Origin of the sequence: Hydrogenophaga luteola (genome assembly GCF_042648585.1) — a bacterium.
GTDB lineage: Bacteria > Pseudomonadota > Gammaproteobacteria > Burkholderiales > Burkholderiaceae_C > Hydrogenophaga > Hydrogenophaga luteola.
The window spans coordinates 109,293-335,869 of sequence record NZ_JBHRXX010000009.1; the positions used below are offsets into that span (position 1 = coordinate 109,293).

The 226,577-nt window shown below is 64.8% G+C and carries 202 protein-coding genes, 7 tRNA genes and 1 other RNA gene (1 of these 210 only partly in view); 133 read left to right on the top strand and 77 right to left on the bottom strand.

The window, feature by feature from the left end:
• The 15 genes from pufL to ACFOPI_RS19390 all read right to left on the bottom strand — a co-directional run.
• On the bottom strand, positions 1-99 hold the start of the coding sequence (gene pufL / locus ACFOPI_RS19320; protein ID WP_066258978.1) for a photosynthetic reaction center subunit L. It extends 741 nt beyond the left edge of the window; only the first 99 of its 840 coding nucleotides appear in the window; the start codon lies at positions 97-99; its stop codon lies off the left edge, out of view.
• A 118-nt stretch (positions 100-217) separates the two neighbouring features.
• Entirely contained in the window at positions 218-418 is a 201-nt protein-coding gene (pufA, locus tag ACFOPI_RS19325; protein ID WP_066258983.1) for a light-harvesting antenna LH1, alpha subunit, read from the bottom strand.
• 12 nt (positions 419-430) lie between these two features.
• Positions 431-655, bottom strand: a complete 225-nt coding sequence (locus tag ACFOPI_RS19330; RefSeq protein WP_066258987.1) for a hypothetical protein — start codon at positions 653-655, stop codon at positions 431-433.
• Positions 656-694: 39 nt separating this feature from the next.
• Positions 695-838: a light-harvesting antenna LH1, beta subunit gene (gene pufB, locus ACFOPI_RS19335; protein WP_066258988.1), complete on the bottom strand. Its 144-nt coding sequence runs from the start codon at positions 836-838 to the stop codon at positions 695-697.
• A gap of 145 nt (positions 839-983) precedes the next feature.
• Positions 984-2,465: a chlorophyllide a reductase subunit Z gene (gene bchZ / locus ACFOPI_RS19340; protein ID WP_382177533.1), complete on the bottom strand. Its 1,482-nt coding sequence runs from the start codon at positions 2,463-2,465 to the stop codon at positions 984-986.
• Positions 2,452-3,999 (bottom strand): chlorophyllide a reductase subunit Y, encoded by a 1,548-nt coding sequence (gene bchY / locus ACFOPI_RS19345; RefSeq protein ID WP_382177535.1) that lies wholly within the window; start codon positions 3,997-3,999, stop codon positions 2,452-2,454. The genes bchZ and bchY overlap by 14 nt, the downstream gene beginning before the upstream one ends.
• 19 nt (positions 4,000-4,018) lie before the next feature.
• Positions 4,019-5,026: a chlorophyllide a reductase iron protein subunit X gene (locus ACFOPI_RS19350; RefSeq protein ID WP_382177538.1), complete on the bottom strand. Its 1,008-nt coding sequence runs from the start codon at positions 5,024-5,026 to the stop codon at positions 4,019-4,021.
• The gene (bchC, locus tag ACFOPI_RS19355) at positions 5,026-5,970 is read right to left on the bottom strand and encodes a chlorophyll synthesis pathway protein BchC (RefSeq protein ID WP_382177540.1); all 945 of its coding nucleotides are present in this window, start codon (positions 5,968-5,970) and stop codon (positions 5,026-5,028) included. The genes ACFOPI_RS19350 and bchC overlap by 1 nt, the downstream gene beginning before the upstream one ends.
• Entirely contained in the window at positions 5,967-7,166 is a 1,200-nt protein-coding gene (locus tag ACFOPI_RS19360) for a methyltransferase (protein WP_382177542.1), read from the bottom strand. The genes bchC and ACFOPI_RS19360 overlap by 4 nt, the downstream gene beginning before the upstream one ends.
• Positions 7,167-7,171: 5 nt before the next feature.
• Positions 7,172-8,098, bottom strand: a complete 927-nt coding sequence (locus tag ACFOPI_RS19365) for a polyprenyl synthetase family protein (protein WP_382177545.1) — start codon at positions 8,096-8,098, stop codon at positions 7,172-7,174.
• 123 nt (positions 8,099-8,221) lie between these two features.
• Entirely contained in the window at positions 8,222-9,466 is a 1,245-nt protein-coding gene (locus ACFOPI_RS19370; RefSeq protein WP_382177547.1) for a Coenzyme F420 hydrogenase/dehydrogenase, beta subunit C-terminal domain, read from the bottom strand.
• A 33-nt stretch (positions 9,467-9,499) separates the two neighbouring features.
• On the bottom strand, positions 9,500-10,423 hold the full coding sequence (gene bchO, locus ACFOPI_RS19375; RefSeq protein ID WP_382177550.1) for an alpha/beta fold hydrolase BchO: 924 nt from the start codon (positions 10,421-10,423) through the stop codon (positions 9,500-9,502).
• A 5-nt stretch (positions 10,424-10,428) separates the two neighbouring features.
• Positions 10,429-12,246: a magnesium chelatase subunit D gene (locus tag ACFOPI_RS19380; RefSeq protein ID WP_382177552.1), complete on the bottom strand. Its 1,818-nt coding sequence runs from the start codon at positions 12,244-12,246 to the stop codon at positions 10,429-10,431.
• On the bottom strand, positions 12,243-13,268 hold the full coding sequence (bchI, locus tag ACFOPI_RS19385) for a magnesium chelatase ATPase subunit I (RefSeq protein WP_382177554.1): 1,026 nt from the start codon (positions 13,266-13,268) through the stop codon (positions 12,243-12,245). The genes ACFOPI_RS19380 and bchI overlap by 4 nt, the downstream gene beginning before the upstream one ends.
• A gap of 86 nt (positions 13,269-13,354) precedes the next feature.
• Positions 13,355-14,071, bottom strand: coding sequence for a Crp/Fnr family transcriptional regulator (locus ACFOPI_RS19390; RefSeq protein ID WP_382177557.1), 717 nt, complete (start codon positions 14,069-14,071; stop codon positions 13,355-13,357).
• Between the two features lie 304 nt (positions 14,072-14,375).
• Between ACFOPI_RS19390 and ACFOPI_RS19395 the strand changes: the two genes are divergently transcribed.
• Positions 14,376-15,167, top strand: a complete 792-nt coding sequence (locus tag ACFOPI_RS19395; RefSeq protein WP_382177560.1) for a sensor histidine kinase — start codon at positions 14,376-14,378, stop codon at positions 15,165-15,167.
• Here the strand turns inward: ACFOPI_RS19395 and hpnC are convergent.
• A complete protein-coding gene (hpnC, locus tag ACFOPI_RS19400; RefSeq protein WP_382177563.1) occupies positions 15,142-16,047 on the bottom strand; it encodes a squalene synthase HpnC in 906 nt (301 codons plus the stop codon). The genes ACFOPI_RS19395 and hpnC overlap by 26 nt on opposite strands.
• Positions 16,048-16,227: 180 nt before the next feature.
• Between hpnC and ACFOPI_RS19405 the strand changes: the two genes are divergently transcribed.
• From ACFOPI_RS19405 to ACFOPI_RS19465, 13 genes are all read left to right on the top strand, one after another.
• Complete coding sequence (locus tag ACFOPI_RS19405; protein ID WP_382177566.1) at positions 16,228-17,340, top strand: efflux RND transporter periplasmic adaptor subunit; 1,113 nt, start codon at positions 16,228-16,230, stop codon at positions 17,338-17,340.
• 8 nt (positions 17,341-17,348) lie between these two features.
• Entirely contained in the window at positions 17,349-20,504 is a 3,156-nt protein-coding gene (locus ACFOPI_RS19410; protein WP_382177569.1) for an efflux RND transporter permease subunit, read from the top strand.
• A gap of 85 nt (positions 20,505-20,589) precedes the next feature.
• Positions 20,590-20,676 (top strand) — tRNA-Leu (locus ACFOPI_RS19415).
• 68 nt (positions 20,677-20,744) lie between these two features.
• On the top strand, positions 20,745-22,055 hold the full coding sequence (tig, locus tag ACFOPI_RS19420; RefSeq protein ID WP_382177572.1) for a trigger factor: 1,311 nt from the start codon (positions 20,745-20,747) through the stop codon (positions 22,053-22,055).
• 196 nt (positions 22,056-22,251) lie between these two features.
• Positions 22,252-22,869 (top strand): ATP-dependent Clp endopeptidase proteolytic subunit ClpP, encoded by a 618-nt coding sequence (clpP, locus tag ACFOPI_RS19425; RefSeq protein WP_382177575.1) that lies wholly within the window; start codon positions 22,252-22,254, stop codon positions 22,867-22,869.
• A gap of 149 nt (positions 22,870-23,018) precedes the next feature.
• A complete protein-coding gene (gene clpX, locus ACFOPI_RS19430; protein WP_382177578.1) occupies positions 23,019-24,284 on the top strand; it encodes an ATP-dependent Clp protease ATP-binding subunit ClpX in 1,266 nt (421 codons plus the stop codon).
• Between the two features lie 75 nt (positions 24,285-24,359).
• Positions 24,360-26,792: an endopeptidase La gene (gene lon / locus ACFOPI_RS19435; protein WP_382177581.1), complete on the top strand. Its 2,433-nt coding sequence runs from the start codon at positions 24,360-24,362 to the stop codon at positions 26,790-26,792.
• 86 nt (positions 26,793-26,878) lie between these two features.
• Positions 26,879-26,954 (top strand) — tRNA-Gly (locus tag ACFOPI_RS19440).
• A gap of 71 nt (positions 26,955-27,025) precedes the next feature.
• A tRNA-Cys gene (locus tag ACFOPI_RS19445) sits at positions 27,026-27,099 on the top strand.
• Positions 27,100-27,115: 16 nt separating this feature from the next.
• Positions 27,116-27,191: transfer RNA gene (locus ACFOPI_RS19450), tRNA-Gly, on the top strand.
• A 133-nt stretch (positions 27,192-27,324) separates the two neighbouring features.
• Positions 27,325-27,413 (top strand) — tRNA-Leu (locus ACFOPI_RS19455).
• 52 nt (positions 27,414-27,465) lie between these two features.
• Entirely contained in the window at positions 27,466-28,089 is a 624-nt protein-coding gene (locus ACFOPI_RS19460; protein ID WP_382177583.1) for a DUF6806 family protein, read from the top strand.
• A gap of 6 nt (positions 28,090-28,095) precedes the next feature.
• Positions 28,096-29,388 carry an MFS transporter gene (locus tag ACFOPI_RS19465; protein ID WP_382177586.1) on the top strand — a complete coding sequence of 431 codons (1,293 nt, stop codon included), beginning with the start codon at positions 28,096-28,098 and terminating at the stop codon, positions 29,386-29,388.
• 27 nt (positions 29,389-29,415) lie between these two features.
• Here ACFOPI_RS19465 and murI read toward each other — a convergent pair whose 3' ends face one another.
• Genes murI through ACFOPI_RS19480 form a run of 3 tightly spaced genes read right to left on the bottom strand, consistent with a single transcriptional unit; the run spans position 29,416 to position 32,406 of the window.
• On the bottom strand, positions 29,416-30,231 hold the full coding sequence (gene murI / locus ACFOPI_RS19470; RefSeq protein ID WP_382177589.1) for a glutamate racemase: 816 nt from the start codon (positions 30,229-30,231) through the stop codon (positions 29,416-29,418).
• On the bottom strand, positions 30,228-31,766 hold the full coding sequence (locus ACFOPI_RS19475; RefSeq protein ID WP_382177592.1) for a fumarate hydratase: 1,539 nt from the start codon (positions 31,764-31,766) through the stop codon (positions 30,228-30,230). Before ACFOPI_RS19475 ends, murI begins: the two co-directional genes overlap by 4 nt.
• Before the next feature lie 37 nt (positions 31,767-31,803).
• Positions 31,804-32,406, bottom strand: a complete 603-nt coding sequence (locus ACFOPI_RS19480) for a TIGR00645 family protein (RefSeq protein ID WP_382177595.1) — start codon at positions 32,404-32,406, stop codon at positions 31,804-31,806.
• Between the two features lie 185 nt (positions 32,407-32,591).
• Between ACFOPI_RS19480 and acs the strand changes: the two genes are divergently transcribed.
• Entirely contained in the window at positions 32,592-34,586 is a 1,995-nt protein-coding gene (acs, locus tag ACFOPI_RS19485) for an acetate--CoA ligase (RefSeq protein WP_382177598.1), read from the top strand.
• Positions 34,587-34,684: 98 nt separating this feature from the next.
• Here acs and ACFOPI_RS19490 read toward each other — a convergent pair whose 3' ends face one another.
• Positions 34,685-34,990, bottom strand: coding sequence for a c-type cytochrome (locus ACFOPI_RS19490; RefSeq protein ID WP_382177601.1), 306 nt, complete (start codon positions 34,988-34,990; stop codon positions 34,685-34,687).
• A 125-nt stretch (positions 34,991-35,115) separates the two neighbouring features.
• Between ACFOPI_RS19490 and ACFOPI_RS19495 the strand changes: the two genes are divergently transcribed.
• The 8 genes from ACFOPI_RS19495 to ACFOPI_RS19530 all read left to right on the top strand — a co-directional run bounded on the left by ACFOPI_RS19495 (position 35,116) and on the right by ACFOPI_RS19530 (position 43,663).
• Complete coding sequence (locus tag ACFOPI_RS19495; protein WP_066259048.1) at positions 35,116-35,355, top strand: TIGR04438 family Trp-rich protein; 240 nt, start codon at positions 35,116-35,118, stop codon at positions 35,353-35,355.
• 116 nt (positions 35,356-35,471) lie between these two features.
• Positions 35,472-37,328, top strand: a complete 1,857-nt coding sequence (gene ilvD, locus ACFOPI_RS19500; protein WP_382177604.1) for a dihydroxy-acid dehydratase — start codon at positions 35,472-35,474, stop codon at positions 37,326-37,328.
• Positions 37,329-37,366: 38 nt separating this feature from the next.
• Positions 37,367-38,170, top strand: coding sequence for a prolipoprotein diacylglyceryl transferase (gene lgt, locus ACFOPI_RS19505; RefSeq protein ID WP_382177607.1), 804 nt, complete (start codon positions 37,367-37,369; stop codon positions 38,168-38,170).
• Positions 38,171-38,279: 109 nt separating this feature from the next.
• Complete coding sequence (locus ACFOPI_RS19510) at positions 38,280-38,948, top strand: GntR family transcriptional regulator (RefSeq protein ID WP_382177610.1); 669 nt, start codon at positions 38,280-38,282, stop codon at positions 38,946-38,948.
• On the top strand, positions 38,945-40,285 hold the full coding sequence (locus ACFOPI_RS19515) for a malonyl-CoA decarboxylase domain-containing protein (RefSeq protein ID WP_382177613.1): 1,341 nt from the start codon (positions 38,945-38,947) through the stop codon (positions 40,283-40,285). The genes ACFOPI_RS19510 and ACFOPI_RS19515 overlap by 4 nt, the downstream gene beginning before the upstream one ends.
• 40 nt (positions 40,286-40,325) lie before the next feature.
• Positions 40,326-41,315 carry a Bug family tripartite tricarboxylate transporter substrate binding protein gene (locus ACFOPI_RS19520; RefSeq protein ID WP_382177616.1) on the top strand — a complete coding sequence of 330 codons (990 nt, stop codon included), beginning with the start codon at positions 40,326-40,328 and terminating at the stop codon, positions 41,313-41,315.
• Positions 41,316-41,336: 21 nt separating this feature from the next.
• The gene (locus tag ACFOPI_RS19525; protein ID WP_382177619.1) at positions 41,337-42,104 is read left to right on the top strand and encodes an enoyl-CoA hydratase/isomerase family protein; all 768 of its coding nucleotides are present in this window, start codon (positions 41,337-41,339) and stop codon (positions 42,102-42,104) included.
• Positions 42,105-42,121: 17 nt separating this feature from the next.
• Positions 42,122-43,663 carry a malonate--CoA ligase gene (locus ACFOPI_RS19530; RefSeq protein WP_382177622.1) on the top strand — a complete coding sequence of 514 codons (1,542 nt, stop codon included), beginning with the start codon at positions 42,122-42,124 and terminating at the stop codon, positions 43,661-43,663.
• 60 nt (positions 43,664-43,723) lie between these two features.
• Here ACFOPI_RS19530 and ACFOPI_RS19535 read toward each other — a convergent pair whose 3' ends face one another.
• The gene (locus ACFOPI_RS19535) at positions 43,724-44,167 is read right to left on the bottom strand and encodes a universal stress protein (RefSeq protein ID WP_066151517.1); all 444 of its coding nucleotides are present in this window, start codon (positions 44,165-44,167) and stop codon (positions 43,724-43,726) included.
• A gap of 83 nt (positions 44,168-44,250) precedes the next feature.
• Here ACFOPI_RS19535 and ACFOPI_RS19540 point away from each other — a divergent pair, with 83 nt between their 5' ends.
• From ACFOPI_RS19540 to ACFOPI_RS19580, 9 genes are all read left to right on the top strand, one after another.
• On the top strand, positions 44,251-46,647 hold the full coding sequence (locus tag ACFOPI_RS19540) for a heavy metal translocating P-type ATPase (RefSeq protein WP_382177626.1): 2,397 nt from the start codon (positions 44,251-44,253) through the stop codon (positions 46,645-46,647).
• Between the two features lie 45 nt (positions 46,648-46,692).
• Complete coding sequence (gene ccoS, locus ACFOPI_RS19545) at positions 46,693-46,830, top strand: cbb3-type cytochrome oxidase assembly protein CcoS (protein ID WP_066151515.1); 138 nt, start codon at positions 46,693-46,695, stop codon at positions 46,828-46,830.
• A gap of 67 nt (positions 46,831-46,897) precedes the next feature.
• Positions 46,898-48,343 carry a cytochrome-c oxidase, cbb3-type subunit I gene (gene ccoN / locus ACFOPI_RS19550; protein WP_382177629.1) on the top strand — a complete coding sequence of 482 codons (1,446 nt, stop codon included), beginning with the start codon at positions 46,898-46,900 and terminating at the stop codon, positions 48,341-48,343.
• A gap of 13 nt (positions 48,344-48,356) precedes the next feature.
• Positions 48,357-49,112 carry a cytochrome-c oxidase, cbb3-type subunit II gene (gene ccoO / locus ACFOPI_RS19555; RefSeq protein ID WP_382177632.1) on the top strand — a complete coding sequence of 252 codons (756 nt, stop codon included), beginning with the start codon at positions 48,357-48,359 and terminating at the stop codon, positions 49,110-49,112.
• An 11-nt stretch (positions 49,113-49,123) separates the two neighbouring features.
• Positions 49,124-49,261 (top strand): cbb3-type cytochrome oxidase subunit 3, encoded by a 138-nt coding sequence (locus ACFOPI_RS19560; RefSeq protein WP_066151511.1) that lies wholly within the window; start codon positions 49,124-49,126, stop codon positions 49,259-49,261.
• A gap of 30 nt (positions 49,262-49,291) precedes the next feature.
• Positions 49,292-50,206 carry a cytochrome-c oxidase, cbb3-type subunit III gene (gene ccoP / locus ACFOPI_RS19565; RefSeq protein ID WP_382177637.1) on the top strand — a complete coding sequence of 305 codons (915 nt, stop codon included), beginning with the start codon at positions 49,292-49,294 and terminating at the stop codon, positions 50,204-50,206.
• Between the two features lie 138 nt (positions 50,207-50,344).
• Entirely contained in the window at positions 50,345-51,718 is a 1,374-nt protein-coding gene (gene ccoG / locus ACFOPI_RS19570) for a cytochrome c oxidase accessory protein CcoG (protein WP_382177640.1), read from the top strand.
• Positions 51,719-51,801: 83 nt separating this feature from the next.
• Positions 51,802-52,038, top strand: coding sequence for a FixH family protein (locus ACFOPI_RS19575; protein WP_382177642.1), 237 nt, complete (start codon positions 51,802-51,804; stop codon positions 52,036-52,038).
• A 48-nt stretch (positions 52,039-52,086) separates the two neighbouring features.
• Positions 52,087-52,380, top strand: coding sequence for a hypothetical protein (locus ACFOPI_RS19580; protein WP_382177645.1), 294 nt, complete (start codon positions 52,087-52,089; stop codon positions 52,378-52,380).
• Between the two features lie 73 nt (positions 52,381-52,453).
• Here the strand turns inward: ACFOPI_RS19580 and fnr are convergent, their stop codons facing one another.
• Entirely contained in the window at positions 52,454-53,173 is a 720-nt protein-coding gene (gene fnr / locus ACFOPI_RS19585) for a fumarate/nitrate reduction transcriptional regulator Fnr (protein WP_382177648.1), read from the bottom strand.
• 178 nt (positions 53,174-53,351) lie between these two features.
• Here fnr and hemN point away from each other — a divergent pair, with 178 nt between their 5' ends.
• Positions 53,352-54,731 (top strand): oxygen-independent coproporphyrinogen III oxidase, encoded by a 1,380-nt coding sequence (hemN, locus tag ACFOPI_RS19590; protein ID WP_382177651.1) that lies wholly within the window; start codon positions 53,352-53,354, stop codon positions 54,729-54,731.
• Between the two features lie 50 nt (positions 54,732-54,781).
• Complete coding sequence (locus ACFOPI_RS19595; RefSeq protein WP_382177654.1) at positions 54,782-55,456, top strand: sulfite exporter TauE/SafE family protein; 675 nt, start codon at positions 54,782-54,784, stop codon at positions 55,454-55,456.
• Positions 55,457-55,461: 5 nt separating this feature from the next.
• Here ACFOPI_RS19595 and ACFOPI_RS19600 read toward each other — a convergent pair whose 3' ends face one another.
• A complete protein-coding gene (locus ACFOPI_RS19600) occupies positions 55,462-56,334 on the bottom strand; it encodes a DMT family transporter (RefSeq protein ID WP_382177656.1) in 873 nt (290 codons plus the stop codon).
• A gap of 364 nt (positions 56,335-56,698) precedes the next feature.
• Between ACFOPI_RS19600 and aceA the strand changes: the two genes are divergently transcribed.
• The 16 genes from aceA (at position 56,699) to ACFOPI_RS19680 (ending at position 78,084) form a co-directional block, all read left to right on the top strand.
• A complete protein-coding gene (gene aceA, locus ACFOPI_RS19605; protein WP_308327685.1) occupies positions 56,699-58,030 on the top strand; it encodes an isocitrate lyase in 1,332 nt (443 codons plus the stop codon).
• A 205-nt stretch (positions 58,031-58,235) separates the two neighbouring features.
• Positions 58,236-58,634, top strand: a complete 399-nt coding sequence (locus ACFOPI_RS19610) for a DUF4189 domain-containing protein (RefSeq protein WP_382177659.1) — start codon at positions 58,236-58,238, stop codon at positions 58,632-58,634.
• Between the two features lie 214 nt (positions 58,635-58,848).
• Positions 58,849-60,756, top strand: coding sequence for a threonine--tRNA ligase (gene thrS / locus ACFOPI_RS19615; RefSeq protein WP_382177662.1), 1,908 nt, complete (start codon positions 58,849-58,851; stop codon positions 60,754-60,756).
• Between the two features lie 100 nt (positions 60,757-60,856).
• Complete coding sequence (gene infC / locus ACFOPI_RS19620) at positions 60,857-61,459, top strand: translation initiation factor IF-3 (protein ID WP_382178754.1); 603 nt, start codon at positions 60,857-60,859, stop codon at positions 61,457-61,459.
• A gap of 194 nt (positions 61,460-61,653) precedes the next feature.
• A complete protein-coding gene (rpmI, locus tag ACFOPI_RS19625) occupies positions 61,654-61,857 on the top strand; it encodes a 50S ribosomal protein L35 (protein ID WP_066151481.1) in 204 nt (67 codons plus the stop codon).
• Between the two features lie 24 nt (positions 61,858-61,881).
• A complete protein-coding gene (rplT, locus tag ACFOPI_RS19630; RefSeq protein WP_066151478.1) occupies positions 61,882-62,241 on the top strand; it encodes a 50S ribosomal protein L20 in 360 nt (119 codons plus the stop codon).
• Between the two features lie 118 nt (positions 62,242-62,359).
• Positions 62,360-63,412 carry a phenylalanine--tRNA ligase subunit alpha gene (pheS, locus tag ACFOPI_RS19635; protein ID WP_382177667.1) on the top strand — a complete coding sequence of 351 codons (1,053 nt, stop codon included), beginning with the start codon at positions 62,360-62,362 and terminating at the stop codon, positions 63,410-63,412.
• A gap of 36 nt (positions 63,413-63,448) precedes the next feature.
• A complete protein-coding gene (pheT, locus tag ACFOPI_RS19640) occupies positions 63,449-65,872 on the top strand; it encodes a phenylalanine--tRNA ligase subunit beta (protein ID WP_382177670.1) in 2,424 nt (807 codons plus the stop codon).
• A 38-nt stretch (positions 65,873-65,910) separates the two neighbouring features.
• A complete protein-coding gene (locus ACFOPI_RS19645) occupies positions 65,911-66,237 on the top strand; it encodes an integration host factor subunit alpha (RefSeq protein WP_066151798.1) in 327 nt (108 codons plus the stop codon).
• Between the two features lie 200 nt (positions 66,238-66,437).
• Positions 66,438-66,887 carry a MerR family transcriptional regulator gene (locus ACFOPI_RS19650; protein WP_382177673.1) on the top strand — a complete coding sequence of 150 codons (450 nt, stop codon included), beginning with the start codon at positions 66,438-66,440 and terminating at the stop codon, positions 66,885-66,887.
• Between the two features lie 35 nt (positions 66,888-66,922).
• Positions 66,923-66,999, top strand: a tRNA-Pro gene (locus ACFOPI_RS19655).
• 522 nt (positions 67,000-67,521) lie between these two features.
• Positions 67,522-67,974, top strand: coding sequence for a very short patch repair endonuclease (locus ACFOPI_RS19660; protein WP_382177676.1), 453 nt, complete (start codon positions 67,522-67,524; stop codon positions 67,972-67,974).
• Between the two features lie 65 nt (positions 67,975-68,039).
• Positions 68,040-69,572 (top strand): DNA cytosine methyltransferase, encoded by a 1,533-nt coding sequence (locus ACFOPI_RS19665; RefSeq protein ID WP_382177679.1) that lies wholly within the window; start codon positions 68,040-68,042, stop codon positions 69,570-69,572.
• 147 nt (positions 69,573-69,719) lie between these two features.
• Complete coding sequence (locus tag ACFOPI_RS19670; RefSeq protein WP_382177682.1) at positions 69,720-71,597, top strand: hypothetical protein; 1,878 nt, start codon at positions 69,720-69,722, stop codon at positions 71,595-71,597.
• Positions 71,594-72,883, top strand: coding sequence for a hypothetical protein (locus ACFOPI_RS19675; protein ID WP_382177685.1), 1,290 nt, complete (start codon positions 71,594-71,596; stop codon positions 72,881-72,883). The genes ACFOPI_RS19670 and ACFOPI_RS19675 overlap by 4 nt, the downstream gene beginning before the upstream one ends.
• Positions 72,880-78,084, top strand: a complete 5,205-nt coding sequence (locus ACFOPI_RS19680; protein ID WP_382177688.1) for an FtsK/SpoIIIE domain-containing protein — start codon at positions 72,880-72,882, stop codon at positions 78,082-78,084. Before ACFOPI_RS19675 ends, ACFOPI_RS19680 begins: the two co-directional genes overlap by 4 nt.
• A gap of 45 nt (positions 78,085-78,129) precedes the next feature.
• Here ACFOPI_RS19680 and ACFOPI_RS19685 read toward each other — a convergent pair whose 3' ends face one another.
• The 7 genes from ACFOPI_RS19685 to ACFOPI_RS19715 form a co-directional block, all read right to left on the bottom strand.
• Positions 78,130-78,333, bottom strand: coding sequence for a hypothetical protein (locus tag ACFOPI_RS19685; protein WP_382177691.1), 204 nt, complete (start codon positions 78,331-78,333; stop codon positions 78,130-78,132).
• Positions 78,334-78,986: 653 nt separating this feature from the next.
• On the bottom strand, positions 78,987-80,081 hold the full coding sequence (locus tag ACFOPI_RS19690) for a DUF262 domain-containing protein (protein ID WP_382177694.1): 1,095 nt from the start codon (positions 80,079-80,081) through the stop codon (positions 78,987-78,989).
• Positions 80,078-80,803 carry a hypothetical protein gene (locus ACFOPI_RS19695; protein ID WP_382177697.1) on the bottom strand — a complete coding sequence of 242 codons (726 nt, stop codon included), beginning with the start codon at positions 80,801-80,803 and terminating at the stop codon, positions 80,078-80,080. Before ACFOPI_RS19695 ends, ACFOPI_RS19690 begins: the two co-directional genes overlap by 4 nt.
• Before the next feature lie 291 nt (positions 80,804-81,094).
• A complete protein-coding gene (locus tag ACFOPI_RS19700; protein ID WP_382177700.1) occupies positions 81,095-82,099 on the bottom strand; it encodes a relaxase/mobilization nuclease domain-containing protein in 1,005 nt (334 codons plus the stop codon).
• Positions 82,096-82,569 carry a hypothetical protein gene (locus ACFOPI_RS19705; protein WP_382177703.1) on the bottom strand — a complete coding sequence of 158 codons (474 nt, stop codon included), beginning with the start codon at positions 82,567-82,569 and terminating at the stop codon, positions 82,096-82,098. Before ACFOPI_RS19705 ends, ACFOPI_RS19700 begins: the two co-directional genes overlap by 4 nt.
• Before the next feature lie 55 nt (positions 82,570-82,624).
• A complete protein-coding gene (locus ACFOPI_RS19710) occupies positions 82,625-83,566 on the bottom strand; it encodes a ParB/RepB/Spo0J family partition protein (protein ID WP_382177706.1) in 942 nt (313 codons plus the stop codon).
• Positions 83,567-83,709: 143 nt separating this feature from the next.
• Positions 83,710-85,968, bottom strand: coding sequence for a hypothetical protein (locus tag ACFOPI_RS19715; RefSeq protein ID WP_382177709.1), 2,259 nt, complete (start codon positions 85,966-85,968; stop codon positions 83,710-83,712).
• 308 nt (positions 85,969-86,276) lie between these two features.
• Between ACFOPI_RS19715 and ACFOPI_RS19720 the strand changes: the two genes are divergently transcribed.
• Complete coding sequence (locus ACFOPI_RS19720; protein WP_382177712.1) at positions 86,277-86,882, top strand: type IV toxin-antitoxin system AbiEi family antitoxin domain-containing protein; 606 nt, start codon at positions 86,277-86,279, stop codon at positions 86,880-86,882.
• A 75-nt stretch (positions 86,883-86,957) separates the two neighbouring features.
• Here ACFOPI_RS19720 and ACFOPI_RS19725 read toward each other — a convergent pair whose 3' ends face one another.
• The 9 genes from ACFOPI_RS19725 to ACFOPI_RS19765 all read right to left on the bottom strand — a co-directional run bounded on the left by ACFOPI_RS19725 (position 86,958) and on the right by ACFOPI_RS19765 (position 96,224).
• Positions 86,958-87,731: a hypothetical protein gene (locus tag ACFOPI_RS19725; RefSeq protein ID WP_382177715.1), complete on the bottom strand. Its 774-nt coding sequence runs from the start codon at positions 87,729-87,731 to the stop codon at positions 86,958-86,960.
• Entirely contained in the window at positions 87,725-88,717 is a 993-nt protein-coding gene (locus tag ACFOPI_RS19730) for a hypothetical protein (RefSeq protein WP_382177718.1), read from the bottom strand. Before ACFOPI_RS19730 ends, ACFOPI_RS19725 begins: the two co-directional genes overlap by 7 nt.
• A 109-nt stretch (positions 88,718-88,826) precedes the next feature.
• Entirely contained in the window at positions 88,827-90,275 is a 1,449-nt protein-coding gene (locus tag ACFOPI_RS19735; RefSeq protein WP_382177721.1) for a tyrosine-type recombinase/integrase, read from the bottom strand.
• A 260-nt stretch (positions 90,276-90,535) separates the two neighbouring features.
• Entirely contained in the window at positions 90,536-91,090 is a 555-nt protein-coding gene (locus tag ACFOPI_RS19740; RefSeq protein WP_382177724.1) for an NUDIX hydrolase, read from the bottom strand.
• 64 nt (positions 91,091-91,154) lie between these two features.
• The gene (locus ACFOPI_RS19745; RefSeq protein ID WP_382177727.1) at positions 91,155-92,213 is read right to left on the bottom strand and encodes a TRAP transporter substrate-binding protein; all 1,059 of its coding nucleotides are present in this window, start codon (positions 92,211-92,213) and stop codon (positions 91,155-91,157) included.
• Positions 92,214-92,297: 84 nt separating this feature from the next.
• Positions 92,298-92,993, bottom strand: coding sequence for a fumarylacetoacetate hydrolase family protein (locus ACFOPI_RS19750; RefSeq protein WP_382177730.1), 696 nt, complete (start codon positions 92,991-92,993; stop codon positions 92,298-92,300).
• 23 nt (positions 92,994-93,016) lie between these two features.
• Entirely contained in the window at positions 93,017-93,346 is a 330-nt protein-coding gene (locus ACFOPI_RS19755; RefSeq protein ID WP_066259801.1) for a 2Fe-2S iron-sulfur cluster-binding protein, read from the bottom strand.
• Between the two features lie 17 nt (positions 93,347-93,363).
• Positions 93,364-94,842, bottom strand: a complete 1,479-nt coding sequence (locus ACFOPI_RS19760; RefSeq protein ID WP_382177734.1) for a glutamine synthetase family protein — start codon at positions 94,840-94,842, stop codon at positions 93,364-93,366.
• Positions 94,839-96,224 carry a Rieske 2Fe-2S domain-containing protein gene (locus ACFOPI_RS19765; protein WP_382177737.1) on the bottom strand — a complete coding sequence of 462 codons (1,386 nt, stop codon included), beginning with the start codon at positions 96,222-96,224 and terminating at the stop codon, positions 94,839-94,841. Before ACFOPI_RS19765 ends, ACFOPI_RS19760 begins: the two co-directional genes overlap by 4 nt.
• Before the next feature lie 83 nt (positions 96,225-96,307).
• Between ACFOPI_RS19765 and ACFOPI_RS19770 the strand changes: the two genes are divergently transcribed.
• From ACFOPI_RS19770 to pgeF, 4 genes are read left to right on the top strand one after another with little or no spacing between them, the layout of a single operon-like run.
• Positions 96,308-97,879, top strand: a complete 1,572-nt coding sequence (locus ACFOPI_RS19770; RefSeq protein WP_382177740.1) for a thymidine phosphorylase family protein — start codon at positions 96,308-96,310, stop codon at positions 97,877-97,879.
• Positions 97,879-98,775, top strand: a complete 897-nt coding sequence (locus ACFOPI_RS19775; RefSeq protein WP_382177743.1) for a ribose-phosphate diphosphokinase — start codon at positions 97,879-97,881, stop codon at positions 98,773-98,775. Before ACFOPI_RS19770 ends, ACFOPI_RS19775 begins: the two co-directional genes overlap by 1 nt.
• 20 nt (positions 98,776-98,795) lie before the next feature.
• Positions 98,796-99,437, top strand: coding sequence for a maleylacetoacetate isomerase (gene maiA, locus ACFOPI_RS19780; RefSeq protein ID WP_382177746.1), 642 nt, complete (start codon positions 98,796-98,798; stop codon positions 99,435-99,437).
• Positions 99,437-100,222 (top strand): peptidoglycan editing factor PgeF, encoded by a 786-nt coding sequence (gene pgeF, locus ACFOPI_RS19785; protein WP_382177749.1) that lies wholly within the window; start codon positions 99,437-99,439, stop codon positions 100,220-100,222. Before maiA ends, pgeF begins: the two co-directional genes overlap by 1 nt.
• On the opposite strand, the gene ACFOPI_RS19790 is transcribed toward pgeF, so the two are convergent.
• Positions 100,142-100,441 carry a hypothetical protein gene (locus tag ACFOPI_RS19790; RefSeq protein WP_382177752.1) on the bottom strand — a complete coding sequence of 100 codons (300 nt, stop codon included), beginning with the start codon at positions 100,439-100,441 and terminating at the stop codon, positions 100,142-100,144. The two genes, pgeF and ACFOPI_RS19790, sit on opposite strands and share 81 nt — an antisense overlap.
• 126 nt (positions 100,442-100,567) lie before the next feature.
• Between ACFOPI_RS19790 and phaC the strand changes: the two genes are divergently transcribed.
• The 5 genes from phaC to ACFOPI_RS19815 all read left to right on the top strand — a co-directional run bounded on the left by phaC (position 100,568) and on the right by ACFOPI_RS19815 (position 105,979).
• The gene (phaC, locus tag ACFOPI_RS19795; RefSeq protein ID WP_382177755.1) at positions 100,568-102,385 is read left to right on the top strand and encodes a class I poly(R)-hydroxyalkanoic acid synthase; all 1,818 of its coding nucleotides are present in this window, start codon (positions 100,568-100,570) and stop codon (positions 102,383-102,385) included.
• A 75-nt stretch (positions 102,386-102,460) separates the two neighbouring features.
• The gene (locus ACFOPI_RS19800) at positions 102,461-103,642 is read left to right on the top strand and encodes an acetyl-CoA C-acetyltransferase (protein WP_382177758.1); all 1,182 of its coding nucleotides are present in this window, start codon (positions 102,461-102,463) and stop codon (positions 103,640-103,642) included.
• Positions 103,643-103,690: 48 nt separating this feature from the next.
• Positions 103,691-104,428: an acetoacetyl-CoA reductase gene (gene phbB / locus ACFOPI_RS19805; protein ID WP_066151438.1), complete on the top strand. Its 738-nt coding sequence runs from the start codon at positions 103,691-103,693 to the stop codon at positions 104,426-104,428.
• A 68-nt stretch (positions 104,429-104,496) separates the two neighbouring features.
• Positions 104,497-105,522, top strand: a complete 1,026-nt coding sequence (gene dusA / locus ACFOPI_RS19810) for a tRNA dihydrouridine(20/20a) synthase DusA (protein WP_382177761.1) — start codon at positions 104,497-104,499, stop codon at positions 105,520-105,522.
• A gap of 13 nt (positions 105,523-105,535) precedes the next feature.
• Entirely contained in the window at positions 105,536-105,979 is a 444-nt protein-coding gene (locus ACFOPI_RS19815; RefSeq protein WP_382177764.1) for an FKBP-type peptidyl-prolyl cis-trans isomerase, read from the top strand.
• Positions 105,980-105,994: 15 nt separating this feature from the next.
• On the opposite strand, the gene ACFOPI_RS19820 is transcribed toward ACFOPI_RS19815, so the two are convergent.
• The 3 genes from ACFOPI_RS19820 to ACFOPI_RS19830 form a co-directional block, all read right to left on the bottom strand.
• Complete coding sequence (locus ACFOPI_RS19820) at positions 105,995-107,284, bottom strand: NAD(P)/FAD-dependent oxidoreductase (protein WP_382177767.1); 1,290 nt, start codon at positions 107,282-107,284, stop codon at positions 105,995-105,997.
• A gap of 111 nt (positions 107,285-107,395) precedes the next feature.
• Entirely contained in the window at positions 107,396-108,286 is an 891-nt protein-coding gene (locus tag ACFOPI_RS19825) for a Dyp-type peroxidase (RefSeq protein WP_382177770.1), read from the bottom strand.
• A 16-nt stretch (positions 108,287-108,302) separates the two neighbouring features.
• Positions 108,303-108,938: a GntR family transcriptional regulator gene (locus ACFOPI_RS19830; RefSeq protein ID WP_066259845.1), complete on the bottom strand. Its 636-nt coding sequence runs from the start codon at positions 108,936-108,938 to the stop codon at positions 108,303-108,305.
• A gap of 146 nt (positions 108,939-109,084) precedes the next feature.
• Here ACFOPI_RS19830 and scpA point away from each other — a divergent pair, with 146 nt between their 5' ends.
• Genes scpA through ACFOPI_RS19855 form a run of 5 tightly spaced genes read left to right on the top strand, consistent with a single transcriptional unit; the run spans position 109,085 to position 116,368 of the window.
• Positions 109,085-111,241 carry a methylmalonyl-CoA mutase gene (scpA, locus tag ACFOPI_RS19835; protein WP_382177773.1) on the top strand — a complete coding sequence of 719 codons (2,157 nt, stop codon included), beginning with the start codon at positions 109,085-109,087 and terminating at the stop codon, positions 111,239-111,241.
• Positions 111,238-112,242: a methylmalonyl Co-A mutase-associated GTPase MeaB gene (gene meaB, locus ACFOPI_RS19840; protein ID WP_382177776.1), complete on the top strand. Its 1,005-nt coding sequence runs from the start codon at positions 111,238-111,240 to the stop codon at positions 112,240-112,242. Before scpA ends, meaB begins: the two co-directional genes overlap by 4 nt.
• Positions 112,243-112,275: 33 nt before the next feature.
• Positions 112,276-113,808, top strand: a complete 1,533-nt coding sequence (locus tag ACFOPI_RS19845; RefSeq protein WP_066259848.1) for an acyl-CoA carboxylase subunit beta — start codon at positions 112,276-112,278, stop codon at positions 113,806-113,808.
• A gap of 20 nt (positions 113,809-113,828) precedes the next feature.
• The gene (locus tag ACFOPI_RS19850; RefSeq protein WP_382177780.1) at positions 113,829-115,880 is read left to right on the top strand and encodes an acetyl-CoA carboxylase biotin carboxylase subunit; all 2,052 of its coding nucleotides are present in this window, start codon (positions 113,829-113,831) and stop codon (positions 115,878-115,880) included.
• Positions 115,877-116,368 carry a VOC family protein gene (locus tag ACFOPI_RS19855; protein WP_382177783.1) on the top strand — a complete coding sequence of 164 codons (492 nt, stop codon included), beginning with the start codon at positions 115,877-115,879 and terminating at the stop codon, positions 116,366-116,368. The genes ACFOPI_RS19850 and ACFOPI_RS19855 overlap by 4 nt, the downstream gene beginning before the upstream one ends.
• A 64-nt stretch (positions 116,369-116,432) precedes the next feature.
• Here ACFOPI_RS19855 and ACFOPI_RS19860 read toward each other — a convergent pair whose 3' ends face one another.
• Positions 116,433-116,804: a cupin domain-containing protein gene (locus ACFOPI_RS19860; RefSeq protein WP_382177785.1), complete on the bottom strand. Its 372-nt coding sequence runs from the start codon at positions 116,802-116,804 to the stop codon at positions 116,433-116,435.
• A 124-nt stretch (positions 116,805-116,928) separates the two neighbouring features.
• On the opposite strand from ACFOPI_RS19860, the gene ACFOPI_RS19865 reads away from it, so the two are divergent.
• Positions 116,929-117,264 (top strand): hypothetical protein, encoded by a 336-nt coding sequence (locus ACFOPI_RS19865; protein WP_066259860.1) that lies wholly within the window; start codon positions 116,929-116,931, stop codon positions 117,262-117,264.
• 87 nt (positions 117,265-117,351) lie between these two features.
• The gene (locus tag ACFOPI_RS19870) at positions 117,352-119,664 is read left to right on the top strand and encodes a methyl-accepting chemotaxis protein (protein ID WP_382177788.1); all 2,313 of its coding nucleotides are present in this window, start codon (positions 117,352-117,354) and stop codon (positions 119,662-119,664) included.
• 1 nt (position 119,665) lies between these two features.
• Here the strand turns inward: ACFOPI_RS19870 and rsxB are convergent, their stop codons facing one another.
• The 3 genes from rsxB to ACFOPI_RS19885 form a co-directional block, all read right to left on the bottom strand.
• On the bottom strand, positions 119,666-120,325 hold the full coding sequence (gene rsxB / locus ACFOPI_RS19875) for an electron transport complex subunit RsxB (protein WP_382177791.1): 660 nt from the start codon (positions 120,323-120,325) through the stop codon (positions 119,666-119,668).
• Positions 120,326-120,367: 42 nt separating this feature from the next.
• The gene (gene phaZ, locus ACFOPI_RS19880) at positions 120,368-121,798 is read right to left on the bottom strand and encodes a polyhydroxyalkanoate depolymerase (RefSeq protein WP_382177794.1); all 1,431 of its coding nucleotides are present in this window, start codon (positions 121,796-121,798) and stop codon (positions 120,368-120,370) included.
• Positions 121,799-122,016: 218 nt separating this feature from the next.
• Positions 122,017-123,213, bottom strand: coding sequence for an amino acid aminotransferase (locus ACFOPI_RS19885; protein WP_382177797.1), 1,197 nt, complete (start codon positions 123,211-123,213; stop codon positions 122,017-122,019).
• 105 nt (positions 123,214-123,318) lie between these two features.
• Between ACFOPI_RS19885 and uvrB the strand changes: the two genes are divergently transcribed.
• The 13 genes from uvrB to ACFOPI_RS19950 all read left to right on the top strand — a co-directional run bounded on the left by uvrB (position 123,319) and on the right by ACFOPI_RS19950 (position 135,702).
• Positions 123,319-125,406 carry an excinuclease ABC subunit UvrB gene (gene uvrB / locus ACFOPI_RS19890; RefSeq protein ID WP_382177799.1) on the top strand — a complete coding sequence of 696 codons (2,088 nt, stop codon included), beginning with the start codon at positions 123,319-123,321 and terminating at the stop codon, positions 125,404-125,406.
• A 96-nt stretch (positions 125,407-125,502) separates the two neighbouring features.
• Positions 125,503-126,198, top strand: coding sequence for a LuxR C-terminal-related transcriptional regulator (locus tag ACFOPI_RS19895; RefSeq protein WP_382177802.1), 696 nt, complete (start codon positions 125,503-125,505; stop codon positions 126,196-126,198).
• Positions 126,195-128,105 carry a sensor histidine kinase gene (locus ACFOPI_RS19900; protein ID WP_382177805.1) on the top strand — a complete coding sequence of 637 codons (1,911 nt, stop codon included), beginning with the start codon at positions 126,195-126,197 and terminating at the stop codon, positions 128,103-128,105. Before ACFOPI_RS19895 ends, ACFOPI_RS19900 begins: the two co-directional genes overlap by 4 nt.
• Before the next feature lie 174 nt (positions 128,106-128,279).
• Positions 128,280-128,816 carry a Fe-S cluster assembly transcriptional regulator IscR gene (iscR, locus tag ACFOPI_RS19905; RefSeq protein WP_066259878.1) on the top strand — a complete coding sequence of 179 codons (537 nt, stop codon included), beginning with the start codon at positions 128,280-128,282 and terminating at the stop codon, positions 128,814-128,816.
• A gap of 100 nt (positions 128,817-128,916) precedes the next feature.
• Complete coding sequence (locus ACFOPI_RS19910; RefSeq protein WP_382177808.1) at positions 128,917-130,134, top strand: IscS subfamily cysteine desulfurase; 1,218 nt, start codon at positions 128,917-128,919, stop codon at positions 130,132-130,134.
• A 12-nt stretch (positions 130,135-130,146) separates the two neighbouring features.
• On the top strand, positions 130,147-130,533 hold the full coding sequence (gene iscU, locus ACFOPI_RS19915; protein WP_066151401.1) for a Fe-S cluster assembly scaffold IscU: 387 nt from the start codon (positions 130,147-130,149) through the stop codon (positions 130,531-130,533).
• Positions 130,534-130,541: 8 nt separating this feature from the next.
• Positions 130,542-130,865 carry an iron-sulfur cluster assembly protein IscA gene (gene iscA, locus ACFOPI_RS19920; protein WP_066151399.1) on the top strand — a complete coding sequence of 108 codons (324 nt, stop codon included), beginning with the start codon at positions 130,542-130,544 and terminating at the stop codon, positions 130,863-130,865.
• Positions 130,866-130,873: 8 nt separating this feature from the next.
• Positions 130,874-131,392, top strand: a complete 519-nt coding sequence (hscB, locus tag ACFOPI_RS19925; protein WP_382177812.1) for a Fe-S protein assembly co-chaperone HscB — start codon at positions 130,874-130,876, stop codon at positions 131,390-131,392.
• 41 nt (positions 131,393-131,433) lie between these two features.
• The gene (gene hscA, locus ACFOPI_RS19930) at positions 131,434-133,305 is read left to right on the top strand and encodes a Fe-S protein assembly chaperone HscA (RefSeq protein WP_382177815.1); all 1,872 of its coding nucleotides are present in this window, start codon (positions 131,434-131,436) and stop codon (positions 133,303-133,305) included.
• 4 nt (positions 133,306-133,309) lie between these two features.
• Positions 133,310-133,648 carry an ISC system 2Fe-2S type ferredoxin gene (fdx, locus tag ACFOPI_RS19935; RefSeq protein ID WP_382177818.1) on the top strand — a complete coding sequence of 113 codons (339 nt, stop codon included), beginning with the start codon at positions 133,310-133,312 and terminating at the stop codon, positions 133,646-133,648.
• Positions 133,648-134,364 (top strand): DNA polymerase III subunit epsilon, encoded by a 717-nt coding sequence (gene dnaQ, locus ACFOPI_RS19940; RefSeq protein WP_382177821.1) that lies wholly within the window; start codon positions 133,648-133,650, stop codon positions 134,362-134,364. The genes fdx and dnaQ overlap by 1 nt, the downstream gene beginning before the upstream one ends.
• A 91-nt stretch (positions 134,365-134,455) precedes the next feature.
• Positions 134,456-134,530: transfer RNA gene (locus ACFOPI_RS19945), tRNA-Val, on the top strand.
• A 59-nt stretch (positions 134,531-134,589) separates the two neighbouring features.
• Positions 134,590-135,702, top strand: coding sequence for an NAD(P)/FAD-dependent oxidoreductase (locus ACFOPI_RS19950; RefSeq protein WP_382177824.1), 1,113 nt, complete (start codon positions 134,590-134,592; stop codon positions 135,700-135,702).
• On the opposite strand, the gene ACFOPI_RS19955 is transcribed toward ACFOPI_RS19950, so the two are convergent.
• Positions 135,703-136,782, bottom strand: coding sequence for a quinone-dependent dihydroorotate dehydrogenase (locus tag ACFOPI_RS19955; RefSeq protein WP_382177827.1), 1,080 nt, complete (start codon positions 136,780-136,782; stop codon positions 135,703-135,705).
• A gap of 40 nt (positions 136,783-136,822) precedes the next feature.
• Between ACFOPI_RS19955 and rpiA the strand changes: the two genes are divergently transcribed.
• On the top strand, positions 136,823-137,494 hold the full coding sequence (rpiA, locus tag ACFOPI_RS19960; protein WP_382177830.1) for a ribose-5-phosphate isomerase RpiA: 672 nt from the start codon (positions 136,823-136,825) through the stop codon (positions 137,492-137,494).
• A 34-nt stretch (positions 137,495-137,528) separates the two neighbouring features.
• On the opposite strand, the gene ACFOPI_RS19965 is transcribed toward rpiA, so the two are convergent.
• The 3 genes from ACFOPI_RS19965 to ACFOPI_RS19975 form a co-directional block, all read right to left on the bottom strand.
• A complete protein-coding gene (locus tag ACFOPI_RS19965) occupies positions 137,529-138,188 on the bottom strand; it encodes a glutaredoxin family protein (RefSeq protein WP_382177832.1) in 660 nt (219 codons plus the stop codon).
• Positions 138,189-138,229: 41 nt separating this feature from the next.
• Positions 138,230-140,311 (bottom strand): M3 family metallopeptidase, encoded by a 2,082-nt coding sequence (locus ACFOPI_RS19970; RefSeq protein ID WP_382177835.1) that lies wholly within the window; start codon positions 140,309-140,311, stop codon positions 138,230-138,232.
• A 66-nt stretch (positions 140,312-140,377) separates the two neighbouring features.
• Positions 140,378-140,848 (bottom strand): YhbY family RNA-binding protein, encoded by a 471-nt coding sequence (locus tag ACFOPI_RS19975; RefSeq protein ID WP_382177838.1) that lies wholly within the window; start codon positions 140,846-140,848, stop codon positions 140,378-140,380.
• A gap of 54 nt (positions 140,849-140,902) precedes the next feature.
• Here ACFOPI_RS19975 and ACFOPI_RS19980 point away from each other — a divergent pair, with 54 nt between their 5' ends.
• From ACFOPI_RS19980 to ACFOPI_RS20090, 23 genes are all read left to right on the top strand, one after another.
• A complete protein-coding gene (locus ACFOPI_RS19980; RefSeq protein WP_382178757.1) occupies positions 140,903-141,574 on the top strand; it encodes an RlmE family RNA methyltransferase in 672 nt (223 codons plus the stop codon).
• A 116-nt stretch (positions 141,575-141,690) separates the two neighbouring features.
• Positions 141,691-143,607: an ATP-dependent zinc metalloprotease FtsH gene (gene ftsH, locus ACFOPI_RS19985; protein ID WP_382177841.1), complete on the top strand. Its 1,917-nt coding sequence runs from the start codon at positions 141,691-141,693 to the stop codon at positions 143,605-143,607.
• A gap of 67 nt (positions 143,608-143,674) precedes the next feature.
• On the top strand, positions 143,675-144,517 hold the full coding sequence (folP, locus tag ACFOPI_RS19990; RefSeq protein WP_382177843.1) for a dihydropteroate synthase: 843 nt from the start codon (positions 143,675-143,677) through the stop codon (positions 144,515-144,517).
• Positions 144,518-144,675: 158 nt separating this feature from the next.
• The gene (locus ACFOPI_RS19995; protein ID WP_382177845.1) at positions 144,676-145,647 is read left to right on the top strand and encodes a lytic transglycosylase domain-containing protein; all 972 of its coding nucleotides are present in this window, start codon (positions 144,676-144,678) and stop codon (positions 145,645-145,647) included.
• 10 nt (positions 145,648-145,657) lie between these two features.
• On the top strand, positions 145,658-146,050 hold the full coding sequence (locus tag ACFOPI_RS20000; RefSeq protein ID WP_382177847.1) for a TrbC/VirB2 family protein: 393 nt from the start codon (positions 145,658-145,660) through the stop codon (positions 146,048-146,050).
• A 14-nt stretch (positions 146,051-146,064) separates the two neighbouring features.
• Complete coding sequence (locus ACFOPI_RS20005; RefSeq protein WP_382177849.1) at positions 146,065-146,403, top strand: type IV secretion system protein VirB3; 339 nt, start codon at positions 146,065-146,067, stop codon at positions 146,401-146,403.
• Between the two features lie 51 nt (positions 146,404-146,454).
• A complete protein-coding gene (locus tag ACFOPI_RS20010) occupies positions 146,455-148,950 on the top strand; it encodes a VirB4 family type IV secretion/conjugal transfer ATPase (RefSeq protein WP_382177852.1) in 2,496 nt (831 codons plus the stop codon).
• A gap of 208 nt (positions 148,951-149,158) precedes the next feature.
• Positions 149,159-149,407, top strand: a complete 249-nt coding sequence (locus ACFOPI_RS20015; protein WP_066259922.1) for a hypothetical protein — start codon at positions 149,159-149,161, stop codon at positions 149,405-149,407.
• A 40-nt stretch (positions 149,408-149,447) separates the two neighbouring features.
• Positions 149,448-150,005 (top strand): hypothetical protein, encoded by a 558-nt coding sequence (locus tag ACFOPI_RS20020; protein ID WP_382177855.1) that lies wholly within the window; start codon positions 149,448-149,450, stop codon positions 150,003-150,005.
• Positions 150,006-150,054: 49 nt separating this feature from the next.
• Positions 150,055-150,444, top strand: a complete 390-nt coding sequence (locus ACFOPI_RS20025; protein ID WP_382177858.1) for a hypothetical protein — start codon at positions 150,055-150,057, stop codon at positions 150,442-150,444.
• Positions 150,441-151,055: a hypothetical protein gene (locus ACFOPI_RS20030; protein ID WP_382177861.1), complete on the top strand. Its 615-nt coding sequence runs from the start codon at positions 150,441-150,443 to the stop codon at positions 151,053-151,055. The genes ACFOPI_RS20025 and ACFOPI_RS20030 overlap by 4 nt, the downstream gene beginning before the upstream one ends.
• Positions 151,056-151,168: 113 nt before the next feature.
• Positions 151,169-152,686 (top strand): type IV secretion system protein, encoded by a 1,518-nt coding sequence (locus ACFOPI_RS20035; RefSeq protein ID WP_382177864.1) that lies wholly within the window; start codon positions 151,169-151,171, stop codon positions 152,684-152,686.
• Positions 152,687-152,754: 68 nt separating this feature from the next.
• The gene (locus tag ACFOPI_RS20040; protein ID WP_382177867.1) at positions 152,755-153,150 is read left to right on the top strand and encodes a TcpQ domain-containing protein; all 396 of its coding nucleotides are present in this window, start codon (positions 152,755-152,757) and stop codon (positions 153,148-153,150) included.
• 7 nt (positions 153,151-153,157) lie between these two features.
• Positions 153,158-154,075 carry a virB8 family protein gene (locus tag ACFOPI_RS20045; protein ID WP_382177869.1) on the top strand — a complete coding sequence of 306 codons (918 nt, stop codon included), beginning with the start codon at positions 153,158-153,160 and terminating at the stop codon, positions 154,073-154,075.
• 80 nt (positions 154,076-154,155) lie between these two features.
• Positions 154,156-154,908 carry a TrbG/VirB9 family P-type conjugative transfer protein gene (locus tag ACFOPI_RS20050; protein WP_382177872.1) on the top strand — a complete coding sequence of 251 codons (753 nt, stop codon included), beginning with the start codon at positions 154,156-154,158 and terminating at the stop codon, positions 154,906-154,908.
• A gap of 2 nt (positions 154,909-154,910) precedes the next feature.
• Positions 154,911-155,987 (top strand): TrbI/VirB10 family protein, encoded by a 1,077-nt coding sequence (locus tag ACFOPI_RS20055; protein WP_382177875.1) that lies wholly within the window; start codon positions 154,911-154,913, stop codon positions 155,985-155,987.
• An 18-nt stretch (positions 155,988-156,005) separates the two neighbouring features.
• Entirely contained in the window at positions 156,006-157,055 is a 1,050-nt protein-coding gene (gene virB11 / locus ACFOPI_RS20060) for a P-type DNA transfer ATPase VirB11 (RefSeq protein WP_382177878.1), read from the top strand.
• A 17-nt stretch (positions 157,056-157,072) separates the two neighbouring features.
• A complete protein-coding gene (locus tag ACFOPI_RS20065; protein ID WP_382177881.1) occupies positions 157,073-157,528 on the top strand; it encodes a hypothetical protein in 456 nt (151 codons plus the stop codon).
• A gap of 27 nt (positions 157,529-157,555) precedes the next feature.
• Positions 157,556-158,527, top strand: coding sequence for a hypothetical protein (locus ACFOPI_RS20070; protein ID WP_382177884.1), 972 nt, complete (start codon positions 157,556-157,558; stop codon positions 158,525-158,527).
• Positions 158,524-160,425, top strand: a complete 1,902-nt coding sequence (locus ACFOPI_RS20075; RefSeq protein ID WP_382177887.1) for a type IV secretory system conjugative DNA transfer family protein — start codon at positions 158,524-158,526, stop codon at positions 160,423-160,425. Before ACFOPI_RS20070 ends, ACFOPI_RS20075 begins: the two co-directional genes overlap by 4 nt.
• 45 nt (positions 160,426-160,470) lie before the next feature.
• Positions 160,471-161,808, top strand: a complete 1,338-nt coding sequence (glmM, locus tag ACFOPI_RS20080) for a phosphoglucosamine mutase (RefSeq protein WP_382177889.1) — start codon at positions 160,471-160,473, stop codon at positions 161,806-161,808.
• Entirely contained in the window at positions 161,808-162,305 is a 498-nt protein-coding gene (locus ACFOPI_RS20085; RefSeq protein ID WP_382177892.1) for a GNAT family N-acetyltransferase, read from the top strand. Before glmM ends, ACFOPI_RS20085 begins: the two co-directional genes overlap by 1 nt.
• 238 nt (positions 162,306-162,543) lie before the next feature.
• On the top strand, positions 162,544-162,936 hold the full coding sequence (locus ACFOPI_RS20090; RefSeq protein ID WP_382177895.1) for a hypothetical protein: 393 nt from the start codon (positions 162,544-162,546) through the stop codon (positions 162,934-162,936).
• Positions 162,937-162,981: 45 nt separating this feature from the next.
• On the opposite strand, the gene ACFOPI_RS20095 is transcribed toward ACFOPI_RS20090, so the two are convergent.
• The 11 genes from ACFOPI_RS20095 to ACFOPI_RS20145 all read right to left on the bottom strand — a co-directional run bounded on the left by ACFOPI_RS20095 (position 162,982) and on the right by ACFOPI_RS20145 (position 174,153).
• Positions 162,982-164,184: an exo-beta-N-acetylmuramidase NamZ family protein gene (locus ACFOPI_RS20095; RefSeq protein ID WP_382177898.1), complete on the bottom strand. Its 1,203-nt coding sequence runs from the start codon at positions 164,182-164,184 to the stop codon at positions 162,982-162,984.
• On the bottom strand, positions 164,181-164,792 hold the full coding sequence (locus ACFOPI_RS20100; RefSeq protein WP_382177901.1) for a DOMON-like domain-containing protein: 612 nt from the start codon (positions 164,790-164,792) through the stop codon (positions 164,181-164,183). Before ACFOPI_RS20100 ends, ACFOPI_RS20095 begins: the two co-directional genes overlap by 4 nt.
• Positions 164,792-165,229 (bottom strand): hypothetical protein, encoded by a 438-nt coding sequence (locus ACFOPI_RS20105; RefSeq protein WP_382177903.1) that lies wholly within the window; start codon positions 165,227-165,229, stop codon positions 164,792-164,794. Before ACFOPI_RS20105 ends, ACFOPI_RS20100 begins: the two co-directional genes overlap by 1 nt.
• An 88-nt stretch (positions 165,230-165,317) precedes the next feature.
• Complete coding sequence (gene arsB / locus ACFOPI_RS20110; protein ID WP_382177906.1) at positions 165,318-166,358, bottom strand: ACR3 family arsenite efflux transporter; 1,041 nt, start codon at positions 166,356-166,358, stop codon at positions 165,318-165,320.
• A gap of 12 nt (positions 166,359-166,370) precedes the next feature.
• Positions 166,371-166,883, bottom strand: coding sequence for an arsenate reductase ArsC (locus tag ACFOPI_RS20115; protein ID WP_382177909.1), 513 nt, complete (start codon positions 166,881-166,883; stop codon positions 166,371-166,373).
• Positions 166,884-166,914: 31 nt separating this feature from the next.
• Positions 166,915-168,168 (bottom strand): organoarsenical effux MFS transporter ArsJ, encoded by a 1,254-nt coding sequence (arsJ, locus tag ACFOPI_RS20120; RefSeq protein WP_382177912.1) that lies wholly within the window; start codon positions 168,166-168,168, stop codon positions 166,915-166,917.
• Between the two features lie 10 nt (positions 168,169-168,178).
• Positions 168,179-169,222, bottom strand: coding sequence for an ArsJ-associated glyceraldehyde-3-phosphate dehydrogenase (locus ACFOPI_RS20125; protein ID WP_382177915.1), 1,044 nt, complete (start codon positions 169,220-169,222; stop codon positions 168,179-168,181).
• Between the two features lie 82 nt (positions 169,223-169,304).
• Entirely contained in the window at positions 169,305-170,600 is a 1,296-nt protein-coding gene (locus ACFOPI_RS20130) for a hypothetical protein (RefSeq protein WP_382177918.1), read from the bottom strand.
• A complete protein-coding gene (locus ACFOPI_RS20135; protein ID WP_382177921.1) occupies positions 170,597-170,947 on the bottom strand; it encodes an ArsR/SmtB family transcription factor in 351 nt (116 codons plus the stop codon). The genes ACFOPI_RS20130 and ACFOPI_RS20135 overlap by 4 nt, the downstream gene beginning before the upstream one ends.
• A gap of 139 nt (positions 170,948-171,086) precedes the next feature.
• Positions 171,087-171,992 carry a polyphosphate kinase 2 gene (gene ppk2, locus ACFOPI_RS20140; RefSeq protein ID WP_382177924.1) on the bottom strand — a complete coding sequence of 302 codons (906 nt, stop codon included), beginning with the start codon at positions 171,990-171,992 and terminating at the stop codon, positions 171,087-171,089.
• Between the two features lies 1 nt (position 171,993).
• The gene (locus ACFOPI_RS20145) at positions 171,994-174,153 is read right to left on the bottom strand and encodes a PhoX family protein (protein ID WP_382177927.1); all 2,160 of its coding nucleotides are present in this window, start codon (positions 174,151-174,153) and stop codon (positions 171,994-171,996) included.
• A 223-nt stretch (positions 174,154-174,376) separates the two neighbouring features.
• On the opposite strand from ACFOPI_RS20145, the gene ACFOPI_RS20150 reads away from it, so the two are divergent.
• From ACFOPI_RS20150 to ACFOPI_RS20170, 5 genes are read left to right on the top strand one after another with little or no spacing between them, the layout of a single operon-like run.
• Positions 174,377-175,234: a GNAT family N-acetyltransferase gene (locus ACFOPI_RS20150; RefSeq protein WP_382178760.1), complete on the top strand. Its 858-nt coding sequence runs from the start codon at positions 174,377-174,379 to the stop codon at positions 175,232-175,234.
• A gap of 1 nt (position 175,235) precedes the next feature.
• Positions 175,236-176,144 (top strand): UDP-2,3-diacylglucosamine diphosphatase, encoded by a 909-nt coding sequence (locus ACFOPI_RS20155; protein WP_382177930.1) that lies wholly within the window; start codon positions 175,236-175,238, stop codon positions 176,142-176,144.
• Positions 176,141-177,202, top strand: a complete 1,062-nt coding sequence (locus tag ACFOPI_RS20160; protein WP_382177933.1) for a glycosyltransferase family 4 protein — start codon at positions 176,141-176,143, stop codon at positions 177,200-177,202. Before ACFOPI_RS20155 ends, ACFOPI_RS20160 begins: the two co-directional genes overlap by 4 nt.
• A gap of 9 nt (positions 177,203-177,211) precedes the next feature.
• A complete protein-coding gene (gene ppk1, locus ACFOPI_RS20165) occupies positions 177,212-179,278 on the top strand; it encodes a polyphosphate kinase 1 (RefSeq protein WP_382177936.1) in 2,067 nt (688 codons plus the stop codon).
• Between the two features lie 5 nt (positions 179,279-179,283).
• Positions 179,284-179,766, top strand: coding sequence for a SixA phosphatase family protein (locus ACFOPI_RS20170; RefSeq protein ID WP_382177939.1), 483 nt, complete (start codon positions 179,284-179,286; stop codon positions 179,764-179,766).
• Here ACFOPI_RS20170 and ACFOPI_RS20175 read toward each other — a convergent pair.
• From ACFOPI_RS20175 to ppx, 3 genes are all read right to left on the bottom strand, one after another.
• The gene (locus ACFOPI_RS20175; protein WP_382177942.1) at positions 179,738-182,731 is read right to left on the bottom strand and encodes a hybrid sensor histidine kinase/response regulator; all 2,994 of its coding nucleotides are present in this window, start codon (positions 182,729-182,731) and stop codon (positions 179,738-179,740) included. The two genes, ACFOPI_RS20170 and ACFOPI_RS20175, sit on opposite strands and share 29 nt — an antisense overlap.
• Before the next feature lie 3 nt (positions 182,732-182,734).
• The gene (locus ACFOPI_RS20180; RefSeq protein WP_382177945.1) at positions 182,735-183,850 is read right to left on the bottom strand and encodes a response regulator; all 1,116 of its coding nucleotides are present in this window, start codon (positions 183,848-183,850) and stop codon (positions 182,735-182,737) included.
• Between the two features lie 102 nt (positions 183,851-183,952).
• The gene (ppx, locus tag ACFOPI_RS20185) at positions 183,953-185,434 is read right to left on the bottom strand and encodes an exopolyphosphatase (RefSeq protein ID WP_382177947.1); all 1,482 of its coding nucleotides are present in this window, start codon (positions 185,432-185,434) and stop codon (positions 183,953-183,955) included.
• A 130-nt stretch (positions 185,435-185,564) separates the two neighbouring features.
• On the opposite strand from ppx, the gene ACFOPI_RS20190 reads away from it, so the two are divergent.
• The 8 genes from ACFOPI_RS20190 to phoR all read left to right on the top strand — a co-directional run bounded on the left by ACFOPI_RS20190 (position 185,565) and on the right by phoR (position 192,820).
• Positions 185,565-186,125 carry a TlpA family protein disulfide reductase gene (locus ACFOPI_RS20190; RefSeq protein ID WP_382177949.1) on the top strand — a complete coding sequence of 187 codons (561 nt, stop codon included), beginning with the start codon at positions 185,565-185,567 and terminating at the stop codon, positions 186,123-186,125.
• Between the two features lie 98 nt (positions 186,126-186,223).
• Positions 186,224-187,255 (top strand): phosphate ABC transporter substrate-binding protein PstS, encoded by a 1,032-nt coding sequence (pstS, locus tag ACFOPI_RS20195; protein WP_382177952.1) that lies wholly within the window; start codon positions 186,224-186,226, stop codon positions 187,253-187,255.
• A gap of 91 nt (positions 187,256-187,346) precedes the next feature.
• On the top strand, positions 187,347-188,345 hold the full coding sequence (pstC, locus tag ACFOPI_RS20200) for a phosphate ABC transporter permease subunit PstC (protein ID WP_382177955.1): 999 nt from the start codon (positions 187,347-187,349) through the stop codon (positions 188,343-188,345).
• Position 188,346: 1 nt separating this feature from the next.
• Positions 188,347-189,204 (top strand): phosphate ABC transporter permease PstA, encoded by an 858-nt coding sequence (gene pstA / locus ACFOPI_RS20205; protein ID WP_382177958.1) that lies wholly within the window; start codon positions 188,347-188,349, stop codon positions 189,202-189,204.
• A 31-nt stretch (positions 189,205-189,235) separates the two neighbouring features.
• Entirely contained in the window at positions 189,236-190,027 is a 792-nt protein-coding gene (gene pstB / locus ACFOPI_RS20210; RefSeq protein ID WP_382177960.1) for a phosphate ABC transporter ATP-binding protein PstB, read from the top strand.
• A 15-nt stretch (positions 190,028-190,042) separates the two neighbouring features.
• Entirely contained in the window at positions 190,043-190,744 is a 702-nt protein-coding gene (gene phoU / locus ACFOPI_RS20215) for a phosphate signaling complex protein PhoU (RefSeq protein ID WP_066260037.1), read from the top strand.
• 40 nt (positions 190,745-190,784) lie between these two features.
• Entirely contained in the window at positions 190,785-191,507 is a 723-nt protein-coding gene (phoB, locus tag ACFOPI_RS20220; RefSeq protein WP_382177963.1) for a phosphate regulon transcriptional regulator PhoB, read from the top strand.
• Positions 191,504-192,820: a phosphate regulon sensor histidine kinase PhoR gene (gene phoR / locus ACFOPI_RS20225; protein ID WP_382177966.1), complete on the top strand. Its 1,317-nt coding sequence runs from the start codon at positions 191,504-191,506 to the stop codon at positions 192,818-192,820. The genes phoB and phoR overlap by 4 nt, the downstream gene beginning before the upstream one ends.
• Here phoR and ACFOPI_RS20230 read toward each other — a convergent pair.
• From ACFOPI_RS20230 to trxA, 4 genes are all read right to left on the bottom strand, one after another.
• Positions 192,817-194,523, bottom strand: coding sequence for a hypothetical protein (locus tag ACFOPI_RS20230; RefSeq protein ID WP_382177969.1), 1,707 nt, complete (start codon positions 194,521-194,523; stop codon positions 192,817-192,819). The two genes, phoR and ACFOPI_RS20230, sit on opposite strands and share 4 nt — an antisense overlap.
• A gap of 108 nt (positions 194,524-194,631) precedes the next feature.
• Positions 194,632-194,880 (bottom strand): type B 50S ribosomal protein L31, encoded by a 249-nt coding sequence (locus tag ACFOPI_RS20235; RefSeq protein WP_382177972.1) that lies wholly within the window; start codon positions 194,878-194,880, stop codon positions 194,632-194,634.
• Positions 194,881-194,979: 99 nt separating this feature from the next.
• On the bottom strand, positions 194,980-196,242 hold the full coding sequence (gene rho, locus ACFOPI_RS20240; protein WP_066151301.1) for a transcription termination factor Rho: 1,263 nt from the start codon (positions 196,240-196,242) through the stop codon (positions 194,980-194,982).
• 193 nt (positions 196,243-196,435) lie between these two features.
• A complete protein-coding gene (trxA, locus tag ACFOPI_RS20245) occupies positions 196,436-196,768 on the bottom strand; it encodes a thioredoxin TrxA (protein ID WP_066151299.1) in 333 nt (110 codons plus the stop codon).
• Between the two features lie 144 nt (positions 196,769-196,912).
• Between trxA and ACFOPI_RS20250 the strand changes: the two genes are divergently transcribed.
• From ACFOPI_RS20250 to ACFOPI_RS20265, 4 genes are all read left to right on the top strand, one after another.
• Positions 196,913-199,507, top strand: coding sequence for a PD-(D/E)XK nuclease family protein (locus tag ACFOPI_RS20250; protein WP_382177977.1), 2,595 nt, complete (start codon positions 196,913-196,915; stop codon positions 199,505-199,507).
• Complete coding sequence (locus tag ACFOPI_RS20255; protein WP_382177980.1) at positions 199,504-202,758, top strand: UvrD-helicase domain-containing protein; 3,255 nt, start codon at positions 199,504-199,506, stop codon at positions 202,756-202,758. The genes ACFOPI_RS20250 and ACFOPI_RS20255 overlap by 4 nt, the downstream gene beginning before the upstream one ends.
• Positions 202,755-204,008 (top strand): TIGR03862 family flavoprotein, encoded by a 1,254-nt coding sequence (locus tag ACFOPI_RS20260; protein ID WP_382177983.1) that lies wholly within the window; start codon positions 202,755-202,757, stop codon positions 204,006-204,008. The genes ACFOPI_RS20255 and ACFOPI_RS20260 overlap by 4 nt, the downstream gene beginning before the upstream one ends.
• A gap of 79 nt (positions 204,009-204,087) precedes the next feature.
• Complete coding sequence (locus ACFOPI_RS20265) at positions 204,088-205,077, top strand: tripartite tricarboxylate transporter substrate binding protein (RefSeq protein WP_382177986.1); 990 nt, start codon at positions 204,088-204,090, stop codon at positions 205,075-205,077.
• Positions 205,078-205,154: 77 nt separating this feature from the next.
• Here the strand turns inward: ACFOPI_RS20265 and ffs are convergent.
• An RNA gene (ffs, locus tag ACFOPI_RS20270) (signal recognition particle sRNA small type) lies at positions 205,155-205,251 on the bottom strand.
• 66 nt (positions 205,252-205,317) lie between these two features.
• Here ffs and dnaX point away from each other — a divergent pair.
• The 5 genes from dnaX to ACFOPI_RS20295 all read left to right on the top strand — a co-directional run bounded on the left by dnaX (position 205,318) and on the right by ACFOPI_RS20295 (position 209,858).
• Positions 205,318-207,219: a DNA polymerase III subunit gamma/tau gene (dnaX, locus tag ACFOPI_RS20275; protein WP_382177989.1), complete on the top strand. Its 1,902-nt coding sequence runs from the start codon at positions 205,318-205,320 to the stop codon at positions 207,217-207,219.
• 46 nt (positions 207,220-207,265) lie between these two features.
• Entirely contained in the window at positions 207,266-207,598 is a 333-nt protein-coding gene (locus ACFOPI_RS20280) for a YbaB/EbfC family nucleoid-associated protein (RefSeq protein WP_079365739.1), read from the top strand.
• A 14-nt stretch (positions 207,599-207,612) separates the two neighbouring features.
• Positions 207,613-208,218 carry a recombination mediator RecR gene (gene recR, locus ACFOPI_RS20285; protein ID WP_382177992.1) on the top strand — a complete coding sequence of 202 codons (606 nt, stop codon included), beginning with the start codon at positions 207,613-207,615 and terminating at the stop codon, positions 208,216-208,218.
• A gap of 35 nt (positions 208,219-208,253) precedes the next feature.
• Entirely contained in the window at positions 208,254-208,658 is a 405-nt protein-coding gene (locus ACFOPI_RS20290; protein ID WP_382177995.1) for an MAPEG family protein, read from the top strand.
• A 135-nt stretch (positions 208,659-208,793) separates the two neighbouring features.
• Positions 208,794-209,858, top strand: coding sequence for an ABC transporter substrate-binding protein (locus ACFOPI_RS20295; RefSeq protein ID WP_382177998.1), 1,065 nt, complete (start codon positions 208,794-208,796; stop codon positions 209,856-209,858).
• Between the two features lie 18 nt (positions 209,859-209,876).
• On the opposite strand, the gene ACFOPI_RS20300 is transcribed toward ACFOPI_RS20295, so the two are convergent.
• On the bottom strand, positions 209,877-211,451 hold the full coding sequence (locus ACFOPI_RS20300) for a transglycosylase SLT domain-containing protein (RefSeq protein WP_382178763.1): 1,575 nt from the start codon (positions 211,449-211,451) through the stop codon (positions 209,877-209,879).
• 72 nt (positions 211,452-211,523) lie between these two features.
• Positions 211,524-212,297, bottom strand: coding sequence for a hydroxyacylglutathione hydrolase (gene gloB, locus ACFOPI_RS20305; protein WP_382178001.1), 774 nt, complete (start codon positions 212,295-212,297; stop codon positions 211,524-211,526).
• 105 nt (positions 212,298-212,402) lie between these two features.
• Between gloB and ACFOPI_RS20310 the strand changes: the two genes are divergently transcribed.
• The 6 genes from ACFOPI_RS20310 to ACFOPI_RS20335 all read left to right on the top strand — a co-directional run bounded on the left by ACFOPI_RS20310 (position 212,403) and on the right by ACFOPI_RS20335 (position 219,688).
• Positions 212,403-213,227 (top strand): class I SAM-dependent methyltransferase, encoded by an 825-nt coding sequence (locus tag ACFOPI_RS20310; protein WP_382178004.1) that lies wholly within the window; start codon positions 212,403-212,405, stop codon positions 213,225-213,227.
• Between the two features lie 24 nt (positions 213,228-213,251).
• Entirely contained in the window at positions 213,252-213,686 is a 435-nt protein-coding gene (gene rnhA / locus ACFOPI_RS20315) for a ribonuclease HI (RefSeq protein WP_382178007.1), read from the top strand.
• 162 nt (positions 213,687-213,848) lie between these two features.
• The gene (locus ACFOPI_RS20320) at positions 213,849-215,111 is read left to right on the top strand and encodes an efflux RND transporter periplasmic adaptor subunit (RefSeq protein WP_382178010.1); all 1,263 of its coding nucleotides are present in this window, start codon (positions 213,849-213,851) and stop codon (positions 215,109-215,111) included.
• A gap of 30 nt (positions 215,112-215,141) precedes the next feature.
• Positions 215,142-218,231 (top strand): efflux RND transporter permease subunit, encoded by a 3,090-nt coding sequence (locus ACFOPI_RS20325; RefSeq protein WP_382178013.1) that lies wholly within the window; start codon positions 215,142-215,144, stop codon positions 218,229-218,231.
• A gap of 28 nt (positions 218,232-218,259) precedes the next feature.
• Positions 218,260-218,721, top strand: a complete 462-nt coding sequence (locus ACFOPI_RS20330; RefSeq protein ID WP_382178016.1) for a methyltransferase family protein — start codon at positions 218,260-218,262, stop codon at positions 218,719-218,721.
• 169 nt (positions 218,722-218,890) lie between these two features.
• On the top strand, positions 218,891-219,688 hold the full coding sequence (locus ACFOPI_RS20335; RefSeq protein WP_382178019.1) for an alpha/beta fold hydrolase: 798 nt from the start codon (positions 218,891-218,893) through the stop codon (positions 219,686-219,688).
• Between the two features lie 18 nt (positions 219,689-219,706).
• Here ACFOPI_RS20335 and moeA read toward each other — a convergent pair whose 3' ends face one another.
• The 4 genes from moeA to ACFOPI_RS20355 all read right to left on the bottom strand — a co-directional run bounded on the left by moeA (position 219,707) and on the right by ACFOPI_RS20355 (position 223,632).
• A complete protein-coding gene (moeA, locus tag ACFOPI_RS20340) occupies positions 219,707-220,984 on the bottom strand; it encodes a molybdopterin molybdotransferase MoeA (RefSeq protein WP_382178022.1) in 1,278 nt (425 codons plus the stop codon).
• A gap of 7 nt (positions 220,985-220,991) precedes the next feature.
• Positions 220,992-221,612, bottom strand: coding sequence for a molybdenum cofactor guanylyltransferase MobA (gene mobA / locus ACFOPI_RS20345; RefSeq protein WP_382178025.1), 621 nt, complete (start codon positions 221,610-221,612; stop codon positions 220,992-220,994).
• A 4-nt stretch (positions 221,613-221,616) separates the two neighbouring features.
• Positions 221,617-222,732: a GTP 3',8-cyclase MoaA gene (moaA, locus tag ACFOPI_RS20350; protein WP_382178027.1), complete on the bottom strand. Its 1,116-nt coding sequence runs from the start codon at positions 222,730-222,732 to the stop codon at positions 221,617-221,619.
• Between the two features lie 75 nt (positions 222,733-222,807).
• Complete coding sequence (locus ACFOPI_RS20355) at positions 222,808-223,632, bottom strand: metal-dependent hydrolase (protein WP_382178030.1); 825 nt, start codon at positions 223,630-223,632, stop codon at positions 222,808-222,810.
• An 84-nt stretch (positions 223,633-223,716) separates the two neighbouring features.
• Here ACFOPI_RS20355 and ACFOPI_RS20360 point away from each other — a divergent pair, with 84 nt between their 5' ends.
• Positions 223,717-224,346, top strand: coding sequence for a TetR/AcrR family transcriptional regulator (locus ACFOPI_RS20360; RefSeq protein WP_382178033.1), 630 nt, complete (start codon positions 223,717-223,719; stop codon positions 224,344-224,346).
• A 59-nt stretch (positions 224,347-224,405) separates the two neighbouring features.
• Here the strand turns inward: ACFOPI_RS20360 and ACFOPI_RS20365 are convergent, their stop codons facing one another.
• The gene (locus ACFOPI_RS20365) at positions 224,406-226,466 is read right to left on the bottom strand and encodes a sodium-translocating pyrophosphatase (RefSeq protein WP_382178036.1); all 2,061 of its coding nucleotides are present in this window, start codon (positions 226,464-226,466) and stop codon (positions 224,406-224,408) included.
• Positions 226,467-226,577: the final 111 nt, after the last annotated feature.

Below are 226,577 nucleotides of genomic sequence, written 5' to 3' on the forward strand. Positions count from 1 at the left end.
GCCGACGTAGAACGGACCCACCCAGAAGTCGAACAGGTCGCCGCCCACCAGTGTTCCGCCTCGAACCCGGTATTTCTTTTCAAAGTTGAGCATGGCCATGGTGCGGCCCTCCTGACTCAGGTGGTGTTAGGACGTCTGGGCAATCGAATGGGGGAGGGGCGTAGATGCTGCGCTGTGCCCCCGCGCAGTCGCAGCATCTGCACACCTCGTGCGGCGTTCAGGACGTCGCAGAAGGGGTGGCTGCGGGCATCGGGGCGAGTTGCGCCGCGGCCGCCGGGGCCTTTTTCGGGCCGTCGAGCCAGTTGAACTTGTTGGTGCTCAACAGGATGAGGTGGATCATGACTGCGATGGCAAACAGGAACACCGCTTGCGCAACCATGGTCCGGAGGGGGTCGAAAAGACGCCAGATTCTCCACATGATGTTTTCTCCTTAGATCAGTTGGGACATGACCGTGTAAACCGCGGCATGCACGCCCGAGAAGATGCTGGTCTTGTGTTCGGCGCCAGGCAGCCACTGCTGCCAGTGCAGGCCAACCAGCAGACCCAGCAGGGCCACCGACAGCAGCAACAGAAAGCACGGTGCAAAGATCAGGACAAACGACAGCTTGTCTTCCCGGTGAGTGGGCTTATGGGTCTCATAAGACACGACGTTCATGGCAGTTCTCCAATCATGAAAAGTCAGACCAGTCCGGACTCAGAGCCAGGGCCGCCAGAACCACACCAGGACGTGGGCCACCACGGCAATCGCCGTGAACCCAATGAAGCCCTGGATGTAGTACTGGTGGAACTCCTGAGCTTCCTCGTCGGTCAGGCCGGAAATCGATGTCCGCGTAGCCATACGAATGCTCCTTTTCAATAAGGCCGTGAGGCCTGCGTTGCGCCCGACCCGCGCAACCTGGGCAGCCGCAGCGAGGCGCCACGACATGGGGGTGGTCCGGCCCAGTGGCCGGAATCCGGAAGGGGTTGGCGGCGAGCGGTCGTCGTCATGCCGGCGCTCCCAGGCCGAGTTCGCGGCCTGCGGTGTTGACGTGGTCTTCGCTGACGGCGGCATCGCCGCCTTCGCGTGCGCGCTGCTCGGCGGTGTCGCGCAGCCGCTTGGCCACCGAGATCTGCACCAGCACCGGCTGGTTGGAGATCAGGGCGTGCAGGCGGGTCTGGGCGCGGTCGTCCCAGGGCGTGGCCAGGCCGGCCGCCGCGCCACGCGCCAGCGTCGGGTCGACCTTGTCCATGTCGGTGCCCAGCGGCAGGATGTGGAACAGCGCCTCGAACAGCGCGTTGCACACCTCCTGGATCAGGTAGGTTGCGCCGCTGTAGCCCATGAACGGCGTGCCGGTGTGGCGGCGGATGATGGCGCCGGGGAACGAGGCGGGAATGAAGGCCGCGCGCATCGGGCCGGTGCTCCCCGCCTCGGCCAGGTACATGCGCTCGTTGTAGCTGCCGAACAGGATCAGCGGCGTCTGCGTCTTCACCAGTTCGCGCACCGCCGCGTTGTCGGTCTTCTCGCCGGCCTTGCGCGAGACCGCGAAGCGGCAGGGCAGGCCCATCTCGGTTTCCAGGAAATGCTGCAGGCCGCGCGCGTAGGTGCCGTTGGCCACCACCGCAAAACTCGCGGTGGCGAAGAAGTCCTGCGTCACCGAGCGCCACAGGTCCCACACCGGCTTGAGGGTGGTGTGCTTCTCGCGCTCGATGAAGGGTTCCGGGTCCAGCCCCAGCAGCTCGCCGAGCGTGCGCAGGAACTTGGTGGTGCTGTGCAGGCCGATGGGGGCCTGCAGGTAGGGCCGGTCCAGCGCCTCGCAGAGCATGCGACCGAATTCGCGGTACATGCAGATGTTCACGTCGGCCTCGACCAGGCGCGAGACTTCGGACAGGTGGCTGCCCAGCGGGAACACCAGGTTGATCTCGGCGCCGATGCCCTGCACCAGGCGGCGGATCTCGGCCAGGTCGCTGGCGCTGTTGAACACGCCGTAGCTCGGACCGATGATGTTGACGCGCGGCTTCTCGCCCGCGGGCCGCTCGGCCGGCGGTTTGCGCGCCGGCACCTTCTTCATGCCGTACTCGCTCCAGAGCCAGAACATCGCGCGGTCGGCGCACTGCCACTGGTCTTCGTCGATGGTGCGCGGCAGGAAACGCAGCAGGTTGGTGCCCTCGGGCGTCACGCCGCCGCCGATCATTTCGGCGATCGATCCGGTGACGACGACCGCGGGCAGTTCGGGATCGAGCACCGCGTGGGCGCGCTTCATGGAGCCCTCGGTGCCTTCGCGGCCCAGCTGTTCTTCGGCGAGGCCGGTGACGACGATGGGCAGTTCGTGCGGCGGCAGCGCGTCGGTGTAGTGCAGCACCGAGGTGACCGGCAGGTTCTCGCAGCCCACCGGGCCGTCGATCACCACCTGCAGGCCCTTGATGGCGGTGAACACATAGACGGCACCCCAGTAGCCGCCGGCTCGGTCGTGGTCAAGCACCAACATCTTGTGCCTCCCGCTTCTTCGCCGCCTTCTCGTTGAGACGGCGCATTTCCTTGCGGAAGTTCGGGAACGGCTTGGGCACGTCTTCCCACACGCCGGCCTCGTCGCCCTGACCGACGCCGCCAAAGAACTCCTTCATCGCGTCGAAACGGTGCTGGTTGCCCATGGCGGCGTTGACCACCTGGATCAGCGAGCCCGCACCGGCCACGCCCATCAGCGGGCGGGCTGAAATCAGGTTGGTGTAGTACAGCGCCGGCACGCAGGCTTCCTTGGCGGCCTGCACCACCGGCGTGGTGCCGATGGCCAGCTGCGGCTGGTACTCGTGCAGCGCGTCGAGGTCGTTCTCCAGCGATGCGCGGAACTGCACCTGCACGCCCTTGCTGCGCAGCCACTCGGCGTCGTGTGCGTTCCATGGCGTGGCCGGGCAGGCCGAGCCGACGTAGCGCAGGTCAGCACCGCATTCGACCAGCAGGCGGCCCACCAGCAGCTCGGAACCTTCGTAGCCGCTGAGCGTGATGCGGCCGTTGATCTTCTGCTGCGACAGCACGCCGCTGATCGCGCCCAGCGTGGCGTTGCGCGCGGTGTCGATCAGGGCCTGCGGCACGCCGGTGGCCGCGCCGATGGCGCCCAGCCAATCGTGGGTGCCGTCCACGCCGACCGGGGCCGAGCCCACGATGGGCCGGCCGGCGGCCTCGAACTCGCGGATGCTGGCGGTGTAGAAGGGGTGGATGGCGGCGACCGCAGCGCCATCCAGCGCGGCGTACAGCTCGCGCCATTCGCGGGTGGGTGCCGTGGTGCCCACAGCCAGGCCCATGGGCGCGATCATCTGCGCGATCAGCATCGGATCGGCCGGGAACATCTCGCCCAGCAGGGTGATGGTCGGCTTGTCGCTGCGTGCTTGGCGCGGCGCAGGCACCGGGCCCGCCAGCACTTCCTGGCGTGCGTACCTGAGCATGGCGCCGGTCAGCACGTCCTTGGCCTCGGCGTGCGTCGGCACCCCGAAGCCGGGCACGTCGATGCCGATGATGCGCACGCCGTTGATCGAGGGTGGCAGCAGCTGCAGCGGCACGCCGCTGGCGGTGGGTACGCAGAGGTTGATGATGACGATGGCGTCCAGCTGCGACGGATCGGCCTGGGCGTGCACCGCCTCGCGGATGTCCTCGAACAGCTTGCCGGTGACCAACGTCTCGCTGTTGAACGGCACGTAGCCCACGCTGCGGCGCGCGCCGTAGAAGTGGCTGGTGAAGGTCAGGCCGTACACGCAGCAGGCCGAGCCGCTGAGGATGGTGGCGGTGCGGCGCATGCGTAGGCCCACGCGCAGCGAGCCGAAGGCCGGGCACATGCTCTGGGGCTGGTCGTGCGGGCCGACGTGGTCGCCCTTGGGGTAGTCCTGCGCGTACTGCGCCAGCACCTCGCTCTTGCCGGCGGCCTTGGCGGCGGCCAGCAGCGTCTCGCCACCCGCATGGCAGCCCATGCCGTCGCCTTCGATGGCGGTGGCGCCAGCCGGTGCGGGGATGATCGGGATGACGGCGTTCATGGCGTCGGGCTGTTGGGGTTCAGACTTCGTCGTAAACCACTTCGAGCGAGGGCTTGACCGTCTCGCTCTTGCCGCACATGTCGAACTCCGTGGCCGGCACCAGCACCACATCGCGGCCGACCGAGGAGGCGGAGAAAAGACCCAGCAGGCCGTCTTGCGTCAGAGGAGTCGGGCGCATGGGGGATGAGGCGTCCACGTTGGCGGCCAGCTGGGCAAAAAGCGGGCCCCAGATCGAGTCGGGGCGACCGATGATTTCGTAGCTCGCGCTCTTGCGGCGGATGTCGTCGTCGGCCGGGATGACCGATAGCACCGGGATGCCGACCGCGGACGCGAAAGCCTGGGCCTCGCCGGTGCCGTCGTCGCGGTTGATCACCATGCCGGCCACACCGACGTTGCCGCCGAGCTTGCGGAAGTACTCCACCGCCGAACACACGTTGTTGGCGACGTAGAGGCTCTGCAGGTCGTTGCTGCCGACGACAATGACCTTCTGGCACATGTCGCGCGCAATGGGCAGGCCGAAGCCGCCGCAGACCACGTCGCCCAGGAAGTCGAGCAGCACGTAGTCGAAGCCCCACTCGTGGAAGCCGAGCTTCTCCAGCAGCTCGAAGCCGTGGATGATCCCGCGCCCGCCGCAGCCGCGGCCGACTTCGGGGCCACCGAGTTCCATGGCGTAGACGCCGTCGCGCTTGAAGCAGACGTCGCCGATCTTCACCGGTTCGCCCGCCAGCTTCTTCTTCGCGCTGGTCTCGATGATGGTCGGGCAGGCCCGGCCGCCGAACAGCAGGCTGGTGGTGTCGCTCTTGGGGTCGCAGCCGATCAGCAGCACCTTCTTGCCCTGCTGGGCCATCATGTAGCTGAGGTTGGCCAGCGTGAAGCTCTTGCCGATGCCGCCCTTGCCGTAGATCGCGATGATCTGGGTGTCCTTTTTGACCTCGCCGGTGTGGACCGGATCGGGTTCGATGGCGGCCTCCTGGCGCAACTGGGCCTGAAAGTGGACCGGGTGACTCTTGATTTCAGGGGCGTTCATCAGTGTCTCCAGTCCAGGACCATCTTCAGACAGTGGGGATCGCCAAAGGCGACCTCGTAGGCATCCCGCGCCTGTGAGGGCGTCTGGGTGTGGGTGATCAGGCCGGCCAGCGACAGCCGTCCGGTGTTGACGAGTTCCGTCACGGCCAGCAGATCGGCGCGCTTCCATTCGGCGGCGACGCGGATGCTGGCCTCGCGCATGAAGGCGGGTGCATAGGCAAACGAGATGTCCTGGTGGTAGAAGCCCGCCAGCACCACCTCGCCGCCCTTGTCCAGGCGGGGAATGACCTTGTGCAGGATCTGCGCGTCGCCGCTGACGTCATAGATCGCGCGGTAGTTCTTGCGCTCGTCGTCGTCGGGGTGCCGCACCTCGTAGCCTTCGGCGCCGCTCTGGCGCAGCGCCTGCGTTTCCCAGACCACCGGGGCCGGTGCGCCGGAGGCGACGGTCAGGCGCGCCAGCAGGCGGCCCATGACGCCGTGGCCCACGATCAGGTCGGGCGGCGTGTCCGGGTCGCGCGTGCCGCCGTAGGTGACGGTGTGGTACGCGGTGGCGGCCAGGGCCAGCAGCACCGCCTCGGCGCCCGTGCTGTCCACGCGCACCACGCGGCTGGCCGGCACCACCAGGCGCTCGCCGGCGCCGCCGAACAGGTTGTGCACGCCCTCGAAGCTGTAGGAGCCGGGCACGAACACGCGGTCACCGACCGCCAGCGGCACGTCGCCCAGGGTGCGCAGCACGCGGCCCACGGTTTCGTAGCCGGGCACCAGCGGGTAGCCCATGCCGGGGAAGGGCGGCATGCTGCCGTCCCAGAGCAGGCGCTCGGTGCCGGTGCTGATGCCGCTGTGCTCCACCTGCACCTCGATGTCGCCGGGCGCCATGGCGCGCAGGTCCAGCGACTGCACCGAGAGCTGGCAGGGGCTCTGGAAGACGATGGCGGCGGATTTCATGTGGCGCCTCCGGCGAGGGTGGCCGCCCGGCTCGCCTGGACCCGCGACTTGCGGCCGACCAGGATCTGGGCGTGCAGCGGCACCGGGCTGGGCGCCAGCTCAATGTGGGTGAAGCCCGCCTGCGCCATCAGGTCGGCCAGGGCCTGCGGCGTGCGCAGGCGGCCGCTGCCCATGGCCATCAGGTAGAAGTGGAAATAGGGGTCGATCGGGCTCTCGCCCTCGGCCTGCGCCATGGGCTCGGCCAGCACCAGCGCGCCGGCCAGCGGCAGGTTGTCGTGGATCGCGCGCAGCAGCCGCAGCACGGTGGCGTCGTCGTGGTCGTGCGCCACGCGCACCAGGGTCACCAGGTCGGCGCCGCCCGGCAGCGGGTCGGTGATGAAGCTGCCGCCGCGGGTGGTGACGCGTTCGCTCAGGCCCAGCCGCCCGATCTGCTCGCGCGCCAGTTCGGCCACCGGCGGCAGGTCGAACAGGGTGCAGTGCAGGTGGGGATGGCGCTGCGCCAGGGCGCTGACCCAGCCGCCCATGCCGCCGCCGACGTCCAGCACGCGCTGATGGTCGTCAAAGGGGTAGGCCGCGAGCAGCTCGTCGATCACGAAGCGCTGCGAGGTGGACATCAGCGCGGAATAGCGGCTGAAGGTCTCGGCGGGGGCGCCGTCGTGCGGCTGGTGCGGCGTGTAGGGCCAGTAGGTGTGCATCTGCGCCTGGTTCGGATCGCGCAGCAGGGCCAGCGGGTCGCGCAGGTCGTCGTACAGCGTGGCGTTGTGCTCGACCATCTCGCGGATGCCGGCGTGGGCCGCGACCGGCGCGCCCAGGGCGCCGAGCCCATAGCGGCCGCAGCTGCGGCGGTTCATCAGGCCCATCGCCACCGCGGAGTCGAGCAGGCGCTGCAGGCTGGCCGCCTGCAGGCCGGTGAGGGCAGCCAGTTCGTCCAGCGTGCGCGGCGACTCGGCCAGGGTCTCCAGCAGGTGCAGCCGCACGCAGGCCAACAGCACCTGGGTGTGCACGAAGCCGGCCATGCAGGCGAACAGCCGGGCCGAGCGGCGGCGCACCAGCCAGCGCGTCATCACCGAGCCCATGGCCCAGCGGTGCAGGGCCGGGCTGGTGCTCCAGCGGTCGATGCGCGCGGCCAGGCGCTCGCGCCAGCCAGCCGGGGCGACCGCCAGCGGCATCGACGAGGGGCTGTGCACGGTGTCCATGGCGTTCAGGCGACGGCGCTGCGCAGCGGGATGAAGCCGGCGCGCGGCGCCGACGGGGTCGCGCTGGCGATGCGCTCGCAGGTGTCGGGGGGAATCAGCCGCGCGGACTCCTGCAGCACCAGGGCGCGCATGGCCCCGCGGTGTGCGCAGTAGGGCACGGCGTCCACCGCGTCTTGCATCAGTTGCTGGAAGTAGCTCAGGGCGCCCGCCAGGCCGAGGTCGTCGGCCGCGCTGGGGCGGTGGTGCTGCGCGTCCTGGCCACTGGGCTTGCCCAGCTCGTCGCTGCCGAGCATCACGTCGCGGATGTCGTCGGCCACCTGGTAGGCCTCGCCCAGGCATTCGCCCAGGCTGCGCCAGCCCTGCGGGTCGGCGCCGGCGGCCTGCGCACCGGCGCAGGTGGAGGCCACGAACAGGGCGCCCGTCTTGGCGCGCTGGTAGCGGCTGAGCGATGCGCGGGGTTCGCACTCCCAGGCCTGCCCGGCGACGATGCCGTCCGGCGCGCCGGCGGCCGAGCACAGGGTGGCGAGCAGGCCGGTCAGGCGGCCGGGGTGGCGGGCACCGGCCCGGGCCATGGCCTGGAAGGCCATGACGATCAGCCCGTCGCCCGAGAGCAGGGCCAGCGGCTCGCCGTGCAGCTTGTGCACCGAGGGCAGGCCGCGGCGCAGGTCGGCGTCGTCGAAGCAGGGCATGTCGTCGTGCACCAGCGATGCGCAGTGCAGCAGCTCGATGGCGACGGCGGCGGCGTCGGTCAGTTCGGGGGCGTCGTCACCGCAGGCCTGGGCCACGGCCAGGCAGAGCTGGGGACGGATGCGGGCGCCACCGGGGAAGACGGCGTGGCGCATGGCGGCCATGAGCCGGGGCGGAGCGCTGGGGCTGAGCGCGCAGGTGAGCTCCTGTTCGAGCGCCTGCTGTATGCGTGCCAACATGTCCATGGGCCCCCTCGTCGGGTGGAGCGTTTGTCATCAACATGTGACAAACGCTGATGTCAATCTAGCATGACACATGAGTTTGTCAATGGCGCATGACTGTATTTCTTCGGTGCTACGGGTAAGCACCTATTCGTGATCTTTGGCACGGTAGGGACGGGCCAGCGCCCGGACGTGCCCGGGCACCATCGTCTTGATGCGGGCTGGCGCCTCCCGCTCCAGGTGCACCAGCGTCTCCAGCGCCTTCATCTCGACGCGGGCGCGGGCGAACTCCAGCCCGCGCGGGCCCAGCCGGGGCATCAGCCATGCGACCACGGGGCGCAGCCAGTTCGGCATGCGGCGCAGCGGCAGGCCGCCGGCGGCCCGCTCCAGGTTTTTCAGGAAGCCCTGCACCGCACCGGCGCGCCGCCCGGCGCTGCCCGGCGCCTGGCAGTGCACCTCGTCGCCCAGCAGGTCCAGCAGCGCCTGGCCCCGGGCGTTGCGCACCAGCAGCCACTGCTCACCCTGGCCCCCCATGTAGCCGACGGTGAGGTCGGACAGGGTGTTGGTGTAGTCCACGCAGGTGCGGCAGGTCAGCGGGAAAAAGTCCGGCGGCAGTTTGGACAGCGGCAATTGCAGGAAGGGAATGGTGCGCACCGCGCCGTCCTTCATGCGCATCTCGACCCGGTAGTCGGCGCGGAACTCCAGGTAGTTCACGTCCTGCGGCCGGTCCGAGACGAGTTCGAGGAACTGGTGGAAGCGCTCGGTGCTGGTGTTGTCGGAACAGGGGATGCCGATGACGTGCAGGGCCTGCAGGCCATATTCGCGTTCGAGTTGCGGCTGGATGGCGCGCAGGGCGTAGATCTGGCAGGGGATGCCGATGACCGCCAGGCGCGTGAGGCCCCGCTGCAGCGCCGGCTCGACCAGGGCGATCAGCGGCGCATAACCCATGCGCATGCCGCGGCACAACGCCATGTCCTCGGCCCGGGTCACCACCACCGGCAGGGGCCGCCAGGGATCGTCCGGGTGCGGCGCCATCGCGATCACCGCGTCCACCTCGCCGGTCTCCAGCAGCCGCTGAGCGATGCGGGTGGTGATGCCGGTCCACTGCGCGCCGGGCAGCGGATGGCGCAGGCGGGCCTGGTGCATCTGGCGGAACGGTCCGAAAAAGCGCTCGTCGTCGCCCCCGCTGTCGGCCGTGGCGGGCGCGCCCGCGGTGGCGCGCGTGCGGCCGTGTACCCGCTGCTCCAGCGCCGGGTAGTCGGGCTGGATGAACTGGCATGCCTGGCCGCAGCGGCGCGGGTCGCTGGTGCGCGAGAGTCCGCAGTCGGTGCACAGCCGGCGCGGCGGGCCCTCGGGCAGGTCGGGGTGCCAGGGCGGCTGGGGGGTGTTCACGGCGGGTCCGGCGAGGATCGGGGCAGTGCCGGGTCAGGCGCAGGCCGCCGCCGCGGGCTCGCCCAGGGCCGAGAGGATGTGCGAGGCCACCAGCGCGGGCTGTTCCTCGTGCGCGAGGTGGCCCAGGCCGGGCAGGTCCACCACGCGCGCCTGTGCGGCCGGTGAAAGGCGCGCCAGCACCTCCTGCGCCTGGGCTGGCGGCACGGTGCGGTCTTGCGACGCCGCCAGCAACAGCAGGGGCACCTGCAGCCGCGGCAGGTCGCGAGCGAAGGTCTGCAGGTCCCAGTTGGCCATCATGCCCAGCGCGCCCGCGGCGTGTTCGGGGCACCCGACCAATTGGCGGTACAGGGCGGCGGTGTCGGCGTCGAGCACCGAGCCGGTGCCCTGCAGCAGGCGCTGCAGCACCGTGGGTTCGTGGGCGCGCCAGGCGAACAGCCGCGGCACCCATGGCGCGGCGGCGAGCAGCTTGGCCGCGGGTGCAAACAGCGGTCCGGCCAGCCCGGCCGGCGGCAGCAGGGCGGCGTTGATGCCGACCACCAGACGGGGGGCGATCAGTCCGTCCAGGCACATGCGGATGCCGATGGCCGCGCCGGCCGAGTGCCCGACCACCAGGTCCGGCGTGCAGCCCAGCGCCTTGAGCAGGCTGTGCACTGCGCGCGCCATGCCGGGCAGCGAGAACTGGGGGGCGCCCATGCCGCCGGGCGGGCGGCCGGTGAAGGCGTGGCCGGGCAGGTCCAGCGTCAGCACCCGGCAGCGCCGAGCCAGCAGCGGCGCCAGCGTGCGCCAGGAGTGGGTCGAGGCGCCGGTGCCGTGCAGCAGCAGGGCGCAGGGCGCGTCGGCGCCCGGCCCGTCGAACCATTGGGTGTGCCAGTGCAGTCCGCCGGCCAGCACGAAGCGGCTGTGCTCGTGGTGGGGCCAGCCGGGCCCGTCCCGTTGCCAGTCGAGTCGGCGCGGCATGGTGTTCAGCGGGTGGGACCCGCCGCCCATTGAACCGCCTTCGCCAGCCCCTCGGCCCCCGCATGCGGCAGCGCCAGGTAGGCGGCGCCCATGGCCTCGGCCAGGGTGCGGGCCGGGTCGGAGGGCTGCGGCGAGGTGTCGATCAGCAGGGCGCTCAGCCCCTCGGCGCGGAAGCGCTGCGCGGCGGCCAGCGCGTCCTGCTGGGCCTGCGTGCGCCCCGGCGAGCCGTCGCGTGCGATGTTGGCGCGGCCGTCCGTCAGCAGCACCACGGTGGCCGAGTCGCCACCGCGGGTGAGCTGGCCGGCGAGTTCGGCCGCGGCCGCGATGCCGCTGGCCAGTGGCGTGCCGCCACCGCCGGGCAGGGCGCCCAGGCTGCGTTTGGCGCGCGTGAGCGAGCGGGTGGGCGGCAGCAGCAGCTCGGTGCCGGCGCCGCGAAACGCCAGCACGGCCACCCGGTCGCGCCGCACATAGCACTCGGCCAGCAGCAGCTCGACCGCGCCCTTGGCCTCGGCCAGCCGGTGCAGGGCGGACGAGCCAGAGGCGTCGACCACAAACACCGTGGTGGTCGGCCGGTGCTGCCGGTAGCGCACCACGTGAAAGTCCTCGCGGCGCACGCGCAGCCGCGCCGGCCCGCCCGCGGCTTCCTGCCGCAGGCGTTGCCAGGGCGCCGCTGCGCGCAGGGTGTCCAGCACGTGCAGGCGCGCGCCGGAGCGCGGCTCGGCGCGCCGGCTGCCGACCGGGCGACCCCGGTTGGGGTGTTTGCTCGCGGCACCCGCCCGGCCGGCGGCACTGGCACGGGCCTGGCGCGCCTGGCCGGCCTGCAGTGCGGCCAGCAGCCCGGGCGGGATCGAGGCGCGGACGGCCTCGACCAGCCGGTCTTCCAGCGCGGCCTGCTCGGGCTGTCCGGTGTCTTGTGCGGCGTCGCGGTCTGCCGGGTGTTCGTCGGGTCGGTGCGGAGCCGGCGGGGAGGCAGCGGCCTGCGGAGCCGGGCCGGGTTCGGCAGGCGAAGGGTGCGGATCGGCGTCGTCGCTGGTGGCGGGCGGCGGCATCCGGGTCGCGCGCGGCGCCAGCACCAGCGCGGCGGCCAGGGCGGCGTGCGTGTCGTCGACCTCGTTTCGACCGTCCAGCGCCGCCGCCGCCCGCGCCACCCGCACCGCCATCAGCGGCGCGCGCAGCGAGTCGATGCCCCAGGCCAGCGCCGCCGCGCACAGGCCCTGCAGCACCGGCTCGGGCAGGGTCACGTGGGGCAGTCGCATCTGCGCCCGTTCGATGTCGGCGGCGAGCCAGTCGGGCGGGATCTCTCCCTCGGGCGCAGGTTCGGTCAGCAGGTGCAGGGCCAGCCGGTCCAGCAGCGCGGCCGGCGGGCGCTCCTCGTCGGCCATCCCTTCGTCCAGCGCCAGCAGGGCGAACCGGGCCGGGCTGCGCAGGCTCAGTCCCTCGCGCACCAGCACCACCTGCTGACGGTCGACCACCGCCGACAGGCGGGAGGCCACGCCCGGTGACACGCGCTCGGCCATGGGCAAGACCAGCACGCCGCCATCGGCCCGTGCCAGCAGCCCCGGCTGCGCCACCGGGCGGCCGGTTTCCAGCGTGGCGTTGAGGTCCAGACCGCCGAGCAGGGCGGCGTCGCCGGCGTGGGACGGCACGCGCAGCCAGGGCGAACCGGGTGGCAGCAGCCTGCGCAGCAACGCCAGCCACTGGTCGCGCAGCGGGCCGGCGGGGCCGCGCAGGGCGACGCCGCCCAGGCCGGACGGGTCCACCGCCAGCAGCGCCGCGGCCAGCGCCATGCGGACGCTGAGGCGGGCGCTGTCCCAGGGATTCATGGCCCCAGCAGTTCGGCGACAGCGCGCTCGACCCGCGCGCTGGACCCGCTGTTGTCCAGCGGATTGCGGCGCAGACGGTGCCGCAGCGCCGGCGCGGCGATGCGCCGCAGGTGGGTGTCGCCGACGGCGGCATCGCCCTCCCAGGCGGCCAGGGCGCGTGCGGCGCGCATCAGGGTCAGGTCGCCGCGCAGGCCGTCGGTGCCCAGGGCCATGCACAGCGTGGCGGCCCGTTCGCGCGCGGTTTCGGTCAAGTCCACCTGTGCCAGCCGTGTGCGCGCCGCGAGCAGGCGGCGACGGATGCGCTCGTCCTCCTTCTTCCAGGCCGTCACAAAAGCCTCGCCGTCGCGCTCGAACGCGTCGCGCCGGCGCACCACCTCGACCCGCTCGGCCAGCTGGTCGGGCGTCTTCACCTCGACCGAGAGACCGAAGCGGTCCAGCAGTTGGGGCCGCAGCTCACCTTCTTCGGGGTTGCCACTGCCCACCAGCACGAAGCGTGCGGGGTGGCGCACGCTCAAGCCCTCGCGCTCGACCACGTTTTCGCCCGAGGCGGCCACGTCGATCAGCAGGTCCACCAGGTGGTCTTCCAGCAGGTTGACCTCGTCGATGTAGAGAAAGCCGCGGTTGGCCTGGGCCAGCAGACCGGGTTCAAAAGCCTTGACGCCCTGCGACAGCGCGCGCTCCAGGTCCAGCGCGCCCACCACGCGGTCTTCGGTCGCGCCCAGCGGAAGGTCGACCACTGGCACCGGGATGCTGTGGGACTTGGGCGCTTTGCCCTCGCGCAGGCGGGCGCAGTCGGGACAGCGGATGGTCGGGTCCTGCGGGTCGCAGCCATAACGGCATCCCACCACAGCCTTGATGGCGGGCAGCAGTGCGGCCAGTGCGCGCACGGCGGTCGATTTGCCGGTGCCCCGGTCGCCGAGCACCAGCACGCCCCCGATGCTGGGGTCGATGGCGGCGATCAGGATCGCCGTCTTCATCTCTTCCTGACCCACGATCGCGGAGAAGGGGAATGCATGTGCCATGCAATTCAGTATGGCACAGGCGGTCTGTTTTTAGTGATCTGTACAGATGAAAGTGTCAATATAAATGGACACAGCCGTTGTACCCCTCAGGAAGGGACCGTCCCGTCTTCGGTGAACACGCGTTCATGGCCGGGCGCCAGCGTCGCGTGCCAGCGGTCGTTGCGCTGCAGATGGCCCTGGTCTTCCAGCTGGCGCAGGGTGCGCGCCACCGACTCGCGCGTGGTCCGCAGCAGCTCCGACAGCGCGACATGGCTGGGGATGCGGACCATGCGGGTGCCCTGTTCGTGCGCCAGCAGCATCAGCGTGGCCACCAGCTGGCGGTGCAGGCCGCGCAGCCGCATCGTCTGCCCCCAGTCGGCCAGGCGGGCGATGGTCCGGCTGATCTGTTGGTGCAGGGCGTCCTGGAGGGCCGGGTCCTTGTCCAGGGCGCTGAGCATGGCTGCGACCGGCACTTCGCAGATCCGTCCGGGCGACAGCGCCTGCGCCCCGACCTGTGTGGTCTGGCCCAGCAGGCCCATCAGCCCCATGAGGTGTCCGCGCCCGACCAGCGCCACCGGGCGCATCACGCGATCCGGCCCCAAGCGGGTGAGCATCACCGTGCCCAGCTTGATGGTGCGCACCACTTCCACCTCCGTACCTTCGGCCTGCAAGACCTCGCCTTTGCGGAACCGCTGTTCCAGGATCAGAGGGCCCAGACGGTCCTGCTGAATGCGCGGCAGCTGGCCGACCAGGCAACTGTTGCGCGCTGCACAGCCCAGGCAGTGCAGGGCGGGATCGGCGGGAGGTGCTTCAGAAGGCGACATGGATCGGGCGGTTCGCCGCAGCCGGCGGGTGCAGGGTGTCGACGAACCGTTCCTGGTCCATCGGCGCATCCCTCCCGCGCTTGAGGGTTGGCGGCACATCGCGCCCGGGAGAACCTTGTATTTGCCACAGAGGCCCGAATGGCGGCTTCACAAACTGCGTGTGCCGTCACATTCGTAATAAATAAATGCACCTGAGTTGGGCACTGGCCGCAAGGGAGCAAAGGTTTGCACGCTCGCAGGGGTTAGTGTCGGACGCTTGCCACATGCAGGTCTTTCGCCTTCTTCCAGACGCCGCCTTCCTGCCATGACTTCGCCCAGAGATTCACACCACCCGCTCGCGCTGCGTTCCGACCCGGCGTCGCCGTCGGGGACCGGCACCGTGGTCGATCCGGCCATCGCCGCCCGGCTGGCTTCTGCCGAGCAGACGCTGCGTGACATTTCCCATGCGCTCGCCCACGATCTGCGGACATCGCTGCGGCACGTGGCGAGCTACGCGCAGCTGCTGGGCGATCCTGCCTATGCCGGGCAGCCGGGCCAGGTGACGCGCCTGTCGCACAAGGTGATGGACTCCACGCGGCGGCTGCAACACCTGATGGAGTCGGTCTCTGCGCTGGCGCGGCTGCAGGCGGCGGACCTCCACCCGGTCCATGTGGATGTGGAGAAGATGGTGCGGGTGGTCCTTCGAGACCTTCAGCTGGGCCAGCGCAACCATCCCGTGTCGTGCGTGCTGGCGCCGGGTCTGCCGCCTGCATTTGCCGACGCAGCGCTGCTGCGCCGGGTCTGGGAAGAGTTGCTGGACAACGCGCTGCGCCACTCCCTCAGCCATGAGCGGCCCTGCGTCGAAGTCAGCTACGAGGCGGTGCCTGGTGGTCACGCCTATTTCGTGCACGACAACGGTCTCGGCTTCGAGCCGGAGAAGGCGGCCGAGCTGTTCGGGCTGTTCCAGCGTGCGCAGGGCGCGCCAGCCCCGGGCCTGGGGGTGGGACTGGCCATGGTGCGGCGCATTGTCGAATGCCACGGTGGCCGGGTCTGGGCCACGGCCCGGCCCGGCGAAGGCGCCCGTTTCGGTTTCAGCCTGCCGGCCGACGCGGGCTGAGGTTCGTTCCAGCCAGCGCCCGCCAGAGCATCAGCGGCAGGTCGGCCTTGCCGACGGTTGGTCGCTGCAGCCAGCTCCGGTGATCGATGGCGGCGATTTTGTCCAGGATGCGCAGGCCACCCTGGACCACCAGGCGCAGTTCCCAGCCGGCCCGCCCGGGAATGCGGCGAGCCAGCGACGCCCCATCGAGCATCAGCGCCCGTGCCTCTTGGCACAGGTGGAGAACCGCCTGCCGGCAGCGTTCCTGCACCTCGGGCGGCGCGCCGGCCGAGAAGTCCTCCAGCCGCAGTCCGTGGCGCTGCAGCGCATCGGCGGGCAGGTAGTGCCGCCCCCGGGCGTGGTCGACCGAGATGTCCTGCCAGAAGTTGATCAGCTGCAGCGCGCTGCACACCGCGTCGCTCTGGCGCAGCGATTCACCGTCGTGGATGCCGTACAGGTGCAGGAGCAGGCGCCCGACCGGGTTGGCCGAGAGGCGGCAATAGGCCAGCAGTTCTGCGGTGTCGGCGTACACATGGCCGCTGGCGGTGTGGCGGATGTCCTGCTCGAAAGCGCTCAGCAGGTCGTGCAGCAGTTCGCCCGGCAGCCGGTGGCGTTCCACCGCCCTGGCCAGCGGACCGAATACCTGGGGCCACTGCACCGCCTCCACGGGCTGAGCCGGCGTCGACAGACAGCGCGCCAGCGCAGCGCGATAAGCCGACAGCTGGTCCAGCCGGTCGGGCGCGGTGGTCGTGCCTTCGTCCGCGATGTCGTCTGCGGTGCGCGCGAAGTGGTAGATCGCCACCACCGCCGGACGGATCGCTGCCGGGCAGAGCCAGGACGCCACCGGAAAATTTTCATAGTGACCGACCTCGGTGGTCATTGGGCTGGCGGACGATGGCATGGGCGGCGGGCGCTGCAGGGGTTGACGGGGAAAGGGTGGAAACCGGGCTGCGCGGCAGGCACAGTCGCCGGATTGTGCGTCGACACCGGAACGCCGATGGCGCTAGAATTGATTACTAACCGGTCAGTCATTAATATGGGTGCCAGTCCGCCGCTTCTCTCAACGCTCTCCGCCTTTGCCATGAAGACACTGCTGCATGTCCCTGTCCTGGTGGTTGCCCTGTTGCTGGGCGCCTGTTCCCGTCCCGAAGCGCCCAAGGAACCGGTGCGGGCGGTGAAGCTGATGACGGTGTCCCGCACGGCGGTGCAGTCCCAGAGCGGCTACGCGGGCGAGATCCGGGCGCGGGCCGAATCGCGCCTGGGCTTCCGTGTCGGTGGCAAGCTCGTGCAGCGGCCGGTGGAGGTGGGCCAGCGTGTGGTGGCCGGGCAGTTGCTGGCCCAGCTGGATGCCCAGGACCTGGCGCTCGCGGCACAGGCGGCGCAGGCCCAGATCGTTGCCGCGCAGACCCAGCGCGACCTGGCCGCCGCCGACCTCAAGCGCTTCTCTGACCTGAAGGCCCAGGGGTTCGTGAGCGGTGCCGAAATCGAACGCCGCCAGGCCACCCTTGATGCGGCAGAGGCGGCGCTGCGCCAGGCGCGTGCACAGGGCGCGGTGCAGGGCAACCAGGCTGGCTACGCCCGGCTGGTGGCCGATGGCCCTGGTGTGGTGGTGTCGGTGGAAGCCGAGGTGGGGCAGGTGGTGGCGGCCGGCGCGCCGGTGGTCCGGCTGGCGCGCGATGGTGCGCGCGACGCGGTGATCGCGGTGCCTGAAGACCGGGTGGCGCTGCTGAAGGTCGGTCAGGCCGCACGGGTGCGGCCGTGGACCTCGGGCCAGGCGTCTCCAGAGCCGCTGGCCGCCCAGGTGCGAGAGATCGCTGCCAGCGCCGATCCGCTGACGCGGACCTTCCAGGTCAAGCTTGGCCTGCCCGCCGACGCTCGCGTGGCGCTGGGGACCACGGTGTCGGCGGTGTTTGCCGACGGCGCCTCGGGCGCGCCCGCCGAACCGGCGCCGGTGCGGTTGCCCACCAGCGCTCTCATCCAGGCCAACGGAGGCGGCAAGGACACGGCGGTCTGGGTGTTCGACCCGGCCACCGGACGGGTGAACATGCGCACCGTGGTGGTGTCGGGCGCCGATGGCAACGAAATCCTGGTGGTGTCGGGCCTCAAGGACGGCGAAGAAATCGTCGCGGCCGGTGTGCATGTGCTCTCGCCCGGCCAGCAGGTCACCCGCTTCGCCGCGGCCGGCAAGCCCTGAGGTGGACGATGAGCCAGAGCCATCCCAATCCCTCCGGCGCGCAGGACTCCTGGATCTCGCGCATGAACCTGTCCCAGTGGGCGCTGGACCACCAGGCCTTCACCCGCTACCTGATGATCGTGCTGATGCTGCTGGGCATCGCGGCCTACTTCCAGCTCGGGCAGGACGAAGACCCGCCGTTCACCTTCCGTGCCATGGTGGTGCGCGCCTACTGGCCGGGCGCCACTGCGCAGGAAGTGTCCGAACAGGTGGCCGACCGCATCGAGAAGACGCTGCAGGAGGTGCCCTATGCCGACAAGATCCGCAGCTACTCCAAGCCAGGTGAGACGCTGATCCTGTTCCAGGTGCGCGACAACTCGCCGGCTTCGGAGATCCCGCAGACCTGGTACACGGTGCGCAAAAAGGTGGGGGACATCCGGTCGACCCTGCCGCAGGGGGTGATCGGTCCGTTCTTCAACGACGAGTTCGGCGACGTGTTCGGGGTCATCTACGCGCTGCAGGGCCAGGGTTTTTCCCCGGCCGAGACCAAGCGCGTGGCCGACGAGGTGCGCCAGAAGCTGCTGCGCGTGAAGGACGTGAACAAGGTCGAGCTGTTTGGCGTGCAGGACGAGAAGCTCTTCATCGAGATTTCGCACCAACGGCTGGCCACGCTGGGGCTGGACATGCAGCAGGTGCTGGCATCACTGGGGCAGCAGAACGCGGTCGAGCCGGCCGGCACCGTACAGGCGCCGCACGACGTGGTGCAGGTGCGCGTGGCCGGCGCCTTCGGCTCGGTCGACCAGTTGCGGGCCATGCCGATCCGCGCCGCCAACGGCACCCAGCTGCGGCTGGGCGACATCGCGCAGATCCGCCAGGGCTACATCGACCCGCCTCAGGTGCTGGTGCGCCACAACGGTCTGGACAGCATCGCACTGGGCATTTCCATGACCAAGGGCGGTGACATCATCGCGCTGGGCAAGGCGCTGGAGACCGCGCTGATCGACATCCGCAGCCACCTGCCTGCGGGCATGGAGCTGGTGCAGGTGCAGGACCAGCCCAGCGCCGTCAGTCATTCGGTCAACGAATTCGTCAAGGTGCTGATCGAGGCGGTGCTGATCGTGCTGGCGGTCAGCTTCGTGAGCCTGGGCCTGCACCGCCGCGAGGGCGGCACCGGTCTGCGCCGCTACGTGCTGGACATGCGTCCCGGTCTGGTGGTGCTCATCACCATCCCGCTGGTGCTGGCGATCACCTTCCTGGCCATGCGCTACTGGAACATTGGCCTGCACAAGATCTCGCTGGGCTCGCTGATCATCGCGCTGGGCCTGCTGGTGGACGACGCGATCATCGCGGTCGAGATGATGGTGCGCAAGCTGGAAGAGGGCTACTCCATGGTGAAGGCGGCCACCTTCACCTGGGACGCTACGGCGATGCCGATGCTCACGGGCACGCTGATCACAGCGGCTGGCTTTCTGCCCATCGGGCTGGCCAATTCGACGGTCGGCGAGTACACGTTCGCCATCTTCGCTGTCACCGTGATCGCCCTGGTCATTTCGTGGTTGGTGGCGGTGATGTTCGTGCCCTACCTGGGCGTGCGGCTGCTCAAGGTCAAGGCCCACACCGGGCCGGCGCACGAGGTGTTCGACGGCCCGTTCTACGTGAAATTCCGCGCGCTGGTGAACTGGTGCGTCGAGCACCGCTGGATCACCATCGGTCTGACCATCGTCACCTTCGTGCTGGGCATGGCGGGCATGGGCAAGGTGCAGCAGCAGTTCTTCCCCGACTCGGCCCGCCCCGAGGTGCTGGTCGACATCTGGTTGCCCGAGGGTGCCAGCGTGGCTGCAACGGACGAGGTGGCGCGGCGTGTCGAGGCCCGGCTGGCCCGCGAGCCCGGCGTGTTGAGCGTCAGCACCTGGGTGGGATCGGGCGTGCCGCGCTTTTACCTGCCGCTGGACCAGATCTTTCCGCAGACCAATGTGTCGCAGATGATCGTGTTGCCCGAGGACCTGGCAGCGCGCGAGCGCATCCGCAAGGCGCTGCCCGAACTGCTGGCCACCGAATTTCCCGAGGTGCGCGGGCGGGTCAAGCTCCTGCCCAACGGTCCGCCGGTGCCGTACCCGGTGCAGTTTCGTGTGGTGGGTACCGACCCCGCGGTGCTGCGCGGTCTGGCCGACGAGGTCAAGGGCCTGATGCGGGCCAGCCCCAGCATGCGCGGCGTCAACGACAACTGGAACGAGTCGGTGAAGGCGCTGCGTCTGGAGGTCGACCAGACCAAAGCCCGCGCGCTGGGTGTGTCCAGCCAGTCGATTGCCAACGCCACCCGCACCATCCTGAGCGGCAGCACCGTCGGCCAGTACCGCGATGGTGACAAGCTGATCGACATCGTGCTGCGCCAGCCGCTCTCCGAGCGCGATGCGATCACCAGCCTGGACAACGCCTACATCCCGACCGCCAGCGGCAAGAGCATCCCGCTGTCGCAGATCGCGAAACCGGTGTTCGGCTGGGAGCCGGGTGTGATGTGGCGCGAAAACCGCGACTACGCGATCACGGTGCAGGGCGACGTGGTCGAGGGTCTGCAGGGCGCCACCGTGACCGCCGAACTGCTGCCGGCGCTGCGCCAGGCCGAGGCCGGCTGGCTGGCCAAAGGGCTGACCGGCTACCACGTGCAGGTGGCTGGTGCGGTGGAGGAGAGCAGCAAGGGTTCCTCGTCGATCGCCGCGGGGATGCCAGTCATGCTGTTCATCACCCTTACGCTCCTTATGTTGCAACTGCAGAGCTTCAGCCGCTCAATATTGGCGTTTGTCACCGGGTTCATGGGTATCGCCGGCGTGGCTGGTGCGCTGCTGCTGTTGAACCGTCCTTTCGGTTTCGTGGCACTGCTGGGCGTGATCGCGCTGTTCGGCATGATCGTGCGCAATTCAGTGATCCTGATCGACCAGATCGAGCAGGACCGCGCCCGCGGTGTGCTGGCCTGGGACGCGATCGTGGAAGCTGCGGTGCGCCGCATGCGGCCCATCGTGCTGACGGCCGCGGCGGCGGTGCTGGCCATGATTCCGCTCTCCCGCAGCGTGTTCTGGGGGCCGATGGCGGTGGCCATCATGGGTGGGCTGATCGTCGCGACCGTGCTCACGCTGCTGGCACTGCCGGCGATGTACGCCGCCTGGTTCAGGGTCCGGAAAGACGCCTGAGCACGGATACAATAGAAGGTTGCCGTCGGCGGCGCCCTTGCATCCAGGTGGTCGCCTGCGGCGCCTGTGGGCGCCGCGTGTAGGCGCGCGGGTGGCGAAATTGGTAGACGCACCAGGTTTAGGTCCTGACGCCAGCAATGGTGTGGGGGTTCGAGTCCCCCCCCGCGCACCACAACACCGACAGACAGATCCTCACCGGCCGGCTCCGCTGGTCGACCGCTTTCCTGATTGGAGATAACCATGACCGTGACCGTTGAAACCCTGGAGAAGCTGGAGCGCAAGATCACCCTGACGCTGCCGGCCGACGTGATCCAGAACGAAGTGGCCAAACGCCTCAAGCGCCTGGCCCGCGATGTGAAGATGGACGGTTTCCGTCCGGGCAAGGTGCCCATGAACGTCGTGGCCCAGCGCTACGGCTATTCGGTGCACTACGAGGTCATGAATGACAAGGTCGGCGAGGCCTTTGCCAACGCCGCTGGCGAAGCCAAGCTGCGCGTGGCCGGCCAGCCCCAGATCACCGAGAAGGAAGGCGCCCCCGAAGGTCAGCTGACCTTCGATGCTGTGTTCGAGGTCTATCCCGATGTGAAGATTGGTGATCTGTCGACCGCGGAGATCGAAAAGGTCAGCACCGAAGTGAGCGACGCGGCCATCGACCGCACGCTGGATATTCTGCGCAAGCAGCGCCGCACCTTTGCTCAGCGCGCCGCCGACCAGGCCGCTGCCGACGGTGACCGCGTGACCATCGACTTCGCCGGCAAGATCGATGGTGAGCCGTTCGAAGGCGGCAAGGCCGAAGGCTTCCAGTTCATCGTTGGCGATGGCCAGATGCTCAAGGAGTTCGAAGACGCCGTGCGCGGCATGAAGGCCGGCGAGTCCAAGACCTTTCCGCTGCCCTTTCCTGCCGATTACCACGGCAAGGATGTGGCCGGCAAGACGGCGGACTTCCTGGTAACGGTCAACAAGATCGAAGCCGCCCACCTGCCCGAAGTGGACGAGGCTCTGGCGAAGTCGCTGGGCATTGCCGACGGTACGGTCGAGGCTCTGCGTGCCGACATCAAGAAGAACCTGGAGCGCGAAGTCAAGTTCCGCGTCCAGGCCCGCAATAAGCAGGCGGTGATGGACGCCCTGGTGGCCAAGGCCGAGCTGGACCTGCCCAAGTCGGTGGTGCAGTCCGAAGTCGACCGTCTGGTGGAAGGTGCCCGCGCCGACCTCAAGCAGCGTGGCATCAAGGACGCCGACAAGGCTCCGATCCCCGCCGAACTGTTCCAGGAGCAGGCCGAGCGCCGCGTGCGCCTGGGTCTGGTGGTGGCCGAGCTGGTGCGTGCCCATGAGCTGCATGCCAAGCCGGAGCAGATCAAGGCCCACATTGAAGAGCTCGCGTCTTCCTACGAAAAGCCGGCCGATGTGGTGCGCTGGTACACCAGTGACAACCGCCGCATGGCGGAGGTCGAGGCGGTGGTGATCGAAAACAACGTCACCGAGTTCGTGCTGTCCAAGGCCAAAGTCACCGACAAGGCCGTGGGCTTTGACGAGCTGATGGGCCAGGCCTGAGGGTCTGTACGGCGCTAGTCGCCGTGACAGGGCATCGGAAGGGCGGAGCGATCCGCCCTTCTTGTTTTGGGCCACACCTTGTGTTTTGACACAGGCACGCCATATGCAAGCCTCGGGCAAAACCGACACCCGGATCGCGACTTTGTCGGGTTGGTTACAGTAGTGACATTCAAGCACTTACACATTGGAGAAACGCATGAGCGCAATGGACATTCAGGGTCTGGGTATGGTGCCCATGGTGATCGAGCAGTCGGGCCGCGGCGAGCGCGCCTACGACATCTATTCCCGCCTGCTCAAGGAGCGCGTGATCTTTCTGGTGGGGCCGGTCAATGACCAGTCGGCCAACCTGGTGGTGGCGCAGCTGCTGTTCCTGGAAAGCGAGAACCCGGACAAGGACATCTCCTTCTACATCAACTCACCGGGCGGCTCGGTGAGCGCCGGCATGGCGATCTTCGACACCATGAATTTCATCAAGCCCGATGTGTCGACGCTGTGCACCGGCATGGCCGCCAGCATGGGCGCGTTCCTGCTGGCCGCTGGTGCCAAAGGCAAACGATTTGCGTTGCCCAACTCCAAAATCATGATCCACCAGCCGCTGGGTGGCACCCAGGGTCAGGCGACGGAAATCGAGATCCACGCCCGCGAGATCCTCAAGACCCGCGAGCAGCTCAACAAGATCCTGGCCGAGCGCACCGGTCAGCCGCTGGAAAAGATCGAGCGCGACACCGAGCGTGACTACTACCTGTCAGCCGCGGAGTCGGCCGAGTACGGCCTGATCGACAAGGTGATCGACAAGCGTCCTGTGGCGGGCTGATCGCTTTCGCAGCCAAGACCACCATGGGAAAGAGGCTTTCTGACGGCGGATTTCGCCCTGAATGGGGTCCTTTTCCTTGGTTTCGGGCCCGGCGGGCTTGATCTATCATTGTTTCCAACTTTCCCACCAGGTAGTCCCACCTCCAGACCATGGCCGACAAAAAAGCCGCTTCCGGCGAAAAGGCACTCTATTGCTCGTTCTGCGGCAAAAGCCAGCATGAGGTGAAGAAGCTCATCGCGGGACCTTCGGTGTTCATCTGCGACGAGTGCATCGACCTTTGCAACGACATCATTCGTGATGAACTGCCCGGACTGGAATCGGTCAAGACCGCGTCCGACGACCTGCCCACGCCTGCGGACCTGAAAAACAATCTCGACAGCTACGTGATCGGCCAGGAAGCCGCCAAGCGAGCCCTGGCGGTGGCCGTCTACAACCACTACAAGCGCCTGCGGCACAAGCAGTCCGCTCGCAAGGACGACGTCGAACTGGCCAAGAGCAACATCCTGCTGATTGGGCCCACCGGCTCCGGCAAGACCCTGCTGGCCCAGACCATGGCGCGCATGCTCAATGTTCCGTTCGTGATGGCCGATGCCACCACACTGACCGAGGCTGGCTACGTTGGCGAGGATGTGGAGAACATCGTGGCCAAGCTGCTGCAAAGCTGCAACTACGACGTCGAGCGTGCGCAGCAAGGGATCGTCTACATCGACGAAATCGACAAGATCACGCGCAAGTCGGACAACCCGTCGATCACCCGTGACGTGTCGGGTGAGGGGGTTCAGCAGGCGCTGCTTAAGCTGGTCGAAGGCACTATGGCCAGCGTGCCACCGCAAGGTGGTCGCAAGCACCCCAACCAGGATTTCCTGCAGGTCGACACCACCAACATCCTGTTCATCTGTGGCGGCGCTTTCGCAGGCCTCGAAAAGATCATCGAGAACCGCACCGAGGCTTCGGGCATGGGGTTCGGTGCCGTCGTCAAGAGCAAACAGCAGCGCAGCCTGACAGAAGCCTTCAAGGACATCGAACCGGAGGACCTGATCAAGTTCGGGCTCATCCCCGAGTTAGTGGGGCGCCTGCCAGTGATTGCCAGTCTGGCCGAGCTCAGCGAGGACGCGCTGGTCGAAATCCTCACCGAACCCAAGAACGCGGTGGTCAAGCAGTTTTCCCGGCTGCTCGCGATGGAAGGGGCCGATCTTGAAGTGCGACCTGCTGCGCTCAAGGCCATCGCCCGCAAGGCGCTGGTACGGAAGACGGGCGCCCGAGGCTTGCGTTCCATACTGGAAAACGCCTTGATCGACACCATGTTCGAACTGCCGGGGATGAGCAACGTGGAGAAGGTGGTGGTCGACGAGTCCACCATCGAAGAAAACAAGCCCCCCCTGCTGGTGTACCGCGAGGCGGCCAAGCAGGCCTGATTGCGTGCGTCGAGAGGGCGAAAGTCAGTGGTGTGCGTCACCCGCTTTCGCCCGTCAAACATCTAGAGGTCTGAAATGTCCGGACAAGTCCCCCTGCCCAGCACGCCCGTAGACCTGCCACTGTTGCCTTTGCGCGATGTGGTGGTCTTTCCACACATGGTGATTCCGCTGTTCGTCGGCCGCCCCAAGAGCATCAAGGCGCTGGAGGCTGCGATGGAAGCCGAGCGCCGCATCATGCTGGTGGCTCAAAAGGCCGCCGCCAAGGACGAGCCATCCACGGACGACATGTTCGAGATGGGCTGCGTCGCCACCATTCTGCAGATGCTCAAGCTGCCCGACGGCACGGTCAAGGTGCTGGTGGAGGGTGTTCAGCGCGCTAAGGTGCTGTCGATCGTGGATGGTGAGAGCCACTTCGTGGCCCACGTCACACCCATCGATCCGGCCCAGGAGCGTTCGGCCACACAGACCAACGAGCTTGAAGCGCTGCGCCGAGCCGTGATGCAGCAGTTTGACCAGTACGTCAAACTGAATAAGAAGATCCCGTCGGAGATCCTGACCTCAATCTCCAGCATCGACGATCCGGGTCGTCTGGCCGACACGATCGCCGCGCACCTGCCGTTGAAGCTGGAGTCCAAGCAGGTGGTGCTGGATCTTGATCCGATCAACAAGCGCCTGGAAAATCTTTTCGAGCAGCTGGAGCGCGAGGTCGACATCCTGAATGTCGACAAGAAGATCCGTGGTCGCGTCAAGCGCCAGATGGAGAAGAACCAGCGCGACTTCTATCTCAACGAACAGGTGAAGGCGATCCAGAAGGAGCTCGGTGAAGGCGAAGAGGGCGCCGACATCGAGGAGATCGAAAAGAAGATCAAGGCCGCCAAGATGCCGGCCGAAGCCCGCAAGAAGGCAGAAGCCGAGTTCAAGAAGCTCAAGCTCATGTCGCCCATGTCGGCAGAGGCCACGGTAGTGCGCAACTACATCGACGCCCTGGTGGCCCTGCCCTGGAGCAAGAAGACCAAGATCAAGCACGATCTGGCGTTTGCCGAGGGGGTCCTGAACGAAGACCACTATGGCCTTGAGAAAGTCAAGGACCGGATTCTGGAATACCTCGCGGTGCAGCAGCGCGTGGACAAGGTCAAGGCTCCGATCCTCTGCCTGGTCGGTCCTCCGGGCGTGGGCAAGACCTCGCTCGGGCAGTCGGTGGCCAAGGCCACTGGTCGCAAGTACGTGCGCATGGCTCTTGGTGGCATGCGCGACGAGGCTGAGATCCGTGGGCACCGTCGCACCTATATCGGCGCTATGCCCGGCAAGGTGCTGCAGAGCCTGTCCAAGGTGGGGACCCGCAACCCGCTGTTCCTGCTGGACGAAATCGACAAACTGGGTACCGATTTCCGGGGTGACCCGTCTTCGGCGCTGCTGGAAGTCCTCGACCCCGAGCAGAACCACACCTTTGGTGACCACTATGTAGAGGTGGACTTCGATCTTTCGGACGTGATGTTCGTGGCCACGTCCAACTCGATGAACATCCCGCCGGCCCTGTTGGACCGCATGGAGGTGATCCGTCTTTCAGGCTACACGGAAGACGAAAAAACCAACATCGCCATGCGCTACCTGCTGCCCAAGCAGGTGAAGAACAACGGCATTCGCGATGGCGAGCTGGAGGTCAAGGAAGGGGCGGTGCGGGACATCGTGCGCTACTACACCCGCGAAGCCGGTGTGCGCTCGCTGGAGCGCGAGCTCTCCAAGATCTGCCGCAAGGTGGTCAAGGGTCTGCTGCTCAAGAAATACACCCCCACAGTGGTGGTCGACGCTGACAACCTGAGTGACTTCCTGGGTGTGCGCAAGTACACGTATGGCCGGGTCGAACAACAGAACCAAGTGGGGCAGGTGGTCGGACTTGCGTGGACCGAAGTGGGCGGCGACCTGCTGACCATTGAGGTCGCCATCATGCCTGGCAAGGGCGGCACCATTCGTACCGGTTCCCTGGGTGACGTGATGAAGGAGTCCGTGGAGGCTGCGCGCACCGTGGTTCGAAGCCGTGCCCGACAGCTGGGCATCAAGGATGAGCAGTTCGACAAGCGCGACATTCACATCCATGTCCCTGATGGCGCCACGCCGAAGGACGGCCCCAGCGCCGGGGCGGCCATGACCACCGCCCTGGTGTCTGCGCTCACCGGCATACCGGTCCGGGCGGATGTCGCGATGACGGGCGAGATCACCCTTCGGGGCGAGGTCACGGCGATTGGTGGCCTGAAGGAGAAGATGCTGGCTGCGCTCCGCGGTGGTATCAAGACAGTCATCATTCCGGAAGAGAACGTCAAGGACCTTGCCGAGATACCCGACAACGTCAAGCAAGGGCTTGAGATCGTTCCGGTCAAATGGATCGACAAGGTGCTGTCCATTGCCCTTGAGCGCCAGCCGGTACCCTTGACTGATGAAGAGGTTGCAGCGCAAGTGGCCGCCGCCGCTGGGAGTGCCCCTGCTCCGGCTCCTGGGGCAGTCAAGCACTGAGCAAAAAATATGCGGGTCTTGAAAAAGACCCATTTTTTGCGCTAGAATTCCAGCTTCTGACGAACTTCACCAAACGTCAGAAACATGCGGGAATAGCTCAGTTGGTAGAGCGCAACCTTGCCAAGGTTGAGGTCGCGAGTTCGAACCTCGTTTCCCGCTCCAGTTTGAAAAAGGGAAGCCCAGCTTCCCTTTTTTGTCAGTTGCATCAGCGCGGTCTTCGCGTGGGTGAACAGGGCGCGATAGCAAAGCGGTTATGCAACGGATTGCAAATCCGTCTAGTCCGGTTCGACTCCGGATCGCGCCTCCAGTCACACTGGATATTTGCGGGAATAGCTCAGTTGGTAGAGCGCAACCTTGCCAAGGTTGAGGTCGCGAGTTCGAACCTCGTTTCCCGCTCCACTCATCAAAAAAGGGAAGCACCGCTTCCCTTTTTTCTTTGGTTCGATGCATGCCTGCCGGACGTGTAAATGTTCTGCTCCCTCTGCTCGCAGGGATGGTCCCAGGGTGAACCTGCGACAATGACTCGCAGTCCGCCTCGATGGTGAAATTGGTAGACACAGCGGACTTAAAATCCGCCGACCCTAACCGGTCGTACCGGTTCGATTCCGGTTCGAGGCACCACGCCCACCGCCCGACTATGCGTGGGGCGCTTTCGCCGCTACAGTGAGTTTCCATGACCCGATACAACGCGCCTTTTGAAATCCATGTGCACGGGGACGTTCCCCTGCGCGAGGATGTGGCCTACGCCCAGATTCAGGATGCGCTCAAGCCCCTTTGGCAGTACGCCGGCGCCCGTTCGCTGGCCGCCGCAGCCGAAAGTGCCTATGAAGACGAGCCGGGTATCCGCTTTGACGCACAAGAGCATGTGCTGCAGATGTGCTGGACGGTCCCCGGTGACGAGGACTTCCGGCAGGTGATCGAAGAGGCCTGCATGGGCCTGAATGAAATCGCTTCGGCCGGAGCGCCGATTGAAGTGTCCTTCTACGACACCGAGTTCGACGAAGAAGAGGCGCCCGAAGACGAAGAGGCACGAGACGACTTCATGATGTGCTTCGTGGGGCCGACGCCCGCAGCGATCATGCAGGTCCAGCGCGACCTATTGGTCCAGGACGTGGTCCACATCATGGAGCGGCATTTCGATGCATCGGAGCTCAACGATGTGGTGGCCTCGATCGACCGGCTGTTCACCCAGCGTTTTGATGCCTTGGTGAACTCGATGCAGCTGGGGCGTCCTCCCCGTGGCCATGGAGGCTCGTCCGGGCATGGGGGAGGGCGCAAGCCGCGCCATCTTCACTGACGACGCATGTCGCAGGCGGCGGCCGGTGCCCTGAACCCTGGCGTGCGCAAGCGCGAGGTGTTCGCGTGGGCCATGTACGACTTCGCCAACTCCGGATACACAACGGTCGTTCTCACGGCCGTTTTTTCTGCCTATTTCGTTGGAGCCGTGGCTGGCGGTGCGTCTTGGGCCACGTTCGCCTGGACGGCGAGCCTGAGTCTCTCCTGCGCCATCGTGATGCTCACCATGCCGGTGGTGGGGGCCTGGGCCGACCGTCATGGTGCCAAGAAGCGTCTGCTGGCTGTCAGCACCGTGGGGTGCGTCGTTTCGACGATGGGGTTGTCACAAGTGGGTCCTGGGGATGTCGCTTTGGGTGTTGTCCTCATTGTGCTGTCCAATGTGTTCTTCTCTTGGGGAGAGTCGCTGAGCGCGGCCTTCCTCCCTGAGCTGGCGCGTCCGGAGGCCTTGGGGCGGGTCAGTGGTTGGGGCTGGAGTTTTGGTTACCTTGGCGGCATGCTGGCACTGGGACTGAGTCTGGTGGTGGTGATCCAGTCTCAGGCGGCCGGTGAGCCCGCGACGCAGTTCGTTCCCATGACCATGTGGATCACGGCGGGTGTGTTTTCGATCGCCTCCTTGTGCACGTTTGTCTGGCTGCGTGAGCGCGCTGCCCGTCATTCAGACGGGGGGCTGGTGCAGGCCTGGTCGCAGTTGCTGACCACCTACCGCAGCGCCCGCCAGTACCGCGACTTCATGTGGCTGATGGCCTGTGCGGTGGCCTACCAGGGCGGAGTGGCCGTCACGATCGCGCTGGCCGCCATCTATGCGGAGCAGGTGATCGGTTTCGTGCAGCAGGAGACCATGGTGCTGATCTTCGTGCTGAACATAGCCGCGGCGGTGGGGGCGTTCGCCTTCGGCCACTGGCAGGACCGGATCGGCCACAAGCGTGCCCTGAGTGTGACGCTGCTGGGTTGGGTTGCGACCTGCGTGATCGCAGCCCTCACAACGACCAAAGGGGGGTTCTGGTATGCCGCGGCCATCGCAGGTCTGTGCATGGGGTCCAGCCAGTCCGCGGGGCGGGCGATGGCGGGATTGTTTGCACCCGCGGCGCAGCTGGCGGAGTTCTACGGTCTGTGGACCTTCGCCACCCGGCTGGCGAGCATCATCGGGCCGCTGACCTATGGAATCATCGCCTGGGGAACGGGGGGCAATCAGCGACTGGCGATCGCATCCACCGCAGTCCTGTTCGTGATCGGATGGCTGCTGTTGCAGCGGGTGGATGTCGAGCGGGGTCGGCGGGCTGCGTTGGCGGCCGAGGCCTGAGCTCAGGCACTCATACGGAATGGCTCATCAGCAGGTGAACTGCCGACCTTGAACATTCAGTCCCAGCCACCGGTGAGCCGCGCGGGCCAGCGGCTCCGGGTCTCCCGTCGAAAGCAACGTGACGCCAGGGAGCGAGCAAACGGCGTGCGGTCGGTCGGGCAGTTCTTTCAGCACCGCCTGTGTGCGTTTGGCTACCGGGACACCGGTCTCGACCAGCGCGACTTCCGGTCCCGTCAGTGCACGAAGAACGTCGGCGGCGAAGAGGTAGTGGGTGCAACCCAGTACCAGGGTGTCGATGGCTGGGAGATCCTTCCGGTCGGCCTTGAGCGCCTCCCAGTAGCGCTCGCAGAGGCTTTGTATGGTGGCTTTGTCATCGCGCTCGATGGCATCGGCCAACCCGTCGCAGGCCTGGCTGCTGAAGTGGAGCGGTGAGTCCGAACCGCTTTCCAGGCGCTGTCGCAACCGGGCGTAGCGCTCGCTCTCGACCGTACCTCGCGTAGCCATCACGCCCACGTGACCGGTTCGCGTGAGGGTGGCCGCCGGTTTGAGCGCCGGCTCTACCCCGACGATGGGCCAGTCTGCATGCTCTGCGCGCAGGCCTTCGATGGCCAGTGCCGTGGCGGTGTTGCAGGCCACCACCAGGGCGTCGATGCCGAAGTGGTGGCGCAGGCCTTCCGTGATCCGGTGGGCGCGCTCCGCGATCTGCTGCGGGTTTCGTTCGCCATAAGGCGCATGAGCGCCGTCCGCGAGGTACACGAAGTGCGCCTGCGGGATCTCCGCCAGCAACGCGCGCAACACGCTCAGGCCACCAACGCCGCTGTCGAAGACGCCGATCGTTTTCAAGCGGCAGCGACCGTGATACCTTTGAACTCGCCCGAGGCGATGCGCTTTTCCCACTCGGCGGGGCCCGTGATGTGGGCACTGGTGCCGCCGGCGTCGACCGCCACCGTGACGGGCATGTCGACCACGTCGAACTCGTAGATGGCTTCCATGCCCAAGTCTTCAAAGCCCACCACCTTGGCAGCCTTGATGGCCTTGGACACAAGGTAGGCGCTGCCGCCCACGGCCATGAGGTACGCACTCTTCGCATCCTTGATGGCGTCAATGGCGGTCGGGCCGCGTTCGGCCTTGCCGACCATGGCGATGAGACCCGTCTTCTCCAGCATCATGCGGGTGAACTTGTCCATGCGGGTGGCGGTGGTCGGGCCGGCCGGGCCGACCACCTCCTCGCGCACCGGGTCGACCGGGCCCACGTAGTAGATGACGCGGTTGGTGAAGTCCACTGGCAGCGGCTCGCCCTTGGCCAGCATGTCCTGGATGCGTTTGTGCGCGGCGTCGCGACCGGTGAGCATCTTGCCGTTGAGCAGCAGGGTCTGGCCCGGCTTCCAACTCGCCACTTCTTCCTTGGTCAGCGTGTTCAGGTCGACGCGCTTGCTCTTGTTGTAGTCGGGCGCCCAGTGCACGTTGGGCCACAGGTCCAGGCTCGGCGGGTCCATGTAGACCGGGCCGGAGCCGTCCATCACGAAGTGGGCGTGGCGGGTGGCGGCGCAGTTCGGGATCATCGCGATCGGCTTGGAGGCGGCGTGCGTCGGGTAGGTCTTGATCTTGACGTCGAGCACGGTGGTCAGGCCGCCCAGGCCCTGCGCGCCGATGCCCAGCGCGTTGACCTTTTCATACAGCTCGATGCGCAGCTCTTCGAGCTTGTTCTGCGGACCGCGCTGCAGCAACTCGTACATGTCGATGTCGTCCATCAGCGCTTCCTTGGCCAGCAGCGCCGCCTTCTCGGCCGTGCCGCCAACGCCGATGCCCAGCATGCCGGGCGGGCACCAGCCGGCGCCCATGGTCGGCACGGTCTTGAGCACCCAGTCGACGATGTTGTCGCTGGGGTTGAGCATGTAGACCTTGGACTTGTTCTCGGAGCCGCCACCCTTGGCGGCCACGATCACGTCCACCGTGTTGCCGGGCACGACCTCCATGAACACCACGGCCGGGGTGTTGTCCTTGGTGTTCTTGCGTTCGAAGATGGGGTCGGACAGGACCGAGGCGCGCAGCTTGTTGTCGGGGTTGTTGTAGCCGCGGCGCACGCCTTCGTCGATGGCGTCCTGGATGCTGCCGGTGAAGCCTTCCCATTTCACGTCCATGCCGATCTTGAGGAAGACGTTGACGATCCCCGTGTCCTGGCAGATCGGGCGCTTGCCTTCGGCACACATGCGGCTGTTGGTCAGGATCTGCGCGATCGCGTCCTTGGCCGCGGCGCTTTGCTCGCGCTCGTAGGCGCGGGCCAGGTGGGCGATGTAGTCGGCCGGGTGGTAGTAGCTGATGTACTGGAGGGCGGCGGCAATCGACTCGATGAGGTCGTTCTGGCGGATGGTGGTCATGGGGCGTTTCCGGGATTGGTTCTTGGAGGCAATCGGATCAGTGATCGGTTTTTTCGGCCACGGGATGCATGATGCGGTCGGTGGCGGCAATCGCCATGGCGCTGAGCAGGAAGACCACGTGGATGATGGTCTGCCACATCAGCACCTGCTCAGAATAGTTGGCGGCGTTGATGAAAGTCTTGAGCAGGTGGATCGAGCTAATGCCGATGATGGCGGTGGCCAGCTTGACCTTGAGCACCGAGGCGTTGACGTGGCTCAGCCACTCCGGCTGATCGGGGTGGTTTTCCAGGTGCATGCGGCTGACGAAGGTCTCGTAGCCGCCAACGATCACCATGATCAACAGGTTGCTGATCATCACTACGTCGATCAGCGCCAGCACCACCAGCATGATGATGGTCTCGTTCAGGGCGGTGACTTCAAAGCCGTCCTTGTAGCCGATGCTCTTGATCAGGGCGGCGAGCGCGTTCTGGTTGCCGAAGGCGGCTTCGATGAGGTGGACCAGTTCCACCCAGAAATGGAACACGTAGATGGCCTGGGCCGCGATCAGGCCGATGTACAGCGGCAGTTGCAGCCAGCGGCTGGCGAAAATCAGGTTGGGCAGGGCGCGCGTGGAACCGGGGGTTTTGACGGGGTCGCTCATGGGCAGGGTAGGGATTAGACTCGCGCTGGCTCAGGGCTTGCGCACTGTGCGGAATTGTAGAAGCCCCCGCTACCGGGGGGGCTGCAAATGGTCTCAGGATGCGCCAGTCCATGTAAGTGGCTCGTAAGAGCCCTTGCGCACATTCGCCGGGTTGTTTGTTCCCCCACCCCAGAGGAGACCTGTACATGTCCACGCCTTCGTCGTCGATTGAATCCACCTTGGTCGAAAACCGCGTCTTCGAACCGTCCGAAGCCACCCGCAAGGCCGCCCGGATTTCGGGGATGGAGGCCTACAACGCCCTGTGTGCCGAGGCCGAAAAGGACTTCGAAGGCTTCTGGGCCCAGCGCGCCCGCGAGACCCTGACCTGGAGCAAGCCCTTCACCAAGGTGCTCGACGAATCCAACAAGCCGTTCTACAAATGGTTCGAGGACGGCGAGCTCAACGCCTCGTTCAACTGCCTGGACCGCCACATGGGCACGCCGGTGGAGAACAAGACCGCGATCATTTTTGAAGCCGACGGTGGCGAGGTCACCAAAGTCACCTACAAGGAATTGCTGGCCAAGGTGTCGCAATTTGCGAATGCGCTGAAGGCGCGTGGCGTGAAGAAGGGTGACCGCGTGGTCATCTACATGCCCATGACGATCGAGGGCGTGGTGGCCATGCAGGCCTGCGCCCGCATCGGCGCGACCCACAGCGTGGTGTTCGGTGGCTTCTCTGCCAAGGCCCTGCAGGAGCGCATCCAGGACGCCGGCGCCGTGGCTGTCATCACCGCCAACTACCAACTGCGTGGCGGCAAGGAGCTGCCGCTGAAGTCCATCGTGGACGAAGGCATCGCCATGGGCGGTTGCGACACCATCAAGGATGTGATCGTCTTCCAGCGCACGGCCACCGCCTGCAACATGGTGGCGGGTCGCGACAGCTTCATGCACGACGTGATGGCCAGCCAGTCCACCGTCTGCCCCGCCGAGATGGTCAGCGCCGAGCACCCGCTGTTCGTGCTCTACACCTCGGGGTCCACCGGCAAGCCCAAGGGCGTGCAGCACAGCACCGGCGGCTACCTGCTGTGGGCCAACCTGACCATGAACTGGACCTTCGACCTGAAGGACAGCGACATCTTCTGGTGCACGGCCGACATCGGCTGGATCACCGGCCACACCTATGTCGCTTACGGTCCTTTGGCGGCTGGTGCCACGCAGATCGTGTTCGAGGGTGTGCCCACCTATCCGAACGCTGGCCGCTTCTGGCAGATGATCGAGAAGCACAAGTGCACGATCTTCTACACCGCGCCGACAGCCATCCGCTCGCTGATCAAGGCAGCGGAAGGCGACGAGAAGGTGCACCCCAAGAACTGGGACCTGACCAGCCTGCGCCTGATGGGTTCTGTGGGTGAGCCCATCAACCCAGAGGCCTGGATGTGGTACTACAAGCACGTGGGCGGCGAGCGCTGCCCGATCGTGGACACCTTCTGGCAGACCGAGACCGGTGGCCACATGATCACGCCGCTGCCGGGCGCCACGCCGCTGGTGCCGGGTTCGTGCACGCTGCCGCTGCCGGGCATCACCGCCGCCATCGTGGACGAGACGGGCAACGACGTGGCCAACGGCGCGGGGGGCATCCTGGTGGTCAAGAAGCCCTGGCCTTCGATGATCCGCACCATCTGGGGCGACCCGGAGCGCTTCAAGAAGAGCTACTTCCCCGAAGAACTCAAGGGCTACTACCTGGCGGGTGACGGCGCCGTTCGCAGTGCCGACCGCGGCTACTTCCGCATCACCGGCCGCATCGACGATGTGCTGAATGTGTCCGGTCACCGCATGGGTACGATGGAAATCGAATCGGCGCTGGTGGGCAAGACCGACCTGGTAGCCGAAGCCGCCGTGGTGGGGCGCCCCGACGATCTGACTGGTGAAGCCATCGTGGCCTTTGTGGTGCTCAAGCGTTCGCGGCCCACGGGCGACGAAGCCAAGGCGATTGCCAAGGAGCTGCGCGACTGGGTGGGCAAGGAAATCGGACCGATTGCAAAGCCCAAGGACATCCGCTTCGGTGACAACCTGCCCAAAACCCGTTCGGGCAAGATCATGCGCCGCCTGCTGCGTTCGATCGCCAAGGGCGAGGCCATTACCCAGGACACCTCGACACTGGAGAACCCGGCCATCCTGGACCAGTTGGCCGAAAACAACTGACCTCCTGTCGCAGGAACCCGGTGCTTCGAAAAGGCACCGGCCAAGAAAAAACCCGCTGGATTTCAGCGGGTTTTTTTCTTGGCTTGGCGGGAGGCCGCTTACTTCTGGCTCAACACCCAGGCGGCCAGCTTCTTGGCTTCGGCTTCGCTGACTTGCGTGTTGGCCGGCATGGGAATCGCACCCCAGACGCCAGAACCGCCCTTGACGATCTTGCTGGCCAGCATGTCGGCAGCTTTGGCGTCGCCCGCGTACTTCTTGGCCACATCCTTGTAGGACGGGCCAACCAGCTTCTTGTCGACCGCATGGCAGGCCATGCAGTTCTTGGCGGTGGCCAGAGCCTGATCAGCCATGGCGGAGGTGGAGATGGCGGCCATCGCAGCCATAATCATCAGAGCACGTTTCATGGTGTTGTCCTCGTGGGTGGAAGTGAGAAGCTCACGAGCCGCGATTCTAGCGAGTCGGTCGGGGACGACCCATGCTTCTTTACAGAAGTTTGCCCGTCTTTATCGGACCTTTACCGGAGGGTGTGATGTATTTGTTGGCTGTCGGAATTGCCCTGTTGCTGATGAGGTATCTGGAGATCGGTTTCATGGCCGGCGTGTCGTGGTGGTGGGTCGCGGTGCCTTTCGGTCTGACGGTGGCCTGGTGGGCCTGGGCCGATACCACCGGCTACACCAAGCGCAAAGAAGTGGAGAAGATGGACAGGAAGAAGAAAGAGCGCATCGACAAGCAGCGCGCAGCGCTCGGCATCCGGACACGCAAGCGCTGAACCCGCGACTGCCCGTCCCCCCTTGCTCCGGCTGGGCTTTCAGGTGCAGGTGGAGGGCACTGCGGGATAATTTCGGGCTGTCAGCCAGCATTCTGTTCATCAACATCATCCGCCCCATGCCCGCTTACCGTTCCAAGACCTCCACCGCCGGCCGCAACATGGCTGGTGCCCGCGCCCTGTGGCGTGCCACTGGCATGAAAGATGGCGATTTCGCCAAACCCATCATTGCCATCGCCAACAGCTTCACGCAGTTCGTGCCTGGGCATGTGCACCTCAAGGACCTTGGCCAGCTGGTGGCGCGCGAGATCGAGGCGGCTGGTGGCGTGGCCAAGGAGTTCAACACCATCGCGGTGGACGATGGCATTGCCATGGGCCACGACGGCATGCTGTATTCGCTGCCCAGCCGCGAGTTGATCGCCGACTCGGTGGAGTACATGGTCAATGCCCACTGTGCCGACGCGCTGGTGTGCATCTCCAACTGCGACAAGATCACCCCCGGCATGCTGATGGCCGCCATGCGTCTGAACATCCCTGTGGTGTTCGTCTCCGGTGGCCCCATGGAAGCGGGCAAGGTGCGGTTGGCGAACCCGCAGTCCCAGACCATCGAGATCAAGAAGCTCGACCTGGTGGACGCGATGGTGATGGCCGTGGACAGCAAGGTCAGTGAGAGCGATCTGGCCGAGGTCGAGCGTTCGGCCTGCCCGACCTGTGGCAGCTGCTCCGGCATGTTCACTGCCAACTCCATGAATTGCCTGGCCGAAGCCCTGGGCCTGGCGCTGCCAGGCAACGGCACGGTGGTGGCCACACACGCCGACCGCGAGCAGCTGTTCAAGCGCGCCGGTCGCACGGCTGTGGCGCTGTGCGAGCGCTACTACGAACAGGGTGACGAGTCGGTGCTGCCGCGTTCGGTGGGCTTCAAGGCCTTCGAGAACGCCATCACGCTGGACATCGCCATGGGCGGTTCGACCAACACCATCCTGCACCTGCTGGCGATCGCGCAGGAGGCCGGGATCGACTTCACCATGGCCGACATCGACCGCCTCTCGCGCGTCGTGCCTCAGCTGTGCAAGGTGGCGCCCAACACCAACAAGTACCACATCGAAGACGTGCACCGAGCCGGCGGCATCATGGCCATCCTGGGTGAGCTGGACCGGGCGGGCAAGCTGTACACCGACGTGCCCACCATCCACGCCAAGACAATGAAGGACGCGCTGGATGAGTGGGACATCGCGCGCAACCCGTCCGATGCGGTCAAGACCTTTTACATGGCTGGTCCGGCCGGCATTCCGACGCAGGTGGCGTTCAGCCAGTCCACACGCTGGCCCAGTCTCGACCTGGACCGTGCCGAAGGCTGCATCCGCTCTTTTGATCATGCGTTCTCGAAAGAGGGTGGTTTAGCCGTGCTGCGCGGCAACATTGCGCTTGACGGCTGCGTGGTGAAGACGGCGGGTGTGGACGAGTCCATCCTGGTGTTCGAGGGTTCGGCCTACGTGACCGAATCGCAGGACGAGGCCGTGGCCGAAATCCTGGCCGACAAGGTCAAGGCCGGCGATGTGGTGATCGTGCGCTACGAAGGCCCCAAGGGTGGCCCCGGCATGCAGGAAATGCTCTACCCGACCAGCTACATCAAGTCCAAGGGCCTGGGCAAGGCCTGTGCGCTGCTGACCGACGGTCGCTTCTCTGGCGGCACGTCTGGGCTGTCCATCGGACACTGCTCGCCCGAGGCTGCGGCTGGTGGCGCCATCGGCCTGGTGCGCCAGGGCGACCGCATCCGCATCGACATTCCCAACCGCAGTATCAATGTGCTGGTGAGCGATGAAGAGTTGGCCAAGCGCCGCGCCGAGCAGGATGCTCTGGGCTGGAAGCCGGCCCGGCCGCGCCCGCGCAAGGTGTCGGCCGCGCTCAAGGCCTACGCCTTGCTGGCCACCTCGGCCGACAAGGGCGCCGTGCGCAACCTGTCGATGCTCGACTGACCGGAGAGGGTCATGGCCTGCGTGCACAATCGCAGGCCATGTTGATTCATCCCCAGATTGATCCTGTTGCCCTGCAGCTTGGCCCGCTGGCCATTCATTGGTACGGGCTGACCTACCTTGCGGCCTTCGGGCTTTTTGTTTTGCTCGGGCGTGCTCGCCTGAAGCACGAGCCCTTTGCGTCGCTCCGAACGCCCATGCCCTGGGAGGGCAAGGATGTCGAGGACATCCTGTTCCTGGGGGTGATGGGTGTGGTGCTGGGCGGGCGCATCGGCTATTGCCTGTTCTACAAGCCTGCGTACTACCTGAGCCACCCGTTGGAGATCTTTGCGGTCTGGGAGGGCGGCATGAGCTTCCACGGAGGCATGCTGGGTGTGCTGGTTGCGATGGTCTGGTACGCGCGCAGCCGCCAGCGTCCCTGGCTGCAGGTGATGGACTTCGTGGCGCCCTGCGTCCCCACTGGTCTGGCCGCCGGGCGGGTGGGCAATTTCATCAATGGCGAGCTCTGGGGGCGGGTGGCCGACCCGTCGCTGCCCTGGGCCATGGTGTTCCGTGGCGCGGGCGACTTGCCGCGGCATCCTTCGCAGGTCTACCAGTTCCTGCTGGAGGGCATGCTTCTGTTTGTCCTGTTGTGGTGGTATGCGCGCAAGCCGCGCGCGACAGGGCAGGTGGGTGGTGCTTTCCTGTTTGGCTACGGCCTGTTCCGCTTCACCGCAGAGTTCTTCCGGGAGCCGGATGCCCATCTGGGCCTGTTGTCCCTGGGGATGAGCATGGGGCAGTGGCTGTGTGTGCCCATGATCCTGGGCGGTGCCGCGCTCTGGGTCTGGGCTGGCCGGCGCAGTTGAGCGCTCCCGACTTGTTCTGAGGGTTTGCACGGGCTTGCGCCCGGCAGAAGTCTTTCTAGAATTATCTGTAATTACAGGTAATCACAGAGCGGATTTTTCCGAATACCTTATGCGACTGGTGCTCAATTCCCTGCACGACGAGGTGGCCGCAAAGTTGCGCGACCGCATCTTTGCGGGTGATTTGGCGCCCGGGCGGTTCATCGACGAGCCGGCGCTCTGTGCCGAACTGTCGATCTCCCGCACGCCATTGCGCGAGGCGCTCAAGGTGCTGACCGCCGAAGGCCTGGTGAGGCATGAGCCACGGCGCGGCTGCTTCGTCAGTGAAATCACCGAACGCGATCTGGACGAGATCTTCCCGGTCATCGCCCTGCTGGAAGGGCGGTGCGCGTTCGAGGCCGCCAACAACGCGACGGACGCCGATCTGGCAGCACTGGAGCAATTGCATGATCGCTTGCAGCGCAGTGCCAAGGCCAAGCGCATCACCGAGTACTACGAAACCAACTACGCGATTCACGAAGCCATCATCGTGCTGGCCAACAACCGCTGGCTGGCGCAGGTGATCGGCGACCTGCGAAAGATCGTCAAGCTCGCGCGCTTGCAGCAGCTGCATGCACCCGGCCGGCTGGAGCAGAGCCTGTCGGAGCACATGGCGGTGTACGCCGCACTCAAGGCGCGCGACGCCGAGGGCGCCGAAGCCGCGATGCGCACCCATCTCACCCGCCAGCGCGTGGCGCTGCGCGACCTGGCCCGTCTGCACACCTCGAGGATTTCCGCATGAACACCAGGGAATGGCTGAGCGAACGTGTTTCTCGCCTGCGTGCGCCGGCTGCGGCTCCTCAGCCGGCGCCGGTGCGCTCCACGCATGAGCGGCTCAAGGCCCGTTTGCGGCAGGGCGAAGAAGCGCTGTCGCCCCGGGCGCTGCGACAGAAGCTGGACGAACTCAAGGGCATCGTCGATCCGCTGGTCAGCGAGGTGGAGGGCGGCCGCCGCGCCGGCGAACTGATCGACTGGTACGCCAGCGCCTCGCCGGCCCACCGGCGCGATCTGTGGCTGCTCATGAGTGAGCGCTTCGTGGCCGACCCGGCGCAGGTCAAAGCCGCGCAGCAGAAGTACGCCGCTGCTGTGGGCACACCCGACGAAGCCGCGGCCGAGGTGCTGTACCGCCGAGCCACCGTGTCGCCGCGCCGGCGCCTGTTGCAGCGCTTCAGCGCCCATCCGGACGGCATCCCTTTTCTGGTCAATCTGCGCGCCGAGATGCAGCCGCAGCTCAAGGCCGACAAGCGCCTGCTCGCGCTGGACGTGGAGATGGAGTACATGTTCTCCACCTGGTTCGATGTCGGCTTCCTGGAGCTGCGCCGCATCAGCTGGGATTCGCCGGCGTCGCTGGTGGAGAAGCTCATCAAGTACGAGGCGGTGCACGACATCCGCAGCTGGGGCGATGTGAAGAACCGCCTCGACAGCGACCGCCGCTGCTACGGTTTCTTTCACCCGCGGCTGCCGGGCGAGCCGCTGATCTTCGTGGAGGTGGCGCTGATCAACGAGATCGCTGCCAGCATCACGCCGCTGCTGGACGAGTCCGCCGCGCCCGCCGACCTGGACCGTGCGACCACGGCGATCTTCTATTCCATCAGCAACACCCAGACCGGCCTGCGAGGCGTGAGCTTCGGCGACTCGCTGATCAAGCGCGTGGTCGAGTGCCTGCACGAGGAGTTCCCCCGCCTCAAGACCTTCGCCACGCTCTCACCGATCCCTGGGCTGCGGGCCTGGCTGGGCAAGCACGCGCCGGCCGAGTTGCTGCAGGCCTGGGAGGCGGCGCCGGATCTGGCCGAGAAGTCGCCGCCGCGCGTGGCCCTCAAGCAGTGGGCGGCGCGCTACCTGGCCCTGGAACTTCAGGACGGCAAACCGCTGGATGCAGTGGCGCGTTTCCACCTGGGCAACGGCGCCCGCGTCGAGCGCCTGAACTGGGCCGCCGACCCGTCGGCCAAGGGACTCAAGCAGTCCTATGGCCTTATGGTCAACTACCTCTACGACCTCAAGAAGCTCGACAGGAACCGGGCCGCCCTCGCACAAGGCAAGATTCCCGTCGCCCCGGCGATCAAGGACCTGCTGCCCTGACGCTAAACAGTTTCACCACAACCACAACGGAGACAAGACGATGCAAGCAATAGGATTCAAGCGGCGCGATGTGCTGCGCGCGGTCGCGGCCAGTGCCGCTGTGTATGGCACGCTGGGCCATGCGCAGAGCACCTGGCCGACCAAGCCGGTCACGATGATCGTGCCGTTCCCCGCCGGCGGAGGTACCGACGCGTTCGCGCGCCCGATGGCTGCCCAGTTCACCAAGCTCTCGGGTAAGTCCCTGGTGATCGACAACCGCGGCGGCGCTGGCGGCACACTGGGTGCGGGCATTGCGGCCAAGGCCGCACCAGACGGCTACACCTTGTTCATGGGCGCGGTGCACCACACCATTGCACCCGCCATGTACCCGAAGCTGGACTACGACCTCGAACGCGACTTGGTGCCCCTGATCCTGGTGGCCAGCGTGCCGCAGGTGCTGGTGGTCAACGCCAAGAAGCACGGCAACATGGACTTCAAGGCCTTCTTGGCCGAGATCAAGGCCAACCCCGGCAAGCTCAACTATGGCTCGGCCGGTGGCGGCACCTCGCACCACCTGGCCGGTGAGCTGTTCAAGCAGCAGAGCAAGACCTTCATCACCCACATCCCGTACCGCGGCGCGGGCCCGGCGCTCAACGACCTGATTGCCGGCAACGTCGACATGATGTTTGATGGCCTGGGCTCATCGGCTGGCCACATCAAGGGCGGTCGCATCAAGGCGCTGATGGTGTCGGGCACCAAACGCAACCCGGCCTTCCCCGACGTGCCCTGCGCGGCCGAGCTGGGCCTGCCCGAGTACACCGTGACCACCTGGTACGGCATTTGGGCGCCCAAGGGCACGCCGGCCGACGCGCAGGCGCGGGCCATTGAAGAGATCCGCAAGGCCGCACAGGCCGACGAGGCCAAGACGGTCTGGGCGGCCCAGGGGGCCGAGTTCCCCAACCTCACCGGTGCCCAGTTCGATGGCTTCGTCAAAGCCGAACTGAAGAAGTGGGCGCAGGTGGTCAAGGCCTCGGGTGCGAAGCTCGACTGATCCGTACCCAAGTTCCTGCCCATGTCCGGTCACGTCCGCCTGCACCTCGAAGACGCCATCGCCCGCGTCACCCTCAGCAACCCGTCCAAGTTCAACGCCATGTCGCGCGCGATGTGGCGCGAGCTGCGCCAGGTGTTCACCGATCTGCAGCAGCGCGGTGACGTGCGCGCGGTGGTGGTGGCGGGTGAGGGTGGGCACTTCTGCGCGGGCGGCGACATCGCGGAGTACACGGACTTCCGCTTTCATCCCGACGGCCTGCGCGATTTCCACGAGAACGATGTCTGGGGCGGCCTCTCGGCCCTGCTGGCCTGCGACCTGCCTGTGGTTGCGCAGATCGAAGGCAACTGCATGGGCGCGGGGGTGGAAATCGCCTGCTGCTGCGACATCCGCCTGGCGGGGCAGGGCGCGCGCTTTGGTGCGCCGATTGCCAAACTGGGTTTTCCGATGGCGCCGCGTGAGGCCGAGCTGGTGGCGCGCGAGGTCGGTCTGGCCACCGCGCGGCAGATGCTGCTGGAAGCAGCGGTGCTGGACGCACAAACTCTGCTGTCCCGCGGCTTCCTGCACTCCGTGCTGCACGACGCCGACGTGCCTGCAGAGACCCAGCAACGCGCCCTGCGCATTGCGCGGCTGGCGCCGCAGGCCGCCCGCCTGAACAAGCAGGCCTTGCGGGCACTGGCGGGCGGGCAGGGCGCCGAGGCGCTGGTGCCCACCGCCTACGACTACGCCGACAGCGCCGAGCACCGAGAAGGCATCGCAGCCTTTCTGGCCAAGCGGCCACCGAACTTCTGAACCTCCCACGACACACCATGAGCAACCAGAACCTGTTCGTCGCGCTGCGCGACGCCTTCCCCGCCGACCTCGACCGCACCGCGGTGGAGACCGACAACGGCCTGTCCTATTCCTGGCGCGACCTGGACCGCGCCACGGCGATGATGGCCAACCTGCTGGACTCGCTGGACCTGCCGCCGGCCTCGCGCATCGCGGTGCAGGTGGAAAAGTCGGTCGAGGCCATGATGCTGTACCTGGCCACGTTGCGGGCCGGCCATGTCTTCCTGCCGCTGAACACGGCCTACCAGAGCGCCGAGATCGAGTACTTCATCGGCAACGCCGAACCGGCTGTGGTGGTCTGCAGTCCCAAGAACCACGGCTGGGTCAGCAAGATCGCCTTCACCGCCGGCACGCAATACGTGTTCACGCTGGGCGACGACCGCAGCGGCAGTCTTCTGGAACGCGCCGCGCACCACAGCGACCACCACACACCCGCGGTGCGGCAGGACGACGACCTGGCCGCCATCCTCTACACCAGCGGCACCACCGGCCGCAGCAAGGGCGCCATGCTCACGCACGGCAACATGCGCAGCAATGCGTTGATGCTGCGCGAGTACTGGCAGTGGCAGTCCGATGACGTGCTGATCCACGCGTTGCCGATCTTCCACGTGCATGGCCTGTTCGTGGCCATCCACGGCGCGCTCATCAACGGTAGCAAGATGATCTGGCTGTCGAAGTTCGACCCGAAGCTGGCCATCAGCAAGTTCCCGGAAGCCACGGTCTTCATGGGCGTGCCCACGCTGTACGTGCGCATGCTGGCCGAGCCCACGCTGACGAAGGTGCAGGCCGCACACATGCGCCTGTTCATCTCCGGTTCGGCGCCGCTGCTGATCGAGACCTTCACCGAGTGGCAGGCCCGCACCGGCCACACCATCCTGGAGCGCTACGGCATGAGCGAGACGGTGATGCTGACCTCGAACCCCTGCGGCCCGGACGCTCGCTACGGTGGCGCCACCGAGCGCCGCGGTGGCACGGTGGGCTTCCCGCTGCCAGGTGTGACCCTGCGCGTGATGGAAGACGACGGCAAGGCCGTCGCGCCGGGCGAGATCGGCGGCATCCAGGTGAAGGGCCCGAACGTGTTCAAGGGCTACTGGCGCATGCCCGAGAAGACAGCGGAGGAGTTCACCGCCGACGGCTTTTTCAGGACTGGTGATGTGGGCAAGGTGGATGCTGACGGCTACGTCACCATCGTCGGCCGCAGCAAGGACCTGATCATCTCCGGCGGCTACAACGTCTACCCAGCCGAGATCGAGGGCTACATCAACGACATGCCCGGCGTGGCCGAGAGCGCGGTGATCGGCGTGCCGCACCCGGACTTTGGCGAGGTGGGCGTGGCGGTGATCATCGCCAAACCCGGCGCCACGGTAGAACCGGACAGCGTGATCGCAGAGCTCAAGGCGAAACTGGCCAACTTCAAGATCCCCAAGCGCTGTGTGGTCGTGGCCGAACTGCCACGCAACACCATGGGCAAAGTGCAGAAGAACCTGCTGCGCGACCAGTACAAGGGGGCGTTCGCCTGATTCTGGCGTTGCCATGCAAAAGGCCCGCGATCGCGGGCCTTTGATTTTGCGGATGGTCGCTCAACGAAGAACCAGAACCGGAATGTGCGAGTGCGTCAGCACCTGCTGTGTCTCGCTGCCCAGCAGCAGGCGCTTGATGCCCTTGCGGCCGTGCGAGGCCATCACGATCAGGTCCACCTTGTTGCGCTTGGCTGCGGCGATGATGGCTTCGGCGATCAGGTCCGACTTGACGGTGATCGGTTTGACCTTGACCTCCCGCTTCTGCCCTGCGGCCTTGACCGCGTTGACAGCCTCCATCGCTTCATCGTTCCACTGCTTCTCGATGCGGGCCACTTCCGCTGCCGCCAAAGCCACGCCACCCTCGAAGTAGGTCTGCGGGTAACGCGGCACCACCTTCAGGGCCACGACCTCGGCGCCGGTGATGTCGGCCAGGCCAATGGCGTGTTCCACCGCCATGTTGGACAGTTTGGAGCCATCGGTGGCCACGAGGATGCGCTTGTACATGCTGATCTCCGGTGTGTTGTGGTTGGAAAGTGAATATAGGCTACGCATTGACTGCCGGGTAGCGGTTGACTTAAATCAACCGCATGAAACGCGACCTGAATTACCCTCGCGGCATGAACGAGGCCGCCACCGCGCCCCCGGTGGGGCTTTTGCTGGGCAACGAACCGTCTGCCCTGTCGCAGCGCGGAGAAGACCCGTTCGGACCACATCGTGGACCGCTCACGGTCACCGATGACTTTTCGGTGCTCGATGACCCGGTTGAGCTGAACGACTTCACCGAATTCAAGGAAATCGACGGCCAAACGGTGGCCGAATCGGTGCTCATGGTGCAGGGCATGTACTGCGCCGCCTGTGCCGACACGGTGGAATGTGCCTTGCAGGACCTGCCTGGCGTGCGAAGTGCGCGGGTCCATGCCGCGACGCGCCGCCTGATGCTGCAGTGGGAGCCCGGTGCCACCCGCATGTCGTCGCTGGCCGAAGCCGTGGGGCAGACCGGGTACCGCCTGTTGCCGCTGCAGCAGGCACTTTCGATCTCCGAACGCCTGAAGGAAACCCGGCTCGCTCTCTGGCGCCTGTTCGTGGCCGGCTTCTGCGCCATGCAGGTGATGATGTACGCATGGCCGGCCTACGTGGCCGAGCCTGGGGAGATGCCGGCCGACATCGACCAGCTGCTGCGCTGGGCCAGCTGGGTGCTCAGCGTTCCCGTGGTCACTTTTGCCAGCGGACCGTTCTTCAGGGGCGCCTGGCGCGACCTCAAGCTGGGTCGTGTCGGCATGGACACGCCGGTGTCCATTGGCATCCTCGTGGCCTTCCTGGCCAGCTCGGCGGCCACCTTTGATCCGACGGGACCCTGGGGCCATGAGGTCTGGTTCGACTCCCTGACCATGTTCGTGTTCTTCCTGCTCGGCGGCCGCTATCTGGAGCTCAAGGCCAGGGACCGCACCGCCGGTGCGCTGGACGCGCTGATGAACCGCCTGCCGGAGGTGTGTGAGCGGCAGACCGCCGACGGGCGTTTCGAATCGCTGTCGGTGCGCAGACTGGCGGTGGGCGATGTGGTGCGGGTGCAGGCAGGGCAGGCCTTTCCGGGCGACGGGCGGCTGCTCAGCGACACCGCGACCGTGGACGAGGCGCTGCTCACCGGCGAGTCCGATCCCCTGACCCGCCGACAAGGCGATGGGGTGGTGGCGGGCAGCTACAACCTGGCCGGGCCGGTGCTGGTCGAGGTGCAGCGCCTGGGGCGCGACACCCGGTTCGCCCAGATCGTGGCGCTGATGGAGAAGGCGTCCACAGAGAAGCCGCGTCTGGCCGTGCTGGCCGACCGCATTGCGGCGCCCTTCCTCGTGCTGGTGCTGGCGGCCGCTGCGCTCGCGTTCGCGTATTGGTGGCAGATCGACCACTCCAAGGCGCTGGCCGTTGCTGTGGCTGTGCTCATCGTGACCTGTCCCTGTGCCCTGTCGCTGGCCACGCCAGCGGCCATGCTGAGTTCCGCTGGGACGCTGGCCCGGCGCGGCATTCTCGTGCGCCGCCTGCAGGCGTTCGAGACGCTGGCAGAGGTGGGCGCTGTGGTGTTCGACAAGACCGGCACACTCACCCACGACCGCCTGGCGGTGACGGGTCAGCGGATTCGTGAAGGGGCGGATTCCCGACAGGTGCTGGCGCTGGCCGCCGCCATGGCCGAAGGCTCGCTGCACCCGGTGTCCCGCGCCATCGCCGCCTTCGCGCGTGAGGCCGTGTTGTCTACCGAGCGGGTCGATCTGAACGAGTTGACCGAGGCGGCAGGGCAGGGGCTGTCCGCGCGGAACGCGCGAGGCGAGCTGCTCCGCATGGGGTCCGCGGCGTTCTGTGGTCTGGCTACTCGTGGGGGCGAAGCCCTCGCGGGCCGCGTCCACCTTTCTGACGCGCAGGGATGGCTGGCCAGCTTTGATCTGAGTGAAGGGGTGCGCGAGGACGCGGCTTCTGCCGTGGCGGCCCTGCACCAGTCCGGGTTGCGCACCTGGCTGTTGTCGGGCGACCGGGAGGCCGCCGCCCGGTCGGTGGGCGGGATCGTCGGCGTGCAGAACGTGGTGGCAGGTGCCTCACCCGAACAGAAGCTGGCGCAGATCGAGTCCATGCAGAAGCAGGGACTGCGGGTGGCCATGGTGGGCGACGGCCTCAACGACGGTCCGGTGCTTGCCAGGGCCGACACCTCGTTCGCACTGGGTCATGCGGCGCCGCTGGCGCAGGCGCAGTCCGACTTCATCCTGCAGGGCGGCAAGGTCCAGGACGTGGTGTTGACCTTGCAGCAAGCCCGGTTCACGATGCGCATCGTCCGTCAGAACCTTGTATGGGCCGCGCTGTACAACCTGGTGTGTGTTCCTCTGGCCCTGGTCGGCTGGATGCCGCCATGGCTGGCCGGTCTGGGGATGGCGGGCAGTTCGCTGCTGGTGATCCTCAATGCGCTGCGGCTGGCCGCGCCGCCGCGCGAGCGCTCCGGTGTCTGAACCGGCGCTTGGCGTTTCAGATTGAGATTATTTCAAGGAGCCGACATGGACATCCTGTATCTGCTGATACCCGTCTCGATCGTGCTGGTCTTCGCAATCATCGGCGTGTTCTGGTGGGCACTGCACGCAGGTCAGTTCGACAACGTCGAGCGCGAGGGCGAGCGCATTCTTAGAGGCGATTGACGTAAGTCAAGGCGTCCACGAGGTTACATGTGGACACTGCGCCAGTGGCATTAATGAGGAGTTCTGTATGTCCGTGACAACAAAGACCGGCCAACCGGCGGTCTACAACGACAGCGTCGTCCGCTGGTTCTCCATCGCAGCCGTGATCTACGGCGTGGTGGGCATGCTGGTGGGCGTCATCATCGCGGCCCAGCTGACCTGGCCCGAGCTCAACATGGGGATCGAGTGGATCACCTACGGTCGTCTTCGACCGCTGCACACCAACGCCGTAATCTTTGCCTTCGGCGGCAGCGTGCTGTTTGCAACCAGCTACTACGTTGTCCAACGGACATGCCACACACCGCTGTTCTCCAACGCGCTGGCGTGGTTCACCTTCATCGGCTGGAATATCGTCATCGTCTCTGCGGTGATCACCCTGCCGCTGGGCATCACCAGCGGCAAGGAGTATGCCGAACTGGAGTGGCCGATTGACCTGCTGATCGCGGTGACCTGGGTCGCCTACGCCATCGTGTTCTTCGGCACGGTGGGCATCCGCAAGGTCAAGCACATCTACGTGGCCAACTGGTTCTTCGGCGCCTTCATCATCGCCGTGGCCCTGCTGCACATCGTCAACAGCGCGGCCCTGCCGGTGGAACTCTTCAAGTCCTATTCCGCGTACGCCGGCGTGCAGGACGCCATGGTGCAATGGTGGTACGGCCACAATGCCGTGGGCTTCTTCCTGACCGCCGCCTTCCTGGGCATGATGTACTACTTCATCCCCAAGCAGGCCGAGCGTCCGGTGTATTCGTACCGCCTGTCGATCGTGCACTTCTGGGCCCTGATCTTCACCTACATGTGGGCGGGCCCCCACCACCTGCACTACACCGCGCTGCCCGACTGGGCGCAGTCGGTCGGCATGGTGTTCTCCCTGATCCTGCTGGCTCCCAGCTGGGGCGGCATGATCAACGGCATCATGACCCTCTCGGGTGCCTGGCACAAGCTGCGTGACGACCCCATCCTGCGCTTCCTCATCGTGTCCCTGTCGTTCTACGGCATGTCCACCTTCGAAGGTCCGATGATGTCCATCAAGACCGTCAACGCCCTGTCGCACTACACCGACTGGACCGTGGGCCACGTGCACTCCGGCGCCCTGGGCTGGGTGGGTCTGGTGTCCATGGGTTCGCTGTACTACCTGATCCCGCGCCTGTTCGGCCAGAAGAAGATGTACTCGGTGCCCGCCATCGAACTGCACTTCTGGATCGCCACCATCGGCATCGTGCTGTACATCGCCGCGATGTGGATTGCCGGCGTGATGCAAGGCCTGATGTGGCGCTCGGTCAACCCGGACGGCAGCCTGACGTACACCTTCGTCGAGTCGGTGAAAGCCACCTTCCCGTTCTACGTGATCCGCCTGGTCGGTGGCCTGCTGTACCTGGCCGGCATGATCGTCATGCTCTGGAACGTGATCATGACCGCGCTGCAGGGCAAGGCCCACAACGCCCCCGTCATGGCCGTCAACCCCGCCCACGCCTGAGGAGAAGAACAACATGGCCAGCAATGAACATCTGTCCGGTCACGCCCGGATCGAGACCAGCAACTTCCTGATGATCGTCCTGATCACCCTCGTGGTGGCTGTCGGCGGTCTGGTGGAAATCGTGCCGCTGTTCTTCCAGAAGTCCACCACCCAGCCGATCGAGGGTCTCAAGCCCTATACCGCGCTGCAGGTGGCCGGTCGCGACGTCTACGTCAAGGAAGGCTGCTACAACTGCCACTCGCAGATGATCCGTCCCTTCCAGGCCGAGACCCTGCGCTACGGTCCTTACTCGGTGGCCGGCGAGTACGTGTACGACCACCCCTTCCAGTGGGGTTCGAAGCGCACCGGTCCCGACCTGCACCGTGTTGGTGGCCGCTACAGCGACGAGTGGCACCGTGCCCACTTGAACAACCCGCGCGATGTCGTGCCCGAGTCCAACATGCCCGCCTATCCCTGGCTGGCCGAAAAAACCGTGAAAGCCGAAGGTATTCCCGCCCGCATGAAGGCCCTGCGCACCCTGGGCGCGCCTTACAGCGACGAGGAAATCGCCAAGTCTGTGGAAGATGTCAAGGGCAAGACCGAGCTGGATGCCGTGATCGCCTACCTGCAGGTGCTGGGCACCGCACGCAGCGCCGCCAAGCTTGCGCCTGCTGCCGCAGCACCCGCTGCAGAAGTTGCTCCCGCCGCTGCACCTGAAGCCGCGGCACCCGCAGCTCCCGCTGCAGAGGCGCAACCCGCAGCGCCAGCGGCCGACGCCAAGACCCAATAAGGGGCGAGACCATGGACATCAACGATCTGCGCAGCATCGTCACGACGATCAGCCTGCTGACCTTTGTCGGCATCCTGGTCTGGGCCTGGTCCAAACGCAATCAGCGCGACTTCGAAGAGGCGGCCCAGCTGCCCTTCCAGGACGACTGAACGATTGCGGAACGAACACGAGAAAACATCATGAGCGACTTCATCAGCGACTTCTGGCACCTCTACGTGGCCGGCATCACGCTCGTCAGCATCATCGCCTGCGCGGTTCTGCTGTACATCAGCGGCACGACCAAGGCAGCTACCCACGCCGACAACACCACGGGCCACGTGTGGGACGGCGACCTGCGTGAGATGAACAACCCCCTTCCCAAGTGGTGGGTGTACCTGTTCATCATCACGGTGGTCTTCGGTCTGGTCTACGGCGCCCTCTATCCCATGTTCGGCAAGTTCCAGGGCGCCCTGGGCTGGTCGTCCCAGGGGCAGCACGCAGCCGAAGTTAAGAAGGTCGAGGACGCCATCGCCCCGATCTACGCGAAGTACAACGGCATGAAGCCGGAAGACATCGCTGCCGACGCCCAGGCCATGGCCATTGGCGAGCGCCTGTTCATGAACTACTGCGCCCAGTGCCACGGTTCTGATGCGCGTGGTGCCAAGTCTTTCCCCAACCTTACCGATGGCGACTGGCTGGGTGGTTCCGATCACGCCTACATCAAGACCACGATCGCACAGGGTCGTACCGGCGTGATGCCCCCGATGGCAGCGGCTGTGGGTGGTCCTGAGGACGTCAAGGACGTGGCCCACTACGTGCTCAGCCTGTCCGGCAGCCCGAACGACTCGGTCCGTGCTTCTCAGGGCAAGGCCAAGTTCGCCGCCTGTGCGGCCTGCCACGGTCCCGAGGGCAAAGGCATGGCGGCCGTGGGTGCACCGAACCTGACCGACGGTGTCTGGCTGCACGGCTGGGGCGAAGAAGCGATCGTTCGCGCTGTCAACAATGGTTTCAACAACCACATGCCGCCACAGGCTGCGCTGCTGAACGAAGCCCAGATCAATGTGCTGGCTTCCTATGTCTGGGGTTTGTCCAACAAGCCTGCCGCCAAGCAGTGATGGCCTGAAGCCAGTCACTTTTCTCTCGCCAGGTCATCCGTGAGTTCTCCAGCGCCAGACGCCTCAAGCACTGTTAGGCCCCCCGTGATTCCCATCGTCCCTGAGACACCGAAAGGTGTTCCGGAGGACGATGAGGTGATGGTTTCTCTCTACGCCTCGCGCAAGAAGATCCATCCCCGTTCGGTGTCCGGACTGTTCTCCAGGTGGCGCTGGGCGCTGGTCTGGTTCACCCAGATTTTTTTTTACGGATTGCCCTGGCTGGAGTGGAATGCCCGCCAAGCGGTGCTCTTCGACCTCGAAGCGCGCCGCTTCTACATTTTTGGGCTGGTCCTCTATCCGCAGGACTTCATCTACCTGACCGGACTGCTGGTCATCTCCGCACTGGCCCTGTTCCTTTTCACTGCGGTCGCTGGCCGCCTATGGTGCGGTTACGCCTGTCCCCAGACCGTCTACACCGAAATCTTCCTTTGGATCGAGAAGAAGGTGGAGGGCGACCGCTCGGCGCGGATCCGGCTGGATGAGTCGAGCCTGGATGCCCGCAAGTTCGGCAAGCGTTCGCTCAAACATGCCTTGTGGATCCTGTTCGCGCTCTGGACAGGCTTCACCTTTGTCGGCTACTTCACCCCTATCCGGGAGCTGGCGAGTCTGAGCATGGCCGCCTCGCTGGGCCCTTGGCAGACCTTCTGGATCTTCTTCTACGGGTTCGCGACCTACGGAAACGCGGGCTTCATGCGCGAGCAGGTCTGCAAGTACATGTGTCCGTATGCCCGCTTCCAGAGCGCGATGTTCGACAAGGACACGATGATCGTGACCTACGACAAGGCACGTGGGGAGCCGCGCGGGGCGCGCTCCAAAAAGGCAGACCCCAAAGCCCTGGGATTGGGTGCCTGTGTCGACTGCACGCTCTGCGTGCAGGTCTGTCCGACGGGCATCGACATCCGCAACGGATTGCAGTACGAATGCATCGGTTGTGGGGCCTGCATCGATGTCTGCGACGAGGTGATGGACAAGGTCGGCTATCCGCGCGGACTGGTCAAGTACTCGACTCAGAATGGCATGGCCAAGGGCTGGACCCGCGAGCAGATGGTCCGTCACGCCTTCCGTCCCAGGGTACTCGTCTACACCACCATTCTGTCGGTCATCACCCTGGCCGTGTTTGTCAGTCTCTTCCTGCGCACGCCGCTGAAGGTCGATGTGATTCGCGACCGCGGAGCACTGGCGCGCATGGTGGAGCAGGGGCGCATCGAAAACGTGTTCCGCCTGCAAATCATGAATGCGACCGAGTCTCCGCAGCGCTACCAGATCAGTGTCGAGGGACTGGAGGGCGTGATGATCGCGTCGGAAACCGAAGTGGACGTGCTTTCCACAGAAGTGCGCTCCGCCGCCGTGCGCGTCCAGATCCCGCCCAACGCCGCGCCCGCCGGCTCGCACCCGATACGGTTCACCATCCGGTCCACCGGCAGCGATGTGTCTGAGGTGGTGGAGAAGGCCGTCTTCATCGTTCCACGCTAAACTGAATTCACACGCTTATGGAACAAGTCATGTCAGCAAATCCAAGTCATCACCCGGCCACGCCGTGGTGGAAGGTGCCCCACATGTGGCTGGTGGTCGGTGGGCCTGTTGCCGTGATCGTCGCTGGCGTGATCACCTTGGTCATCGCAGTGAAGAACCCCGATCCTGTGCTCAACAAGTCCGACTACGAGAGAGATCTTGCCGCCGCTCAGCGGCTTGAAGGGCAGGCCAAGGTCGATGCATTGGCCAAGATGCAGCCGGCCCATCAGGCGCGCAATCACGCCGCTTCGCCGGTCGTACCGGCGGCCCCCTCCAAGTAGGACGCCGCATCACCGAATGCAGCCACACAGGAGTGAAGGATACGACTCATGAAAGCTCAGCGGTGGATGTGGATAGCGTGGCCAGCATTTCTAGTGGCTTCGGTGCTCGAGATGATTGTTTTCGCCATGGTCGACCCGGGTGATCTCCACTGGTTCGGTAACCCCCTGGAGCTGTCTCGACAGGCCATCTACACACTGGCGTTCTTCGTGTTCTGGTGTGTCACCATGGCATCGAGCGCGCTGACCACCTTGCTCGCCATGTCTCCCTTCGAGGTCAATCGCTGTCCGGTACCTGAAACGGAGCGTCCCCAGGACTGTGCCCGCAACGGCGGGTGCAGCTGATCTGCGTTTCGCAAATAAAAACCCCGCTCAGGGTTCAGACCTGAGCGGGGTTTTTTGGAGGGGTCGAATAGGTTCAGCGGCAGGTCTGGGGGTTCACGATCTGCTTGAGCGCATCGGTGTTCTTGATGTGCACATAGCGTTGTTTGACTTCGATGATGCCTTCCTCGACGAACTTCGAGAACGTCCGGCTCACGGTTTCAAGCTTCATGCCCAGGTAACTCCCGATCTCTTCCCGGGTCATACGCAGGATGAGCTCGGACTGTGAGAAGCCGCGTGCATGCAGACGCTGGACGAGGTTGAGCAGGAAGGCTGCGAGACGTTCCTCGGCACGCATGCTGCCCAGCAGCAGCATCACGCTGTGATCGCGGACGATTTCCCGGCTCATGATCTTGTGGACATGGTGCTGCAGCGTGGTGAACTCCCGTGACAGCTCTTCCACCTGGTCAAACGGCATCACACAGACTTCGGCGTCCTCAAGAGCAATGGCGTCACAGGAATGACGGTCACTGACGATGCCATCCATGCCGATGATTTCACCGGTCATCTGGAAACCGGTGACCTGGTCCCTGCCGTCGGCGGTGGTCACGCAGGTTTTGAAGAAGCCCGATCGCACCGCGTAGAGCGAAGTGAACTTGTCGCCGGTATTGAACAGGGCTGTTCCCCGCTTGATCCTCCTGCGCGTGGAGATCACGGTGTCCAGCTTGTCCATTTCCTCAGGGTTGAGGCCCATGGGCAGACACAACTCCCGGAGGTTGCAACTGGAACAGGCGACTTTGATGCTGTGAATGTCCATAAATCTTCCAGATTTCGCCCGAAGCTTAACGCATGGTCACAAGTGCCAGCAAGGCGGAAGCGCTCACCCTCGTTGGGGGGATGGGGGGAAACCCCGGGGCTTGGACGGCCCTTGATCTTGATCAAGGGTGCTATTTCTGCCTTGGTGCACATTCGCGCTGAGAACTGGAGAATTGTTTGTGAGTCACGCCATTTCCGACGAATTGCTCAAGCGATTCGACATCCCGGGTCCCCGTTACACCTCGTACCCCACCGCAGACCGCTTTGTAGAAGCGTTCACGGAGAGCGACTACATCCAGGCGCTGGAACAACGTCGGGCTGGGTCGCTCGCATTGCCGTTGTCGCTGTACGTCCATATTCCTTTCTGCGAGTCTGTCTGCTACTACTGCGCCTGCAACAAGGTCATCACCAAGCACCACGAAAGGGCTGCGGAATACCTGCGGTATCTGTCGCGTGAGGTGGAGCTTCAGGTGCAGCACTTCGGGAAGGGGCACGCCGTGTCCCAGCTGCATCTGGGAGGAGGAACGCCGACCTTCCTGTCCGACGCCGAGCTGGAGGATCTTCTGACAATGATCCGCCGCAACTTCACGCTCGTGCCAGGAGGCGAGTACTCCATAGAGGTCGACCCTCGCACGGTGACGGACCAGCGTTTGCAGACACTGGCCAGGTTGGGTTTCAACCGACTGAGTTTCGGTGTACAGGATTTCGATCCCGCTGTTCAGAAAGCGGTGCACCGGGTGCAACCGGTCGAGCAGGTGTTCGCACTGGTCGAGACGGCACGCAAGATCGGATTTGAGTCGGTCAACGTGGACCTCATCTATGGCTTGCCATTGCAGACGCCCGAGTCGTTTGCCCGCACGCTTGCCCAAGTCAACCAGTTGCGCCCCGACCGCATCGCGCTCTACGCATACGCTCACTTGCCAGCACGTTTCAAACCGCAGCGCCGGATCGTGGCCGCCGAGTTGCCCAGCGCGGGAGACAAGCTGTCGATGCTGTCGGCTTCGCTGGATGCCATGAGCGATGCGGGGTACGTCTACGTCGGCATGGATCACTTCGCGTTGCCGACGGATGCATTGGCCGTGGCCAAGCGACAGGGGCGGTTGCACCGAAATTTCCAGGGCTACAGCACGCAGCCCGACTGCGACCTGATCGCTTTGGGTGTTTCGGCCATCGGCCGCATCGGTGCGACCTACAGCCAGAACGCCAAGACGATTGAGGAGTATTACGACGCGCTGGACCAGGGTCGTCTTCCGATCGTGCGCGGGTTGGCACTGACCAGGGACGATTTGTTGCGCCGCTCCGTGATCATGTCCCTGATGTGCCAGGGGCAGCTTCAGTTCGAATCAATCAACCTGGGACACCTGATCGACTGCAAGAGCTACTTTGCTCGCGAGCTGGAGGTGTTGGCCGGCTATGCCGAACACGGACTGGTTCGCATCGACGACTCTGGTGTGGAGGTGACGCCAGCAGGTTGGTATCTGGTTCGCGCCATCGCCATGGTTTTCGACAAAAACCTGCAGGTCGACCAGGACCGGGCGCGTTTCTCCAAGATCATCTGACTCGCGTGGTTTCGAGCCAGCGCGAGGGTTGCGACTGCTAGAGTTCTGCCATGCAAACATCCATGGCGCTCACCGCACTGTTCATGGGGATCGCTGGTGGTCCCCATTGTGTCGCCATGTGTGGAGCCGCTTGCGCAGGCATCAGTCGTGGCGTGACCGGGCGCCAGAGCACGGCGGCTCTGCTGAACTTCCAGGCTGGACGACTGCTTGGCTACTCCCTCTTCGGGGCGATTGCCGCAGGTTCTGTGCAAGGCCTGGCTTGGCTGGGAACCAACACCTCTGTGATCCGGCCGGTCTGGACCATGTTTCACGTGGCAGCCATGCTGCTCGGTTTGGTTCTGATCTGGCAGGCTCGCCAGCCAGCATGGCTCGACGGGCTGGCCCAAGGCGTCTGGCGCAGGACGCGACCGGTGTTCGGACGCCTGGGGGCCAAGGCGCCCGCGGTACTCGGCGTCGCGTGGGCACTGATGCCATGCGGATTACTGTATTCCGCGCTGATGGTGGCGTCTTTGTCAGCCAATGCAATGGAGGGCGCGATGATCATGGCGCTGTTCTCCGCCGGGACTTCGCTTTCGTTGACCATCGGGCCCTGGCTCTTGCTGCGTTTGCGGGGCGACGGCTCAGGTGGTTGGGGCATCCGGCTGGCAGGGATCGCATTGGCCGCCACCTCCGGTTGGGCGCTCTGGATGGGAATCACCGATCCCACCGGTCTCTGGTGCGCTTGAGCCTCTCAGCTTGAACGTCCTGGCAGGGTTGCCAGAACCAGGCCCAGCAAGGCCACACCAAAAGCAAACATCTGGAGCGGGCTGAGGGTTTCACCCATGAACAGCACGCCGATAGTGGCTGCGCTGATCGGGAGCATCACTGTGAACACCCCGGCGCGGGCAGCAGGAACAGACTTCAACCCAGTCATCCAGAGCCATACCGTCCAGACGCTGGCGGCCAGTGCGTAGAAGACCAGCAGACCCCACGTCGGTGCTGTGATGGAGGTGAAGTCAAAGGCTCTGGCCGCCCACAGCCCAAAAGGCGTGACCAGCACGAAACCCCAAAGGTTGATGATGGCGGATATCCGCTTGGGCCCCAGACCTTCGGTGAGCCGTTTTCCAATCACCACATAAGAGGCCTCGCACACAACCGCTGCGAACACGAGCAGGTTGCCCCAGAACTGCTGCTCGAGACCGAACCACCCGAGGCCTTGTGCGTGTGTGGCACTGCCTGCCTTCTGCATTGAAAAGAGCCCGATTCCGACTGCAGCGCACGCGATGCCCAGGGCGGTGCGCTTGCCGATGCGTTCTTTGAGAAACACCCAGCTGAGGACTGCCACCACCGCCGGAATGGAGGACATCACCACGCCAGCGGACACCGCCGTGGTCATCGACACGCCAAACAGCATGCAGATGGAGAATAGGAAGTTGCCTAGGAAGGACTCAAGGAACAGCAGCTTTTGGGTACGAGCGGACAGCTGGGGCTCTTCTGCAGGCTTGCGCAGCCATCTCCACATGGCCGCCACCCCGATACCGAAGCGGAGCCACGCCAGCAGGAAGACCGGAAACGCCGCAACCAATGGTTTTGAGAGTGCGACATAGCTCCCCACCAGCGACATGCTGGCCGCTAGGCAGACATACGCGCCAAATTTTGCGGGGGTGGTCGGAAGGTTCGGCTCTGGTGACATAGGGCCAGCATCATGCCCCAGCCAGCGGCGATCATCGCCTTCCAAATAGAGTCATTCCATTTTGCAATGAGAAATCACATGTGTTGCGCTGCAAAAAAATTTCTCAATACAAGAAAGCGATTCCCACATTGCAGGATTTTTGTAGAATCGCATTGAATTTAAAGAGTTTTTTCTCTATCTTATATAAGACATAAGAGCTTCCAAAAGTCTTCTATAAGACTTAAAGTTCTCCCATTGGCTCTGGTCTGCAACAGGAACAAGCCGTCCCATTCATCAACCTCATGGAGAGTCGCAAATGCCCCAGTCCCTCAAAGAACAACTGAGCCGCCAACAGCAGATCGAAGCCCTGGAAAAAGACTGGGCCACCAACCCTCGCTGGAAGCTGGTCAAGCGCGGTTACTCCGCCGCTGACGTGGTGCGGCTGCGCGGCTCCATGCAGCCCGAGTACACCCTGGCCCAGCGCGGCGCCGAAAAGCTGTGGGAAAAGGTCAACGGCGGCGCCAAGAAGGGCTACGTCAACGCCTTCGGTGCCATCACCGCCGGTCAGGCCATGCAGCAGGCCAAGGCTGGTCTGGAGGCCGTGTACCTGTCGGGCTGGCAGGTCGCTGCCGACGGCAACACCAGCGAAACCATGTATCCCGACCAGTCGCTGTACGCCTACGACTCGGTGCCGACCATGGTCCGCCGCATCAACAACACCTTCAAGCGCGCGGACGAAATCCAGTGGAGCCGTGGCATCGAGCCGGGTTCCGCCGAATTCATCGACTACTTCCTGCCCATCGTTGCTGATGCGGAAGCCGGTTTCGGTGGCGTGCTGAACGCCTTCGAACTGATGAAGAACATGATCGCTGCCGGTGCTGCTGGCGTTCACTTCGAAGACCAGCTGGCCGCCGTGAAGAAGTGCGGCCACATGGGTGGCAAGGTGCTGGTGCCGACGCAGGAAGCCATCGAAAAGCTGATCGCCGCCCGCTTTGCTGCCGACGTGATGGGCGTGCCCACCATCGTGCTGGCCCGCACCGATGCCGAAGCCGCCAACCTGATCACCAGCGATCACGACGCCAACGACAAGCCCTTCCTGACCGGTGAGCGCACCCAAGAAGGGTTCTACCGCGTCAAGAACGGCCTGGAGCAAGCCATCAGCCGCGGCGTGGCCTACGCTCCCTACGCCGACCTAGTGTGGTGCGAGACCGGCGTGCCCGATATCGGCTTTGCCCGTGAGTTCGCCCAGGCCGTGCACGCCGCCTGCCCCGGCAAGCTGCTGTCCTACAACTGCTCGCCCTCGTTCAACTGGAAGAAGAACCTGGACGACAAGCAGATCGCCAAGTTCCAGGACGACCTGTCCGCGCTGGGCTACAAGTACCAGTTCATCACGCTGGCCGGTATCCATATCAACTGGTTCAACACCTTCCAGTTCGCGCACGCCTACGCCCGCGGTGAGGGGATGAAGCACTACACCGAGATGGTGCAGGAGCCGGAGTTCAAGGCTCGTGAGAAGGGCTACACCTTCGTGTCGCATCAGCAGGAGGTGGGTGCCGGTTACTTCGACGACGTGACCACCGTGATCCAGGGGGGGTCTTCCAGCGTGAAGGCTCTGACTGGTTCGACCGAAGAAGAGCAGTTCCACTGATTGATCTGGCGGCCAGCTCGCTAAAATCAAGCAACAACCCCCGGCTCGCGGCACCGCGATCCCGGGGTTTTTTCTTGTTTGCGGCATGCGTTCTGTCGTCAATAACCTACATCGATGCGTAGCCAGGGAACATTCCTCTCCGGCCGTGGGAGAATTTGTCGGTTAAAGCCGGTCGCTCAGACCACTACAAAGCAGGAGAGTCCAAGTGTTGAGCAAATGGAAATGGGTATCTGTTCTGGCAATGTCTTTGACTTTGGCAGGATGTGGTGGCGGAGGGGAGGCCACGGCGCGCGGTGCGATTGCAGTCAATACCATCAACGGTGTCGGCACTATCGTGACCAACTATGCTTCTCAGCCCGAGGCTAACAGCGATGCGTTGGCGCAGTGCGCGCGCTTGGTTGGGACCGGTATGGGATGCGAGGTCATTCTCGAGTTCTCTGGTAACGGTACCTGTGGATCTGCTGCGCGGGGAAACAACAACGTCTGGGGTGCTGCCAGTGGGTCTTCCAAGGAAGTCGCCGACTCGCGGGCCATGTCGGACTGCGTCGCCAAGGGCGGAACAAGTTGTGTGATTCCTGGGTGGCTTGAAACGCAGTGCAACTGATCGGTTCAGATGGGCTTCCCGAACTGTGTAAAAATCAAGTTTTGCTAAGTTCTTTCTTGTCTTCTTGCTGCTTGGTTATGACACCGCGAACTAAACCGGAGCTTGTAGTTATGGCCCTTTGAGGCCAGCAGTTCGCGCCTGCCATTTTTGCAGTTTTAGTTTTCTCCTTCAAAAGCGCGGCCATAGCCGCGCTTTTTGTTTTTCGGATCATGTCATGCCCAACATCACGCTTCCCGACGGCTCTCTGCGAGAATTTTCCAGTCCAGTTACCGTAGCAGAGGTGGCTGCCTCCATTGGTGCCGGCCTGGCCAAGGCGGCGCTGGGTGGTAAGGTCAACGGCAAGTTGGTGGACACCAGTTTTCTGATCGCCGAAGATGCTTCTCTGGCCATTGTTACTGCCAAGGACGCCGATGGTCTGGAGCTGATCCGTCACTCCACGGCCCACTTGTTGGCCTATGCGGTCAAGGAGCTGTTCCCCGATGCGCAGGTCACCATCGGCCCGGTGATTGAGCACGGGTTCTACTACGACTTCTCGTACAAGCGCCCCTTCACGCCCGAGGACTTGGCGGCCATCGAAAAGAAGATGATCGAGCTGGCCAACAAGGATGAGTCGGTGGTACGCCGCGTGCTACCGCGCGACGAGGCGGTGGCTTACTTCAAGGCGCTGGGCGAGCACTACAAGGCTGAAATCATTGCCAGCATTCCTAGTAACGAGGATGTGTCGCTCTACCGCGAAGGTGCGTTCGAAGACTTGTGTCGGGGACCGCACGTGCCCAGCACCGGCAAGCTCAAGCACTTCAAGCTGATGAAGGTGGCCGGTGCCTACTGGCGCGGTGATCACCGCAACGAAATGCTGCAACGCATCTACGGCACGGCCTGGGCTACCAAGGACGAGTTGCAGCAGTATCTGACCATGCTGGAAGAGGCCGAGAAGCGCGACCACCGCAAGCTCGGTCGCGAACTTGACCTGTTCCACTTGGACGAGCACTCGCCTGGTACCGTGTTCTGGCACCCCAAAGGATGGACCGTGTGGCAGGCGGTGGAGCAGTACATGCGCGCTGTCTACCGCGATAACGGCTACCAGGAAGTCAAGGGGCCGCAGATCCTGGACAAGGCGCTTTGGGAGAAGACCGGCCATTGGGACAAGTACCGAGAGAACATGTTCGTGACCGAGTCGGAAAAACGCGACTACGCGCTCAAGCCGATGAACTGTCCGGGCCACATCATCATCTTCAAGCAGGGCATCAAAAGCTATCGGGACCTGCCACTGCGCTATGGCGAGTTTGGACAGTGCCACCGCAATGAGCCTTCTGGCGGTTTGCACGGCATCATGCGAGTGCGTGCGTTCACGCAGGACGATGGCCACATTTTTTGTACCGAGGACCAGATCCAGTCCGAGGTCATGGCGTTCACCACTCTTCTGCAGCAGGTCTACAAGGACTTTGGTTTTACCAACATCCTCTACAAGCTCTCGACCCGACCTGAAAAGCGCATTGGCACTGAAGAAAGTTGGGACAAGGCGGAGGCAGCGTTGGCCGAAGGCTTGAAGGCGTCGGGGTGTGCATTCGAATACTTGCCGGGCGAGGGGGCGTTTTACGGGCCAAAGATCGAGTACACGCTCAAGGACGCTCTGGGCCGCGAATGGCAATGCGGCACCATCCAAGTGGATCCCAATCTTCCTGAGCGGCTGGATGCAGAGTTCGTTGGGGAGGATGGTTCGCGCCACCGGCCCATCATGCTGCATCGCGCCATCGTCGGTAGCCTCGAGCGCTTCATCGGTATCTTGATCGAACAGCACGCCGGCGCCTTGCCTGTGTGGTTGGCGCCGGTGCAAGTGGCAGTGCTCAACATCACCGATGCCCAGGCGGACTACGTGCAGGAAGTGGCGAAATTGCTGCAAAAACAAGGGCTTAGGGTTGAAGCGGACCTCCGCAACGAGAAAATAACGTATAAAATACGGGAACACGCGTTGCAAAAGCTGCCTTACATCCTCGTCGTGGGCGACAAGGAGAAAGCTGCTGGTACCGTGGCTGTGCGGGCACGAGGTAATAAAGACCTCGGTGTCATGTCGCTGGAGAACTTCTCCCAACTAGTGGCGACAGACGTTTCCTCCAAAGTGTGATTTCATCCGCTCCGGAAGGCCCCTCGGCTGCTGTGCACTGTGCGTGGCCCCGAGGGGTTCGTCTTTTTATTGATCAACAGCCCACGACAAGGAACTAGCCATAGCTACCAACTTTCGCGACCGCCGCCAGCGTGAAGAGCGTGCACACCGCCTGAACCGGGAAATTATGGCCCCCGAGGTCCGCCTCAACGGGCCAGACAACGAGCCTTTGGGCATTGTCAGTCTCCAGGAAGCGTTGCGCATGGCCGGTGAGCTGGACGTGGATCTGGTCGAGATCGCGGCGACAGCGAATCCGCCTGTGTGCCGGCTGATGGACTATGGCAAGTTCAAGTATCAGGAGCAGAAAAAGGCTGCTGAGGCGAAGGCCAAGCAGACTGTTATCGAAATCAAGGAAGTCAAGTTCCGTCCCGGGACCGACGACGGCGACTACAACATCAAGATGCGCAACATCCGTCGTTTTCTGGACGATGGAGACAAATGCAAGATCACGCTGCGGTTCCGCGGACGCGAGATCACGCACCAGGAGCTTGGCCTAGCCTTGCTCAATCGCATCCGGGATGAGTTGGGCGATGCCATCGTCGTCGAGCAGTTCCCCAAGCTGGAAGGGCGCCAGATGATCATGATGATCGCGCCCGGCAAGAAGAAAGTGGGCGGTGGCGCGTCCAAGGCAGCGGCAGAGCCCGCTGTCCAGCCGGCGGCCTGACGGACGACGTCGGGCCGTGGTGCGCCAAGATTGGTCGGGCAGGTTCAGTCTTCCTGTCTGATCGAGGTCTGCCGTCCATGGCGGTGGGCCGAAATGATCTCACTTCGGTGGGGTCACAAAAAGTGGCTCGGGGCCAGCAAGTCCGCGGAAGGTTCGCGGCGCCTCACGAGCACAAATGAAAAAGGAGCATTCACATGCCCAAAATGAAGACCAAGAGCAGCGCGAAGAAGCGTTTTCGCGTTCGTCCCGGTGGCACCGTCAAGCGCGGTCAAGCCTTCAAACGTCACATCCTGACCAAGAAGACCACCAAGAACAAGCGCCATCTGCGTGGTGCGGTGACTGTTCATGAGACCAACATGGGTCACATGGCGCAGATGCTGCCCGGCATGGGCATTTGATCAACGACGAACAAGGAGCAACACATGCCTCGCGTCAAACGTGGTGTAACGGCACGCGCCCGTCACAAAAAAGTTCTCGCCCTTGCCAAGGGTTTCCGCGGTCGCCGCGGCAACGTCTTCCGCATCGCCAAGCAGGCGGTGATGAAGGCCGGTCAGTACGCCTACCGTGACCGCCGCACCAAGAAGCGCGTTTTCCGTCAGCTGTGGATTGCGCGTATCAACGCCGGTGCACGCGCTTGCGGCCTGACGTACAGCCAGTTCGCCAATGGCCTGAAGAAGGCCCAGATCGAGATCGACCGCAAGGTCCTGGCCGATCTGGCCGTCAACGACGTCGCTGCTTTCAACAGCATCGTGGAGCAAGTCAAAGCCAAGCTGGCCGCTTGATTTACGACCGTCCCTGCTGGCCCCTGCCGGTGGTGACGACGTCGCTCAAAGGGGTTGAGGCTTGAGGGGTTCCCTCGGTGCTCTCAGCCCCTTTTTTGTTTTCCCGCACGAGACACACATGAACGAGTTGGACGCACTGGTCGAAGGCGCGCGCGCTGCGTTCGCGCAGGCACCCACCCCTGCCGATCTGGAAAACGCCAAGGCGCAGTACATTGGCAAATCGGGTCGCATCACCGAGCTGATGAAGGGTATGACCGCTTTGTCGGTGGACGAGAAGAAGACCCGCGGGGCCGCGATCAACGTGGCCAAGCAGGCCATTGAAGCGGCGCTGACCGAGCGCCGCCAGGCGTTGGCCGATGCCGAATTGCAGGCGCAGCTCAAGGCAGAGGCGCTGGACGTGACGCTGCCAGGGCGCCAGCGCGGGCAGGGTGGTCTGCACCCCGTGAGCCTGACACTGGAGCGTATCGAAGCGATATTTGGCTCGCAGGGCTTCGAGGTGGCCGAAGGCCCCGAGATTGAGTCCGACTGGTTCAACTTCACCGCGCTGAACACGCCCGAGGACCACCCGGCGCGTTCCATGCACGACACTTTTTATGTGGAAGGTGGCAGCGCAAAAGCGCCGAACCTGCTGCGCACCCACACCAGCCCAATGCAGATCCGCCACGCGGTGCAGCACGTCAAGCGCCACCGTGCTGCGCTGGACGCAGGCCTTCCGATGCCGGAGATCCGCGTGATCGCGCCGGGCCGCACCTACCGCGTCGACAGCGATGCCACGCATTCGCCCATGTTCCACCAGTGCGAAGGCCTGTGGATTGGTGAGAACGTGAGCTTCAAGGACCTCAAGGTCGTCTTCACTGACTTCTGCCGTACCTTTTTCGAAAGCGATGACCTGGTGCTGCGGTTCCGTCCCAGCTTTTTCCCGTTCACCGAGCCCAGCGCCGAGATCGACATCCAGTTCCAGAGCGGCCCGCTGGCCGGGCGCTGGCTGGAGGTGGCCGGTTCCGGCCAGGTGCACCCGAACGTGGTGCGCAACATGGGCCTGGACCCCGAGCGCTACATCGGCTTTGCCTTCGGCATGGGGCCGGACCGCCTGACGATGCTGCGGTATGGCGTGAACGATCTGCGCCTGTTCTTTGACGGCGACATCCGCTTCTTACGTCAGTTCGCCTGATTCTCTGCGCCGCTTGCCCACGTACCGAGTCGTCTCATGCAATTCCCCGAATCCTGGCTGCGTGCCTTCTGCAACCCGCCTCTGACCAGCCAGCAGCTGGCCGACACCCTGACCATGGCTGGTCTGGAGGTCGAAGAACTGCGCCCGTTCGCGCCTGCCTTCACCGGCGTGGTGGTGGGCCAGGTCCTGAGCGCCGAACAACACCCCAATGCCGACCGCCTGCGCGTGTGCCAGGTGGATGTGGGGCATGGCGCCCCTTTGAACATCGTCTGTGGCGCACCAAACGCGCGCGCTGGTATCAAAGTGCCGTGTGCCACGGTCGGGGCTTTGCTGCCGCCGGGTGAGGACGGCAAACCGTTTGCCATCAAGCTGGGCAAGCTGCGCGGCGTCGAGAGCCAGGGTATGCTGTGCTCGGCCAAGGAGCTGCAAATCTCCGAAGAGAGCAATGGCCTGCTGGAGCTGGGTGAAGACGCCGTGGTCGGCCGCAACATCCGCGAGCAACTGGGGCTCGACGACATGCTGTTCACGCTCAAGCTCACGCCCAACCTGGCGCATTGCCTGAGCGTGTATGGCATCGCGCGCGAAGTGTCCGCGCTGACCGACACGCCGCTGGTTCCGCCCGAATTCCCCAAGGTCGCTGTTCAGGTGCCCGACCGACTGCCGGTGAGCGTGCACGCGAGTGACCTGTGCGGCCGTTTCAGCGGCCGTGTGGTGCGTGGCGTCAACACAAAAGCGCAGACGCCGGCCTGGATGGTCGAGCGTCTGGCGCGCTGCGGCCAGCGCAGCATTTCGCCGCTGGTGGACATCTCCAACTATGTGATGTTCGAGCTGGGTCGGCCGTCGCACATCTTCGATCTCGACAAGATCCATGGGGGCCTGCAGGTGCGCTGGGGCCGCGAGGGCGAACAGCTCAAGCTGCTCAACGGCAACACGATCACGGTCGACGCCGAGGTCGGCGTGATCGCCGACGACCAGCAGGTCGAGTCTCTGGCCGGCATCATGGGCGGTGACGCCACCGCCGTGTCCGACGACACCCAGAACATCTTCATCGAGGCGGCCTTCTGGTGGCCCAAGGCGATCGCCGGCCGTTCACGCCGCTACAACTTCAGCACCGACGCCGGCCACCGCTTCGAGCGTGGCGTGGATCCGTCCACCACGGTCGAGCACGTCGAACGCATCACGCAGCTGGTGCTGGAGATATGTGGAGGTCAGGCAGGTCCGCTGGACGACCAGGTGCTTGGATTGCCGGAAGGCAAGCCGGTCATGCTGCGCGTGGCTCGTGCGGCAAAGGTCATCGGTATGCCGGTGACTCAGGCTCAATGCGCTGGTGCGCTGCGCCGTCTTGGACTGGCTGTCACCGAAGGCGATGGCACGATCACCGTGGCGCCGCCGACCTTCCGCTTCGACTTGCAGATCGAGGAAGACCTGATCGAAGAGGTTGCGCGCGTGATCGGCTACGAACAGCTGCCGACGAATCCTCCATTGGCGCCCATCACCGCCAAGCTGCGCACCGAGAGCCGGCGTGGCCCGTTTGCTGTACGCCGACTGTTGGCGCAACTGGGCTACCAGGAAACCATCAACTTCAGTTTTGTCGAGGAGCGGTGGGAACACGAACTGGCTGGCAATGCAGATCCGATCAAACTGCTGAACCCGATCGCTAGCCAAATGAACGTGATGCGCTCGTCCTTGCTGGGCAGCCTGATCGCGGTGCTCAAGTTCAACCTGGACCGCAAGGCGCAGCGTGTGCGCCTGTTTGAACTGGGGCGCGTGTTCCGCAAGGATCCGTCGGTTCAGGACAGCGACACCTCCGTAGCCGGGTTCGACCAGCCCATGAGGGTGGCAGGTCTGGCATATGGAGGAGTCGACAGCCTGCAATGGGGCAGCGCTGAGCGCAGCGTCGACTTCTTCGACATCAAGGGTGATGTGCAGACGTTGCTGGCACCGTTGCAAGCCACCTTCAAGCCAACCGAGCACCCTGCAATGCACCCAGGTCGGTGCGCCAGTGTCTGGCTGGGTGAGCGCTGCATCGGCTATGTGGGCGAACTGCATCCGAAGTGGCGCCAGGGCTACGACCTGGCGCAGGCGCCGGTGATGTTTGAACTGGCGCTTGATGCGGTGCTGCAGCGCGAGATACCTCTGTTCCAGAGCGTGAGTCGCCACCAGCCAGTCGAGCGTGATCTCGCCATCGTGGTCAAGGAGGCTGTGACGCACGCCGCCGTCATGGACGCTATCCGGGACTCAGGTGGCGAGCTTCTTCGCGACGCCGTGTTGTTTGATGTGTACCGACCCAAGAAGACGCCTGAAGGACAGGGCGGCGGCTTGGCGTCTGATGAGAAGAGCTTGGCCGTGCGCCTGACGCTCAGCCGTGAGGACGCTACACTGACCGAGCAGGAAATCGAGGCGGTGGTCAAGGGAGCGCTGGTTTCGCTGGAGCAGCGCGTGGGTGCGCGCCTACGTTGAGCGCGCTTGGTATGGACAAGAACTTGGAGCACACCCCAATGGAACTGGCAGTCGAGAGCCTGGAAACCCCAGCACTCACAAAAGCGCAGCTTGCAGAACTGCTGTTTGATCAGATTGGCCTGAACAAACGCGAGTCCAAGGACATGATTGATGCGTTTTTTGATCTGATCACTGACTGCCTGGTTGAAGGCACCGATGTCAAGATCTCCGGATTCGGGAACTTTCAGATCCGAACCAAGGCCCCGCGACCGGGGCGCAATCCGAGAACGGGAGAGCCCGTGGCCATTGAAGCCCGTCGGGTGGTGACGTTCCATGCGAGCCCCAAGCTCAAGGAGCAGGTGCAGGCGGCCGTTGTCACCGGTTGAGCATTTCGCACAGCCTGGTCATACAGGCAACTGATGAAGCCCGGGACCTTTGGTCACCGGGTTTTTTGTTTCCCTGCTGTCCAGAAAAAGTGCTAAAGAGATGGATTTGCAACAGTTTGTACGGTTTTTTCTGATGCGCAGCGCGCGGTGCCGGCGCTTAGAGTAAATTTCAAGGTTCGGTCTATACCGTATTGATTTTGATGGAAAAATCGCTTCCCCCGATCCCAGCAAAACGCTACTTCACCATAGGGGAAGTGGGCGAGTTGTGTGGTGTCAAGCCGCACGTGCTGCGCTACTGGGAGCAGGAGTTCACCCAGTTGCGCCCAATGAAGCGGCGTGGCAACCGACGCTACTACCAGCACCACGAAGTGCTCATGATCCGGCGGATTCGCGAGTTGCTGTATGACCAGGGCTTCACCATCAGTGGGGCCCGCAACAAGCTTCAAGAACTGGTGCAGGCCGAGCGGGACAGGCGCCGCGCGCAGGACGATGATTTCTCTGATTCTGTCGGGTACGACGTCCTGGGGGATGCAGAAGAAGAGTTCGTGGCGGAGGCAGTTCCTTCGGTTTCTGAGCAACCCTCAGCTGCGTTGCTGGGGGTCCGGCGGGAGTTGCTCGAAATCCGCGAGCTTCTTATCGCTCCCGTGTGAATCGATCAGTTTGCACGCTATAATGCAAGGCTTGTCGGCGTGTAGCGCAGCCTGGTAGCGCACTTGCATGGGGTGCAAGGGGTCGCGAGTTCGAATCCCGCCACGCCGACCAATAAAATCAACGGGTTAGCTCAGAAATGAGCTAACCCGTTTTTCTTTGTGGCGCTTCGGGGGTAAACCGGGGGGTAAACCGCTGCGGTGGCTCCAACACTGCTGTGGGCTGAGGTGTTGCCACATGGGCAGAAATCACCGCCTGTTTTGCTGGGGCTTTGTCCGCGACTGATCTTGTTGCAGCTACGCGACGCGGTCGGAACTTCGTGCCAACTGGCAACGCAGGCTCGTGTACTCGAAAACGCGCTTTGGCAACACGTTCAACCGACGTGTCGTTGCAAGCGATCGGGCGCAACATTGGTCTTCCCTCTATCCCTGCCTGCACGTAGGGTTCAAGCAGACTCAGGACTCTCAACAGGGTCTGGTAGTCAGCGGGTGGATGTCGCAGAGGCCACTGGCCGATACCTGGTACGATCAGTCGCTTAATCATGCGGCAGTCGGGTGAGCCTTTGAATCAAAGCTCACATCTTCACTAACTGGAATACAGGCAGGACTTCTGCTCTCGACGCGAACAAGTTGAACAGTGACTGACATCGTTCCAACAGAAAAGCGCAGCGAGATGATGGCGCGCATTCGTGGCAAGGACACAAAGCCAGAGATGCGGGTTCGCAAGGCCCTGTTTGCAGGTGGCTACAGATACCGGCTCCATCGCAAAGATCTTCCAGGAACCCCAGACATTGTTCTTCCGGGCAGGCGAGTTGCAATCTTCGTTAATGGTTGCTTCTGGCATGGGCATTCCGGATGCAGTCTGGCAAAGGTTCCAGGCACCCGAACAGAGTTTTGGAGAGAGAAGTTCGAGAGCAACAGGCAGCGAGACAGGGTGGCTGCTGAAGCACTTCGAGTGGCAGGGTGGCGTGTGCTCGTAGTCTGGGAGTGCTTCATCCGCCGCTGCAAGACAGAGGATGCGCTGATGCAACCACTGACCCACTGGATTGAAAGTTCGAGTCCGCTCGGTGAGTTGCGGTCAGCAGTATGAAGAGAAGTACGCGTTCCACGTCTGTCCGCTGGATACGAAAAGAAAAACCGAGCATCGCCATCTAAATGACCTACAAGATCATCGACCTTTTTGCCGGTCCGGGGGGGCTCGGAGAGGGGTTCGCCGCATACAAGGACGGCGCCACGTTCGAAATTGCCCTGTCTGCCGAGATGGAGGCTGGTGCACACAAGACTCTCACGCTGCGAAGCTTCTTCAGGAAGATTCGCGGTGATCAGAATGCACTGAATGCGTACTACAACTTCTGCACATCAGAGGAGGCGCCTCACCCGGGCGAACTGTTCCCGCTCGCATGGCAGGATGCGAGATCAGAAGCTCGTCAGCTGACACTGGGTGACCCCGAACACAACAGAGAACTGGACAAGCTGCTGGATCAGGCAAAGCTGAAGGAGGATGAGACGGTTCTGATAGGAGGACCTCCTTGCCAAGCTTATTCGCTGGTGGGGCGGTCACGCAACATGGGAAAGCTGGACTATGTTGCCGAAGATGATCACCGACACTTCCTGTACAAAGAATACCTCCGGATCCTGCATCGAAGCAGGCCGGCCGTTTTCGTGATGGAAAACGTCAAGGGGATTCTTTCGTCGAGGGTTGGTGGCAAGTTGGTCTTTCATGACATCCTGCGCGACCTGACTGACCCGGGGAAAGCTCTCGGTCTGAGAGGTGGTGCCCGCTACACGCTCCATTCTCTCGTGTCTCGTGTCCGGTTTTCCCCGGGGGATGATCCGGAACACATTGACGCCAACTCCTTCATCATCGAGGCTGAGCGGTACGGGATCCCTCAGGCCCGACACCGGGTGATCCTTCTGGGAGTCCGGGAGGACATCGGCTATGACGGCAAACAGCTATTGCGCGAAGCGGGCGAGCTCCGGGTGATCGACGCCATCGGGGGTATGCCGCCCTTGCGAAGCAAGCTCAGCAAAGGCGACAGCGATGACGAATGGCGCGATACCGTCATTTCGCTGGCAGGCGACCTACATGATGATGCTGCAGAAAAAGGGATGGACCAGCTGGCGCTGGAACTCAGAGCCGGAGCGTTTGAGCTGGGCCGCCACCTTGAAACGGGTTCTCTCAGATATCGCCATCCCAGAGAAAAAAGTGGCCTGACCAGGTTCGACAACTGGGTGAGGGACACGAGGCTTGACGTGTGGTTGAACCATGAGTCGCGTTCTCACATGCCGAGTGACCTCGCTCGCTACTTCTACACGGCGGTCTTCGGTCGCGCGCACAAGCGGACCCCGAAAGGTCATCTCGACTTTCCACTGAAAGGGCTGGCCCCTGAGCATGCCAACTGGGAGTCAGGCAAGTTCATCGATCGCTTCCGGGTTCAGCGGTATGAGGCACCGAGCACCACGGTGACAAGCCACATCGCCAAAGACGGCCACTACTTCATCCATCCGGATCCTGGACAGTGTCGCAGTCTGACGGTGAGGGAGGCAGCCAGGCTCCAGACCTTTCCGGACAACTACTTCTTTCAGGGGAACCGGACACAGCAGTATCACCAGGTTGGTAACGCCGTGCCGTCGCTGCTTGCCAACAAGATCGCTCATGTGGTGTACAAAATTCTCGCGACACCTTGAAGACGACCATTTGCGACGGGATGAAATTTCCCGCGTTGCGTTGCAGGACCCCTCGCCTGTTGCATATGACAGTCGCTTCAAGTAGCGCCCCGATGGCTTCCAGTAACATGCTGCAACAACCAACTATTTGCAGCCATGGGAGGCTCGATGCCGGCCAGTACCAATACTCACGTAGTCCGCCTGCATAGATTTCTGCCGTTCAGCGCAGCTCACGACCAGATCTACGAGGAATACCAGACCGGCGAAGACAATCTCGATCTCGAAACAGTTGCGATTGCCTATGCAACCAAGGCCATCAGATCGGGTGCCAAGTGCGTGATACTCACCGGAGATGCGGGGCATGGCAAGACACACATGTGTCGTCGCTTGCTGGAAGGTGAGCTCCTCGGCTATGGGGGAGACCAGGCGCGCAGACACTTGCAAGAGAGTTGCAGCGGAAATACGGCGATTCCCTCCTGCAACGGCTCCATCTCTCAATCGCTCAGGATTCACAAGGATCTTTCCGAAATCCAGCCTCCTTCGCGCGCAGCCCGTTTTCTTGAGGATATGGCCTCGACAGAAGATGAGTCGCTTGTTGTCTGTGCGAATGAAGGCCGACTGCGAGCAATCATCAGTTCTGATGCCGCTGGCCCCGTTTGTTCCGAGATCGGAAATCTCTTCCGCCAGTCGTTCAAGCACGGGATAACCGCCAGCACAGCGGCGGGGATTCACATCATCAACCTGAACTATCAGTCGGTAGCGGCAAAAGCCGCCCACCGCGGCGGTAGCCTGCTTAGACGGGTGCTGAAGAGTTGGGTTGGTGACGGCCGGCGGTGGGGCGACCAGTCTTGTGGCTCGTGCTCCCATGAGGGGGTTTGCCCGATACGGCGAAACCGGACGTTGCTCGTCGAGCAGGGTGCCGAATCTGAGAACCGTGTGCGGCGGATCGAGGAGATTTTTGAAGTCGTGGAGAGACTCGGGCATGTCGTGACCATCCGCGAGATGCTGATGCTCGTCGCATACCTGATCACCGGTGGGTTGACCTGCTCGGATGTGGACCGTCGTTTGTCTGGCAATGCCCCTAAGCAGGGCTGGCAGCATGCATGGGCTTTCTACAGCCTCCTTTTCCGTCCTCCTCCGAATCTGCCAGCCGACCGCGCCTACAAGGGGATCCCGATACTTGCCGCGCTGAGAAGACTGGACCCAGGCTCCATTGCTGTACGCGAGATTGATGAGAGGATACTTAACCGAGGGGAGGAGTTTTCCCCAGAGCAGCTCGACCTTCAGTTCCTCATGGCCACTGGCGGAAAGCAGACCGTAGTCGATGCCGCTTTTGGAATCGATGATTTCAACGGGAACCCACAGAATCGTGCTGATTTGACGAGAGAGGCGGAAGCCACCAACCTCGCCGTTGGTGCTCTTCGCAGAAGAGCTTTCTTCGACGCCATTGATGGCGAACGCAGTGTGATGCTTCGACTAGGCTTCCGCTTTGGAGATGTGTTCCTCAGTCTGCTCGAAGGCAATCTTCAGCCTCATGAGCGAGTGCGCATCAAGAACACCATCATCGCTGGGTTGCATGCAATTCAAGGCCTGAGGATTGCTCGCACCGAGACAATGCTCTATCTGGTTGATCCTGCATTTGGAAAGGCGAGTGCAGACGCTGCCATCATCGCGAGGCAAATACCCAGCAATCGCGTGAATCTACAGGCGGCGAGCAAGGCTTGGCATGGTGGTCAAGAGGCCGACTGGTTCCTGCCATTGTCTGTTGACTGGATAGATCGCACCGTGATTCTGCAGGTTGACGAAAGTCTGGGAGATCTACGCAACCTGTCTCTCGACTTGCTTGCTTTCGAGTGCGTCGCGCGCGCGGCCTCGGGATATGTCAGTGAAGACTTCTACGCCAACGAAATCCGGCATGTGAGGACGTTTCTCGGTCAGCTGGCAGAGCGAGCTCGTAACGATTCGGCTCAGATCTCCATCTTCATGCGGGGTCAACTCCAGAACGTCTCGCTGGACATCGGAGTCATTCAGGTGGGGGGTGAATGATGTCCAGCGTTTCAGCACCAGATGTCACGAGGGAGCTGTTCGGCGGTGTCTTTGACGTTGATGGCTCCGGTCACTACCCAGGGCTTGAGCTCATCAACCTGGTGGTGTGCTGCACAGAAGGAACCTTGCCGGATACCGAAAAGGTTCATGTCGTTCGCGCCGCCCACGATTTTGCGCGCCAGCTTGTTTCTGGCGAACTAACACCCCAGAGGAAGAACGCAGTTCTTCTTGATGAGCACAGCGCCACCGCTGTCGCACATCTTCTGCGCTGCCTTGAGCTTGAAGTGCCAAACGTTGTCAAGCGCAAAGGCTGGGAGCGAACACATTTCTTCCCCTACACACGTTCGCTAGTTCATTGGGATGCGCGCAAAGGAAGACAGGCCGGAGTGGAGGTTCAGATCGAGCGCAGATATCTTCGAGGGGCTGGTGCGTACGCTTTCTCTGTTCTTCGAAAAGACCCCGATCCAGATCGGCTGCAGGAGATGAGAAGAGGCTTCGAGGCACTCTACTCAACCGACCGCCAATCTCCGCTGGAGATGCTGATGGCTGCCCTACGGCAGAAGGGGAAGTCCGATTCGGTGGACAACCCTTCGCTAGACCAAGTGGAAGCGAATTCAAGGTTGCGGAACGATAGGTGGGAACACCTCTACCGGGACGGCATGAGAAATGTCCTGAGTCATGTGAATCTCCCCGTCGTGCAGCGCGTGCGCGCAGTCATGAACTGGACATCGGTATGGCTGGTACTCCTGGAGGCGGCGCGTGCACTTGAGGCTCACTCCGGCGGACCTCTGGCATTGGTTGTTGACTGTGCTGGCACACACCCACAGCTTAGGCGTGCCTCCCAACGCTGCCTCAAGGACCTGACCGGAGCCATCGAGCAGGTTTCTCGGGCTGAGGGTGTTCGACAAGGCGAACTCAGCAATCAGCAGCTCGGAAAAATCCGGGCCTTCTTTGGAAACACGGCTGCCGCGGGCGGAATGCTGAACGCGTGGAAAGGACGGCGGCACTTCACCTTGAGGCTTCCTGCTGTTGAGGCACTTGTTCTTGCGGCGGTTCGTTCGGGAGAAGAACTCGAGTACGACGCTTTTCTGGCGGACTGGCTGTATGAGCGCTGCAGGATTGTTGCTGGCAGGGAGGGAGCATCCCGCTCCGGGATGCTCACCGCTTTCGACGGAACCATCTTCGAGGAGAACGAGAGACACCTGGCCGACCATATGCGCTCGGCCGGGATGCTCAGGGTCTTCTCCGATGCAACAAAGATGGTTTCTCCGGGAGGATACGAATGACTTCAGACACTCTTGCAAGGGCGGCTACTCAGATTGCCGTTCTGGTCCTCAAGCGAGATGCTTCCGCCGCACACCAGTGCTTCAGGGTGAAGAACCTCCATGCTGATGAAGTGCTCCAGTTCGTCAACTGGTGGCCAGATGCAGCCCGAGCGCGAGGGCTGGAGAAGGTACGTCTCATCGTCGCAGATAGTTTGAATGGTTCTATCCCGTCGGCACATGTGGCTGAGCCAGGTTGTTCGATAACGCACTATCGCAACAACAACCCGGACGGTCTTGTCTACATCGAGACCAGCGTTCAAAGCGATGAGCAAGGGCTGCAGAACATGTTCAGCCTTCGCGACAGCAATTTTCTAGACGGAAGTTTCGACGAGTATGTGAAGCCCGGAAGCGGTGTTCCCGAGCTGCTAGTGACTGAGGCATGGCGTGTCGCAGGTGGCGTTGGTCCGACACCGGCGCTCCTGCTTGAACACCTGTTGCGCATCGTGCGGCTGGTGCATCCAGCCATCGAGCCAGTCCCGGTCAGAAGGTTCATTGGTTTCATAGAAGAGGCGGCCCGGCAATGGGTATCGAATGAAGAAACGATAGATCCGGCCATCGCGAGCTGCATCGTCGGTGACGCCCTTTGGGCGATGGACATGTTTCCCGACCCTTTGTGGAACGAGGGGGCCGAAGCTCGATGGCGACGGAGGCTGGAGCTCAACTCCCGTCATGCGGACCTGATTGAGGGAAGTACCGAGCTAGATGCCGAGGCAATCGAGACCAAGGCGCTCGCGACTAAGTTTGTTGGTCGGGACGGTGAGGCGTTGCCTTTCGCTGTAGCGCAGGAATGGCGTCGACTGTGCATCGCCTACGGGGCAAACCCGTCCTCTGAACTAAGACGTCAGATCCCGTACGAAGTATTCAATCAGCTGTTCTCGAAAGATCTGACTGGACTGCGCTTGGGTGACCGGGTCAGAGCTGAGCTCGCCGAAGTTGCACCAGACCGACTTGGCGAGTTCGATGCGCTGGATGTGACTGGTGGGTTGAACACAAAAAGCAGCCATGATGCGAACCGCCTGCTTGACGCCAGTCCACCCCCAGGCCTGAAGCCATTGGCCGACCTGCTCTCCGGCGCAACAAGAAAATCACTGGAGCGACTTGCCGCACCGCCTCGTAAGCGGTTTTTCAATCCCATCATTGAGATCATCAGACAGGCACAACGTGTCAGTTCCGATACCGCCAGCAAGCAGATCGCGGTGATCGAACTGGCCCTTCAGAGCGAACATGCAGAGGGTACCCATATGCAGGGACTCTTTGCCTTCCTGTTTGGGGAGACGCTGCGTTCCGTTGCAACCACCGTTGAGGGCGTGCCCGGTAGCTGCCAGCTTGTTCTGCAGCACGAGCTCATTTCTCAGGTACCAGCTCCTGCACTTGTCGAAGACCTAGAAGATGACGAGGAGGAAAGCGAACCGCTGCAGTGGGATCCGCTTCTTCTTCGATTCACCTTCAGAGATCCAGAGGGCAGAATTCTTGAAGTGATGGAGCAGATGGAGTGGCTCCCCCCGGACGTCCACCACTTTGCATTCCTGTGGCTTCTGGCTGTTGCGGAAGAGTCCCCTGCGCTGGATTCCGTCGGTATGTTGAGACGTTCGGCGTCCGAAGACAGCGCGGACTGGCTGACATCCATCGTGCAACGAGAGACGAGTCTGGAGACGCTGGTTCTTTCCGCCGAACATGTGCTTGAAACGCCAGGGGTGATGTTCCAAGAGCTTGTTCAGCTACGGCGCCAGTTGCGTTCCGAAATGTCGGTCAGGGGGCTGGAGCTCGGGGTGCTTCAGGCATTTCTTGACAAGTGGCAGGCAATGCTAAAGCAGGCACGTGAATCGTTGGTTCCTGACGGCGTTCGAAGCAGAGAACTCGACGCTCTACTGGGCTGCGACATGCTTGCTGGCGAAGACATCGACAGACGGATGATGTTGGCGCTGCATCCTATCCGCCTGCGCTGGATATGCAGCTACCTTGAACAGACGATGAGGCTGTCCGAAGAGTTTCTTTCCAGAGAAGCAGCATTTGCCGATGGAGAAGGCAGCATTTTTCTCGACTGGCTGGAGCGTTTGACACCCCGTGAGGCTCCTCCCATCGCTGCAGGAAGCAACGGTCAGCTGCTCTATTCGAAAGCAGAAGTGGGGTGGTGTGAGGACTTCTCCTCTCTTGATCCGGAGGCTGGCGACATTGCTTTTGACAATGACGCGATCGCTTCCATCGCACACAGAATTTCGAGTTATCTCGACACACATCCGTACAAGCGCGACGGATTGTCGATTCTGGTGGTCCTGCCAACCAGTGACGGGATGCCTGGCGAGCTTCTGAAACGCATCATTGCCAAGACTCATGGTCCGGTCCGGATCTTCCTGAGTGTTGCGGCTCCCAAGACCCGATGGGAAGCAATTGCTCGATCAGTCGAGAGCATTTCGGAAGGAGCAGACAGTTCCCCTCGAATCCGGCTGTTTCCGGACCGGGATCTTGCGTTCATGGACTTCCGAGCCGGTCAGTCCATCTCGGAGCTTCTGGCAGATTTGCAGATCGACATCGGTATCGTGACGCATGTTTTGCAGGAACAGATTGTCAGCCAGCAGAACACTGAAGCACCCATAGAGCGACCCGGTGTGCACAACCCTCTGTTGCACAGACCGTTGAGGCTTGAAGGAGGCGGCAGCGGAAGCGGAAGCGCCATCTCTCTCGTCATGCTTCCGAAGTATCCGGATCCGATTCTCGAATCGTGGAGCACGTTGGTGGTTCGGGCCAATCGGTCCAGGCCAGTTGCACCCGGGCAACCCGAAAACACGGACTTTGTCGAACTGCGGGTGAACTTTCAGGACTCGGCAAGACTGTTCAAGGACTTGCACGAACACTGTCACTGGGTGATCACTCTTGAACGGCACATTTCTAGGGATCAGATCGAATCTGAGGAGGCGGGATCTCCAGACGTACTGAGCATCGAAGACGGGATCGGCGCGAACCGGCTGAACACCTTGATCGTGTCCTCCCGTTCAGGTCGCGAACTCATTCACTCGCGACTCGTCAGAAAACTGCGGCGGCTGGTTCCCGTCCGGCGACTGCAGGAGCAGCCATCCGGTCTGTTGTCCGAGCTTGCGAACGGCATCTATGAGTCGATCCGCCAGATTGCCCCGAGACTGGCCTTGCAGGCACTGGGTGTGGCCAGAGTCACTGAGGAGATTGTTGGACTGACAGTCGCGCGAAATCTGGTCGAAGACCATTTTCCGCCGGACGTATCCAATGGTCTTGTGGCCTGGGTCAGCCTTGATGAACATGCCGAGTGGTTTGGTGGTCATGCGCAGGTGAGGGCTGACATGTGCCGGCTCACGCTGGAACGAGGACAAGACGGCGCGCTGGAGGTTGATGTACTTGTTCTTGAAGGCAAGCTGCGACAGCTGTACGACGGGCATGGCGTGCTCCAAGTCAGTCGAACCTGCGAGTTCTTCGAGTCAATACTTGGGGACCAGGACGGAAAACAAACTCGAAAAGTGGACCACCTGATGTGGCGTGAACTCCTGGCATCCGCGATCGAGCGACTTGCAAAGGACACTGTAGAGGTCTACAGCCCGGAGGGTTCAGTGGCTCCGGAAGTCCTCAATGCCATTCGCGACCTGACCATCTCGAACCTTCGTTCTGGAAGCATCCGTCTTCGAGGTGTCAATGGTGTCTACTCGGCCTGCCTCTGGGACAACGAAGACGAGCAACTCGTCCGGACGAAAGAGAACGGTGTGACAGTTCTTAAGTCAACGCGCAGTCACCTGATCGATCTGGTTCGACTTCGAAATCGCCGGATTGCTTATGTAGCGAGTGTCGCTGGAGCCAGCACCAAAATCGAAGGCCCTGAACAGCTGGATGCTCTTGCGGGCGATGGAGATTCGAAGGCAGCGACGGAGGCGGAGCAAGTTCTTGCTTCACTGAGCCGTCGTGACGACAGGAGTGCAAATGATGAACGGAACCCGGTCGTTCCAGACGTCCCCCCATTTCAAGACGAAGCTCGACCCCAGGTAAGCAAGTCCGAAGAGCACAGTGCGTCAGCACCCGCGCCAGTGCTCAAGAAGGGGTTGAGCCAAGCCGCGCTTCAGCGAATGTACGAAGACATACTGGGGTGCTTTGGACAACATCAAATTTCCGTCTTTGCTGCCGCGCGGGATGAGGAGCCATTTACCGAGGGACCTGCGTCCATCTTGTTCAAACTGAAGCCAGGCTCGGGAATTGACCCTAGGAAACTGTCTGAAAAAGGAGCCGCACTCAAACTGGTGCTCGAACTGGAGCAAGAGCAAAACGTCAGCTTTAACATTGATCGAGGGTTCGTCACGATCGATGTGCCGAAGCGTCCGGAGCACAGGTATTTTGTCGATGGGGCTGAAACATGGACCCGGTGGCAAAGACCAGCCAATGCTCTTTCGGTCCCCATCGGTGAGGATCGTTTTGGGTCCATCGTCGAATTCAACTTCTCGTCAGCAAACTCTCCTCACCTACTGGTCGCGGGGACGACGGGTAGCGGCAAATCCGAGGCACTGAACACGATTCTTTTCGGGTTGACCCGCCACTACACAGCGAGTGAGCTTCGTCTCATGCTTGTCGATCCCAAGGGGACTGAGCTGGCACCATTCGAGGGGTCGGTATATCTGGAGGGGCAGATTGGGTGGGACGATGCTGATTCACTCGCTTTGCTGCAGAGGGCTGTCGCGGAAATGCAGCGCAGGTATGTGCTTTTCCGTGAGGCTTCCACCAGAAGCCTGGTTGAATTCAACGCCGCTGCCGCACCTGAGAATCGGCTCCCATGGTGGGTGATCGTGCTCGACGAGTATGCAGACCTGACCCATGATCCGCAGTCGAAGAAGGAGATTGAGGCGGAGCTGAAGCGGTTGGCCCAGAAGGCACGAGCAGCGGGCATACACGTGATCATTGCAACGCAGAAACCCAGCGCGGACGTCATCAGTACCAATCTCAGGAGCAATCTGCCTGCGCAGCTCGCACTGAGGGTGAAAAGCGCCACTGAAAGTCGCGTTGTGATAGACGAGGCAGGAGCTGAGAACCTCAACGGTAAAGGGGACGCCCTGCTGAAGGCAGACGGCAAACTGGTGCGTGTCCAGTGCTCCCGGGTAAATCCTGCGGTATGGTCAGTCGCGCTAGAGGGACCTCTGCAGAAGGCGTTCCCCTGAGGGGTTAGGGGGGGCCTTAGGGCGCGTGCCTGTACCGTCCACAGCCTACAAGGCCAGCCTTGCTTTTCGAACCAGCTCGACTTGATCTACCTTGAGTGTGTACACAGGCTTGATCTTCAGGTTGATCGGGTCCGGGGAAATGTCCACACGCCCTTTTTCCTCATCACCCACAACGATCCAAGAAAAGCCGTCATCTCCGGCGTCCTGAAACTCGGGCAAGATTCTGACGATGTCGCCGCGGGTCAACATTTCCGACTCCTGAAGTTTGCTACATGTCGAATGTTCGCAGAGTCGCAGTCGAAGAGCAATGCCTGGTCTCTCTGTCCTCAAGTCCAGGCTACATCATTCAGGCCCTTGTAATGACGGCAGCCATTTGCCAGCGCGTAGCCTATCCTGCCATCAACCCTATCCATCTCTTTAGCTAGATCGGATAGGGTCGGACCGTCCGACCTCCTAGGGTGTTACGCGGCATCCGAATGGGGGGATGTGCGTGGGTAGATTGATCAGATCAGTCCGAATTTGTCAAACGGTTTGACAACGTAGTTCGGTGTCGACTTTCAAGAGAATGGCGACATGAATGCTGCAACTTGAAGCTGGAGCCATGGTCCGGGTTGCTGCGATTGCTGCAGGTCACAGCTAGACACTTGGTGCGGGCCCCGGTCCCAGTCCGATCATTGAGTCCCTTGATCTGCAGACGTTGGATGATGGAAATTGAGTCGGGTGCGGGCCCGCAGCCTGAGTTTCAGAAATGACAGAGTTTCTCACCTAGTCTGTCTCGAGGGCAGTGCTAATCTTACGGTGTCCATGAGCCTTTTTATGGTTTCACCATCCTTCGATATGGGCTCGTTTTTGCATTTTGGCAGGTAAAGGGGATCGAATAGCTGGCGACACAGCTCGGTTGATCAAATGCTGCGCATCACGATACTATTGAAATACTTCCCTCGAAGTTCCCGCCCTTTTTTTTCATTGACTGCCTCTCGGGTGTAGAACTTGTATTGCTTGCTATCTTCATCGATTGCCGCATTTGCGTTCAGCTTCTCCTCTATGGACAGGAGCTCAGCCCGGAGCTTCACTTTGTCGACAGCGGCCAAGTTTGCATTCGCCAGTTCTACCATCATGGTGAATAGGCTTGATTTTGTAGTCCACATCGACTCGGGCGGAAGCTGAAGCTCTGAGATGAATCTTGTCGAATCAACCAGTCTCTTGACATGCAGTTGAGCATCAGGCACTTGCTCATAGTACGTTTTGACTGCTTCCTCGATCACGGTGTTGCGATGGAAATATGCCCCTCGAATCATGGTGATCAGCAGCACCAGTATGTACTGAAGACTCTGCATCCGTGAAACCTCTGCCTCTGAAAACATGCCGTCGTCGCTCCCTGCTCCAAAGAACTCTAAGAGCCAATTGCGATCTGCATCCTCGACACGGTAATTTATGAGTTCGAGATTTATCTCTAGATCTCTATCAACAAGTTGCTTGGCCAAGCAAACGAGCTCAGAATCGCCCCATGCTGCATGAAATCGCTCCATGCGATTTAGTGAATAGTCGGTCCTGTTGATCCGTTGGAAAATTTCCTTGATCTGCTCCTCTGATGCGTTCTTCAGATAACGCACAGACACTTCGTAGTTGAGAAAGTCTTCTTTTTGACTCGTGTCGAGACTGTCAAATGTAGGGATTGACGACGGCTGCGCAAACACGCCAGTGCCTGCGATGTATTCCTTGATTGCGCTGAGCCTCTGCTGTCCATCTACTACCAGCTCCCTCAACTCCATTCGCTGTGTGTCAACTTTTTCGGGCGCCAAGTAGACTTCTGGGAACGGATAGTTCTTGAGTATCGTCTCAATGAATTCAATCTTGTGCTGACGCCTCCACACCAGTTTCCGCTGAAAATCAGGCGATACGTTCAAACGTCCAGCCTGAAGCTTCTGGTAAATCTCGATAATCTTCTGATTGTTCGCGGGGATGCTTGAGATTAGTTTTTCTTGAGTTTGCTTCACAAGTAGCCTTTCAATGCGTCGTCCTTCAACAACTTGAATGATTCAATCTGATAGTCGCGTAGTAAACTCCACTCACGATAGATTGCTACACTAATCTTTCTATCGAGTCGATTCTTCCAATCATCCACAACGTTCTTGAATGCAAAATTGAACTCATCAGGTACAAGATCTCGACGAAACCACCCACGGGCTAGGTACTGATAAAAGTTTGCATCGACTCTTGGGAGATCGAAGTGCTGCATGGATTCATCGTCAGCATAGTACACATTTGTAGTCCAAGAATTCTTGAACCCAGCGGTGAACTTATAAATCTCCCGATGGAGCTGGTCAAAGTATCGGGCTGATACGATTGCTACATCGACATCAGACTTGTCTCTGCGTTTGCTTGTTTTCTTGAATTCGCCGTCGAAGTCTCTTAGCTTTGCTGTTGGCTTAGTAGAAAATCCTGTCTGTGCCGATCCGACGATAAACACTTCGTTGATTGTTAGTCCAACCGATGTGGCAAGCGCTGAGCGAAATTGCATCTCTTCAGCGGCCCCGTGAGGCCTTCCCTCAAAAAGGTGTGCCCTGGTCTGAACGACGTAAAGTTGAAAAAGAGCCTCGGCGGAATATTTCCCTCCGATCAAGTGCTCCTTGATCCGCGACTTCGTGTAGACCCCGGGTTGAAGACCATTCGATGCGTTGGTAGCAGTGCTCGATGGCGCGGCGTTTGGCTGCTGCACGTTCTCTCCGCTGGATAGTTTTTTCAATGCTAACCGAATGTTGCAGCAGTTGACCTGTATTCCGGTTTCTCTAGCTGTTCAATACTCCTCGTCCGTTCCATCGCAGTGCTGAGTTGATCAAGTATGGTCTCGTAGCGCGCACTTAGGCCAATACTGGGTGTCAGCGGCTGCTGCCATTGACCAAGCAACTTAGTTGACCGCATACAGCCTTTCAGGCTTTGGTCAAACCCTGGCCTGCCTCAGTTGATGGCCAGTACCGAGCGCTCTTGAACGAAGACCGAGTGCAACTGATCAACGCTCCAAGTCGACAGAGGGCCTGGTTTTCACAACCTCTCGCGATTGGACCGGGGTGGTTCGCTGTCTATCCTGACGCGCTGCCTCGCGTTGCAGTCGCGGCGCGACTTCCTTGAAGTAGGCCGATTCGCTCACGAACCGCACGATGTGCTTGGCCAGTTCCCGGTCCTCGGGGACATCGGATGCCTGCAGCGCCTTCTTGATGCGCGCCCAGGCCTGGAAGGCCCCGGAGCGGCTGCGCTCGTAATTTGCTCCTGACTTGACCTGCTGCTCGTCACGCTGGCTCAGCCGCCCTTGCTGCCGTGCCTTCCCCTGCCAGATGCGTTCATCTCTCCGGTTCGCCCCGCGCGAGGCCTGTCGCGTCGCCTCGGCTTCCACACCCAGTTCCCTCAGCTTCTCGGCAAAGGTCTCGCGCCAGCGGTGCAGGTCCGTCTTGCGCGGGTTCAGTCGCTTGCCGTCGATCGATTCGGCCTTCACGCTCAGGTGCACGTGCGGGTTGGCCTGGTGCTCGTGCAGCACCATCACGTAGTGGTGATCCCTCAGCTCTCTTTTTGCGAACCCGCGCGCGGCCTTCAGGACCGTCTGCGCATCGGTGCCATGCGGCATCGACAGCATGATGTTGAAGGCTTCACGCCGGTGGCTCGTCTCCGGGATCAGCGATCCGCTGACGCGCCATTGTTGGACCAGGTCGTGCATGGCCTCCTTGCCCTCGCGCACGACGCCCCGGTCGTCCTCGATGCGCAGCTGGCCGTTCTTGCAGATGTAGCGAAAGTGCGCCGCGATGGCGCCCATGCCCCGGCCACCACCCGTGACCTTGATCATCACCTGCGGTGCCCGTCGTACCACGGTGGCGGCGATGCGCTGTCGGATCGCAGCCGCACTGGGCCGGTTCGGTGTGTTCAGGCGCGGTGTGGCGTCCGGCTTGACGATGCGGCTGGCCGGGTAGAACAGCCGCTCGCCCCATTGCACCAGCACGCCGTCGATGGAGGAGCCTGTGGTCATTTGGTTCGCCGTGTGGCCCGCAGCTCGGCCACCAGCGCTGATGCCGTGTCCAGGTGGCGCCGGATGTCTTGATTCAGCGTCTTGATGCCGGCCTGATAACGGTCCAGCTCCTGCGACGCACCGGGCTTGACCATGTGCAGGATGCGCAGAAAGGCGCTGAGGTCGGTGCTGATGACGGCCAGCCTGTTGGTGGAGGCCTGCAGCGCGGCCACGGCCTGGGCGTGGTTCCTGGGCGGCGGAGCCCCTTCAATGAGCGCGGCCACATAGATGCTCTTCGAGACATTCGCGATGCGGACCTGGTAGTTCATCAATGCGGCGTGTCCGGCGGACAGGCGCAGAGTGACCTTGACGACCTGCTCCTCGCGCACATATTTCAAAGGTTTCGGGTCGGGCTTCTGATCGCCAGACTTCGGGGCCAGGTAGGCCAGCACGGCCTGGCGCACCAGGGCTGCCGGGGTCATCTGGTTCATCAGTGCGCGATTCTGCAACGGCTCGCGCAGGCCTCGCAGATCGATGGTCACGCGGTCACGCTGAGGTTTTCCCATGGCCTGCCTCGGCACTGACCGGTGAGGTTTCGGGAGTCAGCCGGGCGGCCAGCTCGGCGACTCGCTGGCGCAAGGCCAGCACCTGGTCGTGGGGGAGGGCATCGATGCCACCTGACCGGTTCAGCCGCTGCAGCGCGGCATCCAGCCGCTCACAGAGCCCGCTGGCGCGGGCCAGTGCCTGCGCCACCTTGTCCGGTCGCGGGGTCGTCGGTGCCGGCCTGTCAGCAGCGGGCGCGACCATCCGAGCCGCATCGCGGAGACTGGCCACGGCTTCACGCGTGATGGGCTCTGTGCCCGCGACAAGCGCTGCGACCTGTTCGGGCTGCTCTTCATGCAGGCGACTGAGTTCGTGGAGCGTGCGCGGGGATTCGCAGCGCCCGCTCCTGAGCGCATGGTCCAGCACGGGGGGCAAGCTGAGCAGGGCCAGGTGGTGCGCCACCGTGGTGAGGTCCATGCCCAGCTGGCGGCCGACTTCCGCGTTGGACTCACCGGCATCCACCCGGCGCCTGATGAACTGCGCGAGTTCGAGCGGGGTGAGGTTCTGCCGCTTCAGGTTCTCGGACATCTGGTCGTAGGCATTGCGAGCCTCGACCGCGAAGATCACGGGCACGGTGGTCAGCCCGGCCTGGATGGCGGCCCGCCAGCGCCGGCTACCAAAGCGGATCAGGTAGCGTCCCTTGTCGTTCCGGTCGCTGACCACGATGGGCTGCAGGATGCCGCGCAAGGCGATGTCCTGCGCCAGCTCCTCGATGGCTTCTGGTGGGAAGTCCTTGCGCGGGTTGTCCGGGTCTTCGTCCAGCTGGTCGACAGGCAGCAGCAGCGCCAGGCCGGTCGGCACGGGCTTGCCCTCGAACAGGTTCAACTGGTCGAGGTTGATGCCCGGGGGCTTGCGATTGGCAAGGAAGTTGGTCAGTGAGCCCATGATTCATCGTCGAGGGTGACGACGATCACTCTAGGGGCCAACAAGGACTGGTTGCGTGCTGGATTCGGGTCGAAATCCAGCGACGAGAGCAAGTACTGGGATGCCTTTCGTGCGCGTGGAGTTACCGAGAATGGATGCCCATATCAGACATTCGTCTCATCCCACACGACAGCCGATTCAACGACTTCGACGAAGCGCTCCGCATTGAATCCGTCGGGGTACATCGTCGTCCTGCTGTGTGACTGGTCTTGATCATGGGGTTCGGTGAATTCTGGCGATGCAGTCCGAAACTCAGAGAGGTCTTTCAGCAGGTGGCGATCATCGCGAAGGGCTATGAGCATTTCCTCGACCGACACCTTGAGAAAACCGGAGAAGCGCTGGTGATCGCTCTCGATGGACGTGTCGACGATCCACCCATGGTGATCCGTGATGCTCTGGCCGTCATTCAGGCCAATGGCCATGCGGAACTCGGCGGAGCTTTCGACTGCACGCAACACCGCTGCCATCTTGCGTTGCAACTGCAGGCCCGCCTTTCTCAACGTCGTTGTGGCGTGCACCCAGGCATCACGTTGTGATTGGCGAACGAAGGTCGATTTCACCTCCAGCACGAACAGGTGACCGTCTCGTGTTGCGATCACGTCCACTTCGCCAGGATCGTCGAGTGCCTCTTCGCGCGGGGGCTGCCAGTTGAGCAAGACCCGAAATCCACGAGATTCGAGCGCCTTGGCCAGGCTGGCTTCGATCCGTCGAGTCTCTTCCTGGACGTTGCCGCGCCGGGAGCCCAGCCGCCGCAGGTTGTTGATGGAAGCGGTGCTGTTGTTCTGCATACCGACAATCCAGGGCAACTGGACCAGGGTGGCGCCGAACTTCAGTACCGGGCGTTCAAACAGGTGGGGCTGGAGTCCTGGCTCGCTTTTTTGCAGCCTTTCAGCCAGGACTGCCATGTCGTAGGTCCAGAAGTCCAGGATCGCAGACGCCATCCTGGGACTTCCCTTAGGCTGGGATTCGTTGACCGTCCAACCGGTGATGTTGGTGATCTTCGCTTCGCGCCCCGACCAGGTGATGGGCAGGCGGTTCTGCATCCCGTTGAGGAAGCCGTCCATGGTCATCTTCTGGAGCGCAGAACGCCAGTCGCCGGTGGAGCCGAGTCGATCGGTAAAGGCCACGAGGAAATCGCGTTCGAAGAATGCCGACATGAGGTTGAGCGACAGCAGTGCTTGGAACACGTCGACAGACTCACCCAAGTCCGATGTCACTTCATCCGCAATACCGTAGACCTCTTGAAGTCGAAGCTTGGCTTGCAGGGCACGGAGCCAGGCCATTCGGTTGGCATCGGCGTTTTCTGGTCGTCCGATGTCCCATCGCCCTGGATCTTCTGCAACGTATTCGACAAACTCGTCTATTGCACGGTGAAACCAGTAGTCGTGCAAACGCCTGAGCTTGTGGCCGTCGTTCTTCCAGGCGGTCCGAGCTGCTGGATCAACCTCCATAATCTCCAGGCGATCTTCGTGCCGCACAAACCTGATGGAATCGTCGTAGCAGAAGGCATCCGCAGACCGACTGATGAACTCGTTCAGCTCGATCTGCGCATCCAGCAGCGCGTGGAACGCATGGAAAGCCTGTACTGCTTCGCTTTCACCGCCACGTTCTTCGTCGAACAGAATGGGGCGGAGATGTCGGGCGAGGGACAGACCAATGCTGGCATCGTTCAGCTTCAATGACGACTCATCGTCCGTCTCCAGCTTCCAAGCCAGTAAATCATTGATGGCATGCCAGGCAAGCTCGGTGCGGCTTTCGTCCCCTTGCCCGGCCTTCATGGCTGCGATGTCTTTACCCACCAGACATTCGAAGGCGTAGAGGCTCGCATAGAGCAGGAATTCGAAGGCCGATAGGTGGGTCAATCGATCCTTTTCGGCCTGCACTGCCGCCACTCGCAGCCGATGCGCCTGATCAAAGATGTCCAGCACGCGGCACAGCTCTCTGACTGGCGGGCAGCTTTCTCCCGCCAGCGTGAGTTCCGCTCGCCGGGGTGATTCCTGATTCAGGACCAGCCCAGAGTACTTGACCGCCCGGATCAGGGCATCGGGCGCGATTCGAGCGACCGCGTTGATCAGGCCTTCGACCGCAAGCTGCTTCTGACTGAGGTACCGGGCCAGGGCCAGCACCATGGGTTCGGTGGACCAGGCACTGGTGGGGCAGTCTTTCACCGTGCGACTTAACCAGAACTGGCTGTCGCGTTCCCTTCTGGTGAACTTGCGTTTCCCTTGTGTCGCAGGCTTCCCATCCAGATAGGCGCTTGCAGCCTGCTCGATGGCCGCTTCAAGGGAATGGCCGTGGCCCACGGCGCGTCTGGCCAGGTCGTCGTAGTAGTTGCGTTGTGTGGTGGTGTCGGACGCTTCCATGTGCCGATCATCCTAGGTCTCGGGCTGGTTTTTGAAGAGGAAGCGTTGGGCCGTGAGCGCTGGGGTGATTTTCTGGCTTGATGCGGTGAGGGCAGGGTACGTCTCTGGGCGAGGCGATGTGAATCGATGGGCCGTCTTGTCAGGTCGACAGGATGGATGTTTTTCTTGCGACAGTTGTCCTCCTGGGTCAACTGCGACGATTTTTTTATGCGGATAGGTGTTCCTGGCGTGAACCAAGCCCGGAGATCGTTTGTTCCAATCTCGCGTCGATTGCCTTCATTCGACGAAGTAAAGGAACATACTGCGGCATGCCTTCCGAAACCCATAGCCAGCGTGTCCTTGATCTGGCCGGTCAGAGGGGCCTCCTGCGCGCCAGTGACCTGGATGCCATCGGCGCACCACGGGTCGTCCTCACGCGGCTCAATGGCGCTGGGCTGCTGGAGCGGGTTGGACGTGGTCTCTATCGCCTGACAGATGCACAGGTGTCGGAGTTCGAGAGCCTCGGTGCAGTCGCTGCCAAGGTGCCACAGGCCGTGTTCTGCCTGTTCACTGCGCTGCAGTTCCATGAACTGACCACCCAGCTGCCGCGCCAGGTCTGGATCGCCATGCCACGCGGGAGCCACTCGCCCCGGATCGACTACCCGCCGATCAAGATGGTGCAGTTCACGGGTGAGGCCTTCTCCGCGGGGGTCGAAGAAGTGGAACGCGATGGCGTCAGGCTGCGGGTCTACGGCGTGGCTAAGACGGTAGCGGACAGTTTCAAGCACCGGAACAAGATCGGCCTGGACGTGGCTCTGGAGGCGCTCAAGGATGCGCGTTCGAGGAACAAAGCGTCGGTGGACGAGATATGGCGTTACGCCAAGGTCTGCCGTGTGGCCAACGTGATACGGCCTTACCTAGAAGGCATCGGATGAGTCGTCTCAGTGGTGGGCCGAATGGCTTCACCAATGCACCAGCGCACATTGCGTGCCTGGATCTCACATGGTCACTCAAACAGCGGCCTGTAGCCCATAGGCTTGCGCAATACGCGCCACCAGTTCGGCCACGCTGACCTTCCCGAGCTGAAGGACCTGCGGATCGATGGAGGTGTCCGCGACTACCTCGGCGAGAAACCGGGCGAGGTCCGACCCGATTTTGGGATCGAGTGGAATGCGGGTGGTGGGCGCCAGGAGTTGCGACAGGCGCAGCACGTCGTTGAGATGCTTGCGGATGTCTCTGGCATCGATGGCGGCGCCTTGGTCTTTGCGTGTCTTCAGATCCAGCCATGCGATGGCCTTCAGCGGAATCAGCCGGTCTTCTCCCACCCAGGACAGGCCTCCCATCTCACGTCGGCCAGCGAGGATGAATGCGTAGTAGGTTTCATCCAGCAAGATGGCAGAGAGACTGGACACCGCCTCATCCAGTGGGATCGGGGTGAGCTGGCTGCCCTCGGCGGGCGTCAAGCCATCGGGAGCCCGTGCAAACAGTTCGATCATGGCCGGGTAGCGTTCATCCGCGGGCTTCTGGAAGCGGTAGAACTTCGGCTTTCCGGTGTCGCTGACCTGCTGCAGCTGATAGCCCCCTGCATTCACAAACTGCCAGAACGCCTCGCCAAAAGACGGGGTCAGCACCTCCACATGCAGGACGATGTCCAGGTCCTTGGTCGCCCGAAACTGGAGCCCGGCGTCCTCCATCGTCAGGCTCGCGGCGGTCCCACCAATCAGCAGATACTGATCAGCGTACGCTGCAAATGTTTCCCGGAAGAGATCCAGCCCTTTCACCATGGGAGCTGCCCTTTCAAATCGTCGAGGGCCTGCAGGACGCGCTCATCGGTGCTGTCCTGCAGACTGAGGGTGAGCGACAGTGGATCGACGGTCTCCCGGCCTGGCACCAGCGCCGGGTCGTAGATCCAGAGCTCAAGCTCTTGTGCCGCATCGGATGGTTCCGGCGCCTCGCGGGCACCGGCTTTCAGGGCCTCCCGCCATTCTGCGAAGGTGGTGGCGTACACCGGTTGTCGTGGCTCCGTGAGCATGGAATCGCGTGCGAGTGCGCTCAGGCCAGCCAGCCGCCACTGGCGGCCTGCTGGCAAGGTATCGCTCACCACCCACAACGTCCGGCGCACAGGGCTGCGGAGCAAGGGTCTTGCCATTACCCAGATATCCTGTGGTGGCAACTCGCGGTGCAGATACTGCGAACGCCCCACCTTGCGCGTCGCGGCGAGGCCCGCCGCGTTCAGTTCCCTGACCGACCGAGACAAGGTCATGGGGGTGTAGCCCATGGGCGATGCCAGGCGGGCGGGATGCCAGTCGGTGGCCAGGGGTTCGTTCATCAACGCAGCGATGAGGATCGCCTGCGTAGATGGGCTCAGGGCAGTACCTGTGGTTGGCGCCCGCTGCCTGAAGTGTTCGCGAAGGTCCAGACCCAGGTCGGGCAGGTAGAGCTGGTTGCCTGGCACGATGAACGGAACCTTCTGCTCGATCAGGCGTTTTCGCTCGTACGACGCCAAGGCATCGGTCACGAACACAAGCGGCTGTTCTGCCCGCGCCCGCACCTTGTCCAACCGGGCACGGATGTCACCCAGCGCCTGTTTCTCGTTGGATGGCGTGATCGCCAGCACGACGGGACGGCCCAGCAGTTCAAGCTCGGAAAACTGGAACGCGTCTTGAAGGAAGTACGGCAGCCCGCCGGCTTGCGCCCAGGGCTTTTCCTTGGGCGTGGGAATACCCAACACCTCGTTGAGGTACTTCCGGGTGGCGGCTACAAGCGTCAACGCTCAGTCTTTCATAACAGAAAAGGTGAACGATAACATTAACGATGTTATCGTGCAATCATGTGTTAAATTGGTCCGGCTTTGGGATTTCGACCAGTCGCGCCGAAGCTCATGCGGACACCGCAGACGATGGAGCGCTCTGTCCCAGGATGTCATCAATCCGCTGCCCCAGCTTCTCCCAGGCCGCCTTCTTCTCGTCGGCGAACTCGTGGTGCAGGTAGTGGCGCCGCACCCGGCTGCCGGCCATCACGTGGTTCTGGCAGCGGTCAATGATGTCGAGCAGGATGCCCAGCGCCTGCATCATGGTGGCGCCGGTGCGCCGCATGTCGTGTGGTGTCCATTCGCGATGGCTGCCGCTCTTGAGCACCAGCGCGTTGTCGTTGGCCCGGCGTGACAGGTCCTTGCGGACCTTGAATTGGATCTGGCGGTCGCCCACCTGCTTGGACACGGTCTTGACGTCGATGTGGGTGTCTTGCTTGTGGTTGCGGGCCGGGAAGCAGTAGGGCGATGTTCCGGTGAGGGCATTGAGTGCCTGGAACTGGCGCAGCGAGAAGTCCGAGAGGTAGACCCGATGGCCCTGCTTCTTGCCCATCGGCCCCTTGACGTTCTCGACCGGGATGGTCCAGTAGCGCTCCACCAGGTCCACGTCTTCCCAGCGGGTCATCAGCAACTCGCCGATGCGGCACAGCGTGCCCAGGCAGATCCAGATCGCCAGCTGGGTCTCGCGCTTGAGCGGGCGCGGCACCTCGTACTTGTGACCGGCCGGGGTCTCTTCGTAGTCGGTCTCCATGCGCTCAAAGATCGCCTGCAGTTCCTGCAGCTCCCTGGCCGTCAGCACGCGGTCGCGCTCGTTGACCATGTCGAAGTCCTTGGAGACGATCTTGCGGATCTCGATCAGGTCGGCCGGGTTGCCTTCGATCAGCAGGCCGCGCCAGGGCTGGCGCTTTTCGGCCCAGGCGAACAGTTGCACCAGGTCCTGGTGCACGCGCACAGACATGCGGTTCACGCCACGGGCCACCATGGTTCGAAGGACCTTGCGCAGGTCGTGTTCGGTGATGCTCCGCACCGGCTTGTCGCCCAGCACGGGCAGCACGTCCTTTTCAAACGAGCGGCGCAGTTCGGCGTTGCCGTCCTTGCGAGCGACCCCATCGGCCAGCCAGGCGTCGAACATGTCCTTGAACGGTCTGTTCTGGCTGGCCTCGGCGGCCGCTTGCGCCAGGGTCGCCTCGACTGCGGCCTGGTTTTCGATGCGCTCGGCTTTCTTCTGGTCGTTGGGGTTGACGCCGGAGCGGACCAGATCACGCGCCTCGTCACGTTGCCGACGGATCTGTTCCATGGACAGGGCGGGCCAGGTGCCACAGTAGTGCCAGACCACTTTGCCGTTCCATTTGAAGGCGAACTTGAAGTGGATGGAGATGGTCTGGTCGCCGACGACCCGGACTTCGCCGGTCAGTCCGTCGCCGTCGCTCAGCATGTCGCCGCGCCATGCCAGGGGCACGGCCTTGAGCTCCAGAGCCGTCCACTTTTTGCCTTTTCCGGACTTCGGATATCGCGTCATACAGGTCCTGGGGGGTAAACCGGGGGGTAAACCGAAAAAACGCTGTCAGTGTATTTCGTGGGACGGCCTGGGATCAAGTATTCAATGTAACTATATGATTTTGAACGATTAATGTCGTCCCATAACGTCCCAGGAAATCCCGCAAGATTCCACGTATATTTCGATGGGGTGCAAGGGGTCGCGAGTTCGAATCCCGCCACGCCGACCATTTATTGAAAAGCCCGCAATCGAAAGATTGCGGGCTTTTTCGTTTCTGCCGGTCAGGCAATGTCGATGGAGTGAAAACCGAAGAGCCCTTGACGGCGGTCGGCGAAGTAGCGCTCCAGGGTTTCACGGACGGTGCGGAAGGCGATCTCATCCCAGGGGATCTGGTCTTCCGTGAACAGCCGGGCCTCGATGGTTTCCACGCCGGGGTCGAAGTGATCGTTCAGCAGTCGGGCCCGGTAGTACATGTGGACCTGACCCACCCGCGCGACGTTCATCAGCGTGAACAGTGGACCGAGTTCGATACTGGCGCCGGCTTCCTCGATGGTTTCGCGCTGTGCACCCTCGGCCGTGGTTTCACCCAACTCCATGAAGCCGGCTGGCAATGTCCACTTGCCTCGCCGCGGCTCGATGTTGCGCAGGCACAGCAGCACCTCGGCGCCGTCCTCGCCCCAGACCGGCACGGTGCCGACCACATTCAGCGGGTTCTCGTAGTGCACGGTAGCGCACGCGGTGCAGACCGCGCGGGGCTTGGTGTCCCCGTCGTCGGGAAGGCGGTAGACCACGGGTGCGCCGCATTGGCGGCAGTGCTGGATCGGACTGCGAAACATGTCGTGGAGTGTAGAGGCGGAACAAAAAGGGCTCCCTTGGGAGCCCTTGTAAAGCCGATGGTCGTCAGGCTTTCTTTGTGGTGGCTTTGCCGTGCTTCTCGATCAGAGCCCGGGCGGTGTCCAGCAACTGCTTGCCGTTAAAGCCGCGTTTGTCCATGTCCTGCATCCACTCAACCTCGACCAGCCGCGCCTTGCGTTTGAACTCCTGGGCCTCGGCCGCCGGGATGGTGTGGATGGTGTTGCCCTGCTTGACCGCCGCATCGCGGCCGGCGACGTCGCCACCTTGTTGCACCTTGCCCAGCCAGCCGGAGGTCTCGATGCCCGAGTTCTTGTCGATGATGGCCTTGAGGTCGGGCGGCAGCGAGGCGTACTTGGCCTTGTTCATCGCCATGATGAAGGTGGTGGTGTAGAGCGCGCCGCCCGCAGGGTCGAACTCGCTGTGGAACTTGGTGAGCTCGTGCACCTTGACCGAAGGCACCACCTCCCAGGGGATCACGCAGCCGTTGATCACACCCTTGGACAGCGCGTCGGGGATTTGCGGCAGCGGCATGCCCACCGGCGTGGCGCCCAGGTAGCCCAGCATCTTGGTGATCTGCCGGGTGGGGCCGCGCACCTTGGAGCCCTGCAGGTCAGCCGCGGTCTTCACCAGCTTGTCGCGCATGTGGAACATGCCGGGGCCATGCACCTGCAGTGCGATGGGGTGCACCTCCTTGAATTCATCCGCGGCGACGGTTTGCACATATTCCCAGTAGGCACGGGAAGTCGCTTCGGCGTTGTTCATCATGAAGGGCAGCTCGAACACCTCGATGCGCGGGAAGCGGCCCGGCGTGTTGCCCGGCAGGGTCCAAACGATGTCCACCACGCCGTCCTTGGCCTGGTCGTAGAGCTGCACCGGCGAGCCGCCCAGCTGCATCGCCGGGTAGGCCTCGAACTTGATGCGGCCATCGGAGTCCTTGGTGACCTTGTCCATCCAGGCCTTGTGCATGTTCAGCCACACGTTGGACTGAGGCGCCATGAAGGTGTGGAACTTGAGGGTCACGCTTTGCTGGGCAAGGCCGACGAGAGCGGGTGCGCCGAAGGCGACGGCGGCACCGGATTGCAGCAGGGTTCTGCGCTGGATCATGTTGTGGCTCCTATGGTTTCTGGAACAGCGGATCAGAGGCGTTCCATTCTAGGGAGCGGCCTCTGGGGGTTTACCCTTGCCGAATCACGCCACGTGCACCGTAATGCCCGTGAGCCCTTCGACACCGCCGCTCATGGTGTCGCCGCTGACCACGGCCGCCACACCTTCGGGCGTGCCGGTGTAGATCAGGTCGCCGGGCTGCAGTTCCCAGGCTGCGGAAAGGTGCTCGATGGTTTCCGCGATGTTCCAGATGAGCTTCGAGACGTTGCTGCGCTGACGGTCTGCGCCGTTGACCTGGACCCAGATCGCTGCGGTGGCGATGTCACCGGCCTCGGCAGCGGGGGTGATAGGGCCGATGGGCGCGGACTGGTCGAAGGCCTTGCCGATGCACCAGGGGCGGCCCTGCTTTTTCATGTCGTTCTGGAGATCCCTGCGGGTCATGTCCAGCCCCACGGCATAGCCGTAGATGTGGTTGATGGCATCGGTCGCCTTGATATCTCGTCCGCCACGGCCGATGGCGACGACCAGTTCGATCTCGTGGTGCAGGTTGCCGGTGAGCGACGGGTAGGGGATGGTGGCGGTCTGTCCGGCTTCGGCCACCACGATGGCGTCGGCCGGTTTGAGGAAGAAGAACGGTGGCTCTCGGCCAGTGAAGCCCATTTCCTTGGCGTGTTCTTCGTAGTTGCGGCCCACGCAGTAGATGCGGTGGACGGGAAAGCGGTCGGCGCGGCCCACCACGGGCACAGAGACGACGGCGGGCGGGGCGAAGGTGTAGCTCATCGGTGACCTTTCAGGGTTCTGGGTCAGTGTTGCGAGACAGGCAGGCGGACCACCAGGCCATCGAGCTCGGGCGTCAGCCGGACCTGGCAGCTCAGCCGGCTCCCGGCCTCGACCGGGCTGGCCGCGAAATCGAGCATGTCGGTTTCGTCGGCCACCGGTTTGGGCAGCTTCTCGGCCCAGGGGCTGTCGATCATGACGTGGCAGGTGGCGCAGGTGAGCACGCCGCCGCAGTCGGCTTCGATTCCGTGGACATCGGAATCGACGGCGGCTTTCATCAAGCTCTGGCCGGTGGCGGCGGTGATGGTTTTTTCGGTCTGGTCGGCGTGGACGAAACGGATGTGGATGGTGCTCATGTGAAAAAAGAAGTGGATCAGTAGCGGCTGAAGTATTCGCGCCGCTCGAAGTCGGTCTTGTCCTGGGCGTCGGCGTGGCGGTTGATTTCGGACTGCTTGATGCGGCAGAAGTGCTCGACCACCGCAGCGCCCAGTCCGTTCACCAGCGCCTCGTCGGACCGCAGGGCGGCCAGGGCATCGCCCAGGTTGTCCGGCAGGCGAGCGTGGCCGGTGGCGTAGGGATTGTCGGTGGCAGGCGGTGGTTCCAGGCCGCGCAGCAGACCGTCCAGCCCGGCATGGATCTGGGATGCTATGTAGAGGTAGGGGTTGGCTGCGGGCTCGCCGATGCGGTTTTCAATCCGGGTGGCGGGGTCGCCCGCGGCGCCCACCACGCGCAACATCGCGCCGCGGTTGTCCTGGCCCCAGAGAATGTGCTGCGGCGCCAGGGCGTTGGGGCGAAAACGGCCAAATCCGTTGATGGTAGGGGTACACAGCGCGGTCATGCCCGGTGCATGCGCCAGCAGGCCAGCCAGCCAGTGGGCGCCGGCGTCCGAAAGGGTGTGGCGGGCGTCGCGCACCGTGCTGCCCTCGGCGGGCACTGTGCGCTCGTAACCGTTGCGGCCGCTGTCGCGCTCCACCAGCGACTGGTGCAGGTGCCAGCCGCTGGACATGATGTGGGGGAAGGGCGGGCGGCACATGAAGGTGGCCAGGTAGCCGGCGCGGCGCAGTGCCTGTCGCACGCCGTTGCGGAACAGCACCATCTGGTCGGCGGCGGTCAGCGCGTCGGTGGCGTCGAAGACTGCCTCGACCTGGCTCGGGCCCAGCTCGATCTCCAGCGACTGCAGCGGCAGACCCAGTGCCTGGGCGGTCTGCATCACGATGCGCAGCGGCTCGTCGGCCATGTCCATCATGGCCTCGGCCTGCAGGTTGTAGCCGGGGTGGATCATCTGGACCGTCGGTGGCAATCCGGGCCAGCCTGCGAGTTCGGGATCGAGCTGAGGTGCTTCGTCGGTGATACGGTAGATGTGAAATTCGACCTCCAGGCCGGTCTTGAGGCCGAAGCCGGCCATCGAAAGCCTGGACAGGGCCTGCTGCAAGACGTGCCGGCTGTCCAGCGTCACCGGCGTTCCGTTGCCGTACCAGGGCTGGCAGCGCAACCAGCCCGTGCCCGCGCTCCAGGGCAGCAGGGTGAAGCTTTCGGGGTCGGGCAGCAGCATCAGGTTGGAGGCGCCGGCGAACCCGGTCAGGCCTTCGGTACCCCCAGCCTCGAACACCTTCCAGGCGGTGTGGTCCGAGGTGTCCTTGAGCATCATGGTGCCGACCATGCCGACGCCGTCGCGCAGGGCCCTGACCGCGGCGTGCGTCATCAGGGTCTTGCCGCGCAACTGTCCGTGCACATCGCACCAGCCCATGCGCACGCGCTGGACGCCGCTGGACTCGATCAGCTCGGCGGCGCGCAGGCAGGCCGCTTCCCGGTGGGTGTCGTGCAGGCCGCAGCGTTCGACGAGCGACGTCATTTGGCGCCAGCCAGCAGCGTCTGTGCCGGTTCGACTGCGCTTGACCACGGCGCACCCTCGCGCTTGTCGCGCACCGCGCGTTGCCACCAGTCCTGCCAGCCCTGGGCAGGTGCGATGCCGTCGACCGTGTCGGGCCCGGTGATGCCAGCGGCCTGGGCCGCATCGCCGATGCCTGGCGCCGTACCGCCCTGCGCCACGGTGTTCATGGCCTGCAGCAGCAGGCGGCGGTGGGCCATGATGACCTTGTCGGTGGTGCCCAGGTGTTCGCGCGTGCGGTCCTGGATGGCGCCCATGCTTTCGCAGGCCCACTGGTCGTGCACGTTGATGTCGTCCTCTCCCATGCCCAGGAAGGTGCGGGTCCGCTGCTCTTCAGGGTTGAAGCCCCACTGGTTCCAGCGCCCGGCCTTGGGGATGTAGTCGGGCAGTGTCACCGCCTTGAGCCGCTGCTGGCGCATGGTGGCCTTGTCGACCGGCGCATCGAAGCTGGTGAAGAAGGCGTACCAGTAGTTGCGGGTGTCGTCCACCGGCACATGCATCTGTGTGATCGTCATGGTTTCCGACAGCGGGATCACGAAGGTCTGCGGGAACACGTCGTTGGTGACCCGCACGTGGGTCAGCGCTTCGTTCAGCGGGCGCAGCGCGGTCAGCTGCAGGCCCCAGGGCTGCTGGGTGAAGCTGATCTCGGGCCGGTCGAACTCGCGCATCACCCGTGTCATCGGCCAGCGCTCGCCACCGATGTCGCCTGCGCTCGCGCCGCGGAACTGCTTGCCGTAGCTGCCTTCCAGCGGGGCATCGTTGAAGAAGCGGTGCAGGTAGGAGGCGTGGGCCGGATCGATGCCGACCTCGAACGCCTGCAGCCAGTTGCAGTGCCACAGGCCCTTGAAGACGAAGCTGTGCGAGGCAGGCGCAACGAAACAGTCCAACGCGGGGAATGGTGGCGGCGTCTGTCCCTCAGGGCCGAGCCAGGCGAACAGCGCACCCGCTTTTTCCACCAGCGGGTAGCTGCGCTGCCGGATGCGCTGGCAGAGTGTGCTGCCCGCGGGTTCGGCGGGCGTTTCGGTGCACTGGCCGCTCACGTCGAATTTCCAGCCGTGGAAAGGGCAGCGCAGGCCGTCGCCCTCGTTGCGGCCGTAGGCCAGGTCGGCGCCACGGTGCGGGCAGTCGCGGTCCAGCAGGCCGAAGCGCCCCTGGGTGTCCTTGAACAGCACGAAGTCCTGCCCCAGCAGCCGCACCGCCTTGACCGGACGGATCGCCATCGGCGGGGCCTGCGACGGGTCGAACTCGTCCAGCATGGCCACCGGCTGCCAGTAACGCCGCAACAACTCGCCGCCTGGGGTGCCGGGGCCGACCTGGGTCAGGCGCTGGTTCTGTTCTGCTTTCATGGGCGCGTCTCCTGCGTGGGGTGGCAAAACATTAACCGATTTCCGTGGCCGCGAAGCAGTCCGGGGCGGTGTATCGTGGAGCCATGGCGACACCTGAAACGACCATACCTTGCCCAAGTGCCGGCCTGACCCTGCGCCGCGTGGCCATCGACACCTGGCGCGAGAACGTGGCCTACCTGCACCGCGACTGCGCGGTGGTGCGGGCCGAGGGCTTTCAGGCCCTGTCCAAGGTCGAGGTGCGCGCCAACGGTCGCAGCATCCTGGCCACTCTCAACGTGGTCGACGACCCGGCGCTGGTGGGCTGCCAGCAGATCGGCGTGTCCGAGGACGCGTTTGCGCAGCTGGAGGTGCCCGAAGGCCACCCGGCGTCGGTGACACAGGCAGAACCGCCCGCGTCGATACCGGCGCTGTTTCGCAAGATCAACGGCGAGCGGCTCAGCCGCGACGACTTCCACGCCATCGTCGGAGACATCGCCCACCACCGCTACTCCAAGATCGAGCTCACCGCCTTTGTCGTGGCCTGCAACCGCAGCGAGCTGGACCGCGAAGAGGTCTCGTTCCTGACCGAGGCCATGGTGGCCAGCGGCCGGCGGCTGGACTGGCATGAGCCGCTGGTGGTGGACAAGCATTGCATCGGCGGCATCCCGGGCAACCGGACCTCGATGCTGGTGGTGCCCATCGTCGCGGCCTACGGCCTGGTGTTCCCAAAGACCTCCTCGCGCGCCATCACCTCGCCGGCCGGCACCGCCGACACCATGGAGGTGCTGGCCAATGTGGAGCTGCCGTTCGACCGGCTGACCGACATCGTGCGCGACCACCGGGGCTGCCTGGCCTGGGGCGGCACCGCCGACCTGTCGCCGGCCGACGATGTGCTGATCTCGGTCGAGCGGCCGCTGGCGCTGGATTCCCCGGGGCAGATGGTGGCCTCCATCCTGTCCAAGAAGATGGCGGCGGGTGCGACGCACCTGGTGCTGGATATTCCCATCGGTCCCACCGCGAAGGTGCGGTCGATGCCCGAGGCGCAGAAGCTGCGCCGCCTGTTCGAATACGTGGCGCAGCGCCTGCACCTCTCGCTGGACGTGGTCATCACCGACGGCCGGCAACCCGTGGGCCGTGGCATCGGGCCGGCACTGGAGGCGCGCGACGTGATGCGCGTGCTGGAAAACGACCCCGAGGCACCCGACGACCTGCGCCAGAAGTCGCTGCGGCTGGCCGGCCGGCTGATCGAATGCAGCCCGGACGTGCGCGGCGGCCAGGGCTATGCCATCGCGCGCGACATCCTGGAGTCGGGCCGGGCGCTCAGCCGCATGCAGGCCATCATTGCGGCGCAGGGCTCGCATGGCTTTGACCACCACCATCCGGCGCTTGGGGCGCTGACGCAGGAGGTTCCGGCGGCGTCCGATGGCGTGGTGATTGGCATCGACAACCTGCAGATCGCCCAGATCGCACGCCTGGCCGGCGCGCCCAAGGTCAAAGGCGCGGGTGTGGATCTGATGTGCAGGCTCGGCGACACGGTGCGTGGAGGGCAGGTGCTCTACCGCATCCATGCTGACTATCCGTCCGACCTGCAGTTCGCGCGCCACGCAGTGGAACGGCACTGCGGCGTCTCGCTGGGCACAGCCGCCCAGATCCCCCAGGTTTTCGTGGAGTCTTGATGTCTTCTCCTGTGCTGTCGGGAGCCTTGCTGTGTTTCGACGATGAACAAGCGGTCGCGCAGGTCTGTGCCGATCTGACCGGGTTGAAGCTCTCGATCGTGGACCGCCACCGGTTCCCCGATGGCGAGGTGCGTGTGCGGCTGCCCGAGGCACTGCCCGCGCGCGTGGTGATCTGGCGCGGCCTGCACCAGCCCAACGACAAGCTGGTGGAGCTGTTGCTGGTGGCGTGCACGGCGCGCGAACTCGGTGCGCGGCACCTGACCCTGGTCGTGCCCTATCTGGCGTACATGCGGCAGGACATTGCGTTCAACCCCGGCGAGGCGGTGAGCCAGCGCATCGTCGGCGCTTTCCTTTCCGACCTGTTCGATGCCGTGGTCACGGTCGACCCGCATCTGCACCGTGTGGCGACGCTGCAGGAAGCGATTCCGGTGCGCGATGCGGTCGTGCTCAGCGGTGCGCCGCTGCTGTCCGACCACATTGCCAGCCAGTGCGCTGCCGATGTGCTGCTGATCGGTCCCGACGAAGAGTCCCTGCAGTGGGTGGCGCAGGCCGCCAACCGGCACGGTTGGGCGCATGGCGTGTGCCGCAAGACCCGCCACGGCGACCGCCATGTCGACATCGAGTTGCCGTCCTTGCCGGTACGGGGGCGTCCGGTGGTGCTGATGGACGATGTGGCTAGCTCGGGCCACACGCTTGCGCGGGCCGCCGAGCTGCTGCGGGCGGCCGGAGCGGCGTCGGTCGACGTCGCCGTGACCCACGCGCTGTTCGCAGATGGCGCCGTGGCGCTGATCCGAGAAGCGGGCGTGAACCGCATCTGGAGTACCGACTGCATCCCCCACGACAGCAATGCCGTGAGCATCGTTCCGGCCGTGGCCGCACAGCTGCGCGGCCTCTGACATCCCCTTATGCTTGCGCCATGAAGCTCTACAACTACTTCCGCTCCTCCGCGTCCTTCCGCGTGCGCATCGCGCTGGCGCTCAAGGGCATCGCCTACGACTACGTGCCGGTGCATCTCGCCAAGGGCGAACACAAGAAGTCTGCTTATGCCGACATCGCCGCCGACGGACTGGTGCCGCTGCTGGAACTGGACGATGGCACGCGCCTGTCTCAGTCCATGGCCATCATCGAGTACCTCGATGAGACCCATCCCGAGCCGGCGCTGGTGCCGGGCGATGCCATCGGCCGCGCCCGTGTGCGCGCGCTGGCGCAGTCGATCGCCTGCGAGATCCACCCGATCAACAACCTGCGTGTGCTCAAGTACCTCTCGGGCACGCTCAAGGTCGACGAAGAGACGAAGAACACTTGGTACCGCCACTGGGTGCGCACCGGGCTGGAGGCTTTCGAGCGCCAGCTGAACCAGCTGCCCGCAAGCCGTTACTGCTATGGCGATACCCCCACCCTGGCCGACTGTTGCCTCGTGCCGCAGATTTTCAACGGGCAGCGCTTCAACACGCCGATGGACGGCCTGCCGCGCACCATGGCAGCCTTTGAAGCCTGCATGGCCCTGCCGGCGTTCCAGCAGGCGCAGCCCTCGGCCTGCCCGGACAACGAGGCCTGATGCCGTTCCCTTCCGATTGGCTGGTGCCCGACTGGCCCGTACCCGCGGGTGTCCGCTCAGTGTTCACCTCCCGTGCCGGCGGTGCCTCGGCGCCGCCCTTCGACAGTTTCAATCTTGGTGAGCACGTGCGGGACGAGCCGGTGGCGGTGCTCATCAACCGCCGGCGCCTGAGGGACGCCTGCGGCGCGCGCCCGGTGTTCCTGTCGCAGGTCCATGGCGTGGAGGTTGTGTCCCTCGATGGCGACACCGCAGACGGTACCGAGGCCGATGCGTGCCTGACGGCGCGCACCGGCGTGGTCTGCACCGTGATGGTGGCCGACTGCCTGCCCGTGCTCTGGTGCTTGCCCGACGGAACGGCGGTGGCTGCGTCTCACGCCGGCTGGCGTGGACTCGCTGGACAGGATGGCCACGGCATCCTGGAGACCACCTTTCAGGCCTTGATGACCTTGTCCGCAACGGCGCCGGCGCCGATGGTGTGGCTGGGTCCCTGCATCGGTCCCAAAGCCTTTGAGGTCGGGGCAGACGTGCGCGATGCGTTCGTGTCGGTCGATGCCGACGCCGCGCGGTGTTTTGATGCGTTACCGGCTCAAGGCAAGTATCTGGCCGACCTGCCGGCGCTGGCGCGCCGACGGCTGGGCGCGATGGGGGTGACGAAGATCTTCGGCAACAACAGCAGCGATGCCTGGTGCACCGTCACGCAATCGTCACGTTTCTTTTCCCACCGCCGGGACGCCGCCCGGCTCGGCAGCACCGGCCGCATGGCCGCCTGCATCTGGAAGGTTTGAGGCCGCTTGTTGGCGCAGTGCTTCCTCGGCCGCCTCGCGCTCCCGGATGGCCTTTCGCCGTTGCGGCGTGAGCATCAGGAAAACCACCAATGAGAGCGGCACTAAACCGTAAAGAAAAAAGGTCACAATGGCTCCAAGAACAGAGCCGTTTGTGCCAGTGGCCTCGGCCACCGACATCATCAGCACCACGTAAAGCCAAGCGATCACAACCAGATACATAGCGACCTGCGACCGGGAAGTTTGTTGTCAGTTTGTTGGAAGTGAGCAGACAGACACTAGGGAAAACCCGGCCTCAAGCCCAAGAGGACTTGATAATAAGCCGCAGGACAAACATCGGAGACTTGCATGACATCTGGTAAGACACCGCAGCCCGACTGGCTGCAGGCGGCCGAGCAGTTCCAGAACCAGCTCATCCAGCAGTGGACCCAGGCCGCACAGGCCTTCCCCGGGGCGACGCAGGCACCCACCTCTTCCCCTGATCCCTTTGCGGCCTTCAAAGCGTTCATGCCGCAAACCGGTGCTGCTCATCCGTTTGGCATGCCTATGCCGCAGCCCGGCATGGGTGACCTGCTGGCCCATGCGACGGGACACAAGGTCAGTTTCGATCCGGCCAAGCTGATCGAGATCCAGAACCAGTACCTCAAGGATGTGGCCGGTCTGTGGAACCAGGGGCCGGCGGTCCAGCCTAAAGGGGACCGGCGCTTCGCGGACGAGTCCTGGGGGAGCAATCCAGTGGCCGCCTACACGGCCGCGGTGTACCTGCTCAACGCCCGCACGCTGATGGCTCTGGCCGATGCGGTGGAGGGCGATGCCAAGACCCGCACGCGGGTGCGCTTTGCGGTCCAGCAGTGGATCGACGCCAGCGCGCCGAGCAACTTCCTGGCCTTCAACGCAGAGGCGCAGAAGAAGGCCATCGAAACCCAGGGTGAGAGCATTGCCAAGGGCGTGGCGAACCTGCTGCACGACATCAAGCAGGGCCATGTGTCGATGACCGACGAGAGCGTATTCGAGGTGGGCAAGAACGTGGCCACCACCGAAGGCGCGGTGGTGTTCGAGAACGAGCTGTTCCAGCTCATCGAATACAAACCGCTGACGGCCAAGGTCTATGAACGTCCGTTCCTGCTGGTGCCGCCCTGCATCAACAAGTTCTACATCCTCGACCTGCAGCCGACCAACTCGTTCATTCGCTACTGCGTCGAGCAAGGCAACCGCACCTTCGTGGTGAGCTGGCGCAACCCCGATGCCTCGCTGGGCCAGAAGACCTGGGACAACTACATCGAAGACGCCGTCATCAAGGCGATCACCACCACGCAGGACATCACGGGCGCAGAGCGGATCAACGCGCTGGGTTTCTGTGTGGGGGGCACCATGCTCAGCAACGCGCTGGCCGTGTTGGCCGCGCGCGGCGAGGAGCGGGTGCACAGCGCCACCTTCCTGACCACGCTGGTGGACTTCACCGACACCGGCATCCTGGACGTGTTCATCGACGAGGCCTTCGTCAAGATGCGCGAGATGCAGTTCGCGCAAGGCGGGCTGATGCCCGGCCGCGACCTGGCCACCACCTTCAGCTTCCTGCGGCCCAACGACCTGGTCTGGAACTATGTAGTCGGCAACTACCTCAAGGGCGAATCGCCGCCGCCGTTCGACCTGCTGTACTGGAACTCCGACGCGACCAACCTGCCTGGCCCGTACTACGCCTGGTACCTGCGCAACATGTACCTGGAGAACAACCTCGTCAAGCCTGGCAAGACCACGGTCTGCGGCCAGAAGGTGGACTTCCGCAAGGTCAAGCTGCCGGTCTACATCTACGGCTCGCGCGAAGACCACATTGTCCCGATCGGCGGCGCCTATGCCAGCACGCAGGTGTTCCCGGGCAAGAAGCGTTTTGTCATGGGCGCCTCGGGCCACATCGCCGGTGTGATCAACCCGCCGGCCGCCGGCAAACGCAGCCACTGGACCGGACCGGCCGGCCAGTTCCCGGCCGATGTGAATGAGTGGATCGACAGCGCCACCGAACACAAGGGCAGCTGGTGGACCGACTGGGCCGCCTGGCTCAAACCCCTGGCCGGCAAGCAAATTGCTGCCCCAAAAACCTATGGCAAAGGCAAGGCGTACGTCGCCATCGAACCTGCGCCGGGTCGCTATGTGAAGGCCAAGGCCTGAACGTTCTGACCGTTTGCGCTCAAGGCTGAACGCAAGCTCCCATCTTTGCTGCACCCACCTCTCAAGGAGAACCACATGGAAGACATCGTCATCGTTTCTGCCGCCCGCACCGCCGTCGGCAAGTTTGGCGGATCGCTCGCCAAGACGCCGGCCACAGAACTCGGCAGCATCGTCATCAAGGGGCTGCTGGCACGCACCGGCCTGCCCGCCGATGCCATTGGCGAAGTCATCATGGGCCAGGTGCTCGCCGCCGGTTGCGGCCAGAACCCGGCGCGCCAGGCGATGATGAAGGCCGGCTTGGCCAAGGAAACCCCGGCCTTGACCATCAACGCCGTCTGCGGTTCGGGCCTCAAGGCCGTGATGCTGGCCGCTCAGGCCGTGGCCTGGGGCGACAGCGAGATCGTGATCGCCGGTGGCCAGGAAAACATGAGTGCCAGCCCGCACGTGCTCAACGGCAGCCGCGACGGCCAGCGCATGGGCGACTGGAAGATGACCGACACCATGATCGTCGACGGCCTGTGGGACGTCTACAACCAGTACCACATGGGCATCACCGCCGAGAACGTGGCCAAGGCCCACGGCATCACCCGCGAGATGCAGGATGCGCTGGCGCTGGGCAGCCAGCAGAAGGCTTCGGCCGCACAGGATGCCGGCAAGTTCAAGGGAGAAATTGTCGATGTGCTGATCCCTCAGCGCAAGGGCGATCCGCTGGTGTTCAACACCGACGAGTTCATCAACAAGAAGACCAACGCCGAAGCGCTGGCCGGTCTGCGCCCGGCCTTCGACAAGGCCGGCTCGGTGACCGCCGGCAACGCGTCGGGCATCAACGACGGCGCCGCCGCCGTGATGGTGATGAGCGCCAAGAAGGCCGCGGCCCTGGGCCTGACCCCGCTGGCCCGCATCGCCGCCTTCGGCACCAGCGGTCTGGACCCCGCCACCATGGGCATGGGCCCCGTGCCCGCGTCGCAGAAGGCCCTGGCCCGCGCCGGCTGGAAGGCGTCTGACGTCGACCTGTTCGAACTCAATGAGGCCTTCGCCGCACAGGCCTGCGCCGTCAACAAGGCGCTGGAGATCGACCCGGCCAAGGTCAACGTCAACGGTGGCGCCATCGCCATCGGTCACCCCATCGGCGCGTCCGGCTGCCGCATCCTGGTGACGCTGCTGCACGAAATGCAGCGCAGCGGCGCGAAGAAGGGCCTGGCCGCGCTGTGCATCGGTGGCGGCATGGGCGTCTCCCTTGCTGTTGAACGCGCCTGATACCCACCACTTTTTTCGCCACACGGCACCACCTAGAGGAGCACACACATGAGTCAAAAAGTCGCATACGTCACTGGCGGCATGGGCGGCATCGGCACCGCGATCTGCCAGCGCCTGCACAAGGACGGCTTCAAGGTCATCGCCGGCTGCGGCCCCACCCGCGATTTCAACAAGTGGCTGGACGAGCAGAAGGCGCTGGGTTACACCTTCTACGCCTCGGTCGGCAACGTGGGTGACTGGGATTCCACCGTAGAAGCCTTCACCAAGGCCAAGGCCGAACACGGCAGCATCGACGTGCTGGTCAACAACGCTGGCATCACCAAGGATCGTATGTTCCTGAAGATGTCCAAGGAGGACTGGGACGCAGTGATGAACACCAACCTCGACTCCATGTTCAACGTGACCAAACAGGTCGTGCCGGACATGGTGGAAAAGGGCTGGGGCCGCATCATCAACATCTCGTCGGTCAACGGCGAGAAGGGCCAGGCTGGTCAGACCAACTACTCGGCCGCCAAGGCCGGCATGCACGGCTTCTCGATGGCGCTGGCCCAGGAACTGGCCACCAAGGGGGTGACGGTCAACACCGTGAGCCCGGGCTACATCGGCACCGACATGGTCAAGGCCATCCGCCCTGACGTGCTGGAGAAGATCGTCGCCACGGTGCCGGTCAAGCGCCTGGGTGAACCATCGGAGATTGCCTCCATCATTGCCTGGCTGGCCAGCGAAGAGGGCGGTTACGCCACCGGCGCGGACTTCTCGGTCAACGGTGGTCTGCACATGGGTTGACCTCGCGTCGACATTGCAAGGAACCCGCTTCGGCGGGTTTTTTCATGGCCGCGGGATAATCCAGCCCCATGTCTGTTTCCGTTTCCCCCTGGCGCCTGTCGGTCGCACCCATGATGGGGTGGACCGACCGTCACTGCCGCTATTTCCACCGACTGCTCACCCGCCACACCCTGCTGTACACCGAGATGGTGACAACGGGGGCGCTGATCCACGGCAGCGCGGCCCAGCACCTGTTCTTCAACGACGAGGAACACCCCGTCGCCTTGCAACTCGGTGGCAGCGAGCCGGCCGATCTGGCGGTGTGCGCCAAGCTGGGGCAGGAGCGCGGCTACGACGAGATCAACCTCAACTGTGGCTGCCCGAGCGAGCGCGTGCTGCGCGGTGCGTTCGGTGCCTGCCTCATGGGCGAGGCCGCGCTGGTGCGCGACTGCGTCAAGGCCATGGTCGACGTGGTGGACGTGCCGGTCACGGTCAAGCACCGCATCGGCATCGACAAGGTCGAGAGCTACGACTTCGTGCGCGACTTCGTCGGCACCGTGGCCGAGGGCGGCTGCAAGGTCTTTCTGGTCCATGCCCGCAACGCATGGCTCAAGGGTCTGTCGCCCAAAGAGAACCGCGAGATTCCGCCGCTGCGCTACGAACTGGCCTACCGGCTGAAACAGGACTTCCCCGGACTGACCATTTCGGTCAATGGCGGCATCACGACCGACGACCAGATCGCCACGCACCTTGAACACGTCGACGGGGCCATGATCGGCCGCGAGGCCTACCACAACCCCTGGCTGATGGCGGGTTGGGACAAACGCTTCTATGGCGACAACACCCGCCCTGAGATCACGCGCGAAGCCATCGAGCTGGCCATGATCGACTACATGGAGCGCGCCCACGCACAGGACGGCGTGAACTGGTATTCGATTGCCAGCCACATGCTCGGTCTGCGCCACGGCCTGCACGGCGCGCGCAAGTGGCGCCAAGTCTGGAGCGACCACCGCCTGAAGCCACTGCCGCCGCGCGAGGTCTGGGCGATGGCCCAGGCCCATGTCGGCGCACAACGCGACGACGCTCCGCTCGAACCCTCTGTTTCTATCCACTGAAAGAACACACACCATGTCCCGTTTTCTGATCTGCGCCGCCGCTCTGTCTGCTGGCCTGTTGTCCCTGAACGCCTCGGCCCAGAACGCCGTGACCGAAGCGGCCGCCAAGGAGGCCGGTGCTGTGGTCACCAAGACCGGTTTGGTCTACCGCTCGCTCAAGGACGGCAACGGCGCGAGTCCCACGGTGGCCGACACGGTCAAAGTGCACTACAAGGGCACCTTCCCCGACGGTAAGGAGTTCGACAGTTCCTACGCGCGCGGCACGCCGATCGAATTCCCACTCGGCCGCGTCATCCCCTGCTGGACCGAAGGCGTGCAGCGCATGAAGGTGGGCGGCAAGGCCAAGCTCACCTGCCCGAGCCAGATCGCCTATGGCGAGCGCGGTGCGGGTGGCGTGATCCCGCCCAACGCCACGCTGCTGTTTGAGGTGGAGCTGCTCGGCATCGCTGGCAAGTGATTCAGCCAGCCAGGTTCATTTGCCGGTGAGCTTGGCCTTGAGCTTGGTGATTCCGATGAAGTCCATGATGAGCTTCTCGTAGATCGGCTCGGACGTGCCTTTCTCCATCTTGCGCATGAAGTACTTCTCGAAGGCCACCTTGGCCAGGTGAACCCATTTGCCCTCGCTGAACCAGCTCACGTTGCGCGGCGGGATCTGGGGCAGGGCCACAAAAGCGGCGCCGGTGTCGCCGAAGTCGGCCAGGCAGACGGTGTTCCAGGTGGCGTGGTGCGTCGGCTCTCGCCCATCCAACAATTCGCGGATGTTGTGCGCGGTGGCCGTGACCATGGACTCGATCATGTAGCCGGTCTTGGGTGTGCCGCAGGGGATCGGTGTGGCTTCCACCGGCGGGATGGCCACGCAGACCCCCACGCTGAAGATGTTCCGGAACTTCGGGTTGCGCTGGTGTTCGTCGATGGTGATGAAGCCGCGCGGGTTGGTCAGCCCCTCGATGCCGAACACCGCGTCCACGCCCTTGAAGGCGGGCAGCATCATGCTGTGCTGGAAGGGCAGCACATGTTCCCTAATGGGCTGGCCCTGGTCGTTGTGCTCGGTCACGAACATCTGGCCCGCTTCCACCTTGGTGGTCTTGGCGTTGCAGATCCACTTGATGTGGCGTTGGCGGAACGCCGATTCCAGCATGCCCTTGGAGTCGCCCACGCCGCCCAGACCGAGGTGGCCGATGTAGGGCTCGGAGGTCACGAAGGTCATGGGCACCTTGTCGCGGATTTTGCGGCGGCGCAGGTCGGTGTCCATGATCATCGCGAACTCGTAGGCGGGCCCGAAGCAGGACGCGCCCTGCACCGCGCCCACCACGATGGGGCCGGGGGCCTTCACGAATTCGTCCCAGGCGAGTTTGCTGGCTTCAGCGTGGCTCACGTGGCAGACCGAGTGGGTGTGGCCGCCGTGCGGGCCCAGACCTTCGATCTCCTCGAACGCCAGCTTGGGTCCGGTGGCGATGACCAGGTAGTCGTAGTCCACACGGCTGCCGTCTTCCATCTCAATCTGGTTGGCATCGGGGTGGACGCGCTTGGCCCGCTGGATGATGGATTCGATGCCCTTTCGCTTGAGCGCCGGTGCGATGTCGACCTCGATGTCCTTGCGCTGACGCCAGTCGACCGCCACCCAGGGGTTGGACGGCACGAAGTGGAACTTGGGGGCTTCGCTGATGACGGTGATCGTGTCGCCCGGGCGGGCGAGGGCTTTCATCTCGTAGGCCATGGGCATGCCGCCGATGCCGGCGCCCAGAATGACGATGCGTGCCATGGGGGTCTCCAGAGGTGGATCTTGAAGACCTGATCATGTATGCCCCTGGGGGTATACAGCTTGACAAAAGTCAAGCCCCGACCGAGGGGAAACCCGGCCGGCGATAGCCGGTCAGAGGCCCAGCGCGCGCAGGTCGATCAGCCCGTCGCGGACGGGCGGGCACCAGAAGTAGGCACCGGTTTGTGGTTCCGAGAAGCTGAACAGCGCATCGGTGATGCCGTCCTCGGCGCCTGACATGCGCTGCAACTGGGCTTCGAACGCGTCGAAGGAGTGGCCGAAGGCGGCGAACACCAGACCGCCGTTGTTGCCTTCCGCCCAAGGCATGGAGCGGCGCAACACGAAGGCCTCGGGGTCGAAGCTTTCCTGTGCGGTGCGCTTGACGTGGGCCGATTCGGGCGCGTCGTCGAGTTCTTCGTTGCTCTCCCGCTCGCGTCCGATGGTGTGGTCCTGCTGGTGTTTGGGCATGGCCTCGAAGCGGCTCATGTGGTGGTGCCAGCGCTGCACGGCCACAAAGCTGCTGCCGGCCAGATCGCCAGCTTCTTCGGGCAGCAGCGCCACGACCGGTGCCTCGTCGCCCTGCGGGTTTTCGGTGCCGTCCTCGTAGCCGGTGAGGTCCCGGCCCTGGTGGTGGTTGAAGGCGTCGGTGATGTCGGTCACATCGAACGCGGGTGCCAGCAGCGTTTCCAGGTGGCGGCTGCGGATCAGCAGGTCGCCGCGGTCGGTGCCGCGCAGCCAGACCAGCAGATCGGTGGGCGTGGCGGGCAGCTTGATGCGGGCGCCGTCGATGCCGGTGAAGGTTTTCAGGCCAGGCACCTGGGTGCCCAGTTCGCGCACCAGCGAGGCGCCGATGCCCACCACGGTGGCGCTGCCATCGGCCTGGCTGGCCAGCCGTTTGAGCACCACGCGCGGGTCGACGCCGACCCGCAGCTGGCAGGTGAGGTAGCGTCCGTGGGCGGGGATGGGTTCGAGGATGCCGGGTTGGGCGAGGTGGGCGATGCTCATGCCCGGAATTATGGGCTCAGGTCGCCGCTTCGAGCCCGTTGCGGAAGTGCTCCTGCATGCGCTGGCGGGTCAGGTGGGCGTCGCGCGCGAGCAGGGCGGCCATGACCGCGCGGTGCTCGGCCAGCGACTCCTCGATTCGGCCGGACTTGAACAGCGAGCTGTGGCGGTTGAGCTTCATGACCTTGCGCAGATCGGCCACCATCTGCTGGCGCCAGCGGTTGTCGGCCATCTCCAGCAGCCGCATGTGGAACTGCTCGTTGACGGCGAAGAAGCGGTCGCGGTTGGTGATGGCGGTTTCCAGCTCGGCATGCAGGGTCTGCAGTTCGGTGCGCTGGGCGTCGGTGGCGCGCTCGGCCACCACGCCGGCGGCGTCGGATTCGAGCAGCGACAGCAGGTGGTAGACGTCGGCCAGGTCTTTCTCGGACACTTCCGTCACGTAGGCGCCGCGGCGCACCTTCATGGTCACCAGGCCTTCGGCCGCCAGCACCTTGAGTGCCTCGCGCAGCGGGGTGCGGCTGATGCCGTATTCCTCGGCCAGCTTGAGTTCGTCGATCCAGCTGCCGGGCTCCAGTTCACGCTTGAAGATGCGCTGGCGCAGCAGCTCGGCGACTTCTTCGTACAGGGCGCGGGGGGCGAGGGACAGGGCGGACATGCGGGCAGGGTTGAGGGGTGACAGCGAGCCGGCATTGTAAGCCCATTGGAATATTTTGCATCAATAATTATGAATGATGTAAACTCCGCGGCCGGATCTGTTGCAGATCCCACACCGCTGTCCGTCCGCCAGAGCAAGCCCCTGCCATGAGCCAGAAACCCAACGAATTCGCCCCCGCCAACCTCGAAGCCTGGACCAAGGCGGCCCAGAAATCTGCGCCCGGTGGCGACGTGAATGCGCTCAACTGGGTCACGCCCGACGGCATCAGCGTCAAGCCGCTGTACACCGCCGAAGACACGGCCAACCTGCCGTACACCAACACACTGCCGGGCTTCGAGCCCTACATCCGCGGCCCGCAGGCCACCATGTACGCGGTGCGGCCCTGGACCATCCGCCAGTACGCCGGCTTCTCGACCGCCGAGGAGTCGAATGCCTTCTACCGCAAGGCGCTGGCCGCGGGCGGGCAGGGTGTCTCGGTGGCTTTCGACCTGGCCACGCACCGCGGCTATGACTCCGACCACCCGCGCGTGACCGGCGATGTGGGCAAAGCCGGCGTGGCCATCGACTCGGTGGAGGACATGAAGATCCTGTTCAACGAGATCCCGCTGGACAAGGTCAGCGTCTCGATGACCATGAACGGCGCGGTGCTGCCCATCCTGGCCGGCTACGTGGTGGCGGCGGAAGAGCAGGGCGTCTCGCAGGACAAGCTCAGCGGCACCATCCAGAACGACATCCTCAAGGAGTTCATGGTCCGCAACACCTACATCTACCCGCCCGAGCCGTCGATGAAGATCATCGGCGACATCATCGAGTACACGGCCAAGAACATGCCGAAGTTCAACTCGATCTCGATCTCGGGTTACCACATGCAGGAAGCCGGCGCCAACCAGGCGCTGGAGATGGCCTTTACCCTGGCCGACGGCAAGGAGTATGTGAAGACCGCCATCGCCAAGGGCATGGACGTGGACGAGTTCGCCGGCCGCCTGAGCTTCTTCTGGGCGGTGGGCATGAACTTCTACCTGGAGATCGCCAAGATGCGCGCGGCTCGCCTGCTGTGGTGCCGCATCATGAAGGGCTTCAACGCCAAGAACCCCAAGAGCCTGATGCTGCGCACGCACAGCCAGACCTCGGGCTGGAGCCTGACCGAGCAGGACCCCTACAACAACGTGGTGCGCACCACCATCGAGGCCATGGCGGCCGTGTTCGGCGGCACCCAGTCGCTGCACACCAACAGCTTCGACGAAGCCATCGCGCTGCCGACCGAGTTCAGTGCCCGCATTGCGCGCAACACGCAGCTCATCATCCAGGAAGAGACGCACATCACCAACGTGGTCGACCCCTGGGCCGGCAGCTACATGATGGAGACGCTGACCCAGCAGATGGCCGACGAGGCCTGGAAGATCATCGAAGAGGTCGATGCCATGGGCGGCATGACCAAGGCGGTGGACTCGGGCTGGGCCAAGCTCAAGATCGAGGCCGCTGCGGCCGAGAAGCAGGCGCGCATCGACAGCGGCAAGGACGTGATCGTCGGCGTCAACAAGTACAAGCTCAAGCAGGAAGACGCCATCGACATCCTGGAGGTGGACAACGTCAAGGTGCGCGAGAGCCAGATCGCCCGCTTGAAGGCCATCAAGGCCCGCCGCGACAGCGCGGCGGTACAGTCGGCGCTGGACGCGCTCACCGCCGCGGCCGAGTCGGGCCAGGGCAACCTGCTGGACCTGTCGATCAAGGCCATCCGCCTGCGCGCCACGGTCGGCGAGGTGTCCGATGCGCTGGAGAAGGTTTTCGGGCGCCACCGCGCCGACACACAGAAGGTGACCGGGGTGTACGCCGCTGCTTACGACTCTGCCGAGGGCTGGGACCAGCTCAAGACCGAAATCGCCGACTTCGCCACCGCGCAGGGCCGCCGTCCGCGCGTGATGATCGCCAAGCTCGGTCAGGACGGCCACGACCGCGGCGCCAAGGTGGTGGCCACGGCCTTTGCCGACCTGGGTTTCGACGTGGACATGGGGCCGCTGTTCCAGACGCCGGAGGAGTGCGCCCGCCAGGCGATCGAAAACGACGTGCACGCAGTGGGCGTGAGCACCCTGGCCGCCGGGCACAAGACCCTGGTGCCGGCCATCATCAAGGCCCTCAAGGATCAGGGCGCCGACGACATCGTGGTGTTCGTGGGTGGCGTGATCCCGCGCCAGGACTACGACTTCCTGTACGAGGCGGGCGTCAAGGGCGTGTATGGCCCTGGCACCCCGATCCCGGCCAGCGCCAAGGACGTGCTGGAACAGATCAAGAAAGCGGTGGCGTGACGCCGGAGCAGATCCAGGCCGGCGTCGTTTCTGGCGGTGCCGCGGTCCAGCGCCGTGCGATGGCCAAGGCCATCACGCTGCTGGAGTCGACACGCCCCGACCACCGCCAGCAGGCAGACGCGCTGCTGACCGGGCTGCTGCCGCACACCGGAGGTTCGTTCCGCCTGGGCATCAGTGGCGTGCCAGGCGTGGGCAAGAGCACCTTCATCGAGGCGCTGGGCCTGTACCTGATCGGGCAGGGCCACCGCGTCGCGGTGCTGGCGGTCGACCCGTCGTCATCGGTGTCGGGTGGTTCCATCCTGGGCGACAAGACGCGCATGGAGCATCTGTCGGTCCACGAGAAGGCCTATATCCGGCCGAGCCCGAGCAGCGGCACGCTGGGCGGGGTGGCCGAGAAGACGCGCGAGGCCATGCTGGTCTGCGAGGCGGCGGGCTACGACGTGGTCATCGTGGAAACGGTGGGCGTCGGCCAGAGCGAGACCGCGGTGCACGGCATGACCGACATGTTCTGCCTGCTGCAGCTGCCCAACGCGGGCGACGACCTGCAAGCCATCAAGAAGGGCGTGATGGAGCTGGCCGACTTGGTGGTCATCAACAAGGCCGACATCGACCCCGATGCCGCCACCCGCGCCCGGGCGCAGATCACCTCGTCGCTGCGCCTGCTCGGCCTGCATGGCAACCCGGAACACGTTCACCATGACCAGAAAGTCTGGCACCCGCAGGTGATCCAGATCAGCGCGCTGCACGGGCAGGGCGTGGACACCTTCTGGGCCGCCGTCAGCGAGTTCCGGCGCCTGCAGACCGCCAACGGCCGCCTGGCCGCACGCCGTCAGCAGCAGGCCACGGCCTGGATGTGGGAGCGCATCGACGCCGGCCTCAAGCAGCGCTTTCGCGAGCACCCGCGGGTGCGCGAGGCGCTGGACCTTTTCACGCGGCAGGTGCAGGCTGGCGAGCTCGCCGCCTCCACCGCCGCACGTCAGTTGCTCGAACGGTTCGACTGAACCGGCAAGACACAGTTTTCACCGGAGACCACCATGCAAGACATCCTGGACCAACTGGAAAAGAAGCGCGCCGCGGCGCGCCTGGGCGGCGGCGAAAAGCGCATTGCCGCCCAGCACAGCAAGGGCAAGCTGACGGCGCGTGAGCGCCTGGAAGTGCTGCTCGACGAAGGCACCTTCGAAGAGTGGGACATGTTTGTGGAGCACCGCTGCGTGGACTTCGGCATGCAGGAGCAGAAGGTGCCCGGTGACGGCGTCGTGACCGGCTACGGCATGATCAACGGCCGCCTGGTGTTTGTCTTCAGCCAGGACTTCACCGTCTTCGGCGGCGCGCTGTCCGAGGCGCACGCCGAAAAGATCTGCAAGATCATGGACCAGGCCATGAAGGTCGGTGCCCCGGTGATCGGCCTCAACGATTCGGGCGGCGCCCGCATCCAGGAAGGCGTGGCCTCGCTCGGCGGTTACGCCGAGGTGTTCCAGCGCAACGTGATGGCCTCCGGCGTGATTCCGCAGATCAGCATGATCATGGGCCCATCGGCCGGTGGCGCGGTGTATTCGCCCGCCATGACCGACTTCATCTTCATGGTCAAGGACAGCTCCTACATGTTCGTGACCGGCCCCGAAGTGGTGAAGACGGTGACGCACGAGGAAGTGACTGCCGAGGAGCTGGGCGGCGCGGTGACGCACAACACCAAGAGCGGCGTGGCCGACGGCGCGTTCGAGAACGATGTGGAGGCGCTGCTGATGCTGCGCCGCCTCTACAACTACCTGCCGCTGAACAACAAGGAAAAGGCGCCGGTGCGCCCCAGCGGCGACCCGATCGACCGCATGGACAAGAGCCTGGACACGCTGGTGCCGGACAACCCGAACAAGCCCTACGACATGAAGGAGCTGATCCTCAAGACGGTCGACGATGGCGACTTCTTCGAGATCCAGCCCGACTACGCCAAGAACATTCTGATCGGCTTTGCCCGCATGGACGGCCAGACCGTGGGCATCGTGGCCAACCAGCCGCTGGTGCTGGCCGGCTGCCTGGACATCAAGAGCTCGATCAAGGCGGCGCGCTTCGTGCGCTTCTGCGACGCCTTCAACATCCCGGTCGTGACCTTTGTCGACGTGCCCGGCTTCATGCCCGGCACTTCTCAAGAGTACGGCGGCATCATCAAGCACGGTGCCAAGCTGCTCTACGCCTACGCCGAGTGCACGGTGCCCAAGATCACCGTCATCACCCGCAAGGCCTACGGCGGCGCTTACGACGTGATGGCGTCGAAGCACCTGCGCGGCGACGTGAACTTTGCCTGGCCCAATGCAGAGATCGCGGTGATGGGCGCCAAGGGTGCGGTGGAGATCATCTTCCGTGAAGAGAAGAAGGACCCGGCCAAGCTGGCCGAGCGCGAGGCCGAATACAAGGCGCGCTTCGCCAACCCCTTCGTGGCCGGGGCGCGCGGCTTCATCGACGACGTGATCCTGCCGTCGGAAACCCGCAAGCGCATCTGCCGCTCGCTGGTGATGCTCAAGGACAAGAAGATCGAGAACCCCTGGCGCAAGCACGGGAACATCCCCCTCTGATCGCCCGAGGAGAAAACAACATGTTCAAGAAAATCCTGATCGCGAACCGCGGCGAGATCGCCTGCCGCGTCATCGCCACCGCCCGCAAGATGGGCATCGCCACCGTGGCCGTGTATTCCGAAGCCGACAAGGAAGCCCGCCACGTGCGCCTGGCCGACGAAGCGGTGCTGCTGGGCCCGGCGCCCTCGCGCGAGTCCTACCTGGTGGCCGACAAGATCATCGAGGCGGCCAAGCAGACGGGCGCCGAGGCCATCCACCCCGGCTACGGCTTCCTGTCCGAGAACGAGGCATTTGCCGAGCGCTGCGAGAAGGAAGGCATCGCCTTCATAGGCCCCAAGGCCCACTCCATTGCGGCCATGGGCGACAAGATCGCGTCCAAGAAGCTGGCCAATGAGGCCCAGGTCAACACCATCCCCGGTTACAACGACCCGATCCCGTCGGCCGAGCGCGCGGTGGAGATCGCCAAGGGCATCGGCTACCCGGTGATGATCAAGGCCTCGGCCGGCGGCGGCGGCAAGGGCCTGCGCGTGGCCTTCAATGACAAGGAGGCGCTGGAAGGCTTCACCGCCTGCCAGAACGAGGCCCGCAACAGCTTCGGCGACGACCGCATCTTCATCGAGAAGTTCGTCGAGCAGCCGCGCCACATCGAGATCCAGATCCTGGGCGACAGCCACGGCAACGTGCTTTACCTCAACGAACGCGAGTGCTCGATCCAGCGCCGCCACCAGAAGGTGATCGAGGAGGCCCCGTCGCCCTTCATCAGCGACGCCACCCGCAAGGCCATGGGCGAGCAGGCCGTGGCCCTGGCCAAGGCGGTGAAGTACCAGAGCGCCGGCACAGTGGAGTTCGTGGTCGGCAAGGACCAGGACTTCTACTTCCTGGAAATGAACACCCGCCTGCAGGTCGAGCACCCGGTGACCGAGTGCATCACCGGCCTGGACCTGGTCGAGCAGATGATCCGTGTGGCGGCCGGCGAAAAGCTGGCCTTCACCCAGGCCGACGTGAAACGCGACGGCTGGGCCATGGAATGCCGCATCAACGCCGAGGACCCGTTCCGCAACTTCCTGCCGTCCACCGGCCGCCTGGTGCGCTTCACGCCTCCAACCGAGACCATGTGGCAGGCCGACACCGCGCACAAGCAGGGTGTGCGGGTGGACACCGGTGTGTTCGAGGGTGGCGAGATTCCGATGCACTACGACTCGATGATCGCCAAGCTCATCGTGCACGGCAAGGACCGCAACGACGCCATCGCCAAGATGCGCGAGGCCCTCAATGGCTTCGTCATCCGCGGCATCAACAGCAACATCCCGTTCCAGGCCGCGCTGCTGGCGCACCCCGACTTCGTCTCGGGCAACTTCAACACCGGCTTCATCGCCCAGCACTACGCCATGGGCTTCCGTGCCGAGGACGTGCCGCACGACGACCCGGACTTCCTGGTCGCGCTGGCCGCCTTCGTGCGCCGCAAGAGCCGCGAGCGCGCCACCGGCATCAGTGGTCAGCTGCCGGGCTACGGCGTGAAGGTGGGCAAGGACTATGTGGTCGTCAGCCTGGATGCAGCAGGACAGCACAAGTACACGGCGGTGCACGTCGACGAGTTTGTCGGTGAGACCGGCTACGCCTCGGTGCAGGTGGGCGAGAAGCGCTACAAGATCAGCTCGCCTTCGCGCCTGAACGACATCGTCATCAGCGGCGAGGTGAATGGCCAGCCCTTCACTGCGCAGATGGAGCGCGGCTCGGCCAAGAACCCGCTGGCCCTGGTGGTGCAGCACAACGGCACCAAGCTGGAGACCATGGTGGTCTCGCCGCGCATGGCCGAGCTGCACCAGCTCATGCCCTTCAAAGCACCGCCGGACATGAGCAAATACGTGCTCTCGCCCATGCCGGGTCTGCTGGTGGATGTGGCGGTGCAGGTCGGTCAGAAGGTGCAGGCCGGCGAGCGCGTGGCCGTGATCGAGGCCATGAAGATGGAGAACGTGCTGTTCGCCGCCGCCGATGGCATCGTGTCCAAGGTGCTCGCGTCCAAGGGCGAGAGCCTGGTGGTCGATCAACCCATTGTGGAGTTCGAGAAATGAAGGGAACTCCTAGACCGTTCAAGGTGCTGGGCGTCCAGCAGATCGCCATCGGTGGCCCGGACAAGTTGCGCCTGCAGACCCTGTGGGTGGACATGCTGGGCCTGGAGAAGACCGGCACCTTCCAGAGCGAGCGCGAGAACGTCGACGAAGACATCTGCGCCATCGGCAGTGGCCCGTTCAAGGTCGAGGTGGACCTGATGCAGCCCATGGATCCCGAGAAGAAACCCGCGGTGCACACCACGCCGCTCAATCACATCGGCCTGTGGATCGACAACCTGCCGGTCGCCGTCGAGTGGCTCACCGCCAACGGCGTGCGTTTTGCGCCAGGCGGCATCCGCAAGGGCGCCGCGGGTTTTGACATCACCTTCCTGCACCCCAAGGCGAACGAAGAATTCCCGATTGCGGGGGAGGGTGTGCTGATTGAACTGGTGCAAGCACCGGCCGAGGTGCTCAACGCCTTTGCTGCCCTGGCTGCACAACCCGGTTGAACCAGAGAAGCCGAGGAGACAGCCCCGCCGGGTGCACGCCTGGCGGGGTTTTTTTATTCGGCGGTCACTCGCAGATCATGTAGGTCTTGGTCAGGCGCTCCAGCACCTCAAAGGCGCCCTCAAAGCCTGGCGGGATGTAGATGCCTTCTCCCGGTCCTGCTTCCTCGAAGCCGCCCCGCGCGTCGTGCACCCGGCAGCGGCCCTCGAGCACGGTGAACAGCTCACGCTCGGTCGGCCCCATGGCGATGCGCCAGTGCCCCGGCTCGCAACGCCACACGCCGCAATACACCTGACCGGCCGGCAGACCCTCGTCCACCAGGTTCCAAGTCTCCCGCATGGGGTTGCCGCGCAACAGCCGCTCCGGGCGCGGGTGGTCGATGGACGGGGTGCCCTCGGGGCGGGCGGTCAGTTTGAGGAGATGAGCGGTCGCGTTCATGCGCGGATTGTGCCGCCACCCCGCCGCAGCCGGAACTGGCATGGAAGACCCGCGTTGTTTGATGCATTGGATGGCGGTCACTGGTCCTACGCTGGAGTCCTCTCCACATTTCGAGGAGTCTGCCATGGGCACCCACGAACACCGCAGTCAGAACGATGCCAACCCCCACCGGGTTCCCCAGATGTCGCAGGGCGACGACCGCTGGGCACAAAGGCCTTCAGGCTGGCGCGAGCGCGAGCCGGCATTGCCCTGGCCCACCGATCTGCTGGACGCCTTCAGCCTGCGCATGGCCAGCCACGGCATGTCCATCAGCCGGCCCCTGATGCTCAGCGACAAATGCTACGCACTTCAGCAACTTGTGCACGGGCAGAACCTGGACGACGAAACCCTGCGCCTTCTGTCGGTGCAGCTGTTTCGCCACTTCCAGGCCCGCCAGTCTGGACTGCCCCAGGTTCATTGACGGGCGCCGCGTGCGGGTCCCTCCCTATTCAATACCACCGCCGGATTGCCGATAGACGGCAGATCCGATAGAAGGAGCTGACGGGCCATGCCACGTTTCCAACCGTTCAAGCCCGGCGTATGGCTGATGCGCAAACTGAGACTCCCCGTCAAGTTGGGGATTCTTTCGATGGCGATCGTCATTCCGTTGCTGGTGGTGTGCGTGTCGCTGGTGCAGCGTATCTCAGACGAAATCCAGGTGCTGGAGGATGAGGTTCAGGGCGCCCAGGGCATCGCAGCGCTGAGTCAGCTGGTGACCCTGCTGCAGACCCACCGTGGGCAGACCAACATGCTGCTGGCGGGGGATGCCGCGGTGCGTTCCGCCCTCGACAAGACCCGAGGGTCGCTGCCCGCCTTGCTAAGCACCGCCGGTGCTGCACTCACTGCGCGGGAGTCGTTCGGTCTCGCGCAGGACTGGCGCGGCCTGGAAGTCCGCGTGCAGCAACTGGCAGACACCGAGAAGCTCTCCCGGCAACAGGCCTTCGACACCCACACCACCCTGATCGCCGACCTCAAGCGGCTGATGTACTTGGCCGGGGAACGCTCCAGCCTGCTGTTCGATCCCGATCCGGCGAGCTACTTCCTGATGGACATCGCGATCTCCCGCACTGTGCCCTGGTCGGAGCGCATCGCCCAACTGCGGGGGCAGGGCGCGGGACTGCTGAGTCGGCCCGAGGGGATTGGCAACGACGCCGGAGGGCTTCGTGCCCAGTTGCAGCAGCTGGCAGGTGATACCAACGACTTTCGCTTTGCCACCTCGTTCGCAGAGCGATACGGGCAGACGGGTCTGCCGTCGGATGCGGCCATCAAGGCCTCGGAGTCGTTTGTGGGGCTTGCGCTGGGTGCTGCCAATGGCACTGCCCAAGTCACCTCCTCCGAATACTTTGCAGCTGGCACCGCGGCCATCACCGCTGCCCAGGCCTACCAGACCGCCGTGCTGGACCGGCTGGCGCAACTGCTGGACGAGCGCAAGGCCGCGGCCGAGGTGCAGTGGTGGTTGGCGGTTGGTGCCGCGCTTCTGGGGCTGGCGACCATGGGCTACCTGCTCACGTCGTTCTACTTCAGCTTCGTGATGGACTTCCGGCATGTCAGCCATGTCATGGGCGAGACCGCCAAGGGCAATCTGCGCGCCCACGTGAAGGTGCGAGGCAGCGACGAACTGGCCGATCTGGCGTCCCAGCTGGAAGGCATGATCAGCAATCTCTCGGCCATGGTGGCCGAGGTGCGCAGCAACTCCGCCCTGGTCGCCTACGCAGGGAAGAGCTTGGCCTCCGGCAACCGGGAGCTGGCCGACCGCACCGAGCAGCAGGCGGCCAACCTGGAACAGACCGCTGCCAGCGTGCAGGAACTCTCCAGCACGGTGCAGCGCAACGCCCAGACCGCCGGCGATTCGGACACCCAGGCCTCCCGGGTGCGCGACATCGCCGAAAGCGGCGCACAGGCCATGGTGCGCGCGGTCGAATCGGTCGAAGGCATCCAGAAGAGCGCCCAGCAGATGAACGAGATCATCGGCGTGATCGACAGCCTGGCCTTCCAGACCAACATCCTGGCGCTGAATGCCGCCGTCGAGGCCGCGCGCGCGGGCGAACAGGGCCGCGGTTTTGCCGTGGTGGCGGCCGAGGTGCGCAGTCTGGCGCAGCGTTCGGCGGCGTCGTCCCGGGAGATCCGGGAGCTGATCCAGGCCTCCGGCCAGCAGGTCTCGACCAGCGTGGCCCAGATCCGGGCGGCCGGCACGAGCATGACCGAGATCGTCAACGGCGTGCGCGGTGTCGCCGCCAACATGTCGCTGATCTCCGCTGCCAGCGCGGAGCAGAGCGGCGGCCTCAGCGAGATCTCGTCGGCCGTGGGTCAGCTCGATGAAATCACGCAGCGCAACGCCCGCATGGTCGAGCGCGCGGTCCAGCAGGCCACCCAGCTGGAAGGCAGGGCCGCCACACTGGCCCAGGCGGTGTCGTCCTTCCAGCTCCAGCAGGGGGCGGCCGAAGAGGCGATGGTGCTGGTGCAGCGGGCGCTCGAACTGCGTGCGCGCTCCAGCCGAGAGGCCTTCGTGAACCAGATCACCGACCCGGCGCAGAACTTCCATGACCGCGACATGTACGTCTTTGCCCTCGACCGCAGCGGGGCCTACCGTGCCTTCGGCGGCAAGCCGGAAAAGGTCGGCGGCCGCGTGCAGGACATCCCCGGTGTGGACGGCGCGTCGCTGCTCGAAGCCATCGTGGCCCAGGCCGAACTGGAGCCGGGCTGGGTGGAGTACGACATCACCAACCCGCAGACCGGCAGTGTGCAGACCAAGATGTCCTACGTGACCAAGGTCGACGATCTGTACGTCGGTTGCGGGGTCTACAAGTCGCTGACCGTCTGAGTCAGCCCCGCTGGCCGCGGCGCTCGCGGGCACGGGCCAGCGCGGCCTCGATCACGGCCCGCTTCTTGTCGAGCACGACCGGATCGGTGTGCTGCGAGTGCGCCGCCAGGTCGGCCAGCTTCGTGCGGGCCTTGGCTTCCAGGCGAGCGTCGTGCTCCTGCTTCTCGCGCACCAGCCGGATCGAGCGCCGGATGTAGCGGTCGCGGGCCAGCTGTGCCTGTTCGGGCGTCCAGGCGTCCCAGCCGGTGCGCTCACCACTGACCACCTCCAGCGAGATGCAGTCGACCGGACAGACCGGAATGCAGAGCTCACAGCCCGTGCAGTAGGGCTCAATGACGGTGTGCATGCGCTTGTTGCTGCCCACGATGGCGTCGGTCGGGCAGGCCTTGATGCACAGGGTGCAGCCAATGCACCAGTCTTCGTCGATCACCGCCAGGGTGAGCGGGCCCTCGATCCCGTTGGCCGGGTTGAGCGCCGTGGCCGGACGGCCGGTGATGGCGGCCAGGCGTTCGACGCCATCGCTGCCGCCTGGAGGGCACTGGTTGATGCCGGCCTCACCCGCCGCGATGGCCTGCGCGTAGCCCGCGCAGTCGGGGTAGCCGCAGCGGGTGCACTGCGTCTGGGGCAGTGCGGCATCGATGCGCCGGGCCAGTTCGTTCATGGGGCGCGAGTGTACCCGGGGCACCCGTGGCCCCGGGTGCTGTCAGGCGGTCTTGCGCGGGGCCTTCTTGGCCACAGGCCGCTTGGCGGTGGGCGCTGAGGCCATCGGGGCGGGATCGGTCTTTTTTGCCCGCGCGGTTTTTGCAGGAACCGGTTTTGCGGCGCTGGCGACCGGCGCCGGGCTGGTCGTGACCGCATCAGTGGCCTTGGCCGGCTGGTGGGCCAGGATGAAGCTCTTGACCACGGGGTAGACCATTTCGCGCCAGCGGCGGCCGCTGAAGATGCCGTAGTGGCCTGCGCCCTTGGCCTCATAGTGCATCTGGTGGGTCTTGGGGATGCCGGTGCACAGCTCGTGGGCGGCGGCGGTCTGGCCCGACCCGGAGATGTCGTCGAGCTCGCCCTCGACCGTGAGCAGGCCGGAGGTCTTGATGTCCTGCGGGCGCACCCGCTCGGTCTTGCCGTTCGTACCCTTCACGTCCCAGGTGCCGTTGACCAGCTTGAACTCCTGGAACACGGTGTTGATGGTTTCCAGGTAGTAGTCGGCGTCCATGTCGAGCACGGCGTTGTACTCATCGTAGAACTTGCGGTGCGCCTCGGCGCTTTCGTTGTCGCCCTTGATCAGATCGCGGAAGTAGTCGTAGTGGCTGCTGGCGTGGCGGTCGGGGTTCATCGCCACGAAGCCGGCGTGCTGCAGAAAACCGGGGTACACGCGGCGGCCTGCGCCCGGAAACTTGTCGGGCACCCGGTAGATGACGTTGTTCTCGAACCAGCTGTGGCTGCGCTGGGTGGCGAGGTTGTTCACCGCAGTGGGCGATTTGGTGGCGTCGATCGGTCCGCCCATCATGGTCATCGACAGCGGCGTGGTCTCACCGCGCGAGGCCATCAGCGACACCGCAGCCAGCACCGGCACGGTGGGCTGGCACACGCTCATCACGTGGCAGTTGCCGTAGTTCTTCTGCAGATAGCGGATGAATTCCTGCACGTAGTTGACGTAGTCGTCCAGGTGGAATTCACCCTCCGACAGCGGCACCAGACGCGCATTCTTCCAGTCGGTGATGTAGACCTTGTGGTCCTTGAGCATGGTCTTGACCGTGTCGCGCAGCAGCGTGGCGTAGTGGCCCGAGAGCGGCGCCACGATCAGCACCACAGGCTGTCCCTTGAGCTTGGCCAGGGTCGCAGTGTCGTCGGAGAAGCGCTTGAAACGCCGCAACTCACAGAACGGCTTGTCAATTTCCACGCGTTCGTAGATCGCGACCTCGACGCCGTCCACGTTCACGGTCGGGATGTTGAACGTCGGCTTTTCATAGTCCTTTCCCAGCCGGTGCAGCAGGTCGTAGCCAGCAGAGATCCGTTGCGCCATCGGCAGCTGGCCAAGGGGAGACATCGGGTTGCTGAACAGCTTCGCGGTCACTTCGGCCAGATCGGCGAAGGGTTCCATGATCGAGCGCTGGGTTTCGTAGATCTGGTAGAGCATGGCTGTGGAAAAGGTTATGTTGCAGTGCAATATAGCAGCAGGACACCCCTGTCCAGAGGGGAAAAACACCTAATCTGCAGTCCCGAAGTGTCACATTGGTGAAAGGAATCGGTGCCCGCGAAAGCCTGGTTTTGTACGGCCAGATCCGTCAAACAGTGCGATTGGGCACAAAAAAAGCCGCTCGGGGAGCGGCTTTTGGCGGGCTGGCGTGAGAAAAATCAAAACACCTTGGCAATCGCCTGACAGACGTAGTCGATGTTCTTGCTGTTCAGGGCGGCCACGCACATGCGGCCGGTGTCCGTGCCGTACACCCCGAACTCGTTGCGCAGGCGCACCATCTGGTCCTTGGACAGGCCGGAGTAGCTGAACATGCCGATCTGGGTGGTGATGAAGCTCATGTCCTGCTGCACGCCGGCCGCCCTCAGGCCGTCCACCAGCTTCTGGCGCATCTCCTTGATGCGCACGCGCATTTCACCCAGCTCCTTTTCCCACAGGGCGCGCAGCTCGGGGTTGTTCAGCACGGCAGCCACCACGGCGCCACCGTGGGTGGGCGGGTTGCTGTAGTTGGTGCGGATGACGATCTTGAGCTGGCTGAGCACGCGGGCGGCCTCGTCCTTGTCCGACGCCACCACCGACAGGGCGCCGACACGCTCGCCGTACAGGCTGAAGCTCTTGGAGAACGAGGTGGAGACGAAGATGTTCAGGCCGGCGGCCACGAACTTGCCGATCACGGCGCCGTCTTCGGCGATGCCGTGGCCAAAGCCTTGGTAGGCCATGTCCAGGAAGGCGGTCAGGTTCTTGGCCTTGACGGCAGCGATCACCTGGTCCCACTGGGCGGCGGTGATGTCGTAACCGGTCGGGTTGTGGCAGCACGCGTGCAGCACGACGATGGTGCCGGGGGCGGCGGCGTTGAGGTCGGCCAGCATGCCCTCGAAGTTCACCGAGCGGGTGGCGGCGTCGTAGTAACGGTAGCTGCCCACCTCGAACCCGGCGTTCTGGAAGATGGCTCGGTGGTTCTCCCAGCTCGGGTCGGAGATCAGCACGGTGGCACCGGGGCTGACCTTCTTGAGGAAGTCGGCGCCGATCTTCAGGCCGCCGGTGCCGCCGATGGCCTGCACCGTCGACACCCGGCCGGACTTGACCACGTCGGAGTCGGCGCCGAACACCAGGGCCTTGACGGCGTTGTCGTAGGCCACGATGCCGTCGATGGGAAGGTAGCCGCGGGCGGCGGGCTTGTCCATCATGGCCTTTTCTGCGGCCTGCACGCACTGCAGCAGGGGCAGCTTGCCGTTGTCGTCGAAGTACACGCCCACGCCCAAGTTGACCTTGCTGGGGTTGGTGTCGGCAGCGAATTGTTCGTTCAGACCCAGGATGGGGTCGCGGGGGGCCATCTCGACGGCGGAAAACAGGGACATGAAGATCCTCGAAAGGTTGTCAGTAGCGAAGAGTCCGGGCGTGGTGTAGTGTGCCGGGTTCGGCCAATTTTAACGGCCGCTCCCCACCACTCGTTGACTGCGCCCATGCCGGATCTCTCTGAAGTCATCACGGAAAAGCAAGACGGCACCTTCGTCCGCTTCCCCGATTCCCCGTTCGAACTGTTCATGCCCTATCCCCCGGCCGGCGATCAGCCCACGGCCATTGCGGGACTGGTCGAGGGCATCGAGGACGGCGAGGTCTTCCAGACCCTGCTGGGCGTGACTGGCTCGGGCAAGACCTTCACCATGGCCAACGTGATCGCCCGCGTCGGGCGGCCGGCCATCGTGTTCGCGCCCAACAAGACGCTGGCCGCGCAGCTGTACTCCGAATTCCGCGAGTTCTTACCGAAGAACGCGGTCGAGTACTTCGTCAGCTATTACGACTACTACCAGCCTGAGGCCTATGTGCCGCAGCGCGACCTGTTCATCGAGAAGGACAGCGCGATCAACGAGCACATCGAACAGATGCGGCTGAGTTGCACCAAGAGCATCCTGGAGCGGCGTGACGTGGTGATCGTGGCCACCGTCTCGGCCATCTACGGCATCGGCAAGCCCGAGAGCTACCACCAGATGGTGATGACGCTCCGCGTGGGCGACAAGGCAGGGCAGCGCGACCTGATCGCGCAGCTGGTGCGCATGCAGTACAGCCGCAACGAGCAGGACTTCAGCCGCGGCAAGTTCCGCGTGCGCGGCGACACCATCGACGTGTTTCCGGCCGAACACAGCGAGATGGCGATCCGCATCGAGTTGTTCGACGACGAGGTCGAGAGCCTGCAGCTGTTCGACCCGCTGACCGGCAAGGTGCGGCAGAAGATTCCGCGCTTCACCGTCTACCCCAGCAGCCACTATGTGACACCGCGCGAGCAGGTGCTCAGCGCCGTCGAGGCCATCAAGGAGGAACTGCGCGAGCGGCTGGCGCAGCTGGTGGGTATGGGCAAGCTGGTGGAGGCCCAGCGGCTGGAGCAGCGCACGCGGTTTGACATCGAGATGCTCAGCGAGGTCGGCCACTGCAAGGGCATCGAGAACTACTCGCGCCACCTGGCCGGCAGCGCACCCGGCGACCCTCCGGCCACCCTGACCGACTACCTGCCGCGCGACGCCATCATGTTCCTGGACGAAAGTCACCAGATGATCGGCCAGCTCAACGCCATGTACAACGGCGACCGCCAGCGCAAGACCACGCTGGTCGAGTACGGCTTCCGCCTGCCTAGCGCGCTGGACAACCGGCCGCTGAAGTTCGAGGAGTTCGAGCAGCGCATGCGCCAGTGCATCTTCGTCTCGGCCACGCCGGCCGACTACGAGAAGACACATGCCGGCAAGGTGGTGGAGCAGGTGGTGCGGCCCACCGGTCTGGTCGACCCCTTGGTCGAGGTGCGGCCTGCCACGCACCAGGTGGATGACGTGCTGCAGGAGATCCGCATCCGGGTGGAGCAGGGCGAGCGTGTGCTCATCACCACCCTGACCAAGCGCATGGCCGAACAGCTCACCGACTACCTGACCGAGAACGGCGTCAAGGTGCGCTACCTGCACAGCGACGTGGACACGGTCGAACGGGTGGAGATCATCCGCGACCTGCGGCTGGGGGCGTTCGACGTGCTGGTCGGCATCAACCTGCTGCGCGAGGGGCTGGACATTCCCGAGGTGTCGCTGGTGGCGATCCTGGACGCCGACAAGGAAGGCTTCCTGCGCGCCGAGCGCAGTCTGATCCAGACCATCGGCCGGGCGGCCCGCAACCTCAATGGCAAAGCCATCCTGTACGCCGACCGGATCACCGACTCGATGAAGCGGGCGATGGACGAGACCGAGCGGCGCCGGACCAAGCAGATGGCGTTCAACGAGGCCAACGGCATCACGCCCAAGGGCGTGGTCAAGCGCATCAAGGACCTGATCGATGGTGTCTACAGCGAGAAAGCCGGCCGGGAGGCCGACCGCCTGGCGGCCGCCAGCGCCCAGCAGGCTGACCTGGAGGCGCTGGACGAGAAGGACGCTGCGCGGGAAATCAAGCGGCTGGAAAAGCAGATGCTGGAGCACGCGCGCAACCTGGAGTTCGAGAAGGCGGCGTCCGTGCGCGACCAGCTGACCCGGCTCAAGGAGCGCCTGTTCGGAGCTGCCGGGCACGACAAGGTGGCCTGATCAACTGCCGCACAATACCGGCCGGGGCGCCGCGAAGGGGGCGGCATTCAGATGCCGGGGCGTGGTGCTCGCCACGACATCTTTTTTTGTTGAAGCATGAACACCGCACCGCGAGCGTTGCAGCAGCCCGCACAGACGGACGATCAGACGCGCATCTACCTGATCGAAGACGATCCCGCCATCCAGCAATTCGTCCGGCAGGCCTTGCTGTCCCGGCCGCAGTGGCAGCTGGCAGGCGTTTCGGTGAGTCGGCGTCATGCTCTGGAACACGCGCTGCACGCCAGCGCCAATGTGTTTCTCGTCGACCTCGGTCTGCCCGACGGCCGGGGCGAGGACCTGCTGCACTGGCTCGCCGTCGAACATCCGGACGCCGAATTGCTGGTGTTCACCGTGTTTGGTGACGAATCCCGCCTCGTGGCCGCGCTGCAGGCCGGCGCGACAGGTTATGTGCTCAAGGGTTGCACGCCCGATGAGCTGGTCACCGCGATCGAGCAGATCCGTGCGGGCGGAGCACCGATCTCCCCCTTGCTGGCACGCATGCTGCTGCGGCAGTTCCGCTGGGTGCAGGACGCGCCGATCGCGGCCCAGGAGTTGCAGGAAGTCCTGCTCTCCGACCGGGAGACCGAGGTGCTCCGGCTGGTCGCACAGGGCTACGTCAACAAGGAAATTGCCCAGCGGCTGTTCATATCGCCCGCAACGGTGGGCTCGCACATCAAGAACCTCTACCGCAAGCTGGCGGTTCACAGCCGGGTCCAGGTGGTCCGCGCCGCGCAGGAACGAGGTCTCCTGTGAGTTGGGCGGCGGCACTGACCCGGCGGCTGCTGGCGACGCCGGCCTACTGGTGGGCGGGCATGCTGCTGGCGGTGGGCATTGCCGGTCTGGCCTGGGTGTCGCGCACCACCCCGGTTGAGGGCGCCCTGGTGGTACGGCACGCCCAGGTGGAGCACCGGCAGGCGGGTGTGTTGCAGGTGTCGGAGGTGGCGCTGCCCCATGTCTGGGACGACCAGTCGCCCCGCTGGGAAGGCGAAGCGCGGTACCGGTTGTCATGGCCCGCCGGACTGTCCTACAGCGACGACGACCAGGCTCCGCTGGCCATGCTGCTTCCGCGGGTCGGGGCCCGGTACCGGGTCTGGCTCAATGGGCAGGAGGTGGCCGACCGGTTCTGGTCGCATGAGGGCTTTGTGGACACCTCCCTCGTCCCCCAGATCGTGCACCTGCCTCGCGCCTGGCTGGCGGCCGAGCCAGCCCACAACCGGATCGAGATCGAGGTGCGGGGCCAGCCGCTGCGCAAGAGCGGCCTGTCCCAGGTACAGATCGGCCGGGCCGATGCGCTGGTCCAGCGCCACGCCGACCTGATGTGGTGGCAGGTCTACGTGACCTGGATGGTCGCTGCGGTGTCGCTGATGCTCGGCCTGATGGCCTTGCTCCTCTGGCTGAATACCCGTGAGCGGCTGTTTGGCCTGCTGGCGGCGGCCACCTTCGCATGGGCGGTGCGCCTGGGGCTGACGCCACTGGAAACGCCGCCGATGTCCTTCGAGGTCTGGTACTACCTGCAGAAGCTCTCGTTCACGGCCTATTGCGGGTTTTTGTATCTCTTCATGTGGGACCTGTTCGACTACCGGCAGGGCCTGATCCGCAGCTTCGTGCACGGACTGTTGTGGCTCGGCCCGTTCTGGCTGGCGGTCACGGTGTACGTCGACAGCTACGCGATGTACTGGATCTGGATGGCCATCATCACGCTGACGTCGGCGGTGGCGCTGCTGAAGCTGTTCCACCGGGCGCGTTGGGGGCTGGACGCCAACCAGCGGCTCACCATCGTTTTCGGTGCGGCCACCATGGCCACCGGTGTGCGCGACTTCGCCGTAGTGAATTTGGGCTTTCCTGGCGACGCCGACATCCGATGGATGACGGTCGGGTCGCTGATGCTGATGTACGCCCTGGGCTGGGTGCTGGTGCGCCGGGTGTCCGCGGCCATGGAGCAGGTCAAGCTGCTGAACACCGAGCTCTCGCGCAAGGTGAGTGAGCGCGAGGTCGAGCTGCAGCGGCTGTTCGAGCGCTTGCGCCAGGTAGAGAGTCAGCGCGTGCTGGAGGCCGAGCGCCGACGCCTCACGCGCGACATGCACGATGGCCTGGGCAGCCAGCTGGTGCAGGCGCTCAACGTGGTCCGCGGCAGCGGACCCCAGGTCGACACCTCGGCCATGGCCGCCATGCTCCACCACGCGCTGGAAGACCTGCGCATGACCCTGGACTCTCTCGAACCCATGGATGGCGACCTTCCCACCATCCTGGGCACCTTGCGCCAGCGCATTGCGCCGGCGATGCAGGCGGCAGGGGTGGAGCTGGTCTGGCAGGTGCAGGAGGTGCCACCGATTCCCGGACTCGAGGCCCGGGGGGTGTTGCATGTGTTTCGCTGCCTGCAGGAGGTGTTCGCGAACGTGCTCAAGCACGCGCGGGCGCAACGGGTTACCGTGAGCACCCGGCACGTGGGCGAACAGGTCGAGCTGTGTGTGTCCGATGACGGCGTCGGCTTGCGTGCCACCGACGAGGGTTTCTCCAGCGGCGGCGGGCGAGGGATGGGCAACATCCGGTTGCGCGCGGCCGAGCTTGGTGTGGGGGTGGCGTTCGAGGACGCAGGGCCTGGCACACGTGTGCGCTTTCTCTTTCCGTTGCGGTCGCACGATCCGGCGTGCGGTGGCTAACCCGAGAGAAACACTTGGCTATTGGTGTATACTCGATAAAAACAGTCGGATACCGAGTTGACGTTGCAGCCACCCCAGGTGGCTGGGGTGGGCGGAGAAGCGGTCGAGTGGGTGTCTCAGGACGTCCGCCCGGTTCTACAACGGCAGCCAAACCTCACGATTCAGGAGCTCCCCATGCGCCTCACGACCAAAGGCCGCTTCGCGGTCACCGCCATGATCGATCTGGCCCTGCGCCAGAACAACGGTCCCGTCACGCTGGCCGCCATCAGCCAGCGCCAGCAGATTTCGCTGTCCTATCTCGAACAGCTGTTTGGCAAGCTGCGCCGCCACGAACTGGTGGAGTCGACCCGGGGTCCCGGCGGCGGCTACACGCTGGGCCGAAAAGCCGCCGAAATCACGGTGGCGGACATCATCGTGTCGGTGGATGAGCCCATCGACGCCACCCAGTGCGGCGGTAAGGAAAACTGCCTGGGCGAAGGCAACCGCTGCATGACACACGAGCTGTGGGCGCAGCTGAACGCCAAGATGGTTGACTTCCTCGATTCGGTGTCCCTGCAGTCGCTGGTGGACGAACAGATCGCCAAGGGCGTGGTGGTCGAGAACGCCCCCATGATCAAGCGCGCGATCTCGAGCGCCCCGGTGGTCAAACCGATCCGTGTCAATGCGCCGAACTCGGTGTTCGCGCTTGGAGGCGCCGCACTCTCCAAATGAGCGAGGCCGGTGTTTGCGCCGGCCCCGACCCTGGCTATCTGTCCACCCGGGCAGGCATTCATCTGGTCCCACGATTCCAATCACTGAAAAATCTGCCGCCATGAGCACGCCGCATTTCCCGATCTACATGGACTACAGCGCCACCAATCCCTGCGACCCTCGGGTGGTGGACGCGATGATCCCCTGGTTGCGCGAACACTTCGGCAACCCGGCTTCGCGCAGCCACGCCTGGGGCTGGGAAGCCGAAAAGGCCGTCGAGACCGCCCGTGAACAGGTGGCGGCATTGATCAATGCGGATCCGCGCGAGATCGTCTGGACTTCGGGCGCCACCGAGTCCAACAACCTCGCATTGAAAGGTGCCGCGCACTTCTACAAGACCAAGGGCAAGCACCTGATCACGGTCAAGACCGAGCACAAGGCCGTGTTGGACACCTGCCGCGAACTGGAGCGCCAGGGCTTCGAGGTCACGTACATGGACGTCCAGGCCGATGGCCTGCTGGATCTGGAGGCTTTCAAGGCAGCGATCCGCCCCGACACCATCCTGGCCTCGGTCATGTTCGTGAACAACGAGATCGGTGTGATCCAGGACATCGCCGCCATCGGTGCGATCTGCCGCGAGAAGGGCGTGATCTTCCATGTGGACGCCGCGCAGGCCACCGGCCGGGTGGACATCGACCTGCAGACCCTGCCGGTGGATCTGATGAGTCTGACCAGCCACAAGACCTACGGCCCCAAGGGCATCGGAGCGCTGTACGTGCGCCGCAAGCCGCGCATCCGCATCGAGGCGCAGATGCACGGTGGTGGTCACGAGCGCGGCATGCGATCGGGCACGTTGCCCACCCACCAGTGCGTGGGCATGGGCGAGGCCTACCGCATCGCCAAGGAAGAAATGCACGCCGAGAACCAGCGCATCCGGGCGCTGCACGACCGCATGGTCGCCGGCCTCAAGGACATCGAAGAGGTGTTCATCAACGGCCACGAGACTCAGCGCGTGCCGCACAACCTCAACATGAGCTTCAACTACGTCGAAGGCGAGTCGCTGATCATGGGCATCAAGGGCCTGGCGGTCTCGTCGGGTTCGGCCTGCACCTCGGCCAGCCTGGAGCCCAGCTACGTGCTGCGCGCCCTGGGGCGCAGCGATGAACTGGCGCACAGCAGCCTGCGCATGACCATCGGCCGCTGGACGACCGAAGAAGAGATCGACTACGCGATCGCCACCATCAAGGAAAACGTCGCCAAGCTCCGTGAACTGTCCCCGCTGTGGGAAATGTTCAAGGACGGCGTCGACCTGTCCACCATCCAGTGGGCAGCGCACTGAAGGAGAAATACCATGGCCTATTCTGAAAAAGTCGTTGACCACTACGAGAACCCCCGCAACGTCGGTTCCTTCGACAAGGGTGATGAGTCTGTCGGCACCGGCATGGTCGGGGCACCCGCCTGCGGTGACGTGATGAAGCTGCAGATCAAGGTGAACCCGCAGACCGGCGTGATCGAGGACGCGCGCTTCAAAACCTATGGGTGTGGCTCGGCCATTGCGTCCAGCTCGCTGGTGACCGAGTGGGTCAAGGGCAAGACGCTGGACGAGGCCGCGGCTCTCAAGAACAGCGAAATTGCCGAAGAGCTGGCGCTGCCGCCGGTCAAGATCCATTGCTCGATCCTGGCCGAAGACGCCATCAAGGCTGCGGTGGACGACTACCGCAAGAAGCACGCGAACTGAGTCCCGCTATGTCCGTCACGATTTCTGAAGCCGCGGCCCGCCACGTCACGCGCTACCTGGCCAAACGCGGCAAGGGCGTGGGCGTGCGCCTGGGTGTCAAGACCACCGGTTGCTCGGGTTTGGCCTACAAGCTGGAGTACGCCGACGAGATCGCGCCCGAGGACGTGGTGTTCGAGGAAAACGGCGTCAAGGTGCTGGTGGACCCCAAGAGCATGCCCTACATCGACGGCACGCAGCTGGACTTCGTGCGCGAGGGCCTGAACGAGGGTTTTAAGTTCCACAACCCGAACGAGCGCGACCGCTGCGGCTGCGGAGAAAGTTTCCGGGTCTAATTCCGGGAATGAACCTGCAATCCAACGACTTCGAACTCTTCGAGCTTCCACTGGCCTACGCGCTGGACCGTGCCGTTCTGGATGAACGCTGGAAGGCCCTGCAGCGCGAGGTGCATCCCGACCGGCACGCCGCAGCCGACGCCCAGACCCAGCGGCAGGCCATGCAGTGGTCTGTGCGCATCAACGAGGCCTACCAGCGCCTGAAAGACCCCCTGCAGCGAGCGGCCTATCTGTGCGAGCTGCACGGTGCACCCGTCCAGGCCGAGAACAACACCGCGATGCCTCCAGCCTTCCTCATGCAGCAGATGGAATGGCGCGAAGCGCTAGAAGAGGCGTCGTCTGCCGCTGTGGTGGAAGATCTCGCCGATGAGGTGGCCGCTGCGCGCAAGCGCATGCTCTCGCAACTGCAGCAGACCGCCGACGTGCAGCAGGACTGGCTTGCACTGGCTGGACAGGTCAGAGCCCTCATGTTCGTTGAGCGATTTGCGCGTGACGTGGAGAGCCGACTCGAACAGCTGGGACAATAGCGGGTTGCGCTGGCTTCACTCCCGTTTTTCCTCCTCCGTCCATGGCACTCCTGCAGATCTCCGAACCCGGTCAGTCCCTCGACCCGCACCAGCGACGTGTGGCGGTCGGCATTGACCTGGGCACCACACACTCGCTGGTGGCCGCGGTCCGGCATGGCGTGGCCGAATGCCTGCCGGCGCTGGACGGGCGTGTCCTCCTGCCCAGCGTGGTGCGATACCTGGATCCGCAGCTCGGTGGCCCTGGTCGCCAGATCGGTTTCGACGCGCTGGCAGCGCAAGTGGGCGATCCGGCCAACACGGTCAGTTCGGTCAAACGGCTGATGGGCCGTCGCCGCGAACAGGTGGCCGACGTGGACAAGCTGTCCTACACCGTGGTCGACGACAACGGCATGGCGGTGGTCGAGACCGTGGCCGGGCGCAAGACCCCGATGGAGGTGAGCGCGGAGATCCTCGCCACCCTGCGGTTCCGTGCCGAGGACAGCTTTGACGACGAACTGTTTGGCGCGGTGATCACCGTGCCGGCGTACTTCGACGACGCACAGCGCCAGGCGACCAAGGATGCCGCTCAACTGGCCGGCATCAACGTGCTTCGCCTGATCAATGAGCCAACCGCGGCCGCCATCGCCTACGGGCTGGACAACGGCAGCGAGGGCGTCTACGCCATCTATGACCTGGGTGGCGGCACCTTCGACATCTCCATCCTGAGACTGACACGCGGCGTGTTCGAGGTGATGGCGACCGGTGGTGATTCGGCCCTCGGCGGTGACGATTACGATCAGGCGCTGGCCACCTGGGTGCTGCAGCGGGCAGGCCTAGGGTCGGTGGCTAATGCGGCCGAACGCGCCGCATTGCACCGCGAGGCTCGGCGTGTGAAGGAGCAGCTCTCGGCGCATGCCGAAGTACTCTTTCGCGCCGAGATTGAAGGGATCACGGTCGAACAGGCCGTACAACAAGAAGATTTCGAAGCCTGCACCGCCGAGCTGACGGCCCGCACCATGACCGCTGTGCGCAAGGTGCTTCGCGACGCAGGCGTGACCAGGGACGAGGTGCAGGGCGTTGTGATGGTGGGAGGCTCCACCCGCATGCCGGTGATTCGCCGCGCTGTGGGCGAGTTCTTTGGCCGCGAGCCGCTGACCAACCTCAACCCGGATGAAGTGGTGGCCCTGGGCGCCGCCATCCAGGCCAACGCGCTGGCCGGCAACAGCCAGGATGGCGACCTGCTGCTGCTGGATGTGATACCGCTGTCGCTGGGTATCGAGACCATGGGCGGGCTGGTCGAACGCATCGTGCCGCGCAACAGCACCATTCCCACCGCACGCGCCCAGGACTTCACCACCTACCAGGATGGTCAGACTGCGCTGGCGCTGCACGTGGTGCAGGGCGAACGCGACCTGGTGGCCGACTGTCGCAGCCTCGCGCGCTTTACGCTGCGCGGCATCCCGCCCATGGCGGCCGGTGCAGCGCGCATCCGCGTGACCTTCACCGTCGATGCCGATGGTCTGCTGTCGGTCACTGCGAAAGAGCAGGGCAGCGGTGTCGAAGCCAAGATCGACGTCAAGCCCGCCTACGGTCTGTCAGACGAACAGATCGCCGCCATGCTGCAGGACAGCTTCAACACCGCCCAGCAGGACATGGCCGCGCGGGCGCTGGTTGAGGCGCGTGTGGACGCCGACCGCATGATCGCCGCCACCCGCAGCGCGCTCGCCGCCGATGGCGACCTGCTGGGCGCGGCCGAACGCGACGCCATCGACGCCCTGATCCGCACGCTGACAGCAATTGCAACCAACGGCAGCGCTACCGACATTGAAGCCGCCACCCAGGCCCTGGCCAAAGGTACCGAAGCCTTCGCGGCGCAGCGCATGAACCGCGGCATCCAGCAGGCGCTGGCCGGCCGCAAAGTCGAAGAAGTCTGAACCCATGCCCACGATCAAGATCCTTCCGCACCCCGAGTACTGCCCGCAGGGCGCCAGCATCAGTGCGCCACCCGGCACGTCGATCTGCGAAGCGCTGCTGGACAACGACATCAAGATCGAGCACGCCTGCGACATGAGCTGCGCCTGCACCACCTGTCACGTTGTGGTTCGCGAAGGCTTCAACAGCCTCGGGGAGCTCGATGAAACCGAAGAAGACCTGCTCGACCGAGCCTGGGGTCTGGAGCCCCACTCCCGCCTGTCCTGCCAGGCCATCCTGGCGCAGCAGGATGTGACGATCGAGATTCCGAAGTACTCGATCAACCACGCCAAAGAGAACCACTGATGAGACAGATCGTTCTCGACACCGAAACCACTGGCCTGTCGGCGGAGAACGGTGATCGCATCATCGAGATCGGCTGTGTCGAGCTGCTCAATCGCAAGCTCACCGGCAACAACCTGCACCACTACATCAACCCTGAGCGCGACAGCCATGAGGACGCGCTCAAGGTGCACGGCATCAGCAACGAGTTTTTGCGTGACAAGCCCAAGTTCGCGCAACTGGCCGACGAGATCCTGGACTACCTCTCGGGCGCCGAGCTGATCATCCACAACGCACCGTTCGACATTTCTTTCCTCAACAAGGAGCTGGAGCGGCTGGGTCGCAAACCGATCAAGGCCTACATCGGTGGCGTGATCGACACCCTGGTGATGGCCAAGGAGATGTTTCCGGGCAAACGCAATGGCCTGGATGCATTGTGCGACCGCCTGGGCGTGGACAACTCCAGCCGCACGCTGCACGGGGCCTTGCTCGATGCCGAGCTGTTGGCCGATGTCTACATCAACATGACCCGGGGCCAGGATGCCCTGATTGTTGAAGAGGGCACCCCGACCGAAGTGAGCCTTGGGGAAGAGCTGGTGCAGGTCGACCTGAGCCGACTGGAGCTGCCGGTGCTGACTGCCAATCAGCAGGAAGCGGCTGCCCATGACGCCGTTCTCGCGGATATCGACAAGGCGTGCAAAGGCAAAACCCTGTGGCGCCAACTCGCTCCTGCTGCCTGATTTTGGGTAGTCGTCGGAAAAGGGAAAATTTCTGGCTATAATGCGAGGCTTCCGAACGATCGGATCTGATGTCAAGTCAGTCAAGATTTTCGGGCGGTTAGCTCAGTGGTAGAGCACTGCCTTCACACGGCAGGGGTCGCAGGTTCGAACCCTGCACCGCCCACCAGTCAAAGCCCCGAGCCAACGCTCGGGGCTTTTTCTTTTGGCAGCCGATGGAGACGGGCCATGGACCAGGTGGATGTGTTGGTGATTGGCGCCGGTGTGGTCGGGCTGGCGGTGGCCCGGGCGCTGGCGCTGTCCGGGCGCGAGGTGCTGGTGCTTGAGCGCGAAGCGGGCATCGGCATGGGCACAAGCTCTCGCAACAGCGAAGTCATCCACGCCGGGATCTACTACCCGACAGGCTCCCTCAAGGCGCAACTGTGCGTGCGGGGACGTGCGCAGCTGTACGCCTACTGCTTGGAGCGGGGCATTGCCCATCGCCGTTGCGGCAAGCTGATCGTTGCCCATACGCCTTCTCAGGTCGCCGGTCTGCCGGGCATCATGGACAGGGCGCGCGCCAACGGTGTAGACGATCTTGTGCTCCTTGGGGCGGACGAAGCCTGTGCGCTGGAAAGCCGCCTGCGCTGTACCGCGGCCTTGCTGTCACCCTCCACAGGCATTGTCAACAGCCACGGGCTGATGCTTGCGCTGCAAGGCGATCTGGAAAACGCAGGTGGCATGGTGGTCTGTCACAGCGTCGTGGACGAAGTCGTTGCGACCGAAGGGCAGTTCATGGTCCGGACCGCCGACGGCACCGAGCTGCTCGCGACAACAGTGGTCAACGCCGCTGGTCTCGATGCCTGTGCCGTAGCGTCGCGGACGACAGGGCTTGACCGCCGCCATGTGCCTCGCGCGAGGTACGCCAAGGGCAACTACTTCACGCTCGCAGTCGGGCGCTCACCGTTCGAGCGATTGATCTACCCGGCGCCTGAGCCAGCGCAACATCTGGCCGGGCTGGGCGTACACCTCACCATCGACCTGGGCGGACAGGCGAAGTTCGGCCCCGACGTGCAGTGGACCGAGGAGCCTCAGGACCTGGAGGTGGACCCGGCACGGGGCGATGCCTTTTATGCCGAGGTGCGCAAATACTGGCCCGAACTGCCGGACGGCGCCCTTCAGCCGGGCTACGCAGGCATGCGCCCCAAGATCAGCGGACCCGACGAGCCCGCGGCCGACTTCCGAATCGACGGGCCGGCGGTGCATGGCCTACCCCGCCTGGTCAACCTGTTCGGCATCGAGTCGCCGGGGCTGACCAGCTGCCTGGCGATTGCCGAGCGGGTGGACAGCCTGTTGCGCTGATCAGCGGGCGTCCTTGAGGGCCTGCGCGGCCTCGCGCACCAGGGCCGGCCCCTTGTAGATCAGACCGGTGTAGATCTGCACCAGGTCCGCGCCCGCTCGCACCTTGCTGACCGCATCGTCGCCACTGAGCACGCCACCCACACCAATAATGGGAAACCCCCCGCCCAGCGCACCTCGCAGCAAGCGGATGACGCGGTTGCTCGCCGCCAGCACCGGTGCTCCCGATAGCCCGCCAGCCTCCTCGGCATGGGCCAGGCCAGCCACTGCATCGCGACTGAGCGTGGTGTTGGTTGCGATCACGCCCAGCCGCTGGTTGGGCTGGCCTGCGGTGTCGCTGCCGTAGCGCAGAAGGGTCGCGGCGATCACCCCGATCTGCGTCTCATCCAGATCGGGCGCAATCTTCAGGAATACCGGCGCTTGCTTGCCGTAGCGCTGCGCGAGCAGCTCGCGCCGTTCCATGACCGCACCCAGCAAGGCGTCCAAGGCCTCGTCGCTCTGCAGGCTGCGCAGGTTCTTGGTGTTCGGACTGGAGATGTTGACGGTCACGTAGTCCGCGTGCGGATACACGCCATCGAGGCAGGTCAGGTAGTCGCTGGTGGCCTGCTCGATGGGAGTGGCGGCATTTTTGCCGATGTTCAGGCCCAGCAGCATGGGCGATGTGTCTCCCTTGCTGCGAAACCGCGCTTTCTGCACATTGGTCACAAAGGCAATCAGTCCTTCGTTGTTAAAGCCCAGTCGGTTGATCAGCGCGTTGCGTTCCGGGATACGGAACATGCGTGGCCTGGGGTTGCCCGGCTGGCCCTTGGGGGTCACGGTACCCACCTCCACAAAGCCGAAGCCCATGGCCGACAGCCCGTCGATGCAGCGTGCGTTCTTGTCCAGTCCGGCGGCCAGACCCACACGGTTCGGGAACCTCAAGCCGGCCACAGTCACAGGGTCGTCAATACGCGATTCGCTCCAGAGACAGCTCAGAGGCGAGTGCTGGAAACGCGCGATATTGTCGAGCGTCAACTCGTGCGCAGTTTCAGGGTCCAGACCGAAGAGAAGCGGGCGGGCGAGCGCGTAGGGCAGAAGTGACATCGGATAATCAACAAATTCGCGTAAACCCTGATTCTCTCAAATGACCCAAGACGAACTCAAAGCCCTGGTCGGCCAGGCAGCCCTTCAGTACGTGGCCCCCGGCGAAGTGGTGGGTGTTGGTACCGGTTCCACGGTCAACAAGTTCATCGATGCGCTGGCTGCCATCAAGGACAGCATCCCTGGGGCGGTGTCCAGTTCGGAGGCTTCGACGGCCCGACTCAAGGCGCTGGGCATTCCTGTGCTGGAGGCGTCTGCAGTCGAAGCGCTTTCGGTCTACATCGATGGTGCCGACGAGATCGATGCAAAAGGCTACATGGTCAAGGGCGGCGGCGCCGCACTGACGCGCGAGAAAATCGTGGCCGCAATGTCCAGGCGCTTCGTCTGCATTGCCGACGAGTCCAAGATGGTGCCGGTGCTTGGAGCGTTCCCGCTGCCAGTCGAGGTGATTCCGATGGCGGCTGCCCGTCTGGCACGCCAGTTTGAAGCGCTGGGCGGTTCTGCCAGGCTGCGCATCAAGGATGGCCAACCCCTGGTGACCGACAACGGCCAGCACATCCTGGATGTCACTGGTTTGAAGATCAGCGACCCGCTGGCCTTCGAGAGTGAGGTCAACCAGTGGCCTGGCGTCGTGACTGTCGGGGTGTTTGCTCACCAGAAAGCCAGCGTGTGCCTGCTGGGCACACCAGGCGGGGTTCGCACGCTGACGTTCTGATCAATGGAACCGGAGGGTGATGCCCCCCGGTTTCTCAGAAGCGGATGCCGCTGGGGTTGCTGGCCGGCGGCGTCACAGGGACTTCTGCAGGCGTGTCGGCGGCTGATTGGCCGGCAGGCGTTCTGGCGGCGGGAGCTGCAGGCGCGGCAGCCGGCTTGGCTTCGACCAGCGGGGTGGCCGCCTCGCGACGGTAGCTGGGGGGCAGCGTCGACTTTTTCGGATAGCCGGCCGCGTCGAGGTACTGCCCCCATTCCGTCGCCGAATAGCCCTTGAGCTGCTGTCCACCGATGGTCAGCAGCGGCAGACTGGTGGCGCCGCTCAGTCGCTTGAAGGCGGCCACGTCGTCGCTGCTGTTGACGGTTTTTTCCGCAAAGGGAATGCCTCGGGCGCTCAGGAAGTTGCGGCCGCTGTCGCAAGGTGCACAGTCGGCGCCCGAGTACAGGGTCACCGGGTAGCGACCAGCGGCCTGTCTTACCTCGGTTGGCAGGGTGGGTGTTGAGGATCCTGCAGAAGAAGCTGCGGCGCCAACCGGACGGGCGTTGGTCGCAGCCGGCGGTGGCTGGTCGGAATAGGTGACCTTGCCATCAGGGCCCACGATCCGGTACACCCCCTGGGCCGAGGCGAGCGGAGCGATCAGGGCGCTGATGAGGGCGGCGGCGGCCAGTTGGGCTACGGAGATGTTGGGGCGGCTCATGTCTTTTTGTCCTCAAAAAAGAGATCGGATGGCAGCGAGTGTCAGGCCATGCCCTGGTGGCGCAGCAGCGCCTCCAAGCCGGGTTCGCGGCCTCGGAAGGCCTTGAACGACTCCATGGCTGGGCGGCTTCCTCCCGCCTCGAGAATGGTTTCACGGTAGCGACGGCCGGTGGCCACGTCCAGTGTGCTGTGACCACTGGCGCGCGCAGCTTCCTCGAAGGCCGCGTAGGCGTCGGCTGAAAGCACTTCCGCCCATTTGTAGCTGTAATAGCCAGCGGAATAGCCGCCCGCAAAGATGTGGCTGAAGGTGTGCGGCGTGCGGCTGTAGGCCGGCGGCTGCAGCACCGCGACCTCATCGCGGACCTGCTCCAGCAGAGACAGGATGCCCTCGCCACTGGACACCGGGGCAGGCTGGCTGTGCAGCAGCATGTCGAACAGGGAGAACTCGACCTGACGCAGCGTCTGCAGCCCGCTCTGGAAGTTCTTGGCGGCCAGCATCTTGTCGAACAGCTCGCGCGGAAGTGGTGCGCCGGTGTCCACGTGCGACGTCATGTGCTTGAGAACATCCCATTCCCAGCAGAAGTTTTCCATGAACTGGCTGGGCAGTTCGACTGCGTCCCATTCGACACCGCTGATGCCAGACACGTCGCGTTCGTTGACGCGCGTGAGCATGTGGTGCAGTCCATGACCGAACTCGTGGAACAAGGTGATCACGTCATCATGCGTGAGCAGTGGGGGCTGCCGGACACCATTCACCTCGACACCCTCGGCAAAGTTGCAGACCAGGTGCGCCACAGGCGTCTGCACGCTGCCGTCGTCCGGCCGCAACCAGCGGGCGCGCACATCGTCCATCCAGGCGCCACCGCGCTTGCCATTGCGGGCCGCGGGGTCGAGGTAGAACTGTCCGACCAGCTCGACGCCGGCCGGTGTCTGGCGCTCGATGCGATAGAACTCCACCAGCGGGTGCCAGACCGGGGCGATGTCCCGGCGGATGCTGACCTCGAACAAGGTTTCAACGATCTGGAAAAGGCCCGCCAGCACCTTGGGCGCGGTGAAGTAGGGCTTGATCTCCTGGTCGCTGAAGGCGTAACGGGCTTCCTTGAGCTTTTCGCCGATGTAGGGCCAATCCCAGGGCTGCGGAGCGCTGATGCCCAGTTCCTGGGCGGCAAACTCCCGCAAATCCTTCACATCTTGCTCCGCGTAGGGACGGGCCTTACGGGCCAGGTCGCGCAGGAAACCGACCACCTGTTCGGGTGATTCCGCCATCTTCGGCACCAGGGAGACATCGGCAAAGTGGCGATGTCCCAGCAGTTGGGCCTCCTCATGGCGCAGCGCCAGCAGCTCGGCCATGATGGCCGTGTTGTCGAAGCGGGAGGCTTCGCCGTCGGCCTGATCGCTGGCGCGCGTCACATAGGCGCGATAGAGTTTTTCCCGCAACGCGCTGCTGCGGGCAAACTGCATCACAGGCAGGTAGCAGGGCATCTTGAGTGTGAGCTTGTGACCGGCCTGTCCTTCTGCCTGTGCTGCTGCGCGAGTGGCCTGCTGCACATCCGCTGGAACCCCTTCGAGGTCTTCCGGCGATACGTACAGATTGAACGAATCGGTCGCATCCAGCGCGTTTTCGCTGAATTTCTGGGCGAGTTCGGCCTGGCGTTCCTGCAACCAGGCGAACCGCTGCTTGGCTTCTCCCTGCAGCTCGGCGCCGCCTAGAACGAATCCGCGCATTGCATTGCGGTGGGCCTGAGCCTGTTCAGGGTTCAGTCTGGAGACTTCCATGGCCTTGTACTTGGCATACAAGCGCTCGTCGGCACCCAGCCGGGTCCAGAACTCGGTCACTAGGGGCAGTGCTTCGTTGTAGGCGGCCCGCAGCTCGGGAGTGTCGGCCACGCTGTTGAGGTGTCCTACGGCGCCCCATGCACGCGAAAGTCGCTCGGTGGAGACATCGAGCCGGGCGGACAAGGCGCTCCATTCCGCAGGAAACCCCGGCGCTGTGACTTCCTCCAGAGCTGCATCGGCTTCTTTCAACAGGGCATCGATGGCGGGCGCCACATGAAAGGGAGCAATGGCATCGAACCGGGGCAGTCCGGAGAAATCGAGCAGGGGGTTGTCGGCGGCGGTGTTCATGCGACTCAGTAGGGGCTCGGGACAGAAAGTTCAATGGCCCGGGCGTCTGGAGCCCGGTACACGGGATCAGCGTGCGCTCTTCTTGATGCTCTTCTTGAGCACCTTGGCCCGCTTGACTTGGCCTCCAGGCGTCAGGCGCTGGTTGCCCAGTACCCGAACCACCTTGACCTCGGGCTTCTGGCCTCCCCGCTTGCTGAACTTGAGCACCTTCACATCGCGTGGCCCGGGCATGCGGTCCTCATCAGCCACCTTTTGCTTTTCCGGGACCGGGCGCCACAGCACCAGCAGCTTGCCGATGTGCTGGATGGGGGCCGCATCCAGCTCGTCGGCCAGCGTCTGGAGCATGGCCTCGCGGGAAGAACGGTCGTCGCTGAATACTCGGATCTTGATCAGGCCATGAGCCTTGAGTGCTGCGTCGACCTCCTTTTTGACGGCGGCAGTCAGCCCGTCTCCGCCAACGAGAACGACGGGATCTAGATGGTGCGCCTCGGCGCGGTGCACCTTGCGCTGTGCGGGCGTGAGTTGGATCTGGGGCATGGGACAATTATCGTTTACACAGCGGCGGCTCACAGCCCCGGTTTCGCCATGGGCATGAAAGTCAGGACACAGAGCAAGAAGGTCAACAAGGCGTGGCTGAACGAGCACGTCAACGATCCCTATGTGCGTCTGGCCCAGAAAGAGGGCTACCGGGCGCGGGCGGCCTACAAGCTCAGGGAAATCGACGAAACCCTGGGGCTGATACGCCCGGGCGACGTGGTGGTCGATCTGGGCTCTGCGCCCGGTGCCTGGAGTCAGTACCTGCGGCGGCGCCTGAGCCCGGGCGGCGCGGCTGTCGGCGCGCTGCATGGACAGATCATCGCGCTGGACCTGCTGCCCATGGAGCCGATCGAAGGTGTGCACTTCATTCAGGGCGACTTTCGCGAGAGCGAAGTGTTGACAGCGCTCGAGCAGGCGCTGACTGATCGAGGGGTAAAGGCAGTCGATGTCGTGGTGTCTGACATGGCGCCGAATCTCTCGGGCATCGGGTCGGCAGACGCGGCGCGCATCGAGGATCTGGTGGGTTTGGCGGTGGACTTTGCCAGCCAGCACCTCAAACCCGAAGGGGCGTTGGTGGCCAAGCTTTTTCACGGTGGGGCCTACGACCCCCTCGTGGCGCTGTTTCGAAAGACCTTCAAGGTAGTCAAACCCTTCAAGCCCAAGGCGTCGAGGGACAAGTCCTCTGAAACCTTTTTGGTCGGTATGGGTCTCAAAACCCCGAGTTGATCAATAAATACTAACCATTTCATTGGCGTTGCCTCCCCAAATGTCAAGTCCTTGGTGGCTTGAAACACCTAAAATGACCTCAACATGCCAGTATCCGTTCTAGTCAGGAGCCGACCTTGAACAACCAGTGGTTCTCGAAGATTGCCGTGTGGATGGTGATCGCCATGGTGCTTTTCACCGTCTTCAAGCAATTCGATGGCCGCGCGACGGCCGGAGCCGGCTACGTCGGCTATTCCGAGTTTCTGGATCAGGTGAAGGCACAGCAGATCAAGCAAGCCACCATCCAGGAGGGCCAGGGCGGTACCGAAATCGTGGCGATCACGCACGACGATCGGCGCATCCGCACCACCGCGACCTATCTGGACCGCGGTCTGGTGGGTGACCTGATCAACAACAACGTCAAGTTCGACGTTCGCCCTCGTGAAGAGGGGTCGCTGCTCATGACGCTCCTGGTCAGTTGGGGGCCCATGTTGCTGCTGATCGGCGTGTGGATTTACTTCATGCGCCAGATGCAGGGCGGCGGCAAGGGCGGTGCCTTCAGCTTCGGGAAGAGCAAGGCCCGCATGCTCGACGAGAACAACAACACCGTGACCTTCGCCGATGTCGCCGGCTGCGACGAGGCCAAGGAAGAGGTCAAGGAGGTGGTCGACTTTCTCAAGGACCCCCAGAAGTTCCAGAAGCTTGGTGGTCGCATCCCGCGAGGTCTGCTGCTGGTCGGCCCTCCGGGCACCGGCAAGACACTGTTGGCCAAGGGCATCGCGGGCGAGGCCAAGGTGCCTTTCTTCAGCATCTCTGGTTCCGACTTCGTTGAGATGTTCGTCGGTGTCGGCGCTGCGCGTGTCCGCGACATGTTCGAGAACGCCAAGAAGAACGCGCCCTGCATCATCTTCATCGACGAAATTGACGCCGTGGGTCGCCAGCGTGGTGCGGGCCTGGGTGGTGGCAACGACGAACGCGAGCAGACCCTCAACCAGATGCTGGTCGAGATGGACGGTTTCGAGACCAACCTGGGCGTGATTGTTGTGGCAGCTACCAACCGTCCGGATATCCTGGATGCCGCCTTGTTGCGCCCGGGCCGCTTCGACCGACAGGTCTATGTGACGCTGCCCGACATCCGCGGCCGCGAGCAAATCTTGAATGTGCACATGCGCAAGGTGCCGCTGGGTACCGATGTGAACGCCAGCGTGATCGCTCGTGGTACGCCCGGCATGAGCGGCGCCGATCTGGCCAACCTCTGCAACGAGGCAGCCCTGATGGCCGCTCGCCGGAATGCGCGCGTGGTCGAGATGCAGGACTTCGAGAAGGCCAAGGACAAGATCTTCATGGGCCCCGAGCGCAAGAGCATGGTGATGCCGGAAGAAGAACGCAAGAACACCGCCTACCACGAGGCTGGCCACGCCCTGATCGGCAAGCTGCTGCCCAAGTGTGATCCGGTGCACAAGGTCACCATCATCCCGCGCGGCCGAGCGCTGGGTGTAACCATGAGCCTGCCGGCGCAGGACCGCTACAGCTACGACAAGGACTACATGCTCAATCAGATCAGCATGCTGTTTGGTGGCCGTATTGCTGAAGAGGTGTTCATGAACCAGATGACCACCGGCGCGTCCAACGATTTCGAGCGTGCCACCTCGATCGCTCGCGACATGGTGATGCGCTACGGCATGACCGACGCGCTGGGCCCGATGGTCTACGCCGAGAACGAGGGCGAGGTGTTCCTGGGCCGTTCGGTGACCAAGACCACCAACATGAGCGAGCAGACCATGCAGAAAGTGGATGCCGAGGTGCGCCGTATCATCGATGCGCAGTACAAGCTGGCGCGAGACCTCATTGAGGAGCACAGCGACAAGATGCACGCCATGGCAACGGCCTTGCTCGAGTGGGAAACCATCGATGCGGACCAAATCGACGACATCATGGCTGGCAAGCCGCCGCGTCCGCCCAAGGACTGGACGCCCCGCACGCCCTCGGCGGGTGGTGGTGGCAGCGGCGGGACGCCTGCCGTGACCACGGACACGGCGCCGACAGCCGCCTGAACCCGTCACCTGCCAATTCGTTCTTTCTGCGGGGCCCTTGGGCCCCGTTTTCGTTCAGCGAGTCTTTATGCAGTGGATCACCTCCCGCTTCGTCATTGACCTGAATTCGCCCAAGGTCATGGCCATCATCAACGTGACCCCTGACTCGTTTTCCGATGGAGGACAGCACGGCAGCACTTCTTCCGCACTGAAGCATTGCGAGCAGGTGCTCAAGGAGGGCGCTCACATCCTGGACATCGGAGGGGAGTCGACCCGGCCGGGCAGCCCAGCAGTTCCTCTGGAGGCCGAGCTCGAACGGGTCATTCCTGTTGTGCGAGAGGCTGTAAAGCTGGGGGCGCCGGTGTCCGTGGACACCTACAAGCCGGAAGTCATGCAATCGGTGCTGGACCTCGGCGCTGACATCGTGAACGACATATGGGCTCTGCGCCGGGAGGGCGCCGAAAGCGTGGTGTCCGGCCATCCTCGCTGCGGTGTGTGCCTGATGCACATGCACCGCGATCCGCAGACCATGCAGGTGGTGCCCATGCAAGGGAGGGTATTGACTCCTGTGCGGCAATTTCTGGTTGATCGGGCTGCAGCAATGGAGGCCAGGGGTGTAAGTCGAGAGAGGATCGTATTGGATCCCGGTATTGGTTTTGGCAAGTCCGTTCAGCAGAACTTCGAACTCCTGGCAAGCCAGTCCGAACTAGGGCTGCTGCCGTATCCGTGGCTCGTGGGTTGGTCCCGCAAGTCGTCGCTGGGTGCCGTTACTGGGAGGACTAGCCCTGCTGAGCGTGTTTCTGCCAGCGTGGCGGCTGCAGTACTTGCTGTGGAGCGCGGTGCATCCGTGGTGCGTGTCCACGATGTCAGGGACACGGTCGATGGTTTGGCTGTTTGGCGGACCATGAGCGCACCGCTCGGCGCATCCTGAAGTCGCAACAAAGTGTGTATCCCACGCTTTGGGGGCGAAACCAACTAGTACGCAAGTTACAATGCGCGCCTGCCAAAAACACATTCAGGAGGAAGTGGCAGCAGGTCTGACGCAAACGCGAAACAGCGTCGTCAGGCGTGCCGGCCCGCGCAGCTGTCATGCTGGATTGTCCGGATCTCGCGGTACCCAGGGAGGTGATGCAGCACGTCGTGCACGTGGAGTCGTCCCGCAACCCGTTCGCCATCGGGGTGGTGGGTGGGTACCTTGCGCGCCAACCCAGGAACCTTGAAGAAGCGCTGGCCACCGTGCGCCAGCTCAAGGAAGAGGGCTACAACTTTTCCGTTGGCATCTCCCAGGTCAATCGCTACAACCTAGCGAAGTACGGCCTCAAAACATACGAGCAAGCCTTCGAAGTCTGCCCCAATCTGCAAGCAGGCTCACGCATCCTTAGAGAGTGTTACGACCGGGCCCAGGACTGGGGCAAGGCGTTCAGTTGTTACTACTCCGGCAACTTCGCCACCGGCTTTCGGCACGGCTACGTGCAAAAGGTGTTTGCGTCCATGCGCCGAGCGAGTACGGACTCTGCATCGGCCAGTCCGATACGCATCATTCCCAACGGAGCTGGAGTTCGTAAGTCCTTGCGCCAAGACGATGTGCCTATAGCCAGGCAGGAGGCTTCTCGCGATATGGGGGGCTCTGGCATGAGTACCGCGGAGAACCGGTTGGCGGTTCCTGTTCCAGGGCCTGGGGCTGTGATACCTCAGGTGGCGGTTGACCAGATCGATAGCAACAAGGTCGCCATCGGGCACATACCAACCCAACTGGTTGGAGTCAACGGTGATCCCTATCAGACCAAGCAGTTGCCCGCACGGCAACCACTACCAACCGTGTCCGGCACTGCACTACCCCTTCCGGATCCACTTCTGACTCCGGAATCGTCGCGGGACACTACCCCTGCTATGCCTTCGCGAGTGGGCTTGTCTCGTATCACTTCCCCTCGAAAGGGTGGCCCCATCGTTCATGGTGAGAGCCAGGGATCGGTCGCAAGCCCGGCGGCGTCTCCATCCCATCCCAGTGGAGGTGTTGGAAAAGTGTTTGGCGACTCGTCTGATCAATCATTTGTTTTTTAAAGGAGGAAGTATGAAGAGTTTTTCAGATTTCAAAATTAAGTCGAGTTTTGAGCATCAGCTGTTGGTCGCTTTGTTGTTCGGAGTTGCTCTGGTGGCGATAAGTCCGGATGCGTCAGCGCAGACCTTTGCGGATGCGTGCAACAAGGTGACCGGATTTTTTGCACGATTCGAGACAATTCTTCGCGTAGCCTCTATCTCCATTGTGACGATTGCTGTGGTTTTTGCGGGCTATCAAATTGCATTTGCCCATAAGAGGTTGTCAGATGTGGCACCAGTTCTGATCGGCGGTTTGTTGATTGGTGGGGCTGCAACCATTGCAGGATGGTTTGTCGGGGATTTGCAGGAAGGTCGCGTAGGTGGCGACAACTACGTTGCTGACTGCAGCGCTGGAGATGAAGGCTAGGATGGCATTGGCCGATGCCTGAGCTGGATTCAGCTATGCACAAGGATGTTCTATTTCGGGGCTGCACCCGCCCCCCCATGATTTTGGGGGTTCCGTATGTCCCGTTTCTGGTCGGAGCGGGGCTCCCCCTGCTGCTGGCGATGTACATCTCGCTCTACATTTTGCTGTTAATTCCATTGGCGATATTCATTATGCGAATGATGGCAAAGCGGGATGAGATGATGTTTCGCCTGGTTGGCTTGCATCTGGTGTTCCGCTTTTTGCCTCGCAATGTTGGTCAATATGGAGGGTCTTGGGCGTTCGGGCCGGCTGGCAAGGCGGAGCGTAGGAAATTGATGGCGCCTTACCAATAAATCTGGTTGTCGCCAGGCTTGGTTGTTCCGAGTAACAAACTGCTTTCGCCCATGTCGCTCTTTTCTCCCGACGCTGACTACAGCAACTTCATCCCGTTCAGTACTCACGTGGACACCCACGTGGTGAAGTCGCGGGAGGGTGACTACATGGTCACCTGGCTGCTCAGCGGTTTTCCTTTTGTTGGACGTGAGGACTGGGAGCTTGAGCACCGCCACAAGGCATTCAACAACCTGCTTCAAAGTCTGCGTGCGCCGGATTTCGAGAACGTGGCGTTCTGGGCTCACGACATCCGGCGTCGCCGGCCCATCAAGGCCGAGGCGCGCTTTCCGCACAAGTTCAGCCAAGAGCTGCACGACAAATACATCGAACGCCTCTCTAGCAAGCGGTTGATGCAAAACGAGCTATACCTCACGATGGTGTACCGACCCGTGGTCAGCGGGAAGAGGTTTGCAGCGATCGCACGCGACATCGAGGTCCTGCGCAAGGAGGAGAAGGCTTACCTCGAGAAAATCTACGAGTTGGTGGGCAACGTCGAAGCTCTGCTGCAAGACTATTCACCTTATCGCCTGGGGCTTTACGAGAGCACGCACAAGCAGGTGTTCTCCGAGAACCTCGAGTTCTTCGGCTACCTGATCAACCACGTGGATGAACCTGCTCCAGTCTTGCCGGCGCCCATCTACAACTACCTGCCAACGAGCAAGCACCTGTTCTCGACTGGGAGCGGTGATTTCGCCATTCGTACTGCCAACGGCGACAACTATTTCGGTGCCATCCTCAATATCAAGGAGTACGCCGATAGCTCCTGGCCGGGCATCCTCAATGGTCTGAAGTACCTCGAGTTCGAGTACATCGTCACCCACTCCTTCACCCCCATGAGCCGGTACGACTCCATGAAGGCTTTGGAGCGTACGAAGGGCGCCATGCTTTCGTCTGAAGACAAGGCGGTGAGCCAGATCGTGGAACTGGACTTCGCCATGGACCAGCTCGCCTCGGGCAATTTCGTGCTCGGCCAGTACCACTTCAACATGGCCATCTTCGCGAGCAGCCAGGAAGAGCTGTACAGCCACGTGGCCCAGGCCCGTGCCCAGCTCTCGGGCGCCAGCTTCGTGACGGTGAAAGAAGATGTTGCCGTGCCCGCGGCTTTCTATGCGCAGTTGCCCTGCAACTGGCGCTTCCGCCCGCGCATTGCCAACCTCAGTTCGCTGAATTTCCTGGGTCTTAGCCCGCTGCACAACTTCGCCACCGGCAAGCCCAACTTCAATCCATGGGGCCCCTCTGTCAGTATCCTGCAGACGCTGAACAATCAGGCCTACCATTTCAACTTTCACGCCACCAAGCCCCACGAGTACTCGCTGGGCGAGAAGGCCATCGCCAACACCATGGTGATCGGCAAGTCCGGCACCGGAAAGACCGCGCTCATCAACTTCCTGCTGGCGCAGGTGCAGAAGATCGAGCCGGAGCCGACGATCTTCTTCTTTGACAAAGACCGAGGCGCCGAGATCTTCATCCGGGCCTGTGGTGGTCGCTACTTCACTCTGGAAAAGGGGCGGCCGACCGGCTTCAACCCTTTGCAGTGCGACAACACGCCGGAGAACGAACAGTTCCTGATCGAGCTGATCGAAACCCTGTGCGGCAAGGAGAAATACAGCGCCTCCGAGCAGGAAGACATGATCCGCGCCGTCCGTGCGATTCTGGACACGCCGGTGCATCTGCGCACCATGACCAACCTTCAGAAGAGCCTGCCCAACATGGGCGAGAACAGCCTCTTCGAGTGCATCTCGGTCTGGTGCCAGGGCGGGCCGTTTGCCTGGGTGTTCGACAACCCCAAAGACAACATCGACTTCTCAGGCTCCAACATCATCGGTTTCGACTACACCGAAGTCATCGAGGACGCAAAGACCCGCGAGCCGATCATCCAGTACCTGTTGCACCGGATGGAGAGTCTGATCGATGGCCGACCTTTCATCTACGTGATGGACGAGTTCTGGAAGGTGCTGGAAGGCAAGGGTGGCCTCAAGGACTTTGCCAAGAACAAGCAGAAGACCATCCGGAAGCAGAATGGCCTGGGCATCTTCGCCACCCAGAGCCCGCAGGATGCGCTCAACAGCGATATCTCGGCCGCGCTCATCGAGCAGACCGCGACACTGATCCTTCTGCCCAATCCCAACGCCGACCCCAAGGACTACCTCGACGGTCTCAAGCTCACCCGGGCCGAGTTCGAATTGGTGGTGGGGCTGGACGAGCGCAGCCGGTGCTTCCTCGTCAAGCAGGGCCACAACGCCGTGTTGTGCCAACTCAATCTCAATGGCATGGACGACGAGCTCGCCGTCCTCTCTGGCTCTTCGGACAACGTGGAGATCCTGACCGCTCTGCTGGCCGAGCACCCGACGCCGCACTTGCCCGACACCTGGCTGCCCGAATTCCACCTGCGACGCAAAGGGCTGCGCACCCAGCGCAAGGCGCTCATGGCCAACAGCAACGAGTTTCTCAGGCACGCGCCAACGGCCGATCTGGAGGAGGGCAGCGAAGCATCGCTGGTCAGGTAGCCGAATACCCAAGGGAGCAGAAACAACAATGAAACCAATCAGAACATCCAAAGCAACCGCCTTGCGCATGCTCGCAGCACTTGTTTTGGCGGGCGCCCCGCTGGCTGCTTCGGCGACTGCGGGACAGTCCAGGTGCGGAGGCCTGGCCCCCGAAGGCACGTCCACTGGGGGAGCCTTCTTTGACAACGACCTTCCTGCCGGGCAGGACGTGTTCTCCTTCTGTGCCTTCGGCTACCCGCCTCACTGCTGGGTGGGGGTGAACCCCATCGCCGGCACCTGGAAGATCGTCAACCAGTACTGCTTCAACCCCAAGTGGACCAGCAAGTACGAGCAGGTCTGCCCGCATGGTCGTCGCCCGGGCACCTGGAAGAGCCCGGGCAAGATGCCCTTCGACTACAAGGGCAAGGCCGGCGCGCCGGATGGGCTGGAGGAGTGCCAGCACCTGATGGAAGAGTGACGGCGGCTTGCACCAAGAACAACAGACAGGAGGAAAACCAATGAACACATCCACTAGGGCCTTGCGGGCCCTCGGCACGCTGGGGGCTGCCCTTATGCTGGCCACCGCCGCTCACGCAGTCAATCTGCCCAAGCCGCCCAGCCCACCGAAGCCTGGGGAGCTGCCTGAAATTCCCGACACCCAGGTCCTCGACAAGCTGCCCGAGGGCACGGAAATGCCCGAACCCGGACAGGCCGGCGTGGTGGTTTCCTGCCTGCAAAAGGGCAACATGGACATCACACGCCCCAGCCTGCCACTGCTCAGTTGCTGGGAGAGCGAGACCAACGGCAGCGATGACGTGGAGGCCTTGAACAAGGCCTGCACGGTGCAGATGACGCCGATGAAGATCGACTCGACCCTTGTGCCCAAGTGCCCGCCCAAGGCGCTGGGCACCTGCATCGGCGCCAAGAGCGGTGGCGCTGCCGACAGCGAAAAGTCCACATCCAACCACTACCACTACACGCCGCAGACCTTGTTCGAGTGGCGCAAGAGCAAGAAGAACTGCGAGGCCTCGGGTGGCAAGTGGTACGGCCTGGGAAACAAGTCGCGCCTTTTCTGATGGGGCTTCCCCCTTTGACGCACCGACGTTTATTCAAGGAGTGAATGGCATGAACAGCAATGAAGGTAACGCAGTGATGAATCGTGTGTCCTACGGGGTCGCACTGAAACTAATTCTGTCTGGTGTCTTGGTCGGCGGCTTGTCGGCCTGCGGTGGAGGTGGTGGGGGTGGGAGTTCTGATGATGTGGATTTGCGCGCGGCCTATGACCGGATTAACCAGAAATGTATGACGTATTCAGACGTGGAAAAGGCAGTTGGCAGATCACCAGATGAAGCGCCACATAGTGGTCGGAGAAATTGGTACTCTGGCAACCAGCAGCTTTTTGTCACTTTTGCCGAGCGAGATCCGAAGCCAGCAGTAGTCAACGCCGTGTCATGGAACGAGGTGCCAGGTAGTGAGCTCGTAAAGGGCTTTGAAGTCGAGTGTGGCGATCTATGAAGAATCTTATTTATTTTTGCATGTTGGTTATTCCGAGTCTCTCAGGGGCTCAATGGGCTGTCTATGATGATCAAGTGTTGAAAGAGATTCGGAAGATCAATAATGTTGGTGGTAGAGGCATTGATAAACTGAAAGACTTTGAAAAATTCGAAAACCTCGATGTTGACTTCTCCAGGCTAGCATCTTTGACGGAGGCGGAAAAAGCTAAGTACCTTGGTACAAAGGAAGATTGTGGAGACGAAAAGCTCAATGCCAAGCACTTCGAGGCCTGCCAGGGGTTGCGCAATTTGAGGATTCAAACGCTTAAGCAGAGTCAGAGCGTTCTGCATGTGCTGGATGATAGGCGCAAAGCGATTGACAAACTGATTGCTGATGCAAGAAATAACACCAATCAGGAATCGGGCATCATGCAGCGCTACCACTTCGAACTGCAGGGGTTGCATGTTCAGATGCAATCCGACGCTTTCAAACTGCAGGTTCTGATGGACGGCTACAAGCAGCGCGAAAAAGCCTACGAGATGCAAATGGCTGAGGCGCGCCGGGTGTCAGACACCCGGCCCAACTCGCTCATCAACCTCGGTCCGGTGCCTTTCGTGCCGCCGCCGAGATAACAGGGTGCTTGGATTGAACCTATTTCCAGAGTTTTCACATGCCCTGTAGTACCGCTGCGCTTCCAGCATTTCTGGTGACCGCCCTCACTGGCTTGGACAACCGGTACGTTGCTATGGTCAACGACGCCGTGTTCGTCTGCAGTGTTCGCGAGTACCTGATTGACGACATGTTGATCGGTACCTATCGCGAACTGGTGGCAGCCAAGCTGGGCACTGCGTTGGCCTATATGTCCACCGTGCTCATGACCATCTGGGTGGCCTATCAGGGGTTCATGATCATTTCCGGGGCCAATCGCCAGCCCATTCTGGGGTTGGCCTACAAGACGGGAAAAATGGTGCTGATCCTGTCGCTGGTTGCACTCGTGGCACGGAACTCGCCAGTGATCGCTGACACAGTGCTCGATTTTCAGGAGCTGGTCACAGCGATCGTGGTAGACGACGAGACCGATGTCTACCGCACGATCGACATCAACCTAGCGCTGGCCCAGGTGTTCAATGCCCTGATTGATGGCTTTGTCGGGGGCGCTCAGGCGAACGCGGAGGGCAAGTCTCTGACCCAGATGGCCGGTCTGATCGGGCAAAGTGGCCCGGCAATGCTGGTGTCGGTGATGGCCATCATGGCCGAGATCTCCATCACGCTGGCCATCATGCTGGCGCCCTTGTTCCTGTTTTTCCTGCTGTTCCAGCAGACCGCGGCCATGTTCTGGAGCTGGGCGAAGTTCCTGCTCGGAACGATGTTTTCGCTGGCGGTGCTGGCCCTGGTCTCCGGCATCCTGCTGAAGATGATGATGATGTACGGGGCCACGGTGCTTGCCGGCTTCTTCCTCAATGCCTCAGCTATGGGCAGTGTGGTGTCGGTGGATGTCGGTGGCAGTGCGATGCGTATGGCCATGCTCGGAGCGCTGTCGACTGCGCTTCTGGTGATGATTCCACCGTTGATCATGCAGTTCTTCAACTCCGGTGCCTCTTTTGCAGCCGGCGCCATGATGGGGGCCATGGGCGGTGGGGCGGCCGCTGGCGGTGTGGTGGGCTTGGCCCAGGCCATGGGCGGGCAGCAGCAGCCGGCGGGTGTCGGCGGTTCGTCTGGCGGCTCAGGGGCGCGCCTTGAGTCTTCCCGGGGCGGTTCGGATGCCGCAGGTGAAAGTGTCTCAACCCGCAATACCCAGATGGCTCTTCAACGCACCGGTGTTTTCGGGTCGGCAGGCGCCAGCGAACGCCTGTCTTATGGCCCATCTTCCGCGCCCGGTAGTCTGGGCGTGGCCAGCCGGGCATCCGAATCCCAGGGTTTGGCGTTTGTCCGGCAGAAGCTGGGCAGCGACGAGTTCCGCAACCCAGGGAACGCTTCTTCGCACAGACCGGTTGAAGGTGAGCGCGCGATGAGTACACCGGTGCAGCCCCCGGTGGCCGACCTGACCTACGACGCGGCACGGGGAATATACGTCGGCGCTGGCACCGAGGAGGCGTTGGCCAACGGCGCTGGCAAGGGAGGGCGGCTGACGGTTTCTCAGGGCGTGGGCCATGCCTCCGTTGACCGTGGCGACCACCGCCCTGTGGCGGCGAGCCATGGAGCCCCGGCAAGACCTGAACTTCCTTTCGGCGCGCCTGCAGACAAGCCCGTGAGGAAGAGTTGACGAATGCCGATTCGAACTGACCAATGAGTGACTACGAGATGACCAATACAAGCACGAACAAGGGACGGATGACTCGTTTGATGGGGGCCTTGCTGCTGGCAGGTTTGCTGCAAGCCTGCGCAGCGCCCAAGCCCGTCGACATTTCCGACAACTGGAAGCCGGTGAACACGCTGGCAGCCAAGCCGCAAGAGATTCCGCTCAAGGAGGAAAACGAGCTGCCGCGGTTCCAGATGCTGCCGACCGATGCCACGCTGCGCCACATGCTGGAACGCTGGGCCAAGGAGAACGGGGGGGCGCTGGACTGGCAGTACCCCAGCGACCTGACCCTGGTGTCGGGCCTGGAGTCGATCAAGGACAACAACCTGCAGCGCGCCCTCAACGCGGTGAGGCGCAACTACGCGGCGCAGAAGCTGCGCATCCAGGTGTCGGCCAGCCGGTCGATGCTGGTCACCAAGATGCCTTGAGGACGGTATGGCTTTGTTCAAGCGCGAGGTGTCCGAGGCCTCGCAGGAAATTCTCAAAAAGTCGATGGACTTCGAGTCCAACGTCATCTCGATGGTCAAGCGCAGCGAGCGCAGGGCATGGATCGTGGCCATCTGTTCCATGGTGCTGACCCTGATGCTGGGCGGGGCGATTGCCTACATGCTGCCGCTCAAGGAAAAGGTTCCTTACCTGGTGACGGTGGATCTCAAGCGCAGCACCAGCACCGTGTCGCCGTTGCGCGACAACGTTGCGGCCACGGGCATCTATGCCAGCGAGGCGCTCAACCGCAGCCATGTCGCCCGCTTCGTGCAGGCGCGCGAGGGCTACGACTACGACACCATCAACGAGCACGACTGGGAGTACGTGGCGGCGATGTCCAACGACCAGGTCAAGGGCCTGTTCGTGCAGCAGTTCGACGGCACAGCCAACAGCCCCGAGAAGAAGTGGGGCCGAAACACCGCGATCCGCGTGAAGGTCAACAGCATCGTGTTCAACGGGCTGGACGAGGAGCGTGGTGCACGGCCCACCGGAGCCACGGTGCGCTTCGAGAAGTGGAAGTTCGACAAGACCAACGGGCGCAGCGAGTACCTCAGCAGCCACGTGGCCACGATGAGCTACGAATACAAGACCAACCTGAAGATGAGCGACCACCTGCGGCTGCGCAATCCGCTGGGGTTCCAGGTGACCTCGTTCCGGGTGGACGACGAGTTCAACGCGCCGGTGTTCAAGGCCGGCCAGCCGGACAAGGGCGTCCCGCTGCTGACCGAGGACGAAGGTGTGATGCACCGCGGCGCCGACGCGCCGGATGCGCCGGCGGCCGTGGTACCCGCCAATGCACAGCAGCCTGTACAGCCTTCGCTGTCCGCACTGCCCGGAGCACCGGCGACACCGTCTCCGGGTCAGTAGTCGCCAGAACCCACCGGTACACGGGCGCAACTCGGTGGTTGCGCCCCCATTGAATCTGAAATGACAGGGAGTAGACGAGCATGACTCATCGATTGCGAAACTTCAGCGCCATGGCGGTTCTGGCGCTCACGGCCAGCCTCTGGGCGGGCAGCGCCGGCGCGCAGGAGGTGCGCGAAGTGCCGTATCAGCGCGACCAGGTGGTGCGCGTGAACACTGGGCTGGGCATTGCCACCCAGATCGAGATCAGCGCGCAGGAGCAGGTCAAGGACTTCGGCACCGGCTTCAGCGATGGCTGGGAGCTGGTGCGGCGCGACAACATCTTCTACATCCGGCCCAAGAACGTGGATGTGGACACCAACATGTACATCCGCACCAACATGCGTTCGTACCTGCTGGACCTGCGCGTGTCGGCCACCAAGTGGAAGACGTTGGAGGAGGCCAAGAACGCGGGTGTGTTCTACAAGATCCGCTTCGTTTACGGCAACGAAGAGCCGGACAAGGCCAGTCCGCTGGCCGCTACGAATGCGGTGCTGTCGCCGTCGGCGGCGGCGCTCAATTCGCAGAGCAACTACCACCTGAACTACGACTACTCGGCAGTCAGCGATGTGTCGACCATTGTGCCCACGCGTGTGTACGACAACGGGCAGTTCACCTACATCCACCTGCCGCCGATGGCGAACTTCCCCGCCGTTTTCGGGCGCAACGAGCGCAACGGCGAGGAGTTTCTGGTGAACACCAAGAGCGAGAAGAACGTGATGGTGGTGCTGGGTGTCTATCCGTTTCTGGTGATGCGGCTGGGCAATGACGTGGTGGGACTCAGGAGGAACCAATGAGCATGCAATTTCCCCAAGGCGGCGGACAGGGCCCGGTGCTGTCCGACAACATGCCCAAGTTGTCGGCGGGGCTGACGCGCGGCGTAAACAAGACGGCGGTGGCGTACATCGTGCTGGTGTCGCTGGCCACCATCGGCATGACCCTGTGGGTCGCGAGCAATGCGTTCTCAGCCGACGACGACAAGAAGAAACAAGTGACCTATGAAGAGGTCACCGTGCCGAGCAAGCCGAAGCTCGCCGTGCTGCCGCCGCCACCGCCGGCAGAGGTGGTGGCCAAGGCGGACGTGCCGCCGCTGCCCACCGAGATGCCCCAGATGGCCGAGGCCCAGGCGCCCAAGGACGATCTGATGCAGCGCCGCATGGCCAGCGAGAACAACCTGGTGGCGACCCAGGACAAGGGTAAGAAGAACCAGCTGTTCGAAGACGAGTACTCGTCGGTCAAGCGCGGCGCGGTGGAGGCTCTGGCCAACGCCGACTTCACGCTGACCCGCGGCACCTACATCCGTTGCTCGCTCGAAACCAAGATCGTCTCGACCCTGCCCGGCATGACCTCGTGCATCGTCACCGAGCCCATCTACTCGGTCAACGGGCGCCGGCTGCTGATCGACAAGGGTTCGAAGGTCACCGGCGAATACAAGTACGCCGACGAGAACTACGACCGCATCGGCATCGTCTGGACCCGGGTGCTCACCACCACGGGCCTGGATGTGCGCATCGACAGCAACGGCACAGACGCCCTTGGCGGCGCCGGGGTGCCTGGCCACTACGACGGCCACTGGGGCGAGCGCATCGGTGCGGCGCTGCTGGTCAGCCTGCTGGCCGATGGCATCGATGCCGGCGCGCAGAAGTTCGCGAACGAGAACAACATCCGCGGCAGCACCACGGTGACGGGGGCTGGCGGTGTCGGTGTGGTCTCCATCGACCCCTGGGAGTCGGCCACCGCGGCCACGGCCAAGAAGGCTGCCACCGACATGCTGGCGCGTTCGGCCAACCGCAAGGCGACGGTGACGGTGCTCAACGGCACGGTGATCAACATCTTCACCGCCCGGGACGTGGACTTCTCGAGCGTGATGCGGTGACCGGTGGTGGTGTCTGACATGTCAGAGAGTGGCGGCGCGGAACAGATCGCGAACATCTCCACGGAGTTTCTGGAGTACCAGTACCACGTCCTGGGCATCACCTCGTTCCTGAACGATCCGCGGGTCACCGAGATCTGCATCAACCGGCCGGGCGAGGTGTTTTTGGAGACGGTCAAGGGCTGGGAGCGCATCGATGTGCCCGGGCTGACGTTCGAGCGGGCGCGCCAGTTCTGCACCACGGTGGTCAACGAGAGCAAGACTGGGCAGCGCATCACGGCCGTGGACCCGGTGGTGTCGCTGACCTTTCCCACCGGGCAGCGCGCGCAGTTCGTGCTGCCGCCAGCGGTGCCGGCGGACCACGTGTCGATCACGATCCGCCTGCCCTCGCGCTACACCAAGACGCTGAACCAGTACCAGGAGGACGGCTTTTTTGCCCGGATTCTGGAGGGTTCCGACAGCGTCAGCGAGATGGACGAGGAGTTGCTGGCGCTCAAGCGGTCCCGCAACTACCACGACTTCTTCAGCAAGGCCGTGTTCTACAAGAAGAACATCGTCGTGTCGGGCGCCACCGGCAGTGGCAAGACGACGTTCATGAAGTCGCTGGTGACGCACATACCGGAGGACGAGCGGCTCATCACCATCGAGGATGCGCGCGAGCTGTTCATCGAACAGCCCAACCGCGTGCACCTGATCTATTCGAGGGGCGGGCAGGGCACGGCCAACGTCACGGCCAAGGGCTGCATGGAGGCCTGTCTGCGGATGAAACCCGACCGCATCATCCTGGCCGAAATCCGGGGCGACGAATCGTTCTACTACATCCGCAACTGCGCCTCGGGCCATCCGGGCTCCATCACCAGCTGCCATGCCGGCAGCACGAGCCAGACCTGGGACCAGATGGCACTGATGGTCAAGGCTTCGCCCGAGGGCTCTGGCCTGGATTTCGACGAAATCAAGCGCCTGCTGATGCTCACCATCGACATCGTGGTGCACATCAAGGCCCACGCCGGCCAGCGCTACATCACCGGCATCGACTTCGATCCCCAGCGCAAGCTTGCGCTGGAGTCATGACATTCAAGGAGGACAACATGAAACATCGTCAGGTTCTGGCGGCGGCCTTTGTCGGGTTCTGTGCCGTCGCTGCGCATGGCACCACCACGCCGACGCCGGGCATCACACCGGTCGACATGCGGGGGCTGTGGTTCCTGAAGAATGAGGAGGGCGCCGCCAAATGCGCCGCCTACCTCGGGCGCAAGCCGGTGGAGCCCGATCCGGGCGCGCTGGTGATCGACGAACGCCAGCTGCAGCAGTGGGCGGAGAACACCCAGACCACCATGTACTTCGTGACCGATGTGCAGCCGCGCCGCGTCAACACCTGGCGCATGCAGGCCCTGGTCGATGTGCCGCCCTACGACAGGCCCAAGACGCTGGAGACCTATGTCTTCGAGCTGCGGCAGGACGAGCTGCTCTGGTCCCGCCGCCGGGGCTCCGACTCACTGGATGAACCCGTGGACACCACGGTGTTTGCGCGCTGCGGCTACTGAGGTCTGAGAAAACAAGGGAGTGAGGACATGAAGAGTGTTTTGAGAAGCGCCAGCAGCCTTGCGCTGCTGCTGTCCCTGGCGGCTTGTGCCCCGTTGTCCCTGGATTTCCTGCGTCCGCAGGCCCAGGGTCTCGACACCATGACCCAGAAGATCGGGCCGGAGGCGCCGGAGCTTGCGTTCAGCTTCGAGTTCGACGACAAGGCCGACGCGGCCGAGGGCGAGGTGGGGTCGGGCTACATCGTGGTGACGCAGGACGGCAAGGAGCTGCAGGCGCTTCCGCACGCTTTCGAGATGCCGCGCGACCGGCTGGACGCTGGCGGATGGCTGCAGTTCAGGGACTTCAATGGCGACGGGCTGCTGGACTTCAAGGTCACGCGCTTGTACGCCATGGACGGCAAGCTGCCGGTGGACAGCCTGTACCAGTTCGATCCGAAAACCGGGCGCTATGCGCAGATTGATCTGGTGTCCAACGCAGGCGAGATACAGCCTTCGGCACCGAACTGCGTGTCGTTGAAGGTGGCCGGCGCCTCGGGGAGCCCGAAGGTGGAGAGCCACTGCTATGTGGCTACCAGCGGGCGCTGGGTGCGCGGCACGCCGGCGGCGGCGCGGCGCGGGGCAGCACCCGACCGGGTGGATGCGGTGTGCGACAGCGGGGCGCCCGAGCTGGTGGCCTGCCGCCGCGCGCGCATCGAGCAGGACAAGGCCCTGCTGACCCTCGTGCGCGATTACCGGGCGGGCCGTATGCAGTCGCTGCAGGCCGAGCACGGCAAGAGCTACGCGCAGTCCTATGCGCGCCACCAGGACCTGGACCACAGCCGCTGGCGCGAATACCGCGATGCCCGCTGCGCGACGCAATCCCGTGAGCAGGCGGTGCCCATCAAGGCGCTGCCCGCCTCGGTCGAGCTGTGCCGGTACGAGTGGGCCCGCGACCAGCTGCGGCGCTACAAGGAGCAGATGGCGCGCCTGGGCGAAGTCAAGGGCGCCAAGGTCCGGCAATGAGGCGTTTTCTTGGCTGGGGTGTGCTGGTGCTGCTGTTGTTGGCACTGGTGGCGGGAGCCTATCTCAGCGGATGGCTGATGGCCTGGCGTTTGGGCCTGCCTCTGGAGCGCATCGGCGCGTTTGACTACTGGCGCTACCTGGCCGCTTACGCCGATTCCCCCAGGCATGGCCCGGTGATCAAGAGCAGCGGCCTGGTGGGATTTGGTGTGCCCTTGCTGGCGCTGGCCGCGCTGGTGCTTGCCGTGTTGTTGCGCCGGAAGCCGAGCCTCTACGGCGAGGCCCGCTTCGCCACCATGGCCGACCTGCGGTCGCGCAAGATGCTCCGGGCCGAGGACACCGCGCTGGTGGTGGGCAAGAAGGACGGGCAGTTTGTCTACTTCAATGGCCAGCAGTTCGCCCTGCTGGCCGCGCCCACGCGCTCGGGCAAGGGCGTGGGTATCGTCATTCCCAATCTGCTGAGCTACCAGGGCTCGGTGGTGGTGCTGGACATCAAGCAGGAGAACTTCGATCTGACCAGCGGTTTCCGCGCGCGCTACGGGCAGTCTGTCTACCTGTTCAACCCCTTCGCCGAAGACCGGCGCACGCACCGCTGGAACCCGCTGTCCTACGTCTCGCGCGATCCGGCGTTTCGCATCAGCGACGTGCAGAGCATCGCGGCCATGCTGTACCCGGTGTCCGACCTGCACAAGGACCCGTTCTGGGCCAACCAGGCACAGAACGCCTTTGTCGCCTTCGCCCTCTACGCGTTCGAGCAGGCGGCCTACCTGGCCGAGCAGTACGGCGCACCGTTCGATGAACCGACCATGGGCGGGCTGTACCGGCTGGCCTCGGGCCGGCCAGGGCAGGAGTTCAAGGCCTACCTGGCCGAGCTGGCGGCCTGGCCGCACCTCAGCCCCAGTGCCCGCACCGCGTTCTCCACGTTGCTGGGGCAAGCCAACGAGACCTTTGCCAGCATCATGGGCACTTTCAAGGAGCCGATGAACCCCTGGCTCAACCCGGTGGTGGACGCCGCCACCAGCGGCAACGACTTCGACCTGCGCGACGTGCGCAAGAAGAAGATGAGCATCTATGTGGCGATTCAGCCCAACAAGCTGGCCGAGAGCCGCCTGATCCTCAACCTGTTCTTCAGCCAGCTGATCAACCAGAACACACGCGAGTTGCCGCAGGCCAATCCGGAACTGAAACACCAGTGCCTGCTGCTGATGGACGAGTTCACCAGCATCGGCCGCGTCGACATCATCGCCAGCGCCGTCAGCTTTATGGCCGGCTACAACCTGCGCCTGATGCCCATCATCCAGAGCATGGCGCAGCTGGAGTCGACCTACGGCAAGGAGAACGCGCGCACCATCATGACCAACCACGCTCTGCGCATCATCTTCGCGCCGCGCGAGCAGCAGGACGCCAACGAATACAGCGAGATGCTGGGCTACACCGGCATGCGCAAGGACAGCGTGAGCCGCAGCCGCTCGCGCGAGAGCAGCTACACCCGCAGCGAGAGCGAGGAGCGCCGGGCGCTGATGCTGCCGCAGGAGCTCAAGGCCATGGGGGACGACAAACAGATCCTGCTGGTCGAGGGCATGGCGCATCCAGTGATGTCGGACAAGATCCGGTATTTCAAGGAGACGGCTTTCAAGGACCGGCTGCTGCCCAAGGTCGAGGTGCCGCTGCTGGCTCTGGCGACCGACCCGCCGCTGGTGGCCGCTTCCGCGACTTCCCTTGTGCCGCTGTCCGAGGTCGCACCGGTCGAGCTGCCGGAAGCGGTGCCGAGCGTCCAGGAGTCGCTGGCCCGGCAGATGGACGCCGACCGCAGCAAGGTGGCGAGCCCGCCGGCCGAGTACACCGGACTGGCGGGTATCGGCGGGGAGATTGATGCGATGCTTGCGCACCTGGAGCGCTGAGGCGCACGACAGTGGACAGTGCTCCGGCCCTCTAAAATCGCGCGCATGACCCGCAAATACTTCGGCACCGACGGCATTCGTGGCACCGTCGGTCAGGCTCCGATCACTCCCGATTTCGTTCTCAAGCTGGCCCACGCGGTGGGGCGTGTGCTCCGGCGCAGCGAAGAGCACCCGACGGTGCTGATCGGCAAGGACACCCGGATCTCGGGCTACATGCTCGAGTCGGCGCTGGAGTCGGGCTTCAACTCGGCGGGTGTCGACGTGCTGCTGCTGGGCCCGGTGCCCACGCCGGCGGTGGCCTACCTGACCCGCGCGCAGCGTGCGAGCCTGGGCGTGGTCATCTCCGCCAGCCACAACCCGTTTGGCGACAACGGCATCAAGTTCTTCAGCGCCCAGGGCAACAAGCTCTCGGACGAGTGGGAGCAGGCCGTCGAGGCCGAGCTGGAGAAGGACCCGGTCTGGGCCGATTCGCGCAACCTGGGCAAGGCCCGCCGCATGGACGATGCGGCCGGCCGCTACATCGAGTTCTGCAAGAGCACCTTTCCCAACGACCTGACGCTCAAGGGCCTGAAGATCGTGGTGGACGCCGCCCACGGTGCGGCGTACCAGATCGCACCCGCGGTGTTCCACGAGCTGGGCGCGGAGGTGGTGCGCATCGGCTGCGCGCCCGACGGCCTGAACATCAACCACGAGGTCGGTGCGACCCACCCGCAGGCGCTGGTAGCGGCGGTGCAGGCGACCGGCGCCGACTACGGCGTGGCGCTGGACGGCGACGCCGACCGGCTGCAGCTGGTGGACGCCAGCGGCCGCCTGTTCAATGGTGACGAACTGCTCTACCTGATCGCGGCTGACCGCATCGCGCGCGACATCGACGTGCCCGGCGTGGTGGGCACGCTGATGACCAACATGGCTGTCGAGGTCGCGTTCCGCAAGAAAGGCGTCAAGTTCGTGCGCGCCCGTGTGGGCGACCGTTACGTGCTCGAAGAGCTGGAGCGCCACGGCTGGATCCTGGGCGGCGAGGGTTCGGGCCATCTGCTGGTGCTGGACAAGCACACCACGGGCGATGGCCTGGTTTCGGCGCTGCAGGTGATGCAGGCCTGCGCCGGCAGCGGTCAGTCCATGGCGCAGTTGCTGGCCGATGTGACCCTGTTCCCGCAAACGCTGATCAATGTGCGGCTGCAGCCCGGCCATGAAGACTGGAAGAACAACGCGACGCTGGCCGAGGAGACGAAAGCGGTCGAGGCCGAACTGGGCGAGACGGGGCGTGTGCTGATCCGGGCCAGCGGCACCGAGCCGCTGCTGCGGGTGATGGTCGAGGCGCGCGACGCCGCACAGGCCAAGACCTGCGCCGAGCGGCTGGTGGCTGCGGTGAGGGCACTCTGATGGCGGCGGCGTTCTCTGTGCGGCAGGCCGACTACGGCCACCCTTCCGACGCGGCCGCCGTGGTGGCCTTGCTCGATGCCTACGCCAGCGACCCTGCGGGAGGCGGCGAGCCGCTGTCCGATTTCGTCAAGGCCAATCTGGCGCGCGAGCTGGCTGCGCGCCCGCAGGCCTACAGCGTGCTGGCCTTCGACGGCGAGCAGCCGGTGGGCCTGGTCAACTGCATCGAGGGGTTTTCTTCGTTCAAGTGCAAGCCGCTGGTGAACGTGCACGACGTGGCCGTGCTGGCCAGCCACCGCGGGCGCGGCATCGCCGAGGCCATGCTCGCCGAGGCCGAGCGCATCGCCGTGGAGCGTGGTGCGGTGAAGATGACACTGGAGGTGCTCTCGGGCAACGTGCCAGCGGTGAAGCTCTACCGGCGCATCGGCTACGAGGGCTACCAGCTGGACCCGGCGATGGGCACAGCGCAGTTCATGCAGAAGTGGCTGGGCGCCAGCTGAACACAGGCGAACGTGAGCAAAGTGATGCAGGCTTAGCGCACGGCGGGGTTTGTTTTCAAGGGGGTGAGCGATGATGAAAAGAAGATCGTTTTGCGGCTTGTTGTGCGTGTTGCCCAGTGCGGCCCTGTGGGCGCAGCCCTCGGTTTTCCGGTTTGACGGTGAGGACTACGCGCAGCAGTTTGTCGGTACACCATCCAATGGTGACCGGCTGGTCGAATTCGTGCGCCCCACGGAGAGCTTGAACAACTGGACCCGGCTGGTTGGCCTTCGATACCAGCAGATGCCCTTTCTGGGCAACGACCCTGTGGCGGCGGCCCTGCGGCTTGAACAGGTGGTCATGAAGGCCAATCCCCAGGCCCGCACGAGCGTGATGAGCAACGAAGCGAAGACCGATGCGACCATCGACTTTCTCACCTGGACAGACGGGCAGGACATCATGGAGTTCAACGTCTTTCGCTACGTGAAGAGTCCGGACGGTCGAGGTCTGGTGTCGCTGCAGGTGGCGCAGCGCTTTCATTCGGGCCAGCCCCAGGTGGCCGAGAAGCTGCGGGCAACCCGGGCGTCGTGGGTACGGCAGGTCGTTCAATACGACATGGGGTCGGTCAGCAAGGCGGTGTTGGCACCGCGCTGAGCAGGCTCCGGCTGCTGCACGCCACGGCGAAGCCCGCCTTCTCGCTCAATAAAGCATGAAGGGCTTGCGGGCTTCGGTCCAGGCTGCTTCGTCGGGCGCGGCGACCGCGTCCAGGTCGGCAGCCGTCGCGTTCATGTCGTCCACCCACTCGCGCAACGCCGGTCCGCCGTTGATCAGGTCGATGGCCAGGCGGTCGCGCTCGTATTCGTAGGGGAAGTCGCGCCAGAGCGGGTAGTCGAAGGCCTGTTCGCGCACGGCCTTGAAGGCCAGAGCCTGCAGGCGCCAGGGTTTGAACGCCGCGTGGTGATAGTGCTGCGGGTCTTCGACGTGGATCTGCACGCCCGCGCAAAGCTTGCCCACGTGCTTGTGGAAGGTCGGCTCGAACCAGCATTCGCGCAGCCGGCAGCCGTCCAGCCATTGCGGCGCGATGCGGCGCATGTCGGCCAGCAGGCGAGTGGTGTCGAGGTCGGGCGCGCCGAAGAGTTCGAGCGGACGTGTGGTGCCACGGCCTTCGCTGAGCGTCGTGCCTTCGAGCATCACGGTGCCGGCGTAGGCGCGCGCCATCCAGAGGTTGGCGGCGTTGGGGCTGGGGTTGACCCAGGTTCTCTCCAGCGGCCAGCCGAAACCTGGGCCCGCGTCGGGCCGCCAGCCGTCCATGCTGATGACGCGGTATTCCACATTGAGCTTGAGCAAGTCGATGAACCAGTGGCCGAGCTCGCCCATGGTCATGCCGTGGCGCATGGGCATCGGACCGGCGCCGACGAAGCTCTCCCAGCCTTCGCGCAGCAGCGTGCCTTCGACCGGGCGGCCGGCGGGGTTGGGACGGTCGAGCACCCAGACCGACTTGCCGTGTTTCGCCGCCGCTTCCAGCACGTAGCGCAGCGTGGTGATGAAGGTGTAGATGCGGCAACCCAGGTCCTGCAGGTCGACGAGCAGCACGTCGAACGTGTCCATCATCGCGTCGGTCGGCCGGCGCACCTCGCCGTAGAGGCTGAACACCGGAATACCCAGGCGCGGATCGGTGAAATCGGGCGACTCGACCATGTTGTCCTGCTTGTCCCCGCGCAGGCCGTGCTGCGGACCGAAAGCGGCCGTGAGCTTCACGTCGGGCAAGGCCGCCAGCGCGTCCAGCGAGTGGGTCAGATCCCGTGTGACCGATGCAGGATGGGCGAGCAGGGCGACGCGGCGGCCGGCCAGCGGGGCGCGCAGCGCGGGGTCTTCGAGGAAACGTTCGAGGCCGAATTTCATGCGGAGGGTGGGGCGGGTGCAGGCGGGGCTATGGCCGGGGCCGGACGGAGGGTCCAGCCGGCGCTGTGGTGGAAGTCGGGCCGGTCGGCGCGCGGGTGGTGCAGCGCCCAGTGGCTGATCTGGCCGTCGAGGGTTTCGATGACGGCGCTCAGGCCGATGACGGTCGGTCGTGCGGGCAGCTGCGTGCAAGGCAGCCAGGCCTGCAGCACCAGCGAATCGGCGGAACGTTCGGTTGTGATCGTCGGCCCCGCGGGCAGTGTCGTGTCACCGGGCATCCGCTGGCGCTCTCCGCTGAAGCGGTAGACCGCCCACTGCCCCGAGGGCGAGAGGTTGAACTCGTGGTAACCCGGGCCATCGCCGTCCTGCACGAAGGCCTCCAGGCAGGTGTGGCGCCAGAGTCCGTCGGCAGCGCCCACGGCGGGAGAAGGAATGGCCAGCGCCTCGATGTCGCCCTCCAGCCGGTAGCGCAGCAGCCAGCCCGGACCCTCGTCGGCGTCTACTGGGGCCAGAGACACCGAGATGCGCAGGCCCGCAGGCCCTTGTTCGCTGGGGTGGACCCGCAGGGGCAGCGTGGCGGCCGGCAGGCGGTCGGAAGGGCTGTGGGACATCAGGGCTTGTAGCACTGGCCGGCGGCGTCGACGTCCATGCGCAGCAGTTGCTTCTTACCGTTGAACACGCCGCCCGCGCTGTAGGTCAGGCAGCCTTCGCCGCGGTAGTGGGTGACGATGCGCTGGCCGTCGGCGCCGAAGTAGAAGGGTATCCAGTTCTTGCCGGTGGTGTGGTTGTAGAGCTGGTCGGGCTCGCCAATCAGCTTGTAGACCTGCTCCAGCTCCATGCCGATCTTCACCTTGGCGAAGCGGCTCTCGGGCGTGGGCGTGCCGCTGATTTCGCCGTCGAAGCTGTTGTCGTAGGAGCGCACGACCCGCACGTTGCCGCCGCCGGCGGCATCTGCTTTGGGGGCGGGCTGCTCCAGCGAGATGCTTGAACATCCCATCAGCACGAGGGTCGCAGCGCCCAGGGTCAGGGCCAGCCGTGAAGAGGACATGGGAACTCCTTGATGCGTGGTCGGTGCGGCATCGCGGAGCCCCGTGTGGGGACGACCGCGTCGCTGCGGCCGATTGTAGTGAGCGGGGTCAGCGCGACGGGGTGGCGCCGACCGGTTCCAGGCCGCGCGGGCCGCGGTTGAGGAATGCCACCAGCGACAGCATCACCGGCACTTCCACCAGCACGCCCACCACGGTGGCCAGTGCCGCGCCCGAGTGCAGGCCGAAGAGGGAAATGGCCACCGCGACCGCCAGCTCGAAGAAGTTGGAGGTGCCGATCAGGCAGGCCGGCGCGGCGATCCCGTGCGGCAGTTTCAGCCAGCGCGCGCCCAGGTAACCGATGGCAAAGATGCCGTAGGTCTGTATCAGCAGTGGAATCGCGATCAGGCCGATCACCGCCGGCTGGGCCACGATGGTTTCGGCCTGGAAACCGAACAGCAGCACCACGGTGGCGATCAGCCCGACCACCGACCAGGGTTTGAGCGCCTTCACGAAAGCGCCCACGGCCGCCTCGCCACCGCGCGCCACCCAAGCGCGCCGCGTCAGCACGCCGGCCACCAGCGGCAGCACCACGTACAGCACCGTGGACAGCAGCAGGGTCTGCCAGGGCACGGTGAGGTCGGTCACGCCCAGCAGGAAGGCGGCGATGGGCGCGAAGGCGACCACCATGATGAGGTCGTTCACCGACACCTGCACCAGGGTGTAGTTGGGGTCGCCTTTCGTGAGCTGGCTCCAGACGAACACCATGGCGGTGCAGGGCGCCACGCCCAGCAGGATCATGCCGGCGATGTACTCGCTGGCCGACTGCGGATCGACCCAGCCCGCAAACAGGTAGCGGAAGAACAGCACGCCCAGCGCCGCCATGGTGAAGGGCTTGACCAGCCAGTTGATGACCACGGTGAGCACCAGGCCCTGCGGCTTCTTGCCGACGTCGCGCACGGCGGCGAAGTCGATCTGGATCATCATCGGGTAGATCATCACCCAGATCAGCACGGCGACGATCAGGTTGACGTGGGCCACTTCGACGGCGGCGATGGCGGCGAAGGTGGCGGGTGTGAGCAGGCCCAGGCCGACCCCGGCGAGGATGCCCAGGCCGACCCATACGGTGAGGTAGCGTTCGAACAGTCCCATGGGGCGACGGTATCAGACGGTGGCCGGCTGTTCCCGTCCGATGTTCTGCACCTCCTGCGTCAGCGCCAGGCGGCTGAGCTTGTCGATGGGCAGGCACAGGAAGAGGGAGATGCGGCGCGAGAGCACACTGAAGGCGTCGTTGAATGCGCGGTGCATCTTCTCCTCGTCGCCGGCCACGGCGGCCGGATCGGCCACGCCCCAGTGGGCCGAGATCGGCTGGCCGGGCCAGACCGGGCACACCTCGGCGGCGGCCTGGTCGCAGACGGTGAACACGAAGTCCATCACCGGCGCGCCGGGCGCGGCGAATTCGTCCCAGCTTTTGCTGCGCAGCTCGCCGATGCGGAAGTGGTTGCGCTCCAGTAGTTCGATGGCGCGTGGGTTCACCGTGCCCACCGCATGGCTGCCGGCACTGAAGCCGCGGAAGCGCCCGGCCGACTGCGCGTTGAGGATGGCCTCGGCCATGATGCTGCGCGCCGAGTTGCCGGTGCACAGAAAGAGCACGTTGTAGACCTTGGATGCGTTCATGGTGGTGTCCTTTGCAGGGATTGGAGGGTGTTCAGGTGGTTGGGGCCGTTTGGCCGGGAAGGGCCAGGCGCGTGGGCAGCGCCAGCGTGACCAGCCAGCAGGCCAGCAGCATCAGGGCCGAGCCCACCAGCGCGTAGAGCAGGCCACCCCACTGATAGAGCAGGCCCGACATCAGCGTGCCGAAGAAGCGGCCCAGTGCGTTGGCGGCGTAGTAGAAGCCCACGTCCTCGGCCGCTTTCTCGCTGCCGGCATAGGCCAGGATCAGGTATGAGTGCACCGAGGAGTTGACGGCAAAGGCGAAGCCAAACAGCCCCAAGCCGCCAACCACCCACCACTGCAGGTGAGGAGCGTCCATCAGCACGGCGGCCGCGATGCCGACCGGAATCAGCGCCAGCGCCAGCGACCAGCCACGTGCGGCAGGTACCTCGCTGCTCAGGCCGTCGGCACTGCGTTTGACCAGATTGGGCGCCAGCGCCTGCACCAGGCCGTAGCCAATGGTCCAGGCCGCCAGAAAGCCGCCCACCATGGTGAAGTTCCAGCCCTGCGAATAGAGGAACACCGGCACGCCGACCACAAACCAAACGTCCCGCGCGCCGAACAGCGCCACGCGTGCGGCGGCCAAGTAGTTGATGCCCTGGTTCTTGGCGAACAGCTCCTTGGCCGATTTGGAGGCCTTGGCCTTGCCCATCATCGGTGGCACTGACAGCACCACGCCTGCGAGCACCAGCACCAGCAGGCCGGCCATGGCCCACAGCGAGTGCTGGAAGCCCAGCGCCTGCAGCAGCACGCCGCCCAGGAAGAAGCCGAAGCCCTTCATGGCGTTCTTGCTGCCGGTGAACCAGGCCACCCACTTGAAGAGCTGGTTGTTGCCGCCGTCCTCGGCCTTGGCCTGCGCCTGCGTGACCTTGATCGCCGACTTGCTGGCGGTCTTGGTCAGGTCCTTGGCCACGCCGCAGATGCCCTGCGCGACCACCACCCAGGCCACCGACATGGCCGCCGTCCAGGCCGGGTTGAGCAGCGAGAGCAGGGTGAAGCCGGTGATCTGCGTGGCCAGGCCCACGGTCAGCATGCGCTGGATGCCATAGCGCGTGGCCAGCAAGCCGCCGATCAGGTTGGCCAGCACACCGGCCGCCTCGTACAGCAGGAACAGAAAGGCCAGCGTGAACGGCGAATAGCCCAGCTTGTAGAAGTGCAGCAGCACCAGCATGCGCAGCGCGCCGTCGGTGAGCGTGAAGCCCCAGTAGGCGGCGGTGACGATGGCGTAGTTGCGGGTCGCGGTGTTCATCGGAGCGCGTTCAGATGCCGACGGCTTCCAGATGGCAGGCCAGGTCCACCATGCGGGTCGCGTAGCCCATCTCGTTGTCGTACCAGGCGTAGACCTTGAGCAGGGTGCCGTCGGTCACCATGGTCGAGAGACCGTCGACGATGGAGCTGCGCGTGTCGCGCGCGTAATCGGCGCTCACCAGCGGGCGGCTCTCGTAGCCCAGGATGCCGGCCAGCGGGCCCTTGGCGGCGGCGTCGAACAGGGCGTTCACTTCCTCGGCCGTGGTGGCGCGGTTCAGTTCAAACACGCAGTCGGTCAGCGAGGCGTTGAGCGCCGGCACGCGCACCGCGTGGCCGTTGAGCTTGCCCTTGAGCTCGGGGTAGATCAGCGCGATGGCGGTGGCGCTGCCGGTGGTCGTGGGAGCGAGGTTCACCATGGCGCTGCGGGCGCGGCGCAGGTCCTTGTGCGGCGCGTCCACCACCAGGTTGGTGTTGGTCGGGTTGTGCAGCGTGGTGATCTGGCCGTGGCGGATGCCGATGGCTTCGTGCACCACCTTCACGACCGGCGCCAGGCAGTTGGTGGTGCAACTGGCGGCGGTGACGATGCGGTCGCGCGCCGGGTTGTAGAGGTGCTCGTTGACACCGACCACGATGTTCAGCACATCGCCCACCTTGACGGGCGCGGCCACGATCACGCGCTTGGCGCCGCGGTCCAGGTGGCCCTGCAGGGTCTCGGGCGTGAGGAACTTGCCGGTGCATTCCAGCACCACGTCCACGCCCAGGTCGCCCCAGGGGATCTCGGCCGCGGTGGCGTGTTCGCTGAACGACAGGCGGCGGTCGTCGATGCGGATGGCGTCGCTGCCCTCGGCCGCGATGTCGGCCCGCCACTTGCCCTGCACGGTATCAAAGGCCAGCAGGTGGGCGGTGGCCGCGGCGCCCCCTTTGATTTCGTTGAGATGCACCACCTCCAGGCGGTTGTCCTTGCGGGGGTCGATGGCCTCGCGCTCGATGGCACCGAAGGCCGCGCGCAGGGCCAGGCGGCCCATGCGGCCCATTCCGTTGATACCGACTTTCATGTTGTGTCTCTGCTTCAGATATTTCAATAAAACTCGAATTGTTCCGGCGGTCTGTGACGGATCGATGAAAACACCGGCCCGGTCATGCGGCGGTCGCGCCGGGCAGTGCGGGCAGCACCACGACCGGCGAGAAGCCGCCGCCCTCGGTGCGGAAGTTGGTGGTCTGGCCGGACCAGGTGCGTGCGGCCAGCAGCTGCACCTGGCCGCGGTAGGTGTAGGCGCGCAGGTCCAGCTTGAGCCGCACGGTCTGGCCGTCCACCGACACCAGCCGCTCGCTGGGCGGCACGGTGGTCTGGGCGACGTAGTCGCCGGCCAGGATCTCTTCCCACACGCGCCGGGTGAGCTTGTCGCCGCGGTAGGCGGCGCGGGCGCCGAAGCCGGCCGCGGGTTTGAAGAACAGCGCACGCCGTTGCCCCCAGAGGGCGTCGGCGTGTTCGGCCGTGACGCGCTGCGTGGCAGGCACGACCCGATGCAACAGGGCGCGGTCTGCTGCGTCCACGCCCCAGCTTTCGAGCAGTGCCGCATCGGACAGGGCGATCAGGTTGCGCTTGTCGGCGTACAGCGCGTGGGTGCGGGGGTGCGGCGTGACCACGGCGGCGCCCGCTCGGTAGGCTTGCTGCAGCGCCTCGTGTCCGCTGTCCTGCAGGTAGAAGTCGGTCAGGCGGTTGTAGACCAGGTCCACCGGCATGCCCGCGGGCAGGGCGGGGTGCCAGAGCGCCCCGTCGCGCCATTGCAGTTCGCGCGGATCGGCCACCAGCGCGGTGAGGCCGTGGGCGGCGAACAGGGCGAGCGCCATTTGGAACTCGGGCGCCAGGTACTGGGTCTCGGGCGAGTCGTCCACGATCAGGATGTTGCGCAGCGGGGCGTCGCCGCGCTGCGACCGCCATTCGGCGCGGAACATGGCGACGAAGACCTGGTCCAGTTGCCGCAGGGTGTCCTGCGGGTCGAACACCTGCTGGAACGACTCGCAGCAGGCGCGGTGCGCGCGTGCCAGGGCGGCGTTGAGCAAGGCGCCGCCGGCGTTGCTGTTGATCTCGATCAGGCGCGGCCCGTCGTCGGCCAGGTGGAAGTCGTAGCCCATGAAGACACCGGCGGGACCTTGGTCGACGCGGGCGATGGGTGGGGCGCGGTCCAGCGCATGCTGCTGCCAGGCGGGCAGGGCGATCACGCGTTCCAGCGCAGCCACGGCGTCGGCAATCTGTGCCATCACGCCCGCGTCGAGGAACACGGCCGAGCGCGAGAACAGGTGCGGGTGGCTCTCGGCCAGCCGCGCGGTCAGGCCGGCCAACGCGGGCTCGGTCTCCAGCTGCTCCCGCAGGCGCGGGGTGTCCAGCGTCTGGCAGGCGCAGCCGAGGTTCAGTGCGTCAGCGAGGTTCATGCCGGATCTCCGCAGTCGGTGCAGGTCGAGGGTGCTACCTCGCAGGGCTGCCCGCCACAGCAGTGTTCGGTGAGGTAGCCGAGCAGGGTGTTCATGCGGTCGAAGTGGGCGCGGTAGATCAGGTGGCGGCCCTGCGGCTCGGCGCTCACCAGGTCGGCGTGCACCAGTTCCTTGAGGTGGAACGAGAGCGAGCTCGGCGCCACGCCCAGGCGCTCGGCGATGGCGCTGGGCGTCATGCCGGCCGGGCCAGCCACCACCAGTTCGCGGAAGGCGCGCAGGCGCACGACTTGGGACAGGGCGGTGAGGGCGCTGAGGGCCTGCTGCTCGGCAGGTGTGATTGTTTTCATATTTCAATGATAGTTGAAATATTGAGTCAATGAAAAACCAAGGATTGAGATGTCCCAAATCAGTGATGCCGTGGAACCGGCTTCGCCGGGCCGCTGGCATCGCCCCCTGGGGGGTGACGCCGCAGGCGGCGCGGGGGGGTCAATAGACCGTCGGAACCATCATGTCGCGAGGCACTGCCTGGCGCTTGTAGTCCTCGTGCCGCTCGCGCTGCGGCAGCACGATGGCCGGGCGCTCGATCTCGTGGTAGGGCATCTGGCCCAGCAGATGGTGGATGCAGTTCAGACGCGCCTTCTTCTTGTCGTCGGCCTGCACCACCCACCACGGGGACTCGGGGATGTGCGTGCGCTCCAGCATCACCTCCTTGGCCTTGGTGTAGAGCTCCCAGCGTCGGCGAGACTCGAGGTCCATGGGGCTGAGCTTCCACTGTTTGAGCGGGTCGTGGATGCGGCCCATGAAGCGCAGGTGCTGCTCTTCGTCGGAGATCGAGAACCAGTACTTGATGAGCTGGATGCCGTTGCGCACCAGCATCTTCTCGAACTCGGGCACGTCCCGGAAGAAGGCCTCGTACTGCTCGTCGCTGCAGAAGCCCATGACCTTCTCAACCCCGGCGCGGTTGTACCAGCTGCGGTCGAACAGCACGATCTCGCCGCCGGCCGGCAGGTGCGTCACGTAGCGCTGGAAGTACCACTGCGTGCGCTCGCGGTCGTTGGGCGCGGGCAGCGCGACCACGCGGCAGACCCGCGGGTTCAGCCGCTGGGTGATGCGCTTGATCACGCCGCCCTTGCCGGCGGCGTCGCGGCCCTCGAAGATGATCACGACCCGGTGCCCGGTCGCGACCACCCAGTCCTGCAGCTTGACCAGCTCACCCTGCAGCCGGAACAGCTCGCGGAAGTAGCTGATGCGGCTGGAGGCGCTGGCGCCGGGGCGCCGTGCATCCTCACCCAGCCGGTCCTCCATCTCCAGCTCGAACTCCTCGTCCATCGAGTCGAGCAGGTCCTCGCGCAGCTGCGCGATCTGCTGATCGGGGTGCACGGTGGTGTCCATCTCAGCTGCCGATGACGCCGCCGTCGTTCTTGGTGATGACGATGGTGGCCGAGCGCGGACGCTGGCCGGCACCGTAGCCGGCGTTGGCGGGCCACTGGCTGGTGTACTTCGACGGATCGGTCACGTCGGCCATCTTGGTGCCTTCACCCGGGTGCTGGATGTTGATGAAGATCGCACGGCCGTCGGCGGTCTCGCACCAGCCGGTGATTTCGCAATCCTTGGGGCCGACGAGGAAGCGCGCCAGCGTGGACGGCGTCGGGGTCTTGCCCACGTAGGTGGTGACTTCCTTGTCGCCGTGCTTGATGGTGCGGGCACCGCCGTCGCCCTGCTTGCCGGGGATCGCGGCCAGCATCATGCAGTTGGTCTTGTCGGTGTAGGCGCCGTCGTCGGTCTGGATCCAGCAGATGCCGGTGGCCCGGCTGAACACCAGGCCATCGGGCGCGGACATGTCGTTTTCGTCGGTCAGGCTGGACAGGTTGACGGTGGCCTTGTCAGCATCGGCTTCCGAACCGAACACATAGATGTCCCACTTGAACGTCATACCGGCGGGCGAGGCGTCGGCCAGGCGGGCGATGTGGCCGTGCACGTTGCCCTTCTGCTCCTTGCTGCCCTTCATGTCGGTGTAGACGCGCGGGTTGGCTGCGTCGGCCGTGGCCACGGTGCGGGCGCTGTTGTTGGTCAGCGTGAAGTAGACCTCGCCGGTGCGCGGGTGCACGCCGTTCCATTCCGGGCGGTCCATCTTGGTGGCGCCCACGGCGTCGGCGGCCAGGCGGGTGAAGATGGCCACGTCGGCGTTGCTCTTGAACTCGAAGTAGGAGCTGTTGGCGATCTGCGGGTTGTTCATCGAGAGCTCCAGCCATTGGCCGGTGCCGTCGCCCTTGAAGCGGGCCGCAAACAGGGTGCCCTTGTCCAGGTACTTGTCACCGGCGGCCAGGCGGTTGGCCGGCTCGGCGTCCTTCGGGTCCCACTTGGCCTCGGAGACGAACTTGTAGATGTATTCGCCACGGGCGTCGTCGCCCATGTAGGCCACGATGGGCTGGCCGGCCACCGGCTTGGCAAAGGCCACACTCTCGTGGGCGAAGCGGCCCAGGCCGGTGCGTTTGCGCATCGGGGCGGCGGTGTCGTAGGCGTCCACCTCGACCACATAGCCGAAGGTGTTCATCTCATTGCGGTAGTCGTCCTTGGCCGAGGCGCCGATGGCGCTGTTGTTCCAGCGCGCGAAGCGGTCGTCGCTGCCACCGCTCTCCCAGCCGTGGCGGCTGGCGGCACCGGCGTTGCGGCCGTAGCGCTTGAGCGCCTGCACCTGCTTGTCCTTCTTGCGCGCGTCATCGTCCTTGGCGTCGCGGAAGAAGTAGCCGAACCAGTTTTCTTCACCGCTGACGAAGGTGCCCCAGGGCGTCTTGCCGGTGCCGCAGTTGTTGAGGGTACCGCGGCAGGCGGTGGCGTCGGGGCTGTACTTGGTGACCAGGTGCTCGCTGCCACGGGCCGGGCCGTGCACAACGGCCGGGGTCATGGTGGTGATGCGGCGGTTGAACGGCGAGGCGGCCTTGTAGGCCCAGCGCTTGCCGTCGGTCTGCACCTCGACGAAGGACAGGCCATGGATGGCCAGCTCCTTGTCGATCTCGGCGGCCGGGCGGGGCAGGGTGGCGGTGCCGCCGTTGGCGTGGATGAAGAAGGAGGCCAGCTTCTCGTCGGTGGTGGCTTCGTGGTTGATGCCCAGGATGCCGCGGCTGTTGTAGCTGGCCGAAGGTTTGCCCTGCGCGTCCAGGCCGAACCACTCCATGCCGTCGTGGTGGTCGCCGGCGCGCTGCTCGAACTGGGTGTCGGTGCCGTCGTTCTTGAACGGCGCGACACCGGCGGCCAGCGGGTCGCCCAGGGCGTAGATCACCTGGGCGGTGTAGCCCTCGGGCACGATCACCTTGTCGGCCAGGCTCTTGGGCACGGCCTTGAAGCCCAGGCGGTCCAGCTGGGTCGCGTCGCCGCTGCCCATGGTGGTGGCGCAGCCGGTGACGGAAACGGCACCCACGGCGGCACCCGCCAGCCCCGCGCCGCGGAACAGGCTGCGGCGACTCAGGCGGGTTTCCAGGATCTCTTCGAAGGCCGGGTTGCTGGTGGTGTTCGACGCTTCGTTGTTGAAGTGCGATTCGGTTTTGTGGCTCATGTCGGTTCCGCGTGGGTTGATGGAAAACGCGTGGAGTCTGTGCGGTGGTCGTGAAAGTTTGATGACGGTTCGAAGGCAGTTTGCTGAGGCGTTCCCTGCGTCAAAAAAGTTTCATCGGGATGCCACGGGAAGGACATGGCGGGGCCGGAGCATCGTGGCCATGAGCAACCGATCCATCCACCCAGCGTCCGTTGTGGACGCCATCCTCACCCAGGAGCCCACCATGCGAGAACTGCCCACCCCGACGCTGGACCTGTCGCCGCTGCCCGACTTCCGGAGGTCACTTCACCACCGCACGGACGCGCCCGCTGCGGTGGTGGTCCCCGGTGCGGTGGTCCAGGCACCGGCCGGCATCGACGTCGGCTGGGCGCGGCACCTGGACGAGGTTCGTGAGGCGCAGCGCCTGAGGTACGAGGTGTTTGCCGGCGAGATGGGGGCCATTCTCTCCAATGCCGTGCCAGGCCACGACGTTGATCTTTTCGACGACTACTGCGAGCACCTGCTGGTGCGCGACGGCGCCACGCGCAAGGTGATCGGCACCTACCGCGTGCTGACCCCCCAGCAGGCCAAGCGCGCTGGCAGCACCTACAGCGACACCGAGTTCGATCTGGTGCGCCTGCGCCCGCTGCGCGAGAGCATGGTGGAGCTGGGCCGCAGCTGCGTGCACCGCGACCACCGCCAGGGTGGCGTGATCATGGCCCTGTGGGGCGCGCTCGCAGCCTTCATGCAGCGCAACCGGCTGGACACCATGATCGGCTGCGCCAGCATTCCCATGCAGTACGAAGGCCCGCACGGCATGATCGGCGGCGGCCACGCGGCGGCGAGCATCTGGCGCCAGGTCAAGGACAAGCACATGGCCCCGATCGACTGCCACGTGCGACCCCGGCTGCCGCTGCCGGTGGAGCGGCTGGACAGCTCCCTGGAGGTCGACCCTCCGGCGCTGATCAAGGGCTATCTGCGCCTGGGTGCCAAGGTCATGGGCCCGCCGGCCTGGGACCCTGATTTCAACGCCGCCGACCTGCCGATGATCATGCGCATCGCCGAGATGCCGGCGCGGTACCGGCGCCACTTCGGAGTCTGAAATGGCTCCCCCCCGCGCCGCCTTCGGCGTCACCCCCCCAGGGGGGCGGAGCCTGTGGCCCGGCGGAGCCGGTTCCACGGCTCCACTGGAAGAAGCCTCTGCTCCGGTTGCGTCTTCGCTTCGGGCGGTGTTCATTTCTGACATTCATCTGGGCACGCCCGGTTGTCAGGCTGACGCGCTGCTCGACTTTCTCAAGCACCACCCCAGCGACACGCTGTACCTGGTCGGTGACATCGTCGATGGCTGGCAGATGCGGCGGCGCTGGTTCTGGCCGCAGTCGCACAACGACGTGGTGCAGAAGCTGCTGCGCCGCGCTCGCAAGGGCTGCCGCGTGGTGTTCGTGCCGGGCAACCACGACGAGTTCGCGCGCCAGTTCGACGGCATGCACTTCGGCGGCATCGAGGTGGCCAACGAGGCGGTGCACACGACCGCCGACGGCCGCAACCTCTGGGTGATCCACGGTGACCACTTCGACGGCGTGATCCAGTGCGCCAAGTGGCTGGCCCATGTGGGCGACTGGGCCTACGGTGTCACGCTCGAACTCAACCGACACTTCAACCGCATCCGCCACAAGCTGGGCATGCCCTACTGGTCGCTCTCGCAGTACCTCAAGCACAAGGTCAAGCGCGCGGTCAGCCATGTGAACGACTTTGAGCGCGCCGTGGCGGCCGAGGCGCGCGAGCGCGGCTACCACGGCGTGGTTTGCGGCCATATCCACCGCCCCGAGATGCGCACGATCGACGGCACGCTCTACGCCAACGACGGCGACTGGGTGGAGAGCCTCTCGGCCCTGGTCGAGCACCAGGACGGCCGGCTGGAACTGGTGCACTGGCACCCGATGGGGCACGGCGGCCTGACCCTGCCGCTGAAGGAGCCCCAGGCGGTCCCGGGGGTTCTGGCGCCCGCATGAAGATCCTGCTGGTGACCGACGCCTGGCAGCCCCAGGTCAACGGCGTGGTCACCACGCTGGTGGAGCTGGTCCGCCACCTGCAGGGCGCCGGGCACGAGCTGACGGTGATCCACCCGGGCCAGTTCCGCACGCGGCCGTGTCCCGGTTACGCGGGTATCGACCTCGCGCTGTTCCCGGGTGCGCGGCTGCGCCGGCTGATGGACGAGGCCCAGCCCGACGCCATCCACATCGCCACCGAAGGCCCGCTGGGCTGGGCCGCGCGGCGCTACTGCCTGCGCCGCGGCTGGCCGTTCACCACCGCCTTCCACACGCGCTTTCCCGAGATGCTGCAACTCGCGCTGGGCGTGCCGTCGTCCTGGGGCTATGCGCTGTTGCGGCGCTTCCACCGGCCCAGCCGCGGCGTCATGGTGCCCACCGCCGGCGTGCGCCGCCTGCTGGAGCAACGGGGCTTCTGCCAGCTGCGCGACTGGACCCATGGGGTGGACACCCAGCTGTTCGCCTTCCACGCCGAGCCGCGCGAATGCCAAGGGCTGGGCCATCTGGCGCGGCCGGTGAGCCTGTTCGTCGGTCGCCTCTCGCACGAAAAGAACATCCAGGCCTTCCTGGACCTGGACGTCCCGGGCAGCAAGGTGGTGTGTGGCGTGGGGCCACTGGAGCAGGCCCTGCGCGACCGCTACCCCGGCGTGCACTGGGTGGGCCTGCTGGCGCGGCGCGAGCTGGCCGAGGTGTATGCCGCGGCCGACGTGTTCGTGTTCCCCAGCCTGCACGAAACCTTCGGCCTGGTGATGCTCGAAGCCATGGCCACCGGCTTGCCGGTGGCGGCCTACCCGGTGGACGGCCCGCTGGAGGTGATCGGCGAGTCCCCCGCAGGTGCGATGCACACCGATCTGCGCGAGGCCTGGTCGCAGGCGCTGCGCGTGCGCCGCCACCAGGCCCGCCAGCGCGCGCTGGACTTCGGGTGGGGGCGGGTGGCCGAGCTGTTCCTTTCCCACCTGGTGCGTCTGCCTGCGCCGCGCCGCGCCGTTCTGTCACACAAACGTCATCGGCTGGTCGAATAATCGTCACCGATGAACCCGCCCACCCCCAGCCTGACCTTTCTCGACCGGGACCACAGCATCCTGGCCTTCAACGAGCGCGTGCTGGACTGGGCGCGGCGCGAACAGGTGCCGCTGCTGGAGCGGCTGCGCTACCTGTGCATCGTTTCCAGCAACCTCGACGAATTCTTCGAGGTGCGCATGGCGCCGCATCTGGCCGCCTTCAATGCCAACGAGCCGCGCGGCGCGCAGACCGTGGACGGCTATGTGCGCCTGAGCGCCCAGCTGCACGAGCTGGTGGCGCAGCAGTACGCGATCTACAACGACGAGCTGCTACCGCTGTTGCAGAAGCAGGGCATCGAGCTGGTCTCGCACGGCGAGCGCGACGCGGCCCAGCGACGCTGGGTCAAGGCGTATTTCGAGCGCGAGGTGCAGCCGCTGCTGATGCCGGTGGGCCTCGACCCGGCTCACCCGTTCCCGCAGGTGGCCAACAAGTCGCTCAACTTCATCGTGCGCCTCAAGGGGCGCGACGCCTTCGGCCGCGAAAACGAGGTCGCCATCGTCAAGGTGCCGCGTGTGCTGCCGCGGTATGTGCGCCTGCCCGGACCCAAAGGCTCCAAGAAGACGGTCTTCGTCTCCATCTCCAGCCTGATCCGCTCCCACCTGGATGACCTGTTCCCGGGGCGGCAGGTGACGGAGTTCTCGCAGTTCCGCGTCACGCGGCACTCCGATCTGGCTGTCGACGAAGAGGAGGTGAAGAACCTGCGCACCGCCCTGCGCGTCGGCCTGCAGCACCGCCACTACGGCGAGGCGCTGCGGCTGGAGGTCTCGGCCGGCTGTTCCGAGTTCCTGTCCAGCTTCCTGCTGGAGCAGTTCGCCCTGCCGCCGCAGGCGCTGTTCCGAGTGCCCGGGCCTGTGAATCTGGTGCGCCTGAACCAGCTGATCGACCAGGTCGACCAGCCCGCGCTTCGCTTCGAGCAGCACACACCGGGCTGGCCGGTCCAGTTGGTGCCAGGCCAGTCCTTCTTCGAGCGCATGCAGCAGGGCGATGTGCTGATCCACCAGCCCTACGAGAGCTTCGACGCGGTGCTGGCCTTCCTGCGCGAGGCGGTCAACGACCCCGATGTGCTGGCGATCAAACAGACCATCTACCGCACCGGCAGCAAGGCCGAGATGATCGAGCTGCTGCGCGAGGCGGTGCGGCGCGGCAAGGAAGTGACCGCGGTGGTCGAGCTCAAGGCGCGCTTCGACGAAGAGGCCAACATCAACTACGCCGAGCGGCTGGAGTCGGTCGGTGCCCAGGTGGTGTATGGCGTGGTCGGCCTCAAGACGCACGCCAAGATGCTGCTGGTCACGCGCCGCGAGGGCGGGGTGTTGCGCCGCTACGGCCACCTCTCCACCGGCAACTACAACCCCGGCACGGCGCGCCTGTACACCGACCTGAGCTACCTGACCGCCGACAAGTCGCTCACTGCGGACATGGAGCAGGTGTTCCTGCACCTCGCCAGCCAGAGCCGGCTGCCGCGCCTGAAGACAGCCCTGATCGCGCCCTTCCACCTGCACAAGGCGATGCTTGAGCGGGTTGAGCGGGCAGGGGTGGCGGCCCAGTCCGGGAAAGATGCGCGCATCATCCTCAAAATGAACGCCTTGACCGACGAACCCATGGCGCGCGCGCTGGCGATGGCCTCGCAGCGCGGTGCCTCGATCGACCTGATCGTGCGCGGCGCCTGCATCCTGCCGGCGCAGGTGCCCGGCGTGACCGACCGCGTGCGCGTGCGCTCGGTGATCGGCCGTCTGCTGGAGCATTCGCGGGTGTTCTATTTCCGCCTCGGCGACGAAGAGGAGCTCTGGCTCTCCAGCGCCGACTGGATGAACCGCAACATGCTGAGGCGGGTCGAGCTGGCCTGGCCGGTGACCGACCCGGCGCTGCGCCAGCGCGTCAAGGACGAATGCCTGTCGGCCTATCTGCACGACACGCGCGATGCCTGGCTGCTGCAGCCGGACGGTTACTACCGCCGGGCCAGCGACAGCGTCGAAGGCCCGGGCCTGTCCGCCCAGGCGGCGCTGATGGCCCGCTACGGACACCGTTCCCAGGAGTGACCACCATGGACCTCATCCTCTGGCGCCACGCCGAAGCCCAGGACCACCCCTATGGCGAGCAGGGTGCGCAGGGCGATCCGCTGGACCTGGAACGGCGGCTGACCCCGCGCGGCGAGAAGCAGGCCACGCGCATGGCCGCCTGGCTGGACCGGCAGCTGCCGGACGGTGCCAAGGTGTATGTGAGCCCGGCCGAGCGGGCCCGCCAGACCGCCCACGCGCTCGGCCGCAAGCCGCGCGTGCGCGACGAGCTGCTGCCCGGGGCCGACCCGGCCGCCGTGCTGGCGCTGGTCGGCTGGCCCGAAGGCCGTGGCCCGGTGGTCGTGATCGGGCACCAGCCGACGCTGGGCCAGGTGATCGCCCAGCTGCTGAACCTGCCCGACGGCGAGTGCACCATGCGCAAGGGCTCGGTCTGGTGGCTGCGCCAGCGCGAGCGCAACGGCCGCATGCAGACCGTGATCGTCACGGTGCAGACGCCGGAACTGGTCTGAGCGGAGCCTGAACGCCTTCAGGTGGTGAGAGCGCCTCTCGCGTGCCCTGCACCACCTGCTCGAGCAGCCCGTCGTAGGCAAAGACCTCGGGGTCTTGGGCCAGAGAACGTGTCTCCAGCACCTCGCACAGCTGCGCCAGCCGCGCCGCGCAGGTGTTGAGTGCGGCGCCCTTGAGCTGGTGCGCGGCGTTGCTCAGCGCCTCGTAGTCGCGGGTCGCCATGGCCTGGCGGATGTCGTTCATGCGCGTGTCCAGTTCGGCCAGGAAGTCCTGCACGATGGCGCCGCGCACCTTGCCCGCGCCGTTGTCGAACTCGCCCAGCATGGTCCAGCGCTCGGTGTTGATCCAGGGCGCGGCGGGCCGGGTCGGGGCCGGGCCTGTGGCGTTGGTGGCATCGTCGGCGGCGGCGGGTGCGCGCTCGATCCAGCGCTGCAGCGCCTGGCCCAGTGCGTGCAGTTCCAGCGGTTTGGCCAGGTAGTCCGACATGCCTGCGGCCAGGCAGCGGGTGCGGTCGTTGGGCAGGCTCGACGCAGACACGCCCAGCACGATGGGGGCGGCAGGCCCCAGGCGCTCGCGGATCTGACGCGTGGTCGCGGCGCCATCCATTTCAGGCATGTGGCTGTCCATCAGCACCAGGGCGTAGGGCTGGTGCTCGCGCTGGGCCTGTTCCACCGCCTCGACCGCGCGCAGGCCGTTGTCCTGCAGGTCGTGCGGATAGCCCAGCCGGTGGAGCATGGCGGAGGCCACCTTGAGGTTGGTCAGGTTGTCGTCCACCACCAACACGCGGCGGGGGCTGCGCGCCAGCTGCAGCGTGGGCAACAGGGGTGCCACGATGTCCTCGGGACGGGCGGGCTGGGCGCGGATGGTGAACGAGAAGGTCGAACCCACGCCGGTCTGGCTGTGCACCTGGATGCGGCCCCCCATGCGCTCCACCAGGTGGCGGCAGATCATCAGCCCCAGGCCGGTGCCGCCGTAGACGCGCGCGGTGGAGGTGTCGCCTTGCGAGAAGGGCTGGAACAGCTCGCCCAGCCGCTGCTGCGAGATGCCGACGCCGGTGTCGCTGACGCTGAAGCCCAGGGTCAGCGGATCACCCGGCTGCTCGACCCAGGCGCGCAGGCAGACCTCGCCGTGGTGGGTGAACTTCACCGCGTTGGACAGCAGGTTCAGCAACACCTGGCGCAGGCGCGTGATGTCGCTCACGATGGCCCGTGGCAGGTCCGGGCGCAGGTCGACGCGCAGCACCAGCCCCTTTTCCTGGCAGCGCAGCCGGGAGATGTCGCACACGCCCTGGATGGCCGCGTGCAGGTCCATCGGCAGGTGTTCCAGCGCCAGCTTGCCCGATTCGATCTTGGAGAAGTCGAGGATGTCGTCGACTACGGCCAGCAGCTGTTCGCTGGACACCTTGAGCACGCCCAGCAACTCTTTTTGAGACGGTGTCAGACCGGTGTCGGTGAGCAGCTGGCTCATGCCGACCACCCCGTTGAGCGGGGTGCGGATCTCGTGGCTCATCACCGCCAGGAAGCCGGCCTTGGCCCGCACCGCGGCCAGCGCTTCTTCGCGCGAAGTGGCGAGTTCGGCGGTGCGCAGGCGCACCCGTTCTTCCAGCAGCAGGGTGGCGTCGCGCAGGGCCTTGTTCTTTCGTTTGATCGCCCGGTTGTAGGCGTGCAGCTTGAGCGCGCTGTCGTGCATCACGCGAGAGAGGTTGTGCACCTCCTTGAACGGGGCCTTTTCCTGCACCGGCGGCACCTGGCCGGAGCCCAGCTGGGTGGCGGACTTGTTGAGCTGGTGGAACTGGGCCGACAGGCGCCGCGCGACCAGGAAGGCGCCCAGCACACCGATACCTATGAGCCCCGCCATTGCCAGCAGCGCCCACTGGCGGGCCTGGAGCACGTGGGCTGTGAAGTCTTCTTCCGGCGCCACCACCACCAGCTGCCAGCCCAGTTCGTACTTGGCGCCGAAGGGCCGCTGCAGCGCGATCAGGCGGTTGCTGGCCAGGCCCAGGCGCTGCAGCCAGTTGCGTTCGGTCTCCAGCCGCACCAGGCCCGGCGCGCGCCGCGAGCCCTGGCGGTCGGGTGAGAACAGCTGGGTGTAGGACTCGCGCACCAGCGGCTCGCGGCTCTGCAGCGGCGTGATGCGCTGGTGGCGGCCGTTGACCAGCTCGCTCAGTTCCTCGTCGACCGACGAGGCCACCATGCGGCCCTGGCCATCGACCAGGTAGGTCACCGCGCGATCGCTGATGCGCGTGCTGCGGATCAGCTCGGTCAGGCGCGCCAGGCTCATGTCCACCGCCATCACGCCCAGCAGCGTCTTGTTGTCGGTGTCGAAAATGGGCTGCGCCAGCGTCAGGTCGAACTGGCTTTTCACCGCCGAGCGGTAGACGTCGGTGAACACGCGTTTGCCGGTGCTCGCGGCCAGCTGGTACCAGGGGCGCTTGCGCGGGTCGTAGACGGTCTCTTCGGTCCTGACCAGGCGGCTTCGGTCGCCAGGCTCGCTGATCTCGTAGTGGCGCCGGCCGCTCTCGCCGGGCAGGATCTCGCGCACCACGAAGCGGCCTTCCTCACGTTCAAGCCCGAAGAAGGTCCCGTCGGTGGTGCCGTAGTAAAGATAGGGCACGTTGGGCGACTGCTGAGTCAGCGCATAGGCCATTAGCTCGAAGGCGGCCGGATCGCGCAGCCAGTTGCGCGTGCGCTCGGCCTCGGCCCCGCTGGTGGGCACCGGCGGTACCAGCGCGTTGACCACGGTGTGCGACTCGCCCAGGTGGGCCAGCGCGCCCACGTCCACCCGGTGCGCGGCCTGGCTGATCGCGTTTTCGGCCAGGGTGTCGATGGACTGCGAGCTGTTGGACGAAAGCAGCCAGGACACCAGTACCGCGGGGATCAGCGCCGACAGCACCAGTGCGGCGATCAGCGCCGGGCCGATCGAGAGGCGGCGCCGGCTGGTCGGCGTGGGCGTGTCGCGCTCGGCCATCGGTCAGTACGACGGCAAGGGGTCGACGGCGCAGACCTCCAGCGGCTCGGCGCACTGGGGCAAGGTGACGAAGTGGCGCGAGACGGGCTGCACCGCCCCGGTCACCGAGCGCAGCACGGGGATCGACAGCGTCACCGGGTGCGGACCGGCCGCGGCGCGCTGCATCGCCAGGGCATTGACCACGGTTTCGCCCACCGGCAGCACCTGGGCCGCACCACCGAGCAGGCCGTCCAGCCGCATCATGGCCACCGGTCCGCTGTGGATGGCGATGCCGGCCTCGAAGCGCGGCAGCGCCCGGTCGGGGAACTGTTGCTTGACCCAGCCCTGCATGGCCGCGGCCGACTTGCGCAGGCCGAAGGCGGCCTTGACCGCGCGCAGGCCCTGGTGGGCGGTGGTTTGGGACGCCCGGTCGGTGAACACCGCCAACAGCCCGTCGCCGACGAAGTGCGCCGAGGTGGCGCCGAACAGGTGGACGGTATCGCCGCCCCCTTCGTAGAAGCGCTTGAGCGTCATGGCCAGCTGCTGCGGGTCCAGGGCACGCGCCCACTCCCGGTCGTTGCGGATGTCGGCGAACAGCACGGTGGCTTGCGGGTGGAAGTCCTCGCGGTCGCCCTGGGCCTCGCCGGGCCACTGTTCGCTCAGTTCGTGGGCCAGCCGCAGTTCGTACTGCTCCTGCAGGGTCCAGGCCTGTTCGTCCAGGGCCTCGTTCACGGCCTCCTTCACCTGCAGTTCCAGCGCTGCGGTGCGCATGGCCTTGCGGTTGAGCTGGGCCGCCACCGCGTCGACCAGTTCGCGCGGGTGCACGGGTTTGGTCAGGTAGTCGTCGGCGCCCAGCGTCATGCCCTGGCGCATGTCGCGCCGCTCCTGCAGCGAGGTCAGCAGGATGAACGGGGTCTGCTGAAGGGCCGCGTGTTCGCGCACCGCCTTGAGCAGGTCGAAGCCGTTGACACCTGGCATGTTGATGTCGCTGACGACCAGGTCCGGCCGGTACTGCCGGATCGTCATCCACGCCGACTGCCCGTTGTTGGCTGTCAGCACCTCGTGCCCCTGCAGGTGCAGGGCCGCCTCGATGAGACGCATTGTTCCGGCGTCGTCTTCCGCCACCACGATCAGAGCCATTGTTTTTCTTCGTTTTTCAGGCCGCCGAAGGCCCCTTGAAGGGCGATGGTATCGGTTGAACGGGCGGCGATGTGGCGCGAAGCACACGTCGCCGTGCCGCTTTCAACGGATGTCGGCGGAGAATTTCCAGTTTGATTTCTGCCAGGCCAGCAACTCTTCCCCGAGCAACCAGGCCGACTGGGGGAAGCGCCGGGCCCACCCCTCGGGCGTCACCAGCCGGAACGCGCCGGCCTTGTAGCCCAGCTTCAGGGTCTCGTGTTCGGGCATCCGTCGCGCGTGGCACAGGATGACCGCCAACCGCAGGCACAGCAGCTGTTTGGCGAACAGCTCGTCCTGCAGGGGTTCTTCCAGTTTGCGCAGCTTGCCGCGCTGGCCCAGCACCAGCTGGCTCATGCGGTGCAGTTCGGGGAACGAGAAGCCCGATGCGTCCACGTTGTCCAGGATGTAGGCGCCGTGGTGGTAGGAGCGGTCGTGCGAAATGTGGGTGCCGATCTCGTGCAGCCGCGCGGCCCAGGCCAGCTTCTGCGAGAAGCGCTCGTTGGCCTCGCCGGCAGCGACCTGGGCGAAGAGGGCGGTGGCCACCTCGCTCACCCGCTGCGCCTGCGCGGCGTCCACCGAAAAGCGCTCGCTGAGCCAGCGCACGGTGCGCTCGCGCACGTCGCCGCCCCCGGCGTCGCGGTCGATCAGGTCGTAGAGGGCGCCGTGCCGCAGCGCACCTTGGGCGGGAATCATCTCTGCGATACCGAACAGGTCGAACACGGCGCGCAGCACGCTCACACCGCCGCCGATCACCGGCCGGCGGTCGTCCTTCATGCCTTCCATGCGCAGCTGGTCGGCGCTGCCCACCTTGATCAGTCGCTCGACCAGCCAGTCCAGCCCGTCGCGCGTGACCACGCCGGCCGGCCAGCCGTTGGCGGACAGTACGTCGGCCACCGCGCCCACGGTGCCCGAGGAGCCGTAGGCCACCGACCACAGCGAGGGAGGGAAGCTGTCCAGCGCCTGGTCGAGCACCGCCTTGGCCGCGATCTCGGCCGTGCGGAAGGCATCGGCTGTGAACTGGCCCTTGGGAAAGTAGCGCGTGGACCAGGCGACGCTGCCCAGCCGGTACGACTCCATCTGGCTGGCGGTGTAGCCCTGGCCGATGATCATTTCGGTGGAGCGGCCACCAATGTCCACCACCAGCCGCCGCTCGTCCGACTGCGGCAGCAGGTGGGAGACGCCCTGGTAGATCAGCCGCGCCTCCTCCTGGCCCGAAATCACCTCGATGCCAAAACCGAGGATGGCCTGCGCCTTTTGCAGGAAGTCGTCCCGGTTGCGCGCCTCGCGCAGGGTCTGGGTGGCCACCGCGCGCACCTGCTGCTTGCGAAAGCCGTGCAGGCGTTCGGCGAAGCGGGCCAGGCAGTCCCAGCCGCGCTGCATGGCCGCCGGGCTGAGCATCTTGTTCTCGTCCAGACCGTTGCCCTGGCGCACGGTTTCCTTGATGTACTCGACGCGCTCGATATGGCCCGACTGGAGGCGTCCGATTTCGAGGCGGAAGCTGTTGGAGCCAAGGTCGATGGCGGCGAGCAGGGTACCGTTTTGCATGGGGCGGGCGCTGACGAAAGTGGGCCGATTGTGACGCATGGGCCGCACCGTCCGGCTTGAAGCCGTGGCCCGTGCTGCGTATGCTGCGCTCTTCGTCCTCCCGTCCCGTTTGCTTTCCGGACCCGCTCGCATGTACCAGCGCACCCGCTTCGAAACCGCTTCCGACCGTCGCCAGTGGCTGGGCGCGGCGATGGCCGTGGTCGCCGCCGGGCTGGTGAGACCCGTCCTGGGGCAGCCGGTGACGGCCGCCGCCGAAGAGGCCAAGGCGCCGCCCTTGCCGGCGCTGGGCAGCACCCTGTCGGTGCCGGCGGTGGACCTCATTGGCGGTGGGCGGTTCGACCCCCAGCAGGCGCATGGCAAGCCGCTGCTGGTGTATTGGTGGGCCAGCACCTGCCCGTTCTGCGCGCTGCAGAGCCCAGAGATGGACGCCTTCTGGAAGGCGCAGCAGGGGCGTGGGCTGCAGATGCTGGCGCTGTCGATCGACCGAAAGCCGGCCGACGCCGAGCAATACCTTAAGAAAAAAGGCTACGGATTTCCGGCTGCCTGGGCCTCCCCGGCCTGGCGCCAGGCCTTCCCCAAGCCCAGGGGGCTGCCGGTGACGCTGCTGGCAGGGCCGGACGGCCGCCTGCTACTGGCCGAAAAGGGCCAGATGTTTGCGGAAGACGTGCAGGACATGGGCCGCCTTTTCTGAAGGCTGTCATGTGACATCGTCGTTTTGTCACAGAGCTGTCACGGTGGGTGCCTAGAGTCCGGGGCTGTGAACCTTTTCACCAACCCGTGAGGACCCGAATGATCACCAAACGCTCCCTTCTGAAGACCGTCGCCGCCGCCGCCCTGGCCACCATGGCGATCGCCCCGGCCTTTGCTGCCGACATCACCGGCGCGGGCGCCACGTTCCCGTTCCCGGTCTACGCCAAGTGGGCAGAGGCCTACAAGAAGGAAACCGGCACCGGCCTGAACTACCAGTCCATCGGCTCCTCCGGCGGCATCAAGCAGATCCGTGCCAAGACCGTGACCTTCGGCGCCACCGACGCCCCGGTGCCCGGTGCTGATCTGGACAAGGACGGCATGATCCAGTTCCCGGCCATCATCGGCGGCACCGTGCCCGTGATCAACCTCGACGGCTTCCAGCCTGGCGAACTGCGCGTGACCGGCCCCGTGCTGGCCGAGATGTTCATGGGCAAGATCGCCAAGTGGAACGACCCCAAGCTGGTGGCCCTGAACCCCGGCAAGAAGCTGCCGGAAGAGAACATCACCGTGGTGCACCGCGCCGACGGTTCGGGCACCACCTTCAACTGGACCGACTACCTCAGCGCCGTGAGCAAGGAGTGGGCCGATTCCGTGGGCAAGGGCGCCGCCGTCAAGTGGCCGGCCGCTTCGTCCGTCGGTGGCAAGGGCAACGAAGGCGTGGCCGCCAATGTCAACCGCATCAAGGGTGCGGTCGGCTACGTGGAATACGCCTACGTGAAGAAGAACAAGATGAACTTCATGCAGCTGCAGAACGCCAACGGCAAGTACGTCAGCCCCGACGACACCACCTTCGCTGCCGCCGCCGCCAGCGCCGACTGGTTCAGCGTGCCGGGCATGGGCATCTCCATGGTCAACGCCAAGGGCGACAACGCATGGCCCGTGTCGACCGCCTCGTTCATCCTGATGTACAAGAACCCGGAAGACAAGGCCGCCTCGGCCGAAGCCCTGAAGTTCTTCGACTGGGCCTTCAGCAAGGGCAAGACCCTGGCCACCGAGCTGGACTATGTGCCGCTGCCTGACGCCCTGACCGCCCAGATCCGCAGCAAGGTCTGGAACCAGGTCGCCAAGTAATACAGGCACCCGTGGCCCGGGCTCTGGTGCACACTTTGCACCGGTTCCCGGGCCTTTCAACGGTATGAAAGCACCTGAAGGGGACCCCATCATGAGCGTGGGCATCACCATGACGTCGCCATCCGAGGCCGCAGCGCCGGCCAATTCCCGCATGCTGTCGATCGCGCGCAAGCAGCGGTTGCAGGACGCCCTGTTTCACCGTGTCACCCAGCTGTTCTCGCTGCTGGTGCTGGTCGCCCTGCTGGGCATCATCGTCTCGCTGTTCATCAATGCACTGCCCGTCCTGCAGAAGTTCGGCGCCCGGTTCATCTGGTACGTCGAGTGGGACATCATCAACGAAGAATTCGGTGCCGCGATCGCCATCGTCGGCACCCTTGCCAGTGCCGGCATTGCGCTGCTGATCGCAGTGCCGCTGGCCTTCGGCATCGCGCTGTTCCTGACCGAAACCTGCCCGCCCTGGTTGCGACGTCCGCTGGGCACGGCCATCGAGCTGCTGGCGGCGGTGCCGTCCATCATCTACGGCATGTTCGGCCTGTTCGTGTTCGCGCCGCTGTTCGCAGACTACTTCCAGGTGCCGGTGCAGAAGCTCATGAGCGGCATGCCCCTGATCGGCTTCCTGTTCGGCGGTTCCACCAACGGCATGGGCATCCTGGCCGCCGGCATCGTGCTGGCCTTCATGGTGCTGCCCTTCGTGGCCGCCGTGATGCGCGACGTGTTCGAGATCGTGCCGCCCATCCTGCGCGAGTCGGCTTATGGCCTGGGCTGCACCACTTGGGAGGTGGTGCGCCGCGTGGTGCTGCCCTATACGCAGAAGGGTGTGATCGGCGGCGTGATGCTGGGTCTGGGCCGTGCGCTGGGCGAGACCATGGCGGTCACTTTCGTGATCGGCAACGCCAACCGCATGCCCACCTCCCTGTTCTCGCCGGGTACCTCGATCGCCTCCACGCTGGCCAACGAGTTCGGCGAGGCCGCCGACTTCCACATCTCGGCCCTGTTCGCGCTGGGCTTCCTGCTGTTTGTCATCACCTTCATCGTGCTGGCCCTGGCCAAGTGGATGATCGTGCGCGCCGAGAAGGCAAAGGGGCTGTGACATGAACGATTTCAACCAATCCCTCTATCAGCGCCGCAAGCTGTCCAACGCCGTCGGTCTGACCCTGTCCATGGGCTCCATGGTGCTGGGCCTGGCGGTGCTGCTGTGGATCCTGTACGTGCTGCTGTCCAACGGCCTGGCTGCGCTGGACCTGAACATGTTCACCCACGACACCCCGGCGCCGGGTTCTGAAGGCGGCGGCCTGCGCAACGCCATCGTCGGCAGCCTGCTGATGGTGGGTGCCACAGTGCTGTTTGCCACCCCCATCGGCATTTTTGCCGGCGTGTACCTTGCCGAGTACGGCGATACCAGCAAGACCGCCGAACTGACCCGTTTCGTGACCGACATCATGCTGTCGGCCCCGTCCATCGTGCTGGGCCTGTTCGTCTACGCGATCGCGGTGGCCACGGTCGGCGGTTTCTCCGGCTGGGCTGGCACGCTGGCGCTGTCGCTGATCGCGGTGCCCGTGATCGTGCGCACCACCGAGAACATGCTGCGACTGGTGCCGGGCAGCTTGCGCGAGGCGGCATTCGCCCTGGGCGCGCCGCGCTGGAAGGTCGCCTCCATGGTCACGCTGCGCGCCGCCAAGAGCGGTGTCATGACCGGCCTGCTGCTGGCCGTGGCCCGCATCAGTGGTGAGACGGCGCCGCTGCTGTTCACTGCGCTGAACAACCAGTTCTTCAACGCCGACATGAGCAAGCCCATGGCCAATCTGCCGGTCGTGATCTTTCAGTTCGCCATGAGCCCCTACGACAACTGGATCCGCCTGGCCTGGGGCGGCGCGCTGCTGATCACCCTGGCCGTGCTCATCCTGAACATCGTTGCCCGCGTCTTCTTCCGGAACAAGACTCCTGCCTGAGCCAGGCGCCACCCACACGGAAACCACCCACATGATCGCCACCGCCATCGCTCCCGCCGCCGTCGAACAGCGCAACGCGCTCGAGGTGCGCAACCTCAACTTCTTCTACGGCAAGTTCCAGGGTCTCAAGAACGTGACCATGGACATCGCCGAGAAGAAGGTGACTGCCTTCATCGGCCCGTCGGGCTGCGGCAAGTCCACGCTGCTGCGTACGCTCAACCGCATGTACAGCCTCTACCCCGGCCAGCGCGCCGAAGGGCAGATCAACTTCTACGGCGACAACATCCTCGACCCCAAGCAGGACCTGAACCTGCTGCGCGCGCGCATCGGCATGGTGTTCCAGAAGCCGACGCCGTTTCCGATGTCGATCTACGACAACATCGCCTTCGGTGTGCGCCTCTACGAGAACCTGTCCAACAGCGAGATGGACGACCGCGTCGAGTGGGCCCTGAGCAAGGCGGCGCTGTGGACCGAGGTGAAGGACAAGCTCAACCAGAGCGGCCTGTCGCTCTCCGGTGGTCAGCAGCAGCGCCTGTGCATCGCGCGCAGCGTGGCGGTCAAGCCCTCGGTGCTGCTGCTGGACGAGCCGACCTCGGCGCTGGACCCGATCTCCACCGGCAAGGTGGAGGAGCTGGTGCACGAGCTCAAGAAGGACTACACCATCGCCATCGTCACGCACAACATGCAGCAGGCCGCCCGTTGCAGCGACTTCACGGCCTACATGTACCTGGGTGAACTGATCGAGTTCGGTTCCACCGAGCAGATCTTCTTCAAGCCCACGCGCACAGAGACCGAGGACTACATCACCGGCCGCTTCGGCTGATACAGGGAGCACAACATGGGTGACAAACACATTTCCAGCCAGTTCGACGCCGAGCTCAACTCCATCTCCACCCACGTGCTGGAGATGGGCGGGCTGGTCGAATCCCAGCTTCACCAGGCGGTCTACGCCCTGGTCCATCTGAGCCAGGAGACGGCCGAGCAGGTGCTCGAGACCGAGAACCGGATCAACCAGATGGAGATGAACATCGACCACGAGATCATCTCCACCATCGGCCGCCGCCAGCCCACCGCGCGCGACCTGCGCTTCCTGATGGCGATCTCGCGCACCACCCAGAACCTGGAGCGTGCCGGCGACGAGATCGCCCGCGTTGCGCGCATGGTGAAGTCGATCATCGAAAGCGGTTCGCCGCGTTCGCTGCCCATCTCCGAGCTACGCCTGGCCGCCGACCTGGCCGCCGGCATGCTGCGAAAAACGCTGGATTCGTTCGCCCGTCTGGACACCAACATGGCGCTGGCGATCATCAAGGAAGACGACGCCATCGACGGCGAGTACAACGGCTTCCTGCGCAAGCTCATCACGTACATGATGGAAGACCCGCGCACCATCTCACCGAGCCTGGACCTGCTGTTCCTGGCCAAGTCTCTGGAGCGCGTGGGCGACCACGCCAAGAACATCGCCGAGCAGATCATCTTCGTGGTCAAGGGCGAGGACGTGCGCCACAGCTCGATGGACAAAGTGCAGTCGGTGGTGGGATGACCAGAACCACAACTCCTGTGCCGTTTCCAGGATCGACATTGTGAAAAAACTACCCCGCGTGCTGGTGGTCGAGGATGAACCGGCGATTGCCGAGCTGATCGCGGTCAATCTGCGCCACAACGGTTTTGCGCCCACGGTCGTGTTCGACGGCGAATCGGCACGCCGAGAGATCGACGCCGTGCTGCCCGACGTGATCCTGCTGGACTGGATGCTGCCCGGCGAGAGCGGCGCTGCCCTGGCCCGCACCTGGCGCCGCCAGGAGCGTACCAAGACCGTTCCCATCCTGATGCTGACGGCCCGCAGCGACGAGTCGGACAAGGTGCAGGGCTTGGACGCTGGCGCCGACGACTACATCACCAAGCCTTTTTCCACTCAGGAACTGCTGGCGCGCATCCGCGCCGTGTTGCGCCGCCGTGCGCCCGAGATCGTCAACGACTCGGTGCAGGTGGGCGAGCTGTCGCTGGACGCAGCCACCTACCGCGTGAGCTTCCGCGAGGTCGAACTCAAGCTGGGGCCGACCGAATTCAAGCTGCTGCACTACCTGATGAAGCACCCGGAGCGCGTGCACACGCGTGGTACCCTGCTCGACAAGATATGGGGCGACCATGTCTTCATCGAGGAGCGCACCGTGGACGTACACGTCAAGCGACTGAGGGAATCCCTGGGCGACGCCGCCGGCATGGTCGAAACGGTGCGTGGTGCGGGCTACCGCCTCACGGCCCGGGTGGCCGTCGGGCAGGGAAGCGGCGACAGCGCCGCATGATCAGCCGGGCGGTGGGGCTGCTGCTGCTGGTCGCAGCGGCTGGCGCGTGGGGCTGGTCCAGAGGCTCAGCGACTTGGACACTGGCGGGAGCGGGCCTGGGTGCCTTGCTCTGGCTGGCTTGGGACAGCCTGCGCGCTGCGCAGCTGCTGCGCTGGCTCAGCCGGGCCGACGACATTCACATCCCCAGGCTCTCCGGGCTCTGGGGAGAGCTGCTGGAGCGCACGCGCAAGCGGTTCCGTTCTCTCGAACAGAAGGCCCATGGCAGTGATGAGCGGCTGGAGGATTTTCTGGCCGCCATCCAGGCCTCGCCCAACGGGGTGGTGCTGCTCGACAGCATGGCTCGCATCGAGTGGTCCAACCTGACGGCGGCACAGCACCTGGGCATCGATCCGCAGCGCGACATCGGGCAGTACGTGCGCAACCTCGTGCGGCATCCGAGTTTCAATGCCTACATGGACGCGGGTGACTTCGGTTCGGAGATCGAGGTCGACGGTCCTGGCCAGCGCCCGACCCAGCCCAGAAAAATCTCGCTGCAGATCCACCCCTATGGTGACCAGCGGCAGCTGATGCTCACGCGAGATGTCACGGCGGTGCAGCTGGCCGAGTCGATGCGCCGGGATTTTGTGGCCAACGTCTCGCACGAAATCCGCACGCCGCTGACGGTGCTCAGCGGTTTTGTGGAGACCATGCAAAGCCTGCCGCTGGAGGAGGCCGACCGCCACCGTTTTCTGGGCCTCATGAGCCAGCAGGCCCAGCGCATGCAGACGCTGGTGAACGACCTGCTGACACTGTCGCGGCTGGAAGGCAGTCCCGTGCCGAGCACCGCGGAGTGGGTCGGGGTCTCTGAGCTGCTGCGTCAGGCGGTGCAGGAGGCGCAGGGCTTGTCTGCCGTGATCGCCGACCCGGTGCATCGGATCGAGGTGGTGCCCGGGCCTGAGCTGCAGGTGGCAGGCAGCCGCAACGAACTGCTCAGCGCCATGTCCAACCTCCTGAGCAACGCGGTCCGTTACACGCCACCGGGGGGAAGCATCCGGGCCGGCTGGCGTCTGGTCGATGACGGAGGCGGCGAATTCTTCGTGGAAGACACGGGACCGGGCATTGAAGCCGAGCACCTTCCGCGCCTGACCGAGCGCTTCTACCGTGTGGACCGCAGCCGCTCGCGCGAGACGGGGGGCACGGGTCTTGGGCTGGCCATCGTCAAACATGTGGCACAGCGCCACGGTGGACAGGTGGTGGTGCACAGCACGGTCGGGCGTGGCTCCACGTTCATCATCGCGCTGCCGGTTACCCGCGTGCGCGCCACCGGCACCTAGCGAGGCGGGCCGCCCACCCGCTGGTAGATCAGCACCCGTTCGCGGTCGTTGAGGCGCCGCACTGTGGCCTTGTAGGCCCAATCCGTCAGTGCCACCCGTTCGTCGAGCGTCGGTTGGGTGTCCGGGTTCACCACCATGATCCGGCACTCGCTTGCGGCCTCGTCACCGGTGCGGCGCAAACTGAGACCGCCCTGGAACTGCAGAGACGCGATCTGGGTCTGGCCAAGCCCGTCCACCAGTACGCAAGGTGAGCCGGGTGGCACCAGCGTGGCGATGCGGCGTGCCACCGGCCCATAGCTGCGGCCGTAGTCCAGCAGCGGCAGCCACAGCGTCATGAGCAGCAGCCAGCACAAGGTGGCGCCAGCGGCCGGCAGCACCAAACTTTTCCAGATCGCCTGCCGATGTCGCCCCACACGCCATGCCACCAGCCAGCCCCAGGCCAGGGTGGCCAGCAGCGCAGGCAGCAGGAGCAGCCAGGAGAACTCAGGGTTGAACCCGGGGGCCAGCTTGGCCACGTTGGCGGCGGGTTTGGCCGGGACGCCGGTTTGCATCGCGAACCAGATGACCCAGATCACCAAGGCGCACCCACTGAAAAAGACCAGCGTGAACCAGTCGATCAGCGCGGACACGCTGCGTCGCAGCGTGGGCAGCGCGAACGCGGCGAGCACCGCCAGCGCGGGCAGGGCCAGCAGCAGCGAACGGTCGAAGTCGGGGTTGATCGCACTGTTGACTACGCTGACCAGCGCCGCCCACAGAGGCAGCGCCACATGGGGGCTGCGCAACTGGTGGCGCCAGCGCCAGAGCGTCCAGAGCGCCAAGGGCCACGCGGGCCAGGTGAACCACACCAGCAGCTTGCCCCAGCGCTTCCAGTCCGCCACAGAGGCGGGCAGCGACAGCGCCTGTGGCCAGTGGATCTGCTGGGTGATCGACGCGAGCAAGGCGGCCAGCGCCAGCAGTCCCACCACCCAGCTCAGTTGCTGCGGCGCCGCTGCGCCCTGGGCGGACCGGCTGGTCCACACCAGCAACAGCAGGCCCGCACCCAAGGCCAGTGCGATCCAGGGCGCTCCGCTGAGCACCAGGCCCAGGGTGGCTGCACCCCACAGGGTCACTGCCTTCCATGGGTGGCGGGTCAGCGGCAGCGCCATGCGCGTGGCTGCCATCAGCACCGCGCTGACCATGGCCAGCCGCGCCAGGTCCGGCGTGGTTTCATGCGACATCTGGGCCAGGCCCAGGCAGGCCACCAGTGCCAGCAGTGCCGCGTCCGCCATCGCGCGCGCATAGTCGATCGGGTCCGCTTCGCCACCGAAGGCAAAGGCCACGGGCTGTGCGCTGGTCTGGCGCGCGAGGTGGTAGGTGGCGTACCAGGTGCAGACCAGGGTCAGCGCGAGCAGCATGCCGAACGGCACCCGGACGGCAAGATCGGGCGGCAGAAACGACAAGAATTGGATGGCCAGTGCTCCCAGCCAGTAGGGCAGTGGGCCCGTCATCTCGGCAGCCTGTCCCAGCACCTGGGGCTGCCACCAGTCACTGCTGCCGCGGGCCATTTCCATCATGGCGCCGAAAGCCGCCACGTCCAGGTTTTTCCACGGCTCCCGCCCCAGGAAACCGGGTAGCACGTAGGCCAGGCCCAGGAGCAGCAGGGCGAGCCTTGGCAGACGGCGCACGGCCGACTGGGTCACGATGGCGGGGGTGGCAAGACTCACGGCGGGGAATATACAGGGGTACGCTGGATGCTCAGGACGAAAAAAAAGCAGCCGGGTGATCGGCTGCTTTTCTTCCCGGGCGCAGGCCCGCAGGGTCGATCAGTCCGATTACTTCTTGCCGAAGCGATTGCGGAACTTCTCGACGCGGCCACCCATGTTGTCCACCGACTTCTGGGTACCGGTATAGAAGGGGTGCGATTCGCTGGAGGTATCCAGCTTGAAGAGCGGCAGCTCGCGGCCGTCTTCCATCTTGATCGTTTCCTTGGTGTTCGCGCAGGAACGGGTCACGAACTTGAAGTTGTTCGACAGGTCCACGAAGCAGACTTCGCGGTAGTTGGGGTGAATGCCTTCTTTCATGGCGATTCCTTGGGTCAGGTGCGGCAGCCGCGAGAAAACCGTTCTCTCGTACTTGCCGCAAGTTGCAAAGCCTTGAATTATATGATGTTTATGGCGACCTCAACCGCCGCGGCGCATCATGTCGAAGAACTCGGAGTTGTTCTTCGTGGCCTTCATGCTCTTGAGCACCATTTCCATGGCCTCGATCTCATCCATGTTGTACATGAACTGGCGCAGGATGCGGGTCTTCTGCAGGATCTCGGGCGCCAGCAGCAGTTCTTCGCGGCGGGTGCCGCTGCGGTTGAGCTGGATCGAGGGGAAGACGCGCTTTTCGTACAGGCGGCGGTCGAGGTGGATTTCGCTGTTGCCGGTGCCCTTGAACTCTTCAAAGATCACCTCGTCCATACGGCTGCCGGTGTCGACCAGTGCGGTGGCGATGATGGTCAGCGAGCCGCCTTCTTCCACATTGCGCGCGGCGCCGAAGAAGCGCTTGGGGCGCTGCAGGGCGTTGGCGTCCACGCCGCCGGTCAGCACCTTGCCGGAGCTGGGCAGCACGTTGTTGTAAGCGCGGGCCAATCGGGTGATGGAGTCCAGCAGGATCACCACGTCCTTCTTGAGTTCGACCAGGCGCTTGGCGCGCTCGATCACCATCTCGGCCACGTGCACATGGCGGGCGGCCGGTTCGTCGAAGGTGGAGGCGATCACGTCGCCGCGCACCGTGCGCTGCATCTCGGTCACTTCTTCCGGGCGCTCGTCCACCAGCAGCACCATCAGCTCCACCTCGGGGTGGTTGGCGGTGATGGCGTGGCAGATGTGCTGCATCATGACCGTCTTGCCGCTTTTGGGCGGGGCGACGATCAGGGCACGCTGGCCCTTGCCGATGGGGGAGATGATGTCGATGACGCGGCCGGTGATGTTCTCGTCGGTCTTGATGTCGCGTTCCAGGCGCATCTGCTGCTTGGGAAACAGCGGCGTCAGGTTTTCGAACATCACCTTGTGCTTGTTCGCCTCGGGTGGCAGCCCGTTGATGGCGTCGAGCTTGTTGAGCGCGAAATAGCGTTCGCCGTCCTTGGGGATGCGCACCTCGCCCTCGATCATGTCGCCGGTATGCAGGTTGAAGCGGCGGATCTGGCTGGGCGAGATGTAGATGTCGTCGGTGGACGCCGTGAAGCTGGTGTCCATGTTGCGCAGGAAGCCAAAGCCGTCGGGCAGCACTTCCAGCACGCCGTCCGCGTTCACCTGTTCGCCAGCCTTGGCGCGCTTCTTGATGATGGCGAACATCAGCTCCTGCTTGCGCATGCGGCCGGTGTTTTCGATCTCAAGCGCTTCGGCCTGCTTGAGGACTTCAGACACGTGCAGTGCCTTGAGTTCGTTAAGGTGCATGGAAATCGCTCCGGAGGGGAGTCTTGTCAGAACCGGGGGAGGGGCGCTGATGTCCGGATGGCGGACTGGCGCTGTCAGGAGGGGCTGGGCGTTGGTGGGCCAGCTGACGCAAGAATTATGACAGGAAAAAACCGGCCACCTGAGCCGTCTCCGGGCCTTGCACCCGGAGCAGCGGTGGCCGGCGCCGAGCCGGTCAGGCCAGTTGCTGGTCGATGAAGGCCGTCAGCTGGGCCTTGCTCATCGCGCCCACCTTGGTGGCGGCCAGCTGGCCGTCCTTGAACAGCATCAGCGTGGGGATGCCACGGATGCCGAACTTGGCCGGGATGTCGCGGTTTTCGTCAACATTGACCTTGGCGATCTTGAGCTTGCCGTTGTAGGAGCCAGCCACTTCGTCCAGGATCGGGGCGATCATCTTGCAGGGGCCACACCATTCCGCCCAGAAGTCGACCAGCACAGGGGCTTTGGCGTCGAGCACATCGGCCTGAAAGGTTGCATCGGAAACGTGGGTGATCAGCTCACTGGCCATGGTTCATCCTGAAGAACGTGGATCGGGGAAGTTAAAGTCGGAAACGGAGCAGCCGCCAGGGCGGACACCCGTGAACCGAGACATTGTGACAGAAACCCCCCACCGATGATGCCTGCGCCGGACCACCCCACAGCGCCTGGGCCCATGCCGACCGCCCGTGGCGGGTGGACGGCAGTGGTGCGCCGCATCGAGGCTGCCGTGGCCACGGATGGTGGGTCGCCGGACCGGTGGCTGGTGCTGCTGCCGTATGCCCAGCTGATCGATCCCGCCCGTCGGGCCTGGGCCGCGTCTCATCCCACCGGCTTTGCGCCCCGTTTCGAAACCACGCGCAACTGGGCCGCCGGGCTGGCGCCCTGGTGGCCGGCGCCCACCGATCTCAGTGGCGACATGGCACGGGACAGCCTGGTGGCCGAGGCCCTGGTCGACCGCATGGCCAAGGGCCAGCGGGACCCCGCGCTGCGCGCCGAGCTGGTGTCGCGCCTGGTCGATGCGGCCCGCCAGCTGGCGCCGCTCGCAGCGGCGGTGCCGCCAGGACAGCGGACGGCCTGGGCCGAACGGCAGCGCGTCGCCCTGACACCCGGCCCACAGTGGGAGTCGCTGGTGGCCTCGCTGGCCCTGGCCTGGGTCGGCAGCGCCGGGTTCGCCACCGACGTGCTCTGGTCGGAACGAGCGGCGCCCGGCAACGCCGCCGACCGGATCTGGCTGCTGCAGGGTTTTCAGGACGACCCGCTCGGACAGGCGCTGGCTGCGCACTGGGGCGGGCGTTCCGAGGTGCTCTCGCTTGCTGAGTTGCTGGGCGTGTCCGAAGGAGCCTCTGTGGGCTCACTGTTTTTTCAGGTCTGCGCCGATCCGGAAGACGAGGCGCGGCGCACCACGGCGGCGGTGATTGCCCGGATCAACGCGGGGCGGGTGCCGCTGGCCCTGGTGGCCAACGACCGCCTGATGGTCCGCCGCATCAGCGCCTTGCTGCACACAGCCGGCGTCCCACTGCGCGACGACACCGGCTGGAAGCTTTCCACCACCCACGCGGCGGCGCGGCTCATGAGCCTTCTGCGTGCCGCCGATCCTCGGGCCCGTACCGACGACGTGCTCGACCTGCTCAAGCAGGGCGGCGCCTGGCCGGCGGGGACTGTGGAGACGCTGGAACAAATGGCGCGCGAGCATGGCCTCTCGTCCTGGCGTGCGGTGCTGCGGAACGCCGCAATGGCGCCGCTGGTGCCTGAGGACCTCGTCGCCGTGCTGGAGTCTCTGCAGGCGGCGCGCCCGCTGGAACGCTGGCTCGACGATCTGCGCTCCGCGCTGGAGGCGTGTGGACTGTGGCCCATGCTGCTCGACGACCCGGCGGGCCAGCAGCTCCTGCAGGTGCTGCGTTTGAATGAAGGCGCCTCGTCCGAACTGCGGCAGGTCGGGCAGGCGCTGAACGATGGTGGCCGGCCGACGCTGCGCCTGGGCCTCGCGGCATTTTCTGCCTGGGTCCGTGACGTGCTGGAGAGTGCCAGCTTCCTGCCGCGCAGCGACGCCGAAGCGCCCGTGACGATCCTGCCGATGGCGCAACTGCTGGGACGCGGGTTCGAATCGGTGGTGATGCCGGGTTGTGACGAGGTCACGCTCGATCCCAGCCCGGAACTGCCCGGCCCCTGGACGGCCGCGCAGCGGGTGGCGCTGGGGCTGCCGACGCGGGAACAGCTGTCGGCCGCGGCGCAAAGCGCCTGGACCGCCGCGCTGTGCGCGCCATCGGTCGACATCCTGTGGCGCTGCCAGAAGGACGGCGAGCCGCTGTCGCCCAGCCCCTGGGTGCTGGCGCTGCCGGGTGCTCAGTCCTCCGCTGCCTCCGCCAGCAGCCACGACCAGCAACGCCACCTGGCCCCTGCGCCGGTGCCGCCACCCCAGCCGTCGGCGCCGGCGCTGGTGCCGGCCCGGCTGTCGGCCAGCGCCTATCAGGACCTGCGCGACTGCCCCTACCGCTTCTTCGCACTGCGGCAACTGCGGGTGAGCGATGCGCCCGAGCTGGAGGCCGAGCCCGACCAGCGCGACCTGGGCAACTGGTTGCACGCGGTGCTCAAGGTCTTTCACGAGGAGCGCGGCGACCAGCGCCTGGGCCGGGAGGCCGACGCTTTGCGGCTCAATCAGATCGGAGACGAGGTGGCCGCGGCCATGGGCCTGCAGGGCGACGCCACCGACGCTGGCTTTCTGCCGTACCAGGCGGTCTGGCCGGCGCTGCGCGAGGGCTATCTGGACTGGCTGGCGGACCACGAGGCCCGGCCCGGTCGTCCCGGTCCGGTGTTCGAGCGGGCCGAGGCCGAACTGGCGGCGGAGCTTCCGCCTTGGCGCCTGTGGGGCAAGCTCGACCGAATCGACCGCCAGGACAGCCCGGAAGGTCCGTTGCCGCTGGTGATCGACTACAAGACCGAGAGCCGGCAGAAGACCGAAGACCGCGTCAAGCATCCGTTCGAGGACACGCAGCTGGCGTTCTACGCTGCGCTGCTGCCCGACGAGAACCTGCGCGCGGCCTACCTGAGCATTACCGACGGTCGCTCCGCCAGCGGCAAAAAGGGCGCCACCCACCTGATCGAGCAGCCACTCGTGTTGCAGGCGCGCGAACGCCTGCGCGAGGGCCTGGTGGCCGACCTCTCGCGCGTGGCGGCCGGGCATCCGATGCCCGCGCTCGGCGAAGGGCGCGTGTGCGAGCACTGCGACGCCCGGGGTCTGTGCCGCAAGGACTTCTGGGGTGGCGCATGAGCGTGCAGGCCGCCTACCAGATCAATGGCCAGCCGGTGTCGGCCGAGGCCTTCTATGCCGCGGCCTGCGACCCTGCGCGCTCGATCGCGGTCGAGGCTTGCGCGGGCGCGGGCAAGACCTGGATGCTGGTGGCGCGCATCGTGCGGGCGCTGCTCGACGGCGCGCCGGCCCAGGACATCCTGGCCATCACCTTCACCAAGAAGGCCGCTGGCGAGATGCGTGGACGGCTGGGCAGCGAATTGCGCCGGTGCGCCGGTCTGGACGAGGCGGGTCTGGTGCAGACCCTGAGCAGCTGGGGTTTTGGCGAGGCCGAGGCCCGGCGCCGCGCGCCTGAGCTCAAGACCTTGCACCAGCGGGTCACCGCTTCGGGGCGTCAGGTGCAGCTGCGCACCTTCCACAGCTGGTTCTCGGCACTGCTGCGGGGCGCGCCGCTGACGGTGCTGCAGGAGCTCGGCCTGCCGCTGTCCTATGAGCTGCTGGAAAACGACCAGAAGGCCATGCCCTTGCTGTGGCCCCGCTTCTACGGCGCGCTGGCGGCCAGCGGCGAAGACCGGCAGGCGTTCTTTGACAGCGTGGCGCGCCACGGCCGTCACCAGACCATCAAGGCGCTGGAGGCGGCGCTGGCCAAGCGTGTGGAGTTCGGACTGGCGGATGCCTCCGGCCTGGTGGAGCGCTCGGTGGCGCATTTCAGCGGCGTGGTGCCGCGGCTGGCCGGTTTCGAACGACCGGAGCAGGCCTTGGCCGGCGAGGCCGTGAGCGCACGCTGGCTGGGCTGGTCTCGGGAGCTGGGCGCGGAGAAAAACAAGACGCCGCAGAAGGCGGCCGATGCGGTGGTGGATGCGTTCGCCGCCGGCGATGAGCCGAGCCGCCTGGGCGGGCGGTTGTCGGCATTGCGAAAGGCCTTCTTCGTGGCGACCGAAGACCGCCTCAATACCAACCTGGCCAAGTTCCCGGCAGCCCAGGCCGCCGAAACCGAACTGCAGGAACTGCTCAAGGCACACGCCCAACACGAGGCCTGGCTGCACCAGCAGCGCATGACCCGCCTGGCGCGGGTGCTGCTGGCCTGTTACGCCGATCTCAAGCGCGAGCGCGGCTGGGTGGACATGAACGACCTGGAATCCGCCGCGTGCCGCCTGCTGGGCGACGCCGAACTCTCGGGCTGGATGCAGCAGCGGCTGGACGCCCGCGTGCGCCACCTGCTGATCGACGAATTCCAGGACACCAACCCGCTGCAGTGGAAATCGCTGTACGGTTGGCTCAGCGCCTACGCTGGCGCCGGTTCGGGCGAGGCACCCAGCGTGTTCCTGGTGGGCGATCCCAAGCAGTCGATCTACCGCTTCCGCCGTGCCGAGCCCCAGGTGTTCAAGGCAGCCCAGGCCTTCGTGGTGCAAGGCCTGGGCGGCGCCTTGCTCAGCTGCGACCACACGCGCCGCTGCTCGCAGGCGGTGGTGCAGACGCTCAACACCGCCATGGCCGCGGCGACGGCGGCGGGCGAATACGCCGGCTTCCGCTCCCACACCACACACAGCCAGGAGGCTGGGTCGGTGGGTGTACTGCCGGCCATTGAACGTGCCGTGAAAGAAGAGGCGACCCGCGACGAGGAACCGGTCTGGCGCGACAGCCTGAACCAGCCGCGCGTGCTGCCCGACGAAGAGGGCAGTGCCGAGCGCGAGGCTGCCCAGGTGGCCGACTGGATCGCGCAGCAGGTGGCCGGCGGCCACGCGCCCGACGGCTTCATGGTGCTGGCGCGCAAGCGCAACCGGCTGCACCTGGTGCACCAGGCGCTGCGCGAGCGTGGCATCGCGAGCGAGGCACCCGGAGAGGCCGAGCTGATTGAATCGCCCGCGGTGCAGGACATGGTCGCGCTGCTGGATGCGCTGGTCTCGCCGCGCCACCACCTGAGCCTGGCGCGGGCGCTCAAGTCGCCGCTGTTCGGCTGGGACGACGCCCGGCTGGTGGCGCTGGCGACCGCGGTGCGCGCCGCAGGCGAGGGGAGGGAGGACAGGCCGGACTGGTGGGCGGTGTTGCCCACGGTCGACCCCGCCACCGCCTCCACGCTCGCGCTCTACCAGGACTGGCTGCGCCGTCTGCCACCGCACGACGCGCTCTCGGCCATTTACGACCACGGCGACGTGCTGGCGCGTTTCGCCTGTGCGGTGCCCGCGAGCGAGCGTGGCGCCACCCTGGCCGCCCTGCGTGACCTGCTGGCGCAGTCGCTGGCCCAGGACGGCGGGCGCTTTCTCACGCCCTACCGCTTCGTGCGCGCGCTCAAGGCGGGCGGCATCCCCGCAGGCGGCGCCCACCAGCCGGGCGCCGTGCGGCTGCTCACCATCCACGGCGCCAAAGGTCTGGAGGCCGAGACCGTGATCCTGCTGGACACCGACAACCCGCCGCAGAAGCCCGAGAGCATGGGCGTGCTGGTGGACTGGCCGGCCGGGGACGATGCGCCGAGGCGCTTCGTGTTCCTGGCGAGCGAGAAGAACCCGCCCACCTGCGCGGTGGACCTGCTCGCCACTGAACAGCAGGCGCGTGCGCTGGAAGAGCTGAACGCGCTCTATGTCGCGCTCACGCGGGCCGAGACGAATCTGGTGATCTCCAGCTTTGTGCCGCACCAGCCGCCCGACCAGAGCTGGTGGCGGCGGCTGCAGCCGCTGGCGCAGCCGTTGCCGGCACCGGTGGTGGCCATCCAGGCGGTGGCGGTCGACGGGGCCTTTGAACTGCCCGCCCTGCCGGCGCTGGACCCGAAGTGGCTCCGGACCGGCACGTCCGACACCCATGTGGCAGAGGACGACGAGCGTTCCCGCCTGGGCCAGGCCATGCACCGCCTGCTGCAGTGGCGGCCCACGCCGCTGGGCGGTTTCACCTGGACGGACGAGCACGTGCGCGCGGTGGTGCGCGAGTTCCAGCTGACCGGCCCGGCCGGTGACGCAGCGCTGGCCATGGCGCAGCGCGTGGTGGCGGGCGAGGCCTCCTGGGCCTGGTCAGAGCAGGCCCTGCTGCACTGGGGCAACGAGGTCGAGCTCTGGCACGAGGGGGAACTGCTGCGGCTGGACCGGCTGGTGCGACGCCGAGACAGCGGCGAATGGTGGGTGCTCGACTTCAAGAGCGCCGAACGGCCCGAGCAGCAGGCCGCGCTGCGCGAGCAGATGGCGCGCTACCGCCGGGCGCTGCAGGCAGCCCGTCCTGGCGAAGCGGTGCGGCTGGCCTTCGTCAGCGCCACCGGACAATTGATTGAACTGGAAACCCCATGAACTCTGACGTCGCGATCATCGGCGGCGGGCCGGCCGGCCTGATGGCCGCCGAGGTGTTGTCGGCGGCCGGCGTGCCGGTCGACCTGTACGACGCCATGCCCTCGGTCGGCCGCAAGTTCCTGCTCGCTGGCAAGGGCGGCATGAACCTGACGCATTCCGAGCCGGCCGACCGCTTCGCCGGCCGCTACGGCGAGCGGCGCCAGCAGATCGAGGCCCTGCTGGCCGACTTTGGCGCCGCCGAGGTGCGCGCCTGGGCGCTCGGCCTGGGCATTGAGACCTTCGTCGGCAGCTCGGGCCGTGTCTTCCCGACCGACATGAAGGCAGCGCCGCTGCTGCGGGCCTGGCTGCAGCGCCTTCGCCACCCGGCCGGTGGCGGCCCCGGTGTGCGCTTCCACATGCGCCACCGCTGGCTGGGCTGGACCGACGATGGCCACACGTTGCGCTTCGAGACCCCGTCAGGCGAGCAACCGGTGCAGGCGCGTGCGGTGGTGCTGGCGCTGGGCGGCGGCAGCTGGGCGCGGCTGGGCTCCAACGGCGCCTGGGTGCCGCTGCTGGCGGCGCGCGGTGTGGCCGTGGCGCCTCTGCTGCCCGCCAACTGCGGCTTCGATGTGGCCGGCGGCTGGAGCGAACACTTCCGCAGCCGCTTTGCCGGCCAGCCGTTCAAGAACGTGGCGATCCGGTGCGCATCGGCCCAAGGGCCGGCGTTCGAGCGCCAGGGCGAGTTCGTCGCCACGCAGACCGGTGTCGAGGGCAGCCTGGTCTATGCGGCGTCCGCGCTGCTGCGCCAGCAGATCGTCCGGGCAGGCGAGGCCACGCTGCTGCTGGACCTGCTGCCGGCCTGGACGCCTGAGCGGGTGCAGCGCGAGGTGGCCCACCCGCGCGGTTCGCGCTCTCTCTCCAGCCACCTCAAGAGCCGGCTGGGGCTGGACGGCATCAAGACCGCGGTGCTGTACGAGCGGCTGGGCAAGGACGCGATGAACGACCCGGTGCGCCTGGCCGAAGCGATCAAGAGCCTGCCACTTTCTCTCATCGCGGCGCGGCCCATCGACGAGGCCATCAGCAGCGCCGGGGGCGTGCTGTTCGAGGCGCTGGACAGCGGCCTGATGTGCGAGCAGTTGCCCGGCGTGTTCTGCGCCGGTGAAATGCTGGACTGGGAGGCACCCACCGGCGGCTACCTGCTGACCGCCTGCCTGGCCAGCGGCCACCGGGCCGGGCAGGGCGTGTTCAACTGGCTGCAACGTGCCAACTGAAACCCTGCTGTCATCACGGCGTCAAGGCGCCGACCTAAAGTGTCTGGCTTGTCATTCAGAACCTGCGTTCCCAACGACCATGAGCACACCCCGCCCGAACCGCCGCCACTTCTGCCAGCAGATCGCCGCTGGCCTGGCCTTGGCACCCGCACTGTCTTCCGCCGCTACGTTCCCGGAACGCCCGATGCGCATCGTCGTGCCATTCGCGCCGGGCGCCGGCACCGACGCCATGGGCCGTCTGGTGGCTGCGAAACTGGGCGAGCTGTTCAAGGTGAATGTGGTGGTCGAGAACCGCACCGGCGCCTCCGGGGCCATCGGCGCGCAGGAGGTGGCCAAGGCCGCACCCGATGGCCACACGCTGCTGCTGGCCGCCGCGCCCTTCACCACGGTGGCCGCCGCGCTGCCCACGGCGGGCTACGACCCGGTGGGCGGTTTCGTGCCAGTCGGCATGATCGCGCACGGCCCGCTGGTCTGGGTGGCCAACAAGGACCTGCCTGCGAGCACGCTGCCCGAACTGATCGCCCTGGCGAAGAAGCAGCCGGGCGCGCTCAACTATGGCTCGGCCGGCGTGGGCGGCATCAACCACCTGGTGCTCGAATCGCTGGAGGCGCGCGCCGGCATCTACATCACCCACATTCCCTACCGCGGCATCGCGCCGGCCACGCTGGACACGATTTCCGGCCAGTTGCAGCTGCTCACCGGCACCATCCCCGCGCTCGCACCCCACATCCGCGACGGCAAGCTCAAGGCGCTGGCAGTCACGAGCCCGGAGCGCAGCCCCGCGCTGCCGAACGTGCCTGGCATGAAGGAAGCCGGCATGGCCGACTTCAACGTACTGAATTACTTCGCGCTGGTCGCGCCCAGGGGCACGCCGGATGCAGTGGTGCAGCAGATCAACGTCGCGCTGGCCCAGGTGGTGCAGATGCCGGATGTGAAGGAGCGACTGGCCAAGGACGCGCTGGAGCCCGCGGTGGGCAGCCCCGCCCAGCTGGGCCAGTTCCTGCAGCGCGACCTGGAGGGCTGGAAGGCCGTGGTGAAGAAGCAGGGGCTGAAGATCGACGCGTTCTGATTGGCACGACGCCCACAACAAAAAAGGCCGCTGATGCGGCCTTTGCTTTTTGTGCGCCATCGGCGCTGAACGAATAAGGTGACGAGCCTTGACCCCGGCACTGGCTCCACAGTTAGGGCTGCTTGGTTCCCCACCTGACCCGGTTGGCCGCTTCACCATGCGGGAAGGCCCGTCACCCGCGATTGTAGGCGATGCCCCGAGCCCTTTGCGGAGCAGGGCGACCTTTAGAATCACCCGCCTATGTCCTATGTCGTCCTGGCCCGCAAATACCGTCCGCGCCGCTTCACCGAAATGGTGGGGCAGCAGCATGTGGTGCAAGCCCTCTCAAATGCCCTGACGACCCAGCGCCTGCACCACGCCTACCTGTTCACCGGCACGCGCGGTGTGGGCAAGACCACGGTCTCGCGCATTCTGGCCAAGTCGCTCAACTGCCTGGGTGCGGACGGGCAGGGCGGCATCACCGCCGAACCCTGCGGCGTCTGCCAGGCCTGCACCGACATCGACGCCGGCCGCTTCGTCGACTACACCGAGCTGGACGCGGCCTCCAACCGCGGCGTGGACGAGGTGCAGTCGCTGCTGGAACAGGCGGTCTACAAGCCGGTGCAGGGTCGCTTCAAGGTCTTCATGATCGATGAGGTGCACATGCTCACCGGGCACGCGTTCAACGCGATGCTCAAGACGCTGGAAGAGCCGCCCGAATACCTCAAGTTCGTTCTGGCCACGACCGACCCCCAGAAGGTGCCGGTGACGGTGCTCTCGCGCTGCCTGCAGTTCAACCTGCGGCCGATGGCGCCCGAGACGGTGCTGGAGCATCTGGGCCAGGTGCTGGCGGCCGAGAACGTGCCGGCTGAGCCACATGCCTTGCGCCTGCTCTCGCGCGCGGCGCGGGGTTCGATGCGGGATGCGTTGTCGCTCACCGACCAGGCGATCGCCTTCGGCGGCGGTCAGTTGCAGGAAGCCACGGTGCGCCAGATGCTGGGCGCGGTGGACCGCTCGCACGTGCTGCGGCTGATCGATGGCCTCGCTCGCGGCGATGGCGCAGCGGTGGTGGACACCGTCGATGCATTGCGCGTCAACGGCCTGAACGCCGCCTCGACGCTGGAGGAAATGACCAGCCTGCTGCAGCGCATGGCCGTGCTGCAGGCGGTGCCCGAGCGCGCTGCGCTGGAGGCTTCGGACGACCCTGACCAGCCCGAGATCGTTCGGCTGGCGCGGGCCCTGCCGGCCGATGAGACGCAGCTGCTCTACAGCCTGTGCCTGCACGGGCGCGGCGAGCTGGGCCTGGCGCCCGACGAGTACGCGGCGCTGACCATGGTGCTGCTGCGGCTGCTGGCCTTCAAGCCGGCCGGCGTCGCCAGCGCCTCGCCGGAAAAAAAAACACTGAAATCCGGGCCTGAGCTCGTCGCGGCACCCGCGCCGGTGGCCAAACCGGCGGTGGCAGAGGCTCCTTCGCCGGGTCCAGCGGCCCAAGTGCCCGCTTCGCCAACGGTTTCCGACCCGTCCGCTGCCGTGCTCGCAGCAAGGCCTGCTGCTGCCCCCGTGGCGCGCGAGGTCCCCGAGGAACCCACGGACGTCGACGGAGCGCCCTGGGTCGACGAACCCGGTGAAGAGGCGATGCCTGAGCCGCCGGAAGAGGGTGTGCAGACCAGCCGGCGCGTGGTGGAAATTCCGGTGCGCGAGGCCAGCCTGTCCCCGCGGGTGGAGCAGTTGCGCGACCCTTCCGAGCCGGTGCGTCTGCCGGAGCCGGTGATCACGCCCGAGGGCGACTTCTGGTTCGGTCTTGTGCAGCAGATGGTCAAGGCCGAAGTGGTCACGGCCCTGGTGCGCGAGCTGGCGCTGCAGTCGCAGCTGGTGGCGCGCGATGCCGACCAGTGGCTGCTGCGCGTGGAGCGCGAGTCGCTCAACCAGCCCAGCACACGCGAGCGCCTGTCGACCGCCCTGCAGTCGCAGGGGCATGCCGTGCGACTGGCGGTGGAAATTGGCCCGGTGAGCGACTCGGCCTCGCTGCGCCTGGCGGCCGAGGCCAACCGGCGCCAGCGCGAGGCCGAACGCATCATCCACGAGGACCCCATGGTGCAGGCCATGATGCGCGACTTTGGCGGCAGAATCGTGCCCGGATCGCTGCGGGCCACCGAGGTCTGAGCGCACACAGTTTCATTCTTCCCAAGAACCCAACCCAAGGATCACCATGTTCAACAAAGGACAACTCGCCGGCCTGATGAAGCAGGCCCAGGCCATGCAGGAAAACCTCAAGAAGGCCCAGGACGAACTGGGCAACATCGAGGTGACGGGCGAATCCGGTGCTGGTCTGGTCAAGGTGGTCATGACCTGCAAGCACGACGTGCGCCGCGTGACCATCGACCCGTCTCTGCTGGCCGACGACAAGGACATGCTCGAAGACCTGGTGGCCGCTGCTTTCAACGCCGCGGTGCGCAAGGCCGAAGAGACCTCGCAGGAGAAGATGGGCAAGCTCACCGCCGGCATGCCCGGGCTGCCGGGTGGCATGAAGTTCCCGTTCTGACCACGCATCCACGCGTGGCCGATACCCATTCGCTGGAACTGCTGGTGCAGGCACTGCGCTGCCTGCCCGGCGTGGGGGTGAAGTCCGCCCAGCGCATGGCCTTCCATCTGCTGCAACACGACCGTGAGGGCGCGCTGCGGCTGTCGAAGGCCTTGCAGCACGCCTGCAACTCGGTGAAGCACTGCACGATGTGCCACACCTTCACCGAAAACGACGTCTGCCCGACCTGCGATGACCCGCGGCGCGACCGTGGCCTGCTCTGCGTGGTGGAAACACCGGCCGACCAAGCAGCGATGGAGCGCACCGGTGCCTACAAGGGCCTGTACTTCGTGCTGATGGGCAAGCTCAGCCCGCTGGATGGTGTGGGCCCGCGCGAGATCGGCCTGCAGAAGCTGTTCGAGCGCATCGATGCGACCGAACAGGGCGAGCGGGTGGTGCGTGAGGTGATCCTGGCGACCAACTTCACCGCCGAAGGTGAGACCACGGCCCATGTCATCGCGCAGGGGCTGAAGACCCGCGGGGTCAACGTCACGCGTCTCGCGCGCGGGGTGCCGGTGGGCAGCGAGCTCGAATACGTCGATCTGGGCACCATCGCCCACGCCCTGGTGGACCGGCGCTGACGCGCCCGCCCCCTTTTCTGTTTCAAGGTGTTTTCATGACCTATGCCGGACTGACCGTGGCCTACTGGACCGTGCTGGTCGTGGCCCTGATGCCGCTCGGCTGCGCCTGGCTGGCCAAGTCGGGGGCTGTGTCCAAGCCCCGCCGGGAAGGCGGCTACGACAACCATCTGCCACGCGAATGGCTGGCGCGTCAGACGGGCTGGCGCGCGCGGGCCAATGCGGCGCAGGCCAACTGCTTCGAGGCCATGCCGTTCTACATCGGCGCGGTCATCATTGCGCACCAGCATTCCGTCTTCCAGACGCGGCTGGATCTGCTGTGCTTTGTGTACGTGGTGCTTCGGCTGATGTACATCCTGTTCTACGTGGCCGACATGGCCACGCTGCGCAGCGCCGTCTGGGTGCTGGCGTTGGCAGCCAACATCGCGCTGCTCTTCATCTGATCGCAACGCTGGCGGCCGTTACATCGGCTTGCATTTGGCGTCGGTGGAAACCCGCTCGGGACTCGTCCTGATGCGCCGCGGGCGTGCGTGTCCTACGCTCGGTTTCATCGAATCAGGGAACCGAAGGACGCGTGCATGTGGAATCGCCGTGAATGGTTGCGGTCTTGGGCCTCGGCTTTGCCGATGGTGGCCGGGCTGCCTGTGGCGATGGCGCAAGGCAGCGCGAGATTGCAGTCACCGACTGCGCGCGCTCCATTCGGACGTGTGGTGCTGGTGGTCGAGAACCGCGCAGCCTTCTGCTACCTGCCGCTGACGATTGCTGATCGCATGGGGTACTTCGCAGCCGAGGGGCTGGATGTGCAGGTGCGCGACCTCATGGAGCCTGGAACCGCTTTGCAGGCCCTGCTGTCCGGTGCGGCGCAGGTGCTCTCGGGCCCCTACAGCACCAGCGTCGCCTTGCGCGCCCGCGGTCAGTCCTACCCGTCGATCGTGCTGCAGGGGCGGGCGCCCCAGCTGGTGCTGGGTGTGTCGCACAAGACGCTCGCGGGTTTCCGAAGCATCGGGGACTTGCGTGGGCGCAAGGTGCTGGTGCCGTCACTGGGCAGCGGTGCGCACCGCATGGTGCTCATGATGATGGCCGCCGGCCGTCTGGGTGCGGAGGCGGTGGAGTTTGTGCCGGTCTCCAGTCCGACGGCGGCGCTGGCGAACTTCCGAAACGGCCTGGTCGACGCAATCTGCTACACCGACCCGGTCATCACCCAGCTGGAGCAGGACAGTGCGCTGCGCCTGGTGGCTGATACACGCACGGTGCGCGGCAACGCGGATGTGTTCGGCGGGCCGATGCCCGCGGGTTGCCTGAGCGTGGCGGCCGACTACCTGAGCTCGCATCGCGACGAGTGCCAGGCGCTGGTCCATGGCCTGGTCCATGCACTCAAGTGGTTGCAGACGGCGGGCCTGTCCGACATCAACAAGGTGGTGCCGGAGTCTTACTTCCAGGGGGACCGGGCGCTGTACCTGGCGGCGTTCAGCCGCGCTCGCGAAGCCTGGTCGCCCGACGGGCTGATGCCCGATGCCGGGCCGGTGACCATGGCGCGGGTGATGTCCCGGTTCGACACCGCGTCCCCGCTGCGCCAGGTCGACCTTTCGCAGACCTTCACCAACGACATCGCTCTCAAGGCCAAGGCACGGTTCAAGGCCTGAGCGCCGCGCCGAGCCTGTTCAGCGTTTGGCGGTCTTGCGGCTGGAGCGCTCTTCCGATGCGAGCCGCACGCTCTTCTGTTTGCCCTTGGCCGCCTTGGCGGAACGCACAGGCGTTTTCGCACTGGCCTGTTTGCTGCGGGTGGCCTTGCTGGCCTTGGCCGAACGAGCGGGGGAGCGCTCGGCCACGCTGACGGACTTGGGCAGCATCAGGGTGAGCCGCTGGCCCGACTTGAGCTTCGCGTTCACGGACAGCCCGTTCCAGCCTGCCACGCTGACGGTACTCACCCGATAGCGTTGAGCCACACGGGCCAGCGTGTCGCCCTTGCGGGCGCGAACGACCGTGCGCCTGAGCACCACCTCGGGCGCCAGACTGAGCTGGGCGTTGTCGGCCACGAACTCGCTGACGTCCCGGTCACGCGATCCGCTGCGGTGGACCAGCAGGCTGGAACCGGCCCGGACCTTCATGCGCGGCGGGATGTTGTTGACCTCGCGCAGCTCCGACTCGCTCATGCCAACCTGTTTCGCCACCTGGGCCAGGCTCATGGTGGCAGGGGCCACCCAGGCGGTCCATGACGCCAGTGGGCCGTGGTAGGTCTTGAGCCGTTCCTCGAACACCTTCGCGTTGTCCCAGGGCAGCAGGACGTGCGGCGTGCCGGCGGCCATCACCAGCGGCTGCTTGATGGATGGGTTGAGCGTGCGGAAGTCGCGCTCGCTGATGCCCGCGAGGCTCGCGATGAGCGACACGTCCATGTCGCGTTCGATCGTGAGCGTGTCGAAGAAGGGGTGGTTGCCGATGGTCGGCAGCACAGTGCCGAACACCTCGGGGCGCGCGACGATGTTCTCGACCGCCTGCAGCTTGGGCACATACATGCGCGTTTCCAGCGGCATGTTCAGGTCGGTGTAGCCGGTGGGGCGGCCCTCGCGCTGGTTGCGGGTGATGGCCCGGTTCACGTTGCCCTGGCCCCAGTTGTAGGCGGCCAGAGCCAGGTGCCAGTCGCCAAACCGGGCGTGCAGCTGTTCAAGGTAGTCGAGTGCCGCACGGGTCGAGGCCAGCACGTCGCGGCGGTCGTCGCGGAACACGTTCTGCTTGAGGTCGAAGGACTGGCCGGTGGCGGGCATGAACTGCCACATGCCCGCAGCACGAGCGCTGGACACTGCCTGCGGGTTGAAAGCGCTTTCGATGAACGGCAGCAGCGCCAGCTCCATGGGCAGGTTGCGCCGCTCGATCTCCTCGACGATGTGGAACAGGTAGCGGCTTGAGCGCTCGGTCATGCGCTGGATGTAGTCGGGCCGCGAGGCGTACCACTGCTCGCGGTCGCGCACCAGATCGCCGTCGAGGTCCTGCATTGCGAGCCCTCGGCGGATGCGCTCCCAGATGTCGGCCGGTGCGGCCAGCATGGTGACGGGTGGGGGCTCAGCGGACGCAATGGAAATTTCACTCAGAGGGGCTTGGGGCGCCTGGATCCGAGGGGGCTGGGGAGCGGGGGTAGGCACTTGCGCCGGAGCGGTTGCTGTGGGCGATGGCGTTTCCGGCGGCACGTGCGGGGGCATTGGAGTGCTTGCACAGGCGGCGAGCAGCGCCAGCAGCCCCATTCCGCCCAGCACCTTCACGGAGCGTGTGGAGCGGCGCAGGCGGACGGGCAATGAAGATAGAAAGGGCATGGACTACTGAAACACGTTTTTCCAGGCGCGCAGTGTGGTGAACACACCCAGCGCGTTGGAAGGGGTCTCTGGGGCATGGCGGCGCGCTGCTTCTGACAGGGCCGGCACACGCACGCGAAGGAAGGGGTTGATCTGTTTTTCCAGCCCGATGGAGCTGGGCAGCGTGGGAAGGTTCCGCTCCCGCAGCGACTGGCAGTGTTGTTCGTACGCCTGCAGGTCGGTGTTGTCCGGGTCCACAGCCCGCGCAAACCGCAGGTTGGACAGCGTGTACTCGTGGGTGCAGCACACCCGGGTGTCGTCCGGAAGGGCCGCCAGGCGGTCGAGCGAGGTCAGCATCTGCTGGGGTGTGCCTTCGAACAGGCGGCCACAACCGGCGGAAAACAGCGTGTCACCGCAGAACAGCAGGGGCCGGCCGTCCACATTGGCGCAGTGGTAGGCGATGTGGCCTGCTGTGTGACCAGGCACATCCAGCACCTCGAAGCGCAGACCGAGCAGTTCGATGGTGTCGCCATCGCTCACGCGGTCGAGGGGTTCAGGCACGATCTCGCGCGAGGGTCCGATCACCCGTGCGCCGGTGGCCTGCCTCAGTGCGTCCACACCACCCGTGTGGTCGCCATGGTGGTGGGTGACCAGGATCGCGTCGAGCGTGATGCCCTCCGATCCCAGCCAATTCAGCGCGCCGTCGGATTCGCCTGGGTCCACCACGAGCGCGCGCCGACCATCGTGAAGCACCCAGATGTAGTTGTCGTTGAACGCAGGCAGGGGGATCAGGGTCATGGGGCTCGCACCTTGGGCAGGGCGTGTAGAGTACCGGGCGGGACCGGGTTGCGGCCCGACAAGACCGTCGCTTGAACACCCAGAATGAATGACCGAATTATAAGTTTGACCGACTGGTTCCAGACCCCTCCAGGGCGCTACCTGCTCCAGTGGGAACAGGGTCAGTTCGACCGGTCGGTGGTGAACTTGTTCGGTTACAACGCGCTGCAGCTGGGGTTGCCGGAGCTGCATGCACTGTCGGCCAACCGGATGCCTCATCGGTGGCTGGCCTTGCCCGAAGAAATGCTGAACGCTGAGGACATGCCGACAGGTGCCGCCAGCGACCCGGACCCCGCAGCTGCAACCGCAACCGCAGAAAAGTCCTCTTCAGTCACCCCGCGCGTGGCGCTGGTGACCAACGCAGCGGCGCTTCCTTTTCCGGAAGCGAGCCTGGACCTGGTGGTGCTGCCCCATACCCTGGAGCTGAGCGCCGATCCGCACCACGTGCTGCGCGAGGTGGAGCGGGTGCTCGTGCCTGAAGGGCGTGTGGTGGTGGCGGGTTTCAACCCCAACAGCTTCTGGGGGCTGCGCCAGAGCCGTTCGCGCCTGATGGGCCGCCTTGGCATCTCTGCGCTGGGTCTGTCGGAGCTGTATCTGCCGGAGGCCGGCGAGTTCATCGGGCCCTGGCGGTTGCGGGACTGGTTCCGTCTGTTGAGCTTTGAGGTCGAGTCGCAGCATTTCGGCTGTTACCGGCCAGCGGTCCACAGCGACAAGTGGCTGCAGCGCTATGCGTGGATGGACCGCGCCGGCGCCCGCTGGTGGCCGATCTTCGGATCGGTCTACTTTTTTGTCGCGGTCAAGCGGGTGCGCGGTGTACGTCTGCTCGGGCCTGCCTGGCGACCGCGGCGTGCTTCGGGCACCGCGCCCGTGACGATCGCAAACCGGCGCTGAATGCGCCTTACTGGAGCATTGAATTTGAATCACGTGGTGATGTACACCGATGGTGCCTGCAAGGGCAATCCCGGTCCGGGTGGCTGGGGGGTCTACCTGCAATCGGGCGGGCACGAAAAGGAGTTGTGGGGCGGCGAGCGCGAGACCACCAACAACCGCATGGAGCTGACCGCGGTCATCGAAGGTCTGGCGGCGCTCAAGCGCCCCTGCACGGTGGCGCTCTACCTCGACAGCGAATACGTGCGCAAGGGCATCACCGAATGGATCCATGGCTGGAAGGCCAAGGGCTGGAAGACCGCGGCCAAGCAGCCGGTGAAGAACGCCGACCTCTGGCAGCGCCTGGACGCTTTGGTGCACCAGGGCACCCACAAGATTGAGTGGCACTGGGTCAAGGGCCACGCCGGTGATCCTGGCAACGAACGTGCCGATGCCCTGGCGAACCGGGGTGTGCCTGCTTGAGATTCGCGCGATCCGATGAATCTCCGATGAACGGGTGACGGTTTGCCGGGGCTTCGGGAACTTGTGCATCGCAGCAGCGTCTGCGCTGATACATTGCGTTTCTTTCTCCGTCTCATTCGCAGCACCGCTGTTGCATGAGGCCTTCGTGGGCACGAAGACTACATGGCACAAAAACTCTACGTCTGGGTCGCAGTAGGCGGCATTGCGCTGGCGTCTGCCGGAGCTTGGTGGCTCCAGAACCGGGCTGCTGCTGGTGCACAGCAGGCCACGGCGGGCGGTGCCGCACCGGGCACTCCCGCGCCCTCCGGAGCCGCCGGTGGGCGGCCCGGGCAAGGCGGTGGTGGCATGCCAGGCGTCGAGGTCACGAAGGTGCAGACCCAGCGGCTGCAGGACGATGCCCAGTCCGTCGGCACCCTGCGCTCGCGCCAGAGTGTGACCCTGCGGCCCGAGGTGGCCGGTCGGATCGTGCAGATCGCGGTGTCGGACGGTGCCCGGGTTCGCAAGGGCCAGTTGCTGGTGCAGATGGATGACACGCTGCAGAAGGCCGAACTGAGCCAGGCCCAGGCGCAGCTGTCGATCGCGCGCGCCAACCTTCGGCGCAACGAGGAACTGGTTGCGCAGGCCTTCGTGGCCCAGCGGGTGCTCGACGAAAGCCGTGCCGCCCTGCAGGTGGCCGAGGCGCAGGTGTCGCTGGCGCAGGCTCGCCTGGCGCGCATGCGTGTCGTGGCGCCCTTCGACGGCACGGTGGGCCTGATCAACATCAACCTCGGCGAGTACGTCAAGGACGGTGCTGACCTGATCAATCTCGAAGACACCTCCCAGCTGACGGTGGATTTCCGCCTGCCCGAGCGCTACCAGGGTCTGGTGGCGGCGGGTCAACCGGTGCAGGTGCAGCTGGATGCGCTGCCTGGCCAGAACTTTCAGGCCCGGATCCAGGCGGTGGACCCGCTGCTGGACGCCAACGGGCGCTCGGTGGCGGTGCGGGCGGTGTTGCCCTCGACCGTGGGGAAGGACCTGCGCCCAGGCATGTTTGCGCGGGTCAACACGGTGTTCTCGGTCAACGAGTCGGCAATGGTGGTTCCCGAGGAGGCCATCGTGCCGCAGGCGGGCAAGCAGTTCGTCATCAAGCTACGCAAGGAAGGCGAGGGCGACGGGGCCAAGCTGGTCACCCAGCGCACCGAAGTCCGCATCGGTGTGCGCCGGGCCGGTCAGGTGGAGATCACCGACGGCGTGGCGGTGGGCGACACTGTGGTGGTCGCCGGGCAGCAGCGGCTGCAGCAGGACGGGACCGCCGTCCGTGTGGTGGACATGAGCCGGCCCGAAGCCGGACAGCCCGGCGCTGGCAAGGGCGGGCCACCGGCCGGCGCTCCCGCAGCCAAGCCGGGTGAGGTGCCTGCGGGCGGCAAACCACCCGCCGCGGGCTGAGGCCGTTCCGCACCGCACAGGAACCCGACCATGCAACCGCCCGAGATTGCCATCCGCCGCCCGGTCTTCGCGAGCGTGCTTTCCCTGCTGATCCTGCTGGTAGGCCTGGTGGCCTTCCAGGGGCTCACGGTGCGCGAGTACCCCAAGATCGACGAACCGACGGTCACCGTCAGCACCACTTTCACCGGCGCCTCCAGCGAGGTGGTCGAGTCGCAGGTCAGCAAGCCGCTGGAAGATTCGATTGCCGGCATCGAGGGGGTGGATGTGATCACCTCGATCAGCCGCCAGGAGCGCAGCCAGATCACGGTGCGCTTCAAACTCGAACGCGACCCCGACTCGGCTGCCGCCGATGTGCGCGACAAGGTCAGCCGCGTGCGCCAGCGCCTGCCGCAGGGCATCGACGAACCGGTGATCGCGAAGGTCGAAGCCGACGCCTTTCCGGTGATCTGGCTGGCGTTGACCTCGGACACCCACAGCGCGCTGCAGCTGTCTGACCTGGCCAACCGCATCGCCAAGCCGGTGCTGCAGACCGCACCCGGCGCGGCCGAGGTGCGGGTGTTTGGCGAGCGCAAGTACTCCATGCGCATCTGGGCCGACCCCGACCGCCTGGCGGCCTACGGACTCACGGTGCAGGACATCGAGGACGCACTGCGGCGCTCCAACCTGGAGGTGCCGGCCGGCCGCATCGAGAGCAGCCAGCGCGAGTTCAATGTGACCGCCGCCACCGACCTGCAGACGCCGCAGCAGTTCCGCGACGTCACCATCCGCAACGTCAACGGCCTGCCGATCCGGCTGGGCGACGTGGCGCGGGTGGTGCAGGGCCCGCAGGATGAGCGCAGCTCGGTGCGCCTGAACGGCCGCGACTCGGTGTCGCTGGGCGTGATCCGCCAGGCCACGGCCAACCCGCTGGAGCTGTCTGCGGGCGTGCGGCAGCTGCTGGAGAAGGTCAAGGCCGACCTGCCGCCCGGCATCAACGTCGACATCGCCAACGACAACTCGGTGTTCATCGACCGCTCGATCAAGGCCGTCTACACCACCATCGCCGAAGCGGTGGTGCTGGTGGCGCTGGTGATCTTCGTCTTCCTTCGCACGCTGCGCGCCTCCATCATTCCGCTGGTGACGATTCCGGTCAGCCTGGTCGGAGCCTTCGCGTTGATGGCGCTGTTCGGCTTCTCCATCAACACGCTGACGCTGCTGGCGCTGGTGCTGGCTATCGGGCTGGTGGTGGACGACGCCATCGTAGTGCTGGAGAACATCTACCGTCACATTGAGGAGGGCATGAAACCCTTCGATGCGGCCATCAAGGGCGCACGCGAGATCGGCTTCGCGGTGGTGGCCATGACGCTGACGCTGGCGGCGGTGTATGCGCCGCTGGCGTTCACACCCGGTCGCACGGGTCGCCTGTTTGCGGAGTTCGCGCTGGCGCTCGCCGGCGCCGTGGTCGTCTCAGGCTTCGTGGCCCTGACGCTCTCGCCCATGATGAGCAGCAAGCTGCTGCGCCACAACCCCAACCCCGGCTGGTTCGACCGCGGCATGGAGCGTGTGCTGGTGGCCATCACCAACGGCTACACCCGGGCGCTGGCCGGCGCGCTGCGCGTGCGCTGGCTGGTGGTGGGCGTCATGCTGGCCAGTGCACTGGGCAGCTGGTGGCTGCTCAAGTCCACCAAGCAGGAACTGGCGCCACTGGAGGACCGGGGTGTGATCCTGGTCAACATCAACGGCCCGGACGGCGCCACGCTGAACTACACGCGCCGCTATGCTGAAGCGGTCGAGCGCATCGGCCAGACCTACCCCGAGTTCGACCGCATATTCGCCAACATCGGCAACCCGACTGTGGCGCAGGGCTCGGTGTTCCTGCGCGCCACGCCGTGGGAAGAGCGTGAACGCAGCACCCTGGAGATCGCCCGCGAGCTGCAGCCCAAGATCGGCGCACTGCCGGGCATCAGCGCCTTCCCGATCACGCCGCCCTCGCTGGGCCAGGGCTTCCGCGAACGGCCGATCAACTACGTCATCGTCACCAGCGACAGCTACGAGAACCTATCGCGCACGGTGCGGCGCTTCCAGGACGAGATGGCCAAGTACCCCGGCTTCCAGCAGGTCGACACCGACCTGCGGCTGAACAAGCCCGAGATTCGCATGGATGTGGACCGCGAGCGCGCCGCCGACATGGGGGTGAGTGTGGACGCCATCGCCCGCACGGTGGAGACGCTGCTGGGCGGGCGCACCGTGACCCGCTACAAGCAGGGTGGCGAGCAATACGACGTGGTGGTGCAGACCGACAGCGCGCAGCGCAGCGCGCCCGACGACATCGACCGCCTTTTCGTGCGCGGGCGGGGCGACGCCATGATTCCGCTGGCCTCGCTGGTCAAGGTCAGCGAGGTGGTGGTGCCGCGCGAACTCAACCACTTCGGTCAGCGGCGCAGCGCTTCCATCACCGCCAACCTCGGCCCCGAGCTGGCGCTGGGCGATGCGCTGCAGATCATGAACACCATCGCGGCCGAGGTGCTGCCACCGGGTTACACCACCGACCTCAACGGCCAGAGCCGCGAGTTCCGCAGCTCGTCGGGCTCGCTGGCCATCGTGTTCGCACTGTCGCTGCTGTTCATCTTCCTGGTGCTGGCGGCCCAGTTCGAGAGCTTCGTGGACCCGTTCATCATCCTGCTGTCTGTGCCTCTGTCCATGCTGGGCGCGCTCGCGGCATTGCGGCTCACCGGAGGCACGCTCAATGTGTTCAGCCAGATCGGCCTGATCACGCTGGTGGGGCTGATCTCCAAGCACGGGATCCTGATCGTCGAGTTCGCCAACCAGCTGCGCGAGCAGGGTCAGTCCAAGCTGGAGGCGGTGACCGCGGCCGCCGCACTGCGCCTGCGCCCCATCCTGATGACCACCGGCGCCATGGTGCTGGGTGCCCTGCCGCTGGCGCTGGCCTCGGGCGCGGGCGCGGAGAGCCGCCAGCAGATCGGCTGGGTCATCGTGGGCGGTATGTCGGTGGGGACGCTGCTGACCATCTTCGTGGTGCCGACCATGTACATGCTGATGGCGCGCACCCGGCACGGCTCGCGCGTGCTGCCGCAGGAGCCTGCCCAGGCGGATCCCAGCGACGTGCTGGTGGCCAAATGAGTCGCCGCGGCGTGGGGCGGGTGAATCGGTGAGCTGGCTCGAACACCGGGTGCCGCCGCCCCTGGTGGGACTGATCACCGCGTTGCTGATGGCCTGGTTGGCCGGCGGCCCTGAGTGGCATGTGCCCTCGGGTGTGAACGGGCTGTCGATGGCGCTGCTGGTGCTGGTCGGCCTGTCGTTTGATATCGCCGGGTTGCTGGCTTTCCGCGCCTCGCGCACCACGGTCAATCCGCTGCGGCCCGAACGCGCCTCGTCCCTGGTCACGCAGGGCGTCTACCGCATCACCCGCAACCCCATGTACGTGGGCATGGTGTTCCTGCTGCTGGCCTGGGGCTTCTATCTCGCGCACTGGCCGGCCCTGTTGCTGGGGCCGATGGTCTACATGCTCTATCTCAACAGGTTCCAGATCGCGCCCGAGGAGCGGGTGCTGCTTGGTCTGTTCGGCGAGGAGCACCGCGCCTACATGGCGCGGGTGCGGCGCTGGCTCTGAGGCGGCGGACCGGGTGTGCCGCGATGGAACAGGGGTGTCCTTGGCTTGACCACGCTTCAGGGACCGCGCAGCATCGGCGAACCTTGAACCGACCTGTTCTGTCATGCCTCAGCCCGTGGACCGTTATGTCCAAATCGATGGGATTCGCACCCGCTACTGGCAGGAAGGCATGGGTGGCACACCTGTGTTGCTGCTGCACGGCATTGCCTGCTCGGTGCTGGAGTGGCGCCACAACCTGCCCATGTTGTCCGACACCCACCGGGTCTTCGCGGTCGACCTGCCTGGGCATGGCCTGACCGAGAAGCCGGACGACTTCCCGTACGGCATAGCCGGCATCACACAGTTTGTGCTGGCATTCATGGACGCGCTGGGGCTGGAAAAGGTTCACTTGGCGGGCAACTCGCTGGGCGGACGGCTGGCGCTGGAGTGCGCCAGGGTTGCGCCGGAACGCCTTCTGTCGATGATGCTGCTCGATCCTGCGGGCATGGCCGAGAAACCGACGCTGCTGGAGTTCCGGCTGGCCTCGGTGCCTGTGCTGGGCGAACTGCTGACGCGGCCGAACCAGGCCGGGACGCGCATGCTCTGGCGCAAGGCTTTTGCGGCACCCGACCGGTTTGTCACCGATGGGCTGGTCCGGGACAAATACAGGCTGGCGAGCCAGCCTGGTGCTCACGCGGCATTTCTGCGCACACTGCGCAGCTTCGTCGGACTGGGCGGGTTTGAAACCACCCAGGTTCGTGCGCTGCAGGAAGCCATGCGGGACATGCGCACACCAGCACTGGTGGTCTGGGGCCGGCAGGACCGCTTCGTGCCTTGCGCGCACGCCGAGGTGCTGCGCGAGCGTCTGCCGGATGTGCGTGTGCAGGTGTGGGAGGACTGTGGTCACGCTCCGATGATCGAGTGTGCGGACCGGTTCAACCGCGAGGCCCTGTCCTTCATGGCCTCGGTGGAGGGACGTCCGGGTTGACCGATGCGCCAAGGCGCCTCAGATCACGCCTTCGAACATCATCACGTCGACCGCATCGCCCACCGCCACATGGCCCTGGTCGTGGTGCAGCACGATCAGTCCGTTGCCCTCGACCATCGACCGCAGCACACCCGAGCCCTGGTTGCCCGTGGTGCGCACGCTCAGTGAGCCGTCCGCCTTGCGCGTGACGACGCCGCGCTGGTACTCGGTGCGGCCCGGTTTCTTGCGCAATGCTTCGGCACTGTGGGCCTTGAGCAGGATGGGGTCGGAGGCCTGAGCACCCATCATGCGCAGAAGCGCCGGGCGCACGAAGGCCAGGAAGGTGACCATCACCGCCACCGGGTTGCCCGGCAGACCGAACAGCACCGCAGACCTTCCGGCCTCAGCGATCCGCCCCACCGCCATCGGCCGCCCTGGTCGCATGGCGATGCGCCAGAACGCCACGTCGCCCAGCTGCTTCATCATGGCCTTGGTGTGGTCGGCCTCGCCCATGCTCACGCCACCGCTGGTGATGATGGCGTCGGCTTCCGAGGCGGCGCGCCGGAAGGCGGCTTCGAGCGCGGCCGGTTCGTCCCTGACCACACCCATGTCGATCACCTGCACACCCATGCGGGTCAAGAGACCGAACACGGTGTAGCGGTTGCTGTCGTAGACCGCACCTTCGCGCGGCGAATCGCCCAGACTCAGGATCTCGTCACCGGTGGAGAAGTACGCCACCTTCAAGCGCCGGAACACCGGCACGGTGGGCAGGCCCAGGCTGGCGATCAGCCCCAGCGCCGCCGGTCCCAAGGTCTGGCCGCGTGCCAGGGCAGGGCGGCCGGCCATCAGGTCTTCGCCGAGCAGGCGGCGGTTGTCGCCCTGGCGGACCACGTCGGCCGGCACGGTGACCGTCTCGCCCTCGACCTTCACGAACTCGACGGGCACCACGGTGTCGGTGCCGGTGGGCATGATGGCGCCGGTCATGATCTTCACGCAGTCGCCCGCGGCGGCCTGGCCGCTCCAGGCCTGCCCTGCGAAAGCGGTGCCCAGGCAGCGCAGCACGAGCGGCTGTCCGGCCTGCAGCTGGCTGCCATCGAACGCGAATCCGTCCATGGCCGAGTTGTCGTGCGGAGGCACGCTGATCGGTGAGACCACATCCTCGGCCAGCACCCGCCCCAGGGCGCCGAACACGCCGCAAGTTTCCGTTTCACCGACCGGTGTCACCAGTCGGGCCAGGAACTCGTTGACGTCCGCGGCCTTGAGCGCTTTGGGGTCGTAGCCCTGCAGTTCGGCGGCAATCTGTTCAATCGTCTTCATCGGTCGGTCAAGGCTTTTCGAGGGCGTGCAGTTCGTCCAGGGTGTTGGCATTGGCGAACGCCAGAGGGTCGTCGCCCGGGCGGTCGAACGGAACCACCACGGTGCGGTGCTGTCCGGTCCAGCGGTCGATCTTGCGGCCACCGCCGCGGGTGAAGTCGGCCAGGCTTTCGAGCAGGTCCACCTTCATCAGGCAGAACACCGGCTGGGCGCGCCATTGCCCGTCGTCCTCGCGGGCGGCGGCCATCGCGATGTCGGTGTCAGGCGCCTCGATGGCCTGTGCCAGGCGCAGTGCCAGGTCCAGCGGAAAACGTGGGGAGTCGCAAGGCACGGTGAGCAGCCAGGGCGTTTCGCAGCGCTCCAGCCCGGTGAGGAAACCGGCCAGCGGGCCGGCGAAATCGTCGAGTGTGTCTGGCCACACCGGGGCGCCGAAGGCCTCGTAGGCCGAGAGGTTGCGGTTGGCGTTGACCATCAGGTCCCCGACCAGACCGCCTTCCTGCATCTGCAGCCGCATCAGGGCGTTCAGCGCCAGCGGCGTGCCGTGGAAGTTCTGCAGCCCCTTGTCGACGCCGCCCATGCGCGAGCCGCGCCCGCCGGCCAGGACCAGCCCGGTGATGTCTCCTGCCTGCATGGGTTCAGCCTCCGATGTAACTCATTTCGATGCGGCGTCCGCCCGTGCTCTGGTCCGGCGGCATGGAGGCGCGCAGTTCCGAGTAGCGGTCGTCGCGGCCTTGCCAGATGGCGGCGATGGCGCTGGCGAGCTCGCTATCGCTCGCCCCGCCGCGCACCAGCGGCTTCAGGTCGTGGCCTTGGGTGGCGAACAGGCAGAGGTAGAGCTTGCCTTCGGTGGAGAGGCGGGCGCGGTTGCAGTCGCGGCAGAAAGCCTGGGTCACGCTGCTGATCACGCCGATCTCGCCGCTGCCGTCCGCATAGCCCCAGCGCTCGGCGGTTTCACCCGGCGCCGACGGGTCCAGCTGCACCAGCGGCAGTTCGCGGTGGATCAGTTGCACCACCTCCGCACTGGGCATCACTTCGTCCATGCGCCAGCCATTGGTGGCGCCGACGTCCATGTACTCAATGAAGCGCAGCACCGCTCCGGTGCCCTTGAAGTGGCGCGCCATCGGCAGGATCTGGTGCTCGTTGGTGCCTCGCTTGACCACCATGTTGATCTTCACCGGGCCCAGCCCGGCGTTGCGCGCCGCCTCGATGCCGCGCAGCACATCGGCCACCGGGAAGTCGACATCGTTCATGGCTCGGAACACCGCGTCGTCCAGTCCGTCGAGGCTCACGGTCACGCGCCGCAGGCCCGCGGCCGCGAGATCGCGCGCCTTGCGCTCCAGCAGCGACCCATTCGTGGTCAGCGTGATGTCCAGCGGCCCGCCTTCGGTGGTGCGCAGCGCGGCCAGCTGTCCGATCAGGATCTCGATGTTCTTGCGCAGCAGCGGCTCGCCACCGGTGAGACGGATCTTCTGAACGCCGTGGGCGACGAACTGTCGCGCGATGCGGGTGATTTCCTCGAAGCTCAGCAGCGCGCTGTGCGGCAGGTACGGGTAGTCCTTGTCGAAGATCGACTTGGGCATGCAGTAGCTGCAGCGGAAGTTGCAGCGGTCGGTGACGCTGATGCGCAGGTCGCGCAGTGGCCGGCCGAGCGCGTCGCCGAGCAGACCGGTGGCCGCGATCGGGGTGGTGGGAACGACCGCGGCGCGGGCCGTCAGGCGCTGGTCGACCAGGGGAATCACGCGTTCGGACATGGCGAGATTATGGTCGACCCTGTATACCCCGACCGGGACGCACGGGTTCCGGAATGGGTCAATGTCCTTGGAGATTCAGGCGCCGGCACCGACCCGCACGAACACCTGTGCGTTGGCCGTCAGCCAGCGCTCGGACAGGTCGCTGTGTTGCTGGCTGGGGTGAAAGTCAGGACGGAAGTAGCGCTTCCACGGCGCATAGCTGGTGCGCAGCAGCCCGTCGCGGCCGAGCAGGTGCCGGGCGGCGCTGCGCCAGGTGGACCAGCGCCACAGCGTGCCGTCGGCGCGCAGGTTGGAGACGGTCTGTCGCAGCGCGTCGCCGAGGAAGAACATGGTCACGCGGCGCATCCAGCGCACGCGCCAGGCGTGACTGCCGCCCAGGGCCTGGTAGATGTCGAAGGCGGTGGACTTGTGTTCGGCCTCCTCGGCGCTGTGCCACAGCCACAGCGTCTTCAGGCGGGGATCGCAGCCATCCAGAAGTTCGGGGTGCGACAGCAGCCACTCGGCGAACAGGGCTGTGAAGTGTTCATTGGCGGCGGTGATGGCCACGCCGTGGCGCACATCGGCCCCGTCCATCCGTGCCAGACGCCGCCGGGCCCGGGGCTCCCAGTGGTTGCGCAAGCCGTGCTTCTCGATCTGGGCATTGAACAGGGCGTGGATGCGGCGGTGGGTGGCCTCCTGGCCCACAAAGCCCTGGACTTCGTCGCGCAGGGGCTCCTGTCGGTCCGGTGGCAGGGCCTTGAAGCCGGCGCGAACCGAGTCGATGAAGAACTGCTCGCCGATCGGGAAGCTCATGGACAGGGCGTTGAACCAGGCGGTCAGGAAGGCGTCGCCACCGCACCAGTGGCGTTCCACGGGCTGGTCCAGATCGATCAGCAGGCGGCGGACGATGAGTTCGGTCATGGTGGGTTGTGGGTGTTGGTACCAATTGGTACCGAGGTTGCCATGGTCTGGCTTTCGGCGGCGGGTGTCAACCCGGCAGGCCCGATGACCATGCCGCCTAAGATGTCGGTCATGGCGTTGAACCAGACCACACCCGAGACCGGCATCGGCAGCGAACACCGGCGGCGCCTGCTGCAAGGCATGGCCAGCGTCACCGCCACCAAGGGGCTGGCCGCGGTGACCATTGCCGACGTGGTGCGCGAGGCGGGTGTGTCCAAGCGCACGTTCTACGAGCACTTCGAGAGCAAGGATGCCTGCTTCCTGGCCCTGTACCGGGCGGTGAGCATGAACGCTCTGAAGACCTTAAGGGATTCGGTGTCGGCCGAGCGGCCCTGGCAGCAACAGCTGGAGCAGGCGTTGCAGGCCTACCTCTCACACATGGCGGCCAACCCCGTGCTGTTGCGAACCCTGTTCATCGAGATCCACCACCTGGGAGGGGCGGGCGAACAGGCTCGGCGGGAAGTCATGGATGCCTTGGCCGCGCTCATGGAGGAAACCCTTCGCCGTGGGTCGGAGCAGCGCTCCATCGACAAGGGGCTGGCGTTGGCCGCGGTGGGCGGCATCAATGAACTGATCCTGCAGGCGATCGAGCAGGGGCGGGTGGCGGAATTGCCTGCCATGACACCTGTGGCCAGCGAAGTGGTGCGCCGCCTGGCCCGTTCACCCGAGGCGTGAACGGGCGGTTGCTCCGGGGCCATGCACAGTGGCCACCGGAGCGGAAGTGTCGACAGCGCTCAGGCCATCGGCAGCAGCGGCACGATCAGCAGCGCCACGATGTTGATGATCTTGATCAGGGGGTTCACGGCCGGGCCTGCGGTGTCCTTGTAGGGATCGCCCACGGTGTCACCGGTCACGGCCGCCTTGTGGGCTTCGCTGCCCTTGCCACCATGGTGGCCGTCTTCGATGTACTTCTTGGCGTTGTCCCAGGCGCCCCCGCCGGTGCACATGGAAATGGCCACGAACAGGCCGGTCACGATGGTGCCCATGAGCAGGCCACCGAGTGCCTTCGGACCCAGGAACACGCCCACCAGGATCGGAACCACCACCGGCAGCAGGCTGGGCACGATCATTTCCTTGATCGCAGCGCCGGTCAGCATGCTCACGGCCTTGCCGTACTCCGGCTTGGCGGTGCCTTCCATGATGCCGGGGATTTCCTTGAACTGGCGGCGCACTTCCACCACCACCGCACCGGCCGCGCGGCCCACGGCCTCCATGGCCATGGCGCCGAACAGGTAGGGAATCAGGCCACCGATGAACAGGCCGATGATCACCATGGGGTCGGACAGGTCGAAGCTGACCGAGTGACCGTAGGTTTCCAGCTTGTGGGTGTAGTCGGCGAACAGCACCAGGGAAGCCAGACCGGCCGAGCCAATGGCATAGCCCTTGGTCACGGCCTTGGTGGTGTTGCCCACGGCGTCCAGCGGGTCGGTGATGTCGCGCACGCTGCTGGGCAGTTCGGCCATTTCGGCAATGCCGCCGGCGTTGTCGGTGATGGGGCCGTAGGCGTCCAGCGCCACCACGATGCCGGCCATGCTGAGCATGGAAGTGGCAGCGACCGCGATGCCGTACAGGCCGGCCAGCGTGTAGGCAGCCATGATGGCCAGGCAGACGAACAGCACCGGCCAGGCGGTCGAGCGCATGGACACGCCCAGACCCGCGATGATGTTGGTGCCGTGGCCCGTGGTGGAGGCCTGCGCGATGTGGCGTACCGGCGAGTACTGCGTGCCGGTGTAGAACTCAGTGATCCAGACCAGCGCAGCGGTCAGTACCAGGCCGACGACCGTGGCGCCGAACAGGCGCATCTGGCTGCCGGCCGCGGCGATGGCGTTGTCCGGGATGATGGCCGCCGTCACGAAGTAGAAGGCGATCAGCGAGAGCACGCCCGCGATGGCCAGGCCCTTGTAGAGCGCCGGCATCACGTTCTTCATGCCCGGGCTGGCCTTGACGAAGAAGCAGCCGATGATGGACGCGATGATCGACACGCCGCCCAGCACCAGCGGGTACAGCACCGCCTGCATCGGTGCGGCAGCCACCATCAGGGCGCCCAGCACCATGGTGGCGATCAGCGTGACGGCGTAGGTCTCGAACAAGTCGGCCGCCATGCCGGCGCAGTCGCCCACGTTGTCGCCCACGTTGTCGGCGATCACCGCCGGGTTGCGCGGGTCGTCCTCGGGGATACCCGCCTCGACCTTGCCCACCAGGTCGGCGCCGACGTCGGCGCCCTTGGTGAAGATGCCGCCACCCAAGCGCGCGAAGATCGAGATCAGCGAAGAACCGAAGGCAAAACCGATCAGCGGGTTCAGCAGCTTGGCCAGGTTCTTGTCGGGTGTGAGGTTGCCATTGCCGACCAAGAACCAGAAGAAGCCGGCCACACCCAGCAGACCCAGGCCCACCACCAGCATGCCGGTGATGGCTCCGCCGCGGAAGGCCACATCCAGCGCCGGGCCGATGCCTCTGGTGGCGGCCTGCGCGGTGCGCACGTTGGCCCGCACCGAGATGTTCATGCCGATAAAGCCGCAGGCGCCCGAGAGCACCGCCCCCAGCACGAAGCCGATGGCGGTGGTGCCGTCAAGGAACACGCCGATCAACACGGCCAGCACCACACCGACGATGCCGATGGTGGTGTATTGCTTGGCGAGGTAGGCGGCAGCGCCGGCCTGGATGGCCCCGGCGATTTCCTGCATGCGGGCGTTGCCCGCGTCCTGGGAAAGAATCCAACTGCGGGACCAGAAACCATAGACCACGGCTACCAGCCCACACACCAGCGCAAAGATCAGCGCAGTTTGTCCAACCATAGATTTCTCCTGCTCCGTAACGTTTGACTTGGAGGGGGCAACGCTGAGAGGACTACCCCCGCTGCGTTGCTTCCTCGCGTCCGTCACGCACCCGGTGCGGGTGGGGCAGGG

Excerpts from the sequence above, each read along its gene's own strand:
- pufA (WP_066258983.1), bottom strand. The coding sequence starts at position 418 with ATGTGGAGAATCTGGCGTCTTTTCGACCCCCTCCGGACCATGGTTGCG.
- ACFOPI_RS19330 (WP_066258987.1), bottom strand. The coding sequence starts at position 655 with ATGAACGTCGTGTCTTATGAGACCCATAAGCCCACTCACCGGGAAGAC.
- pufB (WP_066258988.1), bottom strand. The coding sequence starts at position 838 with ATGGCTACGCGGACATCGATTTCCGGCCTGACCGACGAGGAAGCTCAG.
- bchZ (WP_382177533.1), bottom strand. The coding sequence starts at position 2,465 with ATGTTGGTGCTTGACCACGACCGAGCCGGCGGCTACTGGGGTGCCGTC.
- bchY (WP_382177535.1), bottom strand. The coding sequence starts at position 3,999 with ATGAACGCCGTCATCCCGATCATCCCCGCACCGGCTGGCGCCACCGCC.
- ACFOPI_RS19350 (WP_382177538.1), bottom strand. The coding sequence starts at position 5,026 with ATGAACGCCCCTGAAATCAAGAGTCACCCGGTCCACTTTCAGGCCCAG.
- bchC (WP_382177540.1), bottom strand. The coding sequence starts at position 5,970 with ATGAAATCCGCCGCCATCGTCTTCCAGAGCCCCTGCCAGCTCTCGGTG.
- ACFOPI_RS19360 (WP_382177542.1), bottom strand. The coding sequence starts at position 7,166 with ATGGACACCGTGCACAGCCCCTCGTCGATGCCGCTGGCGGTCGCCCCG.
- ACFOPI_RS19365 (WP_382177545.1), bottom strand. The coding sequence starts at position 8,098 with ATGGACATGTTGGCACGCATACAGCAGGCGCTCGAACAGGAGCTCACC.
- bchO (WP_382177550.1), bottom strand. The coding sequence starts at position 10,423 with ATGCCGCGCCGACTCGACTGGCAACGGGACGGGCCCGGCTGGCCCCAC.
- ACFOPI_RS19380 (WP_382177552.1), bottom strand. The coding sequence starts at position 12,246 with ATGAATCCCTGGGACAGCGCCCGCCTCAGCGTCCGCATGGCGCTGGCC.
- bchI (WP_382177554.1), bottom strand. The coding sequence starts at position 13,268 with ATGGCACATGCATTCCCCTTCTCCGCGATCGTGGGTCAGGAAGAGATG.
- ACFOPI_RS19390 (WP_382177557.1), bottom strand. The coding sequence starts at position 14,071 with ATGTCGCCTTCTGAAGCACCTCCCGCCGATCCCGCCCTGCACTGCCTG.
- ACFOPI_RS19395 (WP_382177560.1), top strand. The coding sequence starts at position 14,376 with ATGACTTCGCCCAGAGATTCACACCACCCGCTCGCGCTGCGTTCCGAC.
- hpnC (WP_382177563.1), bottom strand. The coding sequence starts at position 16,047 with ATGCCATCGTCCGCCAGCCCAATGACCACCGAGGTCGGTCACTATGAA.
- ACFOPI_RS19405 (WP_382177566.1), top strand. The coding sequence starts at position 16,228 with ATGAAGACACTGCTGCATGTCCCTGTCCTGGTGGTTGCCCTGTTGCTG.
- ACFOPI_RS19410 (WP_382177569.1), top strand. The coding sequence starts at position 17,349 with ATGAGCCAGAGCCATCCCAATCCCTCCGGCGCGCAGGACTCCTGGATC.
- tig (WP_382177572.1), top strand. The coding sequence starts at position 20,745 with ATGACCGTGACCGTTGAAACCCTGGAGAAGCTGGAGCGCAAGATCACC.
- clpP (WP_382177575.1), top strand. The coding sequence starts at position 22,252 with ATGAGCGCAATGGACATTCAGGGTCTGGGTATGGTGCCCATGGTGATC.
- clpX (WP_382177578.1), top strand. The coding sequence starts at position 23,019 with ATGGCCGACAAAAAAGCCGCTTCCGGCGAAAAGGCACTCTATTGCTCG.
- lon (WP_382177581.1), top strand. The coding sequence starts at position 24,360 with ATGTCCGGACAAGTCCCCCTGCCCAGCACGCCCGTAGACCTGCCACTG.
- ACFOPI_RS19460 (WP_382177583.1), top strand. The coding sequence starts at position 27,466 with ATGACCCGATACAACGCGCCTTTTGAAATCCATGTGCACGGGGACGTT.
- ACFOPI_RS19465 (WP_382177586.1), top strand. The coding sequence starts at position 28,096 with ATGTCGCAGGCGGCGGCCGGTGCCCTGAACCCTGGCGTGCGCAAGCGC.
- ACFOPI_RS19475 (WP_382177592.1), bottom strand. The coding sequence starts at position 31,766 with ATGACCACCATCCGCCAGAACGACCTCATCGAGTCGATTGCCGCCGCC.
- ACFOPI_RS19480 (WP_382177595.1), bottom strand. The coding sequence starts at position 32,406 with ATGAGCGACCCCGTCAAAACCCCCGGTTCCACGCGCGCCCTGCCCAAC.
- acs (WP_382177598.1), top strand. The coding sequence starts at position 32,592 with ATGTCCACGCCTTCGTCGTCGATTGAATCCACCTTGGTCGAAAACCGC.
- ACFOPI_RS19490 (WP_382177601.1), bottom strand. The coding sequence starts at position 34,990 with ATGAAACGTGCTCTGATGATTATGGCTGCGATGGCCGCCATCTCCACC.
- ACFOPI_RS19495 (WP_066259048.1), top strand. The coding sequence starts at position 35,116 with ATGTATTTGTTGGCTGTCGGAATTGCCCTGTTGCTGATGAGGTATCTG.
- ilvD (WP_382177604.1), top strand. The coding sequence starts at position 35,472 with ATGCCCGCTTACCGTTCCAAGACCTCCACCGCCGGCCGCAACATGGCT.
- lgt (WP_382177607.1), top strand. The coding sequence starts at position 37,367 with ATGTTGATTCATCCCCAGATTGATCCTGTTGCCCTGCAGCTTGGCCCG.
- ACFOPI_RS19510 (WP_382177610.1), top strand. The coding sequence starts at position 38,280 with ATGCGACTGGTGCTCAATTCCCTGCACGACGAGGTGGCCGCAAAGTTG.
- ACFOPI_RS19515 (WP_382177613.1), top strand. The coding sequence starts at position 38,945 with ATGAACACCAGGGAATGGCTGAGCGAACGTGTTTCTCGCCTGCGTGCG.
- ACFOPI_RS19520 (WP_382177616.1), top strand. The coding sequence starts at position 40,326 with ATGCAAGCAATAGGATTCAAGCGGCGCGATGTGCTGCGCGCGGTCGCG.
- ACFOPI_RS19525 (WP_382177619.1), top strand. The coding sequence starts at position 41,337 with ATGTCCGGTCACGTCCGCCTGCACCTCGAAGACGCCATCGCCCGCGTC.
- ACFOPI_RS19530 (WP_382177622.1), top strand. The coding sequence starts at position 42,122 with ATGAGCAACCAGAACCTGTTCGTCGCGCTGCGCGACGCCTTCCCCGCC.
- ACFOPI_RS19535 (WP_066151517.1), bottom strand. The coding sequence starts at position 44,167 with ATGTACAAGCGCATCCTCGTGGCCACCGATGGCTCCAAACTGTCCAAC.
- ACFOPI_RS19540 (WP_382177626.1), top strand. The coding sequence starts at position 44,251 with ATGAAACGCGACCTGAATTACCCTCGCGGCATGAACGAGGCCGCCACC.
- ccoS (WP_066151515.1), top strand. The coding sequence starts at position 46,693 with ATGGACATCCTGTATCTGCTGATACCCGTCTCGATCGTGCTGGTCTTC.
- ccoN (WP_382177629.1), top strand. The coding sequence starts at position 46,898 with ATGTCCGTGACAACAAAGACCGGCCAACCGGCGGTCTACAACGACAGC.
- ccoO (WP_382177632.1), top strand. The coding sequence starts at position 48,357 with ATGGCCAGCAATGAACATCTGTCCGGTCACGCCCGGATCGAGACCAGC.
- ACFOPI_RS19560 (WP_066151511.1), top strand. The coding sequence starts at position 49,124 with ATGGACATCAACGATCTGCGCAGCATCGTCACGACGATCAGCCTGCTG.
- ccoP (WP_382177637.1), top strand. The coding sequence starts at position 49,292 with ATGAGCGACTTCATCAGCGACTTCTGGCACCTCTACGTGGCCGGCATC.
- ccoG (WP_382177640.1), top strand. The coding sequence starts at position 50,345 with ATGGTTTCTCTCTACGCCTCGCGCAAGAAGATCCATCCCCGTTCGGTG.
- ACFOPI_RS19575 (WP_382177642.1), top strand. The coding sequence starts at position 51,802 with ATGTGGCTGGTGGTCGGTGGGCCTGTTGCCGTGATCGTCGCTGGCGTG.
- ACFOPI_RS19580 (WP_382177645.1), top strand. The coding sequence starts at position 52,087 with ATGAAAGCTCAGCGGTGGATGTGGATAGCGTGGCCAGCATTTCTAGTG.
- fnr (WP_382177648.1), bottom strand. The coding sequence starts at position 53,173 with ATGGACATTCACAGCATCAAAGTCGCCTGTTCCAGTTGCAACCTCCGG.
- ACFOPI_RS19595 (WP_382177654.1), top strand. The coding sequence starts at position 54,782 with ATGCAAACATCCATGGCGCTCACCGCACTGTTCATGGGGATCGCTGGT.
- ACFOPI_RS19600 (WP_382177656.1), bottom strand. The coding sequence starts at position 56,334 with ATGTCGCTGGTGGGGAGCTATGTCGCACTCTCAAAACCATTGGTTGCG.
- aceA (WP_308327685.1), top strand. The coding sequence starts at position 56,699 with ATGCCCCAGTCCCTCAAAGAACAACTGAGCCGCCAACAGCAGATCGAA.
- thrS (WP_382177662.1), top strand. The coding sequence starts at position 58,849 with ATGCCCAACATCACGCTTCCCGACGGCTCTCTGCGAGAATTTTCCAGT.
- rpmI (WP_066151481.1), top strand. The coding sequence starts at position 61,654 with ATGCCCAAAATGAAGACCAAGAGCAGCGCGAAGAAGCGTTTTCGCGTT.
- rplT (WP_066151478.1), top strand. The coding sequence starts at position 61,882 with ATGCCTCGCGTCAAACGTGGTGTAACGGCACGCGCCCGTCACAAAAAA.
- pheS (WP_382177667.1), top strand. The coding sequence starts at position 62,360 with ATGAACGAGTTGGACGCACTGGTCGAAGGCGCGCGCGCTGCGTTCGCG.
- pheT (WP_382177670.1), top strand. The coding sequence starts at position 63,449 with ATGCAATTCCCCGAATCCTGGCTGCGTGCCTTCTGCAACCCGCCTCTG.
- ACFOPI_RS19645 (WP_066151798.1), top strand. The coding sequence starts at position 65,911 with ATGGAACTGGCAGTCGAGAGCCTGGAAACCCCAGCACTCACAAAAGCG.
- ACFOPI_RS19650 (WP_382177673.1), top strand. The coding sequence starts at position 66,438 with ATGGAAAAATCGCTTCCCCCGATCCCAGCAAAACGCTACTTCACCATA.
- ACFOPI_RS19665 (WP_382177679.1), top strand. The coding sequence starts at position 68,040 with ATGACCTACAAGATCATCGACCTTTTTGCCGGTCCGGGGGGGCTCGGA.
- ACFOPI_RS19670 (WP_382177682.1), top strand. The coding sequence starts at position 69,720 with ATGCCGGCCAGTACCAATACTCACGTAGTCCGCCTGCATAGATTTCTG.
- ACFOPI_RS19675 (WP_382177685.1), top strand. The coding sequence starts at position 71,594 with ATGATGTCCAGCGTTTCAGCACCAGATGTCACGAGGGAGCTGTTCGGC.
- ACFOPI_RS19680 (WP_382177688.1), top strand. The coding sequence starts at position 72,880 with ATGACTTCAGACACTCTTGCAAGGGCGGCTACTCAGATTGCCGTTCTG.
- ACFOPI_RS19685 (WP_382177691.1), bottom strand. The coding sequence starts at position 78,333 with ATGTTGACCCGCGGCGACATCGTCAGAATCTTGCCCGAGTTTCAGGAC.
- ACFOPI_RS19700 (WP_382177700.1), bottom strand. The coding sequence starts at position 82,099 with ATGACCACAGGCTCCTCCATCGACGGCGTGCTGGTGCAATGGGGCGAG.
- ACFOPI_RS19705 (WP_382177703.1), bottom strand. The coding sequence starts at position 82,569 with ATGAACCAGATGACCCCGGCAGCCCTGGTGCGCCAGGCCGTGCTGGCC.
- ACFOPI_RS19710 (WP_382177706.1), bottom strand. The coding sequence starts at position 83,566 with ATGGGCTCACTGACCAACTTCCTTGCCAATCGCAAGCCCCCGGGCATC.
- ACFOPI_RS19715 (WP_382177709.1), bottom strand. The coding sequence starts at position 85,968 with ATGGAAGCGTCCGACACCACCACACAACGCAACTACTACGACGACCTG.
- ACFOPI_RS19720 (WP_382177712.1), top strand. The coding sequence starts at position 86,277 with ATGCCTTCCGAAACCCATAGCCAGCGTGTCCTTGATCTGGCCGGTCAG.
- ACFOPI_RS19725 (WP_382177715.1), bottom strand. The coding sequence starts at position 87,731 with ATGGTGAAAGGGCTGGATCTCTTCCGGGAAACATTTGCAGCGTACGCT.
- ACFOPI_RS19735 (WP_382177721.1), bottom strand. The coding sequence starts at position 90,275 with ATGACGCGATATCCGAAGTCCGGAAAAGGCAAAAAGTGGACGGCTCTG.
- ACFOPI_RS19740 (WP_382177724.1), bottom strand. The coding sequence starts at position 91,090 with ATGTTTCGCAGTCCGATCCAGCACTGCCGCCAATGCGGCGCACCCGTG.
- ACFOPI_RS19745 (WP_382177727.1), bottom strand. The coding sequence starts at position 92,213 with ATGATCCAGCGCAGAACCCTGCTGCAATCCGGTGCCGCCGTCGCCTTC.
- ACFOPI_RS19750 (WP_382177730.1), bottom strand. The coding sequence starts at position 92,993 with ATGAGCTACACCTTCGCCCCGCCCGCCGTCGTCTCTGTGCCCGTGGTG.
- ACFOPI_RS19755 (WP_066259801.1), bottom strand. The coding sequence starts at position 93,346 with ATGAGCACCATCCACATCCGTTTCGTCCACGCCGACCAGACCGAAAAA.
- ACFOPI_RS19760 (WP_382177734.1), bottom strand. The coding sequence starts at position 94,842 with ATGACGTCGCTCGTCGAACGCTGCGGCCTGCACGACACCCACCGGGAA.
- ACFOPI_RS19765 (WP_382177737.1), bottom strand. The coding sequence starts at position 96,224 with ATGAAAGCAGAACAGAACCAGCGCCTGACCCAGGTCGGCCCCGGCACC.
- ACFOPI_RS19770 (WP_382177740.1), top strand. The coding sequence starts at position 96,308 with ATGGCGACACCTGAAACGACCATACCTTGCCCAAGTGCCGGCCTGACC.
- ACFOPI_RS19775 (WP_382177743.1), top strand. The coding sequence starts at position 97,879 with ATGTCTTCTCCTGTGCTGTCGGGAGCCTTGCTGTGTTTCGACGATGAA.
- maiA (WP_382177746.1), top strand. The coding sequence starts at position 98,796 with ATGAAGCTCTACAACTACTTCCGCTCCTCCGCGTCCTTCCGCGTGCGC.
- pgeF (WP_382177749.1), top strand. The coding sequence starts at position 99,437 with ATGCCGTTCCCTTCCGATTGGCTGGTGCCCGACTGGCCCGTACCCGCG.
- ACFOPI_RS19790 (WP_382177752.1), bottom strand. The coding sequence starts at position 100,441 with ATGTATCTGGTTGTGATCGCTTGGCTTTACGTGGTGCTGATGATGTCG.
- phaC (WP_382177755.1), top strand. The coding sequence starts at position 100,568 with ATGACATCTGGTAAGACACCGCAGCCCGACTGGCTGCAGGCGGCCGAG.
- ACFOPI_RS19800 (WP_382177758.1), top strand. The coding sequence starts at position 102,461 with ATGGAAGACATCGTCATCGTTTCTGCCGCCCGCACCGCCGTCGGCAAG.
- phbB (WP_066151438.1), top strand. The coding sequence starts at position 103,691 with ATGAGTCAAAAAGTCGCATACGTCACTGGCGGCATGGGCGGCATCGGC.
- dusA (WP_382177761.1), top strand. The coding sequence starts at position 104,497 with ATGTCTGTTTCCGTTTCCCCCTGGCGCCTGTCGGTCGCACCCATGATG.
- ACFOPI_RS19815 (WP_382177764.1), top strand. The coding sequence starts at position 105,536 with ATGTCCCGTTTTCTGATCTGCGCCGCCGCTCTGTCTGCTGGCCTGTTG.
- ACFOPI_RS19820 (WP_382177767.1), bottom strand. The coding sequence starts at position 107,284 with ATGGCACGCATCGTCATTCTGGGCGCCGGCATCGGCGGCATGCCCATG.
- ACFOPI_RS19825 (WP_382177770.1), bottom strand. The coding sequence starts at position 108,286 with ATGAGCATCGCCCACCTCGCCCAACCCGGCATCCTCGAACCCATCCCC.
- ACFOPI_RS19830 (WP_066259845.1), bottom strand. The coding sequence starts at position 108,938 with ATGTCCGCCCTGTCCCTCGCCCCCCGCGCCCTGTACGAAGAAGTCGCC.
- scpA (WP_382177773.1), top strand. The coding sequence starts at position 109,085 with ATGAGCCAGAAACCCAACGAATTCGCCCCCGCCAACCTCGAAGCCTGG.
- ACFOPI_RS19845 (WP_066259848.1), top strand. The coding sequence starts at position 112,276 with ATGCAAGACATCCTGGACCAACTGGAAAAGAAGCGCGCCGCGGCGCGC.
- ACFOPI_RS19850 (WP_382177780.1), top strand. The coding sequence starts at position 113,829 with ATGTTCAAGAAAATCCTGATCGCGAACCGCGGCGAGATCGCCTGCCGC.
- ACFOPI_RS19855 (WP_382177783.1), top strand. The coding sequence starts at position 115,877 with ATGAAGGGAACTCCTAGACCGTTCAAGGTGCTGGGCGTCCAGCAGATC.
- ACFOPI_RS19860 (WP_382177785.1), bottom strand. The coding sequence starts at position 116,804 with ATGAACGCGACCGCTCATCTCCTCAAACTGACCGCCCGCCCCGAGGGC.
- ACFOPI_RS19865 (WP_066259860.1), top strand. The coding sequence starts at position 116,929 with ATGGGCACCCACGAACACCGCAGTCAGAACGATGCCAACCCCCACCGG.
- ACFOPI_RS19870 (WP_382177788.1), top strand. The coding sequence starts at position 117,352 with ATGCCACGTTTCCAACCGTTCAAGCCCGGCGTATGGCTGATGCGCAAA.
- rsxB (WP_382177791.1), bottom strand. The coding sequence starts at position 120,325 with ATGAACGAACTGGCCCGGCGCATCGATGCCGCACTGCCCCAGACGCAG.
- phaZ (WP_382177794.1), bottom strand. The coding sequence starts at position 121,798 with ATGCTCTACCAGATCTACGAAACCCAGCGCTCGATCATGGAACCCTTC.
- ACFOPI_RS19885 (WP_382177797.1), bottom strand. The coding sequence starts at position 123,213 with ATGTCCCTGTTTTCCGCCGTCGAGATGGCCCCCCGCGACCCCATCCTG.
- uvrB (WP_382177799.1), top strand. The coding sequence starts at position 123,319 with ATGCCGGATCTCTCTGAAGTCATCACGGAAAAGCAAGACGGCACCTTC.
- ACFOPI_RS19895 (WP_382177802.1), top strand. The coding sequence starts at position 125,503 with ATGAACACCGCACCGCGAGCGTTGCAGCAGCCCGCACAGACGGACGAT.
- iscR (WP_066259878.1), top strand. The coding sequence starts at position 128,280 with ATGCGCCTCACGACCAAAGGCCGCTTCGCGGTCACCGCCATGATCGAT.
- ACFOPI_RS19910 (WP_382177808.1), top strand. The coding sequence starts at position 128,917 with ATGAGCACGCCGCATTTCCCGATCTACATGGACTACAGCGCCACCAAT.
- iscU (WP_066151401.1), top strand. The coding sequence starts at position 130,147 with ATGGCCTATTCTGAAAAAGTCGTTGACCACTACGAGAACCCCCGCAAC.
- iscA (WP_066151399.1), top strand. The coding sequence starts at position 130,542 with ATGTCCGTCACGATTTCTGAAGCCGCGGCCCGCCACGTCACGCGCTAC.
- hscB (WP_382177812.1), top strand. The coding sequence starts at position 130,874 with ATGAACCTGCAATCCAACGACTTCGAACTCTTCGAGCTTCCACTGGCC.
- hscA (WP_382177815.1), top strand. The coding sequence starts at position 131,434 with ATGGCACTCCTGCAGATCTCCGAACCCGGTCAGTCCCTCGACCCGCAC.
- fdx (WP_382177818.1), top strand. The coding sequence starts at position 133,310 with ATGCCCACGATCAAGATCCTTCCGCACCCCGAGTACTGCCCGCAGGGC.
- dnaQ (WP_382177821.1), top strand. The coding sequence starts at position 133,648 with ATGAGACAGATCGTTCTCGACACCGAAACCACTGGCCTGTCGGCGGAG.
- ACFOPI_RS19950 (WP_382177824.1), top strand. The coding sequence starts at position 134,590 with ATGGACCAGGTGGATGTGTTGGTGATTGGCGCCGGTGTGGTCGGGCTG.
- ACFOPI_RS19955 (WP_382177827.1), bottom strand. The coding sequence starts at position 136,782 with ATGTCACTTCTGCCCTACGCGCTCGCCCGCCCGCTTCTCTTCGGTCTG.
- rpiA (WP_382177830.1), top strand. The coding sequence starts at position 136,823 with ATGACCCAAGACGAACTCAAAGCCCTGGTCGGCCAGGCAGCCCTTCAG.
- ACFOPI_RS19965 (WP_382177832.1), bottom strand. The coding sequence starts at position 138,188 with ATGAGCCGCCCCAACATCTCCGTAGCCCAACTGGCCGCCGCCGCCCTC.
- ACFOPI_RS19970 (WP_382177835.1), bottom strand. The coding sequence starts at position 140,311 with ATGAACACCGCCGCCGACAACCCCCTGCTCGATTTCTCCGGACTGCCC.
- ACFOPI_RS19975 (WP_382177838.1), bottom strand. The coding sequence starts at position 140,848 with ATGCCCCAGATCCAACTCACGCCCGCACAGCGCAAGGTGCACCGCGCC.
- ACFOPI_RS19980 (WP_382178757.1), top strand. The coding sequence starts at position 140,903 with ATGAAAGTCAGGACACAGAGCAAGAAGGTCAACAAGGCGTGGCTGAAC.
- folP (WP_382177843.1), top strand. The coding sequence starts at position 143,675 with ATGCAGTGGATCACCTCCCGCTTCGTCATTGACCTGAATTCGCCCAAG.
- ACFOPI_RS19995 (WP_382177845.1), top strand. The coding sequence starts at position 144,676 with ATGCTGGATTGTCCGGATCTCGCGGTACCCAGGGAGGTGATGCAGCAC.
- ACFOPI_RS20000 (WP_382177847.1), top strand. The coding sequence starts at position 145,658 with ATGAAGAGTTTTTCAGATTTCAAAATTAAGTCGAGTTTTGAGCATCAG.
- ACFOPI_RS20005 (WP_382177849.1), top strand. The coding sequence starts at position 146,065 with ATGCCTGAGCTGGATTCAGCTATGCACAAGGATGTTCTATTTCGGGGC.
- ACFOPI_RS20010 (WP_382177852.1), top strand. The coding sequence starts at position 146,455 with ATGTCGCTCTTTTCTCCCGACGCTGACTACAGCAACTTCATCCCGTTC.
- ACFOPI_RS20020 (WP_382177855.1), top strand. The coding sequence starts at position 149,448 with ATGAACACATCCACTAGGGCCTTGCGGGCCCTCGGCACGCTGGGGGCT.
- ACFOPI_RS20025 (WP_382177858.1), top strand. The coding sequence starts at position 150,055 with ATGAACAGCAATGAAGGTAACGCAGTGATGAATCGTGTGTCCTACGGG.
- ACFOPI_RS20030 (WP_382177861.1), top strand. The coding sequence starts at position 150,441 with ATGAAGAATCTTATTTATTTTTGCATGTTGGTTATTCCGAGTCTCTCA.
- ACFOPI_RS20035 (WP_382177864.1), top strand. The coding sequence starts at position 151,169 with ATGGTCAACGACGCCGTGTTCGTCTGCAGTGTTCGCGAGTACCTGATT.
- ACFOPI_RS20040 (WP_382177867.1), top strand. The coding sequence starts at position 152,755 with ATGACTCGTTTGATGGGGGCCTTGCTGCTGGCAGGTTTGCTGCAAGCC.
- ACFOPI_RS20045 (WP_382177869.1), top strand. The coding sequence starts at position 153,158 with ATGGCTTTGTTCAAGCGCGAGGTGTCCGAGGCCTCGCAGGAAATTCTC.
- ACFOPI_RS20050 (WP_382177872.1), top strand. The coding sequence starts at position 154,156 with ATGACTCATCGATTGCGAAACTTCAGCGCCATGGCGGTTCTGGCGCTC.
- ACFOPI_RS20055 (WP_382177875.1), top strand. The coding sequence starts at position 154,911 with ATGCAATTTCCCCAAGGCGGCGGACAGGGCCCGGTGCTGTCCGACAAC.
- virB11 (WP_382177878.1), top strand. The coding sequence starts at position 156,006 with ATGTCAGAGAGTGGCGGCGCGGAACAGATCGCGAACATCTCCACGGAG.
- ACFOPI_RS20065 (WP_382177881.1), top strand. The coding sequence starts at position 157,073 with ATGAAACATCGTCAGGTTCTGGCGGCGGCCTTTGTCGGGTTCTGTGCC.
- ACFOPI_RS20070 (WP_382177884.1), top strand. The coding sequence starts at position 157,556 with ATGAAGAGTGTTTTGAGAAGCGCCAGCAGCCTTGCGCTGCTGCTGTCC.
- ACFOPI_RS20075 (WP_382177887.1), top strand. The coding sequence starts at position 158,524 with ATGAGGCGTTTTCTTGGCTGGGGTGTGCTGGTGCTGCTGTTGTTGGCA.
- glmM (WP_382177889.1), top strand. The coding sequence starts at position 160,471 with ATGACCCGCAAATACTTCGGCACCGACGGCATTCGTGGCACCGTCGGT.
- ACFOPI_RS20085 (WP_382177892.1), top strand. The coding sequence starts at position 161,808 with ATGGCGGCGGCGTTCTCTGTGCGGCAGGCCGACTACGGCCACCCTTCC.
- ACFOPI_RS20095 (WP_382177898.1), bottom strand. The coding sequence starts at position 164,184 with ATGAAATTCGGCCTCGAACGTTTCCTCGAAGACCCCGCGCTGCGCGCC.
- ACFOPI_RS20100 (WP_382177901.1), bottom strand. The coding sequence starts at position 164,792 with ATGTCCCACAGCCCTTCCGACCGCCTGCCGGCCGCCACGCTGCCCCTG.
- ACFOPI_RS20105 (WP_382177903.1), bottom strand. The coding sequence starts at position 165,229 with ATGTCCTCTTCACGGCTGGCCCTGACCCTGGGCGCTGCGACCCTCGTG.
- arsB (WP_382177906.1), bottom strand. The coding sequence starts at position 166,358 with ATGGGACTGTTCGAACGCTACCTCACCGTATGGGTCGGCCTGGGCATC.
- ACFOPI_RS20115 (WP_382177909.1), bottom strand. The coding sequence starts at position 166,883 with ATGAACGCATCCAAGGTCTACAACGTGCTCTTTCTGTGCACCGGCAAC.
- arsJ (WP_382177912.1), bottom strand. The coding sequence starts at position 168,168 with ATGAACACCGCGACCCGCAACTACGCCATCGTCACCGCCGCCTACTGG.
- ACFOPI_RS20125 (WP_382177915.1), bottom strand. The coding sequence starts at position 169,222 with ATGAAAGTCGGTATCAACGGAATGGGCCGCATGGGCCGCCTGGCCCTG.
- ACFOPI_RS20130 (WP_382177918.1), bottom strand. The coding sequence starts at position 170,600 with ATGAACCTCGCTGACGCACTGAACCTCGGCTGCGCCTGCCAGACGCTG.
- ACFOPI_RS20135 (WP_382177921.1), bottom strand. The coding sequence starts at position 170,947 with ATGAAAACAATCACACCTGCCGAGCAGCAGGCCCTCAGCGCCCTCACC.
- ppk2 (WP_382177924.1), bottom strand. The coding sequence starts at position 171,992 with ATGGACACCACCGTGCACCCCGATCAGCAGATCGCGCAGCTGCGCGAG.
- ACFOPI_RS20145 (WP_382177927.1), bottom strand. The coding sequence starts at position 174,153 with ATGAGCCACAAAACCGAATCGCACTTCAACAACGAAGCGTCGAACACC.
- ACFOPI_RS20150 (WP_382178760.1), top strand. The coding sequence starts at position 174,377 with ATGCGAGAACTGCCCACCCCGACGCTGGACCTGTCGCCGCTGCCCGAC.
- ACFOPI_RS20155 (WP_382177930.1), top strand. The coding sequence starts at position 175,236 with ATGGCTCCCCCCCGCGCCGCCTTCGGCGTCACCCCCCCAGGGGGGCGG.
- ACFOPI_RS20160 (WP_382177933.1), top strand. The coding sequence starts at position 176,141 with ATGAAGATCCTGCTGGTGACCGACGCCTGGCAGCCCCAGGTCAACGGC.
- ppk1 (WP_382177936.1), top strand. The coding sequence starts at position 177,212 with ATGAACCCGCCCACCCCCAGCCTGACCTTTCTCGACCGGGACCACAGC.
- ACFOPI_RS20170 (WP_382177939.1), top strand. The coding sequence starts at position 179,284 with ATGGACCTCATCCTCTGGCGCCACGCCGAAGCCCAGGACCACCCCTAT.
- ACFOPI_RS20175 (WP_382177942.1), bottom strand. The coding sequence starts at position 182,731 with ATGGCCGAGCGCGACACGCCCACGCCGACCAGCCGGCGCCGCCTCTCG.
- ACFOPI_RS20180 (WP_382177945.1), bottom strand. The coding sequence starts at position 183,850 with ATGGCTCTGATCGTGGTGGCGGAAGACGACGCCGGAACAATGCGTCTC.
- ppx (WP_382177947.1), bottom strand. The coding sequence starts at position 185,434 with ATGCAAAACGGTACCCTGCTCGCCGCCATCGACCTTGGCTCCAACAGC.
- ACFOPI_RS20190 (WP_382177949.1), top strand. The coding sequence starts at position 185,565 with ATGTACCAGCGCACCCGCTTCGAAACCGCTTCCGACCGTCGCCAGTGG.
- pstS (WP_382177952.1), top strand. The coding sequence starts at position 186,224 with ATGATCACCAAACGCTCCCTTCTGAAGACCGTCGCCGCCGCCGCCCTG.
- pstC (WP_382177955.1), top strand. The coding sequence starts at position 187,347 with ATGAGCGTGGGCATCACCATGACGTCGCCATCCGAGGCCGCAGCGCCG.
- pstA (WP_382177958.1), top strand. The coding sequence starts at position 188,347 with ATGAACGATTTCAACCAATCCCTCTATCAGCGCCGCAAGCTGTCCAAC.
- pstB (WP_382177960.1), top strand. The coding sequence starts at position 189,236 with ATGATCGCCACCGCCATCGCTCCCGCCGCCGTCGAACAGCGCAACGCG.
- phoU (WP_066260037.1), top strand. The coding sequence starts at position 190,043 with ATGGGTGACAAACACATTTCCAGCCAGTTCGACGCCGAGCTCAACTCC.
- phoR (WP_382177966.1), top strand. The coding sequence starts at position 191,504 with ATGATCAGCCGGGCGGTGGGGCTGCTGCTGCTGGTCGCAGCGGCTGGC.
- ACFOPI_RS20235 (WP_382177972.1), bottom strand. The coding sequence starts at position 194,880 with ATGAAAGAAGGCATTCACCCCAACTACCGCGAAGTCTGCTTCGTGGAC.
- rho (WP_066151301.1), bottom strand. The coding sequence starts at position 196,242 with ATGCACCTTAACGAACTCAAGGCACTGCACGTGTCTGAAGTCCTCAAG.
- trxA (WP_066151299.1), bottom strand. The coding sequence starts at position 196,768 with ATGGCCAGTGAGCTGATCACCCACGTTTCCGATGCAACCTTTCAGGCC.
- ACFOPI_RS20250 (WP_382177977.1), top strand. The coding sequence starts at position 196,913 with ATGCCGACCGCCCGTGGCGGGTGGACGGCAGTGGTGCGCCGCATCGAG.
- ACFOPI_RS20255 (WP_382177980.1), top strand. The coding sequence starts at position 199,504 with ATGAGCGTGCAGGCCGCCTACCAGATCAATGGCCAGCCGGTGTCGGCC.
- ACFOPI_RS20260 (WP_382177983.1), top strand. The coding sequence starts at position 202,755 with ATGAACTCTGACGTCGCGATCATCGGCGGCGGGCCGGCCGGCCTGATG.
- ACFOPI_RS20265 (WP_382177986.1), top strand. The coding sequence starts at position 204,088 with ATGAGCACACCCCGCCCGAACCGCCGCCACTTCTGCCAGCAGATCGCC.
- dnaX (WP_382177989.1), top strand. The coding sequence starts at position 205,318 with ATGTCCTATGTCGTCCTGGCCCGCAAATACCGTCCGCGCCGCTTCACC.
- ACFOPI_RS20280 (WP_079365739.1), top strand. The coding sequence starts at position 207,266 with ATGTTCAACAAAGGACAACTCGCCGGCCTGATGAAGCAGGCCCAGGCC.
- ACFOPI_RS20290 (WP_382177995.1), top strand. The coding sequence starts at position 208,254 with ATGACCTATGCCGGACTGACCGTGGCCTACTGGACCGTGCTGGTCGTG.
- ACFOPI_RS20295 (WP_382177998.1), top strand. The coding sequence starts at position 208,794 with ATGTGGAATCGCCGTGAATGGTTGCGGTCTTGGGCCTCGGCTTTGCCG.
- ACFOPI_RS20300 (WP_382178763.1), bottom strand. The coding sequence starts at position 211,451 with ATGGGGCTGCTGGCGCTGCTCGCCGCCTGTGCAAGCACTCCAATGCCC.
- gloB (WP_382178001.1), bottom strand. The coding sequence starts at position 212,297 with ATGACCCTGATCCCCCTGCCTGCGTTCAACGACAACTACATCTGGGTG.
- ACFOPI_RS20320 (WP_382178010.1), top strand. The coding sequence starts at position 213,849 with ATGGCACAAAAACTCTACGTCTGGGTCGCAGTAGGCGGCATTGCGCTG.
- ACFOPI_RS20325 (WP_382178013.1), top strand. The coding sequence starts at position 215,142 with ATGCAACCGCCCGAGATTGCCATCCGCCGCCCGGTCTTCGCGAGCGTG.
- ACFOPI_RS20335 (WP_382178019.1), top strand. The coding sequence starts at position 218,891 with ATGGGTGGCACACCTGTGTTGCTGCTGCACGGCATTGCCTGCTCGGTG.
- moeA (WP_382178022.1), bottom strand. The coding sequence starts at position 220,984 with ATGAAGACGATTGAACAGATTGCCGCCGAACTGCAGGGCTACGACCCC.
- mobA (WP_382178025.1), bottom strand. The coding sequence starts at position 221,612 with ATGCAGGCAGGAGACATCACCGGGCTGGTCCTGGCCGGCGGGCGCGGC.
- moaA (WP_382178027.1), bottom strand. The coding sequence starts at position 222,732 with ATGTCCGAACGCGTGATTCCCCTGGTCGACCAGCGCCTGACGGCCCGC.
- ACFOPI_RS20355 (WP_382178030.1), bottom strand. The coding sequence starts at position 223,632 with ATGACCGAACTCATCGTCCGCCGCCTGCTGATCGATCTGGACCAGCCC.
- ACFOPI_RS20360 (WP_382178033.1), top strand. The coding sequence starts at position 223,717 with ATGACCATGCCGCCTAAGATGTCGGTCATGGCGTTGAACCAGACCACA.
- ACFOPI_RS20365 (WP_382178036.1), bottom strand. The coding sequence starts at position 226,466 with ATGGTTGGACAAACTGCGCTGATCTTTGCGCTGGTGTGTGGGCTGGTA.